At 69.5% G+C, this 226,196-nt stretch carries 202 protein-coding genes, 3 tRNA genes and 8 pseudogenes (2 of these 213 only partly in view); 112 read left to right on the top strand and 101 right to left on the bottom strand.

Annotated features, from left to right (window positions below; translation table 11 throughout):
- On the top strand, positions 1-199 hold the 3' end of the coding sequence (locus DK427_RS05950; RefSeq protein ID WP_109950453.1) for a MarC family protein. 497 nt of this gene lie to the left of the window's left edge; 199 of the gene's 696 nt are visible here — the last part of the coding sequence; the start codon falls outside the window, past its left edge; the stop codon is at positions 197-199.
- Positions 200-220: 21 nt separating this feature from the next.
- Here DK427_RS05950 and DK427_RS05945 read toward each other — a convergent pair whose 3' ends face one another.
- Positions 221-1,279: a hypothetical protein gene (locus DK427_RS05945; protein WP_245930818.1), complete on the bottom strand. Its 1,059-nt coding sequence runs from the start codon at positions 1,277-1,279 to the stop codon at positions 221-223.
- Positions 1,280-1,554: 275 nt separating this feature from the next.
- On the opposite strand from DK427_RS05945, the gene DK427_RS26655 reads away from it, so the two are divergent.
- Positions 1,555-1,716: a hypothetical protein gene (locus DK427_RS26655; RefSeq protein WP_204165278.1), complete on the top strand. Its 162-nt coding sequence runs from the start codon at positions 1,555-1,557 to the stop codon at positions 1,714-1,716.
- Positions 1,717-1,722: 6 nt separating this feature from the next.
- Here the strand turns inward: DK427_RS26655 and DK427_RS05940 are convergent, their stop codons facing one another.
- The 3 genes from DK427_RS05940 to DK427_RS05930 form a co-directional block, all read right to left on the bottom strand.
- Positions 1,723-2,763, bottom strand: coding sequence for a cytochrome-c peroxidase (locus tag DK427_RS05940; RefSeq protein ID WP_109950452.1), 1,041 nt, complete (start codon positions 2,761-2,763; stop codon positions 1,723-1,725).
- A 114-nt stretch (positions 2,764-2,877) separates the two neighbouring features.
- Complete coding sequence (gene pbpC / locus DK427_RS05935; RefSeq protein ID WP_109950451.1) at positions 2,878-5,127, bottom strand: penicillin-binding protein 1C; 2,250 nt, start codon at positions 5,125-5,127, stop codon at positions 2,878-2,880.
- Positions 5,128-5,165: 38 nt separating this feature from the next.
- Positions 5,166-10,451, bottom strand: a complete 5,286-nt coding sequence (locus DK427_RS05930; RefSeq protein WP_109950450.1) for an alpha-2-macroglobulin family protein — start codon at positions 10,449-10,451, stop codon at positions 5,166-5,168.
- 222 nt (positions 10,452-10,673) lie between these two features.
- On the opposite strand from DK427_RS05930, the gene DK427_RS05925 reads away from it, so the two are divergent.
- A complete protein-coding gene (locus DK427_RS05925) occupies positions 10,674-12,095 on the top strand; it encodes a serine protease (RefSeq protein ID WP_109950449.1) in 1,422 nt (473 codons plus the stop codon).
- Positions 12,096-12,117: 22 nt separating this feature from the next.
- Here DK427_RS05925 and DK427_RS05920 read toward each other — a convergent pair whose 3' ends face one another.
- Positions 12,118-12,273, bottom strand: coding sequence for a DUF3309 domain-containing protein (locus tag DK427_RS05920; RefSeq protein ID WP_109950448.1), 156 nt, complete (start codon positions 12,271-12,273; stop codon positions 12,118-12,120).
- Between the two features lie 340 nt (positions 12,274-12,613).
- On the opposite strand from DK427_RS05920, the gene DK427_RS05915 reads away from it, so the two are divergent.
- On the top strand, positions 12,614-12,835 hold the full coding sequence (locus tag DK427_RS05915) for a hypothetical protein (protein ID WP_109950447.1): 222 nt from the start codon (positions 12,614-12,616) through the stop codon (positions 12,833-12,835).
- A gap of 405 nt (positions 12,836-13,240) precedes the next feature.
- The gene (locus DK427_RS05910; protein WP_109950446.1) at positions 13,241-13,513 is read left to right on the top strand and encodes a hypothetical protein; all 273 of its coding nucleotides are present in this window, start codon (positions 13,241-13,243) and stop codon (positions 13,511-13,513) included.
- 36 nt (positions 13,514-13,549) lie between these two features.
- Here DK427_RS05910 and DK427_RS05905 read toward each other — a convergent pair whose 3' ends face one another.
- The 3 genes from DK427_RS05905 to DK427_RS05895 form a co-directional block, all read right to left on the bottom strand.
- Positions 13,550-14,593 carry a cysteine synthase A gene (locus DK427_RS05905; protein WP_109950445.1) on the bottom strand — a complete coding sequence of 348 codons (1,044 nt, stop codon included), beginning with the start codon at positions 14,591-14,593 and terminating at the stop codon, positions 13,550-13,552.
- Between the two features lie 102 nt (positions 14,594-14,695).
- Positions 14,696-15,712, bottom strand: a complete 1,017-nt coding sequence (locus DK427_RS05900) for an extracellular solute-binding protein (protein ID WP_109950444.1) — start codon at positions 15,710-15,712, stop codon at positions 14,696-14,698.
- An 85-nt stretch (positions 15,713-15,797) separates the two neighbouring features.
- The gene (locus tag DK427_RS05895; RefSeq protein WP_109950443.1) at positions 15,798-16,871 is read right to left on the bottom strand and encodes an ABC transporter ATP-binding protein; all 1,074 of its coding nucleotides are present in this window, start codon (positions 16,869-16,871) and stop codon (positions 15,798-15,800) included.
- Between the two features lie 410 nt (positions 16,872-17,281).
- On the opposite strand from DK427_RS05895, the gene DK427_RS05890 reads away from it, so the two are divergent.
- The 3 genes from DK427_RS05890 (at position 17,282) to DK427_RS05880 (ending at position 21,188) form a co-directional block, all read left to right on the top strand.
- Entirely contained in the window at positions 17,282-18,439 is a 1,158-nt protein-coding gene (locus DK427_RS05890; RefSeq protein WP_204165277.1) for an MFS transporter, read from the top strand.
- Positions 18,440-18,508: 69 nt separating this feature from the next.
- Positions 18,509-20,788 (top strand): primosomal protein N', encoded by a 2,280-nt coding sequence (locus DK427_RS05885; protein ID WP_109950441.1) that lies wholly within the window; start codon positions 18,509-18,511, stop codon positions 20,786-20,788.
- Positions 20,789-20,828: 40 nt separating this feature from the next.
- The gene (locus tag DK427_RS05880) at positions 20,829-21,188 is read left to right on the top strand and encodes a SpoIIAA family protein (RefSeq protein WP_109950440.1); all 360 of its coding nucleotides are present in this window, start codon (positions 20,829-20,831) and stop codon (positions 21,186-21,188) included.
- A 27-nt stretch (positions 21,189-21,215) separates the two neighbouring features.
- Here DK427_RS05880 and DK427_RS05875 read toward each other — a convergent pair whose 3' ends face one another.
- Both DK427_RS05875 and DK427_RS05870 read right to left on the bottom strand, forming a co-directional pair.
- The gene (locus DK427_RS05875; protein WP_109950439.1) at positions 21,216-21,611 is read right to left on the bottom strand and encodes a hypothetical protein; all 396 of its coding nucleotides are present in this window, start codon (positions 21,609-21,611) and stop codon (positions 21,216-21,218) included.
- 241 nt (positions 21,612-21,852) lie between these two features.
- The gene (locus DK427_RS05870; RefSeq protein ID WP_109950438.1) at positions 21,853-22,731 is read right to left on the bottom strand and encodes a LysR family transcriptional regulator; all 879 of its coding nucleotides are present in this window, start codon (positions 22,729-22,731) and stop codon (positions 21,853-21,855) included.
- A gap of 93 nt (positions 22,732-22,824) precedes the next feature.
- Here DK427_RS05870 and DK427_RS05865 point away from each other — a divergent pair, with 93 nt between their 5' ends.
- The 3 genes from DK427_RS05865 to ycaC all read left to right on the top strand — a co-directional run bounded on the left by DK427_RS05865 (position 22,825) and on the right by ycaC (position 24,591).
- Entirely contained in the window at positions 22,825-23,376 is a 552-nt protein-coding gene (locus tag DK427_RS05865; protein WP_109950437.1) for a DUF4865 family protein, read from the top strand.
- Positions 23,377-23,404: 28 nt separating this feature from the next.
- On the top strand, positions 23,405-23,794 hold the full coding sequence (locus tag DK427_RS05860) for a tautomerase family protein (RefSeq protein WP_109950436.1): 390 nt from the start codon (positions 23,405-23,407) through the stop codon (positions 23,792-23,794).
- Between the two features lie 155 nt (positions 23,795-23,949).
- Positions 23,950-24,591, top strand: a complete 642-nt coding sequence (ycaC, locus tag DK427_RS05855) for an isochorismate family cysteine hydrolase YcaC (RefSeq protein ID WP_109950435.1) — start codon at positions 23,950-23,952, stop codon at positions 24,589-24,591.
- Positions 24,592-24,650: 59 nt separating this feature from the next.
- Here the strand turns inward: ycaC and DK427_RS05850 are convergent, their stop codons facing one another.
- From DK427_RS05850 to DK427_RS05830, 5 genes are all read right to left on the bottom strand, one after another.
- Complete coding sequence (locus tag DK427_RS05850) at positions 24,651-24,857, bottom strand: Trm112 family protein (RefSeq protein WP_109950434.1); 207 nt, start codon at positions 24,855-24,857, stop codon at positions 24,651-24,653.
- Positions 24,858-24,868: 11 nt separating this feature from the next.
- Positions 24,869-25,540, bottom strand: coding sequence for an LON peptidase substrate-binding domain-containing protein (locus tag DK427_RS05845; protein ID WP_109950433.1), 672 nt, complete (start codon positions 25,538-25,540; stop codon positions 24,869-24,871).
- Positions 25,541-25,564: 24 nt separating this feature from the next.
- The gene (gene trxA, locus DK427_RS05840; protein WP_109950432.1) at positions 25,565-26,479 is read right to left on the bottom strand and encodes a thioredoxin; all 915 of its coding nucleotides are present in this window, start codon (positions 26,477-26,479) and stop codon (positions 25,565-25,567) included.
- Between the two features lie 187 nt (positions 26,480-26,666).
- The gene (locus DK427_RS05835) at positions 26,667-27,155 is read right to left on the bottom strand and encodes a hypothetical protein (RefSeq protein WP_425452552.1); all 489 of its coding nucleotides are present in this window, start codon (positions 27,153-27,155) and stop codon (positions 26,667-26,669) included.
- Positions 27,156-27,210: 55 nt separating this feature from the next.
- On the bottom strand, positions 27,211-28,188 hold the full coding sequence (locus DK427_RS05830) for a glutathione S-transferase family protein (protein WP_109954030.1): 978 nt from the start codon (positions 28,186-28,188) through the stop codon (positions 27,211-27,213).
- Between the two features lie 244 nt (positions 28,189-28,432).
- Between DK427_RS05830 and DK427_RS05825 the strand changes: the two genes are divergently transcribed.
- Positions 28,433-28,657, top strand: coding sequence for a hypothetical protein (locus DK427_RS05825; protein ID WP_109950431.1), 225 nt, complete (start codon positions 28,433-28,435; stop codon positions 28,655-28,657).
- A 6-nt stretch (positions 28,658-28,663) separates the two neighbouring features.
- Here DK427_RS05825 and DK427_RS05820 read toward each other — a convergent pair whose 3' ends face one another.
- Positions 28,664-29,599, bottom strand: a complete 936-nt coding sequence (locus tag DK427_RS05820) for an alginate O-acetyltransferase AlgX-related protein (RefSeq protein WP_109950430.1) — start codon at positions 29,597-29,599, stop codon at positions 28,664-28,666.
- Between the two features lie 74 nt (positions 29,600-29,673).
- Here DK427_RS05820 and DK427_RS05815 point away from each other — a divergent pair, with 74 nt between their 5' ends.
- From DK427_RS05815 to DK427_RS05805, 3 genes are read left to right on the top strand one after another with little or no spacing between them, the layout of a single operon-like run.
- Positions 29,674-30,783 (top strand): SPL family radical SAM protein, encoded by a 1,110-nt coding sequence (locus DK427_RS05815; protein WP_245930817.1) that lies wholly within the window; start codon positions 29,674-29,676, stop codon positions 30,781-30,783.
- Positions 30,784-30,810: 27 nt separating this feature from the next.
- The gene (locus tag DK427_RS05810) at positions 30,811-31,326 is read left to right on the top strand and encodes a 2'-5' RNA ligase family protein (RefSeq protein ID WP_109950429.1); all 516 of its coding nucleotides are present in this window, start codon (positions 30,811-30,813) and stop codon (positions 31,324-31,326) included.
- A 44-nt stretch (positions 31,327-31,370) separates the two neighbouring features.
- On the top strand, positions 31,371-32,081 hold the full coding sequence (locus tag DK427_RS05805) for a phosphatase PAP2 family protein (RefSeq protein WP_109954028.1): 711 nt from the start codon (positions 31,371-31,373) through the stop codon (positions 32,079-32,081).
- Between the two features lie 12 nt (positions 32,082-32,093).
- On the opposite strand, the gene DK427_RS05800 is transcribed toward DK427_RS05805, so the two are convergent.
- Entirely contained in the window at positions 32,094-33,095 is a 1,002-nt protein-coding gene (locus DK427_RS05800) for a hypothetical protein (protein WP_109954027.1), read from the bottom strand.
- Positions 33,096-33,561: 466 nt separating this feature from the next.
- Between DK427_RS05800 and dnaK the strand changes: the two genes are divergently transcribed.
- Positions 33,562-35,481, top strand: a complete 1,920-nt coding sequence (dnaK, locus tag DK427_RS05795; RefSeq protein WP_109950428.1) for a molecular chaperone DnaK — start codon at positions 33,562-33,564, stop codon at positions 35,479-35,481.
- Positions 35,482-35,674: 193 nt separating this feature from the next.
- Positions 35,675-35,965 carry a hypothetical protein gene (locus DK427_RS05790; RefSeq protein WP_109950427.1) on the top strand — a complete coding sequence of 97 codons (291 nt, stop codon included), beginning with the start codon at positions 35,675-35,677 and terminating at the stop codon, positions 35,963-35,965.
- 79 nt (positions 35,966-36,044) lie between these two features.
- Here the strand turns inward: DK427_RS05790 and DK427_RS05785 are convergent, their stop codons facing one another.
- The 4 genes from DK427_RS05785 to DK427_RS05770 all read right to left on the bottom strand — a co-directional run bounded on the left by DK427_RS05785 (position 36,045) and on the right by DK427_RS05770 (position 39,900).
- Positions 36,045-36,482, bottom strand: a complete 438-nt coding sequence (locus DK427_RS05785) for an NfeD family protein (protein WP_109950426.1) — start codon at positions 36,480-36,482, stop codon at positions 36,045-36,047.
- Between the two features lie 10 nt (positions 36,483-36,492).
- Entirely contained in the window at positions 36,493-37,470 is a 978-nt protein-coding gene (locus DK427_RS05780; protein ID WP_109950425.1) for an SPFH domain-containing protein, read from the bottom strand.
- Positions 37,471-37,580: 110 nt separating this feature from the next.
- Positions 37,581-38,804 carry a nuclease gene (locus tag DK427_RS05775; RefSeq protein WP_162559695.1) on the bottom strand — a complete coding sequence of 408 codons (1,224 nt, stop codon included), beginning with the start codon at positions 38,802-38,804 and terminating at the stop codon, positions 37,581-37,583.
- A gap of 268 nt (positions 38,805-39,072) precedes the next feature.
- A complete protein-coding gene (locus tag DK427_RS05770; RefSeq protein ID WP_109950423.1) occupies positions 39,073-39,900 on the bottom strand; it encodes a hypothetical protein in 828 nt (275 codons plus the stop codon).
- Positions 39,901-40,275: 375 nt separating this feature from the next.
- On the opposite strand from DK427_RS05770, the gene DK427_RS05765 reads away from it, so the two are divergent.
- On the top strand, positions 40,276-41,208 hold the full coding sequence (locus tag DK427_RS05765; protein WP_109950422.1) for a lipid kinase: 933 nt from the start codon (positions 40,276-40,278) through the stop codon (positions 41,206-41,208).
- A 51-nt stretch (positions 41,209-41,259) separates the two neighbouring features.
- Positions 41,260-42,036 (top strand): TerC family protein, encoded by a 777-nt coding sequence (locus DK427_RS05760; RefSeq protein ID WP_109954026.1) that lies wholly within the window; start codon positions 41,260-41,262, stop codon positions 42,034-42,036.
- An 18-nt stretch (positions 42,037-42,054) separates the two neighbouring features.
- On the opposite strand, the gene DK427_RS05755 is transcribed toward DK427_RS05760, so the two are convergent.
- Positions 42,055-42,453, bottom strand: a complete 399-nt coding sequence (locus tag DK427_RS05755) for a ComEA family DNA-binding protein (protein ID WP_109950421.1) — start codon at positions 42,451-42,453, stop codon at positions 42,055-42,057.
- Positions 42,454-42,726: 273 nt separating this feature from the next.
- On the opposite strand from DK427_RS05755, the gene rpmF reads away from it, so the two are divergent.
- On the top strand, positions 42,727-42,915 hold the full coding sequence (gene rpmF / locus DK427_RS05750) for a 50S ribosomal protein L32 (RefSeq protein WP_003601373.1): 189 nt from the start codon (positions 42,727-42,729) through the stop codon (positions 42,913-42,915).
- Positions 42,916-43,378: 463 nt separating this feature from the next.
- Here rpmF and phaR read toward each other — a convergent pair whose 3' ends face one another.
- Positions 43,379-43,996, bottom strand: coding sequence for a polyhydroxyalkanoate synthesis repressor PhaR (gene phaR / locus DK427_RS05740; protein WP_109950419.1), 618 nt, complete (start codon positions 43,994-43,996; stop codon positions 43,379-43,381).
- Between the two features lie 280 nt (positions 43,997-44,276).
- Here phaR and DK427_RS05735 point away from each other — a divergent pair, with 280 nt between their 5' ends.
- The 3 genes from DK427_RS05735 (at position 44,277) to yddG (ending at position 47,305) form a co-directional block, all read left to right on the top strand.
- The gene (locus DK427_RS05735) at positions 44,277-45,461 is read left to right on the top strand and encodes an acetyl-CoA C-acetyltransferase (RefSeq protein WP_109950418.1); all 1,185 of its coding nucleotides are present in this window, start codon (positions 44,277-44,279) and stop codon (positions 45,459-45,461) included.
- Between the two features lie 177 nt (positions 45,462-45,638).
- On the top strand, positions 45,639-46,367 hold the full coding sequence (gene phbB, locus DK427_RS05730) for an acetoacetyl-CoA reductase (protein ID WP_109950417.1): 729 nt from the start codon (positions 45,639-45,641) through the stop codon (positions 46,365-46,367).
- Between the two features lie 53 nt (positions 46,368-46,420).
- On the top strand, positions 46,421-47,305 hold the full coding sequence (gene yddG, locus DK427_RS05725; RefSeq protein ID WP_109950416.1) for an aromatic amino acid exporter YddG: 885 nt from the start codon (positions 46,421-46,423) through the stop codon (positions 47,303-47,305).
- Between the two features lie 4 nt (positions 47,306-47,309).
- On the opposite strand, the gene DK427_RS05720 is transcribed toward yddG, so the two are convergent.
- From DK427_RS05720 to DK427_RS05710, 3 genes are read right to left on the bottom strand one after another with little or no spacing between them, the layout of a single operon-like run.
- On the bottom strand, positions 47,310-47,735 hold the full coding sequence (locus DK427_RS05720; RefSeq protein ID WP_425452592.1) for a cupin domain-containing protein: 426 nt from the start codon (positions 47,733-47,735) through the stop codon (positions 47,310-47,312).
- A gap of 49 nt (positions 47,736-47,784) precedes the next feature.
- Positions 47,785-48,582, bottom strand: a complete 798-nt coding sequence (locus DK427_RS05715; RefSeq protein ID WP_109950414.1) for a hypothetical protein — start codon at positions 48,580-48,582, stop codon at positions 47,785-47,787.
- A gap of 4 nt (positions 48,583-48,586) precedes the next feature.
- Positions 48,587-48,826: a hypothetical protein gene (locus tag DK427_RS05710; protein ID WP_109950413.1), complete on the bottom strand. Its 240-nt coding sequence runs from the start codon at positions 48,824-48,826 to the stop codon at positions 48,587-48,589.
- Positions 48,827-49,050: 224 nt separating this feature from the next.
- Between DK427_RS05710 and DK427_RS05705 the strand changes: the two genes are divergently transcribed.
- The 3 genes from DK427_RS05705 to DK427_RS05695 all read left to right on the top strand — a co-directional run bounded on the left by DK427_RS05705 (position 49,051) and on the right by DK427_RS05695 (position 54,213).
- Entirely contained in the window at positions 49,051-51,942 is a 2,892-nt protein-coding gene (locus tag DK427_RS05705; RefSeq protein WP_109950412.1) for a phosphoenolpyruvate carboxylase, read from the top strand.
- 318 nt (positions 51,943-52,260) lie between these two features.
- A complete protein-coding gene (gene dnaJ, locus DK427_RS05700; RefSeq protein WP_109950411.1) occupies positions 52,261-53,406 on the top strand; it encodes a molecular chaperone DnaJ in 1,146 nt (381 codons plus the stop codon).
- 177 nt (positions 53,407-53,583) lie between these two features.
- The gene (locus DK427_RS05695) at positions 53,584-54,213 is read left to right on the top strand and encodes a class I SAM-dependent methyltransferase (protein WP_109950410.1); all 630 of its coding nucleotides are present in this window, start codon (positions 53,584-53,586) and stop codon (positions 54,211-54,213) included.
- Between the two features lie 34 nt (positions 54,214-54,247).
- Here DK427_RS05695 and DK427_RS05690 read toward each other — a convergent pair whose 3' ends face one another.
- The 4 genes from DK427_RS05690 to DK427_RS05675 all read right to left on the bottom strand — a co-directional run bounded on the left by DK427_RS05690 (position 54,248) and on the right by DK427_RS05675 (position 56,088).
- The gene (locus DK427_RS05690; protein ID WP_109954025.1) at positions 54,248-54,790 is read right to left on the bottom strand and encodes a hypothetical protein; all 543 of its coding nucleotides are present in this window, start codon (positions 54,788-54,790) and stop codon (positions 54,248-54,250) included.
- Between the two features lie 135 nt (positions 54,791-54,925).
- Positions 54,926-55,498: a sigma-70 family RNA polymerase sigma factor gene (locus tag DK427_RS05685; RefSeq protein WP_204165276.1), complete on the bottom strand. Its 573-nt coding sequence runs from the start codon at positions 55,496-55,498 to the stop codon at positions 54,926-54,928.
- Complete coding sequence (locus DK427_RS05680; RefSeq protein ID WP_162559694.1) at positions 55,495-55,728, bottom strand: NepR family anti-sigma factor; 234 nt, start codon at positions 55,726-55,728, stop codon at positions 55,495-55,497. The genes DK427_RS05685 and DK427_RS05680 overlap by 4 nt, the downstream gene beginning before the upstream one ends.
- Positions 55,729-56,013: 285 nt before the next feature.
- Positions 56,014-56,088: transfer RNA gene (locus tag DK427_RS05675), tRNA-Thr, on the bottom strand.
- A 135-nt stretch (positions 56,089-56,223) separates the two neighbouring features.
- Here DK427_RS05675 and DK427_RS05670 point away from each other — a divergent pair.
- From DK427_RS05670 to lexA, 9 genes are all read left to right on the top strand, one after another.
- Positions 56,224-56,802 carry an NADPH-dependent FMN reductase gene (locus tag DK427_RS05670; RefSeq protein WP_109950409.1) on the top strand — a complete coding sequence of 193 codons (579 nt, stop codon included), beginning with the start codon at positions 56,224-56,226 and terminating at the stop codon, positions 56,800-56,802.
- 62 nt (positions 56,803-56,864) lie between these two features.
- The gene (locus DK427_RS05665) at positions 56,865-57,203 is read left to right on the top strand and encodes a hypothetical protein (RefSeq protein WP_109950408.1); all 339 of its coding nucleotides are present in this window, start codon (positions 56,865-56,867) and stop codon (positions 57,201-57,203) included.
- A 146-nt stretch (positions 57,204-57,349) separates the two neighbouring features.
- Positions 57,350-59,665, top strand: a complete 2,316-nt coding sequence (gene rnr, locus DK427_RS05660) for a ribonuclease R (protein WP_109950407.1) — start codon at positions 57,350-57,352, stop codon at positions 59,663-59,665.
- 80 nt (positions 59,666-59,745) lie between these two features.
- Positions 59,746-60,384, top strand: coding sequence for an anthranilate synthase component II (locus tag DK427_RS05655; RefSeq protein WP_109950406.1), 639 nt, complete (start codon positions 59,746-59,748; stop codon positions 60,382-60,384).
- Positions 60,385-60,419: 35 nt separating this feature from the next.
- A complete protein-coding gene (gene trpD / locus DK427_RS05650) occupies positions 60,420-61,433 on the top strand; it encodes an anthranilate phosphoribosyltransferase (protein ID WP_109950405.1) in 1,014 nt (337 codons plus the stop codon).
- Positions 61,434-61,442: 9 nt separating this feature from the next.
- Entirely contained in the window at positions 61,443-62,291 is an 849-nt protein-coding gene (trpC, locus tag DK427_RS05645; RefSeq protein WP_109950404.1) for an indole-3-glycerol phosphate synthase TrpC, read from the top strand.
- Between the two features lie 8 nt (positions 62,292-62,299).
- Positions 62,300-62,779 (top strand): cyclic pyranopterin monophosphate synthase MoaC, encoded by a 480-nt coding sequence (gene moaC / locus DK427_RS05640; protein WP_109950403.1) that lies wholly within the window; start codon positions 62,300-62,302, stop codon positions 62,777-62,779.
- Positions 62,776-64,005, top strand: a complete 1,230-nt coding sequence (locus DK427_RS05635) for a molybdopterin molybdotransferase MoeA (protein WP_109950402.1) — start codon at positions 62,776-62,778, stop codon at positions 64,003-64,005. Before moaC ends, DK427_RS05635 begins: the two co-directional genes overlap by 4 nt.
- Before the next feature lie 117 nt (positions 64,006-64,122).
- Positions 64,123-64,848, top strand: a complete 726-nt coding sequence (gene lexA, locus DK427_RS05630) for a transcriptional repressor LexA (RefSeq protein WP_109950401.1) — start codon at positions 64,123-64,125, stop codon at positions 64,846-64,848.
- Positions 64,849-64,854: 6 nt separating this feature from the next.
- Here lexA and DK427_RS05625 read toward each other — a convergent pair whose 3' ends face one another.
- Positions 64,855-67,098 (bottom strand): ComEC/Rec2 family competence protein, encoded by a 2,244-nt coding sequence (locus DK427_RS05625; protein WP_109950400.1) that lies wholly within the window; start codon positions 67,096-67,098, stop codon positions 64,855-64,857.
- 185 nt (positions 67,099-67,283) lie between these two features.
- Between DK427_RS05625 and gltX the strand changes: the two genes are divergently transcribed.
- The 5 genes from gltX (at position 67,284) to DK427_RS05605 (ending at position 73,177) form a co-directional block, all read left to right on the top strand.
- On the top strand, positions 67,284-68,705 hold the full coding sequence (gltX, locus tag DK427_RS05620) for a glutamate--tRNA ligase (RefSeq protein WP_109950399.1): 1,422 nt from the start codon (positions 67,284-67,286) through the stop codon (positions 68,703-68,705).
- Between the two features lie 220 nt (positions 68,706-68,925).
- Entirely contained in the window at positions 68,926-70,215 is a 1,290-nt protein-coding gene (gene gltA, locus DK427_RS05615; RefSeq protein ID WP_109950398.1) for a citrate synthase, read from the top strand.
- Positions 70,216-70,317: 102 nt separating this feature from the next.
- Positions 70,318-70,467 (top strand): hypothetical protein, encoded by a 150-nt coding sequence (locus tag DK427_RS26085; protein ID WP_162559693.1) that lies wholly within the window; start codon positions 70,318-70,320, stop codon positions 70,465-70,467.
- Positions 70,468-70,955: 488 nt separating this feature from the next.
- Positions 70,956-71,933 (top strand): sulfurtransferase, encoded by a 978-nt coding sequence (locus DK427_RS05610; protein WP_109950397.1) that lies wholly within the window; start codon positions 70,956-70,958, stop codon positions 71,931-71,933.
- Positions 71,930-73,177, top strand: a complete 1,248-nt coding sequence (locus DK427_RS05605; protein ID WP_109950396.1) for a YeeE/YedE family protein — start codon at positions 71,930-71,932, stop codon at positions 73,175-73,177. The genes DK427_RS05610 and DK427_RS05605 overlap by 4 nt, the downstream gene beginning before the upstream one ends.
- Before the next feature lie 144 nt (positions 73,178-73,321).
- On the opposite strand, the gene dctP is transcribed toward DK427_RS05605, so the two are convergent.
- The 4 genes from dctP to DK427_RS05585 all read right to left on the bottom strand — a co-directional run bounded on the left by dctP (position 73,322) and on the right by DK427_RS05585 (position 78,093).
- Positions 73,322-74,344: a TRAP transporter substrate-binding protein DctP gene (gene dctP / locus DK427_RS05600; RefSeq protein ID WP_109954022.1), complete on the bottom strand. Its 1,023-nt coding sequence runs from the start codon at positions 74,342-74,344 to the stop codon at positions 73,322-73,324.
- A gap of 184 nt (positions 74,345-74,528) precedes the next feature.
- Positions 74,529-75,851 (bottom strand): MFS transporter, encoded by a 1,323-nt coding sequence (locus tag DK427_RS05595; RefSeq protein ID WP_109950395.1) that lies wholly within the window; start codon positions 75,849-75,851, stop codon positions 74,529-74,531.
- 125 nt (positions 75,852-75,976) lie between these two features.
- Positions 75,977-76,903 carry a hydroxymethylglutaryl-CoA lyase gene (locus DK427_RS05590; protein WP_109950394.1) on the bottom strand — a complete coding sequence of 309 codons (927 nt, stop codon included), beginning with the start codon at positions 76,901-76,903 and terminating at the stop codon, positions 75,977-75,979.
- Positions 76,900-78,093 carry a CaiB/BaiF CoA transferase family protein gene (locus DK427_RS05585; RefSeq protein ID WP_109950393.1) on the bottom strand — a complete coding sequence of 398 codons (1,194 nt, stop codon included), beginning with the start codon at positions 78,091-78,093 and terminating at the stop codon, positions 76,900-76,902. The genes DK427_RS05590 and DK427_RS05585 overlap by 4 nt, the downstream gene beginning before the upstream one ends.
- 701 nt (positions 78,094-78,794) lie before the next feature.
- Here DK427_RS05585 and DK427_RS05580 point away from each other — a divergent pair.
- The 5 genes from DK427_RS05580 to DK427_RS05560 all read left to right on the top strand — a co-directional run bounded on the left by DK427_RS05580 (position 78,795) and on the right by DK427_RS05560 (position 84,650).
- Positions 78,795-79,985, top strand: a complete 1,191-nt coding sequence (locus DK427_RS05580) for a tyrosine-type recombinase/integrase (RefSeq protein ID WP_162559692.1) — start codon at positions 78,795-78,797, stop codon at positions 79,983-79,985.
- An 86-nt stretch (positions 79,986-80,071) separates the two neighbouring features.
- Positions 80,072-80,338, top strand: a complete 267-nt coding sequence (locus DK427_RS05575; RefSeq protein WP_109950391.1) for a helix-turn-helix transcriptional regulator — start codon at positions 80,072-80,074, stop codon at positions 80,336-80,338.
- Positions 80,338-81,243 (top strand): hypothetical protein, encoded by a 906-nt coding sequence (locus DK427_RS05570; RefSeq protein WP_162559691.1) that lies wholly within the window; start codon positions 80,338-80,340, stop codon positions 81,241-81,243. Before DK427_RS05575 ends, DK427_RS05570 begins: the two co-directional genes overlap by 1 nt.
- 676 nt (positions 81,244-81,919) lie before the next feature.
- Positions 81,920-84,145 carry a KAP family P-loop NTPase fold protein gene (locus tag DK427_RS05565; protein WP_162559690.1) on the top strand — a complete coding sequence of 742 codons (2,226 nt, stop codon included), beginning with the start codon at positions 81,920-81,922 and terminating at the stop codon, positions 84,143-84,145.
- A 325-nt stretch (positions 84,146-84,470) separates the two neighbouring features.
- Entirely contained in the window at positions 84,471-84,650 is a 180-nt protein-coding gene (locus tag DK427_RS05560) for a hypothetical protein (protein WP_162559689.1), read from the top strand.
- Positions 84,651-85,182: 532 nt separating this feature from the next.
- Here the strand turns inward: DK427_RS05560 and DK427_RS05550 are convergent.
- Positions 85,183-86,109, bottom strand: coding sequence for an ABC transporter substrate-binding protein (locus DK427_RS05550; protein ID WP_245930816.1), 927 nt, complete (start codon positions 86,107-86,109; stop codon positions 85,183-85,185).
- 84 nt (positions 86,110-86,193) lie between these two features.
- On the opposite strand from DK427_RS05550, the gene DK427_RS05545 reads away from it, so the two are divergent.
- A complete protein-coding gene (locus DK427_RS05545) occupies positions 86,194-87,069 on the top strand; it encodes a GntR family transcriptional regulator (RefSeq protein ID WP_245930815.1) in 876 nt (291 codons plus the stop codon).
- Positions 87,070-87,319: 250 nt separating this feature from the next.
- Positions 87,320-88,036, top strand: coding sequence for a substrate-binding domain-containing protein (locus DK427_RS05540; protein ID WP_109954021.1), 717 nt, complete (start codon positions 87,320-87,322; stop codon positions 88,034-88,036).
- Positions 88,037-88,898: 862 nt separating this feature from the next.
- On the opposite strand, the gene DK427_RS05535 is transcribed toward DK427_RS05540, so the two are convergent.
- From DK427_RS05535 to DK427_RS05520, 4 genes are all read right to left on the bottom strand, one after another.
- On the bottom strand, positions 88,899-89,078 hold the full coding sequence (locus DK427_RS05535; protein WP_245930814.1) for a hypothetical protein: 180 nt from the start codon (positions 89,076-89,078) through the stop codon (positions 88,899-88,901).
- A 119-nt stretch (positions 89,079-89,197) separates the two neighbouring features.
- On the bottom strand, positions 89,198-89,377 hold the full coding sequence (locus tag DK427_RS05530; protein ID WP_109950384.1) for a hypothetical protein: 180 nt from the start codon (positions 89,375-89,377) through the stop codon (positions 89,198-89,200).
- Positions 89,378-89,461: 84 nt separating this feature from the next.
- Positions 89,462-90,226 carry a meso-2,3-butanediol dehydrogenase gene (gene budC / locus DK427_RS05525; RefSeq protein WP_109950383.1) on the bottom strand — a complete coding sequence of 255 codons (765 nt, stop codon included), beginning with the start codon at positions 90,224-90,226 and terminating at the stop codon, positions 89,462-89,464.
- A gap of 112 nt (positions 90,227-90,338) precedes the next feature.
- Positions 90,339-90,770: a hypothetical protein gene (locus DK427_RS05520; RefSeq protein WP_109954020.1), complete on the bottom strand. Its 432-nt coding sequence runs from the start codon at positions 90,768-90,770 to the stop codon at positions 90,339-90,341.
- A gap of 396 nt (positions 90,771-91,166) precedes the next feature.
- Between DK427_RS05520 and DK427_RS05515 the strand changes: the two genes are divergently transcribed.
- The 3 genes and pseudogenes from DK427_RS05515 (at position 91,167) to DK427_RS05505 (ending at position 94,022) form a co-directional block, all read left to right on the top strand.
- Positions 91,167-92,402 (top strand): flavin monoamine oxidase family protein, encoded by a 1,236-nt coding sequence (locus DK427_RS05515; RefSeq protein WP_245930813.1) that lies wholly within the window; start codon positions 91,167-91,169, stop codon positions 92,400-92,402.
- Positions 92,403-92,653: 251 nt separating this feature from the next.
- Positions 92,654-93,114: pseudogene (locus DK427_RS05510) on the top strand (transposase); the annotation flags it as partial.
- 344 nt (positions 93,115-93,458) lie between these two features.
- The gene (locus DK427_RS05505) at positions 93,459-94,022 is read left to right on the top strand and encodes a DUF1003 domain-containing protein (RefSeq protein ID WP_109950381.1); all 564 of its coding nucleotides are present in this window, start codon (positions 93,459-93,461) and stop codon (positions 94,020-94,022) included.
- A gap of 20 nt (positions 94,023-94,042) precedes the next feature.
- Here the strand turns inward: DK427_RS05505 and hemA are convergent, their stop codons facing one another.
- Both hemA and DK427_RS05495 read right to left on the bottom strand, forming a co-directional pair.
- On the bottom strand, positions 94,043-95,269 hold the full coding sequence (gene hemA / locus DK427_RS05500; RefSeq protein WP_109950380.1) for a 5-aminolevulinate synthase: 1,227 nt from the start codon (positions 95,267-95,269) through the stop codon (positions 94,043-94,045).
- Positions 95,270-95,371: 102 nt separating this feature from the next.
- A complete protein-coding gene (locus tag DK427_RS05495; RefSeq protein ID WP_109950379.1) occupies positions 95,372-95,776 on the bottom strand; it encodes a DUF983 domain-containing protein in 405 nt (134 codons plus the stop codon).
- A 192-nt stretch (positions 95,777-95,968) separates the two neighbouring features.
- Between DK427_RS05495 and DK427_RS05490 the strand changes: the two genes are divergently transcribed.
- From DK427_RS05490 to DK427_RS05480, 3 genes are read left to right on the top strand one after another with little or no spacing between them, the layout of a single operon-like run.
- Positions 95,969-97,360, top strand: a complete 1,392-nt coding sequence (locus DK427_RS05490) for an aminotransferase-like domain-containing protein (protein WP_109954019.1) — start codon at positions 95,969-95,971, stop codon at positions 97,358-97,360.
- A gap of 10 nt (positions 97,361-97,370) precedes the next feature.
- Positions 97,371-98,381, top strand: a complete 1,011-nt coding sequence (gene tehA, locus DK427_RS05485; protein ID WP_484195254.1) for a dicarboxylate transporter/tellurite-resistance protein TehA — start codon at positions 97,371-97,373, stop codon at positions 98,379-98,381.
- A gap of 35 nt (positions 98,382-98,416) precedes the next feature.
- On the top strand, positions 98,417-98,923 hold the full coding sequence (locus tag DK427_RS05480) for a c-type cytochrome (protein WP_109954018.1): 507 nt from the start codon (positions 98,417-98,419) through the stop codon (positions 98,921-98,923).
- Between the two features lie 81 nt (positions 98,924-99,004).
- On the opposite strand, the gene DK427_RS05475 is transcribed toward DK427_RS05480, so the two are convergent.
- The 4 genes from DK427_RS05475 to pedF all read right to left on the bottom strand — a co-directional run bounded on the left by DK427_RS05475 (position 99,005) and on the right by pedF (position 103,430).
- Positions 99,005-99,469: a hypothetical protein gene (locus tag DK427_RS05475; protein ID WP_109950377.1), complete on the bottom strand. Its 465-nt coding sequence runs from the start codon at positions 99,467-99,469 to the stop codon at positions 99,005-99,007.
- A 617-nt stretch (positions 99,470-100,086) separates the two neighbouring features.
- Positions 100,087-101,850: a lanthanide-dependent ethanol dehydrogenase ExaF gene (gene exaF / locus DK427_RS05470; protein WP_109950376.1), complete on the bottom strand. Its 1,764-nt coding sequence runs from the start codon at positions 101,848-101,850 to the stop codon at positions 100,087-100,089.
- Between the two features lie 303 nt (positions 101,851-102,153).
- On the bottom strand, positions 102,154-103,005 hold the full coding sequence (locus DK427_RS05465) for a substrate-binding periplasmic protein (RefSeq protein ID WP_109950375.1): 852 nt from the start codon (positions 103,003-103,005) through the stop codon (positions 102,154-102,156).
- Between the two features lie 2 nt (positions 103,006-103,007).
- The gene (gene pedF / locus DK427_RS05460; protein WP_109950374.1) at positions 103,008-103,430 is read right to left on the bottom strand and encodes a cytochrome c-550 PedF; all 423 of its coding nucleotides are present in this window, start codon (positions 103,428-103,430) and stop codon (positions 103,008-103,010) included.
- A gap of 170 nt (positions 103,431-103,600) precedes the next feature.
- On the opposite strand from pedF, the gene DK427_RS05455 reads away from it, so the two are divergent.
- The 5 genes from DK427_RS05455 to DK427_RS05435 are packed head-to-tail and all read left to right on the top strand — an operon-like array spanning position 103,601 to position 109,777.
- Entirely contained in the window at positions 103,601-104,851 is a 1,251-nt protein-coding gene (locus DK427_RS05455) for an ABC transporter substrate-binding protein (RefSeq protein ID WP_109950373.1), read from the top strand.
- Positions 104,852-104,898: 47 nt separating this feature from the next.
- Entirely contained in the window at positions 104,899-105,906 is a 1,008-nt protein-coding gene (locus DK427_RS05450) for a YVTN family beta-propeller repeat protein (RefSeq protein WP_204165275.1), read from the top strand.
- The gene (locus DK427_RS05445; RefSeq protein WP_109950371.1) at positions 105,903-107,996 is read left to right on the top strand and encodes a 4Fe-4S binding protein; all 2,094 of its coding nucleotides are present in this window, start codon (positions 105,903-105,905) and stop codon (positions 107,994-107,996) included. The genes DK427_RS05450 and DK427_RS05445 overlap by 4 nt, the downstream gene beginning before the upstream one ends.
- Before the next feature lie 10 nt (positions 107,997-108,006).
- A complete protein-coding gene (locus tag DK427_RS05440; protein WP_109950370.1) occupies positions 108,007-108,966 on the top strand; it encodes an FAD:protein FMN transferase in 960 nt (319 codons plus the stop codon).
- Positions 108,967-108,985: 19 nt separating this feature from the next.
- Positions 108,986-109,777 carry a DUF1194 domain-containing protein gene (locus DK427_RS05435; protein ID WP_109950369.1) on the top strand — a complete coding sequence of 264 codons (792 nt, stop codon included), beginning with the start codon at positions 108,986-108,988 and terminating at the stop codon, positions 109,775-109,777.
- A 544-nt stretch (positions 109,778-110,321) separates the two neighbouring features.
- On the opposite strand, the gene DK427_RS05430 is transcribed toward DK427_RS05435, so the two are convergent.
- The 7 genes from DK427_RS05430 to DK427_RS05400 all read right to left on the bottom strand — a co-directional run bounded on the left by DK427_RS05430 (position 110,322) and on the right by DK427_RS05400 (position 117,894).
- Positions 110,322-110,397, bottom strand: a tRNA-Val gene (locus DK427_RS05430).
- A 56-nt stretch (positions 110,398-110,453) separates the two neighbouring features.
- Positions 110,454-111,179, bottom strand: coding sequence for an aspartate/glutamate racemase family protein (locus DK427_RS05425; protein WP_109950368.1), 726 nt, complete (start codon positions 111,177-111,179; stop codon positions 110,454-110,456).
- A 74-nt stretch (positions 111,180-111,253) separates the two neighbouring features.
- On the bottom strand, positions 111,254-113,677 hold the full coding sequence (lon, locus tag DK427_RS05420) for an endopeptidase La (RefSeq protein ID WP_109950367.1): 2,424 nt from the start codon (positions 113,675-113,677) through the stop codon (positions 111,254-111,256).
- Between the two features lie 296 nt (positions 113,678-113,973).
- The gene (gene clpX / locus DK427_RS05415; RefSeq protein WP_066922246.1) at positions 113,974-115,245 is read right to left on the bottom strand and encodes an ATP-dependent Clp protease ATP-binding subunit ClpX; all 1,272 of its coding nucleotides are present in this window, start codon (positions 115,243-115,245) and stop codon (positions 113,974-113,976) included.
- A 242-nt stretch (positions 115,246-115,487) separates the two neighbouring features.
- Positions 115,488-116,114, bottom strand: a complete 627-nt coding sequence (locus tag DK427_RS05410) for an ATP-dependent Clp protease proteolytic subunit (RefSeq protein WP_066922248.1) — start codon at positions 116,112-116,114, stop codon at positions 115,488-115,490.
- A gap of 134 nt (positions 116,115-116,248) precedes the next feature.
- Positions 116,249-117,646 carry a trigger factor gene (gene tig, locus DK427_RS05405; RefSeq protein ID WP_109950366.1) on the bottom strand — a complete coding sequence of 466 codons (1,398 nt, stop codon included), beginning with the start codon at positions 117,644-117,646 and terminating at the stop codon, positions 116,249-116,251.
- Between the two features lie 163 nt (positions 117,647-117,809).
- Positions 117,810-117,894: transfer RNA gene (locus tag DK427_RS05400), tRNA-Leu, on the bottom strand.
- A gap of 200 nt (positions 117,895-118,094) precedes the next feature.
- Between DK427_RS05400 and DK427_RS05395 the strand changes: the two genes are divergently transcribed.
- Positions 118,095-119,564: a multicopper oxidase family protein gene (locus tag DK427_RS05395; RefSeq protein ID WP_109950365.1), complete on the top strand. Its 1,470-nt coding sequence runs from the start codon at positions 118,095-118,097 to the stop codon at positions 119,562-119,564.
- On the opposite strand, the gene DK427_RS05390 is transcribed toward DK427_RS05395, so the two are convergent.
- Entirely contained in the window at positions 119,557-121,068 is a 1,512-nt protein-coding gene (locus tag DK427_RS05390; RefSeq protein WP_109950364.1) for an NAD(P)H-hydrate dehydratase, read from the bottom strand. The two genes, DK427_RS05395 and DK427_RS05390, sit on opposite strands and share 8 nt — an antisense overlap.
- Positions 121,069-121,279: 211 nt before the next feature.
- On the opposite strand from DK427_RS05390, the gene DK427_RS05385 reads away from it, so the two are divergent.
- Positions 121,280-121,618, top strand: a complete 339-nt coding sequence (locus DK427_RS05385) for a P-II family nitrogen regulator (RefSeq protein WP_003600526.1) — start codon at positions 121,280-121,282, stop codon at positions 121,616-121,618.
- A 27-nt stretch (positions 121,619-121,645) separates the two neighbouring features.
- Here the strand turns inward: DK427_RS05385 and ruvA are convergent, their stop codons facing one another.
- Entirely contained in the window at positions 121,646-122,263 is a 618-nt protein-coding gene (ruvA, locus tag DK427_RS05380; RefSeq protein WP_109950363.1) for a Holliday junction branch migration protein RuvA, read from the bottom strand.
- A 152-nt stretch (positions 122,264-122,415) separates the two neighbouring features.
- Here ruvA and DK427_RS05375 point away from each other — a divergent pair, with 152 nt between their 5' ends.
- Entirely contained in the window at positions 122,416-123,039 is a 624-nt protein-coding gene (locus DK427_RS05375) for a YceI family protein (RefSeq protein ID WP_109950362.1), read from the top strand.
- Positions 123,040-123,052: 13 nt separating this feature from the next.
- On the opposite strand, the gene ruvC is transcribed toward DK427_RS05375, so the two are convergent.
- Positions 123,053-123,619, bottom strand: a complete 567-nt coding sequence (ruvC, locus tag DK427_RS05370) for a crossover junction endodeoxyribonuclease RuvC (protein ID WP_109950361.1) — start codon at positions 123,617-123,619, stop codon at positions 123,053-123,055.
- A gap of 318 nt (positions 123,620-123,937) precedes the next feature.
- Between ruvC and DK427_RS05365 the strand changes: the two genes are divergently transcribed.
- Both DK427_RS05365 and DK427_RS05360 read left to right on the top strand, forming a co-directional pair.
- A complete protein-coding gene (locus tag DK427_RS05365) occupies positions 123,938-124,378 on the top strand; it encodes a phasin family protein (RefSeq protein ID WP_109950360.1) in 441 nt (146 codons plus the stop codon).
- Positions 124,378-125,280 (top strand): alpha/beta fold hydrolase, encoded by a 903-nt coding sequence (locus DK427_RS05360; RefSeq protein WP_109950359.1) that lies wholly within the window; start codon positions 124,378-124,380, stop codon positions 125,278-125,280. Before DK427_RS05365 ends, DK427_RS05360 begins: the two co-directional genes overlap by 1 nt.
- On the opposite strand, the gene DK427_RS05355 is transcribed toward DK427_RS05360, so the two are convergent.
- Positions 125,252-125,650 carry a phage holin family protein gene (locus DK427_RS05355; protein ID WP_109950358.1) on the bottom strand — a complete coding sequence of 133 codons (399 nt, stop codon included), beginning with the start codon at positions 125,648-125,650 and terminating at the stop codon, positions 125,252-125,254. The two genes, DK427_RS05360 and DK427_RS05355, sit on opposite strands and share 29 nt — an antisense overlap.
- A gap of 338 nt (positions 125,651-125,988) precedes the next feature.
- Between DK427_RS05355 and DK427_RS05350 the strand changes: the two genes are divergently transcribed.
- Entirely contained in the window at positions 125,989-129,540 is a 3,552-nt protein-coding gene (locus DK427_RS05350; RefSeq protein ID WP_109950357.1) for an AsmA-like C-terminal region-containing protein, read from the top strand.
- Between the two features lie 4 nt (positions 129,541-129,544).
- On the opposite strand, the gene DK427_RS05345 is transcribed toward DK427_RS05350, so the two are convergent.
- The gene (locus DK427_RS05345; RefSeq protein WP_109950356.1) at positions 129,545-131,677 is read right to left on the bottom strand and encodes a S9 family peptidase; all 2,133 of its coding nucleotides are present in this window, start codon (positions 131,675-131,677) and stop codon (positions 129,545-129,547) included.
- A 332-nt stretch (positions 131,678-132,009) separates the two neighbouring features.
- Between DK427_RS05345 and DK427_RS05340 the strand changes: the two genes are divergently transcribed.
- On the top strand, positions 132,010-132,888 hold the full coding sequence (locus DK427_RS05340; protein ID WP_245930812.1) for a DUF6456 domain-containing protein: 879 nt from the start codon (positions 132,010-132,012) through the stop codon (positions 132,886-132,888).
- 47 nt (positions 132,889-132,935) lie between these two features.
- Here DK427_RS05340 and DK427_RS05335 read toward each other — a convergent pair whose 3' ends face one another.
- Both DK427_RS05335 and DK427_RS05330 read right to left on the bottom strand, forming a co-directional pair.
- Positions 132,936-133,358 (bottom strand): SufE family protein, encoded by a 423-nt coding sequence (locus DK427_RS05335; protein ID WP_109950355.1) that lies wholly within the window; start codon positions 133,356-133,358, stop codon positions 132,936-132,938.
- Between the two features lie 66 nt (positions 133,359-133,424).
- On the bottom strand, positions 133,425-134,462 hold the full coding sequence (locus DK427_RS05330) for a PAS domain S-box protein (protein WP_109950354.1): 1,038 nt from the start codon (positions 134,460-134,462) through the stop codon (positions 133,425-133,427).
- A gap of 280 nt (positions 134,463-134,742) precedes the next feature.
- Here DK427_RS05330 and DK427_RS26965 point away from each other — a divergent pair, with 280 nt between their 5' ends.
- Positions 134,743-135,354, top strand: coding sequence for a hypothetical protein (locus DK427_RS26965; RefSeq protein WP_245930811.1), 612 nt, complete (start codon positions 134,743-134,745; stop codon positions 135,352-135,354).
- Positions 135,263-136,579 carry a DNA-packaging protein gene (locus tag DK427_RS05320; RefSeq protein WP_425452549.1) on the top strand — a complete coding sequence of 439 codons (1,317 nt, stop codon included), beginning with the start codon at positions 135,263-135,265 and terminating at the stop codon, positions 136,577-136,579. The genes DK427_RS26965 and DK427_RS05320 overlap by 92 nt, the downstream gene beginning before the upstream one ends.
- 52 nt (positions 136,580-136,631) lie before the next feature.
- On the opposite strand, the gene DK427_RS05315 is transcribed toward DK427_RS05320, so the two are convergent.
- Together DK427_RS05315 and DK427_RS05310 are read right to left on the bottom strand one after the other, a co-directional pair.
- Entirely contained in the window at positions 136,632-137,318 is a 687-nt protein-coding gene (locus DK427_RS05315; protein WP_109950352.1) for a DJ-1/PfpI family protein, read from the bottom strand.
- Between the two features lie 461 nt (positions 137,319-137,779).
- On the bottom strand, positions 137,780-138,058 hold the full coding sequence (locus tag DK427_RS05310; RefSeq protein WP_109950351.1) for a hypothetical protein: 279 nt from the start codon (positions 138,056-138,058) through the stop codon (positions 137,780-137,782).
- Between the two features lie 162 nt (positions 138,059-138,220).
- Here DK427_RS05310 and DK427_RS05305 point away from each other — a divergent pair, with 162 nt between their 5' ends.
- The 3 genes from DK427_RS05305 to DK427_RS05295 are packed head-to-tail and all read left to right on the top strand — an operon-like array spanning position 138,221 to position 141,168.
- Positions 138,221-139,387, top strand: a complete 1,167-nt coding sequence (locus tag DK427_RS05305; protein WP_109950350.1) for a phage portal protein — start codon at positions 138,221-138,223, stop codon at positions 139,385-139,387.
- Between the two features lie 12 nt (positions 139,388-139,399).
- A complete protein-coding gene (locus DK427_RS05300) occupies positions 139,400-139,909 on the top strand; it encodes an HK97 family phage prohead protease (protein ID WP_245930810.1) in 510 nt (169 codons plus the stop codon).
- Entirely contained in the window at positions 139,906-141,168 is a 1,263-nt protein-coding gene (locus DK427_RS05295) for a phage major capsid protein (RefSeq protein ID WP_109950349.1), read from the top strand. Before DK427_RS05300 ends, DK427_RS05295 begins: the two co-directional genes overlap by 4 nt.
- Positions 141,169-141,187: 19 nt before the next feature.
- Here DK427_RS05295 and DK427_RS05290 read toward each other — a convergent pair whose 3' ends face one another.
- The 3 genes from DK427_RS05290 to DK427_RS05280 all read right to left on the bottom strand — a co-directional run bounded on the left by DK427_RS05290 (position 141,188) and on the right by DK427_RS05280 (position 143,906).
- Positions 141,188-141,727, bottom strand: a complete 540-nt coding sequence (locus tag DK427_RS05290) for a PAS domain-containing protein (protein ID WP_109950348.1) — start codon at positions 141,725-141,727, stop codon at positions 141,188-141,190.
- Between the two features lie 475 nt (positions 141,728-142,202).
- The gene (locus DK427_RS05285) at positions 142,203-143,066 is read right to left on the bottom strand and encodes a S1 family peptidase (RefSeq protein ID WP_109950347.1); all 864 of its coding nucleotides are present in this window, start codon (positions 143,064-143,066) and stop codon (positions 142,203-142,205) included.
- Positions 143,067-143,159: 93 nt separating this feature from the next.
- Complete coding sequence (locus DK427_RS05280; RefSeq protein ID WP_109950346.1) at positions 143,160-143,906, bottom strand: trypsin-like serine protease; 747 nt, start codon at positions 143,904-143,906, stop codon at positions 143,160-143,162.
- A 40-nt stretch (positions 143,907-143,946) separates the two neighbouring features.
- Between DK427_RS05280 and DK427_RS05275 the strand changes: the two genes are divergently transcribed.
- The 5 genes from DK427_RS05275 (at position 143,947) to DK427_RS26075 (ending at position 147,007) form a co-directional block, all read left to right on the top strand.
- A complete protein-coding gene (locus DK427_RS05275; protein ID WP_109950345.1) occupies positions 143,947-144,510 on the top strand; it encodes a head-tail connector protein in 564 nt (187 codons plus the stop codon).
- 16 nt (positions 144,511-144,526) lie between these two features.
- Positions 144,527-144,880 carry a head-tail adaptor protein gene (locus DK427_RS05270; protein WP_109950344.1) on the top strand — a complete coding sequence of 118 codons (354 nt, stop codon included), beginning with the start codon at positions 144,527-144,529 and terminating at the stop codon, positions 144,878-144,880.
- Complete coding sequence (locus DK427_RS05265) at positions 144,877-145,287, top strand: DUF3168 domain-containing protein (RefSeq protein WP_425452548.1); 411 nt, start codon at positions 144,877-144,879, stop codon at positions 145,285-145,287. The genes DK427_RS05270 and DK427_RS05265 overlap by 4 nt, the downstream gene beginning before the upstream one ends.
- A gap of 920 nt (positions 145,288-146,207) precedes the next feature.
- A complete protein-coding gene (locus DK427_RS26080) occupies positions 146,208-146,369 on the top strand; it encodes a hypothetical protein (protein ID WP_162559688.1) in 162 nt (53 codons plus the stop codon).
- Between the two features lie 80 nt (positions 146,370-146,449).
- Entirely contained in the window at positions 146,450-147,007 is a 558-nt protein-coding gene (locus DK427_RS26075) for a hypothetical protein (RefSeq protein WP_162559687.1), read from the top strand.
- A gap of 724 nt (positions 147,008-147,731) precedes the next feature.
- On the opposite strand, the gene DK427_RS05260 is transcribed toward DK427_RS26075, so the two are convergent.
- Together DK427_RS05260 and DK427_RS05255 are read right to left on the bottom strand one after the other, a co-directional pair.
- Positions 147,732-148,349: a hypothetical protein gene (locus DK427_RS05260; protein ID WP_162559686.1), complete on the bottom strand. Its 618-nt coding sequence runs from the start codon at positions 148,347-148,349 to the stop codon at positions 147,732-147,734.
- A gap of 288 nt (positions 148,350-148,637) precedes the next feature.
- Complete coding sequence (locus DK427_RS05255) at positions 148,638-149,222, bottom strand: hypothetical protein (protein WP_109950341.1); 585 nt, start codon at positions 149,220-149,222, stop codon at positions 148,638-148,640.
- A 139-nt stretch (positions 149,223-149,361) separates the two neighbouring features.
- On the opposite strand from DK427_RS05255, the gene DK427_RS26960 reads away from it, so the two are divergent.
- The 6 genes from DK427_RS26960 (at position 149,362) to DK427_RS26645 (ending at position 155,321) form a co-directional block, all read left to right on the top strand.
- Positions 149,362-152,232: an SEC-C metal-binding domain-containing protein gene (locus DK427_RS26960; protein ID WP_245930809.1), complete on the top strand. Its 2,871-nt coding sequence runs from the start codon at positions 149,362-149,364 to the stop codon at positions 152,230-152,232.
- 147 nt (positions 152,233-152,379) lie between these two features.
- Positions 152,380-152,931, top strand: coding sequence for a hypothetical protein (locus DK427_RS26070; protein WP_162559685.1), 552 nt, complete (start codon positions 152,380-152,382; stop codon positions 152,929-152,931).
- Between the two features lie 193 nt (positions 152,932-153,124).
- Positions 153,125-154,054, top strand: a complete 930-nt coding sequence (locus DK427_RS05245) for an IS1595 family transposase (RefSeq protein ID WP_109950340.1) — start codon at positions 153,125-153,127, stop codon at positions 154,052-154,054.
- Positions 154,055-154,066: 12 nt separating this feature from the next.
- Positions 154,067-154,759 (top strand): DUF433 domain-containing protein, encoded by a 693-nt coding sequence (locus DK427_RS05240; RefSeq protein WP_109950339.1) that lies wholly within the window; start codon positions 154,067-154,069, stop codon positions 154,757-154,759.
- On the top strand, positions 154,747-155,151 hold the full coding sequence (locus tag DK427_RS26065) for a PIN-like domain-containing protein (RefSeq protein WP_162559684.1): 405 nt from the start codon (positions 154,747-154,749) through the stop codon (positions 155,149-155,151). Before DK427_RS05240 ends, DK427_RS26065 begins: the two co-directional genes overlap by 13 nt.
- Positions 155,148-155,321: a hypothetical protein gene (locus DK427_RS26645; RefSeq protein ID WP_204165274.1), complete on the top strand. Its 174-nt coding sequence runs from the start codon at positions 155,148-155,150 to the stop codon at positions 155,319-155,321. Before DK427_RS26065 ends, DK427_RS26645 begins: the two co-directional genes overlap by 4 nt.
- An 89-nt stretch (positions 155,322-155,410) precedes the next feature.
- Here the strand turns inward: DK427_RS26645 and DK427_RS05235 are convergent, their stop codons facing one another.
- The 4 genes from DK427_RS05235 to dsbD form a co-directional block, all read right to left on the bottom strand.
- Positions 155,411-155,686: a SinR gene (locus DK427_RS05235; RefSeq protein WP_109950338.1), complete on the bottom strand. Its 276-nt coding sequence runs from the start codon at positions 155,684-155,686 to the stop codon at positions 155,411-155,413.
- 171 nt (positions 155,687-155,857) lie between these two features.
- Positions 155,858-156,754, bottom strand: a complete 897-nt coding sequence (locus tag DK427_RS05230) for a L,D-transpeptidase (RefSeq protein WP_425452591.1) — start codon at positions 156,752-156,754, stop codon at positions 155,858-155,860.
- On the bottom strand, positions 156,754-157,389 hold the full coding sequence (locus tag DK427_RS05225; protein ID WP_109950336.1) for a DsbA family protein: 636 nt from the start codon (positions 157,387-157,389) through the stop codon (positions 156,754-156,756). Before DK427_RS05225 ends, DK427_RS05230 begins: the two co-directional genes overlap by 1 nt.
- A gap of 39 nt (positions 157,390-157,428) precedes the next feature.
- Positions 157,429-159,183, bottom strand: a complete 1,755-nt coding sequence (gene dsbD / locus DK427_RS05220) for a protein-disulfide reductase DsbD (RefSeq protein ID WP_109950335.1) — start codon at positions 159,181-159,183, stop codon at positions 157,429-157,431.
- 107 nt (positions 159,184-159,290) lie between these two features.
- Here dsbD and DK427_RS05215 point away from each other — a divergent pair, with 107 nt between their 5' ends.
- Complete coding sequence (locus DK427_RS05215; protein ID WP_109950334.1) at positions 159,291-159,953, top strand: response regulator; 663 nt, start codon at positions 159,291-159,293, stop codon at positions 159,951-159,953.
- The gene (locus DK427_RS05210; protein ID WP_109950333.1) at positions 159,950-161,266 is read left to right on the top strand and encodes an ATP-binding protein; all 1,317 of its coding nucleotides are present in this window, start codon (positions 159,950-159,952) and stop codon (positions 161,264-161,266) included. The genes DK427_RS05215 and DK427_RS05210 overlap by 4 nt, the downstream gene beginning before the upstream one ends.
- 6 nt (positions 161,267-161,272) lie before the next feature.
- Here DK427_RS05210 and DK427_RS26955 read toward each other — a convergent pair.
- The 5 genes and pseudogenes from DK427_RS26955 to DK427_RS05185 form a co-directional block, all read right to left on the bottom strand.
- Positions 161,273-161,365, bottom strand: a pseudogene (locus DK427_RS26955) (transcriptional regulator); the annotation flags it as partial.
- A 205-nt stretch (positions 161,366-161,570) separates the two neighbouring features.
- Positions 161,571-161,894 carry a SorB family sulfite dehydrogenase c-type cytochrome subunit gene (sorB, locus tag DK427_RS05200; RefSeq protein WP_109950332.1) on the bottom strand — a complete coding sequence of 108 codons (324 nt, stop codon included), beginning with the start codon at positions 161,892-161,894 and terminating at the stop codon, positions 161,571-161,573.
- Positions 161,895-161,905: 11 nt separating this feature from the next.
- Positions 161,906-163,117 carry a SorA family sulfite dehydrogenase catalytic subunit gene (gene sorA, locus DK427_RS05195; protein WP_109954014.1) on the bottom strand — a complete coding sequence of 404 codons (1,212 nt, stop codon included), beginning with the start codon at positions 163,115-163,117 and terminating at the stop codon, positions 161,906-161,908.
- Between the two features lie 245 nt (positions 163,118-163,362).
- On the bottom strand, positions 163,363-164,064 hold the full coding sequence (locus DK427_RS05190; RefSeq protein ID WP_245930808.1) for an anti-sigma factor family protein: 702 nt from the start codon (positions 164,062-164,064) through the stop codon (positions 163,363-163,365).
- Positions 164,061-164,549 carry an RNA polymerase sigma factor gene (locus DK427_RS05185; RefSeq protein ID WP_109950331.1) on the bottom strand — a complete coding sequence of 163 codons (489 nt, stop codon included), beginning with the start codon at positions 164,547-164,549 and terminating at the stop codon, positions 164,061-164,063. Before DK427_RS05185 ends, DK427_RS05190 begins: the two co-directional genes overlap by 4 nt.
- A 922-nt stretch (positions 164,550-165,471) precedes the next feature.
- Between DK427_RS05185 and DK427_RS05175 the strand changes: the two genes are divergently transcribed.
- The 3 genes from DK427_RS05175 to DK427_RS05160 all read left to right on the top strand — a co-directional run bounded on the left by DK427_RS05175 (position 165,472) and on the right by DK427_RS05160 (position 168,538).
- Positions 165,472-166,398, top strand: a complete 927-nt coding sequence (locus DK427_RS05175; protein WP_109950329.1) for a universal stress protein — start codon at positions 165,472-165,474, stop codon at positions 166,396-166,398.
- 60 nt (positions 166,399-166,458) lie between these two features.
- The gene (locus DK427_RS05170; RefSeq protein ID WP_204165273.1) at positions 166,459-167,109 is read left to right on the top strand and encodes an HPF/RaiA family ribosome-associated protein; all 651 of its coding nucleotides are present in this window, start codon (positions 166,459-166,461) and stop codon (positions 167,107-167,109) included.
- A gap of 319 nt (positions 167,110-167,428) precedes the next feature.
- Entirely contained in the window at positions 167,429-168,538 is a 1,110-nt protein-coding gene (locus DK427_RS05160; protein ID WP_162559683.1) for a two-component system sensor histidine kinase NtrB, read from the top strand.
- Between the two features lie 91 nt (positions 168,539-168,629).
- Here the strand turns inward: DK427_RS05160 and DK427_RS05155 are convergent.
- The 3 genes and pseudogenes from DK427_RS05155 to DK427_RS05145 form a co-directional block, all read right to left on the bottom strand.
- Positions 168,630-169,140, bottom strand: a pseudogene (locus DK427_RS05155) (integrase core domain-containing protein); the annotation flags it as partial.
- Positions 169,141-169,364: 224 nt separating this feature from the next.
- Positions 169,365-169,484 (bottom strand): annotated as a pseudogene (locus tag DK427_RS26950) (IS110 family transposase); the annotation flags it as partial.
- 366 nt (positions 169,485-169,850) lie between these two features.
- Positions 169,851-170,597, bottom strand: coding sequence for a GntR family transcriptional regulator (locus DK427_RS05145; RefSeq protein ID WP_109950326.1), 747 nt, complete (start codon positions 170,595-170,597; stop codon positions 169,851-169,853).
- Positions 170,598-170,916: 319 nt separating this feature from the next.
- Here DK427_RS05145 and DK427_RS05140 point away from each other — a divergent pair, with 319 nt between their 5' ends.
- The 6 genes from DK427_RS05140 (at position 170,917) to DK427_RS05115 (ending at position 177,862) form a co-directional block, all read left to right on the top strand.
- Positions 170,917-172,212, top strand: a complete 1,296-nt coding sequence (locus tag DK427_RS05140) for an MFS transporter (protein ID WP_109950325.1) — start codon at positions 170,917-170,919, stop codon at positions 172,210-172,212.
- Positions 172,213-172,246: 34 nt separating this feature from the next.
- Positions 172,247-173,032: a maleate cis-trans isomerase family protein gene (locus DK427_RS05135; protein ID WP_204165272.1), complete on the top strand. Its 786-nt coding sequence runs from the start codon at positions 172,247-172,249 to the stop codon at positions 173,030-173,032.
- Between the two features lie 11 nt (positions 173,033-173,043).
- Positions 173,044-173,790 carry an aspartate/glutamate racemase family protein gene (locus DK427_RS05130; RefSeq protein ID WP_109950324.1) on the top strand — a complete coding sequence of 249 codons (747 nt, stop codon included), beginning with the start codon at positions 173,044-173,046 and terminating at the stop codon, positions 173,788-173,790.
- 47 nt (positions 173,791-173,837) lie between these two features.
- Positions 173,838-175,238 (top strand): dihydropyrimidinase, encoded by a 1,401-nt coding sequence (hydA, locus tag DK427_RS05125; protein ID WP_109950323.1) that lies wholly within the window; start codon positions 173,838-173,840, stop codon positions 175,236-175,238.
- A 139-nt stretch (positions 175,239-175,377) separates the two neighbouring features.
- The gene (locus DK427_RS05120; protein ID WP_109950322.1) at positions 175,378-176,580 is read left to right on the top strand and encodes a serine hydrolase domain-containing protein; all 1,203 of its coding nucleotides are present in this window, start codon (positions 175,378-175,380) and stop codon (positions 176,578-176,580) included.
- A 70-nt stretch (positions 176,581-176,650) separates the two neighbouring features.
- Positions 176,651-177,862 carry a serine hydrolase domain-containing protein gene (locus DK427_RS05115; protein ID WP_204165271.1) on the top strand — a complete coding sequence of 404 codons (1,212 nt, stop codon included), beginning with the start codon at positions 176,651-176,653 and terminating at the stop codon, positions 177,860-177,862.
- Between the two features lie 207 nt (positions 177,863-178,069).
- Here the strand turns inward: DK427_RS05115 and tnpA are convergent, their stop codons facing one another.
- Positions 178,070-178,411: an IS200/IS605 family transposase gene (tnpA, locus tag DK427_RS27310; protein ID WP_162559682.1), complete on the bottom strand. Its 342-nt coding sequence runs from the start codon at positions 178,409-178,411 to the stop codon at positions 178,070-178,072.
- Between the two features lie 66 nt (positions 178,412-178,477).
- Between tnpA and DK427_RS27490 the strand changes: the two genes are divergently transcribed.
- Entirely contained in the window at positions 178,478-178,603 is a 126-nt protein-coding gene (locus tag DK427_RS27490; protein ID WP_162559681.1) for a helix-turn-helix domain-containing protein, read from the top strand.
- Positions 178,604-178,697: 94 nt separating this feature from the next.
- Positions 178,698-179,066, top strand: a pseudogene (locus tag DK427_RS05100) (molybdopterin-dependent oxidoreductase); the annotation flags it as partial.
- Between the two features lie 53 nt (positions 179,067-179,119).
- Here the strand turns inward: DK427_RS05100 and DK427_RS05095 are convergent.
- The 3 genes and pseudogenes from DK427_RS05095 to DK427_RS05070 form a co-directional block, all read right to left on the bottom strand.
- Positions 179,120-181,840: a hybrid sensor histidine kinase/response regulator gene (locus DK427_RS05095; protein WP_109950319.1), complete on the bottom strand. Its 2,721-nt coding sequence runs from the start codon at positions 181,838-181,840 to the stop codon at positions 179,120-179,122.
- A gap of 383 nt (positions 181,841-182,223) precedes the next feature.
- Positions 182,224-183,429: pseudogene (locus tag DK427_RS05090) on the bottom strand (ATP-binding protein); the annotation flags it as partial.
- Positions 183,430-185,209: 1,780 nt separating this feature from the next.
- The gene (locus DK427_RS05070) at positions 185,210-185,473 is read right to left on the bottom strand and encodes a hypothetical protein (protein ID WP_109950315.1); all 264 of its coding nucleotides are present in this window, start codon (positions 185,471-185,473) and stop codon (positions 185,210-185,212) included.
- A gap of 126 nt (positions 185,474-185,599) precedes the next feature.
- Between DK427_RS05070 and DK427_RS05065 the strand changes: the two genes are divergently transcribed.
- The 6 genes from DK427_RS05065 (at position 185,600) to DK427_RS05045 (ending at position 191,496) form a co-directional block, all read left to right on the top strand.
- Complete coding sequence (locus DK427_RS05065; protein ID WP_109950314.1) at positions 185,600-185,809, top strand: hypothetical protein; 210 nt, start codon at positions 185,600-185,602, stop codon at positions 185,807-185,809.
- Positions 185,810-186,106: 297 nt separating this feature from the next.
- Complete coding sequence (locus DK427_RS27485) at positions 186,107-186,397, top strand: SOS response-associated peptidase family protein (RefSeq protein WP_162559679.1); 291 nt, start codon at positions 186,107-186,109, stop codon at positions 186,395-186,397.
- A 33-nt stretch (positions 186,398-186,430) separates the two neighbouring features.
- On the top strand, positions 186,431-187,339 hold the full coding sequence (locus tag DK427_RS26050) for a hypothetical protein (RefSeq protein ID WP_162559678.1): 909 nt from the start codon (positions 186,431-186,433) through the stop codon (positions 187,337-187,339).
- A gap of 101 nt (positions 187,340-187,440) precedes the next feature.
- Positions 187,441-188,241 (top strand): hypothetical protein, encoded by an 801-nt coding sequence (locus DK427_RS05055; RefSeq protein ID WP_162559677.1) that lies wholly within the window; start codon positions 187,441-187,443, stop codon positions 188,239-188,241.
- A gap of 273 nt (positions 188,242-188,514) precedes the next feature.
- Positions 188,515-189,108 (top strand): hypothetical protein, encoded by a 594-nt coding sequence (locus tag DK427_RS26045; protein ID WP_162559676.1) that lies wholly within the window; start codon positions 188,515-188,517, stop codon positions 189,106-189,108.
- A gap of 126 nt (positions 189,109-189,234) precedes the next feature.
- The gene (locus tag DK427_RS05045; RefSeq protein ID WP_162559675.1) at positions 189,235-191,496 is read left to right on the top strand and encodes a phage/plasmid primase, P4 family; all 2,262 of its coding nucleotides are present in this window, start codon (positions 189,235-189,237) and stop codon (positions 191,494-191,496) included.
- Between the two features lie 389 nt (positions 191,497-191,885).
- On the opposite strand, the gene DK427_RS05040 is transcribed toward DK427_RS05045, so the two are convergent.
- Positions 191,886-193,199 carry a hypothetical protein gene (locus tag DK427_RS05040; protein WP_245930807.1) on the bottom strand — a complete coding sequence of 438 codons (1,314 nt, stop codon included), beginning with the start codon at positions 193,197-193,199 and terminating at the stop codon, positions 191,886-191,888.
- Between the two features lie 123 nt (positions 193,200-193,322).
- Between DK427_RS05040 and DK427_RS05035 the strand changes: the two genes are divergently transcribed.
- Positions 193,323-193,589, top strand: a complete 267-nt coding sequence (locus tag DK427_RS05035) for a helix-turn-helix domain-containing protein (RefSeq protein WP_109950309.1) — start codon at positions 193,323-193,325, stop codon at positions 193,587-193,589.
- A gap of 42 nt (positions 193,590-193,631) precedes the next feature.
- Here the strand turns inward: DK427_RS05035 and DK427_RS05030 are convergent, their stop codons facing one another.
- The 3 genes from DK427_RS05030 to DK427_RS26935 all read right to left on the bottom strand — a co-directional run bounded on the left by DK427_RS05030 (position 193,632) and on the right by DK427_RS26935 (position 195,105).
- Positions 193,632-193,910 (bottom strand): hypothetical protein, encoded by a 279-nt coding sequence (locus tag DK427_RS05030; protein WP_109950308.1) that lies wholly within the window; start codon positions 193,908-193,910, stop codon positions 193,632-193,634.
- Between the two features lie 97 nt (positions 193,911-194,007).
- Positions 194,008-194,343 carry a DUF3768 domain-containing protein gene (locus DK427_RS05025; protein WP_109950307.1) on the bottom strand — a complete coding sequence of 112 codons (336 nt, stop codon included), beginning with the start codon at positions 194,341-194,343 and terminating at the stop codon, positions 194,008-194,010.
- Positions 194,344-194,454: 111 nt separating this feature from the next.
- Entirely contained in the window at positions 194,455-195,105 is a 651-nt protein-coding gene (locus DK427_RS26935) for a hypothetical protein (protein ID WP_245930806.1), read from the bottom strand.
- Positions 195,106-196,202: 1,097 nt separating this feature from the next.
- Between DK427_RS26935 and DK427_RS05015 the strand changes: the two genes are divergently transcribed.
- Complete coding sequence (locus DK427_RS05015) at positions 196,203-196,676, top strand: MgtC/SapB family protein (protein ID WP_204165269.1); 474 nt, start codon at positions 196,203-196,205, stop codon at positions 196,674-196,676.
- Between the two features lie 195 nt (positions 196,677-196,871).
- On the opposite strand, the pseudogene DK427_RS05010 reads toward DK427_RS05015, so the two are convergent.
- From DK427_RS05010 to DK427_RS04995, 6 genes and pseudogenes are all read right to left on the bottom strand, one after another.
- Positions 196,872-197,677: pseudogene (locus DK427_RS05010) on the bottom strand (IS5 family transposase).
- A 159-nt stretch (positions 197,678-197,836) separates the two neighbouring features.
- Positions 197,837-198,619, bottom strand: coding sequence for an NAD(P)/FAD-dependent oxidoreductase (locus DK427_RS26930; protein ID WP_281276978.1), 783 nt, complete (start codon positions 198,617-198,619; stop codon positions 197,837-197,839).
- Positions 198,620-198,692: 73 nt separating this feature from the next.
- Positions 198,693-198,752, bottom strand: a pseudogene (locus DK427_RS27480) (FAD-binding protein); the annotation flags it as partial.
- Positions 198,753-198,826: 74 nt separating this feature from the next.
- Positions 198,827-199,099 carry a hypothetical protein gene (locus DK427_RS26040; protein ID WP_162559674.1) on the bottom strand — a complete coding sequence of 91 codons (273 nt, stop codon included), beginning with the start codon at positions 199,097-199,099 and terminating at the stop codon, positions 198,827-198,829.
- 1,095 nt (positions 199,100-200,194) lie between these two features.
- Positions 200,195-200,665: a Ros/MucR family transcriptional regulator gene (locus DK427_RS05000; RefSeq protein ID WP_109950306.1), complete on the bottom strand. Its 471-nt coding sequence runs from the start codon at positions 200,663-200,665 to the stop codon at positions 200,195-200,197.
- 223 nt (positions 200,666-200,888) lie between these two features.
- Positions 200,889-203,090, bottom strand: a complete 2,202-nt coding sequence (locus DK427_RS04995) for a heavy metal translocating P-type ATPase (RefSeq protein WP_109950305.1) — start codon at positions 203,088-203,090, stop codon at positions 200,889-200,891.
- A gap of 65 nt (positions 203,091-203,155) precedes the next feature.
- Between DK427_RS04995 and DK427_RS04990 the strand changes: the two genes are divergently transcribed.
- The 5 genes from DK427_RS04990 (at position 203,156) to DK427_RS04970 (ending at position 209,378) form a co-directional block, all read left to right on the top strand.
- Positions 203,156-203,578 carry a MerR family transcriptional regulator gene (locus tag DK427_RS04990; RefSeq protein WP_109950304.1) on the top strand — a complete coding sequence of 141 codons (423 nt, stop codon included), beginning with the start codon at positions 203,156-203,158 and terminating at the stop codon, positions 203,576-203,578.
- A 1,012-nt stretch (positions 203,579-204,590) separates the two neighbouring features.
- Positions 204,591-206,252, top strand: a complete 1,662-nt coding sequence (locus DK427_RS04985; RefSeq protein ID WP_109950303.1) for a porin — start codon at positions 204,591-204,593, stop codon at positions 206,250-206,252.
- A gap of 743 nt (positions 206,253-206,995) precedes the next feature.
- A complete protein-coding gene (locus DK427_RS04980) occupies positions 206,996-207,715 on the top strand; it encodes a response regulator transcription factor (protein ID WP_109950302.1) in 720 nt (239 codons plus the stop codon).
- A complete protein-coding gene (locus DK427_RS04975) occupies positions 207,712-209,049 on the top strand; it encodes an ATP-binding protein (protein ID WP_109950301.1) in 1,338 nt (445 codons plus the stop codon). Before DK427_RS04980 ends, DK427_RS04975 begins: the two co-directional genes overlap by 4 nt.
- An 83-nt stretch (positions 209,050-209,132) precedes the next feature.
- Entirely contained in the window at positions 209,133-209,378 is a 246-nt protein-coding gene (locus DK427_RS04970) for a hypothetical protein (RefSeq protein ID WP_109950300.1), read from the top strand.
- 1,176 nt (positions 209,379-210,554) lie between these two features.
- Here the strand turns inward: DK427_RS04970 and DK427_RS26035 are convergent.
- The 4 genes from DK427_RS26035 to DK427_RS04955 form a co-directional block, all read right to left on the bottom strand.
- On the bottom strand, positions 210,555-210,692 hold the full coding sequence (locus tag DK427_RS26035; protein WP_162559673.1) for a hypothetical protein: 138 nt from the start codon (positions 210,690-210,692) through the stop codon (positions 210,555-210,557).
- Between the two features lie 71 nt (positions 210,693-210,763).
- Positions 210,764-211,719 (bottom strand): IS630 family transposase gene (locus DK427_RS04965; protein ID WP_109950299.1). Its coding sequence is split into 2 segments (ribosomal slippage): positions 210,764-211,380 and positions 211,380-211,719, totalling 957 coding nucleotides; the frame shifts between segments, so codons are not numbered across the junction.
- Between the two features lie 32 nt (positions 211,720-211,751).
- Entirely contained in the window at positions 211,752-212,228 is a 477-nt protein-coding gene (locus DK427_RS04960; RefSeq protein ID WP_109950298.1) for a hypothetical protein, read from the bottom strand.
- Positions 212,229-212,508: 280 nt separating this feature from the next.
- A complete protein-coding gene (locus DK427_RS04955) occupies positions 212,509-212,844 on the bottom strand; it encodes a flagellar basal body rod protein FlgC (protein ID WP_245930805.1) in 336 nt (111 codons plus the stop codon).
- 246 nt (positions 212,845-213,090) lie between these two features.
- Between DK427_RS04955 and DK427_RS04950 the strand changes: the two genes are divergently transcribed.
- From DK427_RS04950 to DK427_RS04925, 5 genes are all read left to right on the top strand, one after another.
- Positions 213,091-213,345, top strand: coding sequence for a hypothetical protein (locus DK427_RS04950; protein WP_109950296.1), 255 nt, complete (start codon positions 213,091-213,093; stop codon positions 213,343-213,345).
- A gap of 907 nt (positions 213,346-214,252) precedes the next feature.
- Entirely contained in the window at positions 214,253-215,611 is a 1,359-nt protein-coding gene (locus DK427_RS04940; protein ID WP_109950294.1) for an efflux RND transporter periplasmic adaptor subunit, read from the top strand.
- Positions 215,612-215,625: 14 nt separating this feature from the next.
- Complete coding sequence (locus DK427_RS04935; protein WP_109950293.1) at positions 215,626-218,877, top strand: efflux RND transporter permease subunit; 3,252 nt, start codon at positions 215,626-215,628, stop codon at positions 218,875-218,877.
- 6 nt (positions 218,878-218,883) lie between these two features.
- Positions 218,884-219,435: a threonyl-trna synthetase gene (locus tag DK427_RS04930; protein ID WP_109950292.1), complete on the top strand. Its 552-nt coding sequence runs from the start codon at positions 218,884-218,886 to the stop codon at positions 219,433-219,435.
- 43 nt (positions 219,436-219,478) lie between these two features.
- Positions 219,479-220,420: a cation diffusion facilitator family transporter gene (locus DK427_RS04925; protein ID WP_109950291.1), complete on the top strand. Its 942-nt coding sequence runs from the start codon at positions 219,479-219,481 to the stop codon at positions 220,418-220,420.
- A gap of 219 nt (positions 220,421-220,639) precedes the next feature.
- Here the strand turns inward: DK427_RS04925 and DK427_RS04920 are convergent, their stop codons facing one another.
- The 4 genes from DK427_RS04920 to DK427_RS04905 all read right to left on the bottom strand — a co-directional run.
- The gene (locus tag DK427_RS04920) at positions 220,640-222,046 is read right to left on the bottom strand and encodes a TolC family outer membrane protein (RefSeq protein ID WP_109950290.1); all 1,407 of its coding nucleotides are present in this window, start codon (positions 222,044-222,046) and stop codon (positions 220,640-220,642) included.
- An 85-nt stretch (positions 222,047-222,131) separates the two neighbouring features.
- The gene (locus tag DK427_RS04915; RefSeq protein ID WP_109950289.1) at positions 222,132-222,497 is read right to left on the bottom strand and encodes a hypothetical protein; all 366 of its coding nucleotides are present in this window, start codon (positions 222,495-222,497) and stop codon (positions 222,132-222,134) included.
- A 33-nt stretch (positions 222,498-222,530) separates the two neighbouring features.
- Positions 222,531-225,746, bottom strand: a complete 3,216-nt coding sequence (locus DK427_RS04910) for an efflux RND transporter permease subunit (RefSeq protein WP_109950288.1) — start codon at positions 225,744-225,746, stop codon at positions 222,531-222,533.
- A gap of 13 nt (positions 225,747-225,759) precedes the next feature.
- On the bottom strand, positions 225,760-226,196 hold the end of the coding sequence (locus DK427_RS04905) for an efflux RND transporter periplasmic adaptor subunit (RefSeq protein WP_109950287.1). Its footprint extends 1,285 nt past the window's final position; only the last 437 of its 1,722 coding nucleotides appear in the window; its start codon lies beyond the right edge, outside the window — the gene reads right to left on this strand; the stop codon is at positions 225,760-225,762.

Genomic DNA, 226,196 nt, shown 5'->3' with positions numbered 1-226,196 from the left:
GGTCTCGTCGGCCGCGCTCTGCGTCGCGCTGCTGGTCGCCCTGCTCTACGCCTCGGCCGACCGGGTGGTGCGCCTGATCGGGCCGGTCGGCGCCCGCGTGCTCGGGCGCCTCTTCGCCTTCCTGCTCCTCTGCGTCGGGACCCAGATCACGATCAGCGGGGTCACGGACGTGTTCGGCCCGATGTTCGCCGGGCGCTGACGGCGCCCGGCCGCTCTCGCCTCAGATCACCGGCACCCCGGCGAGCCCGGCCGGCGCCCCGAACAGGAGGGCGTGGCCGACATAGTAGAGGGTGAGGAAGCCCGCGAGGGCCGCGCCGTACCAGGCGGGGGCCAGCGCCACGTCGCGGACCCGGACCGCGGTGCGGGCGTCGTCGGCGGCGATGCCGAGCAGGACCACGATGATGCCGGAATGCCCGATTGCGTCGACCTTGCCGAACTCGAAGATGGCCGAGATGAACACCGCCGCGAGGATCACCGCGCTCGTCCGGCGCACCAGCGGCGTCCAGACCAGGGCGAAGGCCAGGGTGAACTCGATCACGCCCGCGGCCTTCATGAACAGCTCCGGCGAGGCGCCCATGGTCATCTGCGGCTTGGCGGCGATCAGCGGCGCGGTCCAGTCCGGATAGGCCCACTTCTCGACGGAGGCCCACATGAGCGTGACGGCGGCGGCGTAGCGCACCACGTCGAGGGGGCGGATGCCGAACAGGGTGCGGCCGGTGCCGGTGAGGACGAGGTAGGCGGCCACTCCGAGGAAGACCGGGTAGTCGGCCAGATGGAAGACGCCGTAGGTCCAGGTCGCGTAGCCGAACAGGAACACGATGCCGAGGCCGGTGAGCGCCATCGTCTGCCGCCAGATCAGCAGGGCGGCGAGGCCGAGCTGCAGCCACGGGATCCAGGCGGCGTCGGTCTTCAGCTCCGGCGTCAGGATGATGCCGCCGAGCGACCAGAGCGAGACGAAGAAGAAGCCGAGCGTCGCCCGGACCAGCGTCTCGGTGTCGGCCCGGACCCGCGAGGTCACCCGATCGAGGGCGTTGAGCAGCGCGGTGCCGAGCGGGGTGCCCTCGGCGAGGCAGCCGAACATCAGGCAGAGCAGCGAGAGTGCCACGAGCCACTCGAAATCGGCGCAGAGCACCTGCTCGAGGCCGCGGGGCTGGCCCGCGACATCGAAGGCGCAGAACCACTTCACGTGGGCGCTGGCCTCGGTCGCGATCGGGACGAGGGGCAGGGCGAGGAGGGAGGCGAAACCGAACCGGGACCCGTACCCCTGGGGCGAGCGCATGAAAGCCTCGGCAATAGGTAAGTCCGTCGAAAGCGGACGGCCCTATTTACGGAGGGTTCATCTTAATCGCCAAGGTGGCGTTAAGACCTCCTTAGGGAAACAGTTAACGCTGTGAGTAGCGTGAAGAAGCCGGGATCCTGCCTGTGCGAGGCCGGTCCAGCCGGTCGCCTTGTCCACAGCCGCACCCGCCGCCGGCCGAACGTAAGGCTTTCCTCAGAGCTTGTCGGAGAAGGTCGGCCGAGCAGCCTGCTCGGGCCGCGCGGAGGAGATCCCGAATGATCGGTCTTGCAAGCCTCGCCAGCCTCGGCCTCGGTGCGACGCTGGCCGCGCTCGCACCCCGCGCGGGCCTGAGGGCGGCGACCTGCGAGACCTGCGGCGGCCTGTTCCTGATCTCGGGTCTCGCGCTTCTCGGCTCCTGCCTGCCGCTGTTCCGATAGGGCCGGTCAGGGCTTCGGCGCCGCGGCCGGGATGTCGGCGACGGCGACCGATGACGCGGCACCGGCGTTCAGCGTGTCGAGGAAGGCCAGGATATCGGCCTTCTCGGCGGCGCTGAGATTCAGCGGGCGGATCTCGCTGGAGCGGCTCGGCCGGTCGATGCCGCCGCGGTCGTAGAGGTCGATCACCGCCGCGAGGCTGTCGAGAGAGCCGTCGTGCATGAAATGAGCGCGTCCGCGCAGCTCGCGCAGCCCCGGTGTCTTGAAGGCGTATTGCAGCGCCTGGGAGGTCGGCACGAACCGCCCGCGGCCGACATCCTCGCCGCGGCCCACGCCGACGTCGTGGAACGAGCCGTCGCTGAAGCTCCAGCCGCTGTGGCAGGCCGCGCAGTTCGCCCGGCCGTTGAACAGGTCGAAGCCGCGCTTGGCCGCCTCGGAGATGGCGCCCTCGTCGCCCGCGACCCAGGCGTCGAAGGGCGCGGGCGCGGAGACGATCAGCCGCTCGAAGGTCGCGAGCGCCGCCTCGATTCGCTCGCGGGTCACCGCCGGATCCGGGAAGGCACCCGCGAAGGCGGCGGCGTAGCCGGGATCGGCCGATAGGCGGCGCACGGCCTCCTCGGCGCTGAGGTTCATGTTGCCGGGTGCGCTGATCGGCCCGAAGGCGACCGCTTCGAGATCGCGGAACTTGCCGTCCCAGCCGAACCGGCCCTCCTGCCAAGCGAGGTTCAGGAGGCTCGGGGTATGGAACTCCATGTCGCCACCGGTCCGGCCGAGCGCGCGGCGGAGCCCGTCGGTCCAGGCCAGGTCTGGCTGGTGGCAGCTCGCGCAGGAGCGCGTGCGGTCGCCCGAGAGGATGGGATCGAAGAACAGCCGGCGACCGAGCTCGGCCTTGACCCGGCTGTAGGGATTGGATTCCGGAAACGGGATCGATTCGGGCGCACGATACTCGGCGCGCCACGCGGCGCGCTGCGGCGCCGGCGCCTGAGCGACCGAGACCGCGATGCCCATCGTCAGAGCCGCCGAGACTGCGGCACCCACCTTCCACGCCATGGCAGACCTCACGGGCCCGTTCTAGAGCGGCGGCGGTTAGGGAGGTGTGAACGCCTATCCTGGGTTAAGTTGGCGGCGTCCGGCAGCCGCATCTCGCATCGCCTGTTGCATCGCTCACTCGACCCGCACGACGACGCTGTCGCTGCCGCCGGCCGCGTCGATGACCGAGATCCGCACGAAGCCGCTGCCGTCCGGCACCCAGGCGGATTGCCGCCGGGCGCTCACATCCACGGGCAGGCTGTTCACCATCCAGGTGAGTGGCGGCACCCCACCGAGCGCCTTCAGGGCGAGGCCGGCCGGCGCGCCCTCGCCGTGGCCGACATCGACGCGCGAGCCGTCCGGCGGATAGGCGATCCGCAGCGGCGCCGTGGCCTGTCCCGGCGCCCGCGGGATGTCGGCGCGCAGGTGCCGCAGCGGCGGCGGCAGGGCCGCGCTCGTGGCGCTGAGCGTGCCTGGCGGGCGCGCGACCGGCTCCGGCTCGCCGCCGAAGCGGCTGAAGGCGTCGAACAGGACCGGCGCGGCGACACCCCGCCCGACGAGCCCCGGCACCGCCGCCCCGTCCGCCCGCCCGAGCCAGACCGCGACGGTGATCCGCCGGTCGAAGCCGACCGCCCAGGCGTCGCGGTAGCCGAACGAGGTGCCCGTCTTGTAGGCGATGCGGTTCGGCAGCGCGTTCTCGGGCGGCGGCGCGCCCCGCAGGGTGTCGGCGACGTACCAGGCGGCCACCGGCTCGGCGATGCGCCGCTCGGATTCGGGCGCCGCCGCGCCGGCCCGCCGGACGACCTCCGGCACCGAGCCGCCGCGCGCGAGGCCCGCGTAGAGCCGGGCGAGGTCGGTGAGCGTGATGCCGAGGCCGCCGAGCGCCACCGGCAGGCCGGGCGCGGCCTCCCGCGGCAGGATGATCCCCGCCCCGCCCGCCCGCAGGCGGGCAATGAAGCGGGCGGGCCCGACCGCCTCCAACAGCTCGACCGCCGGCACGTTCAACGAGAGCTGGAGCGCGCGCCGCGCCGTCACGGTTCCCTGGTAGGTGAGATCGAAGTTCTCCGGCGCGTAGGTCGCGGCGAAGCGCGCGGGCCTGTCCTCCAGCAGGGTCTCGGGATGGGCGAGGCCGTTCTCGAAGGCGAGCGCGTAGATGAAGGGTTTCAGGGCCGAGCCCGGCGAGCGGACGGCGAGCGTCATGTCGATCGCGCCGCGCCGCGAGGCGTCCAGGTAGCCGGGGCTGCCGACCTGGGCCAGCACCGCGCCGGTGCGGTTGTCGAGAACCAGGATCGCCGCCGACAGGCCGGGCCCCGCGGCGGCCGCGCGCTCGGCGGCGAGCGCTTCCAGGCTCGCCTGGAGCCGCCCGTCGAGACTCAGGCGGACGATTGGGCTCGCCGGATCGGCCGCGACCGCCGCCTCGGCCGCGTGGGCGGCGCGCATCGGGAAGGGGCGGCGCTCGCTCGGCACCGGCTCGGTCTTCGCGGTCCGCGCCTCGGCCGGCGTGATCACGCCGCGGGCGGCGGCGATGTCGAGCACCCGGTCGCGGGCGCGGCGGGCGCGCTCGGGGTGGCGGTCGGGCCGGCGCGCCTCGGGGGCCTGCGGCAGGGCGACGAGGAGCGCCGCCTCGGCGGTGGAGAGCCGGGCGGGCTCGCGCCCCAGATAGGCGAGCGCCGCCGCCCGAACGCCCTCGACCGGGCCGCCATAGGGCGCGAGCGCCAGGTAGGCGTCGAGCACGCCGGCCTTGCCGAGGCTCGATTCGAGCTCGCGGGCGCGGCGGATCTGGCGGAGCTTCGCCGAGAGCGAGCGCTCGGGGCGGGGCTCGACTAGGCGGGCCACCTGCATCGCGAGGGTCGAGCCGCCCGAGACGATGCGCCCGTGCCGCAGCCACTGCCAGCCGGCCCGGGCGAGGGCGGCCGGATCGACACCGGCATGATCGGCGAAGCGCCGGTCCTCGTAGGCCGTGAGCATGGCGAGGAAGCGCGGATCGACGCCCGCGGCAGCGACCGGCAGCCGCCAGCGCCCGTCCGCGGTGGCGAAGGGGCGCAGGAGCTGGCCCGCGCGGTCGGTGACGATGGTGGAGCGGAGATTCGCGGGCGCGAGATCGAGGGGCGGGAGAGGAGCGGGCCAGGCGAGCCAGAGGGCGGCACTAGCGGCGAACGGTACGGCAGCGAGGGCAAGGCCCCGCCACGCCCTCCCTCCCCCCTCCGCGGAGGAGGGTACCCTGCGCAGCAGGGGGGGAGAGGGGACCCCAGCCTCAGGATCGGGCTGCGCCTTGCATGAAGGCCGCGCCTTCTCCGGAACCTGGGTTCCCCTCTCCCGACCCTCGCTGACGCGAGGGCCACCCTCCCCCGCAGAGGGGGGAGGGAGATCCGTCGGCTCGGGCATCGCCCTATCTCGCCTTCCCCTGCCCTACTTCCCCTGCCCTACTTCGCCGCCCCGACCTCGACCGTGCCGAAGGCGGTGCGGCCGTAGCGGTCGGGGCGGTACATGTCCTCCACCAGGGCGCCCGGATGCAGGTAGCGCCCCGGCGAGACCGCCCGCACCGTGTAGGCCACGGTGAAGAAGGCGGATTGCTCCGGCGTGCGGTCGTAGGCCGCCACGAAGCGGTCGTCGCGGAACTCGATGTGGACCGGCGCGACGTCGCTCTTGGCGAAGCTGAGGCCGGTGAGCGCGTCGGCGTCGAGGAGCTTGGGGTTGTCGATCTCCAGCCCGGCGGGCAGGCGATCGACGAGCAGCAGGCGGGCGGCGCTGGCCTTGGCCTCCGTCACCTTCAGCACCACCACGAGCCGGTCGTTCTGGCGGATGCCGCGGGCCGGATCGACCACCGAGCCGTCGAGCCGGTGGTAGGTCCGCTCCACCGTGTAGCCGCGCGACTCGGCGGGCTCGGGCGCCAGCGGGTTGCCGTTGATGCCGAGCGCCACCTGCACGGGGGCGGCCCCCGTGTTCACCACGCTGACCGGGCGCGCCTCCAGGGCCGCCCCGCGGAAGCTGCGGGCGAGCGGCCCGTTCTGGGGCGCGCCGTCGACCGTGAAGGACAGGCTCTCGGCCTCCTTGGTCAGGCCGGCCGCGGCCAGCACCAGCCAGGCATTCTCCTGCGTGCTGGTGGTGCGCCCCTGCGCCCGCTCCTCGCCGATCACCGCGGCGACGGGGGGAAGCGCCTCGCGGGCCATGCCGGTCTCGGCGGCCAGCGTGATCAGGCCCGCCCCGTCGCGCAGGCGCGAGCCGTAATCGGCCCGGTAGTCCCGCCCGTCGCGGGCCCCGCGCAGGGCGCCAAGCGCCGAGTCGAGCGCCTTGCCGGCCCGGGTCCGGTCGCCCAATAGCGCCAGCGCGGCGGCGATCTGGGCGCGGCCCAAGGGCGTCGCGAAATCACCGATCTTCGTGTCGGCGAGGTAGCGCAGGTCGCCCATCACCGGGCGGCCGTTGCGGGCTAGCACGTAGGCCGCGTAGGCGAGGTCGGCGCCCCCGTCCCGCACCTCGGTGGTGTTGGCGACCGCGTTGCGCAGGCGGTCGAGCGCCAGGGCGAACGCCGTCTGCGGCACCGCGAAGCCGCGCTCGCGCGCCCGGGTGAGAAAGTCGGTGACGTAGGCGTCGAGCCAGAGGTCGTTCGAGGCTTGCGCCGACCAGAGGCCGAAGCCGCCGCTCGAATCCTGGCGCGCCAGCACCCGGTCGATCGATTCGCGCACCCGCTCGTCGAGCTTGTCGTCGAGCGCCAGCTTGTCGAGGGCGGCGAGCCGGTTGACGTAGAGGAGCGGCATCGCCCGGCTGACCACCTGCTCGGAGCAGCCGTAGGGGTAGCGGTCGAGGGCCTGAAGCAGCGCCGGCACGTCGAGGCCCGGCAGCGCCGAGGCCGCGACCGAGACCGTGCCGGTGCCGGGCAGGATGTCGGCCAAGAGATCCGGCGAGAGGGTGAGGCCTGCGCCGGGCGCCAGGGTCTGCACGGTCCGGCGCAGCATCGGCCCGGTGCCGGGGCCGATATTGAGCGCGAAGCTCTGGCCGACGCCGCCGGGCAGGCCGGGCCCGGAGAGGGTGAGGTCGAGCCGGGCCAGCCCAGGGCCGGCCGCGGTCAGCGGCAGGACGAGCTGACCCTTGGCGCCCGCCTCCAGCCGCATCGCGCTGTGCACCGCCTCCGCCCCGACGAGGACCGGGCCGGAGAGGTAGAGATCGACCGTGTACGCGCCGCCCGCGCCCTCGACATTGTCGAGCGCCACGAAGATGCGCGAGCGGTCGCCGACGTTGAGGAAGCGCGGCAGCGTGCCCGTGAGCACCACGGGGTCGCGCACGATCACGTCGGCCTGGGCCTGGCCGGTGCGGCCGGCGCTCCAGGCGGTCACCATCACGCGGGCGGTGCCGTTGAAGGCGGGCACCGGGAATGTGACCCGCGCGGTGCCGTCCGCTCCCACCGCGACGACGCCCGAGTAGAGCGCCAGCGGCGCCTGGGTCGGGGGCGAGTCGGCGAGTTCCCCGCCGGCCCCGTCGCCGCCGGAGCGGATCGCGCCCTGCGTGCCCTGCATCCCGTCGATCAGGTAGCCGTAGACGTCGCGGATCTCGGATCCGAGCGCCTTCTGGCCGAAGAAGTAACGCGTCGGGTCCGGCGCCTCGTAGCGGGTGAGGTTGAGGATGCCGACATCCACCATCGCGACGGTGATGCGCGCCTCCTCGCCGGCCTTCAGCCCGGCGAGCCGCACCGGCAGGGTGAGGTCCTGCCGCGGCCGAATTTTCTGCGGGGCCTCAACGGAGACGTCGAGATTGCGCGCCGCGCGATCGACCGAGAACCACGCCAGCCCGAGCGCCCGGCCCGGCAGGCGCTTGGCGGCCTGATCGAGCGGCCGGTAGGCGGTGGCGACGAGATACGCGCCCGAGCCCCAGGCCGCCTTCACCGGGATGTCGACCGTGGTGCCGCCCTCCGGCACCGCCACGTCCAGCACCTCGTGCACCCGGTCGCCGACGACAGTGAGCGTCGCCCGGCCGCGGAAGCGCGGGTTCAGCCGGGCCCGCAGCGTGTCGCCCGCCGCGTAGGCCCCCTTGTCGAGGGTGAGGTCGAGGAGGTCGGGCACGTCCGCGGTCTCGGAGCCGCTCCAGCCGACCTGGAAGGTGACGCTCGCGGTCGCCCCCGGCCGGCCGGGCACGCTCGCCTCCAGCCGGTAGGTGCCGAAGCCGACCGGCGCCGAGATTTTTGCCGGCTCATCGGCCTTAAGGGTCAGGGTCCCGTTCGCGAGGCGGCGCACCTGCTTCACCGGCTCGAAGGACCAGCGCCCGTCCGCCCGGTACCACTGGTAGGTCCGGTCGATCCGCGACAGGGTCCAGGCGACGCCCTCCTGCGCGAGGCGGCGCCCGTCGGGGGCCGCCATCACCACGTCGAAGGTGGCGGGCGCGCCCTCCGCCAGTTCCCGGAACCCCTTGCGGATGGCGAGCACCGGCTCGGCCGGCAGGATCGGCAGGGTGACGCTGCGCGAGAGCGCCCGGCCGCCGGGCTCGCCGACCGCCAGCGTCACCTTCGCCTCCAGCGGGCGCGGACTCGCGGGTGCCTCGACCGGCACGGTCACGGTGGTGCGGCCGGAGGCGTCCGTGGTGGCGCGGGCCTCGATCTCCCGGTTGGTCGCCTCGAAGGGCTCGTCGTCGAGGCCGACCGAGAAGCCGTCGAGCCCCGGGATGCCGCTGCCCTGCGCGGCCAGCACCGCGACGCTGCCCGAGACCTCCAGCCCCGCGCCCGGGGCGCCGTAGAGATAGCGCGCCGCGACCGCGATCTCGGCGGGCTCGTCCCGCCGGAGCGTGGGGTGAGCCGGCTTCAGATCGACTTCGAGGCGCTCGGGGACGTAATCCTCTACGAGGAAGCTCGCCTCGCCGACCGCCGGCGCCTTCGGGTCGGTATAGGCCGCGATGCGCCACGTCCCGTGCTGGGCGCCCGAGAGCAGCGGCAGCGAGAGGGCCCGGCCGCCGAGCCCCTGGTCGGCCACCTGCACCCGGCGATACTCGACGCCGTCCGGCCGCTTGACCACCAGCGTCAGGGGCAGGTTCGGGATCGCGGCGCCGCGCGCGTCGCGCAAGAGCGCGGTGACCTGCACCGTCTCGCCCGAGCGGTAGACCCCGCGCTCCGGGAAGACGTAGGCCTCGACCGCGCCGGCATCCGCCCGGCCCTTCACGCCGCGGTCGGTGAGGTCGAAGGCCGAGAGGTTGAGGTCGAGGAAGCCGTAATCGTCGCCGACCTGCGCCACCACGAGGCCCGGCGCGATGCCGCCCTCCCCGCGGGCGAGGCCCGGATCGAAGGCGGCGTAGCCGCGCTTATCGGTGCGCCGGGTCGCCAGAACCTCGTTGTTGCGCGCCACCAGCCGGATCTCGGCATCCGCCACCGCGTCGGCCGAGGCCAGCGAGCGCAGGAAGACGTGGACGCCGTCGCGGCCCTTGAAGGCGGTGAGCCCGAGATCCGAGACCACGAACCACTGGGTCGCGCGCTGCTCGTAATCGCCGTCCTCGGTGCCGGTCCCGGCGGGCCGCGCCTGCATGATGTAGAGGCCGGGCTCCAGTCGACCCACCGCCTGGAGCACCGGGAAGGCGGTCACCGCCTCCTGGTTCAGCTCGGCCTTGGCTGTCTCCAGCTCGCCCTTCCAGACCCGGACGCCCTTCTGATCGGCGATGGTCTGGGCGGTGGCGCCGCTGAGCTGGCTCAGGAACTCCTCGGAGCGGAGCGCGGGCAGCAGGCCGCGGTCGCCGATGCGCAGCACCTCGACCTCGAGCTTCGGCGCGTTGACCGAGAGCAGCGGCACGCCGGCCTGGCCGGTGCGGGGCAGGACGTAGTTGCGGCCGGTGAAGCGCACCTGGGGGGCGCGGTCGCGCACGTAGATCTCGTAATCGGCGGCCTTCAGGAGACTCTCGCCGACCGCGGAGGGCAGGCCCTGGCGCAGCACGATGCTGTAGCGGCTGCCGTGCTTCAGCCCGTCGACGCAGACCTGCTGCGCTTCAGCCGTCACCGCCGCGTTCGCCGCGCCCGCCACCGCCACGAAGGGCGCGAAGTCGGTCTTGGGCGCGAGGCTCTCCGAGAAGGTGAAGCAGGCGCGCGGGGCGGCGGCGTCCGAATCGACCTTATAGTCGAGGATGCGGAAGCCGTGCTCGGCCCGCAGCTCCTCGTAGGTCTCGCGCACGCTCTCCTGATCGTCGAGCGCGAGGCTCGCCCGGTAGGCCTCGATCGCCGGCCGCCAGGCGGATTGCCGCCCCTGCGCCTCGCCCAGGAAGGCCAGCGCCCGCGCCTCGGCCTGGGGCGTGCTCGATCGCAGATAGGCCGTGTAGGCGGCGGCCAGCGCGGCCTGCCGGCGGCGGTAGCGCTCGCTGTAGGTGCCGGCCTGCTCGTCGTTGCCCAGCGCGTCCGCCGCTCGGGCGTAGGCGAGCCAGTTCTGCGGGTCGGCGGGCTCGGCGGCGACGGCGGCGGCCAGCAGCGGCAGCGCCTGGGCCGGGCGGCCGGCCTGGACGAAGGCCTCGCCGTCGCGCCGGGCCTGCGCGGCATTCCGGTTGCCGCCCCGGGCCTCATCCTTCAGGGCGGCCTCCAGGCGCACCCCGGCGCTGGCCAGATCCTCGCGCACGAAGCTCTTCTTCGGAACGGCCTTGCCCGCGAGGCGGGCCGCGGGGGCGGGCGGGGTCTGGGCCGCGACCGGTGCGGCCAGGGCGAGAGCGCCCGCGAGCAGGGCCCATCCGTGCCGGAGCCTCGACGAACGCGCCATGACCTGCTCCGCGGCTGCCTGCGTCACACGCGCCGCGCCCGAATCCCGGCGGCGCGGGCCGGACCGTAGCATTTCGGCGGGTGGCCGCAATCGCCGCGCCGGATGCGGCGTCCCAAAGATCGGTCCTGGCGGACCGGGCTCGCCCCTCCGTCCGGATTCGGGCTGGCCTTCGCCCGGGTGGCCTGCCAAGCTCATTCGGTCAGAGGATCGGGACACGGGACCATGCCGCGCATCCGGCTTCGCGCCGCCGCCCTCGCCGCCACGCTCGCGCTTCCCGTGGGGGCCACCGCACAGCCGGCGCAGCGTCCGCCCGCCGCGGCGCCCGACCCCGCCGTGGAGGCGATGCGCGCAGCGTTCGAGGCGCTGCCGGAATCCGAACGCAAGGCGCTGCAGGACGCCCTCGTCTGGACCGGCGACTACAACAGCGTGGTCAGCGGCGCCTTCGGCCGGCGCACCTTCGAGGGGCTGAACGCCTACCGGACCCGCACCGGTGAGGCCCGCGACCCGCTCGACCCAGGCGTGCGCCGGGCGATCCTCGCGGCGGGCGAGGCGGCCAGGCGGGCGGCGCGGTTCGGCGTGCGCACGGACCCGGCGAGCGGCGTGACGATCGGCGTGCCCGAGCACCTTCTTTCCAAGCGCACGGCCTTGCCCGGCCCTTTGCCTGCCGGCACGCGCTGGCAGAGCGCGGACGGCCGCGTGACGCTGGAGACCCGCGCCTTCCCGCCGGAGGCCGCGTCCCTCGACACGCTGTTCGAGCGTGCCACCGCGCCGACGCCGGACCGGCGCGTGACCTACAAGCTGAAGCGGCCGGACTTCATCGTGGTGACGGGCGAGACCGCGACGGGTCGCTCCTACATCCGCTACGCCGCGGGGCCGGCGGGCGTGCGGGGCTTCACCCTCGGCTACGACAGCCGCCTCGCCTCCGAGGTCGACCGGCTGGTGATCGCGGTCGCCAACAGCTTCGTGCCCTTCCCCGATGCCCCGGCGGAGACGCCGGGGGGATCCGCGCCGCAGTCCGCCATCAAGGCGCCCACGCCCGCGCAGCCGGCCCTTCCGGCGACCGCCCTTCCATCCGCGCTGCCCGCGCTCCCGCGGGCCGGGGCGGCGCCCGCGGCGACCGGCCTCGTCGTGGCGCCGGGACGGGTGCTGACCGCGGCCTCCGCGCTCGCCGGCTGCGTGCCGCGCGTCGGCGCCGCGGCGGCCCGCGTACTCGCGAGCGACCCGGCGCAGGGGCTGGCGCTGATCGAGGCGGCGGGCCTGCCGGCCCCGGTCCTGCCCGCGCCGCGCGGGACGCCGGCCGGCGCCGACGAGGCGCTGACGGTGGTGGCCGCCAGCGCGGAGGGGAGCATCGTCGCGCCCGGCACGGCGCAGGGGGCCGGCCTGGTGGCGCCCCTCCAGCCGGGCGCGGCCGGCGCGCCGGTGCTCGACCGCGCGGGCGCGCTCGCCGGCATCGTCGCCCGCTATCCGGGCGCGCCGCGCCTCGTCGCCGGTGTAGCGCCGCCCGCGAGCTACCCGGTCCTGCCGGGCGCGGCGGTGGCGGATTTCCTGCGCCGGAACGGCATCCCCGCCGCGTTGGGCGGCCCCGCGGGGTCATCGGCCGGCGCGGTCGCGCCGGCCGTGGTCGCAGTCACCTGTGCGCGCTGAGGGCGCCGGGCGACAAGCGGGGTCAGAGCCGCCCGGTGGCGAGCAGCACGATGAGGATGATCAGCAGGATGCCGCCGAGGCCGAAGCCGGGGCCGCGATAGGCGCCGCCGCCGAGGAAGCCGCCGCCGCCGAAGGCGAGAATGATCAGGATGATCAGCAGGATGGTGACGAGGGACATGCTGCGTGGACTCCGGCAGCTGCACAGGATGTGAGCTTGACCGTTCAAACGCCGAGGCGGTCCACTTCGTTCGGTCACGCTTGATTTTTATTGCTCGGCTCGGGATGGGACTGCGGCGGCTATGGCCGATAGATCGATCGAGCGGTCGACGCATCGTTGTTTTGCAGGTGCGAGATCGCACGGATCATCGCGAACCGGCAGGCTTATCACCCGTTTCGTCACTGCATTCGGCCAAGGACAGCCGGAGCGACCAAGACCGCGCAAGATTGCGAAGGCACGATCTTTCTCACTCCACCTTAGACCGGATGATTTCCTCACCCCTGAGACACGGGAGATCATCATGACGTCTCGCATCATCGCCGCCGCGCTGCTCGCCGCGACCGTCGCGTCGCCAGCCCTCGCCCAGGGCCTCGACTCGCGTCACAGCCCCTATCCGGCCTCGGCCTATCCGGGCTACGTCGCGCCCGCGCAGGGCTCCGCGGTCCGGCACGCTGCCGCCTCGGCCTACCGCTATTCCGGCCAGCATGCCGGCGGCCCCGCCGGCGCGCTCGTCCGCAACTGAGCCGCCAACGCACCGCGGCCCCAGTCCAGGCCCGCCCGGCACCGCCGCGGCGGGCCTTTCTGCGTCGCGAGGCTGCGCCTCAGCGGGGCGGCATGACCGGAACAGCCAGGACATCGGTCATGCAGGCGGCCGGGGCGGCGACGAGGATGGCGGCGGCGGCCGGGCCGAAACGCGTCGCCTGCATCGGTGCTGGCATCTCATCTGGTGGAAGGACCATCGCAACGCCCTGGATGTCGAACGGACAACCGGCACAGTCACGCCCGGCTCTGCGGGGGTGTTCGACCGCAGCCGGACAGTCACAGCACATCTTTGGTGCGGTGCCGCACGCTCAGCATGCGTCCGGAAACCTTCGGCACATCCCGCGGTTGCCGCCCTACACGCCGGAAAATCCGGCACGGAGCCCCCATGACAAAGACACTCACCATCAGCGCTCTCGCGCTGCTCGTCGCCGCGCCTGCCCTGGCGCAGGGATTGGCCCCACTCCGCAGTCCGGGGGCAACCCAAACCATCGTCCAGCCTCAGCCGAACACGACCGGCAACGATCCGAGCCTGATCATCTCGCGCGGCAGCACGGGCGCGGAGACCATCACGACGAACTCGGCGGCCGGCGGCAATGCGGGTCAGCCGGAGCGCGCGATCCCGCAGGGCAGCGCGAACGGCGGCGGCTCCAGCCGCTGAGCGAGGGCCAGCGGGCCCTCAGGCCTGCCAGGGTCCTCAGGCCCGCCAGTCCGGCAGATCCTCGGCGGGCGCGTCGAGCCAGTCCGGCACGGGCAGGCCGCGCTCGGCGAGGAAGGCCGGATTGAACAGCTTCGAGGCGTAGCGCGCCGCGCCGTCGCACAGGATCGTCACGATCGTGTGGCCCGGTCCGAGCCGCTTGGCCAGCCGGATCGCCCCCGCCACGTTGATGCCGGACGAGCCGCCGAGCGACAGGCCCTCCTCCCGCATCAGCCCGAACACGATCGCCAGCGCCTCGGCATCGGGGATGCGGAAGGCGTGGTCGGGCGTGAATCCCGCGAGATTCCCGGTGACGCGGCCCTGGCCGATGCCCTCGGTGATCGAGGAGCCCTCGGCCTTCAGCGTTCCGGCGGTGTAGTGCGCGTAGAGGGCCGAGCCCTCGGGGTCGGCGAGCGCGATGCTCACGCCGGGCTTGGCGACCCACAACGCCTCGGCGACGCCCGCGAGCGTGCCGCCGGTGCCGGCCGCGCAGACGAAGCCGTCGACCGAGCCGCCCGTCCCCTCGTAGATCTCGGGCCCGGTCCGCTCCACATGGGCGCGCCGGTTGGCGACGTTGTCGAATTGGTCGGCGAAGAAGGCGCCCGCGGGATCGCGCTCAGCTAGGCTCTCGGCGAGGCGCCGGGCCACGTGCACGTAGTTGTTGGGGTTGGCGAAGGGCACCGCCGGCACCTCGACGAGGCGGGCGCCGGCGAGCCGCAGGGTCTGCTTCTTCTCGGCCGACTGCGTCTCGGGAATGACGATCACGGTGCGGTAGCCGCGCACCGAGGCTACCAGCGCGAGGCCGATGCCCGTATTGCCGGCCGTGCCCTCCACGATGGTGCCGCCCGGCCGGATCAGCCCGCGCGCCTCCGCGTCCTGTACGATCGAGAGCGCGGCCCGGTCCTTCACCGAGAGGCCGGGATTCAGGAACTCGGCCTTGCCGAGGATCGTGCAGCCGGTCTCCTCGGACGCCCGACGCAGGCGGATCAGCGGGGTGTCACCGATGGCGGTGAGGACGTCGGGGCGGGCGGCGGCGCGGCTCATGGCACCCTCATAGCGCGTCGCGCGGGAAAAGTGTGCCTGTTTGCGGGCTTGCCGCGAGGTCCGGCCTCTCCCTCCGCCGGGCGGCGGAGGGAGATTTGCGCGTCAGTTGTCGAAGCCGACCTTGTCCACCAGCAGGCTCGCGGCCTTGCGGTTGCGGGCGATCTCGGCGAGCGGCGTCGGGTCGATCGCGAGCGGGCCCATCGCGGTGAGCAGCGGGTCGATCTTGGCGCCGGCCTTGACCGGGTACTCGTAGTTCGCCTGGGCGTAGAGTCCCTGGGCCTCGTCGGAGACGAGGTATTCGAGGAGCTTCACCGCCTCGTCGCGGTTCGGGGCGTTCTTCGCCACCACCGCGCCGGAGACGTTGACGTGCGTGCCGCCGCCCTCGAAGGTCGGCAGCGCGACCGTGATCGCCTCGCCCCACTTCACCTGCTCCGGCCCGCCCTTGCCCGACCGCATCAGGCCCACATAGTAGGAGTTGCCGAGACCGAGTTCGCAGGTCTCGGCCAGGATGTCGCGGGCCACGTCCCGGTCGCCGCCCGCGGGCTTGCGCACGAGGTTGGCCTTCACGCCCTTCAGCCAGGCCTCGGTCTTCTCGGCCCCGTGCTTGACGAGGTGGTGGGCGATCAGCGCCGTGTTGTAGGGGTGCTGGCCCGAACGCAGGCAGAGTTTGCCCTTCCACTTCGGGTCCGCCAGTTCCTCGTAGGAGAGCGCCTTCAGGTCGGCGAAGTCGCGCGCGTCCGCGTAGGCGACGCGGGCTCGGGACGAGAGCGCGAACCAGCGCCCCTCCGGGTCCCGCAGGGAGGCCGGCACGGCGGCTTCGAGCGCGGCGGACTTTACCGGCTGGGAGAGGCTGCGATCGACCAGCTCGATCAGGTTGCCGATATCGACCGTCATCAGCACGTCGGCCTTGGCACGCTCGCCCTCGGCGGCCACGCGCTCGGCCAGCCCCTTCTCGACGAAGACCGTGTTGACGGTCGTGCCGGTCTTGGCCGTGTAGGCGTCGAGAATCGGCCGGATCAGGCCGGGCTCGCGGGTGGTGTAGAGGTTCACCTCCGCGGCCTGCGCGGACACGGCCGCGAGGAGCGTGGCGAGAAGGGCGTATCCGGCGGTTCGAGGCATGCTTTCCTCCCTGAGGCGCGGGAGGTTGAGCGGCATCGGCCGCCGGAAAGCAAGATCTAAGTTTTTGATCTAAAACAGTTAAAATCTACAGGGCCAGCACGCGCCGGCATCCATTTCTAATCCTCGCCCGGCGCGAAAATAAAGGGGCCTCGCCCGCCAGCACGAGGCCGACCGCCTCGCCCAGCCGGCGCGCGTCCTCCGGCGCGACCGCGAGGCGCACGGGCTCAGCGAAGCCCGCGGCCTCGATCTCCAGCCGCGCCTGCGTGCCGAGATAGACCCGTCGCGCGACGCGGGCGGCGTGGCCCTCGCCCGCGGGTGCGATCCGCAGCGCCTGCGGGCGGAAGGCCGCCTGCGCCTGCGCGCCCTCCGCGAAGCCGGGCGCCGGGAAGGTTCCGAGGGGCGTCTCCAGCGCCCCGCCCCGGCAGGGTCCCGCGACCTCGACGAGGTCGCCGAAGAAGCGGGCGGCGAAGCGGTTCACCGGGCGGCGGTAGAGAGCCTCGGGCGTGCCCACCTGCACCACGCGCCCGGCCCGCATCAGCGCGATCCGGTCGCAGACCTCCATCGCCTCCTCCGGATCGTGCGTGACGAGGAGCGCCGTGGCACCTGCCGCGCGCAGGACGCCAAGCGTGTCGGCCCGCACCCGGTCGCGGGTGCGCCGGTCGAGATTCGAGAAGGGCTCGTCGAGGAGGAGCAGGCGCGGGCCCGGCGCGAGCGCCCGGGCTAGCGCCACCCGCTGCGCCTCGCCGCCCGACAGCGTGTCCGGATAGGCCGCGGCGCGGTGCGCGAGCCCCACCTGGGCGAGCCGCCCGGTCGCCGCCGCCTCGGCCTCGGCGCGCCCGCGGCCGGCGAGGCCGTAGCGCACGTTCTCGGCGACCGTGAGGTGCGGGAACAGAGCGTAGTCTTGGAACATCATGCCGACGCCGCGCAACTCGGGCGGCACGCCGGGGCGTATCTCCCGCCCGTCGAGGCGAAGGGTGCCCCGGTCGGGCGTCTCCAGCCCGGCCACGATCCGCAGCAGGGTGCTCTTGCCGCAGCCGGAATCGCCGAGCAGCCCGACGATCTCCCCGCCCGCCACCGCGAGCGAGACGTCGTCGAGGGCCCGCACCGGCCCGAAGCGGCAGCCGATGCGGTCGAGTTCGAGGCGGGGCGTCTCAGGCATGTGCGGGGGCCAGCCTCGCGGCGCTTGCGCCGACACATCCGGATCCGCGCCACGGATTTCCGCAGCTCCCCTCTCCCCGCCTGTGGGGAGAGGGCTTCATGCCCTCTTGCGGGGGCATGAAGCGAGGCGGCGCATCGATCCCGAAGGGATCGACCCGATGGTGAGGGGGCTCCGACGGATGAGACCTCTCCGTCAAAGCCCCCTCGCCGCCGCTCCGGCTTCGCCTGCGCTTCCTGTCCGCACGACAAGGTGCGGACAGGCCTCTCCCCGCGCGCGGGGAGAGGGGATCCGTGCAGTCTGGAAAACGGAGTCGTGTCGGCTGCGGGTGGTGCATCGGCCGTTCCTGACGCGCCGCTCCCGCCGGCGCAATCCGGTATAGGTCGATCGGTGTCGGGAGGCCGGGGGACGACGTGGCGGAACGGGCCGGATTCGCGCGCTACCTCGCGCTCTACGCCGGGCTCTACGGCGCCTATGGCTGCCTGTCGCCGCTCCTACCGAATCTGATGGCGGCCCGCGGGCTCACGCCCGAGGCGATCGGCCTCGTGCTGGCCGCCGCGACGCTTGTCCGCCTAGTGGCCGCCCCGATCGCCGGGCGTCTCGCCGATGCCCGGGACGCGGCCCGCCCGATCCTGGCCGCGAGTGCGGTCGCGGCGGGCCTGTGCGCGGCGGCGCACCTGCCGGTCCACGGCTTCGGGCCGGTGCTCGCCGCGGGCCTCGCCTACGCGGTGGCGACCGCGCCGCTGGCCCCGCTCGCCGACGCGCTGGCGCTCGGGGCGGCGCGCGGGGGAGAGGCCTTCACCTACGGGCGGGTTCGGGCAGCGGGCTCGGCCGCCTTCATCGCGGCCTCCGCGGCGGCGGGCTGGCTGGTGGAGGCGCGCGGCCTCGCGGCAGCCGTCCTCGTCGGTGCCCTGCTGTTCGTCGGCGCGGGCTGGCTCGCGCAGCGCCTGCCCACGGGCGAGCGCGAGCCGGGCGCAGGATTGGGGGCCGAACAGGGCCTGGGAGGAGGCCTCGGTGCCCTGCTGCACCTCTCCGCCTTCCGCCGTACCCTGCTCGTCGCCGCCCTGGTCGTCGGCGCGCACGGCCTGCACGAGGCCTTCGCGATGATCCTCTGGCGCAGCTCCGGGATCGGCGCCGGGGCGGCGGGCCTGCTCTGGGCCGAGGCGGTGGCCGCCGAGGTGCTGGTCTTCCTGGGCGTTGGCCCGCCGCTCCTCGCGCGGATCGGCCTCGCGGGCGGTCTCGCCCTGGCAGCGGGCGCCGGGGCGCTGCGCTGGGTGATCGCCGCCCAGACGACCGCCCTTCCCTGGCTCGTCGGCGCGCAGGCGCTCCACGGCCTCAGCTTCGCGCTCCTGCATCTCGCCTGCCTGGGGCTCATTGCCGAGACGGTGCCGCCGCGCTTGCGGGCCACCGCCCTCACCCTCTACGGCAGCGTCGGCCTGGGGCTGGCAGGCGCCCTCGTGACGCTGGCTTCCGGTCCGCTCTACGCCGCGTTCGGCGCGCGGGCCTTCTGGGCGATGGCGGCCCTGAGTCTCGCGGCGCTGCCGCTCGCCCACACGTTGCGGCGGCGCTGAGCGCCGCATTCTCGCGCGCCCTATGGTACGGACCCGGAACGGGCCCTGCGCCCTGCACGCACGAATTCCATGCCCGACGTTGCCGAGATCCTGATCCCGCTCGCCCTCGACACGGCCTACAGCTACGTCGTGCCCGAGGGGCTGCGGCTGGACGCGGGCGACGTGGTGCAGGTGCCGCTCGGGCCCCGCGAGACGGTCGGCGTGGTCTGGGGCCTCGCCCACACAGCGGGCGGCTCGAACCTGCGGCCGGTGACGGGCCGGGTCGATGCTCCGCCGCTCTCCGAGCCCCTGCGGAAGCTCGTCGACTGGATCGCCCGCTACACGCTCGCCCCGAAGGGCTCGGCGCTTGCCATGGTGCTGCGCCTGCCCGACGAGGCCGCCGCCCGCGAGACCGCCCGCGTCGGCGTGCGCGTCTCCGGCAAGGCGCCGGCCCGCGCGACGCCCGCCCGCCGGAAGGTGCTGGAGGCCGCCGCCGACGGGGCGCTGCACGGGAAGAGCGCCCTCGCCAAGGCGGCGGGCGTCTCGCTCAGCGTGGTCGACGGGCTCATCGACGACGGCGCCCTGGAGGCGGTCGCGGTGGAGCCCGAGGCGGTCGCGCCCCCGCCGGACCCGGACCACCCGCGCGTGCCGCTGTCCGACGCGCAGGAGGCGGCGGCGATCGAGCTGATCGCCGGGCCGGCCAGAACGCTTCTCCCGGCAGCGGTCCCGAACCTCGCCGCACCGGACGCGGGTCCCCTCTCCCCCACGGGAGAGGGGGAGCGGCGCGGCTCCGGAGAGAGCCTAGCCCATGCCGAGGCGTCGCTCCCCGGCCCGGTGCTGCTCGAAGGCGTCACCGGCTCGGGCAAGACCGAGGTCTATTTCGAGGCCGTGGCCCACTGCGTCCGCGGGGGCCGGCAGGCGCTGATCCTGATGCCCGAGATCGCGCTGACCGCGCAGTTCCTCGACCGCTTCGCAGCCCGCTTCGGGGTGCGCCCGGCCGCCTGGCACTCGGGCGTCGGCGGAAGGCGGCGCGAGCGGCTGCGGGCCGCCGTCGCGGCGGGCGAGGCGCGCGTCGTGGTCGGCGCCCGCTCGGCCCTGTTCCTGCCCTTCCGGCATCTCGGCCTCATCGTAGTCGATGAGGAGCACGAGTCCGCCTACAAGCAGGAGGACGGAGTGCACTACCACGCCCGCGACATGGCTGTGGTGCGCGGGCGCCTGGAGGGCTGCCCCGTCGTGCTGGCCTCCGCCACGCCCTCCATCGAGAGCCGGGTCAACGCCGAGCGCGGGCGCTACCGCCACGTCCGGCTGCCCGAGCGCTTCGGCGGGCGGCGCCTGCCCGACATCCGGGCGATCGACATGCGCCTCGACGGGCCGGAGCGCGGCCGTTTCCTGAGCCCGCCGCTCATCAACGCCATCAAGGCGAACCTCGCGGCGGGCGAGCAGTCGCTGCTCTTCCTCAACCGTCGCGGCTACGCGCCGCTCACGCTCTGCCGGGCCTGCGGCCACCGCTACCGCTGCCGCAATTGCTCGACCTGGCTCGTCGAGCACCGATTCCGCAAGGCGCTGGTCTGCCACCAGTGCGGCTACGCCGAGCCGCGTCCGCAGGCCTGCACCGAGTGCGGCACCTTCGACAACCTCACGGCCTGCGGGCCGGGCGTCGAGCGCATCGCCGAGGAGGTCGCCGAGCTGTTCCCGGACCGACGCATCATCGTGCTGTCGAGCGACTTCCCCGGCGGCGCCGAGCGGCTGCGCATGGAGTTGGAGGCGGTGGCGGCCGGCGAGTGCGACATCGTCGTCGGCACGCAGCTCGTCGCCAAGGGCCACAACTTCCCGCACCTGACGCTGGTCGGCGTGCTCGACGCCGATATCGGCCTGACCTCCGGTGACCCGCGGGCGGCCGAGCGCACCTTCCAGCTACTTCAGCAGGTGACCGGTCGCGCGGGCCGCGGCGAGCGCCCGGGCCGTGCCCTGGTGCAGACCTACCAGCCGACGCACCCGGTGATCGCGGCGCTGCTCTCAGGAGACGCGGAGCGCTTCTACGCGGAGGAGGTTGCCGCCCGAGAGGCCGCGGGCCTGCCGCCATTCGGGCGCCTCGCGGCGCTGATCGTCTCGGCGGCCGAGCGCGAGGCCGCGGAGGCCCAGGGGCAGGCGCTGGCGCGCGTCGCCGAGCCGCCGGCAGGCGCCATGGTGCTGGGGCCCGCCGAGGCGCCGCTGGCGCTCGTGCGCGGGCGCTATCGCTTCCGTCTCCTGGTGAAGACCGAGCGCAACGTCGATCTGCAGAGCTACCTGCGCGACTGGCTCGCGCGCGCGCCGAAGCCCCGCGGCAGCGTGCGGGTGGCGGTCGATGTCGACCCGCAGAGCTTTTTGTAGGAGAGTGGTCGGCCGCAACGGCCCCTGAGGAGCCCGCCCTGTGCTGAGCTACACCAAGAAGCCGGACACCAACGTCGCCGAGATCGTGGTCGACGGGAAGATCACCGACGCGGAGATGGACGCGGCCATGACCGCGATGAAGGCCGACCTCGACAAGGGCGGCAAGCTCAAGCTCCTGGAGGACATCCGCGCCTTCGAGGGCATGGAGCCCGCGGCCTTCTTCAAGGACCCGCGCTTCGGCCTCTCGATGATGAAGAGCGTCAGCCACGTCGCGCTCGTCACCGACGCGCCCTGGCTGAAGGCGCTGGCCGAGACCTTCAACTTCGTCTCGCCCGCGCAGATCCGCGTGTTCGAGCGCGCCCGCCTCGACGAGGCGCGCTCCTGGCTGGCGACGGCCTGAGGCCGCCGCATCGACCGCCCGAAAGACCTACTCCGCCTGCGCGGTGCGGGTGTTGCTGCGCCGCGCCGTCCAGCTGCCCGAGCACAGGGCCGAGACCTTCCAGGTGCCCGAGCCGGTCTGGGCCTGGAGCCGGCCCGAGGCGGCGCCGCTGGTGCCGCCGTTCGAGACCGTGAGCCCGACCGTGCCGTCGGCGCCGACGCGCCCGCTCATCCGGGTGCCGGCATCCGCCGCCGAGGCGAGGCGCACCTGCCCCTCCTGAATGGAGACGGCGTAGCTGTAGCGGCTGTCGCAGAGCCCGCTCTCGGTCACCAGCTCGACGCGCCACGTGCCCGTGTAGTCGGCCGCCCGGGCGGTCGCGGCCGGCATAAGGCCGAAGAGGGCGAGGCCGGCGGCGAGGGCGAGGGCGGTGGGTGTCGTGGTCATGTGCTCCCCCAGAGGCAAAGCCGTACGGTTCGCTGCGCGCCGCGCGGCGTGTTCTCGTTGCGGGACCCTTCGGGTCCGTTTTCAGGCGATACGCCCGGGTAGATCTGGGAAACGGCGAGAATATGACGCCGAATTCTTGCGAACGCCCAAGCTTTGCTGTCGGGACATCGCGCCTGTTCAGATCCTGACGTGCTGAGTGCCGTCCCGGAGCTGTACGGGAGCTGAACCGGCCGCGCCCGATTCAAACGGTCGCGGCCGCGCGGAAGGCCGCGCCGACGAGGCGCAGGGCCGCGGTCGCGCGCGGCTCCCGGGCGCGGGCGTGCAGCACCACGTCGGCGGTCGGCAGGGGCGGCAGCCCGAGGCGCTCGCCGACCTCGACCGCGCCGGGCGGTGCGACCCGGCGGGCCAGCGCCGCGACGCCGAGCCCGGCGCTGACCGCAGCGCCGACCGCGAGCACGCCGCCCCCGACGAAGACCTCGGTCCAGGGGATGCCGGCCGCGTCGAGGCAGCGCAAAGCCGTCTCGCGCACCCCGCAGGAGCCCGCCAGGGTGGCGAGCCGCAGCGCCTCCCCCGGCCGGTGCCGGAAGCCGGGCCCCGCGAACCAGCCCAAGGGCTCGCGGGCGAGGAGCCGCCCCTCGCCCCGTCGCGGCAGCGGCCCGTCCTCGCTGCGCACGATCGCGGCGTCGATCTCGGCGCGGGCGAAGGCCGCCACGAGGTCGCGCGAGCCGGCGATCCGCACCTCGATGAGGAGGCCCGGATCCTGCGCGGCGATGCGCCCGATCAGGACCGGCAGTTCCGGCCCGGCCACGTGGTCGCTGATCCCGAGGATCAGCCGCCGAGGCGGCTCTGGCGCCACCTGCTGCCAGGCCCGCGCCTGGGCGGCCAGGAGGTCGCGCGCCGCGGGCAGGAAGGCCTCGCCGCGCTCGGACAGGCGGACCCGCCGCGGCGTGCGCTCGATCAGGCGGTGGCCGAGGCGCTCCTCCAGCCGCTTGAGGCGCAGGCTCACCGCGGCCTGGGACGTGCCGAGCGCCTCGGCCGCCCGGGTGAAGCCGCCGAGATCGGCCACCAGCACGAAGGCCTGAACGGCATCGGAATCGAGGGCACGGGCCGGCACAACCATAACGAACGCTCATCGCACGAATAAACAACGATATGTTTTCCTGATGCTCGCGATTCGGCAAGACGGGACCTGCCCGATTGCCGGAGCCCGAACATGCTGGTCCTGCGCTACCGCCACCGCCTGCCCGCCGATTACGACATGGCCCGCATCCGCGGACGCGTCGCCGAGCGCGGGCCGCTCTGGGACGCGACCCCGGGGCTCGGCTTCAAGGCTTTCTCGGTCGCGGAGCGCGCGGGAGGCGCCGCGGGCAACGTCTACGCCGCGACCTATCTCTGGCTGGACCCGGCCGCCGCCTCCGGCTTCCTCACCGACGACCGCTTCCGGGCCGTGACGGACGGCTTCGGCCGGCCGCGCGTCGAGACTTTTCTCCCCCTCGCCGTGGCGGCCAGCTCACCGGACGGCGCGGCCGTCCTGGTGCAGGAGGTCGTGCCGATCGCCGAGACCCGCGGTCTCGCCGCGCTGCGCGCCGCGGAGGCCGAGCGCGCCGCCTCGGCCCTGGCGGAGGGCGCCTGCGCCGCCGTCAGCGCGCTCGATCCGGGCGCGTGGCGTCTCGTCCGCCTCACGCTCCGGCGGGATGGCGACGCGACGCACGAGCGCGTGCTCCACCTCGCCGCCCCCGGCTGGGCCCGCCTATCCCATTCCTGAAGACCCGCCCCCGACCAGAGGAAGTGCCATGCCGCTGATCCGCATCTCCCTGCGCGCGGGCAAGCCCGCCGCCTACCGCGCCGCCCTGGGCGAGGGCGTCTACGCCGCCCTGCGCGAGACCTTCGGGGTCCCGGAGGACGACCGCTTCGTGATGATCCACGAGCACGAAGTGGAGAATTTTGCCTACGGGGCCGGCTACCTCGGGATCGCCCGCAGCGACGACCTCGTGATCGTGCAGATCACCTGCAACGACACGCGCAGCCTCGCGCAGAAGCGGGCGCTCTACCGCCGCATCGTGGACACCCTCGTGGGTGATCCCGGCCTGAGGGCGGAGGACGTCCTGATCAACCTCGTCGAGGTGAAGACGGAGAACTGGTCCTTCGGCAACGGGCTCGCGCAGTACGCCGACCCGGCCTGACGCGGCTTCCATCAGTCAAATCTTGGAAACGATACCTTTCGATCGTTTCGCTTTCGCGCATCAGGCGGTGGCGGCATTCTGATCCCGTTACCGCCCGGACAGCGCGGCGGAGAGCGAAGCGGCCGGGGCCGCGACCCGAGAGGAGACCTTCAGCCATGACCAAGCCGTACAGCCGCCTCGACCTCGATCAGGCCGTCATCCTCCTGGTCGATCACCAGGCCGGTCTCCTGTCCCTGGTGCGCGACATCGAGCCGGACAAGTTCCGCAACAACGTGCTCGCGGTGGCCGATCTCGCGGCCTATTTCGAGCTGCCGACGATCCTGACCACGAGCTTCGAGGAGGGGCCGAACGGCCCGCTGATGCCGGAGCTGAAGGCGAAGTTCCCGGACGCGCCCTTCATCGCCCGACCCGGCCAGATCAATGCCTGGGACAACCCCGACTTCGTCGCCGCCATCCGGGCGACGGGCCGGCGCCAACTCGTCATCGCCGGGGTGGTCACCGAGGTCTGCGTCGCCTTCCCGGCACTCTCGGCGATCGCCGAGGGGTTCGAGGTCTTCGCGGTCACCGACGCCTCCGGCACCTTCGACCCGCTGGTGCGGGACGCGGCCTGGGCCCGGATGTCGGCGGCGGGGGTGCAGCTGATGACGTGGTTCGGGGTGGCCTGCGAGCTGCACCGCGACTGGCGCCGCGACGTCGAGGGGCTCGCCGGGCTGCTCTCCAACCACATCCCCGACTACCGCAACCTGATGACGAGCTACGCCGCGCTCAAGGGCGCGATCCCGAACCGGGCCGCGTGAACGCTACTGGGGGGGAGCCCGGCCCTGCCGACCGGGCCTGGGCCGGCACCGACTGAGCCTCAGTCGGTCAGCGGGCGCGCCTCCTCCGGCAGCATGATCGGGATGCCGTCGCGGATCGGGTAGGCGAGCTTGGCAGAGCGGCTGATCAGTTCCTGGCGGGCGGCGTCGTATTCCAGGGTCTGCTTGGTCAGCGGGCAGACCAGGATCTCCAGGAGCTTCGGGTCGACGCGGGTCGCCTCGACGGGGGCGGTGATCTCGTTGGCCATGCTCGCTCTCGTTACTGCAGCGTCGGCTCGGGGCCGGATCCGCGCACCAGTTCCATCTGCGTGACCGCGATCAGGATCTCGGCCCGCGTCTTCAGGTCTTGCGCCTCCAGCATGGCCTGCTTCTCGCGCACGCCGAAGGGGCTCATCATGCAGAGCGCGTTGACGAGGGCCTCGTTCGGCGCCTCCTCGATCCCCGCCCAGTCGACCTTGAGGTCGTTCGATTCCACGAAGTCGCGCAGCGCCTTCAGCACGCCCTCGCGGTCGACATGCTCCTCGCCCGCGCGGGCCGCGAAGTCCACCGCGAAGTCGTCGTAGGAGACCTGGCAGCGCCGGTAGGCGCTGGCGGTCGCGAGCTCGCTCTCGATCCGGAAGCGGCTGATCCCGGTGAGCGAGATCAGGTAGCGTCCGTCGCCGGTCTCGGCGAACTGGGTCAGCCGCCCGAGGCAGCCGACCCGGTAGAGGCGCGGGTTCATCGGCGAGCCGCCCGCCCCTTCCGGGTCCGGCTGAATCATGCCGATGACCCGGTCGGTGCGGAGAGCGTCGTCCACCATCGCGAGGTAGCGCGGCTCGAAGATGTTGAGCGGCATCTGGCCCCGCGGCAGCAGCAGGGCGCCGGGCAGGGGGAAGACCGGAATCACGGCCGGGCAATCGGCCGCGCTCTTGTAGCCCGCATGGGTGCTCAATCGTGCCTCCCCTCCCGCGCCCGGTTACGAGAACAGCAGCGTCGACAGCTTGCGGCGCCCGCGGATCGTGTCCGGGTCCATCACGCCCCAGGCCTCGAAGAACTGAAGCAGTTGCTTGCGGGCGCCGTCCTCGTTCCAGTCGCGGTCGCGGCGGCGGATCTCGATCAGGTGATCGACGGCGGCCGAGCGGTCGCCCCGGGCGGCCAAGCCCAGCGCGAGGTCGAAGCGGGCCTGATGGTCGTCCGGGTTCGCCTCGACCTGGGCCTGGAGCCCGGCGAGATCGCCCAGCGAGGCCGCCTGCTCGGCGAGTTCGAGGGCTGCCCGGACGCCGACGAGCGCCGGATCGTTAGCCTTGGCCTCCGGCACCATGGCGAGCAGCTGCCGGGCGTTCTCCAGTTCCCCCGCGTCGAGCTGGATCTTGGCGAGGCCCGCGAGCGCGGCGACGTTGTCGGGCTCCTGCTCCAGGATCGCCGCGTAGATCTCGGAGGCGCCCGCGAGGTCGCCCTCCGCGACCAGGCGGGTCGCCTCCTCCAGGGCCGCCTCGATCGGGCTCGGGCCGGCGGGCCCGGCCAGCCGCGCGATGAATTCCTTCACCTGGCTCTCGGGCACCGCGCCCATGAAGCCGTCGACGGGCTGGCCGCGCTGGAAGGCGATGACGGCGGGGATCGACTGGATGCCGAGCTGGCCGGCGATGGAGGGGTGCTCGTCGATGTTCATCTTGACGAGCACGACCGCGCCGCCCGCCGCCGTGACGGCCTTCTCCAGCACGGGGGTGAGCTGCTTGCAGGGACCGCACCAGGGCGCCCAGAAATCGACCAGCACCGGGCGGTTCATCGACTCGGCGATGACGTCCTGCCGGAAGGTGGCGGTGGTGGTGTCCTTGATCAGGTCGGCCGCGCCGGGCTTCGGCGCGTCGCCGGCGGGGAAGTCGTTGAGCATCGGGTCGGGCCTCGGGTCTGGTCGGGCCCGCCGGGCAGGGCTTTTCGCGAGATCACGCGCGTCAAAAACCCTGGCCGACGGTTCGGTCGCGCGTCGTAACCGGTCCGCGCGCCGTGCGACGATGCGGACCGTTGCGTAGATGGGACGGGCGGTCCGGGTTGACCAGCCCGAAGGCCCGCGCCGCGCGCTACTTCGCGGCCCCCGAAGCGGCGCTCCCCTCGGGCGCGGCCGCCGTGGTCCTGGCCTGCGTCACGAAGGTGCCCGCGTAGGTGGCATTCTGCCCCGGCGCGGTCGCCTCACAGGTGATCGCGGTCTTGCCCGGCTCCGGCGTGGAGAAGCGGCAGGCGCCGACCGCCAGGACCGGCCCCTGCGCCGCGCCGCCCTTGCCCGGCACGACGCGGCTGATCGGCTGGAGCGGGTCGGTCTCCTCGGTGCGCTCCTGCTGGGCGCCGCTGCCGCCGAAGCTCAGGGTCTGCCCGTCCTCGGCCGCGAAGTCGAAGCTCGTGAGGTTGCGCGCGACCGTGTTGGTCAGCACGCCCTTGCAGGAATCGCTGAGGTCCTGGCCCGCGATCACCAGCTTCTCGCAGGTGCCCTCGAGCTTGACCGCGGTCTGCGCCGCGGCCGGCGCGGCGAGACCGAGCAGGAGGAGGACGGGCGCGAGGGTCCGGAGCGTCATGGTCATCATGGCGTCTGATCTAGTGAGGCGGCGATCCGCGTCGAGGTCCCGGATCTCAGTCCCCGAAGCGCAGGGCCCGGTCGTTCGGCGCGGCGAAGTCGAGCCGCGGCCCGAGCGGCACGATGCGAGTCGGGTTGATGGTGGTGTGGCTCCAGTAATAGTGCCGCTTGATGTGGTCGAGGTTCACCGTCGCGGCCACGCCCGGCAGGGCGTAGAGGTCGCGCAGGTAGTTCGACAGGTTCGGGTAGTCGGCGATGCGCTGCCGGTTGCACTTGAAGTGCCCGACATAGACCGCGTCGAACCGCACCAGCGTGGTGAACAGGCGGATGTCCGCCTCGGTGAGCCGGTCGCCGCAGAGGTAGCGGCCCCGGTCGAGCCGCTCCTCCAGCGCGTCGAGTTCCGCGAACAGGGCCTCGTAGGCCTCCGCGTAGGCCTCCTCCGTGGTGGCCAAGCCCGCCCGGTAGACGCCGTTGTTCACCCGCTCGTAGACCCGGGCGTTGATCGCGTCGATCTCGTCCCGCAGGTCGGCGGGGCAGAGGTCGGGACCGCCCGCGGCGAAGGCGTCGTTCAGCATGCGGATGATCTCGGCCGACTCGTTCGAGACGATGGTGCCGCGCCGCTTGTCCCAGAGCACCGGCACGGTGACCCGGCCCGTGTAGTGCGGGTCGGCCTTCAGGTAGACCTCGTAGAGGCGTTTCGCGCCGTGGAGCGCGTCCGGCGTCGCGCCGGGCGTGTCGCCGAAGACCCAGCCCTCCGCACCCATACGCGGATCGACCACCGAGACGGAGATCGCCTCCTCGAGCCCCTTGAGGGCCCGCACGATCAGGGTGCGGTGCGCCCACGGACAGGCGAGCGAGACATAGAGGTGGTAGCGCCCGTCCTCGCCCGGGAAGCCGCCCTCCCCCGATGGACCGGGCCCGCCATCGCGCGTGACCCAGTTGCGGAAGGCCGAGGCCTTGCGCTCGAAGCGCCCGCCGGTGGACTTCGTGTCGTACCACTGGTCCTGCCAGACGCCGTCGACCAGCAAACCCATCGTCGCCTCCTCGCAATGCCACCGGGCGCCGCCCGCGGGCGCCGCCCGCGGGCGCAGCATCGGCCATGAGATCCCGGCCATGTGATCCGGGTCATAAGATCCCGGCCATGAGATGGGCGCATACCAGGGTCCGAAAAGCCCGGAACGGGCCTGAAAACGCGCATCGACGGCCCATTTTCTGCTTTGTGCAGTGCACTCTTTTGTGCGTCGCACCATACGCCGCACCTGCCGCGCGGAGCCGTCGATGTCGTTCGCCCTCACCCTGCCGGTTGCCGAAGCCTCGCTGTTCACCCTCGGCTGCCTGCTGATTCACACCCTGCGCCGCCACGCCGATATCGTGACGGGGGCGCTTGCCTGCCTCCTGGTCCTCGTCACCGTCCTGCTGGCTCTGGCGGGCATGCCGGAATCGGTGCTGCGGGCCCAGACGGCGGCGCTGGAGAGCGGCGAGGCGATTCAGTTCCTCAACTAGGCGTCCTCAACTAGGCGGCACGCCGTCCGACCAGGGCGGCGTCCTGCCCCGCCGGCAGCCGGCGGCCACGTCGAAATCGTCGGCCGGCAGCCGGGCGAGGAAGCGCTCGGCCAGTTCGAAGAGCAGGATGTCCGGCCTGACCCGCGCGATGTAGTCCCAGTCGAGGGCCGCCGACCAGACGAAGTGCACCTCCGCGAAGCTCTCGGCGAGGTAGCCGGTGAGCAGGATCGGCGAGAAATGCGCGCAGGAATCGCCGAACAGAACCAGGCGGCGTGGGTCCGGGGCGCGGGCGTTCCGGTAGACCACGTGGGCGCCGATATGCAGGTCCTGGGCGCGGCCCTGCGCCTCGTAGGCCGCGAGCAGGGGCCCGGTCTCGACCCGCACCGCGTCGCGCAGGATGCGCGGGCGCCGCAGGCGCTCGGTCGGCCGGTGCGGCACCTTCTCGCCGAGATCGAGCACGGTCTCGTGGACGAAATCGGGCCGCTCGGCGATGTCGGCCGGCGGCACGGCGGCGAGCGCCCGCATGATCGCCCGGTAGGCGAGCAGGCAGCCCTCCACCGTCCAGTGCGTGTCGGTGCGCTGGTAGAGAGGCACCGGCCCGTCGCGGGCGGCACGAAGCGGCGCCAGCAGATCGAGATAGTAGGGCTTGCCGGCGAGCCGCCGGGCGAGCCGGCGCGTCGAGGCCCGGGCCGGGTCGTAGGGCAGGCCATCGGTCAGGTTCTCATAGACCGAGAGCTTCTCCGGCACGATCACGTGCAGGCAGCGGATGCCGAGCCGGGCGGCGCGGGCGGCCCGGGCCTCCATCAGCCGGGCCCAGGCGCGCAGGAGCCACCAGTGGCGCGGGCCCCGGGCGTAGCGGTCCATGACCCGGTTGCTGCCCCCGGTGAGGAACAGCCAGCCCTCGCGCCCCTCGTGCACGGTGTCCCAGCGTTTTCTGAACATGCGGGTGCTTTAGCCGCGGGGTCCGAGCCGCGATAGGCCGGAGCTTGGCCGTGCGGTGCGGCGTTCCCGCAGGAATGGAACCCGCCCTCGCCGAGATGCCGCTCCGAACCGGGCCTGCCGAGCGGCCGGCCCGACTCTGGCGCCCGCGGCGCGTCCTGGTGATGCCCGCCGCCCTGGAGCACGCCCACGGCCGCGCCATGCTGGCCCGCGCCGAGGCTCTGGGCCTGCCGGTCGAGCGCCTCGCCTCCAATCGGCTCACCGGCCTGCGCCAAGCGGATCCGCGCCGGGCCTATGCCGAGGCCAAGGCGACGCTGGCGATCGTGGTGGCGCCGCCGACGAAGCTCAAGCTCCAGCCGATCCCGCCCTCGGCCGACTGGCGCTTCGACCTCGCCGAGGGCTGCCCGGCCCATTGCCAGTACTGCTACCTCGCGGGCTCGCTCTCCGGCCCTCCGGTGACGCGGGTCTACGCCAATCTCGACGCGGTCCTGGACAATCTCGCGGGGTATGCCGGGCGCGGGGCCGTCACCTCGGCCCAGGAGGCGCGGGCCCACGAGGGCACCACCTTCGAGGCCTCCTGCTACACCGACCCGCTCGGCATCGAGCACCTGACCGGCTCGCTCTCGGCGGCGATCCGGCATTTCAGCGCCTGGCAGGCGCCGGTGGGCTTGCGCTTCACCACGAAGTTCGCGGCGGTCGAGCCGCTGCTCAACTTAGCCCATGGGCGGCGCACCCGCATCCGCTTCTCGGTCAACGCGCGGGGCGCCGCCCGCTACGAGGGCGGCACCGCCCCGCTCGACCAGCGGCTCCGGGCGATGCGGGCAGTCGCGCTGGCCGGCTACCCGGTCGGGCTCACGGTCGCGCCGATCCTGCCGATCCCCGACTGGCAGGCGGCCTACGCGGCGCTGATCCGGGAGGCGGCCGAGGCGCTGGCCGGCGTGCCCGACCTCGACCTGACGGCGGAGCTGATCACCCACCGCTTCACGCCGGGCTCCAAAGAAATCCTGCAGGGCTGGTATCCGGGCTCCGACCTGCCGCTCGACGAGGCGGAGAGGACGCGGAAATTCACCAAGTTCGGCTCGGTGAAATACGTGCTGCCGAAGGACCTGATGGCGGAGATGCGGGCCAGCCTCCACGCCGCGCTCGCCCGAGACCTGCCGATGGCCCGCGTGCTCTACTGGACCTGAGCGGACTTCGCGCCATCTCGGGATCCGATGTCCGACGCGCCCCTCATCCTGACCCTCGCCTTCGACGAGCCGACCTTTGCCCGGTTCGACGGGTTGCGGCGCCGCCATTTCCCCGAGGCGATCAACGTCATCCCGGCCCACGCCACCCTGTTCCACCACCTGCCGGGCGACCGCGAGCGGGCGGTGATCGAGACGGTGGCGAGCCTCGCTCGCACCGTGCCGCCGCCCGACGTCGCGGTGACGGGCCTGCGATTCACCGGGCGCGGCGTTGCCTACGTGCTGGAATCGGAGCCGTTGGCGGCCTTCCGGGCGCGCCTCGCTCAGGCCTTCGCGGACCATCTCACGCCGCAGGATGCTCAGGGCTGGCGTCCGCATGTCACGGTGCAGAACAAGGTCGATCCGAAGGTCGCCCGTGCGCTGCACGCCGACCTGCAGCAGGGCTTCGCGCCGTTCCGGTTCACGGCGCCGGGCCTCCTGCTCTGGCGCTATCTCGGCGGCCCCTGGGAGGAGGTCTCCCGCCTGTCATTCGGAGAGAACGCGTGAGGGCCTACGAGCATATCCGCGGCAACCCGCTCACCGGCCGCGCCATGCGGGTCTGGCTCTCCTTGCGCCTCAACGAGGTCGGCCCGCTGGTCGCGCTCCTCACCGTGAGCACGCTCGGCTACGGCTTCTTCGCGCTGGCCCAGGAGGTCGGCGAGGGCTCGACCGAGGCGCTCGACCGCAAGATCCTGCTGTCCCTGCGCAACCCGGCCGACCTCTCCGACCCGATTGGGCCGCGCTGGCTCGAGGAGACGATGCGCGACATCACCGGGCTCGGCAGCGTGTTCACCATCGTGTTCCTGACGGGCGCGGTGGCGGCCTACCTCGCCCTGTCCGGAAAGCTCCGGATCGGCGCCTTCGTGATCGGCGCGGTGGGCGGCGGCGAGATCGTCTCGACGGTCCTGAAGCTGTTCTACCATCGGCCGCGGCCGGACCTCGTGCCCCACGGCATGGAAGTGTTCACCGCGAGCTTCCCCTCCGGCCACGCGATGATGTCGGCGATCGCCTACCTGACGCTGGCGACGCTGCTCGCGCGCATCGACCCGCGGCGGCGGGTGAAGGCGCTGGTGCTGTTCCTCGGCGTCGCCATGACGGTGCTGGTCGGCGTCAGCCGGGTCTATCTCGGCGTGCACTGGCCGAGCGACGTGCTGGCCGGCTGGTGCGTCGGCGCCGCCTGGGCGGCGCTCTGCTGGTTCGTCGCCCTCCAGCTCCAGCGTCGCGGCGAGGTCGAGGCCCCGGATCCGCCGCCTCCGGCGTGAGCAGGTCCGGCGCTACTCGGCGACCGGGATCCCCGCCCCCGGCGCGTCCGGGTTCATCCCCTCCACCGCCGGCTTCCGGCGCGGGCGCGGCGTCGCGGCGGCGGCCGGCTGCGCGGCGGTGTTCACGCCGAGACGCGTGGCGAGCGCGAGTGCCCGGTTCTCGGTAAAGCGCAGGTGGCAGAAGCCGTGCGCGCCCTCGCGGGCGTAGGTGCGACAGAGCTGCTCCCGGTCGGAGGAGAAGGCCGCCTGCTCGGTCACGATCGGGCGGACGTCCTCGCGCCGCGCCCGCTGGGTCATCAGCTTGTAATTGTCACGCACCGCCTTGTCGGCGACGCCCCGGGCGGTGTCGAACTCAGCCGAGCGCGGGATCAGCCCGGCGGCGGCCGGGCCCCAGAGCCCCCGGGGCGTGGTGGTGCAGTCGGCCGCCGAGAAGGTGCAGGTCGGGCTGGGGCCCAGCGTCGTCACCAGCAGGCCGCCCTCCGTCACGTCGAAGCGCAGCGGGCACTCGGCCCCCGCCGCCTCGAAGCGCGGCACGCCCTCGGGACGCCCCTCCGACGAGAGCGCGACCGGGCTGCCGTTCGCCAGCGGCACCGCGCAGGACTCGGTCGGCTGCGAGATCTTGGTGCCCGGCAGCGTGATGCGGGCGGTCGTGGCGGTGCCGGCCCGCTCCAGCTTCAGCTTGCCCGCGAGCCCGTTGAGCTGCAGTTCCTGGCCCACGATCGCGTCCTCGGAGGGCACCTTCAGCACCACGGGCTTCGGAGGCGCGGCCGGGCGCGGCGCCTCGGCGGCGGGCGCGTTCGGGTCGCCCGGCAGCGGGTCGCCCGGCATCGGCGCGGGCTGGGGCGCGGGCGCGCCGCCCGGTACGCCGCGGGGCGGGACCGGGGGTCTGGCCGCACGGCCGATCCCGAACAGCTCCTCGAAGAAGTTCTGGGCCTGCGCCGCGGTGGGCAGCGCCGTCCCGGCGCCGAGCGCGGCGCCGAGGAGCGGGATCAGGAGGCTGCGGGTCGGACGCATCGAGTCCTTCGAGGCGGGAACGGGCACGGCGGGCCACGCGCCGGGGAGCCCGTTTCCCGGCGGGGGAGCGGGCGCCGTCATGCGGGCGGCTGAGCGACGCTAACACGCCATCGATGGCGCGGGCGTGGCAGCGAAGCAACAAAATCCGGGCGCACGGGCGCGGCGGCGGTGGTGCGGCGGCGCCGATTCCTCAATCCCGCCAGGGCGCTAGTGTGGGCGTTGCCCAAATCGCACGCCGGGTGCGGCCTCGCCTTGCGGGCCTTAGGCGCCCTTCTTATATCCGCTGCGACACGGGATTAAGCGCGGGTTTTTCGCCGGCTCCGGCCCTTGATCCGCCCCCCCTCCCGTACGCACATCACCAAACGTCGCACCGGCACGCTGCGCCGGCATCGTTGCGCCGCCATGGGCCGAGCTGCTTCGGGGCTCGGCGGTCTGCTTGAAACAGAACCAACAGAGGGATCCCACCATGGGTAAAGTCATCGGCATCGACTTGGGCACCACCAATTCCTGCGTGGCCGTCATGGAAGGCACGCAGCCCAAGGTCATCGAGAACGCGGAGGGCGCCCGCACCACCCCGTCCATCGTCGCCTTCACGGACGACGGGGAGCGCCTCGTCGGCCAGCCCGCCAAGCGGCAGGCCGTCACCAATCCGGAACGCACCTTCTTCGCCATCAAGCGTCTGATCGGCCGCACCTACGACGATCCGATGACGCAGAAGGACAAGGGCCTCGTGCCCTACAAGATCGTCAAGGGCGACAACGGCGACGCCTGGGTCGAGGCCGACGGCAAGAAGTACTCGCCCTCGCAGATCTCGGCCTTCACCCTTCAGAAGATGAAAGAGACCGCCGAGTCGCACCTGGGCGCACCGGTCACCCAGGCCGTCATCACGGTCCCGGCCTACTTCAACGACGCCCAGCGCCAGGCCACGAAGGATGCCGGCAAGATCGCCGGCCTCGAGGTGCTGCGCATCATCAACGAGCCGACCGCGGCGGCCCTCGCCTACGGCCTCGACAAGCGCAAGGCCGGCACCATCGCGGTCTACGACCTCGGCGGCGGCACCTTCGACGTGTCGATCCTCGAGATCGGCGACGGCGTGTTCGAGGTGAAGTCCACGAACGGCGACACGTTCCTGGGCGGCGAGGACTTCGATAACCGCGTGGTCGAGTACCTGACCGCGGAGTTCAAGCGCGAGCAGGGCATCGACCTGACGAAGGACAAGCTCGCCCTGCAGCGCCTGAAGGAGGCCGCCGAGAAGGCCAAGATCGAGCTGTCCTCGGCGACCCAGACCGAGATCAACCTGCCCTACATCACGGCGGACGCGACCGGGCCGAAGCACCTCGCGCTGAAGCTGTCGCGCGCCAAGTTCGAGAGCCTCGTGGACGACCTCGTGCAGCGCACGATGGAGCCCTGCCGCAAGGCGCTCAAGGATGCCGGCGTCTCGGCCTCCGAGGTGGACGAGGTGGTGCTCGTCGGCGGCATGACCCGCATGCCGAAGGTCCAGGAGGTGGTGAAGTCCTTCTTCGGCAAGGAGCCCCACAAGGGCGTCAACCCGGACGAGGTCGTGGCCATCGGCGCGGCGGTCCAGGCCGGCGTGCTCCAGGGCGACGTGAAGGACGTGCTGCTCCTCGACGTCACCCCGCTCTCGCTCGGCATCGAGACGCTGGGCGGCGTGTTCACCCGTCTCATCGACCGCAACACCACGATCCCGACCAAGAAGTCGCAGGTCTTCTCCACGGCCGAGGACAACCAGAACGCGGTCACCATCCGGGTCTTCCAGGGTGAGCGCGAGATGGCGGCCGACAACAAGCTGCTCGGTCAGTTCGACCTCGTCGGCATCCCGCCGGCGCCCCGCGGCATGCCGCAGATCGAGGTGACCTTCGACATCGACGCCAACGGCATCGTGAACGTTACGGCCAAGGACAAGGCGACGAACAAGGAGCACCAGATCCGCATCCAGGCTTCGGGCGGCCTGTCCGACGCCGACATCGACCGGATGGTGAAGGACGCCGAGGCCAATGCCGAGGCCGATAAGCGCCGCCGCGAACTGGTCGAGGTGAAGAACCAGGGCGAGAGCCTGATCCACGCCACCGAGAAGTCGGTAAAGGAATACGGCGACAAGGTCTCGCAGGGCGACCGCGACGGCATCGAGACCGCGACCACGGCGCTCAAGACGGCGCTCGAGGGCGAGGACGTCGAGACCATCAAGGCCCGCACCACGGACCTGATGCAGGCCTCGATGAAGCTTGGCGAGGCGATGTACGCGGCCAATCAGGCCGCGGGCCCGGACGCCGCGGCGGGCGCTCAAGGCGCGGAGGCCAAGAAGGACGACGTCATCGACGCGGACTTCCAGGAGGTCGACGAGAAGGACCAGAAGAAGCGGGCCTGATCCCGTATCTTCAAAGATGCCGAGGGGGCCGGAGCGATCCGGCCCCTTTTTTCATGTCCGCACGGATGATCGCCGCCGTATCCGCGTGGGTCCTCGAGCGCACGAGAACCGTGTCCGGAGACGGTTTTTCTCTGAACGGCCATCGGTCTCGGGCGTTGAGAGCCGAGACGACAAGAACGGAGGATAGTTCGCCATGCAGATCAAGACGATCTCTGTTGCCGCCGCGCTGGTGCTCGGCCTCTCGGGCGCCGCGCTAGCCCAGAGCACGCAGCCCGGTGCCGCAGGCGCGAGCGACCCGGCCATGCGCAGCGGCCAGGGCACGGACCGCTCGATGAACCGGATGGACCCGAACACGATGCCGGGCAGCACCGGCTCGACCGGCCGCGAGGGCGGCATGGGCAACATGGGCGGCGGCACCGGCGCCAGCAGCAACACCGGAGTCGGCATGGGCAACCAGGGCGCGAACCAAGGCGCGCGCCAGTAAGCCCCGAACGCACGGGACTCGACGAGGGCCGGGGAGCAATCCCCGGCCCTCTCTTCTATCGTGCTGCCCTTTGCGGGCGTCAGGCCGCGATCACCGTCAGCACCGTGCCGGTCATCCCGGTCACCCGGATGCGTGCGCCCGCCGGGAGATCCGGCCCGCTGACGCGCCAGTAGGTGTCGTCGAAGCGCGCCGCGCCCGCGCCGCCGACGATCGCCTCGGCCAGCACACCCTCGCGCCCGACGAGGCCGCGGTCCGCCCGGTTGAGCGCGCTCGCCGGGCGGCGGCGGTCGAGCCGGGTCGCGAGGCCGACGCAGAGGATCGAGAGCAAGGCCCAGGCGAGGAGCTGCGCCTGCCAGGGCATCGGCACCGCGGCCGCGGCGAGCCCGGTCAGCACGGCGGCAAGCCCGAGCCAGATCAGGAACACGCCCGGCAGCGCCAGCTCGGTCGCCGCCAGGATAAGGCCGGCGATGATCCAGAGCCAGGCGGGCTCGAGGGCGGCGGCGAGGTCGGCCGGCATCCCGGGCCTCTCAGCTCCGTGCCGTCCCGGCATTCGGCGGCGCGCCCGCCCGCCGGGCGGAAGCCGCCTCGCCGAACACGCTGCGGCTGATCTCCGCGATGCCCCCGAGCGTTCCGGCGAGCGCGGCCGCCTCGATCGGCACCACCACGACGCGCTGGTTCGGGGCAGTGGCCAGCGCGCGCACGGCGTCCACGTACTTCTCGGCCACGAGGAAGTTCGCCGCCGCGAGGTCGCCCTTTGCGATCGCCTCGCTGACCAGGCTCGTCGCCCGCGCTTCGGCCTCCGCCGAGCGCTCGCGCGCCTCCGCGTCGCGGAAGGCGGCCTCGCGCCGCCCTTCCGCCTCGAGGATCGCCGACTGCTTGCGCCCCTCCGCCCGCAGGATCTCGGCCTGCCGCTGCCCCTCCGCCTCCAGCACGGAGGCGCGCTTCTCCCGCTCCGCCTTCATCTGGCGGGCCATGGCGCCCGCGAGGTCGGCGGGCGGCACGATGTCCTTGATCTCGATGCGGGTCATCTTCACGCCCCAGGGCGCGGCGGCGGCGTCCATCACCCGCAGAAGGCGCTCGTTGATCTCGTCGCGGTGGGAGAGCAGCTGGTCGAGGTCCATCGAGCCGACGACGGTGCGGATGTTCGTCATCGTCAGGGTCAGCATGGCGACGTCGAGGTTGGCGACCTCGTAGGAGGCGCGCGCCGCGTCGAGCACCTGGTAGAACACCACCGCGTCGATGGTGACGCCGGCATTGTCGCGGGTGAAGGCCTCCTGGCTCGGAACCTCGATCACCTGCTCCATGATGTTCACCCGCCGCCCGATCCGCTCGACGAAGGGCGTGATCACCCCGAGCCCGGCCTCGAGGTTGCGCGCGTAGCGGCCGAAGCGCTCGACCGTGTAGACGTGCCCCTGCGGCACGATGTTGATCCCGGCCGCGAGCGTCATCACGACGAGCACCGCCGCGACGACGGCGAACACGCTCAATCCCACCGAGAGGTCCATATCCTGCCCCCGCGCCCGTCCCCGGCCCGCATTGAGGCGGAGCAGCGTAGGCAGCGCAAGGTAGCCCAGCCCGGGCGCGGGCGAAAAGCGCAGGGCCGCCAGCGCTTCCGTCAGCGCTTCCAGACGCCGAGCCGCTCGCTGCGAGCATGGTCCTCGGCGGCGACGAGTTCGGGGGTGGCTTCCGGCGAGGCGCGCCCGCCGCCGTTGAAGAGCACCACCTCGGAGAGGTCGCGGCCCTCGATCTGGCAGAGCTGGTTCTCGCTGCCCGGCACCGGCTGGCAGGTCACCGGGCGGTTGTTGATGTAGCGGGTGAGTTCCTCGGCCTGCCCGCCGCGCACCCACTCGACCCCGAAGAGCCGCACGAGCTTGCCGTTGAGGCGGAGCGTCGCGGTGTCGATGACCTGCGCCTGGCCGGTGACCGCGTTCGGCGGCGGGCGCGGCGCCTCCTCGGGCTGCGACTCGGTCTCGGCGGGCGGCGCCTCGGCGGGTGCGGCGGCCTGAGATTGGGTCTGCGGCTGAGGCGGCTGACCATCCGCTGCGGCCTGCTGCTGCGGTACGGCGGCGTCCTCGCCCGAGCCGCGCCAGGAAAGGACGAGCCCCGCCCCGACGCAGAGCGCGAGGACGGCCGCGGCGACGCCCGCAACCCGGCGGGACGAGAGCCCGCCCAGGCCGCCGTGGCGCCAGTCATCCAGGCCGTCGCGAAGCCGCCGCAGCCGGTCCTGCGCGCCTTCGCGCCAGGCGGGCGCCCCGGCCGCGATCCCGTCGCCGGAGGTGCCCTCCACGCCGCGGCGGCTGTCGAGGCGCGCCCTCAGGCCGGAGAAGGCCGCGGCAGCGGATTGCGCGAGCGCCCGTCCCTGCTCCGAGGAGCGCTCGGCCAGCGCCCGCGCGCGCTCAGACTGGGTCTCGACGAAACGGGCGGTCGCTGCCCGCATCTCGGCGGCGTTGGCACTGAGGCCGGTCTCGGGGACAGGCTCGGCCGGTGCGGGCTCGGGCTCGGGCGGCAGGAACAGCGCCGGGTGCCGCGCGGCGAGCTCATCGAGGAGGTCGGCGAGCGTCAGCGGACGCGCCACGCCCGCCGCCTCGCGCGTCCGCGGCAAGCCGTGCCGGTCGATCACCCGGTAGCCGGGCTGCTCCCCCAGCGGCTCGACGGCGGCGGAGACCAGCAGTTCGAGGGTGCGGAGCGCCACGGGGCGCGGCCGGCGGCGCTCGATCTCGGTCCGGATCTGTGCCTGCAGCCCGGCCCGCTCCGCGCCGTCGAGCACGGGGCGCCGCGCCTCGGTGCCGTCCGCTCCGTCCGCCGCTGTCGGGCCTGAAGCCGCCATTGAAACCGCCATGGGGTCCGATCTAGAGCACGATGCGGAAAAGTGGAATCCGGGTTTCCGAAATCATCGTGCGACCACAAAGAGATAGAGCGTGCTGCTGTTTCCGTGAAAATGCAGCACGCTCTAGAGCGCTCTCCGCCGAAGTGGAAGCCGGTTCGGCGAGAGAGCACGGCAAAACAAGAGCTTGGAGCCGGTCCTGATTGCGACGCGATCGGGACCGGCTCCAAGCATCCGCGACCGAACTGTCCCGCGGGTCCGGCGAAACAATGATGCGGAGGCCTCAGGCGCTCCGGCCCGGACCCGCCGCCCCGGCACTCACGGCGCCGCGGTGCAGGACCCGGCTGGTCTCCGAGACGATGACGGGGCGAGGTCCGGCGAGGCTCACCTCCATCACCACCTCGGCGACTCCCTGCGAGACCGCGCCGCGTCCCGGGCTCGCCGCCCGGAAGACCACCTCAGCCCGCACCACGCAGGTCGCGAGCGCCCCGTTGCAGAAGGTGCGCATGCCGCGCGGCTCGTAGCGCCGCTCCGGCCAGCGTCGGGCGAAGTCCCGCTTCTCCGCCATCACGGCGCGCAAGGTCACCGTGCGGCCGTGGAAGCGCACCTGCTCCCCGTAGAAGCGCGGGGCACTGGCCACGATGGTGGGGTTGGGCGCCGAGACCGCGTCGAAATAATCCGCCACGAGACCCTGCGCCGCCCCGGCCCAGTCGGTGAGGCGCGGCTCGGGCCGCGACGCAGGCGACGCGGGCGGCGCCGCGGGCGGTGCGGCCTGCACGGGCGGCGTGTCGGCGAGCCGGCGCTGGCGGCGGTGGCGCTCCATTCGGCGCTCCTGGCGCTCGGCCTGCTGCGTCCCGCGGGCCATGCGGGCGGGGCGCTCCCGCGCGGGCTCCACCGCCTCGGCTTCCGCGGGGGCGGAGCGGGCCTGAGGCGCCGCGGAGGGCGCGGCCGCGGGCGCGGCGGGCTCCGGCCGGGTCTCGGCGGGCGTGGTCGGCGTCGCGGAGCGGGCCGGCGGATCGACCCAGCCGGACTGCGCGCGCGCGCCGCCGACGGCGAGCATTCCGGCCGCGAGGGCGAGGCTCAGGGTGGCGAGGGAGGAGGCAGGGCGCATGGATCTCACCGGGGCGCGGCGGAGCGGGGACGTGCCGGGGCGACACGGCGTGAAACGCGTCCGGGTGGGGACGGGGTTCCGACTCCGTGCCCGCAACGGCCCCGGCGACGGCTCGACGCTACACCTCGACGCCACGCCTCTTACCAGCCCAGACCGGGCGGCGCGGACACACCGGCCGGGCAACGCCCCGTCATCCCCGCACCCACGGAAATCCACAGTCCGGGACCGGGCGGGGTTGAGATCGGGCGCCGCACACCCAAGTTTGGCCTGAACCCGGGTCCGGGCTCCTCTGGCGGCCGAGGCGTCGGCCGTGATGTCGGACCGCTTCCCTGCCTTTGCGCTGACGCGGCGCGAACGCACCGGAGTGTCCGTTCCTTGCCCCCCACCCAGCCCCCCTCCGGGCAGCCGCGCCGCGCCCTCCTGATCTGCAACGCCAAGGCTCGCAACGGACGCTTCGATCTCGAGGAGATCCGCACCGTCCTGCGCGCCGGGGGCATCGAGCCGGTCGAGCCGCCGCCCGGCGACTGCAAGGCGCTGATCACCGCCCATGCGGGGTCGGTCGATCTCGTCATCCTGGGCGGGGGCGACGGCACCATGAACGCCGCGGCCGAGGCGCTGGTCGAGACCAAGCTGCCGCTGGGCATCCTGCCGCTGGGCACAGCCAACGACCTCGCCCGCTCCCTCGGGATCCCGATCGATCCGGTGGCCGCCGCCCGCCTCATCACCACCGCTGAGGCGCGGCCTGCCGATCTCGGCTGGGTCAACGGGCACTACTACTTCAACGTGGCGAGCATCGGCTTCTCGGCGGAGCTCGCGGGCGAGCTGACCGCCGAATCGAAGAAGGCCTGGGGCGTGCTCGGCTACGCGGTCGCGGCCGTGCGGGTGCTGCGCCGGGTGCGGCCCTTCACGGTCACGATCGAGCACGACGGGCAGACGGAGCGGGTCACCACCATCCAGGCCTCGGTCGGCAACGGGCGCCATTACGGCGGCGGCATGACCGTGGAGGCGGAGGCGGCGGTCGACGACGGTAAGCTCGACTTCTACAGCCTGGAGGTCGCCCACTGGTGGCGGCTCCTCGCCCTGCTGCCGGCGCTGCGCCGCGGCACGCAAGGACGGGCGCGGGACGTACGCGCCTTCAAGACCACGGAGATCCGCCTCTCCACCCGCAAGCGGCGGCCAGTGAACACGGACGGCGAGCTGACCACCTACACGCCGGCCCATTTCAAGGTGGTGCCGAAGGTCATCCGCATCTTCGCCCCCGGGCCGGAGGCGCGTCCGAGCGCCCGCGACAGTCTGCTCCCCCTCTGATCGCGACCCCTTCCGCCTGCCACGGAGACCGCACCGTTGCTCGACAACCTGATGCAGCTCGCCGCCGATCCGACCGTCTGGGCCGCGCTCGCCACCCTCGTCGTGATGGAGGTGGTGCTCGGCATCGACAACCTGATCTTCATCTCGATCATCACCAACAAGCTGCCGGCCGCGCAGCAGCAGCGGGCGCGCCGCATCGGCATCGGCCTCGCCCTGGTGCTGCGGCTGGGCCTGCTCGGCACGGTCGCCTTCATCGTGCAGCTCACCCAGCCGGTCTTCGAGGTCTTCGGCAAGGCCTTCTCCTGGCGCGACCTCATCCTGATCGCGGGCGGCCTGTTCCTGCTCTGGAAGGCCACCAAGGAGATTCACGAGAGCGTCGATCCGGATTCGGAGAAGACGGGCCCCGGGGCGCCTCTCGGCTTCTCGGCGGCGATCGGCCAGATCCTGCTGCTCGATCTCGTCTTCTCGATCGACTCGATCATCACGGCGGTCGGCATGACCGAGCATGTGCCGGTCATGATGATTGCGGTGATTGCCGCCGTGACGGTGATGCTGCTCGCCGCGGACCCGCTCTCACGCTTCATCGCCCACAACCCGACCGTGGTGATGCTGGCACTCGGCTTCCTCATCATGATCGGCATGGTGCTGATCGCGGAGGGCTTCGGGGCGCACGTGCCGAAGGGCTACATCTACACCGCGATGGCCTTCTCGGCGGGCGTGGAAGGCCTCAACATGCTGGCCCGGCGGCGCAAGCGCGCCCGGGCTGGCCAGGGCGAGCCCCCGGCACCGCGGATCGACACGGTCCAGAAGAGGGCGGGCCGCGCCTGAGGCGCGGCCGCCCGGGCTCTACTTCTGCTTGGCGATGACCTTGTCCTTGATCCCCTCGTAGACGCTCTCGGGCAGAATCTTCTTCGAGACGAGTTCGTCCTTGCCGCGATAGGGGCGGCCCTTGATGATCGCGGCCGAGCGCGCGGCTCCGATGCCGGGCAGCGCGTCGAGTTCGGCGGCGCTGGCGCTGTTGAGGTCGATGAGCGCCGTCTTGGCGGCGTTCGGCGAGCCCGCGACCGGGGCGCTCGGGGCCTTCGGCGCGGCTGGGGCGGCGGGTGCCGCGGGGCTGGGCTTCGTCGGCGCGGCGGGGCTGGGCGCGGTCGGGGCGGTCGCCGGGGTCTGGGCGAGGGCCGGTGCGGCGGCCAGCGCGGTCAGCAGGGCGAGCGTGCGCAGGATGGGGCGGGTGGACGAGACCATGGCGGTTCTCCCGAAACGTCCCGGCCTCATGGACGAGACCGGCCGCGAGAACGTGGTCCTCCCCGCTTGAACTGCCGCTTAACGCGGAGCGCGATTTGCGTTAAGCGCGGGCCGTCCGCGGGTCGGGCGGGCGGCCTCTAGTCAGGGACGTTCGCCGACGCTATAAGCGCGCCCTCGAATCCCCGTGTCCGGCGGTGCACGCGGCGCTCCTCGCTCCGAGGAGCTGCCCGAGCGCCGCTTTGCCGTCATCCGCCAGATCGAAGGATTGATCCCATGGCCGTTCCGAAGCGAAAGACCTCCCCCTCCCGCCGCGGCATGCGCCGCTCGGCGGACGCCCTCAAGGCCCCGACCTATGTCGAGGACAAGGATTCGGGCGAGCTGCGCCGTCCGCACCACATCGACCTGAAGACCGGCATGTACCGCGGCCGTCAGGTCCTGAAGGTCAAGTCGGCCGAGGCCTGAGACCGCGTTCGACCGGCGCGGCCGGGGTCGCGGTCCTTCTCCGGGATCAGGCGACCCGCCGCGCCGCGTCCGCGTAGAGCGCCGCGGCCCGCCGGGCCCGCTCCATCCGCGAGGGCCGCAGCGTCGGGTCCGCACCCGCCAGGAGCTGCGCCACGAAGCCGACCTGCGGCCGTGCGCTGCCCGGACTTCTGGGATCCCAAGAACCTGAAGCGCCCTGCCCCGCGGACCGCGCGTCCGAGACGGGGACGATCGCGCGCGCCGTATCGGACGCCGGGCGCGGCTGCGCGGTGGCGGGTCGTACCGCTCCGGGACGCTGGCTTGGCTCGATCCGGGACATCGCCTCGCACCCTCCGCGGCTGTTCCGCGGATCCGTGCAAGCGTTGGGCCGACGTTAAGGTTTCGTCAACCTTTGCGTGCCCCGACGCCGCAGGAGCGTGAGGCGAGGAGCGGGCGCCGCAGCGCCCTACTTCTTCGCGAGCGCCTCGAGCCGCTCCTGCATCGCGAGCATCTGGCGCTTCAGCTCGTCCAGCTCGCCGCTGCTCGTCACCTGCGCAGGGGGGCTTGCGGGCTTCGGGGCGGCGGGCGCCGTTCCTTGCGCGGCGCCGGCACTGAGGCCCGTGAACATCTTCATGGCGTCCCCGAAGAACGACATGTTGGTGCGCACCTGCTGCTCCAGCGCGTTCTGGAAGGCGGCCGGGCCGAAGCCGGTCCCGAAGCCAGTACCGAATTTTTCGCGAAGCCCGTCCTGATCCCGGGCGAAATTCGCCATCGAGAATTCGAGGAAGCTCGGCACCATCGTGCGCATGCTGTCGCCGTAGAAGCGGATCAGCTGGCGCAGGAAGGCCACCGGCAGCAGGTTGTCGGCCCCCGCCTTGTTCTCCTGCTCGAAGATGATCTGCGTCAGCACCGACCGGGTAATGTCCTCGCTGGTGCGCGCGTCGTACACGACGAAGTCCTCGCCGTTCTGCACCATAGTCGCGAGGTCTTCGAGGGTGACGTAGGTCGAGGTGCCGGTGTGATAAAGGCGCCTGTTCGCGTACTTCTTGATGACGGTCTGATGGACCTTGACGCTGTCCGCCATCTCTGCGGCCTCTCCCGAACCTGACGGCGCGACCGCCCGCACACCGGCAGCCGCCCGTGGACCTTAAGGCTTTCGTGCGGCGTCGAAAACCGCAATCTGGCACCTTTCCCGGCACAATCATGCATAACGGGCCGGCAAAGCCAACTTTTCGTCCTGCGCCGGCCGTCGGGGCCGGCCGTTAAGGCGGCTTGACTTCGCCGGGCACAGGCCCTTCATCCCATCAACGGACCAGAGTGCGGCCAACTGTGAAGCCGCGCCGGCCGCCAGAGGAGAACGCAAGATGGCAGGCAGCGAGGAGATCGTCATCGTCGGTGCGGCGCGCACCCCGGTGGGCTCGTTCGGCGGCGCGTTCGGCAGCATGCCCGCGCACGAACTCGGCAAGGTGGCGATCCAGGCGGCGCTGGAGCGGGCCAAGGTCTCGCCCGACGAGGTGGACGAGGTGATCTTCGGCCAGGTGCTCACCGCGGGCGCCGGCCAGAACCCGGCCCGCCAGGCCGCTATTGCGGCCGGCATCCCCGAGAAGGCCACCGCCTGGGGCGTCAACCAGGTCTGCGGCTCGGGGCTGCGCACCGTGGCGATCGGCATGCAGCAGATCGCCAACGGCGATGCCACCGTCATCGTGGCGGGCGGACAGGAATCCATGTCGCTCGCGCCCCACGCGCAGTACCTGCGCGGCGGCCAGAAGATGGGCGACGTCAAGCTCGTCGACACCATGATCAAGGACGGCCTCTGGGACGCCTTCAACGGTTACCACATGGGCCAGACCGCCGAGAACGTGGCCCAGGCCTTCCAGCTCACCCGCGAGCAGCAGGACCACTTCGCGACCCGCTCGCAGAACAAGGCCGAGGCCGCCCGCAAGGAGGGCCGCTTCAAGGAGGAGATCGCCCCCGTCACGGTGCCCGGCAAGAAGGGCGACACGGTTGTCGACACGGACGAGTACATCCGCGACGGCGCCACCATCGAGGCGATGGCCAAATTGAAGCCCGCCTTCGCCAAGGACGGCACGGTCACGGCCGCCAACGCCTCGGGCCTCAACGACGGCGCCGCCGCGCTGGTGCTGATGTCGGCCTCCGAGGCCGAACGGCGCGGGCTCACCCCGCTCGCCAAGATCAAGTCCTGGGCGACCGCGGGCGTCGACCCGAAGGTGATGGGCACCGGCCCGATCCCGGCCTCGCGCAAGGCCCTCGACAAGGCCGGCTGGAAGCCCTCCGACCTCGACCTGATCGAGGCCAACGAGGCCTTCGCGGCCCAGGCGCTCGCGGTCAACAAGGACATGGGCTGGGACGACCAGAAGGTGAACGTCAACGGCGGCGCCATCGCCATCGGCCACCCGATCGGCGCCTCGGGCGCCCGCGTCCTCGTCACTCTGCTGCACGAGATGAAGCGGCGCGACGCCAAGAAGGGCCTCGCCACGCTCTGCATCGGCGGCGGCATGGGCGTCGCCATGTGCCTCGAGCGGCCCTGACCGCCGGGGGTTCCGGCGCGGGGCGGGACAACCCGTCCCCACTGAAACGCTTTCAACCGACGCTCAAGAATAAATTCGGTGCGCGGTCCGCGCGCGATGGGCAAGATGCGCCCAGCGCGCGGGGGCACGCCGCCCCCGGTTGAGCAGCAATCCAAACAAGAACATCCGGAGGAAACCATGGCTCAAGGACGCGTCGCCCTCGTCACCGGCGGCACCCGCGGCATCGGCGCGGCGATCTCGAAGCGGCTGAAGGACAAGGGCTATCAGGTGGCCGCCAATTACGGCGGCAACGACGAGGCCGCCAACGCCTTCAAGGCCGAGACCGGCATCCCGGTCTTCAAGTTCGACGTGGGCGACCTCGCGAGCTGCGAGGCCGGCATCAAGGCGATCGAGGCCGAGCTCGGACCGATCGACGTGCTGGTCAACAACGCCGGCATCACCCGCGACGGCGCCTTCCACAAGATGACCTTCGAGAAGTGGCAGGCGGTGATCCGCACCAACCTCGACTCGATGTTCACCGTCACCCGCCCGCTGATCGACGGCATGCGCGCGCGCAATTTCGGCCGCGTCATCATCATCTCGTCGATCAACGGCCAGAAGGGCCAGGCCGGCCAGACCAACTACTCGGCCGCCAAGGCGGGCGTGATCGGCTTCGCCAAGGCGCTCGCCCAGGAGAGCGCCGCGAAGGGCATCACCGTCAACGTGGTGGCGCCGGGCTACATCGCCACCGAGATGGTGATGGCGGTGCCCGAGGACATCCGCAACAAGATCATCTCGACGATCCCGACCGGCCGCCTCGGCGAGGCCGACGAGATCGCCCACGCGGTCGAGTACCTGGCCAGCGACGAGGCCGGGTTCATCACCGGCTCGACGCTGACCGTCAACGGCGGCCAGCACTTCGTCTGACGCATGCCCTCTCATCGGCCCGGCGTGCTAGCGCCGGGCCGATGAGACACGGGATGACGCACGCAACGGCGACCACCCTCGGTTTCGGCGCGATCCTGCTCTGGTCGCTGCTGGCCGTCCTCACGGCGGCCTCGGGCGCGGTGCCGCCCTTCCAGCTCGCCGCAATGACTTTCGCGCTGGGCGGCCTTCTCGGCTGCGCCTCCTGGCTCGTGCGGCCGCAGGGATTCCGGGCCCTGCGCCAGCCCTGGCCGGTCTGGCTGCTGGGGGTCGGCGGCCTGTTCGGCTACCACGCGCTCTACTTCGCCGCGCTCCGCCTCGCCCCTCCCGCCGAGGCCGGGCTGATCAACTATCTCTGGCCGCTCCTCATCGTGCTGTTCTCGGCGCTGCTGCCGCGGGCGGGCGGGCTGCGGAGCGCGCATCTGCTCGGGGCCGGGCTCGGGCTCGCGGGCGTGATCGCGCTGTTCACGGGCCGCGGGACCCTCGATTTCGCGGCTGGCGCCGTGCCGGGCTACGCCGCCGCCTTCGCCGCCGCCTTCGTCTGGTCGGGCTACTCGGTGCTCTCGGCCCGGGTCGGCGCTGTGCCGACCGACGCGGTCGCGGGCTTCTGCCTTGTGACGGCCGCGCTGAGCCTTCTCTGCCATCTCGCCGTCGAGACCACGGTTTGGCCCGCGGACGCGGCGGAATGGGGCGCCGTCGCCGCCCTCGGCGTCGGGCCGATCGGTGCCGCCTTCTACCTCTGGGACATCGGCGTGAAGCGCGGCGACATCCGGCTCCTCGGGGTCGCGGCCTACGCGGCGCCGGTTCTCTCGACCCTGCTCCTCGTCGCGACCGGCTACGCGCCGGCCACGCCCGCACTGGCGCTCGCCTGCGCCCTCATCGTCGCCGGCGCCCTGGTGGCGGTCCGGGCCTCCCGGGCGCAGGGCCGCGCCGCGCTCTGACGCCTCAGCGCGGCGTCGGCCGCCAGTCCGGCGGCGCCATCTCGAACCCTGCGAAGTCGAAGCCCGGCGCGACGGTGCAGCCGACGAGCGTCCAGGCGCCGAGGCTCGTCGCGGTCTGCCAGTGCCCGGCCGGCACCACGTGCTGCGGGCGCTGCCCGCGGGCGAGGTCGGGGCCGAGATGGTGGGCCGACGCGTCGTGCCCGTTCGGGCTGACCGTGAGGACCAGAGGGGCGCCCGCGTACCAGTGCCAGATTTCCGCGGCGTCGACCCGGTGCCAGGCCGAGACCTCGCCGACGTCGAGCAGGTAGTAGATCGCCGTGCCGACCGAGCGGCCGTCCACGGTCCTGGGATCGCGAAAGGTCTCGCGGTAGTGCCCGCCCTCCGGATGGGGCGCGAGCCCCAGGGCCGCGATCACCTGCGCGGCCGACATCGCCTGGTTCATGCGCTGCGGTCTCCTCGTCGCGGCTGCCCCGCCACGCTCACTCGGTGATGGCGCCCTGCGGCAGGCTGAAACCGGCCGGCACCTTGGGCGCCGCCCTGGCCTGACCGCGCGCGGGCGCCTCGCCGGCGGGTTTCGGCGCGGCCTCCCGCGTCTTCGCCGGACGGGCCGGCTTCGGCTCCTTGCGGGCGGCGACGGGCGGGGGCGCCTTCACGGCGGGCGCCTCGGTGCATTCACGGAAGCCCAGACGCGCCACGGGGCGGCCCTCCTCCGAGACGATGGTCAGCGGGTCGGGCAAGGCCGGAAGCCCCTCCTGCCAGCGGATCGCGGTGCCGAGCTGGGCCTCGATCGCGCCCGGCGGGCCGCCGCGCCGCAGCGCGGAGAGGTCGGGGCCGTAGGCGGTCGCCAGCTTGCCGCCGATGGCCACCTGCAGCACCTCGGTCGTCTCCGGCGTGAGGGGGCGCAGCGGGTTCTCGACCTGCGCCCGGCCGACCCGGGTCACGAACACCTCGCCCCCCTTCTCGCCCTCGAAGCGCGCCGCCTTCGCCCCGCAGGCGATGGTGGGCGGGGCCGCGAAGGTCGCGTCGAGGGGAGCGCGGTCGATGGCCGGCGCCCGAAGGGGCTCGGCGGCGCGCGGCTCGGGCGCCTGGGGAACCGGCGCCGGCTCGGCCTTGGGTTTGGACTCGGCCTTGGGTTTGGGGGCCGGTTTCGCCGGCTTCGGACGCGCCGCCTTCGGGGCGGGGGCCTCCTCGGGCGCGGGCGCGTCCTGAGCCCGGACCACGCACGGGAACCCGAGCGCGAGCGCGGCGACGAGCGTTGCGGCGAGCGTGCGCACCATCGGCTCAGGCCTTCTCGCCGGGTCGTCCGGGCGGGGTCCGGACCGGCTCGGCGTCCAGCACCTCGGCGGAGCGGTCGATCGGGCTGCGGATAGGGCCGACCCGGGTGAGCAGATCCTCGTCGCGCGCGTCGAGCTCGCTGTCGAGCCGCAGCGGAGGGCGCCGGCCCTGGGCCGACATCCGAACCACGATCACGCCCGCGACCGTGCAGGCGAGCACTGCGCCCAGGATCAGGAGGAGTTCCATGCGGACGAACCGTTACCCGAAGCGCACGCCTCTTGCACCTGCCCGCGCGCTGCGCGATCACGCGGCGCGGCGGAACGGACCTTGCAAGCAGACTTTGCTTGCGGACCGTACAAGCGGACCTTGCCAAAGGATCTGCACCGGAGCCGCGCCCCGGCGCGCCGGGCAAGAATTGCGACGGCCGCTCCGGCGGACCGAACGACCTCACAGGGAGCCGGGACCGATCGATGCGCGAGACCGAGCGGAGCCGAAGCCCCGAAGAGCTTGAGACCCATCTGCGCGGTCTGATCGAGACCTCCCGCGAGCAGGCGGCGGAGGACCCGTTCCGCAACCCCGTCCTCGCTGTGACGCTGGCGATCACTCGCCGGTTCGACCGGGGCGAGATCGCCGAGGGCGACCTCGACGCCCTGTTCGTGCGCCTGCGCGCCCAGGCGCTGGCCGAGCGGGCCGGGCGCCTGCGGACCTATGTGGGGCTCAACGGGGCGCCCGAGGACCGGGAGGACGCGGACGCAGCGGTGCCCGCCCGCCTCGTCGCCGCCGTGCCGCAGGGTTCTGGCGATTTCGAGACGTTCCGCGAGCGCGTCGGCCGCACCGCCTTCGCGATCGTCTTCACCGCCCATCCGACCTTCGGCATGCCCCGCGCGGTGGCAGCCCTCCTCGCCCGCAGCGCCAGCCTCGCCGACCCCGCCGCGCGCGAGCCGCTGCTCGCGGAGGCCGCGGCCTTATCGACCCGGCCCGACCCGAAGATCAGCCTCGACGACGAGTTCGACCAAGCCTGCATCGCCGCCAATAACGCCCGCGCGGCGCTCGACGGCTTCAACGGCGCGCTTCTCGACGCCGCCCGCCGCCGCTGGCCCGACCGCTGGACCGAGCTGGTGCCGCGCCCGCTGGCGGTGGCGAGCTGGGTCGGCTGCGACACCGACGGGCGCACCGATATCGGCTGGTGGGACACCCTGCGCTACCGGCTCGAATCGAAGCGGATGCAGTTCGACCGGGTGCTGCGCCAGCTGCCGCAGGTCCCGGCGACGCAGGTGGCCCGCACCCTCGCCGAGAACGCCCTCAGCGCCGTCAACCGGCAACTCACGGTGGCGCCGAGACTCGGCGAGAAGCCTTCGCTCGAGGCGGTCCACCGCTTCGCCCTCGCGGTGATCATCGAGCGCGAGCGCGCCCAGACCGATGCGGGCGCGCTGCTCGCCGCGCTCGCGGGCGCGATCGGCGCCGCCGAGGCCGAGGCGGACAAGCGGGCGATCGCGGTGCTGCGCGCGGGCGTGGCGACCCACGGCCTCTCGAACGCGCTGCCTCATTTCCGGCTCAACGCCAGCCAGATCCACAACGCGGTCCGCCGCGTCACCGACGTCGAGGGCGAGCCCGCCGACCCGGCCCAGCGCCGCTCCCACCTCGCCACGATCCACGCGCTCCTCAACGACGTGGCGCCGGTCGCGGTCGATTTCGGCGCGCTCGCGGCCGAGCGGGCGTCTGCCGCGCGGCTGATGATGACGATCGCCCAGATCCTCAAACACGTGGACGGCACCCATCCGGTGCGCTTCCTCATCGCCGAGACCGAGACCGGCTACACCCTGCTCGCCGCCCTCTGGCTCGCCCGGCACTACGGCATCGCGGACAAGCTGGAGATCACGCCCCTCTTCGAGACGGCCGAGGCGCTGGAGCAGGGCATCCGGGCGCTCGACGACGCGCTGCGCAACCCGCACTGGCGGCAATACCTCAAGCGCATCGGCCGCCTCACCGTTCAGTTCGGCTACTCGGATTCGGGCCGCTACGTCGGGCAGCTCGCCGCCACCTTCTGGATCGAGCGCCTGCGCCTGCGCATCACCGAGCTGATGGTGCAGAACGGCCTCGCCGACATCGAGCTGGCGATCTTCGACACGCACGGCGAGTCGATCGGGCGCGGCGCCCACCCGACATCCCTGCGCGACCGCCTCGCCTACCTCGCCCCCGAGGACGCGCGGGCGCGCAACCGGGCGGCGGGCATCCGGGTGCGCCTCGAATCGAGCTTCCAGGGCACGGACGGCTACCTGCTGTTCGGCTCCCCCGCGCTCGCCGAGGCCAGCGTCGCGCGGGTCGCCGAGCACGTCTACGCCCTCGACCTCGCCGAGGACGACGCCTTCGCCGACTACGCGCTGGCCGAGCCGAAGGCCGGCCCGGACGCAGCCCGCGATCCGGTCTACGCCGAGACCGACTTCGCGCTCGAGTTCTTCACGGCCGTGCGCCAGGAGATGGAGTCGCTCGTCGAGGATCCGGGCTACGCGGCCCTGCTCGGCACCTTCGGCCCGAGCCTGATCGACCGCACCGGCTCGCGGCCGGTGGCGCGCCAGAGCGACGCAGGCGGACCGGCGCTGATCACCCATCCGCGCCAGATGCGGGCGATCCCCAACAACGCGATCCTGCAGCAGCTCGGCTACCTGGCGAACTCGCTCCACGGGCTCGGCCGGGCGGCGGAGCGGGCGCCGGACATCTTCGCCGAGATGCGCCGCGACTCGGTGCGCTTCTCGCGCGCCTTCCGGCTCGCCCAGCACGCCGCGAGCGTCGGCGACCTCGACGTGCTGCGCGCCTATATCGACACGCTCGACCCGGCCGTCTGGCTGGAGCGGGCACGCCGCACGCGGAAGGAGGGACGCCGCGAGGAACTGATCACCGTCGCGCGCAGCCTGGAGCGGCTCGACCTCGCGCCGGCCCTGCGCCGCCTGTTCGGGCGCCTCACCTGCGACTGGCTCGGGCTGCAGGCCGCCGCGCCCGACCTGAGGAAGATGTCGGTGCGCCTCACCCTGCTGCACGCGCTGCGCCTCGCCCTGATCCACCGGATCTGGTTCACGGCGGTGCACATCCCGAGCTTCCGGCCGCAGGCGGGGGTGAGCCGCGAGCAGTTGCTGGAGCGCTTCCTGCGCCTCGACATCGATGCCAGCCTCGCCTTGCTCGACGAGATCTTCCCCGTCACGCCGGACCCGACGCTGGGCCTCAATTTCGGCGAGCCGGCGGGTCCGCGGGATGTGGGCACCTACGAGGCCGAGCATACCGGCCTGTTCCAGCCGATCCGGCGCATGTTCGCGCAGGTGCGCGAGATCTCCGGGATGATCCAGCACGAGGTCGGCGCCTTCGGGTAGCGGGATCCCCAAGGGCCAAGGCCCTTGGGCGGGGTCCAGGGGCGCGAAGCCCCTGGCTTGGGATCGCCGACCCGGCAAAGCCGGGATGGCGATCCCAAATGCAGGGCTCTGCCCTGCACCCGCCAAAGGTCTCGACCTTTGGGATCTGGGACGATAACGCGGCCGGAGGGTGCGGCCGGAAATCGGCATCCCCATATGCCGCCTGGCTCGCGCGGCGTCGCGGAAACGCGCGGGCATGTTAGACCCGGCCTGATCGACCGGGCGAATCGGCTGGCCGCCCGCCCCCGTGGCGCGGGGCGAGGGACCTTGAGGACAGGGATGTCGAAGCGGGACTATTACGAGATCTTGGGCGTCGAGCGGACGGCCACGGACGGCCAGATGAAGACGGCCTTCCGCAAGCTCGCCATGACCTACCACCCGGACCGCAACCCGGGGGACAAGGAAGCCGAGATCAAGTTCAAGGAGATTAACGAGGCCTACCAGTGCCTCTCGGACGGGCAGAAGCGCGCCGCCTACGACCGCTTCGGCCATGCCGCGTTCAGCCAGGGCGGCGCGGGCGGCCCCGGATTCGGCAACGAGTTCGGCGACTTCATGTCGGACATCTTCGACAACTTCTTCGGCGACGGCCGGGGCGGCGGGCAGGCTCGCGGGCGCGGCGGGGCGCCCGGCCGCGAGCGCGGGGCGGACCTGCGCTACAACCTCGAGATCAGCCTGGAGGAAGCCTTCACCGGCAAGACCGAGACGATCCGCATCCCGACCTCGATCACCTGCGAGACCTGCGCGGGCTCGGGCGCCAAGCCCGGCTCGAAGCCGCGCACCTGCTCGACCTGCGGCGGCTACGGCCGGGTGCGGGCGGCGCAGGGGTTCTTCGCCATCGAGCGCACCTGCCCGAACTGCCACGGCCGCGGCGAGATCGTGGACGATCCCTGTAGCGCCTGCGCGGGCGCCGGCCGGGTCAACCGCGAGCGCACGCTCTCGATCAACGTGCCGGCGGGCGTGGACGACGGCCTGCGCATTCGCCTCGCCGGCGAGGGCGAGAGCGGGTTGCGCGGCGGACCGGCGGGCGACCTCTACGTCTTCCTCTCGATCAAGCCGCACGACTTCTTCCAGCGCGACGGGGCCGACCTGTTCTGCCGCGTGCCGATCTCGATGGTGACGGCGGCGCTCGCGGGCGAGATCACCGTGCCGGTGATCGACGGCTCGCAGACCCAAGTCCGCATCCCGGCGGGCACGCAGACCGCCAAGCAGTTCCGCATCAAGGGCAAAGGTATGCCGGTGCTGCGCTCGCGCGAGGTCGGCGACCTCTACATCCAAGTCTTCGTCGAGACGCCCCAGAACCTGACCAAGCGCCAGCGCGAGCTGCTGCAGGAGTTCGACAAGACGGCCTCGGACGACAACCACCCGGAGAGCACGGGCTTCTTCTCGAAGGTGCGCGACTTCTTCGGCGGCGCGGCGCAGGCCTGAGCCGGCGCGGCCGCGTGCCGGAATTCGGGAAAACCGCTCGGGCCGCCGGATCCAATCGCGGCCGGCGCGGTTGTCGCTTTTGGCCGGCCTCGTGCTGGGTTGCCCTAGCAGGGCTGCCGGCTTGACGGTATGAGAGCGTTGTCCTCGACCCTCCAACAACAACAAGGAACTCCGGACTTGCCTCCGTTACGTCGTTCCAGCACGAAAGCGCGGGCCGCTGGGTTGGGTGAGCGGCGCGATCCGCTGGAGGACGAGGCGCGGTTCCTGCGCTCTTGGTTCGAGCGGCCGCTCGTCACCGGCGCGGTCACGCCCTCGGGCAAAATGCTTGCCCGCACCATGGCCTCCTACGTCGATCCGCGCCGCACCGGCCCGGTGATCGAGCTGGGGCCCGGGACGGGGCCGGTGACCGAGGCCCTGCTGCGCCGGGGCGTGCCCCCCGAGCGCCTCGTGCTGGTCGAGTTCAACCCGGATTTCTGCCGCCTGCTGGCCCGCCGCTTCCCCGGCGTCACGGTGATCCGGGGCGATGCCTACGACATCCGGCGCACCCTCGGCGACCTGCTCAGCGAGCCCGCCGCCGCCACGATCTCCAGCCTGCCGCTCTTCACGAAGCCCCTGGAGCAGCGCCTCGACCTCCTGAACGCCGCCCACGACCTGATGCAGCCGGGCGCGCCCTTCGTGCAGTTCACCTACGCGGTGGTGCCGCCGATCCCGGCCCGCTGCGAGGCCGGCAGCTACACCGCCGACCGCTCGAACCGGGTCTGGCTCAACCTGCCGCCCGCCCGCGTGTGGGTTTACCGCCGGCCCTGAACCGCGCCCCGTCGCGGAGACGCCCGCGACGCTGTCAGGCTTTGAAGTCGAACAGCAGCGCCGAGGCCTGCTGACCGCCGGTCCGGCCGCTCGCCGCGTAGCCCGCGCCGCTCGTCTGCGCGGACTTGAGCTGGTCGATGAAGGTCGCCAGCAGGTCGCTCGCCGAGGTGTCGGACGTCGCCGCGTCCGTCCCACCCGGCGGAGGGCCGGGGGGCGGACCGCCGCCACCGGGACCGTCCGGCCCGCCCTCGTCCAGCTGCCCAAACAGGTCCGACAGCATGTCGGCCTGATCCTCGGTCAGGGCGCCGCTGCTCACCTGATCGGCGATCAGGTCGCCGATCCGGTCCTGCATCTCGGCGGGATCGAGCCGCGCCGCACCGCCCGACGCGGTGCGGTCGGCCGAAAGGCCCTGGTCGATCGTGTCGAGGGCGCTCGTCAGAGCGGTCGCGTCGGTCTGGCTGAGCGCGCCGGTCGAGGCCGCGTCGCCGATGGCCGAGGCGAGGCGGTCCTTTCCGGAGGGCGGCGGCCGCTGGGCGGTGTAGGTCTGGTAGCCCTGGGTTCCGGAGATCGTGGACATCGGGGCGCTCGCGTGCTCGGCGGGGGCGGCGGACGCGCCCGGCTTCTGGTCCGTGTGCAAATTTCACACGGACGTCTTAAGAAGCCCTTACCGTATCGGTCGCCTCGCCCGCTTACGCCGCTGGCCCCTCGCCGCTCACTCGCCCAGCGCCGCGCGGGTCAGGGCATCCGTGCCGATGTCGCCCGCTCCGTTCATGCCGAGCAGCTCGATCAGGCGCAGCCGTGCCCGGCTGACCCGGCTCTTCATCGTGCCCGCGGGCACGCCGCAGATCTCGGCGGCCTCCTCGTAGGTGAAGTTCTGGGCGCCCACGAGGATCAGCGCCTCGCGCTGCGCGAAAGGCAGGCGGTCGAGGGCGTTGCGGAACGCCTCCATCTCGACCCGGACCTCCTGCTCGGGCAGGCTGGCGAGGCGTCCGGCGATGCTGCCGTCCGCGTCCTCGACCTCCCGCTTCCGCTTGCGCTGCTCGGAGTAGAACAGGTTGCGCAGGATGGTGAACAGCCACGCCGTCAGGTTCGTGCCGCGGCGGAAGGTATCGGCCCGGGTCCAGGCGCGCACCAGCGTGTCCTGCACGAGGTCGTCGCTGCGGTCGAGGTCGTAGGTCAGCGAGAAGGCGAAGGCGCGCAGGGCCGGAATCGCGCCGAGCAGCATGTCGCGCATCTCGGCATCGGGCATGGGCGGCGCCTCGGGAACGCGGTCGAGTCCGGTCATCGCGGCGGCTCCTCGGTTCGGTCGGCGGCGTGCGGTGCGCCCAGCTGCGCGACGAGCCGCTCCAGCCGCTCGGGAACCGGCCGGGTCAGCGCCTCCGCGTAGAGCAGCCTCAGGCCGCGGCCGATGCGGGCACGGGCGGCGGGATCGAGCCGGACGGGGCGCGGGCCGCGCCGGGGCGGCTGGATATCCTCGGACGCCGCGGGGGCGCCATCGTTCGGGTCGTGCGTCATCGGTAGCCTTGCGGGCGCGATGAGGCTCGTCCGACGGGTGGCCGGATTCCGGGGCACCGGGAGCGGTCTCGCCTCCGCGGGTGCCGGGCTCATCGCCATGTGGCGCCGGAGCTACAGGATGTGTATTCAATCGAGTCTGAAAGCCGCATTCAGGCGGCTTTCATCAGGTTTCTCGCGTGTAAACGAAGTGCAACACCGAGCTTCGGCGCGATGCGCGCGACCAAAACTTGGCTGTAAGCTGTGCCGTACTCTGCCGAGCGCGGCCCAGGGCCTGCCCGGAGCGCGTGGTGCCGGCGGAGGGGATCGAACCCCCGACCTTCGGTTTACAAAACCGCTGCACTACCGCTGTGCTACACCGGCCCGATTCGCTAGCTACCAGCCGGACAGCGACCGTTCAACCCGACGAGGACCCTGGCAACCCGAGCGGGGTCCTGGCCCTGCCCCCACCGCCGTGACATCCTCCGCCGGACGACGTTCCACACGGAGGCCCATCCGATGTCCTTGGTCTGTCCCGTCATCCTCGGCAGCGTGCGCTCGGACCGGCAGGGCCTACGCGCCGCCCGCTTCCTGGTGCGGGCCCTGGAGGGCCGCGGTCACGAGGCGCCCCTGGTCGATCCGGCCGCGCTGAAGCTGCCGCTGCTCGACCGCATGTACAAGGAATATCCCAAGGGCGAGGCACCGGAGGCACTGGAGAACCTGGCCGTCCTCTACCGGCGGGCGGACGCCTTCCTGGTCGTCTCGGCCGAGTACAACCACAGCATCCCGCCGGCCCTGTCGAACACCCTCGACCACTTTCTCGAAGAGTATTACTGGCGCCCTTCGGCGATCTGCTGCTACTCCGCCGGCCAGTACGGCGGCGTGCGCGCCGCGATGCAGCTGCGGGCGATGCTGGCCGAGCTAGGTGCGCCGAGCATCCCCTCGCTGCTGCCGATCCCGCGGATCGGCAAGGCGCTCTCCGAGGCCGGCGAGCCGGCCGACGACTGGCTGCCCAAGGCCGCGAACCGCTTCCTCGACGAGCTGACTTGGTACGCCGAGGCCCTGCGGGCGCAGCGCCGGACGGGCACGCCCTACTGAGGGCCCTCCCCTCTGGCATCGCCCTTGCCACGTCCCGGACCTGGGACACTCACGGGACGGACATGAACGCGAGCGTGGAGCGGGTGCGGGACGCCCTGGCCGAGCTGATCAAGGCGGCGCTGGTCTCGGACGACGGGAGGAGCCTGCAGTACCGGGAGAGCGCCCGGGCCGCGCTCACGGTGCTGGCGGCCGATCCTCCGGATCCCGGAGGTCTGCGCATGGACGGTGCCTGGACGCTCGCGGTCCAGGCCGCCGAGGCGCCTGAGCTTCAGCCGGAGGAGGGCCGGGTCAGCCTGACCCTGCCGCGACAATGCCCGTTCACGCTCGACGAGATCCTGGCCGAGAGCTTCGACGTCGATGCCGCCGTCGAGCGCATCGCGGAGCGCGCCGCAACGGGCTGAATCGGCGGGCTGAGTTGTTGAGGACACCCGCCTCGACATTGCCGGGAACCGCCCGCGACACCATCTTGAGGTCTGCCGGCTCCTCGATTCCGGCCCCGAACTCAAACCGGCGCCGCCCGCCGAGGCGGCGCAGCGAGCCCGTCTCTTTGGCCAAGCGCGCGACCGCGACACCCACCCCCCTGCCCACCCGCGAGCAGATCCTCGCCTTCATCGCCGAGTCCAAGGACAAGGTCGGCAAGCGCGAGATCGCCCAGGCCTTCGGCCTGAAGGGCGCCGACAAGATCGGCCTCAAGCGCATCCTCAAGGAGATCGAGGACGAGGGGCAGATCTCCCGCTCGCGCGGCGGCCTCGCCAAGGCCGGGCGGCTGCCCCCCGTGGTGCTCTGCGACATCCGCTCCCGCGACCGCCACGGCGACTTCGTGGCGAGCCCGGTCGAGTGGACCGGCGAGGGCAAGGCCCCGACCATCGTGCTGATGCCGGTGAAGGGCGGGCGCCGGGACAAGCGGCCGGCGCCCGGCATCGGCGACCGGGCGCTGCTGCGCGTCGAGCCGGACGGCGAGGCCGAGGGCCGCTACACCGGCCGCGTCATCAAGGTGATCGGCAAGAACAGGGCCGAGATCATCGGCGTGTACCGGGCCGGCGCTCAAGGGGGCCGGATCGAGCCCGTGGAGAAGCGCGGCCAGGGCCGCGAGATCCTGATCCCGCCCGGCGAGGAGGGCGAGGCGCGCGACGGCGACCTCGTCAGCGTCGCCCTGGAGCGCGAGACGCGTTTCGGCCTGCCGCGGGGCCGGGTGCGCGAGCGGCTGGGCTCGCTCGGCTCCGAGAAGGCGGTGAGCCTGATCGCGCTGCACCTGCACAACATCCCGCACGTCTTCCACGAGAACACGCTGGCCGAGGCCGACGCCGCGAAACCCGCCACGCTGCGCGGCCGCGAGGACTGGTGCGACCGGCCGCTGCTGACCATCGACCCGCCCGACGCCAAGGACCACGACGACGCCGTGATGGCCGAGGCCGATCCGGATCCCGGCAATCCGGGCGGCTTCATCCTCACGGTCGCGATCGCGGACGTCGCCGCCTACGTGCGCCCGGGCTCCAGCCTCGACCGCGAGGCACTGGAGCGCGGCAACTCGGTCTATTTCCCCGACCGGGTCGTACCGATGCTGCCGGAGCGCATCTCGAACGACCTCTGCTCGCTGCGCGAGGGCGAGAAGCGGCCTGCCATCGCGGTGCGGATGATCGTCACGGCGGAGGGCGAGAAGCGCCGCCACAGCTTCCACCGGGTGATGATGCGCTCGCGTGCCAAGCTCGCCTACGCGCAGGCGCAGGCCGCGATCGACGGGCGCCCGGACGCGGCGACCGAGCCGCTCCTCGACGCGGCGCTGCGCCCGCTCTGGGCGGCCTACGCGGCCCTGAAGACCGCCCGCGACCGGCGAGGGCCGCTCGCCCTCGACCTGCCCGAGCGCAAGGTGCTGATCGGCGCCGACGGCCGTGTCGACCGGGTGGTCGTGCCGGAGCGCCTCGACGCCCACCGGCTGATCGAGGAGTTCATGATCCAGGCGAACGTCGCCGCCGCCGAGACCCTGGAGCAGGCGCGCCAGCCCCTGATCTACCGCGTGCACGACGAGCCGGCCCTGGAGAAGATGCGGGCCTTGGGTGAGGTGCTGGCCTCGGTCGGCATCAAGCTGCCGAAGGAGGGTGCTCTGCGCCCCGCCCTATTCAACCGGATCCTGGCGACGGCGGCCGAGAGCGAGCACGGCGTCTTCCTCAACGAGGTGATCCTGCGCTCGCAGGCGCAGGCGGTCTACGCCGCGGAGAATCTCGGGCATTTCGGGCTGAACCTCCGCCGCTACGCCCACTTCACCTCGCCGATCCGACGCTACGCCGACCTCATCGTGCACCGGGCGCTGATCACCGCCTGCGGGCTCGGCAAGGACGGCCTACCCGCCGACGTCTCGGTGCCGGAACTCGACCGGATCGGCGAGCAGATCTCGGCGGCCGAGCGCCGCGCCATGGCGGCCGAGCGCGAGACCATCGACCGGCTCATCGCCAACCACCTCGTCGACCGGGTCGGCGCGACCTTCGCGGGGCAGATCTCCGGGGTGACGCGCTCGGGCCTGTTCATCAAGCTCGACGAGACGGGCGCGGACGGCTTCGTGCCGGTCTCGACCATCGGCGCGGACTACTACCGCCACGAGGAGGGCCGCCACGCACTCGTCGGCGAGCGCACCGGCGAGACTTTCCGGCTCGGCGACCGGGTGGAGGTGCGCCTCGTCGAGGCCGCGCCGAGCGCGGGCGCCTTGCGCTTCGAGCTCTTGTCCGAGGGCCGCGCCCGCTCCGGCGCCAAGCGGCCGGGGAGCAAGGGAGCGAAGGCCTCGGCCGGGCGCCCGTTCAAGCCGAACCCGCCCGGACGGCCCGCGGGCATCCGCACCACCGGCAACCGCCACCGCGGCTCGCGCCGGTAGGGGTCCCATTACCCCACACCCGTTGACCCGGCGCCGCGCACCGGCCACATCGGCGGGGAGTTTCCGGAAAGCCGCCGGCCATGGCCAACGTCCTCGTCATCGACAACTACGATTCCTTCACCTGGAATCTCGTCCACCTGATCGGCCCGCTCTGCGGCGCGGTCGACGTGGTGCGCAACGATCAGGTCACGGTCGAGGAGATCCGCGCGCGGGCGCCGGACGCGCTGGTGCTCTCGCCCGGGCCCTGCACGCCGAACGAGGCGGGCATCTGCCTCGACGCGGTGAAGCAACTGAGCAGCGAGATCCCGATCTTCGGCGTCTGCCTCGGGCTGCAGGCGATCGGGCAGGCCTTCGGCGGGGAGGTGGTGCGCGCACCCACGCCCATGCACGGCAAGGTCTCGACCATCCGGCACGGTGCGACGGGCATCTTCCGCGGCCTCAACGACAGCTTCGACGCCACGCGCTACCACTCGCTGGTGGTGGAGCGCGCGAAGCTTCCCGACACGCTCGGCGTGACCGCGGAGGCAGACGGGCTGATCATGGGCCTGGAGCACCGGGACCTGCCGGTCCACGCGGTGCAGTTCCACCCCGAGAGCGTGCTGTCGCACCACGGCAGCCGAATGCTCAGCAACTTCCTCGACATCGCCGCCGCCTGGAACGCCGAGCGGCGCGAGTCCCGCCACGCGGAGCGTGACAAGCGCGGTTCCGGCGTGCATTGACGCCCGCGACTGAGGCCGCACAGCACCCCGCGCGCATGGATTCGTTCAAGCCCCATCTGGCGAAGGTCGCGGGCGGCCTCGCGCTCGACCGCGCCGAGGCCCGCGCCGCCTTCGACGACCTGCTCTCGGGCGAGGTCACGCCCGTCCAGGCCGGCGCCTTCCTGATCGCCCTGAAGATCCGCGGCGAGAGCCCGAACGAGATCGTCGGCGCCGTCGAGGCGATGCGTGCCCGCATGGTGCGGGTGGCGGGGGTGCCGGGCGCGATCGACGTCGTCGGCACCGGGGGCGACCATTCGGGCAGCTACAACGTCTCGACGCTGGCCGCGATCGTCACCGCCGCCTGCGGCGTGCCGGTGGCCAAGCACGGCAACCGCGCCGCCACCTCGCGCTCGGGCGCGGCCGACGTGCTGGCGGCGCTCGGCGTGAAGCTCGGGCTGTCGCCCGATGCGCTGAGCCGCTGCCTCGCGGATGCCGGGCTCTGCTTCATGTTCGCCCAGGCGCATCACGGCGCCATGCGGCACGTGGCGCCCGTGCGGGCGGAATTGCCGGTGCGCACGATCTTCAACCTGCTCGGGCCCCTCTCCAACCCGGCCGGGGTCGAGCACCAGCTCTTCGGCGTCTCGCAGGCGGAATGGGCCGAGCCGCTGACCCGCGTGCTGGCCGAGCTCGGCAGCCGCCGGGTCTGGACCGTGCACGGCTCGGACGGTCTCGACGAGATCACCGTGACGGGCCCGACCGCGGTCGTCGCGCTGGAGGAGGGCCGGGTCTCCCGCTTCACCATCGACCCGCGGGCGGTCGGCCTGCCGCTGCACCCGATCGAGGCCCTGCGCGGGGGCGACCCCGAGCACAACGCCCGGGCGCTGGCCGAGGTGCTCGACGGCGCGCGCAACGCCTATCGCGACATCGCGGTTCTCAATGCGGGCGCCGCCCTCGTGGTCGCAGGCGCGGCCGACACCCTGGAAGCGGGCGTCGTGCGGGCGCAGGATGCGATCGATTCGGGAGCGGCCCGCGCAACGCTCGCCCGCCTCGTCGCGGTCTCGAACGCCTGAGGAGCACCGATGTCCTCCGCCCTCCCCACCGAGACCGCCGTCGCGGAGGCGCCCGAGCGCCCGAGCGTGCTCGCGCGCATCGAGGCCTACAAGCGCCGCGAGATCGCCGAGGCGAAGCTGCGCGTGCCGCTCTCCAAGCTCGAAGCCCGCGTCGCCAAGGCCGAGCCGCCCCGCGGCTTCGCGGCGGCGATCCGGGCGCATGTCGGGCAAGGCCGCCCGGCGCTCATCGCCGAGGTGAAGAAGGCCTCGCCCTCGAAGGGTCTGATCCGGGCCGATTTCGAGCCGGCCGCGCTCGCCAGGGCCTACGCGGCCGGGGGCGCCACCTGCCTGTCGGTTCTCACCGACGAGCCCTCGTTCCAGGGCAGGCCCGAGTACCTGACCGAGGCGCGGGAGGCCTGCGCCCTGCCGGTTCTGCGCAAGGACTTCCTGTTCGAGCCCTACCAAGTCTACGAGGCCCGCGCCTGGGGCGCCGACTGCATCCTCGTCATCATGGCCTGCCTGGAGGACGAGGAGGCCGCGGCGCTGGTCGAGACCGCGGACGATCTCGGCATGGACGCGCTGGTCGAGGTGCACGACGAGGCGGAACTGGCCCGCGCAATCCCGCTCGGCGCCGCCATGATCGGCGTGAACAACCGCAACCTGAAGACCTTCGAAGTCTCGTTCGAGACCGCGATCCGCCTCGCGCCGGGCATCCCGCAGGATCGCATCGCGGTGGCCGAGAGCGGTATCTCCACCCACGCCGACGTGCTGCGCCTGCGCGAGCACGGACTCGACACGGTGCTGGTCGGCGAGAGCCTGATGCGGCAGGCCAACGTGACCGCCGCGACCCGCGCGCTGCTCTTCGGCGACAAGGCGTGAGGGAGGGCATGAGCGGGCTCACCCATCTCGACGCCAGCGGCGCGGCCAACATGGTCGACGTCACCGAGAAGGCCGCGACCGACCGCACGGCGACCGCCGAGGGCTGCGTGGTGATGCGGCCCGAGACTCTGGCGCTGATCCGCGAGGGCGACGCCAAGAAGGGCGACGTGATCGGCACGGCACGGCTCGCCGGCATCATGGCCTCGAAGCGCACCCACGAGTTGATCCCGCTCTGCCACCCGCTGCTCCTCTCCAAGGTGCGGGTCGACTGCGCGATCGACGATGACCTGCCGGGCCTCCGCGTGACCGCGGAGGTGCGAGTGCAGGGCCCGACCGGCGTCGAGATGGAGGCGCTGACCGCCGTCTCGGTCGCCTGCCTCACCGTCTACGATATGGTGAAGGCGGTCGATCGCGGCATGCGCATCGAGGGCGTGCGGCTCATGGCGAAGGACGGCGGCCGCTCGGGCGCCTACAGGGCCGAGGCGTGAGCGGCCCGATCCCGGTCGCGGAGGCGCTCGCCCGGATCCTGGCGAGCGTGCCCGGACCGGTCGAGGCCGAGGATGTTCCGCTCGGCCAGGCCGTCGGCCGCACGCTCGCGGCCGACGTGGCCGCCTCCCGCACGCAGCCCCCCTTCCGTGCCTCCGCCATGGACGGCTACGCGGTGCGGAGCGCCGACGCCGACCGGGCCGGCGCGTTCCTGCGGTGCGTCGGCACAAGCGCCGCGGGCCACGGCTTCCGCGGCGCGCTCGGGGCCGGCGAGGCCGTGCGGATCTTCACCGGTGCTCCCGTGCCGGAGGAGGCGGACGCGATCCTGATCCAGGAGAACGCCGAGGCCCAGGATGACCGGGTGCGCGTGCTGGAGCCGGTCGTGCCCGACCGCTTCGTCCGCCGCGCCGGGCTCGACTTCTCGGCCGGCGACACGCTCCTGCGGGCGGGCGAGACCCTCGACGCGCGCCGCATCGCGCTCGCCGCCGCCGCCGGGCACCCGGTTCTCGGCATGCGGCGCCGTCCCCGCGTCGCGATCCTGGCGACCGGCGATGAGCTGGTCCTGCCGGGCGAGCCGCCGGCCTGGGACCAGATCGTCGCCTCGAACACCTTCGCGCTCTCCGCCCTCGTCGGAGAGGCCGGCGGCGAGGCGATCGACCTCGGCGTCGTGCGCGACGACCACGCCGCCCTTGAGGACGCCTTCCGGCGCGCGCGCGAGGCCCGGGCCGACCTCCTGGTGACGCTCGGCGGCGCCTCGGTCGGCGACCACGACCTCGTCCAGGCGGCGCTGGCCAGGGAGGGCCTGGAACTCGGCTTCTGGCGCGTGGCGCTCCGCCCCGGCAAGCCGCTGATGCACGGCCGGCTCGGGCCCATGCTGGTGATCGGGCTGCCCGGCAACCCGGTCTCCTCGATCGTCTGCGGGCTGCTCTTCGTCCTGCCGGCGGTCCGCGCCCTGCTCGGCGACCCGCGTGCGGGCGAGGACCGCAGCGAGCCGGCGACCCTCGGCCGCGACCTCGAGGCCAATGACGGCCGCCAGGACTACATGCGGGCGACCCTGCGCACCGCGTCCGACCGCCTGCCGGAGGCGACGCCGGAGCGGCGCCAGGATTCCTCGATGCTCGCGGTGCTCGGCCAGGCCGAGGCCCTGCTGATCCGCGAGCCGCACGCCCCACCCGCGCGGGCGGGCGATCCCTGCCGCATCATACGTCTCGACCGCCGGCTGATCTGACGCGCGTGCGGGCGCTTTCGGAGCACCCGCTTGCGGAACACTTGCGGAACGTTTAACGTGTTCGTGGTTTGTTTCCGAAGCCGCGATTCTGCCTGTCCCGAATGCGAGTGCCGCCCGATGCTGACGCGTAAACAGCTGGATCTCCTGCGCTTCATCCAGCAGCGGATGCGCGAGAGCGGCGTGCCGCCCTCCTTCGACGAGATGAAGGACGCGCTCGACCTCAAGTCGAAGTCGGGCATCCACCGGCTGATCACGGCCCTGGAGGAGCGCGGCTTCCTGCGCCGCCTGCCGAACCGGGCGCGCGCCATCGAGGTGATCCGCCTGCCCGAGAGCCTCGGACCGGCGACCGCCGCCGCCGCGCCCGAGCCGCGCCGCTTCACCCCGAGCGTGGTCGAGGGTGGCCGGGCCAAGGCGGTGCCGCCCCGGCCCACCACGACCCAGTTCACCGACGAGCAGGGCCGCGCCGTCTCGATCCCGGTCATGGGCCGGATCGCCGCCGGTACGCCGATCTCGGCGATCCAGAACCAGAGCTCGGCCATCACCCTGTCGCCGGACTTCCTGGCGGGCGGCGAGCACTACGCCCTGGAGGTGCGCGGCGACTCGATGGTCGAGGCCGGCATCCTCGACGGCGACCTCGTGGTGATCCGCAAGCAGGACACGGCCAACACCGGCGACATCATCGTGGCGCTGATCGACGACGAGGAGGCGACGCTCAAGCGGCTGCGCAAGCGCGGCTCATCGATCGCGCTTGAGGCCGCCAACCCGGCCTACGAGACCCGCGTGCTCGGCCCCGACCGGGTGCAGATCCAGGGCCGGCTGGTCAGCCTCGTGCGCCGCTACTGACCGGCGCTACGGCTCGGAATCGTCCGGCACACCGGGCGGCTCGTCCCGGGAAGGCTCCGCGGCTGCCGGCTGCGGAGCCTTCTCTGTTTGCGGCGGCGGTCGGGCGACCGGCGACCAGGGCGCGGACCGGGCGGGATCCCGGGCGTGAAGGAGGACGAGCGTACCGTCCGGCATCACCCGCAGCGCAGTCGCCCCGTACCGGGTGAGATAGGCCCGATCGATCACGACAGTGGCGGCACATCCGGGCGGCGCGCCGAGCCCCGTGACGATCACCGCGGCGCGGGCGCAATCCTCGGCGAAGGCGCGCCGGTCGCGCACGAGGGCGACCGCCCGCCCGTCCGCGAGGTGACCGACGCAGCCGAGCCGGTCGCAGGTGCCGCCGCCCAGATCCGCGGGTTTGCGCCCGTCACCGTCCGCCTTCAGCCACTGCTCCAGCACGAAGCCCGAGGGGCGCCCGAGGGTGATCAGCCGACCGTCCGCGCCGCGCAGAGCCGCCCCGCCGCCCTGCCGGTCGACGTAGAGGTCGTGGCGCTCCGGCGCGGCGGCGAGCGCGAGCCCGCAGGCGCCCGGCAGGAGCGCGAGCCAGCGCAGGCCCGAGGCCGGCAGCGTCGCCAGCAGAAGCGCGGCGGCGAAGAGCCCGAGCGCCGCGCTGCCGAAGGCCGGCACGACGAGCGTTGCGCCGCCGAATCCCTCGATCCACCCGGAGATCGCCAGCATCCCCCGCACCGCCTGCCCCATCAGCCACCAGACCGGCAGGTCGAGGGCGAAGGGGTAGGCCAGGATGCCGAGCACGGCCGCCGGCATCACCGCGAGCGAGACCAGCGGCAGGGTCAGCGCGTTGCCGAGGAGCCCGAAGGGCTGCACGGTCTGGAAATGGTAGGTCGCGAAGGGGGCTGTGGCGATCTGGGCCACCAGGGTCGTGGCGAGCGTGCCGACCACCGCGGCGAGCACCGCGCCGTAGAGCCGACCGATCCGCCCCGCCCCCTCCTGCCGGAACAGCCCGCCGCCGACGAGCCGCGCGCAGGCGATCAGCCCGGCCACCGCCCCGAACGACATCTGGAAGCTCGGGCCGAGGAGCGCCTCGGGCTCGCGGGCGAGCGCGACGAGGGCCGCCAGCGCGAGGTTGCGCATCGAGAGCGCCGGGCGGTCCACGAGGATCGCGCCCAGCATGATCAGCGTCATCACGAGCGCGCGCTCGGCCGCGACGTCCCAGCCGGAGAAGACGCAGTAGGCGGTGACGCCGAGCATCGCGACGGCCGCCGCGATCTTCTTGATCGGCCAGAACAGGGCGAGGTGCGGCACCAGCGCCAGTCCCGCCCGGATCAGCCAGAACACCACGCCCGCCGCCAGCACCATGTGGAGACCGGAGATCGAGACGACGTGGTAGATCCCCGCCGCCCGCAGGGTCTCGCTGGTGGCGGGCGCGATCAGCCCGCGCTTGCCGGTGACGAGGGCGGCGGCGACCGCACCGGCCTGTCCGCCGGTCGCCTCGGCGATGCGCCGGGTGAGGGCATTGCGCGCCGCGTCCACGAGGGCGGTGAGACGCGCGGACAGGCCCGGCGCCTCGGCGGGTGAGCGCACCACGATCTTGCCGGTCAGTGAGCCCACCGCGCCGATGCCGCGAAACCATGCGTCGCGGGCGAAGTCGTAGCCGCCGGGCCGGGCGGCCTCCGGCGGAGGCAGCAGGCGCGCGGTCGCCTCGATCGCGTCGCCGGGCGTCACGGGCGGCGCCTTCTTGAACGACACCCGCACCCGCCGCGGGGTCTCCTCCGGGGTCAGCGCGCCGAAGCGGGTGACCCGGATCACCAGCCGGGCGCCCTCCTCGCGCTCCTCCAGGGATTCGACGAGGCCGGCGAGCGGCGCGATGGTGGTGCGGGCGAGGACCGGCCCCGCGACCCGCGAGACGCGCCAGGCCGCGGCCGCGAAGCCGAGGAGGGCCGCCGCCAACGCGAGCGCGAGAGCCAGGACGGCGGGCCGGGTGCCGAGCCGGGGTGTCAGCCCGAGGCAGAGGGCGGCCGCGCCGAGCGGCGCCGCGAGAGCGGGCGCGCCGTCCGCCAGACCGAAGAACAGGAGGATGCCGGCCCCGAAGGCGACGGCGAGCCAGGGGAACAGCCGCCGCTGCGCGGCCTCCGCGGCGAGGCAGCCGCCGACCCAGCCGCGGAGCGCCGGCAGGACGAGCCCGGGCGCGCGACGCAGCGGGACGCCGAGCACGAGGTTCCCGCCGCTTCCCCGCGCGCCGATCCGCTCCATGATCCGGGCCGTCCGTCAGCGCGTCGTGAACATTCACGCGGCGTCAACGCTTTCTTAACGCATCGGCGGGGCCATGCTACAGCCACTGCCGCCGCGCCCCACAGGGCCGGCCGCCCTATTCCCGTTCGCCCGCGAGCCCGCGCGTCTCCCAAGGCTCCGCGCGCCGCACCTGCACCCCGAGATCGATGTCGTCACCCGTCGTCACGCGCTTCGCGCCCTCGCCCACGGGCTACCTCCATATCGGGGGCGCCCGCACCGCGCTGTTCAACTGGCTCTACGCACGCCATCACGGCGGCCGGATGCTGCTGCGCATCGAGGACACCGACCGCGAGCGCTCGACCCAAGGGGCGATCGACGCGATCCTCGACGGGATGCGCTGGCTCGGTCTCGATTGGGACGGGGACGTGGTGTTCCAGTTCGCCCGCGCCGACCGGCACCGGGAGGTCGCCGAGAGCCTGCTCGCTGCCGGCAACGCCTATCGCTGCTACGCCACGGCCGAGGAACTCGCCCAGATGCGCGAGCAGGCCCGGGCCGCGGGCAAGCCCTCCCGCTACGACGGGCGCTGGCGCGACCGTGACCCGGCCGAGGCCCCGGCCGGCGCGCCCTACGTCATCCGGCTGCGCGCGCCCACCGAGGGCGAGACCGTGGTGGACGACGCGGTGCAGGGCCGCGTGACCTGGGCCAATCGCGACCTCGACGATCTCGTCCTGCTGCGCTCGGACGGCACGCCGACCTACATGCTGGCCGTGGTGGTGGACGACCACGACATGGGCGTCACCCAGATCATCCGCGGCGACGACCACCTCACCAACGCCGCCCGCCAGAGCCAGATCTATCGGGCGATGGGCTGGGACGTGCCGGCCATGGCTCATATCCCGCTGATCCACGGGGCGGACGGGGCGAAGCTCTCGAAGCGCCACGGGGCGCTCGGCGTCGATGCCTACCGCGACCTCGGATACCTGCCGAACGCGCTCCGCAACTACCTCGTGCGCCTCGGCTGGAGCCACGGCGACCAGGAGGTGTTCTCGACCGACGAGATGGTGGCGGCCTTCGACCTCAAGGCGGTCGGCCGCTCGGCCGCGCGCTTCGACTTCGCCAAGCTTGAGAACCTCAACGGCCTCTACATCCGCGGCACGGCCGATGCCGACCTGCTGGCCGCGATCGAGGCGATGCTGCCCCATGTCGGCCCGGCCCGCGGCCTCTCCGCTCCCCTGCCGGACGACCTGCGCGAGAAGCTGCTGGCGGCGATGCCGGGGCTGAAGGAGCGCGCCAAGACCCTGATCGAACTCCTCGACAGCGCCTACTACCTCTACGCGCCGCGTCCACTCGCCCTCGACGAGAAGGCCGCCGCGCTGCTCGTGCCCGAGGCCAGGGCGCGCCTCGCCGCGGTGCTGCCGCCGCTTGAGGCGCTGCCCGCGTGGGGAGCCGCCGAGACGGAGGCCGCCGTGCGCGCCTTCGCCGAGGGGGCCGGGGTGAAGCTCGGCCAGGTGGCGCAACCCTTGCGTGCAGCTCTCACCGGCCGCACCACCTCGCCGCCGCTCTTCGACGTGATGGCGGTGCTCGGGCGGGAGGAGAGCCTCGCGCGCCTGCGCGATCAGGCCGGGTGACTCCTGCGGGCTGCCGGGAATCGACCGTGCGGCCCGGATTTCGCTAGGCGTTCCGGGGCGGATGTCACCTGCCCCGTTGCTGGCGTCCGACCGATCCGCTAACCCGATGCACCTGTGAGCACCTGCAGCAAAATGCTTCCGGTGCCCCGAGTTCGGGCCAAGGCCTCGGGCCGCGGCACGTAGCCGGCAACGCACCCTCGTCAGGAGAGGTCGACGTCCCATGAGCGCATCCAGCAGCATTACGGTGGACGGGAAGCAGGTCGAGCTTCCGGTCAAGAAGGGGACCATCGGTCCGGACGTCGTCGACATCGGCAAGCTCTACGCCCAGACCGGTGCCTTCACCTTCGATCCGGGCTTCACCTCGACGGCCTCCTGCGAGTCGAAGATCACCTATATCGACGGTGACGAGGGCGTGCTGCTCTACCGCGGCTACCCGATCGAGCAGCTCGCCGAGAAGGGCGACTTCCTCGAGACCTGCTACCTGATGCTGTTCGGCGAATTGCCGACCGAAGCCCAGAAGGCCGATTTTGACTACCGGGTCACGCGCCACACCATGGTGCACGACCAGATGAACCGCTTCTTCTCCGGCTTCCGCCGCGACGCGCACCCGATGGCCGTGATGGTGGCCTGCGTGGGCGCGCTCTCGGCCTTCTACCACGACTCGACCGACATCTCGGACGAGCAGCAGCGGATGATCGCCTCGATCCGCATGATCGCCAAGATGCCGACGCTTGCGGCGATGGCCTACAAGTACTCGATCGGTCAGCCCTTCGTGTACCCGAAGAACGAGCTCGACTACACCTCGAACTTTCTGCGGATGTGCTTCGCAGTTCCGTGCGAGGAGTTCCAAGTCAACCCGGTCTTCTCGAAGGCGCTCGACCGGATCTTCATCCTGCACGCCGACCACGAGCAGAACGCCTCGACCTCGACGGTGCGTCTCGCGGGCTCGTCCGGCGCCAACCCCTTCGCCTGCATCGCGGCCGGCATCGCCTGCCTGTGGGGGCCGGCCCATGGCGGCGCCAACGAGGCGGCGCTGAAGATGCTGATGGAGATCGGCACGCCCGACCGGGTCGACGCCTACGTCGCCAAGGCCAAGGACAAGAACGATCCGTTCCGCCTGATGGGCTTCGGTCACCGGGTCTACAAGAACTACGATCCGCGCGCCCGCCTGATGCAGGCCACCACCCATCAAGTGCTGAAGGAACTCGGCAAGCAGGACGACCCGCTGCTCGAGGTCGCGGTGAAGCTCGAGGAGATCGCCCTCAAGGACGGGTACTTCATCGAGAAGAAGCTCTACCCGAACATCGATTTCTATTCGGGCATCACCCTGAAGGCGATGGGCTTCCCGACCGACATGTTCACGGTGCTGTTCGCCGTTGCCCGCACGGTCGGCTGGATCGCGCAGTGGGCCGAGATGATCGAGGATCCGTCCCAGAAGATCGGCCGGCCGCGTCAGCTCTATATCGGACCGGACCGGCGCGAATACGTGCCGCTGGAGCAGCGCGGCTGATCAGGGCCGCCACCATCGCACGCCCGTGAGAAGGGGCGGACGGCGCGGGCCGTCCGCCCCTTCTCCGTTCCGGACGCGGATCCTCACCGGCGCGGGAACGGTATGATGGTCGCTGAGGCGCGGACCATCCCGCTTCGGGGCGCCGTATCCGGTGCCGTCCTGCGGCGCTGGAGCGCCGCCGCGATCAGCCGCTTGGCCTTCGGCGAGAAGCGCCGCCTGCGCAGCCAGTTCGGTAGAAACGCCGCCCGCTGATCCATTACACGCCCCGCGTCGAACACACTTCCCGTGTGCGACGAGACGACATGATCCGGGGCAGAAAAAAAATGACTGTCCGTCCCAATCTTAGCGCAGAACGTCTCATCCTAGCCTGGGTGATGGCGTTGGGACCTCTGCTTGACCCGGCGCACGGACCGGTGGGCGACGCCGCGCACGTTCCAGCGGCGAAGATAGTTCTTCATCTTCGCGCAGAAACGGCGCAAGCAGACGTTTCCGTGAATACAGCAAAAGAGAACACGATTTTCTTGACGCAGCGCGAAGATCGACAATAGATTTTCAGCGCTGCGGCAGCCCGAAGACGATTACGGCATGGTCTTTCCGAAGATCCGTGCTGAGCCGTGGATCAGGGCAGCGGCACGCACACGACAGTTTCATCAAGATCCAAGACGTGACCTGCGTGTCGGCGGCGGAATCGACCGTCCCGGCCCGAAGAGCTTCGCCTGCCTCATTCCGGAGCCTATCCCGTGCTGCGCCAATCCGCTCGCCTGCTCGCCCTCGCCGCAGGCACCCTCCTGCCCCTGTCCCAGGCCCTCGCGCAGGAACCGGCGGCCAGGCCTGCCGGGCCGGCCGCCATCAAGGCCGACCCGCAGGACAGCCCCCTCGTCTCGACCGAGTGGCTGGAGAAGAACCTCGACGCCAAGAAGGTCCGGATCGTCGAGGTCAGCGTGGAGCCGGGCGTGTTCGAGCGCGGCCACATCCCGGGCGCCCAGAACGTCGTCTGGCACACCGACCTCGTCGAGACGGTGAGCCGCGACATCGCCGGCCCCGAGAAGTTCACCGCCCTGGTGCGGCGCCTCGGCATCGACCGGGACACCACGGTGGTGCTCTACGGCGACAACAACAACTGGTTCGCCGCCTGGGGCGCCTGGGTCTTCGCCCAGTACGGCCTCGTCGACAACGTGAAGCTCCTCGACGGCGGCCGCAAGAAGTGGGAGGCCGAGAAGCGGCCGCTCGACACCCGCAGCGCCGACGTCGCGGCCTCCGGCTTCACCCCGGCGTCGGCCTCGCCCGCCCTCCGGGCCCGCTTTAGCGACGTGCTGGCGGTGGCGAAGAAGGAGCGCGACGAGCAGATCCTCGACATCCGCTCGCCCGACGAGTTCAGCGGAAAGATCATCGCGCCGGCCGGCGTGCAGGAACTCGCGATCCGCGCCGGCCACATCCCGGGCTCGGTCAACGTGCCCTGGGGCAAGGCGGTGAACGCGGACGGCACGATCAAGTCCCCGGCCGAACTGAAGGCGCTCTACGCCGCCGCGGGCATCGACGGCACGAAGCCGATCATCACCTCCTGCCGCATCGGCGAGCGCTCCAGCCACTCGTGGTTCGTGCTGAGCCGGATCCTCGGCTATCAGGCCCGCAACTACGACGGCTCCTGGACCGAGTACGGCAACGCGGTCGGCGTGCCGGTGGTGAATCTCGCCGGGACGGTCTGGGGCGGCAAGTGACGGACAGCCTCGCGGAGGGGGCGGCCCCCCTCCCCCGGCCCTACGCGCCCGCCGGCTCCGCCGCGCGGGCGCTCCCGCGCCGGCTCGCGCCGCTCGGCCTCGCGGCGGTTCTCGCGGCGGCGGCGTGGTGGCTCGCCGGGCAACCCGGGGGGACGCGGCTCGCCCTGTCGCTCACCTTCGGCGCGCTGTTCGGCTTCGTGCTGCAGCGCAGCCGGTTCTGCTTCTACTGCCAGTGGCGGGACTTCCTGGTGGAGGGCGACCCGCGCGGGCTGCTGGGCATCCTGGCGGCGCTCGCCGCAGGGCTTGCCGGCTACGCGGTCGTCCTCGGCGCCTGGATGCCGGACCCCGGCGGCACGCGCCTGCCGCCGGACGCGCATATCGGGCCGGTCGGACCGGTGCTCGTCCTGGCCGGTTTGGTGTTCGGGGCCGGCATGGCGGTATCGGGCTCCTGCATCAGCGCGCATCTCTACCGCCTCGGCGAGGGCTCGCCGACCGCGCCCTTCGCGCTCGTCGGCACGGGCGCCGGCTTCGTCCTCGGATTCGCGACCTGGAACCCGCTCTACCTCGCCAGCGTGTCCGAGGTGCCGGTGCTGTGGCTGCCGCGCCATCTCGGCTACGCGGGCAGCCTCGCGGCTGGGCTCGGCCTGCTCGCGGCCCTGGCCTGGGTGCTGCTGCGGCACCTGCCGGTCGCGGAGCCGGAGCCGCGGGCGCGCCCGGCGACGCGGTCCGATCCGCTGCGGGCGGTGTTCACGGGGCGCTGGCCGGTCTGGCTCGGCGGCCTCGCGGTCGGGGCGATCGGCACGCTGGCCTATCTGCGGGTCGGCCCGCTCGGGGTGACGGCGGAGATCGGCGGCCGTGCCCGGCAGGCGGCGGGGTCTCTCGGGCTCCTGCCCGAGCGGCTGGAGGGGCTCGACAGCTTCCGGGGCTGCGCCACCGCGGTGCGGGACGCCGTGCTGACGCCGAACGGGCTCTTCATCGGCGGCCTCGTGCTGGCCTCCTTCGCGGCGGCGCTCGCCGCCGGGCAGTTCCGTCCGGCCCGGCCGACGGGGGGACAGGTGCTGCGCGGGCTCGTCGGCGGGGCGCTGCTCGGCTGGGGCGCGATGACGGGGCTCGGCTGCAGCGTCGGCACGCTGCTCTCCGGCATCATGGCCGGAGCGGTCTCAGGCTGGGTCTTCGGCCTCGCGATGTTCGCGGGCGCAGGGCTCACGCTCGGGCTGGGGCGCCGAACGGGGCTCCTGGCCTGATACGGCTTCGGAGCCGATGGCCGGGTGAGCGGTTCCGTACCGCTCGCGCGCCGTCATCCCGGGGTCGCGTCAGCGGAGCCCGGATGACGGCGGGGGTGTCGGAGGACGGTCCGCCGGATGATGGGCGCGTCCGGCAGGTCCCCGCTACGCGACCTGCTCGGCGAGCTTCAGAAGCTCCGCGCAGCGGGCGTTCTTGCCGGCGAAGTCCTTCCAGGCGGTGTCGCGGGCGAGATCCTTCCACTTGGCGATGTGCGCGTCGGTGAGGTCGTGCACCTTGGCGCCGCGGGCCGCGTAGATCTTCACGATCTCCTCGTCGTCCGCCTTCGCCGCCTCGAACGAGAAGGCCTCCATCTCCTGGCCGACGTCGCGGACCGCCTTCTGCTGCTCGGGGGTCAGCGCGTCGAAGGTCGCCTTCGACATGATGAGCGGCTCCAGGATGAACCAGAACGAGCGGCCGCGACCCGCGGTCAGGTTCTTGGTCATCTCGTCGAGCCGGAAGGAGATCAGGCTGGTCGAGGCGCTCACCGCCGCCTCGAGCGCACCGGTCTGCATGCCGATATACATCTCGCTCGACGGCATGGTGGAGACGATACCGCCGGCCGCCTGGAACATCATGTCCATCTCGCGGCCGCCGCCGCGGATCTTCACGCCCTTCACGTCGGCGGGCTCCAGGATCGGCTTCACCCGCGAGGCGACGGCGCCCGACTGCCAGATCCAGGTGAGGATGATCACGCCCTTGTCACTGAGCGTCTTCGCGAGCTCCTCGCCGATCCGGGCGGTGCGCCACTTGGCGGCCTGCTCGTAGCTGGAGACGAGGGCCGGCATCAGCGCGAGATTGGTCTCGACCACCTCGCCGCCCGCGTAGGAGAGCGGCACGAGGCTCATGTCGAGCGCGCCCTTCCGCACGGCGCTGAACTGGGCCAGCGTCTTCATCAGCGAGGAGGTCGGGTAGACCTGCACCTGCAGGCTGCCGTTGGTGCGCTGCTCGACCGCCTGGCCGAAGCGGCGGGCGATGCGGTCGCGGGCGTCGCCCTGGTCGATCGTGCCGCCCGGGAACTGGTGCGACAGCTTGAGGATCTTCGGGCTCTGCGCCCGCAGGAGGGCCGGGCAGGCGATGAGGCCGGCCCCCGTCGCGGCGGTGGCGAGCAGGCTGCGTCGTGTGAACATGGCGTTTCCTCGGTCGATCGTGAGCGCGATCTCGGAGCCCGGCATCGGGCCGCCCTCGGCGAGGTGCGACTGGATCAGCTTCCGCGTCAGGTTCAGCGCCATCGATCCCTCCCTTCTGCAATCTTCATCCAGAATCGCGTCCTGGATCGGCCCTAGAAACGTGTCGCGGGGCCGCAGGCCGGCCTTACGAGGCGCGGTCGCTGCGGCGCAGGCTCTCGGGCATCGCGAAGAGCAGGAGCCCGGCGGCCACGAGGCAGAGGCAGCCGATGCCGTAGAGGGCAGGCGTGGTGGAGCCGGTGAGGTCCTTCACCCAACCCACCGCCACGGGGCTGACGATGCCGCCGAACTGGCCCAGCGTGTTGATGAGCGCGATGCCGCCCGCAGCGCCCACGCCCGTGACGAGCTTGGCCGGCAGCGTCCAGAAGGTCGGGATCGAGGCGACGATGCCCGAGCCCAGGAGCGCCAGCGCGACCATCAGGGGTACGATCTGCCGATCGAACAGGCCCGCCGCGAAGAAGCCGAGGGCGGCGGCGATCGCGAGGCCCGCCACGAATTTCGGCCGCTCGCCCGAGGCGTCGGAGAGGCGCCCGACCACCACCATGCTGATCGCGCCGCAGATATAGGGGATCGCCGTGAGGAAACCGACCGAGGCCGCCTGGCCCCCGCTCGCGGTCTTGATCAGATCCGGCCCCCAGAAGTTCAGCCCGTAGGAGCCGACCTGCAGCATGAAGTAGATCAGCGCGATCAGCAGGAAGCCCGGCTGCTTGATGGCGCCCCAGAGCGAGTGGTCGCCGATGCCCTTGTTCTGGTGGGCGATGCGCGAGGCGAGCAGCGTCTTCTCGGATTCCGACAGCCAGCGCGCGTCCGCGATCTGGTCGTCGAGGCGGGTGAGCACCAGGGCGCCGAGGATCAGGCAGGGGATACCGCCGGCCAGGAACAGCCACTGCCAGCCGGCGAACCCGGCCACGCCGTTGAGGCCGCCGAGGATGAGGCCCGCCACCGGCGCGCCGAAGATGCCGGAGAAGGCCGAGGCCACGAACATGAAGGAGGTGACGCGGCCGCGGAACGAGGCCGGGAACCAGAGGGTCAGATAGTACAGGATGCCCGGTGCGAAGCCCGCCTCCATCGCGCCGATGATGAAGCGCAGCACGTAGAAGTGCCACTCGGTACGGATGAAGATCATCAGGGCTGTGGCGATGCCCCAGGAGATCATGATCCGGGCGATCCAGCGGCGCGCCCCAACCTTGTACAACATCAGGTTCGACGGCACCTCGAAGAGCACGTAGCCGACCACGAACATGCTCGCGCCGAGCCCGTAGGCGACGTTGCTGAAGCCGAGGTCGCTCTGGAGCTGGAACTTGGCGAAGCTGATGTTGATCCTGTCGAAGAAGGCGAACATGTAGCAGATCATGATCAGCGGCATGCACCGCCACGCGACCTTGCGCACCACGCTCGCCTCGCTCGCCGCCTCGGCGGCGGCCGGCGTTCCGGACAAGGCGATGGTCATGGGGTTTCCTCCGGGATGGGATCGGGAACGCGGCGTCGCGGCCGGCGGGGCGGGGCCGCCGGGGACGAGCGTCACGGCTGCGGGGCCGCCTTCGGGACGGGCGGCTTCTCCGCGGGAAGCGGTGTTCAGGCGGCCTTGAGCGGGGGCGCCGGGTGCAGGTCGGAAGGACGGCCGGCCCTGGCGACCTGGCCCGGCACGTCGTGGCCGACGAGGCGCGGCAGGTCGCGCGCGAGAGCCAGCAAGGCGTCCAGATCGAGGCCGGTCGCCAGTCCCATCTCGTGCGCCATGCTGACCAGATCCTCGGTGCAGATGTTGCCCGTGGCCCCCGGCGCGAAGGGACAGCCGCCGAGACCGCCCAGCGCCGCGTCGAAGCGGCGGGCGCCCGCCTGGTAGGCGGCCAGCACGTTGGCGAGGCCGAGGCCGCGGGTGTTGTGGAAGTGCAGGGTCAGGCGGTCCGCGCCGAGCGCGGGCAGAACCCGCTCGACGAGGCCGGCGACCTGCCGCGGGTTGGCCATGCCGGTGGTGTCGGCGAGCGTCACGCCGTCCACGCCGAGGGCGCGATACCGCTCGACCTGGGCCAACACCTTGTCGGCGGGCTGGTCGCCCTCGAACGGGCAGCCGAAGGCGGTCGCGACGGTCGCGTTCACGCTGACGCCCGATCCCCGCACCGTCTCCATGATGCGCCCGAAGCCCTCGATCGACGCCTCGGGGGTCATGCCCATATTGGCGCGGTTGTGCGTCTCGCTCACCGAGGCCACAAGGTTGATCTCGTCGACCCGGGCCTGGAGCGCACGCTCGGCGCCCTTGGGGTTCGGCACGAGCGCCACGTAGATCGTACCGGGGCGCCGGGCGATCCCTGCGAAGACCTCCGCCGCGTCACTGAGCGCCGGCACCGCCTTCGGGGAGACGAAGGACGAGACCTCGATCCGGCTGAAGCCGGCGGCGGCGAGCGCGTCGATCAGCCGGATCTTCTCGGCCGTCTCCACGAAGACCGGCTCGATCTGGAAGCCGTCGCGGGTGGCGACCTCCTGGACGACCATGTGCTCGCTCATGCCACCGCTCCCGTCTCGCGCAGGCGGGCGATGCGCTCGGCGTCGAGGCCGAGATCGGCGAGGACGGAATCGGTGTGCTGCCCCAGCGCCGGGCCCTGCCAGCGCACCTCGCCGGGGGTCTCGGAGAGCTTCGGCACGATGCCGGGCATCTTCACCTGCTGGCCGCCGGGCAGGTCGGCGGGCAAAATCATCCCGCGGGCCTGGTAATGCGGGTCGGCCACGATGTCGGCCACCGAGTAGATCCGGCCCGCCGGCACATCGGCGGCGTCGAGGGCCGCGAGCGCCTCCTCGACGGTGCGGGCGGCCGACCAGTCGCTGATCACGGCGTCGAGCATCGCGGCTTGTTTCGAGCGGCCGTCGTTGCTGCGCAGAGCCGGGTCCTCGGCGAGATCGACTCGGCCGATCATCGTCATCAGGCGGCGGAAGATCGGGTCGCTGTTGCCCGCGATGACGACGTAGCCGCCGTCCCGCGTCGGGTAGGTGTTGGAGGGCGTGATGCCGGGCAGCGCGCCGCCGGTGCGGGTGCGCACCTCGCCCAGTAGGTCGTATTCGGGCACCAGGCTCTCCATGACGTTGAACACGCTCTCGACGAGTGAGACGTCGATGACTTGGCCTGCACCCTGGCCCATCTTCACCCGGAGCAGGGCCATCAGGGCGCCCATAACGCCGTGGAGGGAGGCCAGCGTATCGCCGATGCTGACGCCGACGCGGGCCGGGGGCGCCTCGGGGCTGCCGGTGGTGTAGCGGATGCCGCCCATCGCCTCGCCGATGGCGCCGAAGCCCGGCCGGTCGCGGTAGGGCCCGGTCTGGCCGTAGCCCGAGATGCGGACCATCACGAGGTTGGGGTTGAGGGCCGAGAGCACGTCCCAGCCGAGCCCCAGCTTCTCCAGGCCGCCGGGGCGGAAGTTCTCGATCACGACGTCGGCACTGCGCGCGAGCTGTTTCACAACGTCGAGGCCGTCCGGCGATTTCAGATTGACCGCGATCGACTTCTTGTTGCGCGACTGCAGGTACCACCAGAGCGAGGTGCCCTCGTGCATCTTGCGCCACCTGCGCAAGGGGTCGCCGTCGCCCGGCGGCTCGACCTTGATCACCTCGGCGCCGAACTCCGCCATCAGGCGCGCGGCGAAGGGCGCGGCGATGAGCTGGCCGAGTTCCAGCACGCGGATCCCGCTGAGCGGCCCAGGCATGGCATGTCCTCCGTCTGGCTTTTCAGCATTTCATACCGGAGGAAGCGGACATCGATCCAACCTCATTTCGCCAATGCCCATTCGCCAAAATCGAACGGGCATCGGCATCACGCCGTTCAACACCGGTCCGGGAGCGCCGCGGTACGATTCGGCCACTTCATCGATGTTCGCCCAGGTGACTGCGACCTGACCAGGATTTTGGATCAGACCCGATGAGCGGCCACTGCTCGGTGGCGGCCATGTGTCGTTGGAACGCCCGCTCTAGGAAGGTGACAGGCGCAAGCAGGCGATAGCCAAGCCTCCCCGCAGGCGCGAAGACATAAGACCCACCTAGGCTCAGGCTCGACGCACAAGTGTCACGCGCATAGATTGAAGGTCAGGACAAAGCCAAAGCGCACAGAGACGCTGGAATCGAAAAAATTTCTAGAAATTTACACTATGAGCTTACAAAAATACTTGCCTCATGGCTGAAAGCAAAACTCTCTGGCAAGCAAGAACTCACCCGAATGCCTGAAAATGGTGGGCGGTGAGGGACTCGAACCCCCGACCCTCTCCGTGTAAATGGGGTGGTGGGAGTGGTCAGGCGCGATCATTGCTGCACCCCAAAGAGTCTTCGGCCTTGAGACCCTCTCACAACTCTGCCACAAGCGATCAGGGGTCGCTACTGCACTGCACCCCAGATGCACCCCAGGCAGATCCCAATGCCACGCCGCGCTGCTCAAGAGAACGTCCTCAAGCTGACGAAGGCCGCCATTGCAGGTGTCAGCCTCGCACCGGGGCAGAGCGAGCGGGTGATCTGGGACGCCGAGCTTCGCGGATTCGGCTATCGCCTCCGTGGAAGCCGCGGCTTCTGGGTCATCCGGCCTCCTCGCGCGGGCGGCAAGTCGTCCCTGTTCACCATCGGTGCGGCCGACACCATAGATCTCGCGAGTGCCCGACGGGCGGCTGGGGAGAAGCTGGCGAAAGCCGCGCTCGGTGAGAACCCTGCCCTCGCCCGGCAGGAGCAGAGAGCGCAGGCGGCTGTCACGCTCGGCAGTACGCTTGAGCAGTACGAGAAGGACGCGCGGAAGCGAATGCGGCCCTCATCCCTGGCGAACCTGCGGACCCACATCAATACGCACTGGCATCCGCTCCATGGGTTGCCACTCGCATCCGTTACACGCTCGAGCGTCGCTACCCGTCTCCGCGAGATCACCGAGGAGTCTGGGCCTCATGCATCCGTCCGCGCCCGCCGGATGCTTTCGGCCGTCTACGTTTGGGCGATCGGCGAAGGCTTGGCCGAGTCCAACCCTGTGCTTGGAACGAACGCGCCGACGGATGAGGTGCGCCGCGACCGTGTGCTCAGCCTGCCAGAGTTGGCGTTGATCTGGAGGGCGCTGCCGCAGGGTGACTTCAGCGCTGTCGTGAGGCTGTTGATCCTGACCGGCCAGCGCCGGGACGAGGTCGCGGAGATGCGGTGGGACGAGCTGGATCTTGATGCGAGACTCTGGCGCCTCCCTCCTTCTCGGACGAAGAACAAGCGGGCCCATACGGTTCCGTTGCCGGCATGCGCGGTCGACATCCTGAAGTCGGTACCAATTCGGGCTGGGCGCGACCTCGTCTTCGGCACCGGGTCGGGCGGCTTCTCAGGCTTCTCGAAGTCCAAGGCTGCCTTGGACAGGCAAGTCTCGCTGGAAGAGCCCTGGCGTCTTCACGATCTGCGGCGCTCTGCTGCTACCGGCATGGCAGAGATAGGGGTGATGCCGCACGTCATTGAGGCTGCCCTCAACCACGTCTCGGGGCACCGAGCGGGCGTCGCTGGCATCTACAACCGCGCGCGCTACGAAGCCGAGACCCGGGATGCGCTGAGCCGCTGGGGGGACGAGGTCGAGCGGGTCTGCGCCGGAAAATGAAGCGAGTGCCGGCGCGCTCCGTGAGTCTTATTTAACCATTTGATAACCGTATGGCTCTGACTGCTCCTGACCACTGATGGAACCACATGAGCCGGCTTGCCCACCTCAACCCTGATCTCGCCCGCCGCTGCGTTCTCGGCACCAAAGATGCTGCGGCCTTCATTGGATTGTCTGTCCCCACTCTCCGACGGATGAAGGACCGCAATTCCATCCCGGCCCCGATCCGTCTCTCTGAGCGCCGGCTCGGCTGGCGGATCGGCGATCTGTCGGACTGGCTCGACGGCCGTGCTGAAGGTCTCGACTGGGACGCCGTGCTGGCGTCGCGTGCCAACAGTAACAATCGCAATGCCTGATGGGTGCCACTCGACGGACGCCCCAAAGCGCCGAGGAACGAGCTAACCTCAAGGATGAACTTGACGGCGCCCTATGGACCTTCAACCGGATCCAGTCGGCGGCTGGGCCTACCCTCCGGAATGAGATTGGTGAGGCCGAGCGGTTCCGCATATCCTACGCGCTCGACGAACTGCGACGAGGAACGCTTCGTCAGCGTCTCAGCCATCGCGCCGGCATCCTGCGGCTGATGCGGCACGAGGCCGGCCAAGATGATCCGCCCGAACTCACCGACCGCAGTCGACTCTACATAGACTTCATGGTCCGCATCTCAGCGCACGTAGGCGCCCTGTCGGCCTCCGGTTGGACTTCGGCGCTGCGCTGGTTCGAGAGGCGACTCCCGGCTCTAATTGCACAGGTCACGCCGGAGGCGCTGGCAGTTGAGTTCGAGAGGCACCGTACCGAGGCGATCGCCTTCATGGCGAGAAGGATCTCCTCGACGCGGGCGTCGTTCCATTGGGGACCGCGTCCAGGGGAGATCGCAACCACGTTGCAGACGACCACGGCGCAGTTGCGTGACGCCGGAGCGAACCGCTACGGCCTCACCTCCATCGATCCGGAAAGCCCTAAGGAGCGGGACCTTAAGCGGAAGGAGCGCCAGCGGCGTGAGGCCGGCATGAAGCCTCAGAGCGAGCGCACGAAGACCGCCGAGCGCAAGGTCCTGGCCGATTGCCTTGGATGCAGCCTGCGGACGATCCAGCGCCACGAGCATGCCGGCACCCTCGCCGAGTTCGTAGCCAGCCGCGATGTCGCAAAAGTGTCCACTCTCCTAAAGACATTTACTGAGGACAGATTTGCGACACCGCCCCTCCCGGACAACGACGACATGGAGGAGCCGCAGCCCAAGACGGTGAGGCACGTCGCCTGAGTCTTGCTACCGGGACTTGTTGCGGTCCGCGAAGCGGGCCGACCCCATGCTGGGCAGCGGACCGGAAAGGTTCGCGGGACCCGCGACGTTCATGCAGATCGGGGAAGCCAGTACCTCGCTCCCGTGCTCACACCATCGCACCGTGCTCGGGACCGTCAACGCCTGCGGCTTACGCTGACGCGCCCCTTGGGGGTGACGGCCTCCTGCGCGCGATGCGTTGCTGACGGCATCGGGGCGAGGGACGTTATGGGCGGATCACGCCTCCGGCGGATCGAACGAGGGACGGGCTGATGTGCTCATGCCGAGCCTGCCGATCAAATACCTGTCCGACATCGGTTCGACATTTGTCGCGCAAGTGTCAGGCAGCCTGATCTCACCTCGCCCGGTCGAAAAATCTGAATCCGACGAGATGGTACTAACGCATACCGGCCTTCGCACGACAGAAGAGCTGCGACGGGCGGCCCTCCACCCGGATCCTCTGCAACTCGCGCGGACAGGGCGAGGAGAGCACCGGCTCCAATCCCACCGTGGTCGTCTCAGCGGGCCGCCCGACGGTAAGGTCAGCAAATGCCGCGTCAGGGCCCTAGCGGTGCGCTCGTCGATCCGGCGATGGCGATGCAGACGAGGACCCTTAGAATGGCGATTTGCTCGATTCGCTCCAGTGGCCGCTGACCAGATGACGACGCTCGCCGCCGACAGTCCCATCACGACGAAGGCGGAAGACCGCCTGCAATACCGAGCCTTCGCTGAAGCACTGGCGAGGAGCATCGTGTACCGCGCCCCAAGTGATGGCTTCGTCATCGGCGTGCAGGCACAGTGGGGGATGGGGAAAAGCAGTGCCATCAACCTGACCCTGGAGGCGATCCGCGAGCTTCAGGGCGACGCTCCGGAGCGCGGGCGCATCCAGGTGCGTCCCTTCAATCCCTGGCTCTTCTCTGGCCTCGAAACGCTGGCGGCCGCCTACCTGTCCGAACTCGGAAGGGTTGTTGAGAATACTCTCGACCAGGGCACCCCCGAACGCACCCGCCGCTTCGTCAAGGACTTGATCCGAGGCGGGGCCGAGATGATCGGCGGCCTTACCGCAGTTGGCACAGTGCTCGCCACCGGCGGTACCGCCGCGCCCGCCGCAGCGGCCGTGAAGTCGGCCGTCACCGGAGGCCTCAACTACGGGGCCCATCGGATCGACAATCGCTCGCTCGACGACATGATCGACGACCTGCGCGGCCACCTCGCCGGGATCGGGACGAAGATCCTCGTCGTAGTCGACGACCTCGACCGCTTGCAGCCGGACGAAGTGCGTCAGGTCCTGACGCTCGTGAAGACCTTCGGAAACCTGCCGAATGTCATCCATCTCCTCATCTACGACCGAGCAATCGTCGATCGCGCCGTCGGAGGCACGGCGTCCCCGTCGGACAAGGACCGCCGACTGCCGACCTACCTGGAGAAGATCGTCCAGGTCGCGCTCGACCTGCCACCACCCGATCTTGCCGGCTTACGATCCATGACCTTCGAGCGCCTCACCGCGATCGTCGGACCGGCTCCGCCCATGAACGAGGAGGATTGGAGCACCGTCGCCCATATCGCTTTCGAGCATTACCTTCGTTCGCCGCGCGACGTGGCTCGCCTCTGCAACGCGCTGTCAGTGACCTGGCCCGCCGTTGTCGGCGAGGTCTATCTCCCCGATCTCGTCGCGATCGAGATGCTCCGGCATTTCGACGAGCGGACTTGTGACGCGATCCGAAGCAACAAGGGGTTCCTGGTCGGCCAAGGCGGCCCGCTCGGGGAGGATGAGCGGAAGACGCTCGCGCGCTCCATCGTCGAGAGTGCTCTCCCGAGCCGACGCGATGATGTCGTCGACCTCGTCTGCATGATGTTCCCTGCCATCCACGGTCAGCTCAAACCCAACGGCTTCACGGGCCACGAGCAGTCGGAAACTCTCACCGGCCGTCGCATCGGAGCGCCGGACGGGTTCGACGCCTATTTCCGGTTTTCCAGCCCGACCGACGAGATCCCTCTCAGCGACCTGCGCGCCCTGAAGGAGCGCCTCGGCAGCCCCGGATACGTTCGGGCCGCGATCCAGGCAGTTGCCGGACGGTACCGTTCAGACGGCATCTCGTTCGCCGGCCCGCTCCTCGACGAGATCCGCAAGATGCTGAAGGGGGGCGCTGCCTGCGAACCTGGCCTCCTTGAAACCCTCCTTGATCTGGCCGACCCGCTGTTGATCGCGAAAGACGAGGTCGCTGACTTCTCCTTCATCACCACGAATGGCAAGCGCCTGCGCCGGTTGTTCACGGCCATCGTCGAGAGACTGCCCCCCGAAGGCCGTGGCGATGCCATCGCTGTCGCGATCAACCGCTCCTCGGCCGGGCTGCATGCCTGTGCTCTGATCGTGGCGTTGCTAGGTGAGGATCACGGCATCGTCCGGAAGCCAGAGAAGCGACGTTCGTCGCCCCTGCTACCACTCGCCGACGTCGAGCGGATCGGGTCCCTTGTCGCCGGACGGATCGGCGAGGCAGCCCGCACCGAGAACTTGGCGACCCAACCGTGTATTGACCTCGTCATCTCGGTATGGAGTGCCTTCTCCGGACCCGAAGGCCCGAAGGCCTGGGTCTTGGATAAGCTGGCTGCTCCACGCGCGGCGGTTGACTTGGCCTTCGGTGAGATGAGTCTGAACTACTCGTCTGCGCCGCCCTACCGCTTCAGGCGCATGAGCCAGCTACCCGACGCCGCGGTGTTCGACAGCGCAGCGCTCGCTGACGCTCTCGAGGAACATCTGGCTCACGGCCGGGTCGACGCGGCCGACAGGCCGGGCGCGGAGTATTTCGTCAAGAGGGCGCGGCTCCTGCTGGGAGGACCGACCGAGGGTGGAAACCTCGACGACCTTGCGGAGGATGACTCTTGACGAAAGCGGCACCTGTCGAGGTTCTCTGGTGAGGCCGGAGGAAATTTTGCAAGCCGCGCCTTGCCCGATGGTTGCCGCCGGCATCAGGTGGCGGCAGATCGGCTTCGGGTTTAAGGACAAAGCGCTGTGAACTGAGGTCGTCACGATCTCGGGAGCCGCAGCCGCGTCCATCCCGCCCCCAGTCAGGTGCGGCAGCGACCGCGTCGTTGCTGGCTGCTGGGGCGCCATCGCCCTGGTCGACCCCTGCCGCTACGAGAAGACCGGCAAGCGCCTCGTGTCGGCCTACAGCCTGCGCTCCATGCGGCGGAACTGCGAGATTGCTTTCATGACCGATTGCACCCGCCGTCAGACTCAGGGCACCAGCTTCGTGCTGCTCGTCGAGGCCGGGCTCGGCACCTGCACCGACGAGTACATCGTCGCGACCAACCCGGACCGCTTCCCGCAGGACGCTGTCGCCGCGGCGCGGGCCCGGCGGATCGCGCATGGCGTCGTCCTGCCGGGCTGAGCCGGACCGGATCGGGAGGCGGTTTTTTTTCGAGACCCCCCGCCTCTGAAAAGCGGTGGGACCTCCGCGAGGCGCAAAAGGCCCCTTTACGACCTCGATCAGATCTTCGACCGTGGCGACCGTTCAGGTTGTGCTCTGATACTGCACCGGGTCACCGTGCCCATCCCGCCTTGATGGCGCAGCCGACAGCCTCCACGATGAGGCGCCTCTTGGCCGGGACGAGGCGACCCGGCGGCAGAATCGCCTAGACGCCACCGCTCTCCTTCCCGCTCCAGCCCGGCAGCACCTCGACGACTGAGTCGGCTCTCAATCAGGAGTTCGCACGCGGCTTGTTCGTCTGTGCGCCAGCAGCAGACCTCAATTCTTCCGCTACAAGGGGCTGCTTGTGGGGTAACTGCGGTCGGAAGCGGACTCTGTGCCCACGCTGCGATGCGCAGTTTCGGCCTCTGAGGGATCCGGTTGTCCAAGACACCGTCCGTGATCATCGCTCGTCGGCGTCGATACGTTCAGCTCGATACAGTCGACCGCCGTTCTACGGCACCGTAGCCCGCGGAGCGACCGCCGCGTCACGCTGGTTGCTCCTGTCGAGGGCGTTCGCGATGAACCCCGACGCCTTCATCTCCTCGATGAACCGACGCAGGTAGGCTTCCGCCTCCGGGCGGCCTTTCGGCAGCGCGATGGCCTGCTCGATGACCATGAAACGGCCCGGCAGGATGCGCACGTCCGCGTGGTCCCGGGCATAGGCTTCAAGCGGCTGACGGACGGAAGCGACGGCGTCCAGGCGATCCTGCCTGAACAGGTCCAGGGCAGCCTGTGAAGTCGGCGCGAAGACGCGTTCGGCCGCTTTGAGCTCGCGGCTCAGGTACAGGTCGTAAGCCGTGTTGCGCCCGACCGCGATCCGCACGCCGGGCCGGTCGACCTCGTCGTTGCGGGTCAGCGGCGATCCGGCCGCGACCATGTAGGCCCCTTCGATGATGACGTAGGGCGGGGTGAAGGCGATCGTCTGACCCCGGTGCGGGTCGATGGCCAGGAAGGCCATGTCCCAGGTCTTCAGTCCGTCCAGCGCCTCGACAACCTTGCCGGCGGTCTCGAAGGTCGTGAAGGCGACGGGCACGTGCAGCCGACGGCCGAGCTCCCGGGCGAGGTCCGCCGAGACACCGGCAGGCTCCCCGCCCGGCCCCTTCTGGGCCAGAACGATGTTGCCGTAGTTGATCGCGGCGCGCAGCGTCCCTGTCGGCGCGATCGCGCGAACAACTTCCGGGGAGAGGTCTTGTGCCATCGCGGCATCCTCACGCCAGGGAAGGAGGACAAGTGCGCCGAGAAGCACGATGGCAAACCGCCGTCCTGACTGCCGGCGAAGACCACGGGTCATGACATCACCCTCACGGATCCCAACCCGGTCCCGGTAGCTCGCGGTCTGGCATTTTACAATCGTAAAAAACATCGCGATGATCGTCATGCGCCATCCCGAGCGGGCTGCGCTCGGCTAGAAGGGACGAACGTGGAGAGACACAGCACGATGCCTGGGCCCGGCGCTCCCTCTTTGATCGAGCAGCTTGCTGCCGCCATCGCGGACCACATTCGTCGGTCCACACTCTCGGCCGGGGAGCGGTTGCCGGAGCGCCAGCTTGCCGAGAAGTTCCGCGTGTCACGCACTCCGGTGCGTGAAGCGCTGCGGCTTCTGGCGGACCGGAACGTCGTCGGCCGCCAGACCGGTCGTGGCTACGTCGTCGCGGAGAGAAGCCGTTCCGCTGACGAGGGCACGCCTGGTGTTGTGGCGTCCGAACCGTCACTGCCTGAGGAGGAGAGCGCTTACCTCCGCATCGCCGAGGATCGCTTTGCCGAGCAACTGCCTGAACGGATCACGGAACGTGAACTGATCCGTCGATATGGGCTTAGCCGTGCGGCGCTTCAGCGCGTGCTGCAGCGCATGCTGCACGAGGGTTGGCTCGAACGACTGGCTGGCTATGGCTGGGCTTTTACCCCGATCCTGACCTCCGCGCAGAGCTACCAGCAGGGATACCGCCTGCGGATCATCATCGAACCGGCCGCGATCCTAGAGCCGACCTTCATGGTGGACGAAGCCACCCTACGGCATTGCCGTGACGTTCAGCGCGACCTGGTGGGAGGGGCTATCGCGACCGTTTCACCCGCGCAGCTCTTCGACGCGAACAGTGCCTTGCACGAAGCCATCGTCGGCTTCTCCGGCAACGCCTTCATGCTGGATGCGCTGCAACGGCTGAACCGGGTCAGGCGGCTGATCGAGTACCGGAAATCCGTTGATCGGCAGGCGGCGGCAGCCCGCTGTCGGGAGCACCTGGAACTGATCGACCTGCTGCTGGCGGGGGACCTGGAAGCGGCCGCCGATTTCCTGCGTCTGCACCTCCGTACCGCCGCGAGGCTCAAGGCGCAGAGCTAGGGCTGATTTGCGATTGCACCGGTATTTTTTATGGGTAATGTGCCAAATGGCAGTCGGGGCGAAAAAGGGCGGTACGGGGCTGCCGGAGGCTCCAGGGCGAACGGTGCGCGGCGCGCTATCGTAGCGGCATCCAGCACTGATGCGTGCCAGATGCCTTGAGCAACACTGGGTTGATGCAATGTCGGTAATCATTCGGGCGTCTTTGGCCGCTGTCTTGTGGCTGTCTCTCGCATCGGTTCAGGGGCATGCAATGGAAAAACTCAACGTCATGATATCCGGCGGTTTCTCGCTCGCGTACCATGATGTCTTGCCGGCGTTCGAGCGCGGTGCCGGCGTCTCAGTGACGACCTTGTCTGGGGCATCGCAGGGAACGGGCCCGAAGACGATCAAGTCTCAGCTTGAGGGCGGCGCAGAAGTCGATGTGGTCATCCTCTCCAAGGAAGGTTTGGGCGAACTGATCGTCGCCAACCGGATCATCCCTGGCTCGGAGCGCGCGTTGGCGAGCGTACCTCTAGCCGCTGCCGTGCGTCAGGGGACCCCCAAGCCGGATCTCAGCACCATCGAGGGCTTCAAGACCGCTCTGCTCGGCGCGCACATGGTCGTGATGCCTGGGAGCACGAGCGGCCTCTTCGTGAGGGACGAGGTGTTTCCAAAGCTCGGGATCGCCGACAAGGTGACGTTCACGGTGGTTCCCCGGGGGATCGACTCGACGGGCCTGCTCGCGGCCGGTAAGGCGGATCTGGCGATCGGACCAGTGAGCGAACTGGTCAACCAGCCTGGCATCGAACTCGTCGGTCCGCTCCCGGACGAGGCGCAACTCGTGCAGGTGTTCACCGCGGCCATTGTCAGTGCTTCCCGGAACATCGCTCAAGCCAAGTCGCTGATCGACTTCTTGAGCTCGAACCGTACCACCGCAGCCATCAAGAAATCCGGCATGGATCCGGTCGGCGAGCATCGCAAGCCTTGAGCCCTGTTTCCTGGCGGCGCCTTTTGCCGATCGGCAGGCTGAAAGCCACGCCTGCGACGGTCCGGATTGGGTCAGGAGTTTGCGCGCCCCTTGTTCGGCTGTGCGCCATCTGTGGACCTTCGGCTCCACGCTGTCGTAGGTGCGCTTGCGCGATTAAAACGGACCCAGATGCCGCGTGCTTCGCGTCCGCCAACCTCGACTGCGGAGACGACGGGAGGCCGGGCGCGTTGACCTTAGAGCCGTGCCCGGCGGTGTTGCGAAGGGATAGTGGCTGTTGCGTTGACTGGGGAACGAGCCAGCGATGCCTTCACCCCTGTCTATCGATCTGCGCGAGGGCGTCGTGGCCGCCGTGGCAGAGGGCGCTTCCTTGCCGTCAGGCGGCCGCGCGGTTCACCAACCAGAGCGTGATCGTCTCGCGGCATCCGCAGGCGCGCAGCCGGCTTGTGGGCGGCTACATGGCGTTCTATTCGGTCGGAAGCGGTATCGGCGGCCCTGCGGCGACGATCGCCTATGCCCTCGCGGGTTGGGCCGGCGTCTGCGGGGTCGGTGCATTCTTCAGTGGCATCGCCCTGTGCCTCTGGTTCTGTGCGATTGATGATTCCATTTGCGGTGCCACTCACGGTGATTGCCTGCGCCGTGAACGCCGCCGTGCGCCGCGAGATCTAGCCGCGCATGATCCACGCGTAGCATTTTGTTCACCAAGATGTCGCGGATGGTCAATGCTGCCTCGCGGGAGCGGGAGTCTTCATCCAGAGCCTCCTCGACAGTCGCTGAACGGCCCGGACGAGGTAGGCGGGGCTCATCGACCGCGCGTTGCTCCTTAAAATCCTCGGACCGGAAGCGTGCCTGCCGCCTAAACGCCTCAGAGCCTCAGCATCGCGAGCGATTTCGCGGCCCCGCGCTGCTTCAAATCGAGATCGTGCTCCAGGATCTCAGCATCGCTGAGTTCGCGTAGAACCTCCGCCTCAGCATCGGCACCGACCGCCTCGGCAACGACCAGAACGGCGTCCTGCTCGTCGCCCGCGACCACCAGAACCGGCACGGTCCGTTCCTCGCCTCCGTCTGGTCCGCGTGCCGTCACCTGCACACCGTAGGCCCTGTTCATTGTCTACCATTCCTCATCAGCATCGCGATCGTCGCAGTTGCCCCGTCGGCGTCGTCTCATGGCCCTCCGGCGAGGGAGCCCGTGATCACCATGATCAAGGCGTCGAGGTCGATCTGCCCGTGGATCTCAACGAAGCCGTCCCCCGCGGGGCTGACCTTCGGTGCAGCATCGGTCGCCTCCGCCTGACGCTGAAGCTCAGTTAGGATGGCGTCCCTGAGGGTGGTCTGCAGGTCCATGATCGATCCTCCTCATCGGGTCGTCAGACGTCGCATGTCCGCCTATTGCGATCGCGGGGTTTGGAGACCGGCTCCTGCGAAGTCTCACGCCTGTTTCGGCTGCCCGTTCGAGGCCGTGAGGCCGCCATCGACCGGCAGGTTCACGCCGGTGACGTAGCGCGCCTCCTCGCTCGCCAGGAAGGCGATCACGTCTGCGACCTCCTCGGGTTCAGCTCCACGGCCGAGGGGGATGCGCTCCGCGAAGCGCTTCATCAGGGCCTCGTCGCCCTTCATGTCCTCGGTCAGGTCGGTGAACGTCAGGCCGGGATTGACCGCGTTTACACGCACGCCTCTCTCGCCGAGTTCGAGCGCCAGCGAACGCGTGAAGTTCGACACCGCGCCCTTGGCAGCGTTGTAGAAGCTCATGTTCCAGTCGCCACCGAGCCCTGAGACGGACGAGACGTTGACGATATTGCCACCGCTCCGGAGCAGGTGCGGCAGGGCGGCTCGCGTGCAGAAGAACACGCCGTCCACGTCGATGGCCATGACCCTGCGCCAATCCTCGACCGACGCCTCGAGGAGCGGGCCGGTCGGAACGACACCGGCGTTGTTGACGAGGATGTCGAGGCGGCCGAACCGCTCGACCGTGGCGGCGATCAGAGCCTCAGCATCACCCTGATCGGACACGTCGCCGGACTGCACAAGGACGCGATCCGGTTCGAGATCCGCGGCAACGCGCTCAAGCTTCTCTCGCGTGCGGCCGTTGAGCACGACCGACGCGCCGTCCTGCACGAAGCGTCGCGCCGTTGCGGCCCCGATGCCGGAGCCTGCTCCGGTCACGATCACCACCTTGCCGCTGAACCGGGTCATGCGCTGGGCTCGCCTCTTCGTGGCTCATCGGTGGCTGCAGCCCCTGCAGGCGTCGAGGCCATCTCGCGAGCCCAACCCGGCGAGGCGGCATTCGTTCTCGATCGCGAGGCCATCAAGGGCCGCCCCCGTCGTAGAAGGCGCGATCGTGCTCCCTGTTTCGGTCCGCGCCCGTCGCAAGCCGGTCCGCCACGCAACCGGTCACGAACGCATAGATCGCCTTATGGAGGAGATCGACGCGCTGCTCCTCGAGCGGCCAGGTCCACGGCGGGGCACCGGCTCCCGTGGCGTTCTCCAGGGCCTGATCGTTGAACAGCCGTGCGTTCAGGAACAGGAAGGAGGCAACCGAACCTCGCATGCCGTGCTCGGCCATGAGGGCTCGAAGCGGGCCAAGCGCGATGCCTTGCCCCCAGTGCATGGCCCAGTTCATCAACACATCGTCCCGATCGGGCTGCGAGCGACCGAGCAGCCGTTGCAGGGTATGCGCTGGGACGAAGGAGTTCGGCCGACCGGTCAGGCTCTGCTCGATTTTCTCGGCGATCGTCATGGCCGCCACGCCGGCCGCGCCTGCCAACAGACCTCGGAACAGGACACCGCCGGCCGATCCACTCCGCTTGCGTGTTCCGGGACGATCGGGATCGACATCGGGGCGAGCCATAGGCGAGGTTCTCGGTCGGAGGTGGCAGGCAGGTCATCAACTCGGCATTGAGGGGCCAACCCGGCGCTCGTCGTGCAAGTTCATCGACCGGTCGCCACTGGCATGGCCGGTTCGCCTGCCGAACCTTCGTCGCACTGGCAGAAGGCCTGTCGCCAACCCGCGCTACGGAACAGGCGCTCGCACTCCGCGGTAAGCTTGTCGCCTGTGTGCTGTTCCGAGCAACGGAGGCGCGGGGCGCGGCCGGAAGCAAGCATGCAAGTTCCTGATGTTCCAGGCTCCGGTGAGGTGGACGTTGCTGTCATCGGTGCCGGTGCGGCCGGCCTCGCCGCGGCCCGGCAGCTCGCCGAACGGCGGCCTTCCCTGCGCGTGGTCGTGCTGGAAGCGGCAGACCGTCCGGGTGGCCGGGCCCACACTGTGGATCGGCCCGAGATCGGTGCCCCGCTCGATCTCGGCTGCGGCTGGCTCCACGGGGCTGAGCACAATCCGTGGCTGCCGATCGCGGAGCGTCTCGGCTTCCATATCGATCGGACCCTGCCGCCCTGGAACGTCCAGTATCGGGATCTCGGCTTCCCGCCGGACGACCAGCGCGCCTACGAGCGCGCCTCCGCGGCCTTCTACACCCGCCTGTCCGAGGCTCAGCGCGATCCTGCGGACCGTTCACAGGCGACGCTGCTGCGGCCCGACGATCCCTGGAACGGGCTTCTGAACGCGGTGAGCACCTACGTGAGCGGTGCTGAACTCGACGAAGCCTCCATCCACGACACGGCGCACTACCGCGTCCACGGCTCGGACTGGCGGATCACCGAAGGCTACGGTCGCACGGTCGCCCAATTCGGAGATGGCCTACCGGTCGCGTTGAGCACGCCCGTCTCGGCGATCGATCATGGGTGGGCCGGGCAGGTCTGGCTGGAGACACCGCGCGGAACGATCCGGGCCCGCGCGGCGATCGTCACGGTCTCGACCAACGTGCTGGCGTCCGAGGCCATCCGCTTCGTTCCCGCACTTCCCGAGAAGATTGCGGCCGCACAGGGGCTTCCTCTTGGGCTCGCGAACAAGGTCTTCCTGGAGCTGGTGACGCCGGACGAGCTGCCGAAGGATGCCCACCTGATCGGCAACGTGCGCGCGACGCGGACCGGGGCCTACCACCTAAGGCCTTTCGGCCGACCGGTGATCGAGGGGTACTTTGGCGGGCATCTCGCCCGGGACCTTGAGGCGGCCGGCGAGGCAGCGGCTGCGGCCTTTGCCCTCGACGAACTGGCAGGCTTGCTGGGGTCTGATTTTCGCCGACGCGCACGACTTCTGATCTGCACGCAATGGGGCAAGGTCGCGAGCATTCGCGGCTCCTACGCCTACGCACGTCCGGGCGCCACCGGTCAGCGCGCAGTTCTCGCCGCACCTGTGAACGACAGGCTCTTCTTCGCCGGGGAGGCAACCTCGCCGGATGCCTTCACGACCGCGCGCGGTGCCTACGAGACCGGGATCCGAGCCGCGGGCGAGGCGCTCTCGTGCTTGGGCGACTGACAGCAAGGAAGGCCGTTGTCTAAGCCTCTGTGTAAACCTCCCACACGTAGCTGTATTGCGCGACGGATCGTCTCCATCGTGCGGGCGCTGCCGTAGAGAATTTTGCCCGTAGCGCATCCCTCGCAGCTTGGTGGTCAACCATACCACCACACCGCGGGATCAAACACTCTGGCTGGAATGTCCGTCTAGGGTCCAGGCTGTGTGAAAACGCCCTGATCTGGTAGAGTAATTTCCGATCTGAGGAGGTCGGGATGAAGCGCTTCATTGCAGGCGAGGATCGTCAGCAGATCACGCTCCTTCCCGACTGCCTGGACGACTACATCGCCGCCGACAACCCAGTTCGCCTCGTCGAAGCGTTCGTCGATGAGCTCGATCTGGGCGCGCTCGGCTTTGCGGGTGCGATGCCGGAGGCGACGGGGCGGCCCGCCTACCATCGGCGACGCTGCTCAAGATCTACCTCTACGGCTACCTCAACCGCGTCCCGTCGAGCCGCCGGCTAGAACGCGAGAGCCAGCGCAACATCGAGTTGATCTGGCTCATCGGTCGACTGATGCCCGACTTCAAGACGCTGGCCGACTTCCGCAAGGACAACGGCCCAGCCATCCAGGCGGCCTGCGCGCAGTCCGTGGTGCTGTTCCGCCGGCTGAACCTGTTCAGCAAGGCTGTGGTCGCGATCGACGGCAGCAAGTTCAAGGCGGTCAAGCAGCTCGATCTCCGGCGCAACTCGGTGCGCTCGCCCCGATCCCGAGGGATCTGCGTTTCCACACGGCCTCGGTCAGGAGCTCGCACGCGGCTTGTTCAGCTGTGCATCATCAGCCAGCCCTGGGTCGGTAGGCGCCCAACCGCCGGTCTCGATCCCATGCGGGCCCTCGCCATCGGCAGTTTCAGAGCCCATCTTAGGATCGGAATCTGCGCCGCAATAAGCGGTTAGCGGACGGGGGTACGACGTAGCTTTCGCTCACGGGCACGGCCCTAGGGCCGCTTTGTCTCTCACACGTGGGATCACCTGATGTGGGGTCAGGTTGGTCAAGCAAGCTCCTCCTGAGACACGCCACGATGCCAAGGCAAGACGAGCAGAAGCCCCTGCCTGCACGGGCGACCTATCCGCCCCCTCAGCCTGAAGGGCTGTCTCCAGCCCTCATGCGCAACATCCAGACGCTGCAGGAGCGCCGGAGTGCCGCGGACCGGGATGCCTCGATGCAGGAGCGCGTGGCCGAGGCGATCACGCGGTTTACCGGCAGCATGACCTTCGTCTGCCTGCACGTCGTCCTCTTCGGCTTCTGGAGCCTCGTGAACTCTGGTCTATTGCCGATCCTGCCGAAGTGGGACGAGTCTTTCGTGATCCTGGGCACCTCGGCGTCTGTCGAGGCGATTTTCCTCTCGACGTTCGTGCTGATCAGCCAGAACCGCATGGCCGCTGCGGCCGATAAGCGAGCCGACCTCGATCTGCACATCAGCCTCCTGGCCGAGCACGAGGTGACGAAGCTTGTCGCGATGGTGTCGGCGATCACGGAGCACCTCGGCATCGAGACCGAAGCTGATCCCGAAGTCGGTGAACTCAGACAGGATGTTGCACCTGACGCTGTTCTCGACGAGATCGAACGGAACGGCGGCTCTTAACCTTCGGCTGGGGGACGCGGTCACGCGGCCAGCGAGACCTCGCCCCAGCCCAGCCGTGTGCGAACCTCGACGAGCGCCCCCACGAGCGCCCGCATATGCTCCTCGGTGTGGAGCGGCGTCGGGGTGATCCGCAGCCGCTCGCCGCCGTGCGGCACGGTCGGGTAGTTGATGGGCTGGACGTAGATGCCGTGGCGCTCCAGCAGCTCCTCGCTGATCCGCCGGCAGAGGTGGGCGTCGCCGACCATCACCGGCAGGATATGGCTCTGGCTCGGCAGGACCGGCAGGCCGGCCTTGCGCAGCATCGCCATCAGGGCTGCCGCGTTCCGCTGTTGCGCCGCCCGTTCCGCCTGGCTGACCCTGAGGTGCCGCACCGCCGCCCGTGCGCCGGCGGCCAGGTGCGGGCACAGCGAGGTCGTGAAGATGAAGCCGGCCGCGTGGCTGCGGATGACGTCAACGACCGTGGATGGCCCGGCGACGTAGCCGCCCATGACGCCGAAGGCCTTGCCGAGCGTCGCCTCGATCAGGGTGACGCGATGGGCGATGCCCTCGCGCTCGGCAATGCCGGCGCCGTGCGGACCGTACATCCCGACCGCGTGCACCTCGTCGAGGTAGGTGAGCGCCCCATGGCACTCCGCGACGTCGCAGATCTCGGCGATGGGCGCCACGTCGCCGTCCATGCTGTAGACGCTCTCGAACGCGACGATCTTCGGCCGGCCGGGCTCGTACCGGGACAGCATGGCATCGAGCGCGGCGACGTCGTTGTGCGGGAAGATCGCCTTCTCGGTTCCCGCGCGGCGGATGCCCTCGATCATCGAGTTGTGGTTGCCGGCGTCCGACAGGATCACGCTGCCTGGCAGCACCTGGCCGAGGACGCTCAGCGCCGCAAGATTCGAGACGTAGCCCGAGGTGAACAGGAGGGCGGCCTCCTTGCCGTGGAGGTCGGCCAGGTCGCGCTCCAGCAGCACGTGCTCGTGGGCCGTGCCAGAGATGTTGCGGGTGCCGCCCGCGCCGGCGCCGTAGCGGTCCAGGGCCTCGTGCATGGCGCCGAGGACCTCGGGGCTGTGTCCCATCCCGAGGTAGTCGTTGCTGCACCAGACCGTGACCGGCCGGCGGCTGCCGTCCGGATGCCTCCAGACGGCGGTCGGGAACGTGCCGACATTGCGCTCAAGCTCGATGAAAGTGCGGTAGCGGCCATCCTCGCGCAGCTTCCGGAGGGAGGCCTCGAACACGTCGGAATAGGGGAGCATCGTCCCGGTCCTCGTCAGGTCGGATGAAGTCACAGCAAGCCCGGGGGCGGGCGATGCCGCCGGCGCGCGTTCGCCAGGGAGCGCGCGGGGGCGGCGGCGCGGTCAGTCCCTGGTCGGAGGGGCGACAACGGGAGCCTTCGGGGCCGCGAAGCGTCCCTCCGCGGCCTTGTGGATGTACTGGCTGGCGATGAAGAGCCCCTTCATCGGCCGGATGATCGGCACGCAGGCCAGCAGGAGCAGCGGCAGCGTCACGACCGCATGGACCCAGAGCGGCGGGTCGTAGGCGAGCTCCAGCCAGATGCCGAACGCGGTGACCGGGAAGGCCATCGTCATCATGATGAAGAAGGCGGGTCCGTCGGCCGGGTCGGCGAAGCTGTAATCGAGGCCGCAAGCCTCGCAGCGCGGCTTCATGGTGATGAAGCCGTCGAACAAGCGCCCCTGGCCGCAGCGCGGGCAGCGGCACCGCAGGCCGACTGACACGAGGGATTGATCGGTCGTCCTTTGCATCGTCCACGTTCCTGAACCGCTTGCCGTCGGGCGGCATGAAGAGGCGCCTTGCGCGCTCCGAATGTATGGCTTACTTATCCATACATTCGTGGTGGAGGCTGGCTGCTTCAAACGCACTATCAAAGACAAAGCCATGTCTCGCCTTGCCTGTATGATGGATGTATGCATACACCAATGCGAGAAAGGGGGTCAATAATGGAATCCTGGAACCCGACAATCACCGGCGACGCAGGCCCGAAGTACCTGGCCATCGTCAAGGCGCTGGCCGAGGACATCCGCGCCGGCCGGCTCCCGCCGGGCGTGCGCCTGCCGCCGCAGCGCGCCCTCGCCAAGCACCTCAACGTCGACCTCACCACGGTCACCCGCGCCTTCAACGAGGCGCGCCGGACGGGCTTGATCGATGCCACCGCCGGCAGGGGCAGCTTCGTTCGCGGACCCACACCGCCGCCTACAGAGTTGCGCCGGCCGGACCCGTCCGGAAGCGTCGACTTCAGTATGAACATGCCGCCCCAACCGGTTGGGGCGCGTCTTGCCGAACGTATGGAGGCGGGACTGTCGCGGCTTGCCGGTTCGTCGGGCTTCCTCGACCGCATGCAGTACCAGGACAGCGCCGGGAACCTGGCCGACCGCGCTGCGGCGGCGCACTGGCTCGGCCAGCGGCTCGGGCCGCTTCCGGTGCAGCGCGTCCTCGTGGGAGGCGGCGCCCAGGTCGTGCTCGCCACCGTGCTCGCCGCCATCCTCAGGCCGGGGGATGCGCTCTGCGTCCCGGCCCTGACCTACCCGGGTCTGCGCATGGCCGCCGAGCGCCGCGGCGCACGCCTCGTTCCGGTCGCCTGTGACGAGGACGGGCTCGACCCGAACGCGTTCCTGGAGTGCTGCAAGGCCGAGCGGCCGCGGGCCCTGTACCTGGTACCGACGCTGGACAACCCGACCACCGCGACGCTGCCGACGGCGCGCCGCGAGCGGATCGCCGAGGTCGCGCGCGCGCGGGGCGTCGCGATCATCGAGGACGACGCCTACGGCGCACTGCCGCCCGACGCTCCGGCACCCATCGCCGCCTTGGCCGGGGACATCACCTGGCACATCGCGACGCTGTCAAAGTGCGTCAGCCCGGGCCTGCGCATCGCCTACGTCGCGGTCCCGGGCACCAACGAGGCGGTGCGGCTCTCCGCCGAGCTGCGGGCCATCAACATGATGGCCTCGCCGCTCACGGCCGCGCTCGCCTCGCAGTGGATCGCCGAAGGCGAACTCGACGCGGTCGTCGCGGCCATCCGCCAGGAGAACGGCCTCCGGCAGACGGTCGCGCGCGAGACCCTGCGCGGTCTCGACGTCCGAGCGCATTCCAGCGGGCACCACCTCTGGCTCCGGCTCCCCGAACCGTGGCGGCGCGGCGAGTTCGGGGCGCATGCCCGGCAGCTCGGGCTATCGGTCATCCTGAGCGATGCCTTCGCGGTCGGACCCGCTCCCGAGGCCATCCGGGTCTCCCTGGGCGCTGCCCCCGATGCCGAGACCCTGCGATACGGTCTCAGCCTGCTGGCGACGTTGCTGACGCATCCGCCCGGCGCAATCTCGACGGTCGTCTGAGGTGGCGGACGTGGCGAGCGCATCCGGTGAGGACGAAAGCTCGGCCAAGCTCCGGCGGGACTTCACCTGGCTTCGGCGGACCAGGGTACCGGCCACCTTCTTCGGGATGGTCCTAGGGCTCTGCGGCCTGGGCAACGGCTGGCGCGCCGCCGCGCGCCTCGGGTTGGCGCCGGGCTGGGTGGGCGAGGCGCTCTCCCTGCTCGGCGTGGCGGTCTGGGCGGCGTGGCTGGTCTTCTACGCCGCTCGGTGGCTGAACGACCGGGACATTGTTCTGGTCGAGCTGCGCGACCCGACGTCGTCGTTCTTCGCCTCGCTGGCTCCCGTCGCCACCATGATCGCGAGCGTCGGCCTCGCGCCGCACTGGCCCGGCGCCGCGTGGGCGATGGCCCTAACGGGGCTTGTCGGCACGACCCTCTTCGCCGTCTGGGGCGTGGGCGGCCTCTGGATGGGCGACCGCGCCTTCGAGGCGACTACGCCGATCCTCTACATGCCCACGGTCGGCGGGGGCTTCGTGGCGGCTATCACCTGCGCCGCCTTCGGCATAAAAGAACTCGGCCTGCTCTTCTTCGGCGCAGGCCTCCTGTCATGGCTGACGCTCGAATCGGTCGTCATTCATAGGCTGATTCTGCAGACCCTGCCCGTATCGTTGCGGGCCTCGCTCGGGCTGCACTTGGCGCCGCCCGCGGTGGCCTGCGTCGCCTACCTGGCGGTCACCGACGGGCCGCCCGACCGGCTGGCTCAGATCCTCTTCGGCTACGCCCTGCTGCACGCCTTGGTCATGGTGCGGCTGGTGCCCTGGCTGCGGCAGCAGCCGTTCTCGCCCGCGGCCTGGGCCTACACGTTCGGCGTCTCGGCCCTTCCGCTCGCGGCGTTGCGACTGACGGAGCGAGGGCTGGAAGGGCCGAGCGCGTCTCTGGCCGTCCCGCTGTTCGCCGCCGCCAACCTCATCATCGGCTGGATCGCGCTTAGGACGCTGAGCCTGCTGCTGCGCGGCAAGCTCTTGCCGGTCCGACCTCTCTGAAGGCGGACGGATGTCTACGATTGACGTTGGTTCACATGATCGAACGGGTGACGCGCCCCTTCTGTCTTCCCTCACACAGCCAGCATGCCATGCTGCTTACGCTGGCCGTCCTCGTCACGGCCTGCTCAGATGATAGCCAAGAGCGCCGCCGTTCGCTGGGCGATACCCCGAGCTTCGGCGACTTCATGCGGGTGGCCGACGCTGGGCGAGGCGGCCGCTTATTCGGCCAGTGCGCCGCCTGTCACACGGTCAGGATGGGGGCCGGCGACCGAAGCGGTCCCGGCCTCTACGACGTAGTTGGCAAGCCCGTCGCTACCAATAGCCGTCGCTTCGGCTACACCGGGTCTCTCCGGTCATTGGGCGGCGTCTGGACGCCGGAGAGGCTGGACGTCTGGCTTGCCGCCCCTGCGAAGCTCGTGCCCGGCACAAGCATGACTTTCCGTGGACTTTCGGACCCGCTCGACCGGGCGGATGTCATCGCCTACCTCCAAACGCAGGCGGTTGAGGCCGAAGGCGTTGAGGTGCCCACCTCGCGGCCTTGAGCATCTCCTTCCGACTTCCCCGGTGCCGCAGTATGCGTCCAGCCATGTCGAGAGACGAAGCGGACCATGCATTGGCCGGAGCTAGAGCTGCCGCTGTGGTTCCGCGGAACTGACCAGCGCCGCAGCGAGGCAGACAGCGGCGACATCCTCGGCGAGCCCCCATGCGCGACCGGAGGCCGTGCGCGAGTCCGGTCCCCGAACCGCCCGGCCCAGGAGCGTGCCGGCAAGCGCACCCGCCACACCGGCCAAGGCACCGTGATCGGGCGACGCGCGGCGCCCGGCGAGCGCCCAGCCGCCGACCGCGCCGATCGCGAGCCGCGCCGCGAACGAGGGCGGGATACGGCGGTCGGGAGCGAAAGGCATCTTGTCCCCCGCCATCTCGGCCAGGGCCGCCGCGGTGGCGAGCGTGCGTGTCTCGGGGCTCGACGGAATGAGGCCGCCCCGCGTCCGGCCGGCCGAGGCGGCCCATGTCAAGGCCGCGCAGGCCGTCATGCTGCGCATTCCCGCCACGAAGCCGATCCCGAAGGAGGTCGTGTAATCCTGCATCGTGCCCGTCCTTGCCCGCGGAGGTGTCCCCACGATGCAAGGCACCGGCGGCGGCCGGTGTTCCAGTCGGCCAACAAGGGGTGTTCGCACAGGGTTCGGGATGGTCTCGGTCGAGAAGAAGATTGCGCTGCAATCCGCGGCCGCTGCCTTCGATGCGTAGTGCGTCCCACCTGCAAAACAGGAGGTTTCCCGTCCCGTTTCTCGTGCCCTACCGGAAAAAACGTGAGTCCCACCCAGGAGATCGATGGTTCGGCCGGACCGTTATGAGCGGTCTGGTCAATCCACCGAGCTAGCTGTTCAGAATGCCGTTTGCATCTGGCATGTCCGCTTTTGCGGCGAAGCGGACATCGAAAAGACTTGGACTCAATGTCCGCAATGGGTCATTCGACAACCTGGGGGCGACCATCCTGCTGGCACGCCGCGGTCATTTTCACCGCGGCGCTTAGCTCAGATTTCGGTCTGCTCCGAAGGCAAGGTCGAGATCGGCCTGGCGCTCGTAGCGCACGGTAAAGTCAAATCGGATCGAATCGCTCTCGACCCTCGGAGGATCCCGGGACTGGCGGTTGGCAACGGCGTGAGGGCGGGCAAACGAATCGCCCGCCCCTCGTCCCCTTGGTTCAGCGCGCGGCGACGGTCTTCGGGAGCCGGAACGCCCAGAAGCTGCCGCCCTGGTTGATGCCCGTGGTGGCCTTGGCGACCTCGCCGCCCCAGAGCGGAACCGCGCCGCCCCAGCCGGCCGCGACGCCGATCCACTGCTCGCCGTCCTGCTCCCAGGTGATCGGCGATGCGACGACGCCGGTGCCGACCTGGAACTTCCAGACCTCCTCACCGGTCTTGGCGTCGAAGGCCTTGAGGAAGCCCTCGGGCGTGCCGGTGAAGACGAGGTTGCCAGCCGTGGTCAGAACGCCGGCCCAGAGCGGAGCCTTGTTCTTGTATTCCCAGACGACTTTCTTAGTTGCGGGGTCGATGGCCTTCAGCGAGCCGATATGGTCCTCGAAGGTCGGCTTGATGGTGAAGCCGGCGCCCAGATAGGCAGCGCCCTTCTTGTAGTTCACAGGCTCGTTCCAGATGTCCATGCCCCACTCGTTCGAGGGCACGTAGAACAGCTTGGTGTCGGGGCTGTAGGCGATCGGGTTCCAGTTCTTGCCGCCGAGGAAGCCCGGCGTCGCGTAGACCGACTTGCCCTTCTTGCCGTCCTCTGACTTCGCCGGGTCGCCGGGGCGGTTGGCGTCGTCGTAGATCGGGCGGCCCTTCTCGTCGATGCCCTTGGCCCAGTTGATGTTGGACACGAATGGCGTCGCGGAGAGGAACGACCCATTCGTCCGGTCGAGCACGTAGAAGAAGCCGTTGCGGTCGGCGGTGGCACCGGCCTTCACGACCTTGCCGTCCTTCTGCATGTCGAAGGGCACGAACTCGTTGACGCCGTCGTAGTCCCAGCCGTCGTGCGGCGTGGTCTGGAAGCCCCAGACGATCTCGCCGGTGTCCGGGTTGATCGCGAGCCGCGAGGCCGACCACTTGTTGTCGCCAGGCCGGAGCGCCGAGTTCCACGGGCCCGGATTGCCGGTTCCGAAGTAGATCAGGTTCAGTTCCGGATCGTAGGTGCCGCCGAGCCAGGTCGCGCCGCCGCCGAACTTCCATGTGTCGCCGGGCCAGCTCTCGTTGACCTTGCCGGTCATGGTCGAGGGCTTGCCGTTGAGCTCGCCCATATGGCCCTCGATGACGGGCCGCTTCCAGACGATCTCGCCGGTCTCGGCGTCGCGCGCCTCGACGCGGCCGACGACGCCGAACTCACCGCCCGACACGCCGGTGATGATCTTGCCCTTCACGATCATCGGCGCGGCCGTGTAGCTGTAGCCCGCCTTGAAGTCGTCGATGTCCTTGCGCCAGACGACCTTGCCAGTCTTCTGGTCGAGCGCCACGAGCTTGGCGTCGAGGGTGCCGAAATAGACCTTGTCCTTGTAGAGCGCGGCGCCGCGGTTCACCACGTCGCAGCAGGGCAGGATGCCCTCGGGCAAGCGGGCGTTGTACTCCCACTTCTTCTCGCCGGTGCGCGCATCGATGGCGTAGAGGCGCGAGTAGGAACCGGTGACGTAGAGCACGCCGTCCTTGACGAGCGCCTGGCTCTCCTGGCCGCGCTGCTTCTCGCCGCCGAACGAGAACGACCAAGCCGGGACGAGGCCCTTGATGGTATCGCGGTTGAGCGTCTTCAACGGGCTGAAGCGTTGCGCCTGGGGCCCGAGGCCGTAGGTGACGACGTCGCCTGTGGTCTTGGCGTCGTTGAGGATGTCATGCTCGGTCACCTCGGCGCGGGCGGGACCGGCGAGGCCGAAGCCGAGGGCGGCGAGACTCACGGCCGTCAGCAATTCCTTGCGTGCTCTCATGGGGCATCTCCTCCTTGCGTACTGGACCCTGTTCGTCAGGGATCGTGGGGCTTTCCGAGGTCCCGACCGACTCGGGCCTGCCGCCCCTTGGATCCGAAGCGTAGAGCGCTTCTCAGCAAACTCTTATTGGGCTTTGGTCGAATTCTGCTTCGACGATCTTTGCAGAGAGACGATTCTGGCCGTCCGATCGACTCGAATCGCAAGTCGATCGGCCAAAAATCAAACAAAACTTCAAGCGACGTCGTAGGCTGCGGCCTCGTTGCGAGGCAGAGACCTTGCAGACGCGCCGCGCGCCGACGCGGATCAGTACCCCTGCGGCGCCGTATAGGTGACGCCGTAGCTCTCGCAGATCACCTTGAGGCGTCCCTCCTGCGCGAGCGCCGTCAGCGCGTCGCCGACCGCGTAGGCGAGGTCGCGCGAGTCGCTGCGTACGGCGCCCCCGAGATCCCAGCGCGTCCGCACGAGACCCGGGATCGGCACCTCGACGACGGGATTGTCCGCGCCCGCGGCGCCAGCCCTCCGCAGCGCCGCCTCGATCGAGGCGCGCGTGCCGGCGAGGATCGCGGTCTCACCTGCCAGATAGGCCTTGGCCGCCTCATCGAAGCTGCGGAAATGCCGGACGGCGTCGCGGAAGCGCCCGCCTTCCGCATTCATCAGCAGGCTGTCGGAGGCGCTCGTGCCCTCGACCGCGACGGTGTGCCCGTCGAGGTTGCGCACGCCAGAGAGGCCCTCGATCCGGTCCTTGCGATAGGCGAAGGCGAGGCGCTGCTCGAAATAGGGCGTGGTCAGGAAGATCTGCTCGTTGCGCGTCGCCAGGATGCGGTCATGCGGCACGTTCAGCATCAGATCGGCGAGCGGCGTGCCCGTGAGGTCACCACGCCAGAGGTTCAGCCGGAAGTCGCCGTCGACGTTCTCGCCCGCATCGACCACCCGCAGGTCGAGGGTCAGTTTCAGCCGCTCGGCGATGGCGCGGGCAAGATCCGCGTCGATGCCCCGCGGCGCGGCCGCGCCGGCGTCCGAGAAGGGCGCGTTGTCGTCATAGACCGCGACGCGCAGGACGCCGGAGGCGACCACTTCGTCAAATGGCCGCGCCGTGGCTCCCGTCGGCGCGATCAGCCCCACGGCGAGCGCGAGGACGAGGCGAAAGGCTTGCATCCTCACTCCTCGTGCTTCGCCTCGATATAGGTGCGGATCGCCCAGAGCGCTTCCTGCGACAGCACGCCCTCGAAAGCCGGCATCTTGGTCATGCCGTTGATGATCGCGCCGTGGCGCACGCGCTCGACGAAATACTCGTCGCCCTCCTTGCCCAGCGGCAGGTAGCGCAGGTCCGGCGCCAGCCCGCCCGAGATCACCTGAAGGCCGTGGCAGCGCGCGCAGTTCTGGTTGAAGCCGGAATCGCCGATGGCGACCGCCTTGGCGTCGCCGCGATAGGGGTTCTCGTCCCGCCAAGCCTCTCCGAGGGACGCCAGACCCGCGGTGTCGACCGGCTGCGGCTGCACGTCGCCGTGGGCCAGCACGCCCGTCAGCGACAGCGCGAGACAGGCGGCGGCGAGCCCGCTCTTCAGGGGTGCGGCCTTCATGGAAACTCCTCCCGTTACTTGCGCTCGACGGTAACAAGACGGTCCGATCGCACCCATTATGCTTTGGTACGGGAGACGGACGGGGCCGGGTAAACCTTGGTCCAATACCGGCTCCGGCCCGTTCGCCCGTATCCTCCCGCCAACGAAGACAGGGAGGCGAGCAGGGCGCGATGCTGGCGCGGCTCGGGATTGAGGGCGCTTCGCGCCGACGACCGGCGCTGCTGCGCGCCGCGCGCGGGCTCGCGCCGGTCCTGCTCGCTCTCCTCTTGGCCCTGGCCCCGCACGATCCGACGTCCGGCGCGGCGCGGGCTGAGCCGCTCGCGATCCATTACCTGGAGCGGCGCGTCGAGCGCCCGACGCCGCTCAACAATGAGGATCCGGTCCCAGAGGACGAGGGGTTGAAGGGCGCCGAGCTCGGGCTCAGGGACTCGAACGCCACCGGCCGCTTCGTGGCCCTGAGCTTCCACCTCGACAGCCGGGTCGTCGGGCTCGACGAGGACATGCGGGAGGCCTTCCGCGCGCTCGGCCCGAGGCCGCGCTTCGTCGTCGTGAACGCGCCGGCCGAGGACGTGCTGGCGCTGGCCGACCTGCCGGAGGCCCGCGACACCCTGTTCCTCAATGTCGGGGCGCCCGACACCCGCCTGCGCGAGGCCGATTGCCGGCCGCGTCTCCTGCACGTCCTGCCCTCGCGCGCGATGCTCGCCGACGCGCTGGCCCAGTTCCTCGCCTTCAAGCGGTGGACCCGCATCCTCCTCTTGTCGGGACCGGACCCCGCCGACGCGCTCTATGCTGAGGCGCTGCGGCGGGCCGCCAGGAAGTTCGGGCTCCGGATCGTGGCGGAGACCCGCTTCGATCCGCAGGGCGGCGACACCCGCGACACGGCGCTGCGCGAGTTCGTGCTTCCGACCCGCGGTGCCGAGCACGACGTGGTCGCGGTGGCCGACGAGGCCGGGGCGTTCGGGGCGAACCTCGTCTACAACACGGCATCGCCGCGGCCGGTGGTGGGCACGCAGGGGCTCTCCCCCGCCGCCTGGGGTCGGCCGGTCGAGGCCTGGGCAGCGGTGCAACTGCAATCCCGGTTCCGGCGCCTTGCCGGCCGGTCGATGCGCCCGATCGATTACGCGGGCTGGCTAGCCGTGCACGCCCTCGGGGAGGCGGCGGTGCAGGCGCGCAGCACCGATGCGGACACGGTGGCAACGCTCGTTCGGTCGCTCACCTTCGAGATCGGCGGATTCAAGGGGCGGCCGCTCAGCTTCCGCGCCTGGGACGGGCAGCTGCGCCAGCCCGTCTTCCTGCTCTGGCCGGGCGCGGTAACGGCGACCGCGCCGATCGAGGGCTTCCTGCACCACCGCACGGAACTCGACACGCTGGGCGCCGACGAGCCGGAGAGCGCCTGCCGGGCCTTCCGGAGGCCGGCGTGATGGATCGTTTCTCCCGGCGCGCCGCCGATGAGTCCAGGAGCCGCATCATGCGCCGCACCGCGACCGCACGTCTCTTCCTCCAAGCCGGCCTGCTCGCACTCGTGGCCGGGCCCGCGGTCGCGCAGGAGATCTTCGTCTCGAACGAGCGCGACAACACCGTCTCGGTGATCGACGGCACCTCGCTGGAGGTGGTCCGGACCTTTCCGGTGGGCCGGCGCCCGCGCGGGCTGACCTTCTCGCGCGACGGGCGCACGCTCTACGTCTGCGCCAGCGATTCCGACGCCGTGCAGGCGATCGACCCCGACACGGGCGCGGTGCGCCACAACCTGCCCTCGGGCGAGGATCCGGAGCAGTTCGCCCTCGCGCCCGACGACCGCACCCTGTTCATTGCCAACGAGGAGAACGCCACCACCACCGTGGTCGACGCGCAGTCCCGCAAGGTGCTGGCGCAGATCGATGTCGGCATCGAGCCCGAGGGCATGGCGGTGAGCCCGGACGGCAGAACCGCGGTCACCACGTCGGAGACCACCAACATGGTCCACTGGATCGACGTGCCCTCGCTCACGGCGACCGACGCGACGCCGGTGGGACAGCGCCCGCGCGCGGCCGCCTTCTCGGCGGATGGGCGCGTGCTCTGGGCCTCATCCGAGATCGGCGGCACGGTCGCGGTCATCGACGTGGCCACCCGCAAGGTGGTCGAGACCATCGCGTTCGCGGTGAAGGGCATCGCCGCCGACCGCCTCCAGCCGGTCGGCATCAGCCTGACCCGGGACGGGCGCTTCGCCTTCGTCGCGCTCGGTCCCTCCGACCGCGTCGCGGTGATCGACGCCAGGACCTACAAGGTGTTGAACTACATCCTCGTCGGGCGTCGGGTCTGGCAAGTGGCTATGACGCCCGACGAGACGCGCCTGTTCACGACGAACGGCGTCTCCGGCGACGTCACCGTGGTGGACGTGGCCACGCAGCGTCCGATCCGAAGCGTCAAGGTCGGCCGCTTTCCCTGGGGCGTGGCCGTGCGCCCCGTCCCGGCCGGCGTGGCCGGGGCGGTCCCGTGACCCTCGCCACCCTGCGCGCGATCCTCGGCGGGCTGCTCGTCCTACTCGGCGGACTCCTGCCCGTCGCGGCGGGCAGGCTCGACCGTGCGGGCATCGAGACGTACTTTCCGGCGCCGCTCGTCGTCGGCGAGCGCGACCCGGCCCTTCCGGTCTGGCCGATCCTGAAGCAGGAGGCGGGCAGCTACGCGGTCTTCGCCTACGCGTTCGAATCGGTTGATCTCGCGCCGCTCCCCGGCTTCGGCGGCACGCCACCGGATCTTCTGGTAGCGCTCGCCCCCGACGGCACCTTCCGCGACGTGAAAGTGATCGCGCACCACGAACCCGTGTTCCTCGAAGGGCTCGGATCGGAGCCGCTCTTCGCCTTCGTCGAGCAGTATGTCGGGCTGTCCGCCCGCAATCCCATACGGGTCGGGCGCCCGAACGCGCGCGGCTCGGGCGCCGCGCCGCAGGGCACCGTCGACGGGATTGCGATGGCGACAGCCTCCACGCGCGTCATCAACGAATCGATCCTCTCCGCCTCGCTCGCCGTGGCGCGGGCCAAGCTCGGGTTCGGTGCGACCAATCTCGGCCTGAAGGTGTCGGCCCGTGCCGATGCCGACGAGCCCCTGACGGTGGACGCACTCGCGGCGCGAGGCTGGCTCCGCCGCCTCACCGTCACGAACGGGCAGGCCGACGCCGCCTTCCGGGATGCCGGCGTCGAGGGCTCCGATGGCGGGCCGGCCGCCGCGCCCCTCGCCGACCTCACCTTCGCCTATCTCAACGTGCCCGCGATCGGCCGCAACCTGCTCGGGTCCGAGCGCTTCGCCGCTCTGATGCGGGAGCTCGGCCCCGGCGACCACGCGATCCTCGTGGTGAGCCACGGTCCCGAGAACCCGCTCGGCGAGGATTTCGTGCTCGGCTCGATCCCCGACCGGCTGACCGTCTCGCAGGGCGGGCTCGCCGTGACCGCCCGCGACATGGCGATCGAGCGACGTAGCGGGGCACCCGGCCTGCCGGACGGGCCCTGGACCCTCCTGCGCGTCGCGGACGCGACAGGTTTCGACCCGTCCGCAGCCTGGACGCTGACGGCGAAGCTCGTGCGCCAGCGCGGCCAGATCTTCCCGGAGACGATCACGCGCACGTTCTCCGCCGACTACGCCCTGCCGGCCGGGCTCTTCCTGCGCGAGGCACCCGAGGCGGGGCCGAGCTGGACCGATCCGTGGCGGGCGCGGGCGCCGGAAGTCTGCGTGATCGCGCTCGCCCTCGTCGGGCTCGTGCCGGTCCTAGCCCGCCAGCGCGGCCTCGTCGCGGACCGCGGGCGCTTCCCGCGCTTCCGGCTCGCCTACCTCGCCTTCACCCTCGGCTTCATCGGCTGGTACGCTCAGGCGCAGCTCTCGATCATCACCCTGGTCGGCCTCGTGCGGGCCGCGACCGTGACGCACGATCTCACCTTCCTGCTCTACGACCCGCCATCGCTGCTGCTCTGGGCCTTCGTGCTCGCGACGCTCCTGGTCTGGGGCCGCGGCACCTTCTGCGGCTGGCTCTGCCCCTTCGGCGCGCTGCAGGAACTCGTGGCGTGGCTCGCCCGCCCCCTGCGCATCCGTCAGGTCGCGGTGCCGCCCCAGCTCGACCGCACTCTGAGGCAGGCGAAGTATGTCCTGCTCGGCGCCATCCTGGCCACCGCCGCGATGGGCTCCCCGCTCGCCGACAGCCTGTCGGAGGCCGAGCCGTTCAAGACGGCGATCACCCTCTACTTCGCGCGGACCCTGCCCTTCGTGCTCTACGCGGTCGGGCTGATCGGGCTCAACCTCTTTGTCTACAAGGGGTTCTGCCGCTACCTGTGCCCGCTCGGCGCCGGCCTGGCCGTCGTCGGGCGCCTGCGGTTCCTCGACTGGATCCCGCGGCGGGCCGAGTGCGGCAGCCCCTGCCAGTTCTGCAGGGTGCGCTGCCGCTATGGCGCGATTCGCGTGGACGGTCGGATCGACTATCCAGAGTGCTTCCAGTGCATGGATTGCATCACGATCATCCACGATCCCGGGCAATGCGTGCCCGAGGTGGTGGCGCGCCGCCGCGGGCGCCGGATCGCCGCGCAGCCGGTCGCGGCCGAGTAGGGAGACGCCCATGGTCCGGCAGCCCGTCACGCGCCGCCGCCTCCTCGTCGGGGCCGCCGGCCTCGGCGCATCGGCGGCGTTCGGGACGCTCGCCGCGGAGCGCGGGCTCGTCACCCGCCGACGGGCGGGCATCGCCTTCGGCACCACCGTCGTCCTGGTGGTGGCCGGTCCCGATCCGGCCGCCCTGGAGGCCGGGCTGACGGACGGGTTCGCCGCGATGCGCGCGGTCGAGGCCGCCGCGAGCCTGTTCCGGGCGGACAGCGCGCTGTCGCGGCTCAACCGCGCGGGCCGGCTCGACGCGCCGCCGGAGGACCTGAGCACGCTCCTGCGCTTCGCCCTCGACCTTGCCGCGCGCACGGACGGCGCCTTCGACCCCACAGTCCAGCCACTCTGGCCGCTCTGGGCGGGGGCCGCGGCGCGGGGCGAGAGACCGGATCCGGCAGCGCTCCGCGAAGCGGTGACCCGGATCGGTTGGCGGCGCGTTAGCGCCACGCCCGAGCGCGTCGTCCTGGAACCGGGCGCCGCGCTGACGCTGAACGCCCTGATCCAGGGCCACGCCGCCGACCGGGTGATGGCGGCGCTCCGCGCGCGCGGCATCGGCGACGCCTTCGTCGATACGGGCGAGTTCGGCGCGGCCGGGACACACGCGGACGGCAGTCCGTGGCGGCTCGGCATCGCTGACCCGCGCGCACCGGGCGAGGTCGTGACCGGGATTGCGCCGTTCGCAGGCTTCGCGGCGACGTCCGGCGACTACGCCATGAGCTTCTCGCCGGACCGGGCCGACCATCATATCTTCGACCCGGCCACCGGGCGCTCGCCCCGGGGCCTAGCCGCCGTGACCGTGACGGCAGGAACCGGCCTTCTGGCGGATGGCCTCTCGACCGCCTGCATGGTGCTCGGCGCAGCGCACGGGCGGTCGTTCGTAGCGTCCTGGCCGGGCTGCTCGGTCCGCACCTTCGAGAAGACATGACGCGCGGCTCGGAATCCCGATGAGGCCCTCCCGCCCAGCCCGGCTCCCGCGCGGGCTCGCCCAGGTCACTATCGCACTGCTCGCCTTCGGCGCGGGGAACGGTGTCGCGGCCGAGCGGTCAGCGGCCGTGGCGCTCGTGGTCTCGGTCGACGTCTCGCAATCGGTCGACGACGCGCGCTTCAACCTGCAGATGGAGGGCATTGCGGAAGCCCTCGAGGATCCGGGCGTCGTCGCGGCGATGACCGGCAATCCCGGCGGCACCCTGTTCGCGATGGTGACCTGGGCCGACCGCGCCGGACTGGCGCTCGCCTGGCGGCGGATCGCGACTCGGGCGGACGCCCGCGCCGTAGCCGCCGAGGTCCGCGCCACCCCGCGTCAGTCCGGCGAGTTCACCTGTGTCGGCCAGATGTTCCGGACGGTGGTGGCCAGCGTGATCCCCACCCTTCCGATGCCGGCCGACCGCATCGTCGTCGATGTCTCGGGTGACGGTATCGACAACTGCACCGACGCGGACAGCCTCGCTTCCGATCGCGCCGCACTGCTCGCGACGGGAGCGACCATCAACGGCTTGCCAATCCTCGTACCGGGCGAGAATGACGTGGTCGGCGCCGGCGCCTACAGGGCCCCCGGATACGGTCTTCAGGCCACCCCGCTGCCCCAGGAGCGCATCGATCTTGTGCAATGGTATCGTGCTAACGTCGTCGGAGGCCCCGGCGCCTTCTCGCTCACGGCGGCCGGATATGCCGATTTTTCGATGGCACTCAAGCGAAAGTTCATCATGGAAGTCAGCGATATGGGGTGCCGAAGATAGAGATAAAACAATAAATATCGGTAGAGCGATTTTTCTTTATATCATTACTAATTTCCGAGTCGTAGCAAGGCAGTCTATTGGAGTGAAGGATCGGGATGTTGGGGCGGGTTGATGACCAATCTCGTGACTTTGCCGCCATCGGCTGTTTGACCAAGATGGAACGCACAACGGAACGTCCGCTTCCGGGCTGAGAGTTAACTACCGCTCCCCACCCGATCCGGACCTTCGACGGAGGCGGCTCGAATGTCCGCAAGGGGTCAAAAGCTCGGATTGAATGGGGACAAGCTGGGTGTCCTGGAGGATCGGAAGCAACCTTCAACGCGGGCGGTGACGCACGCCATAAAAGGGCGAAAAAAGGGGTCATAAAGGGGTGAGCTTCGAGAGGACGGTCTCCTCAACGCCCCCCAGGCTCCTACGGACTCACTCCCACACCCCGGTTGATACGCCCGTTGGAAGGAAAGTGCACTCCAACGGCGTTGCACCCCGAATGCACCCCGAGGAGCAACTTCGGGGTGCAGATCCCAACGGAAGTGCTTGAACTTATTGGTGGGCGGTGAGGGACTCGAACCCCCGACCCTCTCCGTGTAAAGGAGACGCTCTACCAACTGAGCTAACCGCCCGCAGCGCCTCGCTTGGTAGGGCAAGCGGGCGGCTCATGGCAAGCGCGGTCGCGATCTTACAGAGGCCGAAGAAGCAGCCGTTCGAGCGACGGGGCGAGACCGATGCTCGGGACTGGATCCCTCGCTGCGAGGCGGACAGCACGGCCAGCGGCGGCAAGCACGGCCCGGGTGCCGGCCTCGACCGAGCAGATCACTGGGCAAGGCACCTGCGGCTGGACACGCTCCGCAAGACCTGCGAGGCCCGCGCCGCCGAGGATCACCGCCTCCGCGCCGTCCTCCTCGGCGCAGGCGCGGCAGGCGGCGGCGAGCTGAGCGATGGACCCCTCCGGGTCGCGGGCGATCTCCCCGCCGGTCGGCGCCACAGCGCGAATCCCGGCAAGCTGTGCGCCGAGCCCTTGGAGCATCACGAACTCCGCCAGCATCGCGGGCCAGTTGACGCCGCCCGTGACGATGCCGAAGCGCCGGCCGCCCTCGGCCGCCGCACGGCAGGCCGCCTCAGCCATGCCGACGACGGGGACCGGGGAGACCTCCTGCAGGGCCGGCAGGCCCGGATCGCCGAAGCAGGCGAGATAGACCGCGTCGCAGCCCGCGACATGCTCGGCGAGCGCGTCGAGGGCCGCGTGGCCCGCCACCGCCACGGCGGCGCGGGTCGCGATGTAGCGGGCGCCGAAGCGGCCCGTCACCGGCACGAAGGTCGCCTTGGGGGCGATCCGGCGCACGTGGCCGGCGACCAGATCCGTCACGGACGCCGTGGTGTTCGGGTTGATCAGCAGGATGCGCATGCGGCGGGTCCGAGCATGAAAAAGGCCCCCGGAGCGGAGAGCTCCGGGGGCCTCGATGCTTAGCGCAACTGGGCTTAGTGGGCCACGAAGGCCGCGCCGTCCTCGTCGCGGGCGGGCTTGGCCGCGGGCAGCGGCTCGTCCCACTCGATCGGCTCGGGCTGGCGGACGAGCGCCCGCTCCAGCACCTGATCCATCCGGGAGACCGGGACGATCTCGAGGCCGTTCTTCACGCTGTCGGGCACCTCGGCGATGTCCTTGGCGTTCTCCTCGGGGATCAGCACCGTCTTGATGCCGCCGCGGAGCGCGGCGAGCAGCTTCTCCTTCAGGCCTCCGATCGGCAGCACACGGCCGCGCAGCGTCACCTCGCCCGTCATCGCCACGTCGCGGCGCACCGGGATGCCGGTGAGCGTCGAGATGATGGCGGTCGCCATCGCGATGCCCGCGGACGGACCGTCCTTCGGGGTCGCCCCCTCGGGAACGTGGACGTGGATGTCCCGGCGCTCGAAGAGCGGGGGCTCGATGCCGAAGTCGAGCGCCCGAGAGCGGACATAAGACGCCGCCGCCGAGATCGACTCCTTCATCACGTCCTTCAGGTTGCCCGTGACCGTCATCTTGCCCTTACCGGGCATCATGACGCCCTCGATCGTCAGCAGTTCGCCGCCGACCTCGGTCCAGGCCAGACCCGTCACCACGCCGACCTGATCCTCCGCGTCGATCTCGCCGTAACGGAACTTCGGCGGCCCGAGGAAGACCGGCAGGGTCTCCGGCGTCACCGCTACGGACTTCGTCTTGGTGATCAGGATCTCCTTCACCGCCTTGCGGATGAGGTTCGAGAGCTCACGCTCAAGGTTGCGGACGCCGGCCTCCCGCGTATAGCGGCGGACCAGCATCATCAGGCCCTCGTCGTCGATCGACCACTCCTTCCGATCCAGGCCGTGCTTCTTGAGCGCGTTCGGGATCAGGTGCTTGCGGGCGATCTCGACTTTCTCCTCCTCGGTGTAGCCGGCGATGCGGATCACCTCCATCCGGTCCATCAGCGGGCCCGGGATGTTGAGGGTGTTGGCGGTGGTGACGAACATCACGTTCGAGAGGTCGTAATCGACCTCGAGGTAGTGGTCGTTGAACGTCGAATTCTGCTCCGGATCCAGCACCTCGAGGAGCGCCGCGGAGGGATCGCCGCGGAAATCCATGCCCATCTTGTCGATCTCGTCGAGCAGGATGAGCGGGTTCGAGGTCTTGGCCTTGCGCATCGACTGGACGACCTTGCCGGGCATCGAGCCGATATAGGTCCGGCGGTGGCCGCGGATCTCGGCCTCGTCACGCACGCCGCCGAGCGACATCCGGACGAATTCGCGGCCCGTGGCCTTGGCGATCGACTTGCCGAGCGAGGTCTTGCCGACGCCGGGGGGGCCGACGAGGCAGAGGATCGGACCGGTGAGCTTGTTCGCCCGCTGCTGCACGGCGAGGTACTCGACGATGCGCTCCTTCACCTTCTCCAGGCCGAAATGATCCTCGTCGAGGAGCAGCTGAGCCCCGGGCAGGTCCTTCTTGACCTTCGAGCGCTTGCCCCACGGGATGCCGAGCATCCAGTCGAGGTAGTTGCGCACGACCGTGGCCTCGGCCGACATCGGCGACATCTGGCGCAGCTTCTTCAGCTCGGCGGTGGCCTTGTCGCGGGCCTCCTTCGAGAGCTTGGTCTTCTCGATCTTCTCCTCGAGTTCGGCCAGCTCGTCGCGGCCGTCCTCGCTGTCGCCAAGCTCCTTCTGGATCGCCTTCATCTGCTCGTTCAGGTAGTACTCGCGCTGAGTCTTCTCCATCTGCCGCTTGACGCGGGTGCGGATGCGCTTCTCCACCTGAAGGACGGAGATCTCGCTCTCCATCAGCGAGAGCACGCGCTCGAGCCGCTGGGCGACGGTCGGAGTCTCCAGGATGCCCTGCTTGTCGGCGATCTTGACGAGCAGGTGCGAGCCGATCGTGTCGGCGAGCTTCGAGGGCTCGTCGATCTGGGTCACGGCGGAGACGACCTCGGGCGAGATCTTCTTGTTGAGCTTGACGTAGTTCTCGAACTCCGAGAGCACGGAGCGGGCGAGCGCCTCGGCCTCGACCTTGTCGCCGAGCTCGTCGTGCAGCGCCTCGGCCTCGGCCTCGTAGTACTCGTCCGAGCGGGTGAAGCCGGTGATCTTGGCGCGGCCCGCGCCCTCGACCAGCACCTTGACGGTGCCGTCGGGCAGCTTCAGGAGCTGCAGCACGGAAGCGAGCGTGCCGATCGTGTAGATGGCGTCGGTCGCCGGGTCGTCGTCGCCGGCGTTGATCTGGGTGGCGAGCAGGATGTGGCGGTCCGTGCGCACCGCCTCCTCGAGAGCGCGGATGGACTTCTCGCGCCCCACGAAGAGCGGCACGATCATGTGCGGGAACACCACGATGTCGCGCAGCGGCAGGACCGCGTAGGACCCGGTCGAGCCCGGAACGACGGGCTGGCGCGATTTCGATTGCGTCATGGCTGACTTCCTCATGATGGACGCCGGGCGAGCACGCCTCCGAGAGGAGCGGGCACTGCGCCAGACGCCGACCGGGCCGCGAGGGTCGGGTAGAGCTGTTGAAGCTTTGCGGCTGGTGACGCGGCACCGTCCCTCGGGGGGAGCGGGCGGCCACCGCGCTGAGCATCAGGTGATGTCCGGGGGCACCGTTTTCAAGATGCCGCCGGCTCCGGGCGGGCCGGCGGCAGAATCGAATCGTCCTGCCGCCTCAACGCGTTACGCGGATGTGCTCCGGCGCACAGGCGCCGGAGAGGCCCTCAGGCGCTGACGCTCGCCGGGGCTTCCTTGTTGCGGTCGCCGTGGATGTAGAGCGGGCGCGACTTGCCCTCGACCACCTCCGGACCGATCACGACCTGCTCGACCGAGTCGAGGCCCGGCAGGTCGTACATCGTGTCGAGCAGGATGGTCTCCAGGATGGAGCGCAGGCCGCGGGCGCCGGTCTTGCGCTCGATCGCCTTGCGGGCGACGAGGCTCAGAGCCTCCTCTTGGAAGGTGAGGTCGACGTTCTCCATCTCGAACAGGCGCTGGTACTGCTTGACCAGCGCGTTCTTGGGCTCCTGCAGGATCTTCTTCAGGGCCTCCTCGTCGAGGTCCTCCAGCGTCGCCAGCACGGGCAGGCGGCCGACGAACTCGGGGATGAGGCCGAACTTCAGCAGATCCTCGGGCTCCACCGAGCGGAAGATCTCTCCGGTGCGGCGATCGTCGGGGGCCTGCACGCTCGCGCCGAAGCCGATCGAGGTGCCCTTGCCGCGCTGGGAGATGATCCGCTCCAGCCCCGCGAAGGCGCCGCCGCAGATGAACAGGATGTTGGTGGTATCGACCTGCAGGAACTCCTGCTGCGGGTGCTTGCGGCCGCCCTGCGGAGGCACGGAGGCGACGGTGCCCTCCATGATCTTCAGGAGCGCCTGCTGCACGCCCTCGCCCGAGACGTCGCGGGTGATCGAGGGGTTGTCCGACTTGCGGGAGATCTTGTCGATCTCGTCGATGTAGACGATGCCGCGCTGCGCCCGCTCGACGTTGTAGTCCGAGGCCTGGAGCAGCTTGAGGATGATGTTCTCGACATCCTCGCCGACGTAGCCCGCTTCCGTGAGCGTGGTGGCGTCCGCCATCGTGAAGGGCACGTCGAGGATGCGGGCGAGCGTCTGGGCGAGCAGCGTCTTGCCCGAGCCGGTCGGCCCGATCAGCATGATGTTGGACTTGGCCAGCTCGACGTCGTTGTGCTTCGTCGCGTGGGCGAGCCGCTTGTAGTGGTTGTGCACAGCGACCGAGAGAACCTTCTTGGCGAAGTCCTGCCCGATGACGTAGTCATCGAGAACCCGCCGGATCTCCTTCGGGGTGGGCACGCCGTCGCGGCTCTTGACCAGCGAGGACTTCGACTCCTCGCGGATGATGTCCATGCACAGCTCGACGCACTCGTCGCAGATGAACACCGTCGGGCCCGCGATCAGCTTGCGGACCTCGTGCTGGCTCTTGCCGCAAAACGAGCAGTACAGCGTGCTCTTCGAGTCGTTGCCGCCAGTCTTGCTCATATCGGTCTCCGATCGTCTCGTGCGCTGCCAGCCCGGGGCGCACGCGCATCGTTCACAGGTAAGGGAATCCGCTTAAAGAAAAAGTCACCTGCGCGCTTGTGGCGGGTCCTCCCGGAGTCCCGATGCAAACACGCTGCCGCGGCGGGATCAAGGCCGCGGCGGGCGTGCTCCTTATTCGGCAAACGCCGTCGGGGGCACGCCGGGTTCCTGGGCCTCCGGCGCCGGCCGGAGGCCGCGCGGCGTCAGGCCGCGGCCGGCTCGGGGCGCTTCTGGATGACCTCGTCGATGAGGCCGAACTCCTTGGCCGCGTCGGCGGTCATGAAGTTGTCGCGCTCAAGCGCCTGATGGATGGCCTCGTACTCCCGGCCCGTGTGCTTCACGTAGATCTCGTTGAGGCGACGCTTGAGCGCCTCGATCTCGCGGGCGTGGATCAGGATGTCGGTGGCCTGGCCCTGGAAGCCGCCGGAGGGCTGGTGCACCATGATCCGGGCGTTCGGCAGGGCGAAGCGGTGGCCGGGCTCGCCGGCGGTGAGGAGCAGCGAGCCCATCGAGGCGGCCTGGCCGACGCAGAGCGTCGTCACCGGGCAGCGGATGAACTGCATCGTGTCGTAGATCGACAGGCCAGAGGTGACCACGCCGCCCGGCGAGTTGATGTAGAAGGAGATTTCCTTCTTGGGGTTCTCGGCCTCCAGGAAGAGGAGCTGCGCGACGATGAGCGAGGCGCCGTAATCCTCGACCGGACCGGTCAGGAAGATGATCCGCTCGCGCAGCAGGCGCGAGTAGATGTCGAAGGCGCGCTCGCCGCGGCTCGACTGCTCGACCACCATGGGGACGAGCGCGCTGTTGTAGTAGTCGACCGGATCTCTCATCACGTCCTGCCCCAGGGCTCCAAGGGGCCCGATGCCCGCGAATCACAGCGGGCACCGGGCATGTCAGCGAACACCGGCGGTGCTTAACGCCGCCTAACCATCAGCCCGCTGCCAATCAGGACAGACGCCGGGCCTTACTCGGCCTTCGACTCCGTCGAGGCCGCCGTCTCATCGGCGCTGTCGGCTTCCGCGTCCTCGTCGGCGAACAGCGTCTCCTTCGAGACGGGCTCCTCGACCAGTTTGACCTGCGAGAGAACGTGGTCAACCACCTTCTCCTCGAACAGGGGCGCGCGCAGCTCGGCCAGCGCCTGGGCGTTCTTCCGATAGAAGTCCCAGACCTGCTGCTCCTGGCCCGGGAACTGCCGGACCCGGGCGATGAGGGCCTGGTTCACCTCCTCGTCGGAGACCTTGATATCGGCGCTCTCGCCGACCTGCGCAAGCACCAGGCCGAGGCGCACGCGCCGCTCGGCGATCTTGCGGTACTCGGCCTGCGAGGCCTCCTCGGTGGTGCCCTCGTCCTCGAAGGTCTTGCCGCGGTTCTTCAGGTCCTGCTCGACCTGGGCCCAGACGTTGGCGAATTCCTGGGCGACGAGCGAGGGCGGCAGGTCGAAGGCGTACTTGCCGTCGAGCGCGTCGAGCAGATCCTTCTTCAGCTTGCGCCGGGTGGCGGCCTCGTAGTCCGAGCCGATGGCGCCGGAGATGGCCTCCTTCAGCTTGTCGAGCGATTCGAGGCCGAGGTTCTTGGCGAGCTCGTCGTCGATCTTGGCCTCGCCCGGAGCCTGGATCTTGGTGACGGTCACGTCGAACTCGGCGTCCTTGCCGGCGAGGGCTTCAGCCCCGTAGGCCTCCGGGAAGGTCACCTTGACGAGGCGGCTCTCGCCGACCTTGGCGCCGACGAGCTGGTCCTCGAAGCCCGGGATGAAGGTGTTCGAGCCGAGCTCCAGATCGACGCCCTCGCCCTTACCGCCCTCGAACTCGGTGCCGTCGATGCGGCCGACGAAGTCGATGGTGACGCGGTCGCCGGCTTCAGCGGCCTCGCCCTCGGCGCGCTCCGAGAACGGCCGGCTCTGCTTGGCCATGCGGTCCAGCGCCTCCTGGACCTCCTCGTCCGAGGGCTTGGCCACGTACTTGGTCAGGCTGACGTCCGAGAGGTCGGCGAGCTCGAAGCTCGGCAGCACCTCGAGATTGACCGTGAAGGCGAAGTCACCCTTGGCCTCGAGCGCCTTCTCGACCTCTTCCTTGTCCTCCGGGAACGCGACCTGCGGCTCCAGGGCGAGCTTGAGGTTGTTGTCGGTGATGATCTTCTGGTTGGCCTCGTTCACCGCGTTCTGCACGACCTCGGCCATCACCGAGCGGCCGTAGACCTTGCGCAGGTGCGCCACCGGCACCTTGCCGGGGCGGAAGCCCTTGAGCTGGACCTTGTCCTTCATGCCCGAGAGCTCGGTGTTCAGGCGATCCTCGAGGTCCTTGGCCGGAAGCAACACCTGGTAGGCGCGCTTGAGCCCCTCGGAATGTGTCTCGGTCACCTGCATCGTCGTCGCTCTCAAACTGTCCGTGTGGTCGTGTTCTGGTGCGCGCCGTCCCGCGGGGGCGCGGCTCGGGGCCGGCCGCGTCGGGCGGCGGGTCCGCGGGAACGGGAGCGGCGGGCCGGCTTCCGTGGTCGCGGAAAAACGGACCGAACATCCCCGGCAGGGCTGGTGCGGGCGGAGGGGCTCGAACCCCCACGTCTTGCGACACTGGAACCTAAATCCAGCGCGTCTACCAGTTCCGCCACGCCCGCGCGCGCCGACGCCCGGCGCGAATCCGGCCGCCGGAGGGCGGCTCTATAGCATGCGTGCCAGGGGAAGCAGCAAAAAACTTAAAGGATCCGCGCGCCCGCGCTCCCTCGGTGGCGCAGCCCCGGCGCGGCGGCTACAAGCGGCGGCCCGACGCGCCCGCGCGCCCTGCCCCACGCCCCTGCCCTGCCGCCGAAGAGACCGCATGCCGCCAGCCGATCCCATCCCCGGCCTGCCCTCGCGCCGCGCGCTGCTCGGAGGAGCCGCGGCGCTGGGGCTGCTCCCGGCCGCGGCCCGGGGACAGGGCACGGGCAGAGAGGCCGCGAAGGACGCGCCGAAGGATCAGGCCGCTCCGGCAACGGAGCCCGCTCCCCGCGCGCTCCAGGCCGCGCCCGGCAAGGCGCGCTTCCGGCCCGAGCCCGCGCCCGAGACGGCCGTCTGGAGCTTCGACGGCAAGGCCCAGCCCCCGGTGCTGCGGGTGAAGCTCGGCGAGACCGTGCGGGTGCGCGTCGAGAACCGCACCGACAAGCCCCTCTCCCTGCACTGGCACGGGGTGCGCAACCAGAACGCCCAGGACGGCGTCGGCGGCGTCACCCAGCCGCCGATCCAGCCCGGCGCCGACTTCACCTACGCCTTCACGCCGCCGGATGCCGGCACGTTCCTCGTCCGCCCCCTGGTGGTCGGCGGGTCGAGCGAGCCCTCGGGCCGGGGCTTGGCCGGCTTCCTGATCGTCGAGGAGAAGGCACCGCCCGCGGTCGATGCCGACGTCGCCCTGCTCGTCCAGGATTGGCGCCTGGAGGCCGACGGCAGCCTGATGGGGTTCGGCCAGACCGCCTTCGCCGCGTCGAACGGGCGGCTCGGCAACCTCGTGACGGTCAACGGGCGCCCGGTGCCCGAGACTTTCGAGGCCCGCCCCGGCTCGCGCGTGCGGGTACGCATCGGCAACGCCTGCAACGCGCGCGGGACGCGCATCCGCTTCGAGGGCCTGAAGGTCTACGTGGCGGCCGTCGACGGGCAGCCAACCGACACGTTCGAGCCGCTGCGCGCCACCCTGCCCTTCCCGCCCGGCACCCGCTACGACCTGCTCGTCGACCTGCCGGCCGAGCCCGGCCAGACGGGCTCGATCGCGGCTCTGGTCGGCCAGGGACTGGTCCTGGCGAGCGTCACCACGAAGGGTGCGCCGCTCACCGAGAAGCGTCCGCCGATCGGGCCTGTCGGCGAGAACCGGCTGCTGCCGGCCGAGGTCAAGCTGCAGAACGCGGTGCGCCGCGACGTGGTGATCACCGGGGGCGCCACGGTGGCGAAGGACGCGGCCGGCAAGCCGGCCGAGCCCACTTATGCCGGCGACCCGGCCCGGATCTGGATGGTCAACGGTCAGAGCGGCGCGGCCGGGCTCGCCCCGATCTTCTCGGTGAAGCGCGGTCAGGTGGTGGTGCTGGCGCTGCGCAACGAGACCGCCTTCCCGCAGGCGCTGCACCTGCACGGCCACGTCTTCCGCCTGCTCCACCCGCTCGACGACGGCTGGGAGCCCTACTGGCTTGACACGTTCCAGCTTCTCGAAGGCCGCACCGCCCGCATCGCCTTCCAGGCCGACAATCCGGGCCGCTGGCTGATCAGCGCCACGGTGCTGGAGCGGTTCGACACGGGGCTGTGGACCTGCTTCGAGGTTACCTGAGCCGGCTCAGCAATCCGGAGAGCACCTGCGGCATCAGCTCCGGGATGTCCTCGGCGATGAGGCCCGGCCCGTGGCGCAGGCCCGCATCGCCGTGGAGCCAGACCGCGGCGGCGGCGGCCTCGAACGGCGCCATGCCCTGAGCGAGCAGGCCCGCGGTCAGGCCGGCCAGCACGTCGCCCGCCCCCGCCGTGCCGAGGTAAGGGGTAGCGTGGTCGTTGATCGCGGCGCGGCCGTCCGCGTCGGCGATCACCGTGTCGGCGCCCTTCAGCACCACGACCGCCCCCATCTGCGCGGCGGCGCGCCGGGCCTGCTCGACCTTGCTCAGCCCCTCCTCGGCCGCCGCGGTCCCGCCGAAGAGCCGGGCGAACTCGCCGGCGTGAGGGGTGAGCACGGCGCGGGCCTCGCCGTCGCGGATATGACCGGCCAGCACCTGCGGCTGCCCCTTGAAGCTCGTCAGCGCGTCGGCGTCGAGCACCAGGGCGCGGCCGGCGGAGGCCGCCACCATCACCCGCTCACGGGTCGGCTCGCCGGTGCCTAAGCCGGGACCCAGAAGCACCGCGTTGAGGCGCTCGTCGGTGAGGAGGTCGTCGAGGTCGTCGGCGCTGTCGCAGGGGTGCAGCATGATCGCCGTGAGATGGGCGGCGTTCTCGGCGAGCGCGTCCCGCGGGGAGGCCACGGTGACGAGCCCTGCCCCGACCCGGAGCGCGCCCCGCGCCGCCATCCGGGCCGCGCCCGTGCGGTGGGCCGGGCCCGAGAGCACGACGGCGTGGCCGCGGGTGTATTTGTGGCTCTCGCCCGTCAGGTGCGGGAAGGCCGCCCCCCAGAGGGCCGGACCGTTGCGGTAGAGCGGCGGCGCGCAGGCCGCCCATCCGGCCTGCAGGGCCGCCTCGCCCGCGCCGATATCGGCGAGGTGCAGCTCGCCACAGAGCGCGCGGCCGGGCTGGAGCAGGTGGCCGGGCTTGAGCGCCACGAAGGTCACGGTCGCCCGCGCCCGGATCGCCACACCCCGCACCGCACCGGTATCGCCGTCGAGCCCGCTCGGTACGTCGACCGCGAGCACGGGCAGGCCCGCTTCGTTCACCCGCTCGGCCAGGGTACGGGCCGCGCCGTCGAGGTCGCGCGCGAGGCCGGCGCCGAAGAGCGCGTCGATGACGAGGTCGCACGGGCCCAGCGTGTCCGGCACGCCCTCGGTGACGGCTCCCGTCCAGGCGGCGGCAGCCCCGGCCGCGTCGCCCTTCAGCGCGGCCCGGTCCCCCAGCAGGACGACCTCCACCGCGTACCCGGCCTCGGCCAGCAGGCGGGCAGCCACGAAGCCGTCGCCGCCGTTGTTGCCCGGGCCGCACAGGACGAGGACGCGCCCGTCCGCCGGCGCGAGGGCGCGGGCGCGCTCCGCCACGGCGGCTCCGGCGCGCTCCATCAGGCGCGCGCCCGGCGTGCCGCCCGCTATCGCCGCAGCATCGACCGTCCGCATCGCCTCGACCGTGAGCAGCCGTGCCTCCGTCATCCCGCAATCTCCGTTGGCGCCGGGTCCTGCCCGTGGTTCACCCAGCGCCTGCCTGAAAAATGAACGTCCGCACCCGATCTGCCTCAACCTTGTGCTGAAGCTGCCGCTGCGAGAGGCCGTTTTCCGGGGTTGGCCGGGAAAACGGCGTGGCGAAGGCGCGGGCAGGGTGTTAGAAATCTGACACAGCGCAGTGGTTGTCAGGCCCTCCGGCATGAAGAAGATCGAAGCGATCATCAAGCCCTTCAAACTCGACGAGGTGAAGGAGGCCCTCCAGGAGGTCGGCCTCCAGGGCATCACCGTGATCGAGGCGAAGGGATTCGGCCGGCAGAAGGGCCACACCGAGCTCTACCGGGGCGCCGAGTACGTGGTCGATTTCCTGCCCAAGGTGAAGCTCGAGATCGTGCTCTCCGACGCGCTGGTCGAGGGTGCCGTCGAGGCGATCCGCAAGTCGGCCCAGACCGGCCGCATCGGCGACGGCAAGATCTTCGTTTCCACCATCGAGGAGGCGATCCGCATCCGCACCGGTGAGACCGGCACGGACGCGATCTGAGCGTTCGGGAGGGCTTCGTCCGAGCCCTCAGCGCGCGAGTTCCTTGAGGCCGAGCCGGATCAGCGCCCGCGCCTCCGCACCCTCCCCGGCGCTCTTCAGCGCCGCCGCCACCGCCGCCGCGGCCTGGGCCTGCGGGTAGCCGAGATTGGTCAGCGCCGAGACGGCGTCCGCGACCGGCCCGGACGGGCCGCCCGCCTCCGTGGCCTCGACGAGGCTCGCGAGCGCGGGATCGAGCGGTGCGAAGGCCGGCGTCTTGTCCTTCAACTCCGCCACGAGGCGCGCGGCGAGGCGCGGACCGACGCCCGGCGCGCGGGCGACCGAGCCCTTGTCGCCCGTGGCGATGGCGGCGCCGAGCTGCTCGGGCTCCAGCACCGAGAGGACGCCCAGCGCCACGCGCGCGCCCACGCCCTGCACGGTCTGGAGCAGGCGGAACCACTCGCGCTCGGCGTCCGATCGGAAGCCGTAGAGGCGGATCATGTCCTCGCGCACGATCGTCTCGATCGAGAGCTGCGCCGCCTCGCCCGGTTTGGGCAGCCGCTGGAGCGTGCGGGCCGAGCAGTGCACCACGTAGCCGACGCCGTTCACGTCGAGGATCACGAAGTCCTCGCCGAAGGAATCCACCACGCCCTTGAGCTTGCCGATCATCGTCCAGCCTTCATCCGTGGGCGGATGCGTACAGAAGCGGCCGCCTGCGCACCAGGCGCGGCTTGAGCGCGGACGGCGACCGTGGAACAGGGGAAGGCCTGCACGGCCGCACGCCAGCCGGCCGGCCCCCAGACAGGAGCCCCGCGGATCCCATGCGCCGGACCCCGATCACGACCTCGATCCTTCTCGCCCTCGCCCTGCTCGCCGCCCCGGCGCGCGCCCAGAACGCGGAAGGTCCGACGAGCGACCCGACCCAGGTGCGCCCCGGCGCCTACGTGCTCGATCCGGCTCACGGCAAGATCACGTGGTCCCTGAGCCATCTCGGCTACTCGACCTATTTCGGGCAGATCACCGATGTCTCGGGCGAGGCGACCCTCGACCCGAAGGAGCCGGCCAAGAGCCGCCTCAGCGTCACGATCCGCACCGACAGCGTCAGCGGCCTCAACCCGAAGCTCGACGCCCACCTGAAGACGCCGGACTTCTTCGACACCCAGAAGTTCCCGACCGCGACCTTCCGGGCCACCGCCGTCGAGCCGACCGGCCCGACCACCGCCCGCGTCGTCGGAGATCTGACCCTGAAGGGCGTGACGAAGTCCGTCGCCTTCGACGCCACCTTCAACCAGGCCGGGATCAGCCCCGTGGACAAGCAGTACACGGTGGGCTTCGACGGGCGCGCGGTCATCAAGCGCTCCGATTTCGGCATCAACGCCTTCCTGCCGATCCTCGGCGACGAGGTGACCCTGCGGCTCGAGGGCGAGTTCAAGGCGACCAAGTAGGCGCGGCACCGCCTCAGCCCTGCCGGGCAAGCGCTGCCGCGATCCGCTCGGCGGCGCGGCCCGAGTAGCCCGCCGGCAGGTGCTTCTGCCGCAGCGCGTGCGCGTCGCGGTGGTTGATGTGCGTGATCGCGATGGCGAGCGCATCGGCCGCGTCCGCGAGGCGGAACTCGGCCTTCGGCAGCAGGAAGCGCACCATCGCCTGGATCTGCGCCTTGTCGGCGTGGCCGTTGCCGGCGACCGTCTTCTTGATCAGGCTCGCGGCGTATTCGTGCACCGGTACGTCGTGGAGCGCGGGCACCAGCAACGCGATGCCGCGGGCCTGACCGAGCTTGAGCGTCCCCTGCGCGTCGCGGTTGACGAAGGTCTCCTCTACGACGGCCTCGTCGGGCCGGAAGGCGCGTACGACCCCGGCGAGGCCGTCGTGCAGCGCGCGCAGGCGCTGGGCCAGCGGCAGGTCCTCGTCCGAGGTGACGACGCCGCAATCAACGTAGGCGAGCTTGGAGCCCGTAACCGTGACCGCCCCCCAGCCGGTGCGGCGCAGGCCCGGATCGATACCGAGGACGCGGACGGGTTCGCTCATAGGTCGCCTCGGGGTCGCCTCACGGACCGGCAGCGCCGGCACCGTTCGAGCGTTAGGCACATATCGTGAACGGGGCGTTTCGCCAAACGGTCCTGGCCCCGATGCACCAGCCGGATCGGCGGTTCGGGGCGGCTTTCAGGGCGCAGCCGGGCGGACACGATGTCGGCACCGTATCGAGCGTGGCCGTCGCACACCCTTTGCGAGCGGATGCTTGCGTGACATGACTCGCGCGGGCTTCACGGGGCGGCGGAACGCCGCGGCGCCGATTCGATTGCTTACGCTGCGGCAGCGGGACAGCCGCGGAGCGGGGGACAGAGGATGACCGATCAGGGCCGGCAACTGGCGGCGGAGAACATCGCCCGGGCGCGGGCGGCCTACCTGCGATACGTGGAGGCCAGCGAGGTCGCCCTCAACGCCTTCGAGACCTCCGCCGCCCGGGCAGCCGGCCTGATGGGCGTGACGCTCCCGGCCGCCGCCGCGGACGGCCCGGACGCCGACAGCCCCACGGCCCGCGGCTGGGCGGCGATGCGGGCGATGGCGCAGACCCTGTTCGTTGCCACCGACACGAACATGCGGGCGGGCTTCAGCTTCGCCTCCAAGCTGGTGCAGGCGGAGGATGCTCGCGCGGCCATCGATCTCCAGAGCCGCTACCTGCAGGAGCAGAGCGAGCGCTTCGCCCACCAGATGCTCGACCTGCAGCGCACGGCGCTGCGGGCGGCCGGCGACGTCGCGCGCGGGACCGGCGCCGGGCCCCTGTGATGCTCGCAGACCTCGCGGCGGCAACGGAGGCGGAGAGCGAGGCCGAGCCCCGGGAGTGCCGCACGCTCGGCTACGCCCAGGGCCGCTTCCACGATCTCGCCTACGTGGAGTGGGGTGATCCCGCGAGCCCGCACACGGTGCTGTGCCTGCACGGGCTGAGCCGCCAGGGCCGCGACTTCGACCCATTGGCCCGGGCGCTGGTGCGCCTCGGCTACCGGGTGGTCTGCCCGGACATCGTCGGGCGCGGGAAGAGCGGCTGGCTCACGGATCCCGAGCTCTACGGCCTGCCGCAATACGTCTCCGACATGGCGGCGCTGATCGCGCATCTCGACGTCGACCGGCTCGACTGGGTCGGCACCTCGCTCGGCGGCCTCGTCGGCATGGTGCTGGCGGGCGCGCAGAACACCCCGATCCGCCGCCTCGTGATGAACGATATCGGGCCGTTCCTGCCCTGGGCGGCGCTGCGCGGCATCGGCAACCGCCTGCGCGAGGCGCCGCGCCAGCACCACTCGCTCGCGACCGCCGAGGCGCGGCTGCGCTCGGCACTGAAGGATTTCGGCACGCTCACCGACGCGCAGTGGCGCGCGATGACCCGCCACAGCTTTGTGCCCGAGCCCGGCGGCACCTGGCGCCCGCACTACGATCCGGCCATCGCCGTCGCGTTCCGGCCGGGGCGGGTCTACAATGTCACGCTGTGGCGCGACTGGGACGCGGTGCGCTGCCCCGTCCTGCTGCTGCGGGGTGAGACCTCCGACCTGCTCTTACCCCAGACCGCCGCCGAGATGACCCGGCGCGGCCCCCGCGCGACGCTCGTCGAGATCCCGGGCTGCGGCCACGCCCCCGCCCTCTTCGACGACGACCAGATCGGGATCGTCACCGACTGGATGGGGCGGGCGGGCTGAGGCGCGCGATCCGCTCGGCCTCGCGCATGGTCCGCCAGGGTTCGAGGTTGTGCAGGGCGACCCGGCGCGCGCCCATCAGCCCGAGGATCGCCGCCACGCCCAGAAAAGGCGCGGCGACGATGAGCGCGCTGATCACCTCCGAGCCGATCAGTGCGGCCAGCATCTTCACGGCCGCGTCGAGGAAGACGAGGAAGGCCGAGACCACCAGCACGGCGATCATCAGCACCTTGGCGGCGAGCCCGGCAAGCGCCCGGATGTTGCCGTCGGTCTCGACCCGGGCGAGTTCGAGCGTCTGCCCGACCAGCCTGCCCCCCTCGCGGATCGCGTCGAGGAGCAGGACGAGGATGTGCTCCGAGCTTCGCTCACCCATCCGAAGACCGCCCTCCCGTCGACACGGCCTTGTAACCGGGCGGGACGGGGGTCCGTTCCGGCAGGCGGAGCGCGGGGATGTCCGGCCGATCGCTCCGGTGCGGCGATCGTGAACCGCCGGGGGCCGCGACCCGGGCCAAGTCCGGCGGCGCAATGATGCCGATGTGCCGACGTCCGGTCACGAAGGCGCACCCCGCCTGCGCCGGTGCTCCCTGGCGCGAGCCGGCCTGCGCCGTGCTATGTCCGCGCCGGGGCAAACGACGCGTCCGCCGCGGGCGGTCCGCGCGCGGCTGCCCCTGAGCCCGCGGTCGCGGGCGGATCGAGAGCGGGGCCAGATCGGTGCGTGACCTCCTGACAGCGCTCGCGGGCGCCGTCATCCTCGTCCTCGTGGCGGCGCTCGCCGCGCCGCCCCTGATCGACTGGACGGCGCACCGCGCCCTCGTCGACGGGGCGATCGGCCGCTCGCTGGGCCTGCCCGCGCGCAGCGAGGGGCGGCTCGACGTGCGCCTGCTCCCCTCGCCGCGCCTGCGCCTGGACCGGCTGCGGATCGGCGGCGGGGACGACGCGCCCGGCCTCGACGCCCGCTTCGTGAAGGCCGAGATCGCGCTGACGCCGCTGCTGGGGGGCGAGATCCGCTTCACCGAGACCCGGATCGGCCGCGCCGAGGTCCGGCTGCCGGTGACCGGGGGCGAGGCGCTGCTGCTGCCCTTCGGCCTCGGCGCGGATGCTTCGGCACCCGGCACGGGCCTGCCCGCCCGCGACCTCGCGATCGAGGACCTGCAGATCCAGCAGTTCCTGCTCACCACCGTCGTCCCGGCGACCGGACGGACCGACCAGCTCTACGCGGAGGATCTGCGGCTCCAGGCGCCGGCGCTGGCCGGCCCCTGGCGGGTCGAGGGCACGAGCGCCGGGGTGCCGTTCCGGCTGGCGAGCGGCGAGGTGGGCTCGGACGGAAGCCTGCCCGTCAAGCTCTCGGGCGGCGGCGACACGCGCCCGCGCTTCGAGGCCGACGCGCGCCTCGGCCTCGTGCCCGCGCCCGGCCGCGGCAACAACCGGCAGGCCTTCGCGGTGCAGGCGGAGGGTACGGCCCGCCTCGTGGTCGGGCCACCGACCCAGGCCGCGGGCGACTACCTCCCCTTCACGCTCGCCGGGCGCTTCAAGGCGCAGGGAGCGCAGGTCCGCTTCGAGACGGTCAGCGCCGAGATCGACCCGGCCGGGCGCTCGCTGCGGCTCTCCGGCAGCGGCCGGCTCGACCTGCGCCCGTGGCGCGCCGGCCTGAGCCTGGAGGCGCGCCGGCTCGATCTCGACGCCTTCCTGCTCTCCGGCGCCGGTCAGGCGCTGATCGCCCGCGGCCTGCCGAGGAGGCCCCTGGGCCTGCCGGTGCTGCTCGACCTCGATCTCGCGGTGGAGAGCCTCGCGCTCGGGCTGGAGGAGTGGTCGGACCTCGCCTTCGCGGGCACGCTCGACCGGACGGGGGGGCTTGTCCTGCGCAGCCTCCGCGCGACCGCGCCGGGCGCCGCCGCCCTCACGGCGAGCGGGACGCTGGAGGTGGCGCCAGCCCCCCATTTCAATGGCCCGGTCACCCTGTCGGCGCCCCGCTCGGAGGGGCTCGGCCGCTATCTCGGCAAGCTCGGGCTGGAAGGCCCGGCCGTCGCGGTTCTCGATGGGCGCCCGGTGGCCATGAGCGCCACCGTCTCGGCCGCCGCCGGGACGCTGTCGCTGAGCAACCTCGACCTCACCCTCGGCACCGCCCGGCTCACCGGGCTCGCGCGCTACACCGCCCCGGAGGGCGCGGCCCGGGGCCGGTTCGAGGCGCAGATCGCGGCGCGCGGGCTCGACATCGCCGCGCTGCCGCCGCTGGGCGGCACCGTCGCGGCGCTCAGCGCCCACGACCTCGGCCTGACCCTGGAGGCACGGGACGTCCGCTACGGCCAGACCGGCTCGGGCGCGGGGACGATCGCGGCCCGCATCGCCTCGGACGGTCCGAGCCTCGTGGTCGACACCCTGGAGATCCGGGATCTGGCCGGCGCGAACGCCACGCTCGCCGGCCGGATCGGCCCGGACGGCGCCGGCAAGGTCTCCGGCCGCCTCGCCGCCCCGGTCGCGGCGCCGCTGCTCGCCCTGCTCGACCGGATCTGGACGGGCGAGAGCCGGCTGATCCCGGCCTTCCTGCGGGCGGGCGCCCTCGACCTCGCGGTCGCCCTGGAGCGCGAGGCCGGCAGCAGCGACGCCCTGCGGGCCAGCGCCCGCGGCAGCGTCGCCGGGAGCAATCTCGATCTCGCGCTGACGAGCCGCGCCGGACGGATCGACCGGGCCGAGATCGGTCTCGTCACGCCGCGGGCGGCGAGCTGGTTCGCGCGGCCCGACATCGCCGGCCTGCAGCAGCCCGCGAGCCTGCGCCTCCTCGCCACGCGCCAGCACGAATCCGGCTACGCCCGCGCGAGCGGAGAGGAGGCGCGCCTCACGCTGAGCCTCGACGGCACGGTGGCGGGGGTGAGGCTCGCCACGATCCGTCCGCTCCGGCTCGATCCGGAGGGCCGGCCGGACGAGGGCGAGGTCCGGGCGAGCGGCCCCGATCTCGGCCCCTTCCTGGTGCTCGCGGGCGCCGCCGCGCTGGCACCCGGCCCCTGGCCCGCCGACCTGACGCTGGCGCTGGGATCCGACGCGTCGGTCCTGCGGGCGCGCCTCGACGGGCAACTCGCCGGCCAGAGCCTCGCGGCCGACCTGCGGCGCGGCGACGACGGGCCGGTGACGGGCAGTGCCACCCTCGCGCGGCTCTCGCTGCCGCAGCTCGCCGCCGCGCTGCCGGAGCCGAACCGTGCCGGGCCCGCGCCGCCCTTCGATCTCGATCTTCGCGTCGCGGCGCTCGATCTCGGCCGCGGCCTGGGCCTCGACGGGGCCGGGCTCAGGCTCGGCTACGCGGATGGTGGGCTCGGCCTGCGCGACCTCACCGGGCGACTTGCCGGGGGACGCCTCACCGGAACGGCGACGCTCGCGCGGCGGGCGGGCGCCCTCTCCGTGTCGGGCGAAGGCACGCTGGAAGATGTGAGTCTGCCGGTGCTGACCGGCGGCCCGCTCAGCGGACGCCTCTCGGCCAAGCTCCGCTTCGGCACTTCCGGCGCGGATGCGGGGGCGCTCGCCGCCAACCTCGCGGGCTCGGGCACGCTCACGCTCGCGGATCTCAGCGTGCCGAGCGCCGACCCGGACGCGCTGGGCCGGGCGCTCGCCCGGGCGCTCGAGGCGGACGATCCCCTGCGGGAGGGCCGCCTCGCCCAGATCGTCGGCGAGGAGCTGAACCGGGCCGCCGCCCAGGCGCGCGGGGCGGTCTCGGCGCCCGCCACGATCATCGGCGGCGTGCTGCGGGCGGGCCCGCTCGACCTCGATCTCGGCCCGGCGCGCTGGAGCGGCAGCCTCGCCTACGACCTGCGGGGCGGCCGTCTCGACGCGCGCGGCACGCTCGCGGGCGGCGCGCTCCCGCGGAGCTGGAGCGCGGGGACGCCCGCAATCGGCCTCGGGCTGACCGGACCGCTCGGCGCACCGGAACGCGCCCTTGATACCGGCGCCCTCGCCACCGGCCTCGCGGCCGTGGTGCTGCAGCGCGAGTTGGAGCGGATCGAGCTTCTGGAGGCCGATCAGGTCGAGCGCCAGCGCCGCCGCGCTCGCATCGAGCTGGATCAGGCCCGAGCCGCCGCCCTCAAGGCCGCCGAGGCTGAGGAGGCCGCGCGCCAGGCCCGGGCAAAGGCGCAGCAGGCGGCCACCGAGGAGGCCGCCCGTCAGGAGGCCGCCCGTCAGGCGCGGGAGCGCGAGGCCGAAGAGGCGGCCCGGCGCAGCCAAGCGAACCCGCCGAAGGAGGCTGGCCCAGAAGCCGCTCCGGCGCAGGTCCAGCCGTGAACGGTCATGCCTTCCCCACCGCCATCAGCGCGAAGGCGTAGATCAGCCCGACCTCCTCCAGCCGGTCGAAGCGCCCGGCCGCGCCCCCGTGGCCGGCCTCCATGTTGATGCGCAGGATGACGGGGCCGCCCCCCGTCATGGTGGCGCGCAGGCGCGCCACCCACTTGGCCGGCTCCCAATAAGTCACCCGCGGGTCGGTGAGGCCGCCGAGCGCCAGGATCGCCGGGTAGGCCTTCGGCGCCACGTTCTCGTAGGGCGAGTAGGACAGGATGGTGCGGAAGGCCTCCTCGCTCTCGGCCGGGTTGCCCCATTCGGGCCATTCGGGTGGCGTCAGCGGCAGGTCGCCGTCGAGCATCGTGTTCAGCACGTCCACGAAGGGGACGTCGGCCACGATTCCCGCGAAAAGTTCGGGGGCGAGGTTGGCGACGGCGCCCATGAGCATGCCGCCCGCGCTGCCGCCATGGGCCACGATCTTCTTCTCGGCGGTGTACTGCGCCGCGATCAGGGCGCGCGCGCAGGCCACGAAGTCGGAGAAGGTGTTGGGCTTCTTCTCGCGCTTGCCGTCGAGGTACCAGCGCCAGCCCTTCTCGGTGCCGCCGCGGACATGCGCGATGGCGTAGACGAAGCCGCGATCGACCAGCGAGAGCAGGTTCGTGCGGAAGGCCGCCGGCATCAGCGTGCCGTAGGAGCCGTAGCCGTAGAGGAGCAGCGGCGCGCTGCCGTCCAGCGGTAGGTCGCGCCGGTGCAGCAGGGAAATCGGCACCTGCTCGCCGTCCGGGGCCGTGGCGAAGAGGCGGCGCGTGACGTAGGCCGCCGGGTCGTGTCCGCTCGGCACGGTCTGGCGCTTGCGCAGGACCCGCTCGCGGGTGGCGCAGTCGTAGTCCCAGGTCTCGGCCGGCGTCGTCATCGAGGAGTAGACGAAGCGGATCACCGGCGTGGCGAAGGCGTGACCGGACTGAAGCCCCAACGAGTAGGCCTCCTCGGCAAACGCTACGGCGTGCTCCTCGGCGGTGCCGAGATCGCGCACGATGATGCGGGGCCGGGCGTTCTCGATCTCCAGGCGGACGAGGTGGTTCTCCAGCAGATGGAGGTGGCGGATCATCACGCCGGCCCGGTAGGGCACGAGATCGCGCCAGTGTGCGCGGCCGGGCGTCGCCAGCGGCGCGGTGACGATCTTGAAGTCCTCGGCCCCATCCGCGTTGGTGAGGATGTAGAGGTCCGCGCCCCGGTGCTCGACCGAGTAGATCAGCAAGGGCTCGCGCGGCTGCACCACCCGCAGCGGCGCGTGCGCGGCGTGCCGGTCGAGCAGGTGGACCTCCGAGGTCTCGTGGTCGCTCGCCGTCACCGTGAGGTAGGCGCCGGACTGCGTCTGCCCGATATGGACGAAGTAGCCGGGATCCGGCTCGCTGTAGACGACCTCGTCTTCGCTCTGCGCCGTGCCGACCCGGTGGCGCATCACCTTGGCGGGGCGGTGGTTGGCGTCGACCGCGACGTACCAGAAGCTCTGCCCGTCGCCCCCCCAGACGGCCTCGCCGGAGGTGGCCTCGACCCGGTCGTCGAGGTCCTGCCCGGTCGCGAGGTCGCGCACCCGGATGGTGTAGAGTTCGGAGCCCTTGGTGTCGGCGCTCCAGGCGAGGCGTCCGTGATCGTCCGCGTGGACCGCCGCCGCGATCTCGAAGAAGGCGAGCCCCGCGCCCTCGCGGTCGCCGTCGATCAGGATCACCTCGTCGGTCTCGGCGCCGAGATCCTCCGGCCGGCTCGGGTCGCGCGGGCGGCGGCAGACCAGCGGGTGCTGCCCGCCCTCGCGGTGGCGGGTGTAGTAGCTCCACGGCCCGTCCGGATCCGGCACGCCGCTGTCGTCCTCGCGGATGCGCCCGCGCATCTCGGCCACCAGCGTCTTCCGCAAGGGCCCGACCTCGGCCAGCATCGCCTCCGCGTAGGCGTTCTCGGCGTTGAGGTAGGCGGCGATGTCGGCGGGAAGCGCGGCCGGGTCCTTCAGCACCGCCTGCCAGTTCTCGGCCTTCAGCCAGGCGTAGTCGTCGGTGATCTGACGGCCGTGCACCGCGTAGGCGTGCGGCCGGCGCTCGGCGACCGACGCGTCGGAGCGTGGCGGGAAGGCTGAACTCGTCGGGGCCATGCTGGGCTGTCGCTCACCGGATCCGGATACGGAAGGAGACAGGTGAACCTGTCTCCGCCCGAGGACAAGATGCGCGCGCCATGTCCGGTTCAGGAATGGATCGAGCCGGGTCGGCGAAAATATCTCTCAGGTTGCTTTTTTCCAGGACAGAAACGAACCGCATTCAGTCATGCGAGTCTCCGCAAGCCTTGACGCGGCCAGGCTTGGATACACGATCATGGTCGATCCAGGAGCGGGCCTGTGCATAACCGAAATGCGTCAAGCCTTGACTTGGGACGGTGTTCCAGCAACCTACGGTCGCCAGCACGGCGCGTTCTGATTTGGAACAAAGCATGAACAAGAACACCGTCGATCGAGGTCTTCGGCGCAACCAGGGTCCGACCCGGCCGGCCCAGGGCGCGATCACCCGGGCCGCGGAACGGCTGCTCGCGGCGCTCGCGCAGCCCGGTGCCTACGCCTTCGCGGATCCGCTCGACGGGGCCGCGCTGATCGTGCGGTCGGGCCGGGAGGGCATCTCGCTCGGCGGCGGGCGCTTTCCGGTCGCAGCCGGCGAGCAGCTCCTGGCGCAGGATCTTGTTCGGCCCGAACTTGAGAACCGGCGCCATCTCGTCCTCGGCCCGGCCGGCCGCGCCCGCCTGCGGCGTGAGGCGGCACCCGAGGGGAGCGCCTTCCTGGCCCAGCATCTCGACCTCGTGCCCGAGGAGGAGCCGGCGGGAGCCAACGCGGCGGCACCTGCGGCGCCGCGCCTGCGCGACGCCTCCGAGAGCCCGGTCGCCTGGATGGCCCGGCGCCGCGGCAGCGACGGGCGGCCGCTTCTGGAGCCGGCCGCCTTCGAGGCGGGCGAGCGGCTGCGCCGCGACATCACGGTCGCCCGGATGACGCCGCGGCTCGGCGTGAACTGGGGCGCGGAGCGGGTCGACGGCTCCGGCCCGCGCGACCCGGCCGCGGCCTCCGACGCGGTGGTGGCGGCCCGCCAGCGCGTGCGCGGCGCCCTCGACGCGGTGGGCGGCGACCTAGCCAACCTCCTGATCGACCTCTGCGGCGAGCTGAAGGGCCTGGAGCGCATCGAGGCCGAGCGGCGCTGGCCGGCGCGCTCGGCCAAGGTGGTGGCGCGCATCGCCCTCGGGCGGCTCGCCGAGCATTACGGCCTGGAGCGCGCCGCCACCGGCCCGGACCGCGCCCGGATGCGCCTGTGGCGGGAGAGCGCCTGAGGGTGCGGCCCGTCCTCGGGGTTCCCGGGGGCCGCCAGGCACGGCGTTCAGGCCGTGAGCCGCGCCGCGTCGCGATTGATGCGCTCGACCATGGCGCGCACGCCGTTCGAGCGCTTCGAGGTCACGTGGGCGCCGAAATGCAGCTGCCGGAACAGGTCGAACCCGTCCGTCTCGGCGGCCTCGCGCGGGCTCTTGCCGGTGTAGAGCGCCACCATGAGCGCCACGAAGCCCTTGACCACGAAGGAGTCGCTGAACCCGTGCAGGACGAGTCGCGGTCCCTCCGGTGTATCGGCGACCGCGGTGTCGATCCAGACCTGGCTCTCGCAGCCGTGGACGCGGTTCTCCTGCGTGCGCAGCGCCTCCGGCATCTCGGGCAGGGCGCGGCCGAGCTCGATCAGGTATTCGAGGCGCATGTAGTCGTCCTCGATGAACGCGAAATTCTCGATGATGGTCGCGATCGGGGGAAGCATCCGGGCCTGCGTCGTGCTGCGGGGGTCGGGGCCTATATAGGCGGCGCGCGCCCGCTGCGAACCGGGTCAGGTCCGCACGCGCGCCTCGGGCAGGTGCAGCAGGAGGGGATCGGCCGCCGTCGCGGTCCCGCTCACGGCGATCTCGGCCTGGGCCGCGTAGGCGGCGATCAGGCGGGGCCCGAGCTTCGGCACGTTGGGCCGGCCGGGCTGGTCCGCCTCGCTCGCGCCCGAGACGATCGAGAGCCGCACCGGCGCGCCGGCCCCGGCCTGGATCTCGATGGTGATCGGGCAGGCGACCGATTCCGCCGTGGCGTCCAGGCACTCGGCCACGACCTCCGCCACGATCATGCCGAGCGCGTTGGCGGTGCGCGGCTCGACGAGGCCGGTCCCGGTGCCGCCGACCTGCACGCTGATCCGCCCGGCGCGCCGCAGCTGGCCCAGGCCCGAGGCCAGCCGATGGAGGTAGTCCTTGAGGTCGATGCTCGCGATGTGGGGGGCCTCGTGCAGGTGCTGCTGCACCAGCGCGATCGCGCGGACCCGCTGGCCGAGCGCCTCGAAGGACCCGCGGCAGGGATCGGGCGCGGCCCGACCGTAGAGGCCGATCAGGCTGACCATCACCTGGAGGTTGTTGCGCACCCGGTGGTAGACCTCGGCGAGCAGCGTCTCCTTCTCGGCGAGCGCGTGCTCGATGTGCTCCTCGGCATGCTTGCGGTCGGTGATGTCGAAGCAGGAGCCGAGATAGCCCAGGAAGCGGCCATCCTCTACGAGCGGGCGTGCCGTATCGAGGAGCCAGCGATAGGCTCCGTCGTGCCGGCGCAGGCGGAACTCCACCGTGAAGTGCGCGCGGGCGGCGAAGGCGTCGGCGACCACGCGCGCGTGGCGCTCGAAATCGTCCGGATGGAGACCGCGGCGCCAGTCCTGGGCCAGCTCCTCGTCGAGGCTGCGCCCGGTGAATTCCAGCCAGCACTCGTTGTGGTGGATCGGCCGGCCCGATTCATCGGAGCGCCACATCATCAGCGGCACGGAATCGGCGAAGCGCCGGAAGCTGTCGCTCAGTGCGGCGGTCTCGCCCACCCCCGCGCCTCCTGGTGTCTCGACCGCCATGCCGTTCCCAACTCGGACGCCCGCGCCCTGGCCGCCATGCAGACCGGCATGCGCGGGTGGGCGCCGGTCAACGTGTCGGGATGAGCGCCGTTCCCCGCCTCTCAGGGCACCGGCCCGGACCGCGACGGGCCTAACATAGATCAGGGCGCCATGTCTTCGTCGAAACCACAGGGTTCAGCATGATCTGTATTTTGACCTATGATATGCTTTTTGTCATTGACAGCGCGACGCTCCTGGGTTAGGGTACAGGCATTCTCCAGAAGTGTGACGAGAGACGGCGATGCAGCGGGTCAGCCCCTACACGCCGGAGCAGCGTGCAGAGGCCGAGCGCCTCGTGCGCGAGTCCGCGCGCCCCATGACCGCCATCGCGGCCGAACTCGCCATCAAGACCGGCACGCTGCGCGGCTGGGCCGCCGCCGGTGGCTGGCGCGCAGCGCGGCCAGGCCCGGTGAACCCCGCGGACCAGCCGGCCGCCCGCCGCGAAGTGCCGACGCGGATCGATCGTGAGGCTCGGATGGCGCGGGCAGATCTCGCGCCGCCTTCGCTCGACCCGGCCCACGCGGCCGACGGGCCGGCGCTGCGGGCAGCGCTCCGCGGCCACGTCGCCCGCCAGATCGCCGCCTTCGACGCCGCGCTCGCGGCGGGCGGCCCGGCGGTGATCGACTCGGCCCGGGTGCTGCGCGACCTCGGCGGGCTCAAGCGGCTCCTCGACGAACTGGCTCTGCCTCAGGAGGGCGGCGATGCGGACGGGTACGGCGCCGACGACCTCCCCGCCCTGCGCGCGGACCTCGCGCGCCGCCTTGGCAGCCTCCCTGGCAACCGCGCACGCGGCGGATCTAGAGGATGCGCTGAGCACCCTGCCGCCCCCTGCGCTGCGGGCTCTGGCGCGTGACTGGCTGCTCCAGGCCAGGGCCGACCAGCTCCCCCCCTGCCCCGCGGCGGAGCCCTGGACGCTCTGGGCCGTCGTCGGCGGGCGCGGCTGCGGCAAGACCCGCACGGGGGCGGAATGGGTCGACGCGCTGGCCCGGGGCGATCCGGCCTTCACGGCCGAGCCCGTCGGGCGCATCGCCCTGGTGGCCGAGACCTTCGCGGATCTGCGCGAGGTGATGATCGAGGGACCCTCGGGGCTCTTGGGCATCCCGGCCCGTGGCCAGCGTCCCCTCTGGCAGCCGAGCCGCCGCCGGCTCACTTGGCCGAACGGCGCGGTGGCGCAGGGTTTCTCTGCGGAGGATCCGGACTCGCTGCGCGGCCCGCAGTTCGGCGCCGCATGGTGCGACGAGCTGGCGAAGTGGCGCCAGCCCGAGGCGGCCTTCGACATGCTGCAATTCGGCCTGCGGCTCGGGCGCCACCCGCGCATCCTCGTCACCACCACGCCGCGGTCGATCCCGCTGCTGCGCCGTCTGCTCGCCGACCCGCGTACCGCGGTGAGCCGCGCCCGCACCCACGACAACGCCGAGCACCTCGCCCCCGCCTTCCTGGAGGCGGTGATGGGGCGCTACGGCGGCACCCGGCTCGGTCGGCAGGAACTCGACGGCGAGCTGATCGAGGACCGCGCGGACGCTCTCTGGAGCCGGGCCGGGATCGAGGCCGCCCGGGTTGCGGCGGCGCCGCCGCTCGCCCGGATCGTGGTGGCGGTCGATCCGCCGGCGAGTTCGGGGGCCCGCTCCGACGCCTGCGGCCTCGTCGCCGCGGGTGTCGCAGGCGAGCACGCCTACGTCCTGGCCGATGCGAGCCTGCAGCGTGCCACGCCCGAAGCCTGGGCCGCCGCCGCGCTCGCGCTCTACCACCGCCTCGCGGCGGATTCTCTCGTGGTCGAGGTGAACCAGGGCGGCGAGATGGCGGCCTCCGTGCTGCGGCAGTGCGATCCGGCCGTTCCGGTCACGCCTGTGCGGGCCACGCGGGGCAAGTTCCTGCGGGCCGAGCCGGTCTCGCTGCTCTACGCTCAAGGAAGGGTGCACCATGTCGGTGCTCTCCCGGCCCTGGAGGACGAGCTGTGCGATTTCGGGCCGGAGGGTTTGAGCGGAGGCGGCTCACCCGACCGGCTCGACGCACTGGTCTGGGCGGTGACGGGGCTGCTGCTGGATGGCGGCGGAGTGCCACGGATCCGAGGGCTCTGACGCGGCGGATCGGGCGGAGCCGCGCGATCCGCGCGATGCAGTCCCCGCCCGGTCAGGCGAGGCGCTCCGCCGCCTTCCGCGTCGCCGCCCAGCGCTGCTCCTGCCGCCCCTTCGCCCGCGCCTCCGCCTGGGCCACCAAGTCCGGCCCGGCGCCCTCCGGCGAGCCCGCCGCGAAGGGCGGGGCCGGGTCGTACTCGATGCCGAGCTGCACCAGCTTGGCGGCCTCGGGGCCGCAGAGCTCGGCGACGACCGTGAGACCGAAATCGATTCCGGCCGTCACGCCGCCGCCGGTGATCCGGTCGCGGTCGCGCACCACGCGCTCGGCCACCGGGATCGCGCCGAGCAGCGCGAGCTGGTCGCGCGACATCCAGTGGCAGGCGGCCCGGTAGCCGCGCAGCAGGCCGGCCGCACCGAGCACCAGCGAGCCGGTGCAGACCGAGGTGGTGAAGCGGGCCCCCGCCGAGGCGCGGCGCAGGAAATCGAGCGTCGCGTCGTCGTCCATCAGCCCGACCTGGCCGCGGCCGCCGGGCACGCAGACCACGTCGAGGGGCGGGCAGTCGGCGAAGGTCGTGGTCGGGACCATGCGCCAGCCCGCGCTGTTCGCGACGGGCTCGCGCGTCTTCCAGAGTAGGTGCAGCTCCGCGCCCGGCACCGCGCCGAACACCTCGGCGGGCCCCGCGAGGTCGAGCTGCATCAGGTCCGGGAACATCAGGATGCCGAAGCGCAGGGGTGCGGCCATGATCGTTCTCAGCCCACAGGATCGCGAGCCCGCACGATGGCGCGCCGTTGCCGCGGCGGCAAGGACCTGCTTCCGCGACATGACGTGGTTGATGATCGTGTCGGCGTGGCCGGCCGAGAGGCGCGTGGTCAGGTCAGCTCGCGCACCCGCAGGAGGCTGGGCAGGCCGGCCTCCCCGCAGCGGATCTGCGTCTCATCGCGCCGAGGAGCGTCGCGCGCACCTCCGTCCAGGCGCCCGCCTCCGCGGCGAGCCCCTCGCACGACGCCGGATCGCGGCCGCGAGGGGCTTGGCCGGATTGCTCCGACCTCGGGGCGCACGCGTCCATGCCTTGTATCGCTCAGTGAGCGCGCTTCCGGCGCGTCCCGAAGGCGCTGACGGCCGCCAGGAACGCGAGGCTCCCTGACAGGCGGCGCCGGCCTTGTCCCGGGCGGGTGACGGGCGCGACGACGCGCCCGCCGACCTCAGCGCCCACCGCCGCCGCCCTGGGGCGCGACCCGCGAGGGCTGGCCGGCATTGCCCGCGGCCGCCGAGTCGTTCGAGATCACATCCGCGGGCCGGCCGGTCGGGGAGTAGTTGACGGCGCCGGGCTCGCCGGTCGCGCCGGTCTGGCGCGTCACCACACCCGGCGCACCGGGCGGGACCACGACCGCGGTGCCGGTCGGGGTCTCGATCACCGCCTGCGCCGAGGCCGGCAGGGCGAGTGCGGCCGCGGCGACGGCAGCCAGGAGAATCGTCTTCATCGGTCGGTCTTTCGATCTGTGGCCGCGGAGGAATTGCGTCCCCGCGTACGTCCCGACCAGGAACATCGATCGCGCACAAAGGATCCGCTGCATCCGTGTCGCACCCTTCACGGGTGCGAGATCGGCGTCCGCTCCGCCCAACCGAGAGAGGTCGAGACCCGCATGCCCACCCTGCTCACCCGGCTGGCGCGGGCCGCCGGCTACGGGCCCGCCGCGCGGCGCGGCGCCCCGGATATCGCCACGAAGGGGCTCGCCGGCCCGCAGGTCGCCCTCTACGGCGGCGGCCGCGCCTCCTGGACGGCGCGCGACGCGACGGCCCTGGCCCGCGCCGGCTACGCCCGCAACGCCGTGGTGCACCGCGCGGTGCGCCTCGTGGCCGAGAGCGCGGCCAGCGTGCCGCTGGTGCCGGCGGGCGAGGGCGGCGACGCGCTCGCCGCCCTCGTCGCCCGGCCGAACCCGCGCGAGGGCGGGACCCGGCTTCTCGAGACGCTCTACGCCCGGCTCCTGCTCGGCGGGAACGCCTATCTGGAGCAGGTCAGCCTCGACGGCGTGCCGCGCGCCCTGTTCGGCCTGCGGCCCGAGCGGGTGCGGGCGGTGCCGGGCCCGGACGGTTGGCCCGCCGCCTACCTGTACGGCGAGGGGACGCGGGGACGCCGCTATGAGCAGGCGGGCCCGGTGCCGCCGATCCTGCACCTCGCCCTGTTCAACCCAGAGGACGACCTCCTCGGCCTCGCCCCGATCGAGGCGGCGGCCACCGCGCTGGACATCCACAACGCCGCGGGCGCCTGGAACAAGGCGCTCCTCGACAATGCCGCCCGGCCCTCGGGCGCGCTGGTCTTCGGCGGCCAAGCCCACCTCTCGGAGGCGCAGTTCGACCGGCTGAAGGGCGAGCTAGAGGCGAACTACCAGGGCGCCGCCAATGCGGGTCGGCCGCTCCTGCTGGAGGGCGGGCTCGACTGGAAGCCGCTCGCGCTCTCGCCGAAGGAGATGGACTTCGTCGAGGCCAAGCACGCGGCCGCCCGCGAGATCGCCCTGGCCTTCGGGGTGCCCCCGCTCCTGCTGGGGCTTCCCGGCGACAACACCCACGCGAACTACGCCGAGGCCAACCGCGCCTTCTACCGCCAGACCTTGATCCCGCTGGTGCGCCGCACCGCGGAGAGCCTCGCGCACTGGCTCAGCCCCGCCTTCGGCGAGGCCGCCCTGAAGCCCGACCTCGACCGGATCGAGGCGCTCGCCGCAGAGCGGGAATCGCTCTGGCGACGGGTCGGCGCGGCCGATTTCCTCTCGGCCGCCGAGAAGCGCGAGGCCGTGGGCTACGGGCCGGCCTGAGGGAGAGCCATCATGGCGATGCAGACAGCGACGCATCTGGCGTTGCGCACGGACGGTCTCGTCACCGGCTATGCCAGCCTGTTCGGCCTGCCCGATCTCGGCCGCGACATCGTCGCGCCGGGCGCCTTCGCGGAGAGCCTCCGGGCTCGCGGGGCTGCCGGCGTGCGGATGCTGTTCCAGCACGACCCGGCCGAGCCGGTGGGCGTCTGGCTCGACATCCGGGAGGACGGCCGGGGCCTACGGGTCGCGGGCCGCCTCAACCGCGCGGTGCGGCGCGCCCGCGAACTCGATGCGCTGATCCGCCAGGGCGGGCTCGACGGGCTCTCGATCGGTTTCCGTACCCGCCGTGCCGCCCCTGACCGGGCCGGCTACCGGCACCTCCGGGCGATCGATCTCTGGGAGATCTCGCTCGTCACCTTCCCGCTTCAGCCGGAGGCGCGGCTCGACGCCCCCCTCGGCCTCAAGATGCGCGACCTCGCCCGGCGGATCGCGCCCGCCAGCCTCACCGGAGAGAGAGCATGACGCACGCCGAGACCTGCCCCTACGAGACCAAGGCCGGGCTTCCCGGCACCGTCGGCGGGGACGCTCACGCGGCCCTCCACGACCTCGCCCGCGCCTTCGACGCCTTCAAGGCGGAGAACGACACCCGCCTCGGCCAGATCGAGCGCCGCTCCGCCGTCGATCCGCTGACCGAGGAGAAGCTCGCCCGCATCGACCACGCCCTTGACCAGGCCCGCACCCGCCTCGACCGGCTCAGCCTGGACCGGGCGCGCCCCCCGCTCGTCGGCGGGCCGGCGCCGCGCGACGCCGTCGCCGAGGAGCACAAGGCAGCCTTCGATCTCTACGTCCGGGCCGGCGAGAGCGGCGGCCTCAAGGGCCTGGAGGCCAAGGCGATGTCGGCGGGCTCGGGCCCGGACGGCGGCTACCTCGTGCCCGGGACGGTGGAGCAGGAGGTGCTGCGCCGCCTCACCGAGCGCTCGCCGATCCGGGGCATCGCCGGCCAGCGCACCATCTCGGGCGGGCTCTACAAGCGCGCGGTCGCGACCGCGGCACCGGGCGCCGGCTGGGTGGCCGAGACCGCGCCGCGCCCCGAGACCGCCGGGCCGGGGCTCTCCGAGATCGCCTTCCCGGCGATGGAGCTCTACGCCATGCCGGCGGCGACGCAGACGCTCCTGGACGACGCGGTGGTCGATCTCGACGCGTGGCTCGCCGACGAGGTCGAGACCGCGTTCGCCGAGCAGGAGAGCGCGGCCTTCGTCACCGGCAACGGGGTGAGCCGGCCGAAGGGCTTCCTCGCCTACGACACCGTCGCCGAGGCCGCCTGGGTCCCGGGCAAGCTCGGCTACGTCGCCACGGGCGCGGCCGGAGCCTTCCCGAGCGCCAACCCGGCCGACGTGCTGATCGACCTCGTCTACGCGCTGAAGGGCGGCTACCGCCAGAACGCCGGCTTCGTGATGAACCGGCGCACCCAAGGGGCGATCCGCAAGCTGAAGGACGGTGACGGCAACTACCTCTGGCAGCCGCCCGCGAGCGCCGGCGCGCCCGCGACCCTGATGGGATTTCCCGTCACCGAGGCCGAGGCGATGCCCGACATCGCCGCGAACAGCCTCGCGGTGGCCTTCGGCGACTTCCGGCGCGGCTACCTCGTGGTCGACCGGGCCGGCCTCAGGGTGCTGCGCGACCCCTACTCCGCCAAGCCCTACGTGCTGTTCTACACCACGAAACGCGTGGGCGGCGGGGTGCAGGACTTCGCGGCGATCAAGCTCCTGAAGTTCGCCTGAGGTGGGGTGCGCCGCCGCTCTAGTGCGAGCGGCGGCGCACCAAGTGGCGGCCGATCTCGAGGAGCAGCGCGTCGATGAGGAGGCGCAGGAACGGCTTGCCGCTGCGGTCGATCGCCTCGCGGGCGGCGATGCAGTGGTCGGCCGCGACCTCGAGCCAGTCGCGCGGCTCCTCGCTCCCGGCCGCCGGGTCCCGGTGGCGGTGCGTGGTGTCGATGTACATGCCGTAACCGATGCCGCCCGCGCCCTCCGCGGGTAGGCGGCCCTGATTCAGAACCCAGCGCACGCTGCCGCCCGGCCCACGCACGCGGAATTCCGCCGTGAAAGGGCCGCCCGAGCGCCGGGCCCGGCGAATGTGCGCGAACACCCAGTCGCGGTCGTCCGGATGGATGCGTCCGAGTGCGACGTCGAGGGGAAGCGGCTTGCCGGCCAAGCCTGCGTCGCCCGCCATCAGCGCAGCGGCACCGTCGTCGAGGATCGAGCGGCCAGCCTCGACGTCTGTCTGCCATGTGCCGATGATGCCCGCCGCCTCCAGGGCCGGGGGAAAGGATCGGTCGGTCATCGGGGCACGTTGTCCGGGACTGCTCACCTCGCCCGGGAGAGCCGGGTTCCGCTTCGGAAAGTGCCACGAGACGGTTCGGACGGCCAGCCTAAATCTTGATCGCGCGCGGCAGGTGCGCGCATCGGTCTAGGATTTCGGACTATGCTAGCCAGAGCAGGGTCGCTGCTTCTCGCGAGGCCTTGCCGCATAGATGCATCTGCACCTATTAGGACCGGACATTTGCCTTTGTCTATCAGCACGCGATCGAGAGTGATCGCACACCAGGCGGGAGAGGCGCCGCGATGCGTGTGGACGGAGCGGCTTGCACATCTGATGACGGCTGCCGGCACGCGTGGTCCTGACGCGCGGAAGAGGCTAGGACGAGCGCCCGTGACGACCTCCGGCTCTCCCCGCCGCCATCCTGCGGCCGCGTAAGCGGAGCGCGGGTGACGGCGGAGAGCGGGGCCTGCGCGGCGAACGGCGCCAGGGACGGGCCTCAGCGCTGGCGCGGGGGCCGGGCCATCCAGTCGGAGGAGCGGCTGCCCCGCGCCGGCACGGCGGCGCCCACCTGTACCTGCGAGAGTTCGGCCGCGCGCGCGGCGATCCAGCCCGCATGCTCGGCCACCGGCGTCACCGCCGTGAAGCCGCCGCAGGCCGTACGGCGGCGGCCGTTCTGCTGCAGCGCGCCGCTCGACCAGCTCACCACGCCGACGATGCGGTAGCCGCCGGGGCCGCCGCTGAGAATCGGGCCGCCGGAATCGCCCAGGCACGCCCCGGCGCCCGCGGTCTCGGCGAAGCGGCGCCGGTCGGTCACGACCGTGACCCGGTTGGCGACCTGCAACGATCCGATCGAGACGAGGTGGGCTTGGCGGAGCGTCCGGGCGGTGTTGCGGCGGTTCTCGGCGACGACGCCGAAACCCGCGATGTCGACCGCGTCTCCAGTACCGATCGAGCCGGCGCCGCGCGGATCCAGCGGCATGAACTCCGGCCCGAGCGGCTGGGCGAGCTTCACCAGGGCGAGATCGACGCCCGGCTGCTCCTCCGGCGTGGTGCCGGGAACGAATTCGGGATGCATCGTGGCGGCGACAACGCCGATCCGGCGCTGGCGGAAGGCGCGGTCCACCGCGATCACGCTGTAGCCGGCCCGGTGCATCACGCAGTGGGCGGCGGTGAGCACGAGGTCCGGCGCGATCAGGGTGCCGGAGCAGATCTCCCCTTGCGTGCTCTCGACCCGCACCACGAAGGCGCGGGTGCCGTTGGGGTCGCGCGAGACCTCGCCCTGGATGACCGCCTGGGCCGAGCCCGGGAGCAGACCGAGCAGGGCGCCGAGCGCGGCCGTGCGAAGGGTGGTGGCGAGCATCAGGCGTTCCCCAGGATACGCTGTCGAGCCTAGCCCAAGCCAATTCCCTGGCCAAGCTGCGGTTCCGTCCGCCGGCCCCCCGCAGCTTCCCGCTCAGTCCTGCCAGCGCGCGGCGAGCCCCCAGCCGCCGAGCGTGCGGTCGATCCAGGCGCGCTGGGGGCCGAGCAGCACGCCCTGGGTCAGGCCGCCGCAGGCGCCGCCGATCCAGGCGCTCACCGCCACGACCGCGCCGCCGGCACTCGTGATCGGCCCGCCCGAATCCCCCGCGCAGGCGCCGGCCCGCGCACCTGCGGCCCGCAGCCAGACCAGGATCCGGCTGGGGCCGTGAGGCTCGACCACGGGCAGCGCCACGCTGCGGAAGGTGCCGGTGGAGCGCGGGTCGCCGGGCTTGGCCGCGCCGTAGCCGGCGAGGTCGAGGCTCGCGCCGGCCCGCGGCATCGCGGCGCTCAGGGTGGCGGGCGCGAGGCGCGCCGGCAGGGGGGCGGCCGTGCGCACCAGCGCGAGGTCGATCGAGCGGCGCCGGCCCGCGATGGCGCCTGCGTCGTAGGCCGGATGGACCGCGCGGGCCTTCAATTCGGCCAGCACCGGCTGCCCGGCCTCGTCCCGGTAATGCACCCGCTGCTCGAGGTTCGGCGCCGCGCAGTGGCCGGCCGTCAGCACCGCGTCCGGGGCGAGCACGACGCCCGTACAGAGGCTGCCGTTCGAGGACAGCACCATCACGGCGCTGCCGGCCGGCACCTCGGCGCCCCCGACGACGGCGCCGGCCGGCCCCGAGGCCAGTCCGGCGATCACGATCCCTGCGCCGAGCGGCCGCACGAGGCGGCGCGTGGTCCGGGTCATTCGACAGTCCTTGCGCAAGCTGAACCGGAGGAGCGGCCCGATGGTCCCGATACGCGTGGAGGCCGGCGTCGTCGAGGCGCCGGAGCCGGTAACGCTCGCCGAGATGCGGCTCTACCTGCGGCTCGACCCGGACGACGCGAGCGAGGACGCCCTCGTGACGGGCCTTGTCGCGGCGGCACGCGCCAGCCTGGAGGCGGAGACACGCCGGCTGCTCAAGCCGGCGCGCTTCCGGGTGGTGCTCGACGCCTGGCCGCGCGACCGGCGCATCCCGCTGCCGCTGAGCCCGCTCGTCGGCGTCCTGCGCCTCGGACTGGCGGGGCCGGACGGCTCCGTGGAGGCGCAGGAGGCGAGCCTGCTGCGCGTCGGCCCGGACCCGATCGAAGCGCCCTGCCTGCTGGTCGATCCCTTCACTCCCGCGCCGGTCGGCCGCACGATCCTGATCGAGGTGGCGGCAGGCTACGGCGGCGGCGGCCCGGTGCTGCCCGCGCCCTTGCGCCTCGCGATCCTGCGGCTCGCCGCCGCCTGCTACGAGCACCGCGGCGACGAGACCGAACCGCCCGACCCCGCCGCGCTCGCCACCCCCTTCCGCCGCCTGCGCCTCTGAAACCCGGGAGAGACCCATGCCCCACACTGAGGCACGCCCGCCCCTCGGGGCGCGGCGGCGGCGCTTCGTGCTCGAACTCCCGGTTGAGGAGCCCGACGGGTTCGGCGGCGTGCTCCGGCGCTACGTTGCCGGGCCTGTGCTCTGGGGGGCGATCAGCCCGGTCGGCGCGGCCGAGCGCCTGCAGGGGGGCCGCGCCGATCGCCTGCCGACCCACCGCATCACCCTGCGGACACGCCCGGGCGTCACCCCGGCCGCCCGGCTCGCGGCCGGGCCCCGCCGGTTCGCCGTCCGCCAAGTCGAGGCGGGGGCGCGCGACCTTGTCTGCCATGTCGAGGAACTGGTCGAGGACCGGACCGGAGGTGCGTGGTGAGCGGTCCGCTGCTCGCGTTGCGCGCCGCCCTGATCGGGCTGTTCGCGGCCGACACGGGCCTCGCCCGCCTGATGGGCGGCCGCGTCCGGATCCACGACGAGCCGCCCCCCGGGGCGCCACCGGTCTACGCCCTGTTCGGCCCGGCGGAGATGCGCGACGATTCCGTCGACGGCGCGCTGCGCCACCGGCACAGCCACGCGCTGATCCTCGTGGCCCGGCCGGGCTCCGCCCGCACCGCCCTCGACGCCGCCGACCGCATGGCGGCGCTCGTCGCCCAAAGCCCTCTGGCGCTCGCCGGCCACACGCTGGTGCTCTTGCGCGCCGCCGGCATCGCGGTCCACCGCGACGAGCGCTCGGGCGAGGCCCGCACGACGCTCATGCTCGAGGCCGTCACCGAGACTCCGTGAGGCCAGCGCCCGTCCCGGTTTCGAAAGGCCTGAGGCCTTTTGCGGGTGCAGGGCAGAGCCCTGCCGGCTTCCCGCATCCGGCCCAGCCGGATGCGGGAAGCCGACACCGGGGCTACGCGCCCCGGACCCCGCCCAAGAGCCTCAAGGTCCTTGGGCCTCCCCACCACGTGGAGACATCGATGAGTGCGCAGAGGGGCAAGGACCTCCTGATCCGGGCCGGGGACGGCGCGGGCGGATTTGCGGCGGTGGCTGTAAAATGACCCAAAGTTAGCCCGTAGCAGCTCCAGCGGAGTACTCACGATTGCGTCTTGTAAATCGCCCGCACGAGGGCTCCTGGGTCACTTGGCACGCATAGGTGTAGGCGTTAGCCCGCAGAAGCAGGCCAGCATCGTGAGGTCAGCCGGATCGAGGACTCGCGAGCAGTCGCACTCACCACCATCTCGGGGACTTCCGCTCGCCGAAGCTTGGCAGCCCACCATCGTGTCCCCAAGGATGGCATTGCCTCATCCTCGCACCAGCAGCCACTTTCCTGACGCACGCCCGGCCACTGCATGGCGCTTTCCGCCGGGGCCACTGGCCATTGAGAAAAAACCTCTGGTGGGAAGAAGAAAATCAAGGCGAGGGACGCCTGAACGAACCCCAAGAAGAGTAGGACGAAGGCTGATGCCAACCCAGGGGGAGAGCAGCGAGGGTACCTCGCCTCGATTCCAGATGCAGGCCTCAGCCGACACATGAGCTGGTTGCGTGGAGAGGCACATATTGCTACGACGCGCGAACCATCGCGCTAACGAACCGTTGAGAAGGGCGTGTTCAAAGAGCGACAGGAATCGGAATGGCCTTCGGCCGGCCGATTTCCGCTCGACAGCGCGTACCTGAGTGATACACTTTCATTACCAGCACCCAAGAGGGAGCAGGGAAGAATGTCCGAGAAGCCGAAAACAACCGACGCGCAATATCTCGCCCAGTTTTCCGAATCGCCCTACGGCTTCCGCGCTAACAAGCGCGTCGTGGTCGAAGGCAAGTCGGAGCTGAAAGGCTCCTGGCGTCGTGCCTTGGCTTCGGGTGAGGCCAAGGCCGCCTGACACCATACCTGTCGTGTAGTTCCGAGGTTGGGGCGCAGCAATGAGCTGCGCCCTTCGTATTTGTGCGCCTGAGGCAAGTGATGGAAGTCCGGCTAAGAGAAGGTCTGACGGGAGATTTCTTCGAACGTATCCAAAACAAGGATGTATTTGAAGCGGAGCTCTACGTAGATTTCTTTGACCGAGCCAATGAAATGGGCGTCCTTGTCAGTTGGAACAAGCGAAACGCGCTAGACGCCTTTTTTGAATGGACCCAGGATCTGAAACGCCTGGATTATATTGAGAAAAAACTCGACAGACCAGATCATCTGAAATGCGCAGCCTATCTTATTTATTGGCTGTGCCGCTCTTCTCCGGTATCGAATTTCGTATTCGAGGACGATATTAATGAAGAAAAGGAATTCATGCTGAAATATGGGCGCGAGTACCTTGCGTTCGATCTTGGTTATCGCGCCGCACAGCTCTACGAGCGCAAGGTAAACAATCGAGATTTAAAAGAGGATGCTTTTCCGCTCCACTCCTCAATGAATGACGTTTGTAGAACGGACTTCATCGAAACGGCTTGCCACGTCCTAAAACTCAAATTTGTAACTCCGGACGCAATACTGCTTGTCCTCAAGGCTGTCTTCTTGCGCCCCTGATAGGGCAAGATGGAGCGAACGATACCGTTCCAAGCGCCTGATCGCCGGGTATCCCGCCACAATCCCGACCCTGTGGATGACCGGGATTTTCGTCGCCTCTCGCGAGAGCGGCAGCATCACGCTTGATAACGGCCTCCCCGTCGAGCGCATCGTCCGAACGACAGATCCATATCGTCAGATTGCGATCACGGCCCCAAATCCCGATCGTCTAAAGCCGACGCGATCCACGCCGCGATGAGCGCAGACGCCACGCGACGCATCGCACGTCGGGTCGCCTTCGGGAGCGATGTCGGCGTGCTTGAGGAGGGCCGAGCCCAGCTTCAGTTCCGATCGAGATCGATCGGATCGACGCGGTCCCGAACGCACATCGGGCCAGCCCGCACACATCCCTGATGCAACGCTATCGAAGCGCCGTCCGAAGCCGGGAGCCGATCACTCAGCGGATCGCAGTCACGACCGCCCTCACAAGGCGATATCGGCGCCCATTCCCTGCCCTCCAACGAGTGCTGACGCAGCAGCGCCTCGAACCAGCTCTTGACTCACGCAGTCTCACTGGCGCGGGAGCGGGTTCGCGTCTCGCCGACTCGGCGGCGATGGAAGGTTCACGAGGCCGAGCGATTGTCCCACTCCTTTGGACGACGCCTAACCACGACCATTCCGGTGCCGCTCAGGACCGCCTCCTCTCGCCGCTGGGCGTGTGGCCGGCGGAATCCATGCGCCCGGATCAGCGCCGGGCCGGACCGTCGTCGTTCAGCTCCTTCAGGGTCGCGATAGTTTCCTTGAGGCTCGCGTTTCCGAGACGGAGAGCGATCAGGGCCACCTTCGCGGCCGCCAACCTCGCCGCGTCGTCGCCGTGAGGGTCGAGCGTTCCGGCGATCCGACGAATCAGCTCCGTCATGGTCCTGATATCGCGTGCGTTCCAGACGACGCGGACGGGATCCATGAAGATCAAGATCGCGGTGACTGCCGAGCCGGTGATCGCGACCGCGGCGGGCCAACTCGGCAGCAGTGACGTCAGCAACAGCGCGCAGAAAAGCGCCATCGGAGCGACGACGTAGTATGTCGCGGTACTGGGGTTCACCTTCACGGCGTCAGCCGCTCCAACGCGTAGGACGTCGCCGTGCCATTCGAGGAGCTCCCGTCGTGCCTCCATCTCGGCATCGGACGTTTCCCTGGCCAGAACGTCGACGGCGTCCTTCAGAGACGCCATATCCGCGACGGTCTCCCGCAGGATCTCCGACACCTTCGGACCGGCGATCAGATAGGTCAGCGTCACCGCCACCCCCAACTGGAACACCGATTGGTAGCTGGTGGCGTCGACCCACCCGGAAATCGGATTCATGTCGTTCGGCCTCTGCCTCTTCACTTCGACAGACGGCATAGGACCGCGGTACGGAACGACCGGTTTCCGCTGGCGACCATCCCCAGGTGTTTTGCGGGTCGAGCGGCGCGTCGACGCAAACCGCGCTTCCAGGCCGGACGACCGACGTGGTCGCGGGATAGACATCCTGCCTGTCGACGAGGAGTCGGGTATTCGTACCGCACGCCGCAGGTTTCCCGTCCGACGCAGCCGCGCGTCGGTCGGAACCGGAACGGCGGACGTCCCACCGACGGTCAAGGCCCCGGATCGTCAGCGCCCGGTTGGCACGCGACGCGTCCGCGTCGCCGACGTGGGTGACACGAAGGCGTCCTGGGTCGAGCTCGCCCACGATCCGAGACCGCGATCGGCATCCGTGCGCGTTCCGACGGAGCGTGGGCGCCTCAACCCGAGGATACGATCGAAACCCGTACGTAGAATCTCGATACGACGAGCGGCGGGGTCCTCCATGAGCGTGCCCCTGAGTGCCACCAGGCCATCCATCCCGTAAAGCGCGGTCACGAGGCAGAGAAGGAGTTCCAATCCTCCGTCGGCCGCCAACGGCCAAGTCGGCGCGCGATTCGAGATCGGGAGGGCGACTTCGATCTCGTCGTCCTTGCGTCCCATCGAACGACAGGGTTGAGCGTGATAGTAGTTGTGGTTGTCTCCTTCCTCAGGTGTCTCGAACCGGTAGCCGACGAAGGCTGTGTGGCGCTTCTTGCGCGGCGCGTCCTCCGTTTTGGGAAAGACGGCTTGGGCGGACCACAGGCCGTAGTAGAAGTCGAACGTCGGAGACGCACCCGCGCAATCCCACCGATAACGGTCAGGGACCGTCCCGACCCGCGCGTCGCGACGCATCGGCCGAACCGGAGAAGGCGTCCGGCGCTTCGCGCGAATGACGTCGGCGTCGTCTCGTCGAGCGGCCGACACGCGGAAGTCAGGCGTCGGCGGTCCTACACTGTCGAGAGGGCGCGGTCCGGATGACGGAGATGCAGAGGTGACTCAGACGACGCAACGAGGGATCGAGGTGCTGGATCCGGCCCAGCTGGTTCGGATCGAGGCCGTGCATCGCGGATTTCTATTCCAGCACTTGTACACCGTGCAGTGCCTACTGTCGGCAGCTGCATTATCGATGGAGCGCATCTGGGTCGAGAGCGACGAAGACGTCGAAGTGCGACTACCAGACCATCGTATCTACGTCCAAGTGAAGCACCGGAAAGCGTCGCTCGCCTGGAACGACATCGAGGGAGCCCTGAACCGCTTCCACGACTTGCGCGCCTCGCACGAACGCGGCGAGCGCGACGGGAAACCTGCCTTCCTCATCATCAGCAGCGCCGCCCCCACTGCTACCCTAGCCGCCAAGCTCGCCGCGGCCGATTGGCCGGACGATGTTCGCATCGACTGGCCGGCCTCCGATCGGGAGGCACGAATCCTACCGGCCCCACAGTCGTCGCTTCTCGAAGCAGCCGAAGCGGCCTGTGAGATGGCAGAACGCGTGCCTTTCGCCACGCTAGCTCCGGAAACCCTCGTCTGGAAACTGGCCGGCCTCGTGTCGCTCGCGGCGACGGGCGACGCAGGCAGCCTGGATCACGTATTTCGTGTCGACGAGTTGCCCGGTCTGTTCGAGCAACTCGTCGTGCAGCTGCAGGATCTGCCACTGCCACCGTCCCCCTATCGGGTCCAGAGACACGAACCCGAATTGTCCACGGGAGAACGGGTCAGGCTGATCGTCGGCTATTCGGGATCCGGAAAAACCTCATGGCTGGCGCAATCCGCGCGACACGCCCCGGGCGCCTTGGTCTATCTCGACGTCGCCGACACTCCTGGCGCCGCTCTCGCCAACACCATCGCGCGGGAAGTCGCGGGTCGGCTCTACGGGACGGGGCGCGGCCTAGGCGAAATTCTCCTGCCTGGCGCGTCCGGACGTGAAATCCTCCAACTCCTGTCCCGCCGGGTGGCCGAGCGAGGAGAAGCTGTCACGGTCGCCCTGGACAACGTCCACCGGCTGCCCGCCGACGATCTGATCGGGGCGGTCCGGTCCGGACGGGATGTACGCTTCGTCCTCCTGGCGCGTCCGGAGGGCGAGATCACGACGATAGAGGCCACCCTCGGAATCACTCGCGAAGCCCTGCTGGGTTGGACCCCGGATACGGTCGCGGCGATCGCTCACGCCCAAGGCTGCCGAGGCGATGCAGCCGATTGCGGACGCCTGATCGAACTTACCGGCGGGCTTCCGCTGTTCGTCCTGAACGCGATTTCGGTGGCCGGATGCGATTACGACGGATCGGTAAAACGGCTGTGTGCCGAGCTCTCCCAGTCGGCTCATAGCAGGGAAATCGCCCAGGACCTCGTGCTCGGACGGGTTTTCGATCGGTTGCCCGAGGCGGTCGCGGACGTCGCGGAGCTGCTCAGCCTCTGCGACACACCGCTCACAAGGGATGAGGTACGATCCTTCGGCGTGGCGGCGGGCGGCCCCGATCGGCCGATATTCGACAGCGCCCTCCGTCGCCTGACGAGCCAAGGCCTACTGCAGGTCTTCGCGGAAGACCGTATCAAACTCCACGATGCGGCACGCACGGTGGGGAAGGGTCGACTGCTCCTTCACGGCCCCGAGATCGTTAGAGCGAGACAGGAAGCGTTGCGAGTCGTCGTCCAAGCTAGCCTCATGGAGAGCTGGCATCCCGCGAAGCTTTCGCTCTTCCTCCGACTGACCGGAGATGTCGGCCGCTTCGACGTCCTGGTCGAGTTGGCTACCGAAGAGCTTTTCCACGAGATGGGCGTCTGGCCCGAAGTCGAACCCTATCTGGAGGATGCGGCGCGGGATGAGGCCGTTCCACCCGAGCAACGGATCAAGGCGCTCGACGCCCTCGCGTTCGCCGACTTGAAGTCGGGATCGGGCCGCGCCGCTGCGAGGCTCGATCGGATGGATGCCCTGGTCGTGGCTCACGATCTCGGCGTCGAGGAGCAACTTCGGGTGGGCATGAAGCGGATGAACCTCCGTGCCGGCGAAGGCGATCGCGGCGGAACCATGCGCCTGGTGGCGGACCTCGCCCCCGTCGTCAGAGACATCTCGCGCACGCACGAACGTGTGTTCGAATACAATGTCGCTTGCGCGGAGCTCATCCTCGGCGACGCCGCCGCCGCGGAAGAACGAGTCCAGCCGCTGATCGCCGAATACTACGAACTGATCGGTCTGACGCCCGAGATGGTAATGGGAAACAACGCTCCCGATTTGGAACCGATGCTTAGGAAGGGGACCGACGTCGACGACGTCAAGCATCTCGCCGACTCTCTGGACGTACTCGCCAAAGCACGTGACGCTCAGGGATTGCCGGCGCCCTTCGTTCGGATTCACGCTCTGAAGTTCTACGATTTGGCGCGCGCCCCGGATTCCTTGTTCCGCGTGGGCCAGGATCTCGTGGATCAGTTCGTACGCATGAGCGACTTCCACGGCGCGCTCGGGATCCTGGAGACCATCATCCTCCCGCAGCTGCAGCAATGGAAACTGGCGGATTACCTGATTTCCGTCCGGTCTCAATACGCGGTCGTTCTCGCCTATTGTGCACGCCATTCCGCCGCCGCAGCCGAGCTGGAGCGCCTAGAGCCCTACAGGGCCGGTCTCCCTCTCGAAGCGCAGCGCGAGTTCGAAAGTCAACGGGAGTTGATCGAAGAACTCCGCGAGTTCGGACCGCCGCCGGAACGGCCCCCCCGACGGGACCTAGTCGAAAGCCGGGCGAGTCATCGGCGCAATGCGTTGTCGACCTCGTACTCGCTGCCTCTTACCGCCAGAGAGAAGATCGGCAGAAACGAGCGCTGCCCTTGCGGCTCGGGGAAGAAGTACAAACTGTGTCATGGCCGTCGCGGCTAGATCCAGCGCTGGGAGCGGCTCTCCTACAAGCACGGCTTGCTCGCATCTCTCGAGGGCACAACCCAATCGCCAGTCACTCCTTCGTTGGCACCAGTCTCAAAAAAATCGGGCTAGCGGCAAAATAAGGTCGTGCAAAGAGGTTCGGAGATGAGTTATGTTATCTCTCGCGCCGATGAAGCAAGGAGTGTAGCAATGAATTTGGCAAGCATTGTCGAGCAACATAGGGATAACAACACTACCGCCGACGACGAGCAAAGTTACGGTATCGTCGTAAAATGTTATACGAACGTGGGCAGCATATCGGCTTGGGGCAAGATTTCAATTGACGCCCGCGAGATCATCAGCATCGATGCGCGCACTTTGAGGCACGTCGCCTTGGTGACTGTCGAAACGGGCGGCGACTACCCGCAAACCGGCATCGCGGCTATTGACTATGACGATGTTGAAAAACTTTGCGCGGCAATCGAGAAAATAAAATCGATCGATCCAAAATCGACCAAGTTCGGCTTCATCGAAGCTGAGATATCCCAAGATGATTTAAAGGTAGTCGTTTTCAACGACAACCGCGGTAAGATGCACTGCTCGATCGGCGCCGACGGGCATTCGGTCCATATGGAACTTGCTCGCCTTTCCGAGGTGATACATCTGCTAAAGAAAGCGAAGTCGACTATCGAAGCCTGTCGAAGTGCGGCCGCCTAGATGATCATACGGACCGTACTTGCGTAAGTCGGCGCTTCCGAGGCGCGGAGCAAGCGAAGCTGACGAGGCGTAAGCTCGGCAGGTTGCTGATGTTGCGTTCTCAGTGCCTGCCGAGGCGGCGAAACGAATGGCGATTATGCATCTTGCAAACCCGCGCGTGATCCGATACACCTAGGGTATCGGAGCCGCAGTCATGTCCGTCCTCAGCCAGCCCCAGTTTCATTGCGAGGAAGCGGCCTTCACGTGGCTTGAGGAGACGCTGTGGCCGCAAGGTCCGGTGTGCCCGCACTGCGGCGGCATGGGCCGCATCAGCAAGATCAAAGCGAACCCGGCCAAGCGCATCCGGCTCGGACTCCACAAGTGCGGCGATTGCAAGAAGCAGTTCACGGTGAAGGTTGGCACGGTTTTCGAGCACGCTCGCATCCCGCTCAACAAGATGCTCCAAGCCGTGCACCTTCTGTGTTCTTCCAAAAAGGGCATCAGTGCGCATCAGCTTCACCGTATCCTAGAGGTTCAGTATCGCTCCGCGTGGTTCCTCGCCCATCGTATCCGCGAGGCGATGCGGTCTGGCGAGCTTGCCCCGTTCGGCGGGACGCCCGGCGCTGCCAACATCGTGGAGGTGGATGAGACCTTCATCGGCCGCGAGCCCGGCAAGCCGAAAAAGCGCGCCTACCATCACAAGATGAAGGTGCTGGCCCTCGTGGACCGCGAGTCCAAGCAGGTGCGCAGCATGGTCGTGGACGACCTGAAGCCCGCCACCATCGTTCCGATCCTTGAGGAGAACATCATCAAGGAAGCGACGCTGCACACCGACGAGGCTGGCGTGTACCCCAAGGCTGCGCCGAAGTTTGTGGACCATCAGACGACCGTCCACGGCCAAGGCGAGTACGTGCGCGGGATCGTCCACACGAACACGATTGAGGGCTACTTCAGCGTCTTCAAGCGCGGCATGAAGGGCGTGTACCAGCACTGCGGCAAGCAGCACCTGCACCGCTACCTCGCGGAATTCGACTTCCGGTACAACAATCGGGTGAAGCTGGGCGTCAATGACGTTGCGCGCACGGCTGCCGCCATACACGACATCCAGGGCAAGCGTCTGACGTACCAAACAGCTAGTGCATAGTCGGAAGCGACGATGAATGCTCTAAGGCAGAAAGAGGAGCCGTGGCGTAGCCGCCTGTACCTCCCCAACTATAACGTTGGTGAGGCGGCTCGCTATGCGCGCGTTTCTGCTCAGACTGTCTCAGCGTGGCATAAGGCAAGCAACGAGCCATTGCTTTCGCGCAAAGATGACCGCGAAGCACTCTCTTATATGCAGCTAATCGAAGTAGCCGTTGTCGCTAAATTCCGTGCAGCCGGCATCACGATTGCCGCCATTAAGAAAACTCGCGAGTACTTAGCAGGTCGGTTCAATAGCAAATTTCCATTTGCGGAATATAAATTCAAGACCGACGGCAAGTCTATATTTATGGACTACGATCAGATTGTTGGGAAAAAGGGCGCTGGGACGTTCATGCGACCTGACCGCAATGGCCAGTTAGCGTGGGAGATCATAATCGGGCGCTTGGAAGAATTTGAGTATGAGCATAAAGGCATCGTGATCCGCTGGCATCTAGCGGGGTTAGGGTCTCCGATTATGATTGACCCGCGCGTAGCATTCGGGGCGCCTCAGATAAACGGTACGCCGACATGGACAATCAAAGGTCGCTGGGACGCGGGCGAGAACTTAGAGGACATAGCCGATGACTTCGGGCTAGAGGCACATGAAGTAAGGCGTGCACTTGAATTCGAAGGCGCAGAAGTCGGCACAAAGCTGTGGAAGCAATAACGATATATTTTGATCGTTGCTTTGGAACCCGCCTTCCGCGGGCGCTTGAACATGCAAAACCGCCATTCACCGTAGAATGGCAGCACAGCCGAACCAACCGCTTTCGAGAAACTATGCCAGACGATGAATGGCTAGCAATCTGCGGACAGCGCGGGTGGGTTGCTTTCACTCACGACAGAAAATTTCACAGTATAGAAGTTGAGGCTGCCGCTATGCTTCAGCATAAAGTGGCTTCATTCGCCCTTTGCGGTGCAAACGATACGACCTTCCAAAAGTTGCGATATTTCATCCGTGCGTATCCGAGGATGATCGAAATTGTTCGCAACGAGCAGCCGCCGTATCTCTACCGGATTGATGCCAAGGCGGGCTTTCACAAGGTTCAACTTCCATGAAAGATAAGAAGCCAGATCCACTCACCCAATCCGAGCGCTTCATCAAAGCCGCTCAGGAACTCGGGACCGATGACGATCCCGAGCGGTTCAAAGAGCGGGTGCGGAAGCTGGCAAAGGTACCAGTCAGTAAAGATGCGGCGCATCCGTCATCAGACAAAAAGGATGGCTGAGATGCGCCTTCATCTGGTAATTGCGTTCGCCAAAATCTTGCGCGTTCCGATCAAAGTACGTGAAACGTACTGGCGGACATACGATGCATCTAAGACCGAAGATGCTGCTTCAGCCAATTGATGCCATTTGGCATGGCTCTTACTGTTGCCCACATGGAGCCTTGCTTGAGTTCAATGACAGCCAAAGAGTCGTCTTGATCTATATAAGACTTTAGATGATCTCTTACTTCCGTTGTGCTATTATTGATATCAAGCAGCCAAAGCGACTCCAAAAGCTTGGCAGCACCCAGTTCTTCTAGGCGCTGCCAGATGCGGGGATAGTCACGCTGGTTGTGGAGATCATAGCTGATAACAAATAACGCCACGCTTCCCTCCCTAAGCGACTCACTTCATCGCTTAGGTTAACAAATGCGAAGCGGTTTGCAAAGTGCATAATCGCCAAACGAATCGCCTAGGCAGGAGGAGAGTTCCGCAACCCGACGCCCGGGCAGCGACGCGAACCCGAGACCGACCTCGCGCAGCGTGTCACGTTCCCGTCAATGCCGTGCTCGCACTGGTTCATCTGGATCTTGGCCTGGGAAACCTCGGCGTTCAGGCCGGGCAGGATACGCATTCCCTATCGGGTCGGTTGGCACGATGCGAGAACGTGGGGATGCGAGTGATTCGCGGCTATCGGTTTCGGCTCTGCCCGCTTGCGGTCCGGCGGGAGCACCGCTTCCAAGGCTGCCGGTGGTTGCCGGGGCCGCCTGCCGCACGGCGCGGGCAGTGCCCTGCGACCCGAGCACTACGACCCTGGTGCCCGTGGGCACACGGCGGTGCAGGTCGATGACGTCCTGGTTCAGCATGCGGATGCATCCCGAGGACACCGCCTCGCCGATGCTCCAGGGCTCCGTCGTGCCGTGGATGCGGTAGAGCGTGTCCTTCCCGTCCTTGAACAGGTAGAGCGCGCGCGCCCCGAGCGGGTTCCTGTCGCCGCCCGGCATGCCGCCGGCCCAGCGCCCGTTCCGCTCCGGATCACGTCGAAGCATGTCTGGGGTCGGCGTCCAGCGTGGCCAAGACGCCTTGAGCGCCACGGTCGCCTCCCCGGTGAATTCGAAGCCGGCCCTGCCGACCCCGACGCCGTAGCGCATCGCCTTGCCGCCCTCCATGACGAGGTAGAGGAAGCGCTTGTATGGGTCGACGACGAGGGTGCCGGGCGGCTCCTTCGACGTGTAGTCGACCAACTGGCGGACGTTGCGCGCCTTGAGGTCGCGCGGGTCGACCGCCTCGACCGGGAAGGGTTCGTCCGTGACGGCGGCGTACCGGCGCAAGACCTCCGGGGCGATCTGCGGCCGAGCGTCCGCGATGGGAGCCGGAGCCCCCACCGAGGCCGTGCAGGCGCCGAGCCCCGAGGCGAGCGCGATCAGGGCCGGGAGACGTGAGGCCCGCCGCATCATGGGCGGCCCTTGGCGCGCGCCTGGGCGACCGCCTGCTTGAAGCCGTCGTAATCGAGCGCCGCAGCGACCTTGAGTTGACCGATCAGGAAGACCGGCGTTCCCCGGAGTTCTAGGGCGTCCGCCTGGTCTAGGTTGCGCTGGAGCAGGGCGGAGATCTCACCCTGGTGGGACGTCCGGTCCGCCTCCAGGCGGGCCATGTCGACGCCCGAGGCGGCCACCGCCTCCAGCATCCGCTCCTTCGGGATCTTGCGGCCGGGCATGCCCATGAGCGCCCGGTGCACGGCGTCGTAGCGGCCCTGGTACTTCGCCGCGAGGGCGAGCTGGGCGCCGTAGACGGAGGCGTCGCCCAGGATTGGCCAGTCCTTGTGGACGAGGCGGATGCGTCCGTCCGACTTCACCAGGCGAAGAAGGTCGGGCTCGGCCTTCTTGCAGAAGGGGCAGTTGTAATCGAGGAAGGCGACGATGGTCAGGTCGCCCTTCGGGTTGCCCCAGACCGGCGCCTCGGGGTCGTTGAGGATGGCGTTCGGGTCGACGCCCTGGGCGAAGGCCTCCTCCGTGTGCGGCGCCAGCGATAACAGGGCGGGCAAGAGCGCGACGGCGGGCAGTAGGGCGAGCAGGGTCCTGCGGTTCATGACGGTCTCCGGGGGTATGGGTGGGTCGAATGGGGCGGCTCAGGCGCCGACGAGGGCGAGGCGGCGCTTCAGGTCATCGACCGTGAGCTCGCCTTCGGTGCGGGCCTCGCGGACCTCGCCGCCGCCGGGGCGCATCAGGATGAGGGTCGGTGGTCCGACGACCGCGAAGCGCCGCATCAGGGCGCGGGTGGCATCGTCGTCGCGGGTGACGTCGGCGCGGATCACCGTGACGGCCTTCAGTCTCGCCCGGATGCCGGCATCGGCCAGGACCGTCCGCTCGTTCGTCCTGCAGACGCTGCACCAGTCAGCGGCGAACTCCACGAGCACCGGCTTGCCCTCGGTCCGGGCCACCGCGAGGGCGACCTCGAACGCCGGGACGGAGGAGACCGTTCGGCCGTCCTCGACGCGGACCGCCTGCGCCCGGACGAGTCCGGCGAGCGGCCGGAGCGCTTCGGTCCCGCCGCTCGCGGCGCCGACGACGAGGGCGCAGCCGTAGGTCACCGCGACGATGCCGACGCCCTTGCCCAGCCGGCCCGCGGCGCCCGCCGTGACGACGTCGAACGCCCCGATGAATACGCCGATGCCGATCGCCAGCGCTCCCCAGAGCACGAGGGAGACCTCGGACGGCACGAGGCGGGAGACCATCGTGATGGCCAAACCCAGGAAGACGACGCCGAAGGCCTGCTTGGCGGCGACCAGCCACGGGCCCGATCGCGGCAGGATCCCCGCCCCGAACGTCCCGAATGCGACCAGCGGAAGGCCCATGCCGAGGCCGAGCGCGAACAGGGCGGCGGCGCCTCGCGCCACGTCGCCGGTCTGTGCGACGTAGAGCAGGGCGGCGGCGAGCGGCGGCGTCACGCAGGGTCCGACGATCAGGGCGGAGGTGAAGCCCATGATTGCGGCGGCGCCGAGCGCACCGTGCCTGCGCCCGCTCAGGCGGGACAGGCGGCTGGCGGCGCCGGCCGGCAGCGCGAGGTCGAACGCACCGAACATCGACAGCGCCAGGGCGGCGAAGGCCGCGGCGAGCAGTCCGAGCGCGACGGGAGTCTGGAGCGCGACCTGGAGGTTGCGGCCGGACCAGGCCGCGGCGACACCGAGCGTCCCGTAGGCCAGCGCCATCGCCAGCACGTAGGTGCCGGAGAGGGCGCAACCGCGTCCGGGCGAGAGCCGCTCCCCGGAGCGGGTCAGCATGCCGGCCAGCACCGGGACCATCGGGAGCACGCATGGGGTGAAGGCCAGGAGCAGGCCGAGCCCGAGGAAGGTCGCCAGCACGCCCGCGAGACGGCCCGAGAGCAGGCCGCTCCCGCTCTTAGGCCGTGCGTCCTTGGCGGGCGACGCGGCGTCCGCCGTCGCGGCCGCCGCCTGCGAAACAGGCGTGGGCACCTCGACGACGCGGGTGGTCGGCGGGTAGCAGATGCCCTTCTCGGCACACCCCTGATAGGTGATGCGCACCTCGGGCACCCCCGCGAGAGCCGCGCCCGGCACGATGGCCTCCGTCGCACCGTGATAGACTTCCGTCGGCCCGAAGTTGGGGTCGTCCTTGGTCTCGCCGGGCTGGGTGCTGACGGGAAGCTCCCTGCCGCTCCCGTCGGTGGCGGCGATCTTGTCGCGGTAGAGGTATGTGCCGGGGGCGATGGTCCATCGCAGACGCAGCGAGAGGTCAGGGTCGCGGGTCACGTCGAGGGTGAAGGGCGTCGGCCGTGCGCCGGGCTCGCGACAATGACCCGGCGACCACAGCGATGAGGCGGCCCAGACCAAGACGGCGAGGATGAGGTTGGCGAGGACGTTCGGCATGAGCGGGCGGGGTCCGGGCTCGGATCGGTCCGCCGCGGGTCGGAAACGCAGCTTAAGCCAGGCTTAAGCGAGGCCCGGAGGATGCCGGGCAGCCAAGGGAGACACGCATGCGCATCCTCGTCGTCGAGGACGACCCCATCCTCTCGGACGGCCTCAGGGCCGGGCTCGGGTTGTCCGGCGCGACCGTCGAGTGCGTCGCGACCTGCGCGGACGCCGATGCCGCCCTCGCCGCGAGCGGCTTCGGCGCCGTGGTGCTCGACCTGATGCTGCCCGACGGCTCCGGGCTCGACGTCCTGCGGGGGCTGCGCGAGCGGGGCGACCGAACCCCGGTGGTCCTGCTCACGGCCCGGGATGCCGTGGCGGACCGGATCGCAGGGCTCGACGGCGGTGCCGACGACTACCTCGGCAAGCCCTTCGACCTCGACGAGCTCGCGGCCCGCATCCGCGCCGTCGTCCGGCGGGCGTCGGGACGGGCCGCGGCCTGCCTGGAGCATGCCGGCCTCCGCCTCGACCCGGCCGAGCTCGCCGTCACGCTCCACGGGCAACCGGTCCCGGTGTCGCGACGCGAGTTCATGGTGCTGGCGGCGCTGATGGAACGCCCGAACGTGCTGCGCTCGAAGGCGGAGTTGGAGGAGCGGCTCTACGGCTGGCAGGAGGAGGTCGAGAGCAACGCCGTCGAGGTGCACGTGCACAACCTGCGCGCCAAGATCGGCCGGCACGCCATCGAGACGGTGCGCGGCCTCGGCTACCGCATGAGGGCAGCCGCATGAGGTCGCTGCGCGTCAGGCTCTTCGCCATCCTCGTCCTCGCCACCGGCCTGATCTGGCTCTGCGCGGTCGCCTGGATCTATCTCGGCTCGAAGCACGAGGTGGAGCAGGTCCTCGACAATCGCCTCCAGGAAGCCGCGCGCATGGTCAGCTCCCTGGTTGGGGCGGTCGGCGGCACGGCCCCGGACGGGACGCCTCGAACCTTCCCGGCCCCGACGGCCTACGAGCGGCAGCTTTCCTGCCAGATCTGGTCGCTCGACGGGCGCATGGTCGCGCGATCGGCCGGGGCCCCGGAGCGGCGCCTGACCGACGCGCCGGCGGGCTTCTCGCAGCGCGAGGTCGACGGCGAGACTTGGCGGGTGTTCACCGTGGAGGATGCAGAGCGGGGCGTGCGGGTCATGGTGGGTGATCGTCTTGGCCTCCGCGAGCGCCTCGTCACCGACCTCATCATGGGCTTGCTCACCCCCGCGCTCCTCGTCGTGCCGCTACTCGGGATGCTGATCTGGGCGAGCCTCGGGCGCGGCCTGCGACCCTTGCGGCTGATGGCCCGGAACCTCGCGGCCCGCGATGCCGACGACATGGGCGCCATCGACGTCGGACAGGCGCCGGCGGAGGTCCGTCCCCTGGCGGATGCCCTCAACGGGCTGTTCCTCAAGGTCGAGGCGGCGCGGCGGCACGAACGGGAGGTGACGGCGTTCGCCGCGCACGAGCTTCGCACCCCGCTCGCCGGCCTGAAGACCCAGGCCCAGGTCGCCATGGCCGCCACCGACCCGGCGGTCGCGAAGGCCGCGCTCCGGCAGATTCTCGCGGCTGTGGACCGAACGACACGCCTCGTCCGCCAGCTCCTCGACGCTGCCCGGCTCGACGCCGCGGAGGAAACGCCGTCCCTGGCGGAGGTCGACGTGGGCGCGCTGGTGACGGAGACCGTGGAGGGCATGCGGACGCCACCCGGGGTTCGAACGCAGATCGACCCGGGCTTGCGCGGCTATATCCTGCGAGCCGACCCGGAGGGCTTGCGCCTCGCCGTCCGGAACCTGCACGAGAATGCCGTGCAGCACATGGAGACCGGCACGGTGGCGTGGGCTGTGCGGTCGGATGGCGAGGGCATCGTCGTTCGCGACGAGGGACCGGGCATCCCGGAAGACGAGCTGCCCCACGTGACGACGCGCTTCTTCCGTGGGCGACACAAGAGCGAGTTGGGTAGCGGCCTCGGCCTCGCCATCGCCGAGATGGCGTCCCGCCGGAGTGGCCTGAGCCTGCGGCTGCGCAACCGGCCGGACCGTCGGGGGCTTGAGGCGGAGATCGCCCACAGCTGAGACTGTTCAGCCGAACTCCGGGCAGAAGATGTCCTTGAGGGTCGCCAGCACCCGAGCGGCTTGGGGATCCTCAAGCCGGCTGCGAATCGTCTGGCTCTCATCAAGCGGTCTCACCGACAACGTTGGCTGCCCAAAGGGCCGCGCAGCGCTGCCGGCGGATGGCGCAGCGTGTCGTCGGTGAGCGGTACGCGTTTCCAGTCGCTCACCTGCCTGTCGATCCTGGCGACACGCACGGGTCGCGACCGCAGGGCGAAGCCCGCGGCCTGCTATCACGGCAGAATACGAACACGTCCCGACGCGATGCTCAGTACGTATCCGTCAAGTAGGCGGCGATCGCTTTGGCCTGCGCCTCGTCGATCGGCGCGCGGTATACCTTGATCATCTTGGTCACCTCGGCCGTCCAGAAGGCCTGACCCTTCCGTGGCGGCTGCATCGCGATGTAGTCGACGGAGTGGCAGACCATGCAGTTCGCCTGTGCCGCCTCGAAGCCCTCCGCGTGCATGCCCGCCTTCGGGGCGCGCAATTCGACGGTTGGCTCGGGCAGATCGTAGGTCCTGGGAGCCGCTTGGGCGTTGCCCGCGACGAGCAGCAAAGCCGCCGCGAGGGTCGTGGAAAGGCGCTTCGTCATCACATTCTCCCTCATGAAGCGCGCACCCGCGTCGTCTCGACCACGTTGCGCAGGTACCCGGCCGGGTTCCAGCGCGGCTCCATCGGCTGGCTCGCCCCGTCATTGGCGGTCGCCCGCACCCGGATCGCGTGGCTGCCTGGCGGTAGGTCGAGGCCGAGCGTCCAAGGACGGAAGGCGAAGCGCCCGAGGTCCTGCCCTAGCTTGGCCTCCATCCAGGTCTTGCCGTCGTCCGTGGACACGACGACGGAGCGGATCCCCGAGCCTCCGTCGAACGCGATGCCGCGCAGGTCGGTCCGGCCGGCCTTCACGACGGCGCCGTCCGCGAGGTTCGTCAGGAAGGAGCGCACGGTGAAGCGGTTGATCGGCACCGTCGCCATCGCCGGCTGGCCGGGCTCGGTGCAGCCGCATTCGTTGTCCGGGATGCGGTAGGCCGTCTTCATCCAGAAGCCCTCGAAGGGCTTGTCGAGCACAGTGAGGCTCGACAGGTGCTTGACCCAGTAGGTGCCGTAGAAGCCCGGCACCACGAGCCGTAGGGGAAAGCCGTTGAGCCAGGGCAGGTCTTCGCCGTTCATAGCCCAGGCGAGCATCACCGTGCCGTCGCGGGCGTGGTCGAGCTTGAGCGACTTGGCGAAATCCGGCGTCTCGGGCAGGACCGGCCCGTCGAGGCCCTCGAAGGCAACCTCGACGGCTCCCGCCCTCACGCCCGCCTTGTCGAGCACCGCCTTCAGCGGCACGCCGGTCCAGCGGGCACAGCCCATGGCGCCGTTGGCAAGCTGGCCGCCGGCCATGCGCGGCTCGAAGAAGCCGCGCGAGTTACCCGAGCACTGGTTGACGGCAACGGTCTCCGTAGTGGGCATCGCCTTGAGGTCGCCCAGCGACAGCGAGACCTCCGTCTCGACATGGCCCTTGATCGCGAGGCGGTAGGTTGCGGGATCGATCTCGGTCGGGATGTCCGCGAGGTGGTAGCGCACGAAGAAGGCGTCGTTGGGCGTGATCGGCCCGTCGTCGAAGATGGCGAACGGTGTTTCCAACTGCGGCGGGCGCGCGGTCATCTGCAGGAGCGGCCGCTTGCCAGGATAGGCCACCAGTGGGCGCTCGCCGTTGCCGAAGGGGAGCGTGACCGCCTCTCCTGCCAGGGCGCGCATCGGCCCCAGACTGGAACCGCCGGCGCTAACCAGCGCGGCCATCCCGGTGCGTCTCATCAACTCACGTCTGTCCAGCATCATCCGACCTCCCTTTCTCGACCCCGCCAGGAGACGGGGCTCCCGGCACCGGGTTGTGAGGAGGAGGAGGAGACGCGCGAGAGGATCGCTTTATTCGTGAGCCAAAAAAGATTTCGCGGCATGCCCCGTCGCGGGCAGGCCATGCGATGGCCGATGCCCACACCCCCTTGAGGAAAACCAGCCGAAGGAAGGTTCGCCAGCACCAGGCGATCCTGGCGGCGAGCGACGACGAGCGAGCGGAAGCCTCACCCGGTGCAAGGGCGCTCCGCGAGCCGTGCCGCCCGAACCGAGGCGATGCGGCGCTCGGGCTCCCCTGGCCGGATCAGCCGCTCGGCAGCCGCCGCGAGCAGGGCGAAGCGCCCGGCCGGCATGTTTTCGGACAAGAGGACGTAGCGTTGGCCGTCCAGCTCCCAGCGGGCGACGCGGAGCCTGCCGTCGGCAAGCGCCGTCCCGCTCCCCGGGAGGGGCGGACCGTCCCATAGCGCGAGGCGGCAGCCGTGCCGTCCCAAATAGCCGGCGAGCCGCCCCGTCCCGGTTCCGGGCGGCGAGAGGTACGCCAGCTGGAAGCCGAGCGCGTCCAGGTCGGGCGCCCCGTTCCGCAGGGGAGTGTCCGGGCCGCGACTCGCGCCCGGGATCGCGGACGAGCCTACCCATTCCATGTAGGCCGCGACAGCAGGATCCTGTGATGGACGCCCGACAAGAAAAACGAGCGTGCCGGCTCCGATGACCAGCGCGACGGCGGCAACCGCCCAGGCAAACCGGCCCTTCCACGGCGCGGCGCGCCGGGCCGCGACGGAAGCTCCGACCGCACCCTTCAGGCGTGACAGGGTCGCGGCCCGGGCCGCGAGGGCCGGGTCGCGCCGGAGCGCCTCGGCCACAGCCATGCGGGTCTCCGCATCGAGCTCGCCGTCGACGTAGGCGTTGAGCGTCTCCCAGCCGATAGTCATGCGCCCGGCCCGTCGCTCCCGTCCGCGGCGATGCTGCGCAGCATGGCGCGGCGCGCCCGGTGCAGGCGGCTCATCACCGTCCCGACGGGGATGCCGAGACGCTCGGCGGTCTCCCGGTAGCTCAGGCCCTCGACGTCCACGCAAGCCACGACGCGGCGGCAGGGCCCGTCGAGGCGCTCGAAGGCCTGCCGGACCGCGATGGCATCGATCAGGCGGTCGTCGTAGCCCTCGTCGGGCAAGTCCTCGGCCGCGGCCTCCCGGCGCACGGACGCACGGCGGAGCCCGTCCACGAAGGCGTGGCGCACGATCCGGAACAGGTAGGCGCGGGCCGCCCGCTCCTCCCGCGGCCCCGCCGGAGCGGCGAGAGCCCTGAGTGCGCTCCGCTGCATCAAGTCGCGCGCCGTCTCCGCCTCCCGGGTCAGGCTGAGGGCGTAGCCGAAGAGGCGGGGCCAGAGCTCCACCAGGTGCTGGCCGGTCGACCGCATCGTCAAGACGGTTCCGAATGCCTCCCGAAAGATCGTCCTCAAACGGTCGCGGTGCGGCGTTCCCCGCCGATACCGCCTCCCAGAAAGGGTGGATCCCGGCGGGCGCGTCAACCCCGCATCAACCATCGGCTCGGCGAAGGCCCAGGGACAAGCCTCGGAGGTCACGATACTGGTGACGGCGCTTGCAGTCCTCGTCTCGCTCATGCGGAGCGAGGGGAGCTGGATCGTTCCCAGACGACGCCGCTCGCGATGACGCCGCGCGGGACCTGAATCGCCCTCAGAATAGTTTGACAGCCTCGAGCTAGTCTCACCTTCGGTTATTTTAAAACGACGACGGCGGCAAAGGAATGCCACCCGTTTCCCTTCGATTCCTTCCACCCCCGATGCCGACCAAGCCTTGAGGCTTGCAGTATCTCCGCAATGGGATATGGTCGCAGGCGCCATGTCTATTTCGGGTCGCCACCTCAACAAGCGCGCAGGCCGCCTCGTCGCAGGCCGCTAGCCCCCGAGCCGCCGACGCCATGCGTCGGCCGCCCCGGGGAGCCGACCCGACTTCCTCTCTTCAGACATCTCCCAGCAGCGCCCGTTCGCGCGGTGACGGCACAGATTCGTCCGCTCCCACGCGGGCGGGCCGGCCAGTGGCGTGTGAACGAGCCTGACCGCATCCGGAGACAGACCGATGACACGTCCCGCCGCCCGCGATCCCGAAGATTTAGGCCTCGCTCTCTCCCGACGCCGAGAGCCGACCGGCGCCGTAGGTCCGCCGCGTCCTCCCGAACCCGCTCACGACGGCGTGCGACCGCCTGCGGCGGAACGGAAGCCAAGGTCGCCGGCCCTCAGCCGAGCCGAGCTCCGTCGCATCGTCATCGACATCCTGGGCTGAGGCTAGCCCGGCCCCCGTCTCGCCGAGAGGGAAGGTTCAATGCGTATCCTCGTCGCCACGGATTTTTCGGTCCGATCCCACCGAGCGCTGCGCCGCGCCGGCCTGCTGGCCGGCCCGCATCGCGGGAAGCTCATGCCGATGCATGTCGTCGAGAGTTTCGGGACGCGGCAGGTCGCGCAGGACCTGCGCGAGGCCCAGCGCATGATCGTCGAACAGGCCGCGGTCGTGCCAGAGCTGTTCAGGGCGTGGTGCGAGCCCATCGTGATCGGCGGCGAGCCCGCCGGTGCTGTCCTCGCCGCGGCGATCGCCTGGGAGGTCGACCTCATCGTCGTCGGGTCCCCGTCCGTCTCTCCCGAGCGGACTTCCGGTGACACCGTCAGGGCCCTTTTCCGCAGGAGCCCGTGCCCCGTTCTCGTGGTCCGGCAGCCGGTCGAAGGACCCTACGGCAAGATCCTGGCACCCGTCGATCTCTCGGATACCTCTACCCGGGTCCTGCGAGGCGTGGGGTCGCTCGGACTGGCCGACGACGCCGAGGTGACCGTGCTGCACGCGTTCCGGGCCCCGGCCACGACGAAGTTATGGGCGACAGGTGTTTCTCAGGAACACCTCGATGGCTACGTCGAGAGCTGGCGCGCGGGTTTCGCCGGAGAACTCGACGACATCCTGACGCGGGAAGGCCTCGGAAGGCGGGGCTGGCGACGGCGAGTCGAGGAGGGCCGGCCCCGGGACGTGATCCCTCGTGTTGCGATGGAGCACCGGGCCGACCTCGTTGCCGTCGGCACGCAAGGGCGCACGGGCCTTGCCCTCGCGCTTTTTGGCAGCGTGGCCGAGGATCTGCTGTTGACCTCCGGGCCGGACCTACTGGTGGTGCCGCCCCCGCGCACGCCCACACGGCCGGCCTGGCTGCGGCCCGGGGCTTCGCGACGGCCTGACGCCAAACCCGCACCCGGGATCGCGGTCACCTAGGCCGTGCCGTGAGGCGCAGCCCCATCACAAGTCCTGCAAGCGAGCAAGGCGGAGGCCGGCATGAACACTCGACGCATCGTTGCACCCGTCGTCGTACGAAGCGCCAGCATCGTGCTGGGCGCCGCCTTGCGAGAGCGCGCGTGTGCCGGCGTCGAGCGGACCGCCGCGAAATATTTCGGCCGCCTGAACGCGGCGACGGTCTACTTCAGCCGCGACGGTCGGGGCTACCGCTGCACGGTCAACATCGACATGGGCGCGTTGAGGATCGTCACGGGAGAGGCCCTGGGCTTCTGCTGCCACGCCGTCCTCGACACGGCCATGCGTAAGGCGGCGAAGCAACTGCGGCGGTTGAAACGGTCCCTTCGAGACGACAAGCTTCCCAGATCCGGCCGGATGACGGGAAGCTCTCCGGCACGGCGCCGGTCACGTGCGCCCCGAGGGCGCAGAGGGGAAACCATTCTCCTTGCCGACGCCCTCGCCCTGGGGGGCTTTCGCGGCTCGGGTCCGGACGGCGGGCGGGAGGCCGATGCGTGGCCGGACCAACCGTTTCGCGGAACCGACGGTCGGGACCGGGCCGGCGCCGCGTCCGGCGATGGCGGGTCGTCGGCGACCGGGCCGCGCAAGATCGGGCAAGCCTGTCCCGCCCGCGCGGAGCTGGACATCAAGCCCGCGCCTGAGGCGCTGGTGGGAACGCCGGGGGACCTACCATGAGGGACCGACAGCCAAGCCCGGGCGGGAAAAGCCCGATGGGCATCCTCGCGGCCCGCGCCGCGGCGCTGGGGCTCATGTTGGTCGTCCTCGGTTCGGCACGTGAGTTGGAGCGATGGGGTCTCCTCCCGCCGGCCCTGGCGTGTCTCATGGCCGCCGTCGCCGCCACGACGGCACTCCTGCTGATTCGCCGGTAAGCCGCTCGCCGCCAGACCCGAGCGGATGGGACGCCGCGACCTTATCCGCCATCCCGGCGTGGCCCCCGACCCGCACCCTTCCGGACAGCTCCTGCCGGGCCCGGCACGGAAAGGATTCGAGAGACATGCCGCAGCCACGGACCGACCCGCGCGACCGCCACTTCGCAGGCACGCTCATCGACCAAACCGTGTACATGCTCGATCCCAATGGGCGGATCATCAGTTGGAACGCCGTGGCGCGGCGTCTGGACGGCCTCGCCGACGACGAGGTCGTCGGCAGCCATTTCTCACGCCTCTACACCGAGGCGGAGCGGGAGGCCGGGGTGCCGGTGAGGGTTCTCGAACAGGCGGCCCGTGAGGGACGCAGCGAGCGGGAAGGATGGCGCGTTCGCGGAGGCGGCCGCCGGATCTGGGTACACGCGCTCGTCAGCCCGATGCGGGACCGCGAAGACGCCTTGGTCGGCTTCGTCAAGGTCACCCGCGACATCACCAGGCAGCGGGAGATGCTGCTGCAGGCTCATCGGATGGAGGCAGTCGGCCACCTGACCGCCGGCTTGGTCCACGACTTCAACAACCTGCTTGCCGTCCTGCTGGCGAGCCTGCAAAGGCTGCGTCCGAGCGTGAAGGACGAGGGGAACGCCACGGACCTGCTGGATACCGCGGTGCAGGTCGCGCAGCGGGGAGCCGCCCTGACCCGGCGCATGCTAGCCTTCGCGCGACGGCGGGAGCAGGCGCCGGAGCCGGTCGATGTGTCGGCGCTTATCTCCGACCTGCTTCCGATGCTCCGGCAGGCCGCCGGTCCCTTGGCACGCGTCGAGACCCGGTGCCCAGTTCCGATCGCGGAGGCGCTCGCCGACCCTTCCCTCCTGGAAATGGCGCTACTCAACCTGGTGATCAACGCGCGGGACGCGATGCCGGACGGTGGGTCGGTCGTCATCTCGGCCTGCGAGGAGGCCGTGCCGGTGCAGGATGGGTGCGGATCTGTCCGATGCGTCTGCCTGACGGTCGCGGACCAGGGGCAGGGAATGGATGAAGCGACGCTCGCGCGCGTCATGGAGCCGCTTTTCACGACGAAGGCCGAGGGGAAGGGTACCGGGCTCGGTCTCCCGATGATCCGCGATTTCGCCGAGCGATCGGGGGGCCATTTCGACCTTAGGAGCCGCCCGGGGGAAGGCACGTGCGCCGAGATCCGGCTGCCCGTCCAGGTCTCGGATCGCCCTCGGGGGATGGTATGACTGATGCCGCATGGAGGGACGCGCTATCGACAGGTTCTCCAAGGCAGCGCTGACCTGATCGGTATCTTGGCCTCAGCGGACTGAGAGGCTTCTGCATGGCAGCTGCCATGGGTAGCCGGAACGGCAGATCGGAGAAGCTGACAGGCGCAGGCAGGAGGTCACCCAGGGACGCATGCGGCCGAACGCGGTTGTCGGTGTTCTGCCAGAAAGTGATGACGGCCTGGGCTTCCTTGAGCGAGTAGAAGATCTCCTGTCTCGGGCATGCGTCGCGCAGCTTGCCGTTGAAGCTCTCGCGAGTCACCGTTCTCCCACGGCGACCCAGGCGCGATGGACTGGATATGCGAGCCAGCTTTGGCGACCCACTGGCGCAGTGCCTTCGGGATCGTCTCGGGGCCATTGTCGCAACGGATGTGCTCCGGGACGCCATGCAAACTCATGGCGATCGCCAGCGCCTCGATCACACCCAGGCTGTTGAGGCGCCGAGCCACCTTCAGCGCGAGGCAGGCCCGGCTGTGCTCGTCGATCAGCGTCAGGACCCGAAGCGAGCGTCCATCGTGGGTCCGGGCCTGGACGAAGTCAAAGCTCAATGTATGGAGGCGCCGGTGTCAAGCTGTGCTGTCACAGGCGCTTGAATCGATTGTAGCCATGTATCCGCTCCTCGGGAAAAGCCTTTGGCCATCATGGATATCCGCGGATCAGCGCCCCATCAGACGTGCGGATCACGAGGTCCTGGGAGCTTCACGGGCTGAGCCGACCACGGTCCGACCGTTGTGCCAGGAACGTCAGCAGCCTGAGCAATCGATAACGGTATGTACCTCAGTCCATATCAATGGGCTGGCGCGTAGGGCTCGTCGCGCGTCATTACCGCCCAGACAATCCGGGCCATCTTGTTGGCCAGCGCCACAACCGCGACGTTGGCGTGTCGTCGGCCGCGCAACTGCTCCACCCGTTGATGAAGTCGCGTCGGGCAGGAGCTCTGCTAGGAGATCTCCGCCTCCTTGCAGGCGGGGGCCAAGCCCTTGCCTTGGGCTGTCTGCACCTCGATCTGGCACAGCTTGAGCACGACCTATTCCCCGCTCGTCTTCTGACCTCGCCTCATCCCCGCCTCCTCCAGTCCTGACCGATCCTCTCGATCAGCCCAGTCCAAAGCCGGCCGGTCAGGTCAGCGACCGGCCCCACTCGGTGTCGGACCGGTCAACGTAAGCGTGGATCACGCTTCACAGGTCGATCGTGATGCTGCGAAGGCACATACGAGGTCGACACGAAGCTCACTTGGCGCGAGGCCCCTCACTCCGGATGCCCCAAAGCCCGATCAGCGGACGCTTACGCAGGCCTTATCTGGGGATCGCTGGACCGCCGACAGGTGGTTGAGGACGGCGGTCCCTGTCCGCCCCACGTGATCACAGAGCAAGGCGCCGGCACGCAGGGCATCCCGAGCCTCCAGGGCATGGAAAATCGCGCGATGCTCCGCGACGGACTCGTCCCACCGCTCGGGCGTCCGCAGGGCGCGGCGACGCACGAGTTCGGCACGCCCATACAGACTCTCGTGAGCTTCCTGCAACGGCCTGTTGCGGCTGGCGCTCACGATCAGCCTGTGGATCTGCTGGTTGATCACGAAGTAGGGCGCGAGATCCGTCGCGCGGTAATAGCCTTCCATCTCGTCCTGCAAGGCACGGAGATGGGCCAACTCCACGTCGGTGATCCGGACGGCGGCGAATTCGGCCGCAATCCGCTCGATGCCCGCGATCGCCTCGAACAGCTGCGTGATCGCCTCGGCCTGCAGGTCCGGCACGCGGGCCGAGCGATTGGGGCGTAGCTCGACCAGCCCCTCCACGGCCAGCAGCTTCAGCGCTTCCCGAACCGGCGTGCGCGAAACGCCGAGTGTCGCCGACAGATCGGCCTCGACGAGTTCCTGGCCCGGGGCGAGAACACCCGTCAGGATCAACTCGCGCAGATGCTGGCTCGCCCTCTCGTGCAGCCCGATCGGGACGAGAAGCGGCTGTGCATCCTCCGGCTTTACCTTGCGAGGCCTGCCCCTCGGGCGTCGGATCTCGGTCATCGCAGCTGTCCGGACGCGGTTCCAAGACCGGGAGCCGCCCCCCCGGTGCCGACGCGATGCCGCGCCGTGGGCGGAAGCCAGGGTCGGCAGGATTTTTCATTTAATTGCATGCAGCACGCAGAATATGTCTTGCCAATCCGAGGGCAACGGCTAACCTGATGCGATCGCGGCCAGAACAGCAAGCCGCCCGCCCCGAGAACAGCACATTGGCACATCCGCGCCGGGCACCGATCCCGATCGCGCGGGCATGCATCCGTGCGGGCGGCGACCATCATGGGGCATCGCGTCCGGTGCCCCCGCAGACATGGAGGATGCGCACATGAGCACCACCGCCGTCGCGGCCGTCAGAGAAGGACGCTCGACCGTCCGCTGGAAGCTTTTCCTGCTGATGCTGGGGTTGATCTCCATCAACTATATCGATCGCGCCTCGCTCTCCGTCGCGATGCCGCTGATTGCCAAGGAGTTCGACCTCGATCCCGGCATGCAGGGCTTGCTGCTCAGCTCGTTCTTCTGGACCTACGCTCTGATGCAGGTCCCGGGAGGCCTCCTCGCAGACCGCTTCAAGCCACGCCTCGTGATCGGCTTGGCGACGATCGGTTGGGGTTTCTTCCAGGGCATCGCGGCCCTGTCCACGAGCTGGTTCGGCCTGCTTCTGACTCGCCTCGGCCTCGGCGCATCGGAAGCGCCGATCTACCCGGCCGGCGGCAAGCTCAACGCCATCTGGATGACGCGCCACGAACGGGCGCGCGGCGCGGCACTGCTCGATGGCGGAGCCCCCCTCGGCGCAGCCCTGGGCTCGATCGTCATCGCATGGCTGATCGGCGCCTTCGATTCCTGGCGCATGGCCTTCGCCGCCGCCGGCATCGGCACGGTGCTGTGTGGCATCGGGGCCTGGTGGTACATCCGGAACACGCCGCGCGAGCATCCCGGCGTCAACGAGGCGGAGGCCCGCTTCATCGAGGACGCGCACGCCCTCGAGGATGCAGAGGGGGCGCAAGCAGGTCAGGCCTCCTGGCACGCCTACTTCCGCTTCCGGTCCATGTGGTGCATGTGCCTTGGCTGGATGTGCTTCAACGCCGTCTTCTACGGCCTGCTGACCTGGATGCCGACCTACCTGTTCAAGGTTCACGGCTTCGACATCAAGACCTTGGGCGGCGCCTCCTTCATCATCTTCTTCAGCGGTTTCGTGGGTGAGATCGTCGGCGGCTTCATCTGCGATGGATGGCTCGCCCGCGGCGGGCGACCGAATCTCGTCTTCCGCACCATGTTCGCGATCGCCGCCATCCTCGCGACCGTCGCGATCTTCTCCGTGGCCTACGTCGAGGATCCGCTCACCGTCGTCGTCCTCCTCTCCGCGACCCTGTTCTTCCTACGCTGGTGCGGGATGTACTGGGCGATCCCGCCGATCCTCGGTGGCCGGGCCCGGGCCGGCTTGCTCGGCGGCTGCATGAACCTCGGCGGCAACGTCGCTGGCATCACCGTCCCCGTCATCGTCGGGTTCGTCGTGCAGGCGACGGGGTCGTACTTCCTGGCCCTGATGTTCTTCGCCGGGGCCGGCGTCGCCCTTCTGATCTGCTCCACCCTGATCGACTACCGCGGCAGGCTCCCCGTCTGACCCGCCCCTCGAACGAGGACAGGAGATCCACGCGATGAACACCGCCACGTCCCCCACCGTGCGTCTCGGGATGCTGACGCCGTCTTCCAATACGGTCCTGGAGCCGACGACGGCCGCACTGCTCGCGGGCGCGCCGGCCGGAGCGAGCGACGTCTCCATGCACGTCTCCCGCTTCCGCGTGACGGAAATCGCACTCTCGGAGGCCGCCCTCGGGCAATTCGACGACGGCGACATGTTGCGTGCCGCCGAGCTCCTGGCCGACGCGAAGGTCGACGTCATCGCGTGGAACGGGACCTCGGCGGGCTGGCTCGGGTTCGAGCGCGACGAGCGACTGTGCGAACGTATTACCGCCGCGACCGGCATCCCCGCGTGCACGACCGTGCTCGCCTACAGGGAGATCTTCCAACGGACAGGTGCGACGCGCATCGGCCTCGTGACGCCGTATCTGCCCGATGTCCAAGCCCGCATCCGAGCCAATTGGGCGGCCGCCGGGTTCGCTTGCCCGGCGGAACGCCACCTCGGCCGACAGGACAACTTCTCCTTCGCCGAGGTCAGCGAGAACACCGTCGCGTCTCTGGTCCGTGAGGTCGCGACCGAGGGATGCGACGCGGTGGCGATCGTGTGCACGAATATGCGCGGCGCCCTTGCCGCGGCCACCCTGGAAGCGGAGCTCGACCTTCCAGTCTACGACTCCGTCGCCGTCACGCTGTGGAAGTGCCTCGCGACGACCGGTCTCGATCCGACCCGCTGGCGCGACCTCGGCCGCGTCTTCGCGTTGCCGGCGGAGAACGACTCTCAACCGGTCCGTACGCCGATCTGAAGGAATCCCGGATGAACGTTCTCGTTCTCAATCCCAACACCAGTACGGACGTCACGGACCTCCTGATCGCGGCGGGCCGCGCCGTCGCCGGCGCTGGAACCACCCTCGTACCGGCAACCGCGGCGTACGGCGTGCCCTACATCGCCACGCGAGCCGAGGCCCAGATCGGCGGTGCCATCGTCCTGGAGATGTTGGCCGAGCGGCACGCCGAGGTCGACGCGGCGATCGTCGCGGCCTTCGGCGACCCTGGCCTGCACGGTGCGAGAGAGCTGTTCGACATCCCCGTCATCGGCCTGGCCGAAGCGGCCATGCTCACCGCATGCATGTTGGGGCGGCGCTTCGCGATCGTCACCTTCGCCGATGCCCTCGGGCCTTGGTACGAGGACTGCGTGGCGGTGAACGGACTTGCGGGACGCTGCGCCGGAGTACGCACTCTCGACGGCTCCTTCCGGACGTTGTCGACGGTTCAGGGCGAGAAGGAAGGTCTGCTGGTCGATCTCGCCCTTCGCGCCGTCGAGGAGGACGAGGCGGACGTGATCATCTTGGGAGGCGCGCCTCTCGCCGGCCTCGCGGGCCGCGTCGCCGATCGGGTGCCGGTCCCAATCGTCGATCCGGTCGCGGCCGCGGTGAAGCAGGCCGAGGCACTCGTCGCCCTATCGCCGCGCAAGGCCACGGCCGGCACTTTCCGGCGCCCGGCCGCGAAGACCGCGACAGGGCTGCCCGACGCGCTCGCGCGACGGATCCAGCATCGGGACTGAGCGAAGCTCGGCCCCGGCCCCATGGCCGAAGGGACAGGAGGTGCACGATGGCCAAATTCGATCTAATCATCCGAGGTGGGCGTGTCGCGACGGCGGCCGACACTTTCGATTGCGACGTCGCGATCCGCGACGGCCGGATCGCCGCCCTCGGTGACGACCTCGGCACTGCGGATGAGATCGTCGACGCTCGCGGACGTCTCGTCTTGCCCGCAGGCATCGATAGCCACGTTCACCTCGCCCAGCCCGGCGCCCCCGGGCAGGTCATGGCCGACGATTTCGAGAGCGGTACCCGCTCGGCGGCCTTCGGCGGCAACGGCACCGTGCTGCCTTTCTGCCTGCAGCGCCGGGGCGAAAGCCTGCGCGCGGCACTCGAGGCGTATCACGGGAAGGCCGCGGGCCAGTGCTACGTCGACACGGCGTTCCACCTCATCGTCACGGATCCGACCGAGGCTGTGCTCGGCCAGGAACTTCCCGCCCTCGTCGCCGACGGCTACACCTCCTTCAAGGTGTTCATGACCTACGACGGCTTGGCGCTGAGCGACCGGCAGATGCTGGAAGTGATGCAGGTCGGTCGCGAGACCGGTGCCATCGTGATGATCCACGCCGAGAACGACGACGCCATCCGCTTCCTGACGGACCGGCTCGAGCGGCTCGGGCACACCGCGCCACGCTTTCACGCGACGTCGCGTCCCATTCCCGTCGAGCGGGAGGCTACGCACCGCGCGATCGCCCTGTCCGAGATCGTCGACGGGCGGATCATGATCGTCCACGTCTCGAACCGTCCGGCGATGGAGGAGATCCGCCGCGCCCGAAGCCGGGGCCTGCCGGTCCACGCCGAGACCTGTCCGCAATACCTCGTCCTCACGGAGGCGGATCTCGAGGGCATCGGCATGGAGGGCGCGAAAGCCGTCTGCTCGCCTCCGCCCCGGGACCTCGCGAGTCAGGAGGCCTGCTGGGAGGGACTGCGGACCGGCGTGTTCGACGTGTTCTCGTCCGATCACTGCCCGTTCCGCTACGACGACCCGGCCGGGAAGCTCGCGCCCCGCGGGCGATCAAGCTTCCGCTGGGTCCCCAATGGCATACCGGGCATCGCCGCCCGCCTGCCGATCCTATTCTCGGAGGGGGTCGCCAAGGGGCGGATCGACCTCAATCGTTTCGTCGCACTGACGGCCACGAACCACGCCAAAATCTACGGCCTGTACCCGCGCAAGGGCACCATCGCCGTGGGCTGCGACGCGGACATCGCGATCTGGGACACGGACCGGCCGACGAGGATCACCCACGACCTCCTCCACGACGCCTGCGACTACACGCCCTACGAGGGGATCGAGGTTTCCGCCTGGCCTGTCTCGACTCTCGTGCGGGGGCACTTCGTGGTGCGCGACGGGCAACTCGTCGGGCGAAAGGGACATGGCGCGCACGTCGCCCGGGCGGTAGCGCCGAACTGATCACCACGCGCCGGCCCGCGCGTGACGCGGGTTCGCTACGGCCGCGCTTCCAGCTCGTCACTCGCGCGTCGCGCGGATCGCCGGATGCTCGGTCATCTGAAACGTCACGTCTCCAGCAATGCCCAAGACGGGGAGCGCCATGTCCCGATCCATACGGTCCAGATATCTCTGCTTCGCACTCTCCCTGGCCTTGGTCGCCGGCCCGGCGACCAACGGGTCGGCTGCGGAGTCCTCTCCCGAGCCCGGCATCGGCATCGCCTCTCCGGAGGATGTCGGGGTCGACTCCACCGCGCTGGTGCGCATGTCCGAGTGGATCCGCAAGGACCGTCTCGACGTGCGTAGTCTGCTGGTGATCAAGGACGGCAAGCTGATCTTCGAGCGCTACAGTCACGGCCTGGATCGAGATTACAACTACGAGCTGTATTCGGTCACGAAGACGGTCACTGCGCTCAACGTCGGCATCCTCGCCGACCAAGGAAAGATCGGGATCGAAGACGAGGTGGCACCTTGGATCCTCAAGCAGCGGCCCGAGTTCGGGGCGGCCGCGCGAGACAAAGCGGGCATCCGACTGCGCCACCTGATGTCGATGTCGAGCGGCCTCCTCTACCGACAGGTCGAGGGTTCCGACCCGCTCTACTTTCAAGCGCCGGACCGGGTCAGCGTCGCGCTCTCCGCGAAACCCCGGATCCCGCCAGCCACCGAGTTCGAGTACACCGACGCCAATCCGGTTCTCGTCGGGATAGCGATCCAGGCGGCCTCGGGCGAACCCGAGCACGAGTTCGCCGAGGCTCGCCTGTTTCGGCCTCTCGGCATGCGGAACGCGCGTTGGACCGGACGCGACGGCACGGGATCGGTCTCGGGAGGATGGGGCCTGCGGTTACGCGCGATCGACATGGCGAAGATCGGCATGCTGATGCTTCAGGACGGCGAGTGGGAAGGTCGCCGCATCGTGTCGAAGGCCTGGATCCGGCAGATGACGGCGGCCTCCGAGACCGCGATGGACTACGGCCTCTACACGTGGATCAACCATGTCGTGGAGTCCGAGCCGGAGTTCGGGGCAATGGGCTTCAAGGGGCAATTCATCACCGTCCTGCCGAAACAGAACGCCGTGGTCGTGATGACCGGCATCTTGCCGACGGACGGCGGACTACGCACCGCGACCTACCTCAATCTCTATCGTCGCATGGTCAACGACTTCGTCTTGCCGGCCATGCATGCCGTACCGAAGCCGGCATTCGACGAGGCGCGACGCAAGGCGCTGAAACGAGAGTTGGAGTTGGCGGCGCAAACGCGGGGAGAGCCGGGCACAGGCCTGGCCTTCAACGACGGCCCGGAGCGGTAAGGCTAGGCCGGGCCGAAGCGAGAAGTCTCCCCCCCCATCTATCCAACAGCTCGCGATCGAGGTGAGAAACATGCGCCTATCGATGCAGAAGTCATGCGCCGTGATCGGGGCCACCACCCTGGTAGCGGCGGCCCTGAACCTCTCCCAGGCAGCCCCAACGGCGCCGCCCTCGAGCGAGGACCCGGCCGAACTGTCGTCGGCCTGGCCAGAGGAGGTCGGCGTCGACTCGACCAAGCTGGTGAAGCTCTCGAAATGGATTCGCGAAAACAAGTACGACATCCGTAGCTTGGTCATCGTCAAGGACGGCCGGGTCGTTTTCGAGCGGTACAGCGCGGGCCTCGGCCGAGACAACAACTACGAGATGTACTCGATCACAAAGGCCGCGACGTCGGTGCTCGCCGGGAAGCTCATCGACGAGGGCAAGATCTCACTCGACAGCAGCGTGAGGGACGTGGTCGGCGCCTGGCGCCCGGATTTGAAGGAGGCTGTCGCCGACAAGGGCGCTATCACGCTACGGAACGTCCTCAGCATGACGACCGGCCTCCGCTACGACTTCAAGCCTCCGAAGGATCCCATCTATTACGAGGCCTCCGATCGTCTGAAGCTCGCCGCCGGCACAACACCGGCGCTGACGCCAGGCAAGGTGTTCCAATACATGGACGTCAATCCGGTCATCGCGACCGCGATGCTGAGTGCCGCCGCCGGAAAAAGGATCGAGGAATACGCCGAGGAGAAGCTATTCCGTCCCCTGGGTATGAAGCGCTACGCTTGGACCCGCGCCGACCAGGCCGGTCTCGTTTCGGGGGGCTGGGGCCTGCGCCTCCGAGCGCTCGACATGGCGAAGCTGGGGATGCTTACGCTGCAGGACGGCCGATGGGAGAACCAGCAAGTGGTCCCGGCCGACTGGGTCAGGCAGATGACGAGCGGCCAGAGCACGCCCTTCTTCGGGTATTACTGGTGGATCAACAACATCGTCGAAAGCGGGGGTCAAAGAGAATACGACACGATGGGATTCAAGGGGCAGAACATCGTCGTGCTCCCCGAACACAATGCCGTCGTCACGATGACGAGCATGCTCCCCGTGGACGGTGGCCTTCGCGACGCGAAATGTCTGCAGATCATGCGCTACATGATGAGCGCCTACCTTCTGCCGGCGCTCGGTGGGAGACCGTCTTCCCCGGACGAGGCGCTGAAGCGTGAACTGGTCGCGGAGCTGCAAGTGGCGAAGGACAGCCTAGGGCAGCCTGGCGTCGCGGCGGACCCGACGGACACACCCCAGTGAACCGAACGCCGCATGGCGCGTGCTTCACTAAGGTAGATCCGTGCGGGGTTCACGAAACTCGCGACTGGTCTTACCGTTCGGGTTCGACGCGTAGAAGACCTCACCGAACTCACCGTGCCCCCCGATAGGGGTGGAGGGGTCACGCGCGGGACGGCCTTCGAAGACGTGGCGCGTAACGCTAAAGCATAGGTCAGTGGGGACCGCGATTTATCGTTCTTCTCGCGAGAAACCCCGGCGTTCAAGCCGGAGAGGTAAGCGAGGGCGGCCAGAGGTCGCTTCAGCTCGCTGGTTGCGGCTCGTCACGCCCTTGAGGCTGTTGACGAGCTTCGATAGGCTCACCTTCGGCGGATAAGTCATGAGCAATTGAACGCAATCGTGCTCGCCCGAAAATTCCACAAAATCGACCTCGAAGTCGCGATATACCCTGACGAAGATCGTTCCAATTTCGCTAATAGAGAGTTCGTACAGTACATCGCGATGGAATGTCGCGAGGAAGGCCAAGTGAGTATGAAGCTCAGCAACGACAAGACGCCTTCTGCGGATGTCCACGTTGCGGCTCCTGGGACCAAACTGTAGCTTCGCAGGATCAACGTTCGCGGCTACCGCTAAAAGCTGGTGCCTGAGGCTGAGCAGGATGACGTCCTAAGGCAGTTCGCGGGCATGTGCCGCCTCGTCTACAACCGCACCCTCGAACAGCGCGGTGCTCCGAAGATCGATTGTTTTCAGTCCAGCGCCGCGTAAGCCGTTGATAACATTGGAAGTCGAAATTCATTGCCACTCCCATCTGTCAGTTAGAAACGTCATATCTGCCAGCAAAGATGGCGTCGTGGAGGACGGGACGGAGGACGCTTCGTCCGGCGGCAACGCCAACCCCGCGATGACTTAGCAACCCGGAGGAGCTGAGGACAGGCGGGATTCCGGAGGCCAGCAGGGCGCCGAGGGAGCCTCCATCGGCGAGGAAGACCCCGTTCGCTACTACGAGAGCATCGACCTGGTGGACGCCTTCCACCCCCAGACCATCCTCGCCTACGAGCTGAACGGGAAAACCCTGCCCGTGGCGAACGGCGCTCCCCTGCGGCTGCGCCTCGAACGCAACCTCGGCTACAAGCAAGCCAAGTACGTGATGCGCATCGAGGTGGTGGAGAGCTTCGCCGAAATCGGCGAGGTCGAGGGCGGATACTGGGAGGACCAGGGCTACGCCTGATATGCTGGAATCTGATCTCCTGCGGCGAACGGACGACCGGTCAGACGCCGCGGCTAGCGCTCCGCGATGAGCTCCTTGATGCGGGTGGCGAGCGTCTCCAGCACGAACGGCTTGGTCAGGACCTGCATGCCGGGTCGGAGATAGCCGTTCCCCAGAACGGCGTTCTCGGCGTAGCCGGTGATGAACAGCACCTTCAGGTCGGGGCGCCGCTCACGGCCAGCGTCGGCCATCTGCCGCCCGTTCATCCCGCCCGGCAGGCCGACGTCGGTCACCAGCAGGTCGATGCGCACGTCCGACTGAAGTACCTTCAGCCCGGCGACGCTGTCGGCGGCCTCGATGGCGGTGTAGCCGAGATCCTCCAGCACCTCGGTGACCAGCATGCGCACGGAGGGCTCGTCGTCCACGATCAGCACCGTCTCGCCCTGGCCGGCCTGCTCCACTTCGGCAAGCCTGCGAGCCACCTCGTCCTCGTCGGCCTCGCCGTAGTGCCGCGGCAGGTACAGGCAGACCATCGTCCCCTCGCCGACCTCGGAGTAGATTCGCACCTGCCCGCCGGACTGCTTGGCGAAGCCGTAGACCATGGACAGGCCGAGACCAGTGCCCTCGCCCGTGGGCTTGGTCGTGAAGAACGGCTCGAACACCTTTCCGATCAGGTCCGGCGCCATGCCGGTGCCGGTGTCGGTCACGCAGACGCCGAGGTACTGGCCGGGAGCGAGATCGTGCTGGCGGCCGCCGGCCTCGTCGATCCACCTGTTGGCGGTCTCGATGGTGATGCGACCGCCGTCCGGCATCGCGTCGCGGGCGTTGATGCACAGGTTGAGCAGCGCGTTCTCCAATTGCCCCGGGTCGATCAGCGCCGGCCACAGGCCCGCGAGGCCGACGACCTCAAGGTGGACGGCCGGGCCCACGGTGCGCCGGATCAGCTCCTCCATGTCGGTGACGAGGCGGTTCACGTTGGTGGGCTTCGGGTCGAGGGTCTGGCGGCGAGAGAAGGCGAGCAGGCGGTGGGTCAGGGCGGCAGCCCGCTTGGCCGCGCCCTGGGCGACGGTCATGTATCGGTCGAGGTCACCCATCCGCCCTTGGGACATCCGGGTCTGCATGAGTTCCAGCGAGCCCGAGATGCCCGCGAGCAGGTTGTTGAAGTCGTGCGCGAGGCCGCCGGTGAGTTGTCCGACCGCCTCCATCTTCTGCGACTGCCGCAGGGCCTCCTCCGTCTTTGTCAGCGCCTCGGCCTGCCGCTTGCTCTCGGTCACGTCGCGTACGGACGAGTAGATCAGCCCGTCGCGCGGCACGGCGTTCCAAGACAGCCAGACGTAGCTGCCGTCCTTGCGGCGGTAGCGGTTCTCGAATGTGAGCTGCGCCTCCCCGCGCGACAGACCCTTCGCCGCCGCCACGGTCGCCTCGACGTCGTCGGGGTGGACGAAATCGAGGAACGGGCGCGCCTTCATCTCGGCATCGGTCCAGCCGAGCGTTTGCGGCCAGGCTGGGTTGAGGCCGACGAAGTAGCCTTCGAGATTGGCCACGCACAGCAGGTCGGACGAGGCCTGCCAGATCTGGTCGCGCTCGGCGGTCCGGGCGGCGACCTGGCGGGCGAGGTCGGCTTCGGTCTGCACCCGGACGGTCACGTCCTGCACGAAGACGTGGAAGCCGTCGACGCGAGCGTCTGCGTCCCGGCGCGGCAGGTATCGGATCTCGGCGACGCGGGGACGTCCGTCGCGGTGGGGCCAGTCCATCTCGAAGGTGACGGGTTCACCCGCGAGGGCCCGGTCGATGTACGGCCGACGTGCCGCGTAGGCGTCCGGCCCAAGCAGGTCCCGGACGTCCCGGCCGACGATCTCGCCGGCGGGGATAAAGAACCAGTCGACATAGGCCTCGTTGGCGAAGCGATAGACGTGATCCGCGCCGATGAACGCGATGAGAACCGGAAGGGCGTCAGCGATAAGGCGCAACTCGCGCTCGCCGGCCTCGGCGCGCTGCTCGACACGGCGCCTCTCGGTGATGTCCGAGAAAAAGATTGCGACCCGGTGCGCGGAGGATTCGCCGGTGCGCAGGGCCCTGACGTCGAACCAACGCCCGAACACGTCGGCGTAATGCTCGAAGTGGGCGGGCTCGCCGGTCAGCGCGACTTGGCCGTAGGTGTCGAACCAGTGCCGCTCCAGGTCCGGCGCGAACTCGCTCACCCACCTGCCGGCGACGTCTGCTCCGGTCTGCGCGACGAAGGCGGGGTTGGCCTCGACGATGCGGTAGTCGATGGCGCGTTCGCCCTCGAACTTCATCTCGACGATGCAGAACCCGACCTCGATGCTCTCGAACAGGGTCCGGTAGCGCGCCTCGTTCTCGCGAAGAGCGACCTCCGCGCGTGTGCGCTCCGTGACGTCGTGGCCCTCGACGAAGATGCCCTCGACCCGCCCGTCCGGGCCGGCGACCGGTTGATAGACGAAGTCGAGGTAGCGCTCCGTGATCGCCCCTCCCGCGACGGGCTGGAGGTCGAGCCTGGCACCCGTCGCCGTGTGAGGCCGGCCGGTGCGGAACACCTCGTCGAGCAGGTCGACGTAGCCCTGGGCGGCAGCCTCCGGCAGTGCCTCCGCCACGGTACGGTCGGCCACGTCGCGACCGTCGACGATGCGTTGGTAGGCGGCGTTGGTAAGCGTGAAGCGGTGCTCGGGGCCGCTCAGGAGGGCGATGAAGCTCGGGGCCTGCTCGAACATCTGCGCGAGGGAGGCCGAATGCCCACGCAACCGGCGAACCTCGGCTTCCAGTTCCTCGCGGGACATCGTTCCCGGGTCCAGTGTGGATGCGTGCATGATGGCTCGATAGTTTCCGACCGCTTCGCCCGCGACGGGTCGGAAGACGCAAACTCAATGATGTGGCGGCCCGGTCGGAGATGGCGGCCGAACGCAGCGGCGCGTGCGGTCAGGACGCGTTGATCGGACCGGGTGGCTGCGGTGCCGGCGGCTCCGTCGGCGGATCGCCCTCGGGCGGCGTCGGGTCCGGCGGCGGGTCGCCGATGGGTGGCAACGGCTCGTCCCCCGGGCGTGGCGTGTCCGATTGCATGGCGTTGTCCCCCTTGGCGCGTCCGGCTGGCGCCGGACGACAACGCGCGCGGTCCCTGGCGGATGCGCACTCGGCCGACGCTTTCAACCGCGTGCATCACCCGTCAGCCGAACGTCAGTGCCAACCGCTCCCGCAAGGCCTTGCGCAGGGCCCGGCTCAGGTCGGCCACCGAATAGGGCTTGCCCAGCAGCGGGAAGCCGTCGGTACCTTCGAAGGCCAGCACGTGGCTGTAGCCGGAGGTCAGAACGACCGGCAAGTAGGGCCACCGCCGCCGGATCTCCCTGGCCAGGTCGACCCCGTTCATGCCGGGCATCACCACGTCGGAGAAGACCACCTCGAACCGCTGGCCTGAGGCTTCGATCTCCGCCAGGGCGGCCTGGGCGTCCTTCACCCAGACGGCCTGGTAGCCGAGTTCGCCGAGCGCTTGCGTGGCGAAGGCGCCGACTTCGACGTTGTCCTCGACGACCAGGACCGGGGTGCCGTGGCCTTCGGGTAGCGGTCCAGGATCGTCCCGCGCGGGTTCCCGAGCCCAGCCATCGGCGGACCGGGGGAGAAACAGGGTGAAGGTGGTCCCGGCGCCGACCTCGCTGTCGACCGCGACGTCGCCGCCCGACTGCTTGGCGAAGCCGAACACTTGGCTCAGGCCCAGCCCGGTGCCGTGGCCGACGCCCTTCGTCGTGAAGAACGGCTCGAAGATGCGTTCGAGCAAGTCAGGCTCGATGCCGCCGCCGGTGTCGGAGACCGACACGGCCACAAAGTCGCCCGGCACTGCCGGGTGCGAGCGCAAGGTCGGGATGCGGTCGGCGCGCCTGACCGCGATGCGCAACCGACCCTCGCCCTGCATCGCGTCGCGGGCATTCACCACGAGGTTCACCAGCGCGGTGTCGAATTGGCTCGGATCGGCATCGACATGGCAGGGTAGCCGCTCGCCGTCCGCATCCTGGCCTGCATCGGTGTCGGTTTCGACGCGGATGCGCGCGCCGGTGAGCGTGCGCACCATGTCGGCGATGGCGGCCACCGACTGCGCGGCATCGAATACGGTCGGGCGCAGCGCCTGCCGTCGCGCAAACGCGAGCAACTGGCTGGTCAACTTGGCGGCACGGTCGACCGTGTCGGATATGGCGTCGACGTAACGGCTCCGGCGCTCCTCACTCAAGCTCGGTCGCTTCAGGAGGTCGGTGGAGGATTTGATGACGGTCAGCAGGTTGTTGAAATCGTGCGCGACGCCGCCTGTCAGCTGCCCGACCGCTTCCATTTTCTGCGATTGCCGCAACTGCTCCTCAAGGGCCCGACGCTCGGTCACGTCCCGGCCGGTTGCGTGGAAGCGGTCCCCCTGCGGGATTCTGTGCAGGGTCACTCAGAGCGCTGAAAATCCAAGTGTTTTCCCATCAGCTCGTAGCATCAGTGTAGCACGCTTTCGTAGTTCCCATCCGAGTGGTCTACAGCCTGGAGGATAGCGGTTCCTACCGCATCGTGCGCCGGCCCGTGCACAACGCCTACGGCCCCCTGGGCGTCGCCGTGAGCGAGCGGTGCGCCTACGGGTGGCAATGGATCGACGGCCTCGAGCGCGCCGAGCTGGGACGTGGCGCGCTGCGCGGGCCGCTCGCGGTCTCACTGCGCGTCCTGCATTGCCGGCGGCAGCCGACGGCAGCCGAGGAGCTCCTGGCCGACCTGGCCCGGATACGGCTGGGACCGGTCGCCGGCACCGTCGCGGGTGTCCGGCGCCCCCGGCTCGCGGTGCAGAAGCCGAAGGCCGCGGACTCCGCCGGGATCGCCGCGCCCGCCGTCCCGGCCAATCCCTCGCCCGCCGCCCCGACGGTCGCGGTGAACGGCAGCCGCACCCTCGTGATGCTTCCGCAGAGGCCGGCGACCCCGCAAGGCTTTTCTCGCTGCGCTGGCGTTCGCCTGCGCCAGCGTCTCCATCCTCGTCCCGCTCGCGGCCTTCGCCGCCGAGGTCGTGACGGCCCCGGCCGCGCCTACTGCCGTCGTGCTGCCCTGAGGCGACTGGATCGTGGCCATCGGCTAGGCAGCCACTGCCGTGGTGCTGCCCGCCCTACGCGTGATCTCGCCTTGCTCGACCCTTCAGCCCCGCAAGTAGCCACCGCGCGGGGCTTCTTCGCCTTCAGACGCGATCAGGCCGACGATGGCGGCGGGACGTCTGCGCTCAGCGGCCCGGGGTCGGCGGTTTGCCGGCACTACTGGCGACCCGCGAAGAGCAACGGGTCCGCTTCACCTTGTCCAAGCGACTGTCGGAGCATGAGGCCTGCTCCGATCATCGTACCGACCAAGCCTACGGCGACCAGGACAATGAGAAGCGCGCGAATCATGGCCGACTAGTATCATGAGTACTCAAACGGGCGCCAGCATCGCATGCAATTGGTTCGCAACCCGTTTATGCGCCGCCGGGGCGGCTAGGGCTGCCCGTGCCTGTGGGACGCCTGTACGTCTTCTGACAGAAGCCAGGGTCGAAGACCCATTCCGCCCACAGCCAATGCCGCGATGAACAAGGCTGCCCCAACCGCGGCGAGAACCATGCGAACCATTAAGGAGCTTACACGTGTGTCCGGTCACGGCGTCCCCAACTGGTGCTGAGACGCGTTACCGCAACCTGCGGGACTTTGGCGCATGACCCATGGCCAGGGTCGCGGCGATCCCGCTCAGCCCCAGGGTTAGGAAGGCCATGGCAGAGAGGTCCGCAGGTTCGACGACGATGCGGCCGGTCCCCCGCATCGCCGGCCAAATTATCATTACCGCCAAGCCGATGGGCGCCACGAAGATCGCCGTGAACAGTGGAAGGGTGAGAAGACGGCCCATGAGCCTCAGCTTAGACGTGCAGATGGGGCCAATAGGACACGGACTTCTGGCCTAGGCAAGGGGCTGGCCATGGCGGCGGCGCAGCGTCTCAGCCTCTGCGGCGAGCCGCCGGATCACCGTCCCGAGCCGCGCCAGAAGCATCCGGCGCTGCCGGAAGGTTGGCGCATTGTAATCCTGGCGCCACGCCGCCAGCGCCTCCTCCAGCGTGTGATCCCCTAGGTAGAATGCGGCGGCGGCGCACCGCACTTCGCCAGGATCGGCAGGCTGATCCGAGCTCAAAACGGCCACTCAGCGGCGGTTGCCTCGCGCGGCTCGTCCTGGGTGTCCGCCTCGAGCCGCTCGCCTGGCGCGATCAACTCCACGATGCTGTCGAGCGCCTGCGGCACCCGGATCGTGCGCCCGGCGGCGGTGATGAAGGTCTCATTGCGCAGCGGGTCCGTATCGCTGAGGGCTTGGACGCTCGTCACGCGCAGAAGATGCCGGCAGTCATCGCCGTCCTGCACCTGCAGGTCGCTGCCCACGCGTCGCACGGCCGTCATCCTGGTTCTCCGCACCAAGGCCCGAACAGGCGTTATCCACGGTTTCCACAGGCACTGTCCCCTGCGGTGACCCGGAACGGCCCACCTGCATGTTCTATTTTTGTTCTAGCACGGAGTGACGTAGGAATGCACGGGCAGCCCCAGGAGGTTCAGCCCTCAGAGGCCGAGCGCATCGCCTTCGCCTATCGGGTGGCCGCACATGGCGATGCCTGGGCGGCGTTGGTGCAGGCGGTCGAGGACGCGCTTACCGATCTGGCCGAAGCTGAGCGCCGCACGCTGCGCCGCGACCGGCTGATCTCGCGCGGCTACATCCGCGCGGGCGCGCCGCGCTCCTGATGGAGCGGCTGTGCGATCTCCGGAGCCGGCGCCTGATCATCTCCTGCAGCCCCTGCCGCCGGTCTGGCTCGTACTGCCTCGACAGGCTGAGGCAGCGCTTCGGCGAGCATGCCTCCCTGTATGAAGTCTGCGTGCGGCTGACCCAGACTTGCCGGTATCAGCATGAAGTTGGCGCCCGGCAGCCGAACCCGTACGGCCGGGCATGTCGGGCTCAGGTCGACACGGACGACACCGCGCGGCCTGGAGCGCTGCCGTCCCGCACTTGAGCCGGCTCGCGCCCTCGGCGAGCATGGCGGCATGTGCAACCTCTACAGCCTCATCCATCCGCAGGCCGAGATCCGCGATGCCTTCGGCGTCCGACGTGACGATGCCGGCAACCTGCCGCCGCTGCCGAGCATCTTCCCGAACACGGCAGCACCTGTCGTCCGCGTGCGGGAGGGCGAGCGCACGCTGTCGATGATGCGCTGGGGTAGGGGCCGGACACCCGCGTGGCAGTGCCGTTCGGCAAACCGTCCGTTCACACCGTATCTTGCCAGCTGCTGCTGGGAGCTTCTTATGAGCCATATAAAAGCTCAACTGATTCATTAAGGTCTCAATATATTCTGCGCTAGATCCTCAGAAGTGGCGATTGAAATGCTTATTTTAAAGAGACACGACAGATTGATTGAGTACAATATAGGGTGCGCCCTAGACTATATTCTCGATGAATCTCATAGCCGCATGTCTCGAGCTGTCGAATTCTATGGACTACAAGTTGCGATATCGCTCGGAAAAAAACTTTACCCCTACCAAGCCAAGAGGAAAAAATACCCCGACAACTGGATTTTGGTTTCACGTGCGGCACTTTCGGCAGCTCATACGCTCAGCAGCGTTCGATTGCTGGAACATGTGGTTGCAAAGCGCCATCCCAAAGCCAGGCTGCAAATGCCTTTCGAAGCGCTACTCAAACAAACAGAAACACGATACTTATTAAATCAAATAATTAATCCCAGAACATCGAGAAAAACATCATACAGCCTTTCTTGGGGTGACCTCGACCGTCTGCTGGTGAACAAAAGGATTGCACAAAGAGCCTATGCGCCATTATATGACGTGTCATTAAGATTTCATTCTTATAAAGACGGAGATAATCACTGCAATTTTTCACGCGCTGAGAATTTATTGAAAATTAACAAACGAGAGGCCGAATTTGCCGTCGTCCGGGGATATTATAGGCACCTGGAAACGCGTTCTACAGCGTTTGCTTTAAAAGGCAAAGGTAATTATTTTGCCGCATTTATTTGGCTCGATCATTTTGGCGGAGGATATCTTCGACCATTGCATCCGATTGGCAACTCATTTGCGGAATATTTATTATCTATGACTGATGACATGGCGGATTTGCGCAGATATCTCGGCCAATACGAATTTGTCCGCACTCGGCTCAAGCAACAGGATTATGAGATGCCGGAGCTGAGATTGGCTGCCCCAATACAGCCAGAGGAAATCCAAATCGAGCCCCTTCCGGATGAAATATCGGAGCTAGTTTGATAGATTGATCAAAGGGTTAGCTTCACTTTGCAAGGCCGCAAAATGACATGCATCCAGCCCAAGTTTAAATTCTCTCCGCCCTCATTCCGAGGGTTGGAGGGATGTTCATGCTCGATAGCGCGACGCAAACACCTGTGGCGGAGGAAGCTCCGACTGCCGAAACGGCAGTTTTCGCCCCAGATGAAAACTTCGACAAACTGAACCAAACGCCAAACGTGAAGGCGGACATCATCGAGGAGATCCGAGCCGCCTGCCGTGAATGCAAGTCGTATGGTAATGGCGAAGGCCATTTTGGAAACGAGTGGCACGAGCGCCTGCTTGAGTTGCTGCACCCAAGCTACAAAGTGCGTCTGCTCATCGCCGACGATCCTGACCGCCTCGCCATCGTCATCCGCATGTCTGGGGTGAAGACGACGAAGGCGTCGCGCAAGAACGCTTCGCTGATCTGCGTGGCGGTCACTGCCCGGCCACAGGACACCCCCCAGAGAAAATTGTGCTCAAGCTGGGCTGAGATCCTCAACGAGGCCTACGCGAAGGGCATCTCGCTTGAAGAATTCGTTGAGTGGGTGAAGAGCCGTAACAAGCGGCGCACGGATGCCAACACGGCAAGTACGCCCACTGAACCGCGCAGCGTGACGGAGAACAAGATCCAGCCAAAGCTGCGCCTGACCGGCGTGGACGGCCGCCGCGACGAAATCCTCTCGCTGCCCTCGTCGGTGCACGCCGAGCTCCTCGACGCAATGAGAGCACCGTGCGCGCAGAGCGAGCGGGTGGAACGGATGGCGATGTCCCTGCTGACGCTCGCGGAGGAGCTCAAGACGGCTGAGAAGGCGTCTGCGCCGCTGACTTCGACGGCCGCGCCCGAGGCGAGCGCGGCGACCGAGGAGGTTGTCGATGCTTGAGCAGAGCGAGAAGGGGGGAGGGCCGTCCGCCCTTCCCCTCTCCGACCAAGCCGTCGCGACCTGATCACGGCCGCCGCAGCCCCTTCGGATCCCGGCACGGGCGACGAGGCGGGCGGCGCCAATGCGTAGGGCGGCGACGCAGGTTGCAACCCGCACCGCACCCGATGCGGCAACTCCCGGTCATGATGCCTGACAAGGGCACCATGACGACACCAACGGCTTCAGCGCCGACCGATCGTATATCGGCCTAAGCCATAGAGATCGAGGATTTCAATGAAGATAAAGTATCAGGGCAACCTTAACACACTCCCGGCTGATGTCAGAGCGTGCGGCGTGCCGGGCACCTGGCGATCGCGCAATGACGGAGCCCATCATCAGTTCAAGGCGGTGACCGGCGAGTATCTGAACTACTGGCCGTCCAAAGGCACGGTCATGTTCCAGGGCCGGTCCGGCGGGCCGCTTGCCCGGCGCTTCGCGAAGCTGGCCGCCTCGCCCACCCGGGCTACACCGAGCGCCGGTCGCACGGTCAAGGTCGTTCCGAAGTCCTTGCTTGATCTGGGACCTCGCTGCCCACACGACCCTATGGACTTCGGATGGCGCCATTCGGTGAACGGCGCTGACTTGGCGGCGTTGAACGAGCGTCAAGCTCAACTCCGTAGCGTCGTGGCTGGTTTGCCGTTTGCGGCTGCGGTAGCCGAGCTGATCCTATCGAGCGTGCGCCACGCGGTGGACTATCGTTCTGAGGACGAGGTTTCTGAGGCGCTGAAAACCGTTGCGGCTAAGATTTCATTTGGCGGCTACAAGTGGATCGACCTGCTCGCGCTGATCGCTGCAACGTTCCAGGCAGAGTCGGACGACGAGCTGTAAGAGCCGCAGGCCGCATTCCAATCTGCTGCAAATTCTAGAGATACCCATCCTCGCCGCAGTCGCCCCTTTGGCTTGTGCGGCATTTTCATGAGCAGATCCATGTTGAAAACCTCAAAAGGAGTGCCCATGCGCACTGAAACCTACGTGCCCTTCCCCAGCCTCCCGCGGCCTGCTGCGGAGGCACGCCGCGCCGTGCAGCACGGCCTGTCGGTGGTGCCACTCAAGCCGCGGTCCAAGGTGCCTAGCGTGCCCCACGGGATCGACGATGCAATCTCAACCCGTATGGGAGTGCGGGCGCACGCCAGGGCGCACCAGCACGACAACTACGGTCTGATCCTTGACGGCGAAATTTTCGCTGTCGATGTGGATGGCCCGGAGGGTGAAAAGTCCTTACAAAGGCTGATCGGCCGCTCTCGCGAGTTTCCCGCGACGGTTGAGACAATCACAGCCCGAGGGCGCCAATTCATCTTCCGCGCGCGGCCGGGACGGCCGGTGAGGTCATCCTGCGGTCGTCATGGCCCCGGTATCGACATAAAGGGGCAGCGGGGCTACGTCGTCCTCCCCGGCAGCGTGCACCCCTTGGGACCGACCTACCGGTCTGCCCCGGGACGCGCCCTCGGCGAGATCGCGATCGCGCAGGCCCCGGACTGGCTTCTCGACCTAGTAGTGCGATCGCCGGACGCTGAGAGGGTGCGTCCACTCACCGAACCGTTGACGCAGGGGCCTGATGCGACCCGCACAGTCGCATATGCGGCGGCGGCTCTTAAATCCGAATTGAACGCCCTCAGCCGCGCGACCGTGGGAAAGCGCAACTCCACACTGAATAAGGCCGCCTACGTCCTTGGAGCGCTCTGCCAGCCCGGCGTCCTCGATGAGGCCGAAGTCCGCGCCCGCCTGACGGAGACGGCCTTGGCGGTCGGCCTGACCGCAGAGGCAACTTCCAAAACCATTGCGAGCGGGATGCGGGCCGGCCGCCTCGAACCACGCAACCTCGGCTTCCTTGCGGATCCTGGTGCGGCGCAGCCGGGTGCGGAAGCCGTCATCCATGACCCTGTGGCCGCTAAACTCGCCGAGCTTGGCGAGACCGACGCGGACAACGGGCACCGCTTCGCACGCCGCTTCCGCAACGAGGTCGCTTATGTGCCGAGTCATGGCCTGCTCGTCTGGAACGGCAAGATCTGGGAGCCCGCCGCGGACACGGCGGCCTTGCGCCGTGCGGAGGAGTGCGCTCATGCTATCGCGCATGAAGCCGCCTATCTGAACGACGGGAAGCTCAAGGCAAGCCGTGAGGCCTTCTCCAAGGCCAGCCTGTCAAAGGGGGCGCTGGAGCGCGCGATCTTCCTGGCGCGTAGCCATCTCGAAACGCCGCTCTCGCGTTTCGACGCCGAGCCCTACCTGTTGTCGGTAGCCAACGGCACGCTCGATCTGCGCACCGGTACGCTTGGGCCGCACGACCCGGCCCATCGCCTCACCCGCCTGACGCCAATCGTCTACGATGAGAAGGCGCGCTGCCCCGTCTTCGAGCGGTTCCTGCGTCAGCGCCTCGGGCACGAGCCCGAGCTGATCGCCTTCCTGCAAAAGGCGGTCGGCCTGACGCTTACCGGCGTGGTCAGCGAGCAGGTGCTGTTCTTCCTGCAGGGCGAAGGCGGGACGGGAAAATCGACCTTCGTCAACCTGATCCGCGAGTTGCTTGGCAGCTTTGCCGTGCACACGCCGGTTGAAAGCTTCACGACGAAGCAGTTCGAGCCCATCCGCACTGACCTCGCTCGCATGGCCGGGGCACGCATGGTCACGGCCGGTGAGATTCATCCCTCACAGCAGTTCGACGAGGCGGCGATCAAGGGCCTGACTGGCGGCGACCCGATCACCGCCCGCTTCATGCGTCAGGATCTGATCCAGTTCATGCCGCAGTTCAAGCTGTGGCTGTACGCCAACCACTTCCCGAAGGTCCGCGCGACCGACAACGCCTTTTGGCGTCGGATCCGTGTGCTGCCCTTCATCAACGTCGTGCCCGAGGGCACGGCCAAGAAGGGGCTGCCGGAGCGTCTGCGGGCCGAGCTACCTGGCGTCCTGAACTGGGCAGTGGCGGGCTGCCTCGCTTGGCAAAGGGAGGGGTTGGAACCGCCCAACGTCGTGCGCGCGGCGACGGAAGCGTGGCGTCACGGCGCCGACCACGTCAGCCGCTACCTGCGCGAGCGGACAGTGCAGGATATCGGCGCCCGCGTTGGCGCGACCGATCTGCACTCCGACTTCGGGGCTTGGTGCACGGCAGCGGGCGAGCAGCCGGTCTCGCTCGCCACGTTCAAAGCGCGCCTGATTGCACTCGGACGGGTCAGCCGCAAAACCAACAAGGGTCACTTCTGGATCGGCTTGCGCTTGAGGGGCTGAGCCTAGGCTTGGAAACGGGCCCTGCCCGCTAGCCAGCCACTGCCCCGGTGACGGTGGTGACAGCTATTTATATCATCGTAAAATACTGAAAATACAGTAAAAAGGAAAGGAGAAGAGCCGTCACCACCGTCACGGCGGCGGTGGCTGGCTGGGGGGCTCGACTTCACTCCTCTCTCGGATGCGGTGATTTCGAAGACGCCCCGCGCTGACGATCGTCAGCGCGGGCGGTCGCGAACCGAAGGTTCGTGGCGCAGGCTCAGGCCCAAGGCGCTTTCAAGATCGTGATAACATGCTCGACGCTTCCCAACACATCATGGGACAAATCGCTGGCGGTTGCGCCTCGACTTGCACGGACTGTACGCTGATTGCCTCCAACCGTGACGCTTAGCTCAACGCTCGAACGGCCGGACCTCGATCAAATCGTCGCCGAACGAGTTCTTGCGCTGCGTAATCACCACGACGCCCCGCTGACCCGACGACCAGTCCACTGTGAAAATGCATGAGCGTCCCGGCGCTGGCTCAAGGCCGCTCGTTCGGCCGTTAGTCAGATCGATCAGCGTACGCGCTCCGTAGCGCGTTTGCAGCATTGCATTGGCTGCACTCATCATCTGTCGCCGCACTTCAACCTGGTTGCAAGAGTCGCTCGCCAGCCGCGCCTGTTCCTCTCGCCGGAACTTGTCCAATGCCTCGGCTTCCTTTTGTTGCCCCTCCTGCGCCCAGGCGATCATCTTTCTGTTGCGTTCAGGTTCCTGGGCGCGGTCAATTTCCCAGTGGTATCTTTCCCTCTGCGCGCCGACCAGCAGCCGCACTTTGGTTCGAGTTGCGTGCGGCGACTGTCGCTGCTGTTCGCATTCGAGCAGGCGATTCTCCAGCGACTGCCACACCTCGTCGTTCCAATACGCCACCGGTACAGTGAAGGGTGATCCCTCGATCTTGCCTGGCGTGCCGTTGCCTGCCCAACTCTCGATGGTTGCTCGGGTGAAGCGGTCGCAACTCATCTTGAGAAAGGTCGGCGTGTAATCCGGCGTGTCAGGATCGAGCTTCGTGCGAGGCCGCCCCTGCCCGTAGCCGGCGTACTCCTTCAGCTCGGCAACGCCCCGCGCGACGGCTGCACCCCATGCCTCGGCGGGGACATTGCCGCGCAAGCTCGGCAGCCTGCCCCCACACACCAGCAGAAAGTCTCGGTAGCGGCCGAAGTCCGCCTCCTCCCAGCGGTAGATCGACAAGCTGAACAGGTCCGACAGCTGTTCGAACGGGCCGCCGTGAGGGCGTTTGCGCTCATAGGTCTCGCAATTCGGCGGCGTCATCACGGGGTCCGTCGACTGCGCCCGCGCCGGGCCGGCATGGGCCGTAAGGATGACCGCGCCGACGACGGCACCGACCAACGACAAGGCCCGCGCGCGTCGCGCGCTCGCCGCGGCCGCGAGATCATCAATATCCCGCTCGCCAACATGGTACTGGCCGCCCGCGTCGCCCATCACCGCACCCCCCTCCCGGGCCTCGACATGCGTGAAGCTTGGGCTTGCGTTCGCCGCCCAGCGCGCTTCGACGTCCGCGACCATCGTCGGCAGCATCCCAATGGTTGGCAGCTCCGCCCAGCCGCGGCCAACAGCGTTAAGTCCCCAGCGGCGGGTCAAGACGTAGCTTGCCCTCCCGAGGATGAGGGCGACGAGGAGGTAGGTGCCGGAGGCGAAGAGCATCATCAGTAGGGGCTCCTTGGGACGGGGCCGACGACGCGACCGCTGCCCTGGGCTGCAGTGGAGTAAAGGGAATGTGGGACTGTTGGTCCGTCGATTGTCAAGCCGCTGTTCGGGCCTTCTCGCTCGATGGAGGCGCGGGCATTGATCGGCTGGAATTTGCGGCGGCTGCGCGTCGCCCAAGGCTTGTCGCAGGAGCGGCTGGCGTTGGCTGCCGGCATCGACCGCGCCTATGTCGGCCGCGTCGAGCGCGGCTCGGAGAACGTGACGATCTCGACGCTGGAGGCGATGGCCCGCGCGCTGACCGTGCCGCTCGCGGATCTGTTTGTCGAACCCGAAGCCGGGGCCGAGCGGCCGGCGCCGCTGCGGGCGGGGCGGCGTGCGAAGCCGGGGTGAGCACCGCAAGCCCCGGGCACTAGTCGCCTTAACGTGCCGATCTCAAGATGAGGGGCGACCCGTACGAACAGCGCCCAGGCCGCGTCCACCGCCGCGCGTGCGGGCCTCGAGGTCGCGCGCGCCGAGCGCCGGGGCGGTGAGCAGGTGCAGCCGCCCCGCGGCGAAGTCCGGCGCGGCGGCGATCAACCGAGCATCAGCCAGTCGCTGGATGCCGGTGGCGACGTGCAGCGGACACTCGCCTAGCTCGACCGGCGCGTCCCGCCGCACGAAGTAGGGCCATCCACTGGGTTGGTCGTGCCCCGCCGGCTCGATCCCGAGCATGGCCTGCGCGGGTGGGGCACCCAGCTCGGCCTCGCCGCGCACGAGACACGGCCCAGGTGCCGGCATGACAGACGCCAGCAATCTGCGCCCGGCCACCTCAGTACTCCCCGGCGAGCATGACTGTGAGCACGCGGCGCGTGACGCTCGTGTCGGCTGGGTCTGGGGAGGCGTAGCGCCCCGTGCGGTCGTAGCAGTCGATTTTGAAGAACACGCGCTCGCCAGCGGCCTCCAACGCGCCGAAGTCGTGCTCGCCGTAGGGGTCGTTGTCGGGCGTGAAGGCCACAAACGCGCCGACAGCGTCGAGGATAAGCTGCTGACGTTCGCGGCCGAGCGTGACGACCCCGGCGGTGGGCACGAGCGTGCCGCCGGTGAGGGAGCGGCGCAGGATGTCGTTGAGCGCAGCAATGCGCCCCGCATCGGTGATGACGGTCATGGGAACCTCGGAGGATGGGAAAGGATAGCGGCAGGGCGCGACCCAGCACGTAGGGGGCGCCGCTGAAGCGCCCGGGCGGCAGGAAAGTGACCCGGGCGCTGGTCGTCGGGCTTACGCTTCGCCGGGCGGCAGCAGGGCAAGCTCGCCCGCTTTCCTGAGGATGGTCGGCTCGGTCGGCCACCCCTGCCAGCGCAAGGAGAAGACGCGGCCGTTGATGCCGATGACCTCGGCCTCCCACCAGCCCTCGTCGGGGCCGTCATGGGCAAGCACGACGCTGCCCAGCCCGATCTCGTCCCGGCTTTCTGGCTTCGAGTCGCCCACGAAGGTGCGCTCGCCCGGCCGCGTGGCGGATGGCTCCGCGGCGGCCCTCGCTGGGGTCGCTCCCGCGATGGCCACCGTCGCGCCCTTCGAGGCATTCCCGTTCCCAACCGGCCGCGCTTCGTCGTCAGCCAGAGCGAGGAGACGGGTGTAAAGCTCCTGCTTCACGAACGGCACATGGGCGCGACCGCTTGGCAGCACGCGGCCACGCGCCAGATGCTTGGCCAGGTCTCGGGCCGCCTCGTCCGCGACCGTGAAGGTTCTCAGCTGCATGGTCGCGGCGGCGGCGGTGGCAGCCTCCGCGTCTGTGGCGCCGAACCAAGCGGCACGCGGCCGGTCGACGGTCCCCCGACCGAAAAGGATGAGGTCGGGGTGCGGGCGGTCGAGCGGTGTTTCGGCGACCGGCGCGGGCGGAGTGGTGCAAGGTGAGTCGTGGGCGGTCATAAGCAGGCTCCTAAAACGGCGAAAGCCCCCGTGATGGGGGCCTTCTGAGGAGATGCAGTCGCGGTTGGCGCGGCAGTCTGGCTGAGCATCGGCGACGGCCGAGCTGGCATTGGCTGGATCACCCGCGGCTACCGTGCTGCATGTCAGCCGACGCCGCTGCGGCGCAGCGGTTCGCTGGCTGATACACCGCCTATGGCACAGCTCGATGCGAAAATCAAGAATATAAACCTATTGCGGGGCGGATTACGGTGAATTTGCCTCGCATCGATAGGGAGACTGAGCCGCGATAACACGCAGACCACAATCGAAGGAATGAGATTGGCAAGGATCCACTCGGGACAATAGGATCAATTGCCTATATTGAGCTACGAAGGATGCTCGCCGCGCCTCTGCCATCCATTGCTTCATTGGCCCCGACAGCCGGCATCTGGCGGTGGGCCGCCTTACGGAGGATTAGGGCGAGCGCACCGAGCGCCCGGGCTTTTGGTCGTTGATAGGTTGCAGGATTGGGCCTGTCGCTAAGCTGTCGGACGGCCCGCTGCAGTGCTTCATCCATCGGCCGGTACAGGTCGATGCCGTGTGGCGGGATCGGCGGAGTAGACTAACTATCGTAGAGCGCCTTGCCCTCGGCGCTCGTGTAGAGCTTGGCCGCGGTAGCCTCGGTCACCCCCTTGCAACGGGCCATCTTCCCCGCGGAGCATGAAGGGGTGGGACTCGGGCTTCGAGACCGCCTCGCTCGAAATCTCGTAGGTGCTCGGATCCTTCGCGCTGGCGACCGGTGACGCCAGCAGCACGGCTTCCATCACGGAAGCCGCGGCCCACCCGTTCTGGATCGCCAGGAATACCACGGCATGGTCGATGGCGGTCAGTATTGTCGACTAGAGCTTGCGTACCGGGTTCACCTCATCGATGTGGCGCAGATCGATCGTGCCCGAAGTGTACCGGGCGGCCACGATGTTCCTCGTGGGGCACCACGATACTTGGGCCGTCGCAGATCGCTACCTTAAGCGATCTGCATTGCGTATAAGCGGGCGGGTTGAGGCTGGCTTCCCACGTAGCGCGCACAGCGCTGCCATCGCGAAAGAACCGTCACGCCGATGAAGTTCATGACCTTCAGCCTCTGGGAAGTGGCATCTCACGTCTTCGATCTCGCGGTCGCCTATACACTCGCGGTGCCGATCGGATGGGATCGTGAACAGGAGGAGCGCTCGGCCGGCATCCGGACCTTTCCCCTCGTCGCGGTCGCCGCCTGCGGCTTCGTGCTGGTCGCGATCCGCGTCCTCGGGGCGGAGTCGACGGGACAGGCCCGCATCCTGGAAGGCTTAATCACGGGCGTGGGCTTCATCGGCGGCGGCGCGATCCTGAAACATGCCGGCCGTGCCTCCGGCACCGCGACCGCGGCGAGCCTATGGGCTACGGGGGCTCTGGGAGCAGCCGTGGGGTACGGCCTCTACGACATCGCAACCATCCTGAGCCTCGTCACCTATCTGACGTTGCGTTACCTCCTGCCGCTGAAGCAGGTGGCCCGCAACGAAGACAAGTCGCCCGACGGGAGCGTCGAAGCAGGCTGAGAAGCGGCGCGCAGTCCGGGTGGCAATAGGGCGGGCGCACCTCTCCTGAGGCCGGCCTCGACGGAGGCGGCTGTTCCCCTCAACTAGAGCGCACTCCACCGAAGTGGACACCGGTTCGGCGCAAGAGAGCGCGTCAAAACAAGAACTTGGAGCGGTTCCCGATTGCAGCGCGGTCGGGAACCGCTCTACAGGCTGTTATGCACTTGTCATAAGTTTTTCGGCCTGTCTGAGCATGAGGCATACGAAAGCGACCATGTGTAGACCCGCCAACGTGCTGGCGTAGCGATCGTAACCCTTGACCAGCCGCCGACAGCGCGTGGCCCAGGCAAACGAGCGCTCCACCACCCACCGGCGCGGCAGCAGGACGAAGCCGCGCTTGGCCTGCGGCGCCTTCACTACCTCCAAGTCGATGCCGTGGGCACGCGCGGCGGCGGCGGGCTTGGGGCTGGAATAGCCCTGATCGACAAAGCCCAGTTCGACGCTGTCGCTCGTCTCCGCCTGAACCTCGGCAGACAGCCGGCCGGCCTCGGCCCGGTCGTCGGTACGGGCGGGCGTCACATGCAGCGCTACGACCTGACCTGGGGTGTCCACCGCCAGATGCACCTTCGCCCCGCGCTTGCGCTTGGCCCCGTCGTAGCCCGCCCGCTCGCCGCTCTCGGGCGAGGAGCGCAGCGTCCGGCTGTCGAGGATCACCGCAGACGGCTCCGGCTCACGCTCCGCCGCCATCCACAGCACCGCCCGCAGGTCGCCGGCCACGTCCGCGAAGCTGTCGGCCGAGAGCCAGCGCTGCGTCTGCTGTGGTAGACCGCGGCCCACGGCGGCAGATCGTGGGGCATGAAACGCCAGGGCGCGCCCGTCTTCACGATGTAGCGCAGCCCGTTGAACACCTCGCGCAGGTCATGGTCGCGCTGGGCCGAGTCCTCCCGCAGCAGCACGAGGTAGGGCGCCACCAGCGCCCACTCTTCGTCGGAAACGTCGGACGGGTAGGCGGGGCGGATCACCGACGGACGGGTGCAAGCCGGGCACGAGGCGCGACCTCGTCGTGTACGTGAGCAGCACGCCGCCCTCCATCTGCCACGACCCGACCTGCATCTCGCCTCCGTAGCCCTCATCTGCGCTCTTAACCGTCGGGCATGGGCGATCAGGTTCTATCCTCGACCCTAATTTTGGCGCCTGTGCTTGCGGCCCTCGCGCGCGCGGAGATCGTTATGCAAGGTCGTTGCCGCGATTGCGGCGTGTCCCATGGCGACGCTGATTTGATCGAGCGCATAGACGATGTCGCCCGCCGCGTAGATGCCCTCTCTACTCGTACGCTGCTTCCGATCGACCGCAATGCAGCAACCGTCGGCCATGTCCAAGCCGAGGGCGTGGGCGAGCCCGTCGTTCGAATCCGATCCCAGCGCCGGGTAGACGGTGTCGAAGCGGCGTTCGCCGCCTTCTTTCAGTAGAGCGGAGACATGTTCTTCGTTGAAGACGAGCCGCGCCAGCGGACGCTCCTCGATCCTGATGCCCGAGTGTTCGAGCATCAGCCGGTCGTCGGCCGAGACGTCCATCGAATCGACCGCGAGCAGCGTGACGTCTTTCGAATAGGTGCGCAGGAAGAGGGCCTCTGTGACGCCGCGCGCGTCTCCACCAATGACGCCGATCGTCTGGTCCGTCGCCTCGAACCCATCACATACGGGGCAATACCGAAGCCGGCCGTTGTCGAGGGCCGATCGATGCGTTGCCGGATCGACGTCCGGGCGCCGGTTTACCGTCCCGGTCGCGATGATGATCGTGCTCGCCTCCAGGGCGATACCGTCCCCACGGGCGTGGAAACGGCCGAAATCTCCGTCGATCGTATCGATGTGCCCCTTCACGAACTGCGAGCCGTAGCGTCGAGCCTGCGCCGACATCCGCGCAAGAAGTTTCTTCGCCGCCGATGCCGTCGGGAAAGCCGGCATGGTTGTAAGAACGCGGGATCCACTTGGCGCGGCTGTTGCCGTCGTCGACGACCGTGACGGCACGGTGATAGCGGGCCAGATAGATCGCGGCCGTCAGCCCAGCCGGTCCCCCTCCGATCACGAGTGTGTCCATTGGTCGTTCCTTCATCTCTTTCTATAGCCGTCCATAGCCGTCGCTGCGATCCGACCGCGCGAACAAGGACACATTCAGGCCGCGCGTCGGATCGGGTCGCGGCGGACCAAGAGCCGCATGCGGAAGACCACCAGCAACGCCGAACTCCCGCGGAAGGCGGCTGTCATGTGGATCCAAAATCCAAGGACGATCGCCGGGAGGAGTAATGCTGGGCCGTCGAGGCCGACGTCGAAATCTGCCGGATTGCTGAACAGATCGTCCGGCTGAGTCCGATGAAGAAGGACGTTTGTTAAGGTTGTCGGCGATCGGCACCACATCCGTCGTTCAGGGCTTTCGCGAATGAACACGATGGATCAGTCTCGACTGCCAGCCGAGCAACTTGTGGAGATTGTTTCCATCCGTCGACAGACAGCGCCATCGGGACAAGCTCCATTGGTCAACCTCATCCTCGTATAAGGCAATAAAGATTCTCAACATCGACAAGCCCGTCTCGCCAAGTGAGGTATCTACGAAGAATTATTGTAAAAATTGGCAATAACACGAAATCATATAGAAGTCAGTCTCACGATTGCGTCGGACCAGTTGCTCCTCTATGGACAATCCATCTGCCTCGAAAACCATATCGATCCAGTCCATGTTTCACGGAGCAAGGAACTGGATGATACGGCAGAAATTCGACTGGATCAGGTCGGATTGGATGCCCGCAATGCTTTGTCACGAAGCCGACAAATGGCGGCCACCTGCCACCGCAGCCAGTCGAGCTCGCAGGGGATTGGGATCCGTTACGAATCCAGCCATCCGGAAGTAGCGGCAAGACGATGGATGTCTGCGAAACCGTTGGCGTCCTTCCCGCAGCGCGTGGCTGCAATGCCGACCTCTCTCGGTTGACCCAGGGACACTCGAAGCCGGCTGCGGCCGTTGCAGGTCTACCCGGGACGGGCGGTCGGCATCCCGGACCATCCGCGTCCATCGTCTTCGATGCCCAGACCGACGTGACGGATCGCACTCCTGGACATCGCACTCCTGGACAAGGAAAGTAGCTTCCGGCACGCAAGGCGCTTCCCGGCGCATGCACGGCTCCGGCAGACGTCCTAGCGGCTGCCGCGGAGAGCGCATAGCGCTGGCCATGGCTGCGATGCGGCGGCCGTATGACGGCGGGCGCTGGGAAGGGCGCGTCCATTGAAGGACGAGGACCATGCGGTCCCGTGTCGCCGACCTTCCGCTCCCGGAAATCTGCAGCGACTTCGGGGAGGCGATGCGGACCTCCGCTTGGAAACGGTCTGGTCTGGCGAGGGTGGCGTCGCGGTGAAGGCTGCTACGCCGCCAGGGGCAAGGGGGAACGCGAAAGGACGGGCCGACTTAAACGGTCCCGCGAGGTTTGAGTCCGGCCGCTCCGACGGCCGGAACTCGTCATCCGATAACGAATGGCGGGAAGAGGATGTTCAGGCGGCCTTGCGGCGCCGATCCCTCGCTGCAGGCTGGCTCTCCGCGGAAGTGCCGGGACGGCCAAGACCGATCTGCTTGGCCAACGCCGAGCGCTTTGCAGCGTAGTCGGGCGAAACCATCGGGTAGTCGGACGGCAGACCGAAGCGCTCACGATAGGAACGCGGATCGAGGCCGTGCGTGGTGAGGTGTCGCTTCAGGGTCTTGTAGCTCCTGCCATCCAGGAAGCTGATCAGTCCATCCGGCGTGACCGACTTGCGAATCTGAGCCGCCGTCGGCTTGACCATCTCCTCCGCCGATCCGGCACCGGCTGCCGAGTCGGCCGTGATGCCGATCAATGCCGTATGGACGATCCTGATCAGGGCGCCGAGCTCGGTCGCGGGAACCGAATTGTTGGCTACGTAGGCGGCGACGATCTTGCCTGTGAGGTCGACGAGTTCGTACGGAAGGCTCGCTGCTTCTTCTGCCATTGCCGTGTTTCCAAGATGCACCCCTCGGATCGTCGGTCTATCAATTGTGCCGCCAGGTCAAGGCTCTTGTTTTGCCGACGCCAGAGAAGGCAGCTACATCGGACAACGACCGGAAAGCTCCATGCCTGGTGTGATGTCTGCACATTTCTGCGCTTAGGATGGCCAATTTCTGGCAATATCCGTGGCCGTGGGGCGCGGTTTTTCGCCGACGCCGTGCGCCCGCTCATGGTCTCCGGGACGGGCCCGCCGGCGCGATGCGGGCCTCCGAACGAGCGGCTGGACCATTCTCTCGGTATCTCGTCCGCAGCAGGCGCAGGGCGTTCGCCGTAACCAGCACCGTCGCCCCGGTGTCGGCAAGGATGGCCGGCCACAGACCGGTGACACCGGCGATGGTCGTGACCAGAAATACCACCTTCATGCCGAGCGCGATGGCGATGTTCGCGCGGATGTTGGCGAGGGTCCGCCGCGACAGCTCGATCATGCGGCTCACGTCGACGACCCGTCCGCGCAGTATGGCCGCATCGGCCGTGTCCAGCGCGACGTCGGTGCCGCCGCCCATAGCGATGCCGACGTCGGCGGCGGCCAAGGCCGGCGCGTCGTTGATGCCGTCTCCGACCTTCGCCACGACCCTCCCGAGAGCCTTCAGGTCGAGAACGGCCCGCTGCTTGTCCTCGGGCAGAAGCTCCGCCCAAGCTCCAATACCGAGAGTTGCGGCGACGGCCTGTGCCGTGCGGGCGTTGTCGCCGGTCAGCATGACCATTCCGATCCCCTCCGCAGCCAGACGGTCTATGCCGTCCTTCGCGTCGGGCCTGGGTTCGTCGCGCATGGCGAGCAAGCCGGCCAAGGCGCCGTTCACGACGAGAGCGGCAACTGTCTTGCCCTCTTCCGTCAGTTCGGCGACCTTCGCTTCCTGATCGGGCGTCAGCGCACCGCGCCGGGCGGCCTCGCGCGGAGCGCCGAGGAAGAGGTCCAGACCACCGACCGTTCCCTCTAGGCCCTTGCCGCCGAGCGCCTTTGCCCCGGCGGCGGGCGGGATGGGCGCTCCGACTTCGGCGGCCTTCCCCAGGATGGCTCTGGCCAGCGGATGCGAGGAGCCACTCTCCAATGCCCCCGCAAGGGACAGCACGTCGCGCTCCGTTCGGCCGTACGCGAGCACGTCGGTGACCATGGGCTGGCCTGCGGTCAAGGTTCCGGTCTTGTCGAAGGCGACCGTCGTCACGGCGGACAGGCGCTCCAGGACGGCGCCCCCCTTGATCAGCAGTCCCTGGCGCGCCCCTGCCGCGAGAGCCGCCGCGATGGCCGCCGGCGTCGAGATGACCAAGGCGCAGGGACACCCGATCAGGAGGATGGCCAGGCCCTTGTAGACCCACTCGTCCCAGGATGCGCCGAGCAGCAGCGGCGGCAGCACGGCGACCGCGGCCGCCATCCCTACCACGGCCGGGGTGTAGATCTTCGAGAAACGGTTGATCAGGCGCTCGGTCGGGGCCTTCGCTTCCTGCGCCTCCTCTACCAGTCGTACGACCCGTGCGATGGTGTTGTCCCGCGCGGCAGCCGTCACCCGGATCCGCAGCACGCCGTCCCCGTTCAGGGTTCCGGCGAATACCGCGTCGCCCGCCACCTTGCGCTTCGGCACGCTCTCGCCGGTGACAGGCGCCTCGTCCACCGCGCCCTCGCCGCCGACGACGGTACCGTCCACCGGGATGCGGTCGCCTGGGCGCACGAGCACGATGTCGCCGACCTGCACGAGCGCGGCGTTAACCTGTTCGGTCGTTCCGCCGGCTTCCAGCAGCGCCGTGTCCGGCACCAATTCCTTGAGCGCGCGGATGCTGGCCCGGGCGCGTCCGGCCGCGACGCCTTCCAGCAGTTCGCCGACCAGAAAGAGCAGGACGACCGTCGCCGCCTCCTCGGTGGCCCCTATGACGGTGGCGCCGATGGCGGCCACCGTCATCAACGTTTCCATCGAGAAAGGCGTGCCGTGTCGGGCTGCGGACAACGCCCGCCCTGCGATCGGCACCAGGCCGACCGACATGGCGGCGAGGAACGCCCAACGTTCCGTCGCCGGCGCCGCGTGTCCCAGGGCGTAGGCCAGCGCGAGCGACGCGCCGCAGGCGGATGCCAGCATGGCCTTGCGCGTCCGCCACCAGGGCGCGTCCGGCGCGGTCGCATCGTACGTCGGAGCCGCGTCCGGGTTCTCCACGCCATAGCCCAGTCCGCGCACCGCGGCGGTGATCGCCCGGGCTTCCGCATCGGCGGCATGCCTCACCGTGAGCGTTTCGGTTGCGACGGAGACCTCGACCTGCTCGATGCCCGGCAGGCGACGGATCGCGGTCTCGACCTTCGCGGCGCACGATGCGCAATCCATGCCCGTCACCCGCAGGCGCGTGACAGCCGTGCCGGTCGAATCCAAAGTCGCTTCGTCGCTCATCGCGGCTGCCTTTCCTGACGTCCGGCACAGCCCTAATTCCTCTAGTCGCCAGAGGAGCAAGCGCGATGAAGCCGATTGCCATAGGAGATCTGTCGCGGCAGGCGGGCGTGAAGGTCCCGACCATCCGGTTCTACGAGGAGCGTGGCCTGCTGCCGAAGCCGGAGCGCACCGATGGAAACCGGCGGACCTACGACATGTCCGACGTCCGACGGCTGCGCTTCATCCGACATGCACGCGAACTCGGCTTCGAGATCGAGGATATCAAAGCCCTGCTCTTCCTGGCCGGACAGCCGGATCGCCCCTGCAACGAAGCGGATGCCATCGCGCGCAGGCACCTCGGCGCTATCGACGACAGGATCGCGCGCCTCACCGGCCTGAGAAAGGAAATGCAGGCAATGGTCGACCAGTGTGCCGGCGGCCATGTCCGGGAGTGCCGCATCATCGAGGTTCTGGCCGACCACGGCGAATGCCTGCACGCGGAACATTGACTCTGCCCACCAGCCGATTCCGCGTCCGATCGCGTCGGGTAATGGCACGGCTCCAGGCCCCCGCGTCGACCTGTACCGCTTTGCCGGACCAGCCATCGGCTCAGTGGCGACAACTCCGGGCGGGTTCTGGCTGCCCGGTGGGTCCGGTCCGTCCCATCGAACGCTGACTCCGGACCGTCTCGCGGGAGGGCCGTCGGTAACGTACCTCCCGAGCGGCCTGCGCCACCATGCCGGGCCGCGCCACCGGCGACATCGAGGGTTCCGGACAGCAGCGGTCCGGCCTCGATCTGTGCGCGTAGCTGCGGATGGGCGCCGATAGGCGGGGAGGAAGCCTCCGCGAAGTCGATGCAGCCATCACGCCGTGCCGCGCGAGACGCTGCCGGGTGTATCGCTTCGTCACGGCACCATCGAACCTCGTCGACGCGGTGCCCTCCCGATACGCCGGAGCATCGGCGGCGCCTGGGTTCCCAAGCGCCACACTTTGACACGAAGACGGCGCACCGCAGACACCCGACAATCGATATTGCTCAGCTAATGGATTTCGCAAGACGCGGCGATCGCAAAGATCAATGATGATCCGAGCGGAAGCGATGTTCTCACTGATCTCGCGCTTATGCCGAACGACATCGAAGATGTTCCGTTCTCCAGAAGCGCACGGATCTGAAAAAATGGAGAATGATCAACCGAATCTGGTCGAATCGACGAGCGTCGGGATCGTTGTATCGAGACGATGCCCGCTTCGGCCGGGTGGGGTCAGGGATTCGCGCACGAGGTGTCGGAAGCGCCACGGTTCCGTTTTCGAACGGCCCGTCGGCAGGGCATTCGACCGCCAAGGAGGCCGCCCGAAGAAACGGAATTAACTCTTGCCGGCGCTCGACCGAACCAGTGCATTCGAGCAACTCATGGATGCTTCGAGACCGAGAAATTAAAACTGCCATGAGTGAGTCCGGCCTTTTTATCTGGCGAATTCGCCCAAAAAGAGGCGAATAAATGGGTCTCTAAAAGCTGGAGAATGAAAGTGAATATTAAGCACCTACTGTTAACCGGCGCCGCGTCGCTGGTTACTGCAGGGGGCGCGGCGCAGGCCGCCGACCTTCCAGTCAAGAAGGCTGCGCCGATCGAGTACGTCCGCGTCTGCTCCGCCTACGGCGCAGGCTTCTTCTATATCCCGGGGACGGACACCTGCCTGCGCGTCGGCGGCCGCGCCCGCTTCGAATACGCCATGCAGGCGCCCCTTTCGCGTGGAACGAGCGTGGGCGACTACAGCGGCTACCGCGGCCTCGCCCGCATCAACATCGATGCGCGCACGCAGACCGCCTACGGTTCCCTGCGCGCCTTCGTCCGCCTCGAGGCGGCCAGCCGCACCGGTCTGCCGGGTCTGCATTCGGGCACGCAGACCCGCATCGGCAACGCCTTCCCGGCGCTCGGCGTCGACGGCTACGGCCGCGTGCAGCAGTACGTCAACACGGACAAGGCCTTCGTGCAGTTCGCCGGCTTCACCGCCGGTCGCGCGTCCTCGTTCTTCGACTTCTACGCCCACGACTTCGAGATCCAGGCCGGCACGCTCGGCTCGGACGTCTTCTCGACCAACGTCGCGGCCTACACCGCCACCCTCGGCAACGGCTTCTCGGCCACCATCTCGATGGAAGATCCGAGCTTCCGTCGCACGCCCATCTACTCGGCCCAGTCCGTCGCCCAGGCGACCGCCGTCGCGGGCAACTCGAGTGCCGTGATCTTCGCCCAGACCAACTCTTTGACACCGGTCTTTGCTGGCTTCGGCCCGACCGGTCTGCCGTCGGGCGTCGGTTTCGTCGACGTGGTCCAACGCAACCGCATGCCCGACTTCGTCGGCGTGCTGCGCTACGATCAGCCCTGGGGCTCGGTCCAGATCTCGGGCGCCGTCCACGAGATCAACACCGGCAACGCTGCGTTCGGGAACTTCGTCGGCAACAACGCCGGTACCCCGCTGTCGAACACCAACCTCGCGAACGTCGCCCGCACTCAGTCCGAATACGGTTGGGCGGTCCAGGGCGGCATGAAGGTCAACCTACCCTTCATCGCTCCGGGCGACACCCTGTACCTGCAGGGCGCCTACGGCGAGGGTGCCCAGCTCTACACCGGCTATTCGTCCTGGGCCGGAGGCTACGCCCAGACCACGACGGTTCTCCAGGGCGCGCCGTTCCAGCAATTCTTCAGCGACGCCGTACTGAATCCCTTCACCAACCGGCTGGAACTTTCGACCAGCTTCACGGCTGTAGCCTCGCTGCTTCACTACTGGAATCCGACCCTACGTTCGGCCCTGTTCGGCTCCTACGGCGAACTCAGCTTCGCACCCGGATCCCGCGCAGCCCAGTCCGCCTTCTTCGGCTATACCTCCACGGGCCCCGGCCCCTTCGGCAGCCAATTCTACAACCTGAACCAGCAGCTCCGCGACACCTACGCCTTCAATGTCGGCGCGAGCCTGATCTGGTCGCCGGTGAGGGACCTCGACATCGGCCTGGAGGGCACCTACCAGAACTATGGCGTCCAGACCGGCCGCGTGCTCGATCTGAACAGGAACCCTCTGCAGACCAGTGCCGCGTACGTGAACAACCCGGCCAATCTCGGCGCGCTGCGCACCGTGACCAACGCCGACGTGTTCCAGGTCCGCGCCCGCGTCCAGCGCGACTTCTAAGCCGCCGACGTCGAACCGCACTCCGTGCAGCCTACGGGCTGCACGGTCCCCGTGTCCCTGCCCGCGCCGGCGACGACCTCCGATGGCCCGCCCGTCTCCGGCACGGAGGATGGCCGCTGCGGCCGCAGTTGTCCGAGGACCGCGGCCATGCCGTACATGCTTCCACGCGCCCGGCCTTGCCGCGCCGTCCCTCCCGGACGACGGATCCGGATCGACGGCAATCCACCGCGACGCCGTCGGTTACGCCGAAGGACGCGTGAGCACGGACCGGCCCGACAGTGCGACGAGAATGTACCATACAGCCGCGGTTCGGCCGCCGAGCCGAGGTCGGGAAACCACTGCGCCATCGCGGATGCCGGGGGGCACGACGCGTCAGACCGTGACGAGCGGCAGCGGACCAAGCCATGGCCGGATGTCTTGCGGACCGCATCCGCACCCAGACGTCAAGGCGACACGGCATCGATGCGGCCGGGGTCCGAACCGCCTTCCGCGTGGCTGCTCGACCGCCCCATCTCCGAGGCATGGTCGACGCCGTCGCCCGATGGCACCCGCAGGCATCGCGAAGACCGGATCGGTCGACGCGGGGCCGTCCGGATGCATGCGTCCGCCCCATCCGGCGCTCCGATCGTCCTGTTCCTTTCGCTCGGCCTTGCTCCTCCAGCCACTGGAGGATGTAGGTCCGTAGCGCCGGGCGATCGGCATGCCGTTGCCGAAAGAGGCCCGATCAGGAGAAACGCGCTACCATGAAGGCAATCGAGGCGGCCCATGTGCTTCTCGTCGAGGACGACGACGGGATGCGCGTGCTCGTGACGCGCCTCCTACGCGAGAGCGGCTACCGGGTGACGGGCTGCCGAACCGGTACCGAGATGTGGCGATTGCTTCCCGAGACCTCGGCCGACATCGTTCTGCTCGACGTCATGCTGCCGGGCGCATCGGGTTTCGATCTGCTCAGGGCGCTTCGCGCGAAAGGGGGCATTCCGGTCATCATGTTGAGCGCGCGCAGCGAGGAGGCCGACCGTGTGCTCGGCCTCGAATTGGGAGCGGACGACTACGTCTCGAAGCCGTTCGGGCGGCCGGAACTGCTGGCCCGCATCCGGGCGGTGCTGCGCCGGTCCGCCATGACGCCGACCGCCGCCGCCCGGCCGGAGGTGATGAGCTTCGACGGCTGGCGCCTCGACCTGCGCAGCCGCACACTCACGGACCCGGTGGGTGCGGCCGTCGACCTGTCGGGCGGAGAGTTCGATCTGCTCGTCGTGTTCCTGGAGCATCCCGGCCGCGTGCTCGGCCGCGACCAGATCCTCGAAATGAGCCGTGGCCGCCTCGCCGCGCCCTCCGATCGCAGCGTCGACACCCTGGTCAGCCGCCTAAGACGCAAGCTCGAACCACCCGAGGGCGCTTCTCCAGTCATTAAGACGGTGCGCGGCTCCGGCTACGTGCTGGCCGCCAAGGTCGACCAGGCGTGAAGGACCTGCTCAGGCTCGCCCGCAGTCTGGAAGGGCGCACCGTCGCCGTCCTGCTGCTGGCCGTCCTTGCCGTCCACGGCGGGGCCCTCATGCTCTATCGGCAATCGGCGGCGGCCGCCGCCGATGAAGCCCTCGCCAGCGAGGTCGCACGACAGCTCGTCCTCGTACGGGAGGCCGTCCTGCGGCGCCCGGAAGAAGCGCGCGACACCGAAGCGAAGGCCTTGTCCTCAAGCCATTTCGAGGTCGGCTGGGACCGCAGCACTCCGACCGGCAGCGGCACACACCCGGCCCTTCGGGACCTGCGCGACCAGATCCTCGCCCTGGAACCGGTTCTCGGTCCGGGACTCGTCCTGAACCTCGATGCGCCGGACGAGTCCTTCCACCAGCAGGACCTCCGGGGAACCGTTCCTTTGCCCGATGCGAGCTCCCTTACCTTCCGTTCGGCGCATGCGCCCAGCTCGGTGCTCGGAACCCCATGGGCATCGTTGGCCACCGCGATGGCCGTTCTGGTGGGCGTGGCGGCCGTCGTCCTGATGCACCGGATCGCGGGTCCCCTGCGCGAGCTGACCCGTACGACCGGACGGATCGGACACGGCTCGACCGTGCGGGTCCCGGAGATCGGTCCGGACGAGACGCGCGGGATCGGCCGGGCGCTCAATGCCATGCAGGAACGCATCCATCGTCTGGTCGGAGAACGGACGCAGGCGCTCGCAGCCGTGTCTCACGACCTGCGGACGCCCATCGCCCGGCTCCGACTGCGCCTCGACCGCGTGGTGGACGAGGGTGAACGCCGCGCGATGGCGGCCGACCTCGACGAGATGCAGACGATGATCGACGCGACGCTCGCCTATCTGCGCGGCGACGCCGATCCGGAGGCGAGGCAGATCGTCAACGTGGCCAGCGTCCTGATGGGCATCGCCGACGCCCATCAGGACGCTGGCCGGGACGTCGAATACCGGGGGCCCGGCCGTGCGCTCGCCAACGTCCGCCCGGTGACGTTCCGGCGTGCGCTGGAGAACCTCGTCGACAACGGGGTGCGCTACGGGACGCGGGTCGGAATTGGGCTGATTGCCGATGGGAATTCGCTGGTGGTGCGGATCGACGACCAAGGACCGGGCATCCAGCCCGAGGACGTGCCGCGGGCGCTCGAACCCTTCAGCCGTCTGGAAGGCTCGCGAAACCGGAACACGGGCGGGACTGGCCTCGGCCTGACCATCGCCAAGCGTGCGATCGACGCCGAGAACGGCTCGCTCGTTCTGGCGAACAGACCGGAAGGCGGCCTGCGGGCCGAGGTCCGTCTGCCAATGGTGCAGGCCGCCCGACACACTTCGTAATGTGCCCGGCAATCGCACGCCAACTGGCCACGCTATCTTGATCCTCGCTGCGGCCGGTGCCGCCAGCAAATTGGAGACGAACGATGAACCGCACACGCGCTGCAGCGATCGCTGCCTGTATAGTATTCGGGGCCGCCATCCCGGCCCTGGCCATCGACGGGCACGGCAACGCCGAAAGGCCCGAACTGAGCGTGCCGAATACCGGGAGCATTTCAGGCGGCACGACCCACCGCGACGATCCGCGGTTCCGCGAAGCAAGGGAGAGGACTGCCGACGGCGGGCCGCTGCATTACCCCGGCGACGGGCACGCGCACGGGCACAGCCACTGAGCGAACAACTTCCGCGTCGGACTTCGGAAGGATCCGAACATCCGGCCTTGGCCTTCCTCGGCGACCCCTGGACGGTTCGACATACGTCGAACGGGCCCGCGACATGTCTCTGCCGGTTCCGGACACGACGCGGAGCGCACTCCGCGGCCCGAGGCGAGCCCAGCCCGGCAACGGCCGGGGCGGGCGATCCGCGTACGGGTGAGCCTGCCGCAACTGCGGATGCGGACGGCCGAACGGGTCACGCCGAGGCGTCGATCCGTTCGGCCGCCGCAACGACCGAGCTGGGGATATCGCGCTCCAGCACGTCGCGACGTCCCGTACCGTTGAAGTTCGGCGGAACGAATATCGAGGATGATCTTCCGATCTGGATCGAAACCGGTCGATCGACGGCCGGGCAGCAACATGCGCCACAGACCATTTCGCTTCGGAAAATCGGTGCCGGCCTCCCTGGGGGGGTTGGTCGACCTGTGGTGCCAGGGATTGGGTGCTTCGCCAAACTCGGCGCACCCTGACCTCGCGGTCACCGCACGGTGCGTCGGTGGAACGATCAATCTATGGACGGAACTCGGCCCGGACGCGCGCCGAGCCGTCGAGCTCGCAATCAAAGCCTCCGAGCGCTTCGAAATGGACCGTGGGACGCCTGCGGGCTGCTGGTCGCATCAAGCAGCAATGCAACAGATCCACCGGATGTGCGTCTACCTGCATGAGGCCGCGCCAAGCGTATATGCACGACGACTGAAACTTCCCTGGTAGCAATTGCCCTCCCATCGTGCTGGGCCGCCCGGGAGGAGGTCGGCTCGGCGGAGCAGGAGACGGGCCGCCTGACCTTCGGCGGCGACCTCCGGATCTCTCCGGAAGGGCCCGGTCACAGCGCTTCCTCCATCGGCGACGAGCATGGCGACGGAGTGGCGCGCGACCGCAATGAAGGCCAGGCGCGTGCTGAACGGCATGCCGTACCAGACCGGAGTCATCGACCGCGTCGGAGGTCACTCAACCCGACCTGCGCTTCCCGGCCCTCCACGCAGCGCGACGGGGTCGGCACCGTGTCGTGAGCCGGGCCGGCATGGAGGACGGCTAACAATGCCGCCCCCCACGAGGTCGATGGTACGAGACGCCGTCCGCGGAAGAAGATGGACGCGGATGCCTTCCCTTCCGAGTCGGCGAAAATGCGGCGGATCAGGGGCCCTTCGCCGTTCCGTCCGCACCGATCTCGATCACCTGCTCTCGATCCAGGAGTGCGACCTTGATCTTGTACTCGACCGCGTCGCCCTCGCGCCCGACCTCGGCTTCATAGGCCTTGCCGCCTTTCGCCATCCGCTCGGCGAGTGCGATGGCATCCTTGAGCGACGTCTTGGAGTTCCGGAAGTCGCTAGAGCGGGATCCGATCAGGTTGGGTCATATGCATCGTAGCCTGCGGCTGCCAAATAGTTGCGGCACTCACTTGGCGTGAAGCGTCTGAAGGCACGCTTGATGGCGCCCCAGAGGTCCGTGACCGATCGAGCAGCCTCGGTGCGCAGGATGGCCTTGAGCTTGGCGAAGGCGAGTTCGATCGGGTTGAAGTCGGGCGAGTAGGCCGGCAGGTAGAGCAGCCGCGCACCCGCCGCCGCGATCCGCTCGCGGATACCGCTGACCTTGTGGGCCGGCAGGTTGTCGAGCACGACCGTGTCGCCCCGCCTTAGAGCCGGCGCCAGGGTCTCTTCGACATAGGCGCGGAAGCGGGCCCCGGTCATCGGCCCGTCGCAGAGCGCGGTGGCCGTCAGGCCGCTGGCGCGCAGGGCAGCCGTGACGGTGATGGTTTTCCAATGCCCGAACGGCACGGCCACTCGGCAGCGCTCGCCGCGTGGTGCACGCCCATAGCGCCGGATCATCTTCGTGGTCGTGGCGGTCTCGTCGATGAACACGAGCCGATCCGGATCGAGATCGAGCTGGCCGTCGAACCAGGACAGGCGGGCCGCCTTCACGTCTTCCCGATCCTGCTCCGCCGCATGACCCGTGTTTTTTTGCGCGTGATGCCGTGTCGCTTGAAGAAGCGGGACAGGCTACTCACCCCAATTCGCAAGCCGCGCTCGGCCAGTTGGATGCGCAACTCGCGCAGGAACAAGCCGGGCTGTGCCTCGTCGATCTGTCGGATCAAGTCAGCCCGGGCCTCAACCGCATGTGAGCGCTGGTCACCACCCATCGGCTTGGCGTGCGTGCGGCCCTCCCGCACGAAGGCTTCGTGCCAGCGCACCGCGGTGGCTGGGCTGACCGCGAAGCGCCGCGCCGCCTCCCGGCGCGAGGCCCCGCTCTCGATTGTGGTGACGACCCGCTCGCGAAGATCGGCGGATAGGGCTGAGGGCATTCGGCTCTCCCATCGGAAAACCGCACATCGAATCACATCTCGGTCCGCGCCAAAACCCCAGACGATTCAAACCGATCGGACACCGCTCTAGCCTTCAAACGCGTGAAGTAGCGCTCGACGGGTCGATCTTCGGCTCTGTACGGTTTGCCTGAGTCGGCGTCGATGGCGTATTCGATCAGCTTGCCATCCGGATAGACAACCTTGATGGCATAGTGCGAGGGGTTCCCGCCGCCGGCCTTCCCGAAGTCGGCATCTATGGCGCGTCCGCCCTCCCGACCGCCGCCGGATTCCGCGGTCGCGATCGCCTGGGCGAGGCTGATCCTCGCGGATTTGGCGACCTGATACTCCCGCAGGTCGCTGTCGGTCTCGGCAGCCCGTGTCGCGGTCGCAGCGCGGCCTGTGTTCTCGGGGTTGGTCGTCAGATCCGGATTCTGTGCGGAGGCGGGCTCAGCCATGTAGCCGAACAGGCCGAGAATCGCGGCGAGACGAATCGCGATGGAATTCGACAAGATGTGTTTCCTATTTCCGGTTAGGGCGGACCGGGTAACGACCCAGGCGATCGCTGGGTTGCAAGGCAACATCTTCCGAAGTCGCGGGGATGATCCTACCTCACCGCCGCGAAGCCGCGGATCCCCGCCAAGGCGAGGGGCCGACCACGGGTTCAGCCCTCGAAGGGACCGCAGGTGCTCCCGAGGCCCGGGACACCGCAGTGCTGAGCGGGTTCGTCGTCCTCTCGGTCCGGCTGCGGGAAAAACGTGAGCGGTCGAGGATGCGGGTCGGCGACGTCGGTCAACTCTTCAGCAGGTCGATCGTCTTTCCCTTCACATCGTCCAGCGTCGCGATGGTGCGTAGGTTCGCCTCGTAGGCACGCATGGCGGAGCGCAGCTCGCCCATCTCCGTGGCAGGTCGGACGTTGGGAAGCATGAGGTTGCCTTGCGCATCGGCGGCGGGATGGCCAGGACTCTGAATCGTCGGAAAGGCGGTCCGGTCCCGCACGACCCGAACTGCCGGCGGCTCGTCGGTTTCGCCCGTGATCGGCTCGAAGACCGCAATCTTGCGCCGATAGGGTTCGCCGCCGGGCGTGGACGCCGAAGATTGCGCGTTCGCGAGATTCTCGACCGACAAGCGTATCCTTCCCTGATGGATCCGGAGCGCCGCCGCCGCCAGGTCGCCCCCGGACACTTCCCTTGCCATTGCCGTCGGCCTCCGCGATGCCGGCGTCGAGGTCCGGCAGCCGCAGGTTAGTCAAACTTAACCATATCGCGTAAGGCGCCGACACACTTTGTCACGGACGAGGCAACCTGCAGACAAACGGCTTCGCTATCTGGGTGTCCGTGCGGCAGCCGCCGTCTGGAATCCGGAGCTCAGCTTATGAAGCGCCTGTTCGCCGCCTTGATCACGTTCGGAATGCTGACGGGAGCGGTGACCCCTGTCCTCGCCGTCGACGGGCATGGCAACGCTTCGAACCCCGAGCGTGCAGTCCCGAATACGGGCGGCGTGTCGGGAGGACCGACACACAGCGACGATCCGCGTGTCCGCGAAGCTCAGGAGAAGCGCCCCGACGGCACGCCGGTACATTCCGAAAAAGATGGCCACGCGCACGGACACAACGTCGGCAGGAAGTGACTTCCGGACGATAAGCCCGGCTGTCCGGGACGGCGGAGCCGGAAGCGTTCGCTGCCCGGCGCCCTCCGCGTGTCGACTGCCTGCGCGGCCAAGTTCCCGGGGTGCCTCCGTAGGCGCCCGACATCGTTCACGGTGCAATCCAGCCCCTCAACCACACCGTGATAAGCCCGTCCTGGCGAGAGTCAGGACGGGCACATGCCTTGCTGCCCGAGTCTCGGATGCCGCCCCTCGGTTCTCGATCCGGGCGAGCGGTGCATCCGTGTTCCGACATCAGCCACCGACCTGCGGCCGGAAACCGCTCCTCGGCATTTTCGTCAAGTTCTCCGTCAATAATTTATGAGGCGCTCGCCCGTGCCGGCTTGTCGCCGCCACGAAGAATCGTACATAAGGGACGTGATGACTTCGGCGCGACGCCATAAGGCCTTCGGGGCGGTGACGGGTTGGTGGGCTACGGCAGCCCGCGCACTCGCGCTCCTTCTGGCACTGGCCGTTTCTGCCCCTGCCGCGGGCATCGCCGATGACGTCGCGTACCATCGCAGCGACAGGAGCACTGTCGGCATCGGGTTCGTGTCGGCTCCCGACACGACTGCCGGGGGGGGCCAAATCTCCGATCCCGGCTTGACCTGTCACAACCATTGCGGCTGCCACATTGTCGCGAACCTGGACGTGGCGGAGCTATCGTCGCTGCCCGAAGTTTCACGTCCGAGCTATGAGCGGATGTCCGAAACCGCGACATCCATTTTTCCCAATCGTCTGCCCAGACCGCCTCGCGCGTGAAGCCGTGAAGCGACGCCCGCCGAGGTGGGCGTCTCAATCCCGGATCCATCTCCGGGCCCTCCTTCACGTCACGTAACGGGTCCGACCGCGACGACCCGGCGTGCTTCGGACCCTGCTCGAGCCAACACCCATGCGCATCCTACTGACCGCAGCCCTCGTGGTTGCTGGCGTCCTCCTGGGCGCCACCCTCCCTACCGTGTCGAGCTTCGTCCGCGGTCTCCTGACTTCTGCAGGAGTTCCATCGTCCGCACTTACCTACGCGGCCGCGTCCGACAGTGAGCCTGCGAGGAAGCCTTCCGCGGGCGATGTGGGCCGTTCGAGCGGCGATGGTCGCGGAAAAAGCGCTGAGGGCGCCCAAGATAGTTCCCAGGGAGAACATCAACACTCCGAGGCCGAAGGTGAGGAAGGTCACGTCAAGTTGACCGACAAGCAGATCAAGGATCAGGAGATCGAAGTGTCCGCGGTCGAGGGAGGAGTCCTGGCCCGGCACATCGTCGTACCGGGCACGATCACACCGGACGCCGACCGCATCGGGCGTGTGCCGGCTCGAGTGGTCGGCACGGTGGCGGAGATGCGCAAGCGTCTGGGCGACTCCGTGAAGAAAGGCGAGGTCGTAGCCGTGCTCGACAGCCGCGAAGTCGCCGACGCCAAGAGCGAGTACCTGACCGCTTCGGTCAAAGCCGAGTTGGAGAAGACCAATTTCGACCGGCAGCAGGCACTCTGGGACAAGCGCATCTCGGCCGAATCCGTCTTCCTCAACGCCAAGGCCGTCTATTCGGAGGCGGCGCTTCGGCAGGATCTTGCCCGGCAGAAGCTTTCGGCGTTGGGACTGAACGCAGCGGAGGTGGCCAAACTGGCCAAGCAGGACGAAGCGACGGCGAACGCCTCGACCCTGCGTCAGTACGAGCTGCGTTCTCCGCTCTCAGGTCGGATCGTCGAGCGCAAGGTCGATGTCGGTACGGCTGTCGGCAAGGAAGGCGATCCGGCCGATCTCTACACGGTCGCCGACCTCTCCACCGTCTGGATCGAGCTTTCCGTTCCGACCTCAGACCTCGCCAAGGTCAAGGAAGGCGCGGAAGTCACCGTCGCACCGAGCGACGGGGATGGAGATCGTCGTGCGCGCGGCAAGGTGATCTTCGTCAGCCCCCTCCTCAACGCCGATACCCGTGCCGCCCGCGTCGTCGTGGCCCTACCGAACAACGATTTCGCTTGGCGCCCCGGAACCTTCGTCACCGCCGAGGTCGCGGTTTCGATGGACGAGGTCCCGGTACGAGTGCCCAAGGCCGCCCTTCAGACGATCGAGGGCAAGCGCGTCGTCTTCGTGCGCACGCAGGAAGGCTTCGAGAAGCGCGACGTCGAGACCGGCCGCTCGGACGACGAAGCCTTCGAGGTGACGACCGGCCTCAAACCCGGCGAGGCCATCGCGGTCGCGAACACGTTTCTCCTCAAGGCAGAGCTCGGCAAGGCCGAAGCCGAGCACGGCGACTGACCGGGAGAGTCCTCATGATCAGCCGCATTCTCGACTTCTCCGTCCACCAGCGCTGGCTCGTGCTGCTTCTGTCGCTGCTGGCGGCCAGTTTCGGCGTCTTCTCACTGACCAAGCTGCCCATCGACGCCGTGCCGGACATCACGAATAATCAGGTACAGATCAACACAGTTGCGCCCTCTTATTCTCCATTCGACATGGAGAAGCAGATTACTTATCCAGTCGAGACTGCGCTCGCAGGAATCAAGGGCCTTGAATACACTCGATCACTCTCGCGTAACGGCTTCTCCCAAGTCACGGCCGTCTTCGATGAGAATCTGGACATCTACTTCGCGCGCCAACAGGTCGGCGAGCGCCTGATCCAAGCCAAGGCTTCGCTCCCCCCGGGGGTCGAGCCTCAGATCGGGCCGATCTCGACGGGTCTCGGCGAAGTCTACATGTGGTCGATCCGCTACGCCGAGCGCGACAAGGATGCCAAGGTCGTCGACGGCAAGCCGGGCTGGCAGTCCGACGGCAGCTACCTGACTCCCGAGGGTCAGCGGCTGCGAACCGAACTGGAGCGGACGGCCTACCTGCGGACGATCCAAGATTGGGTCATCCGTCTGCAGATCAAGACCGTTCCAGGTGTCGCTGGCGTCGACGGCATTGGTGGCTACGAGAAGCAGTATCACGTCCAGCCCGATCCGACGAAACTGACCGCCCTCGATCTCTCCTTCGGCGATGTTGCCCGCGCGCTGGAGGCGAACAACGCGAACCAGGGCGCCCGCTACCTGGAGGACAACGGAGAGGGCTACGTCGTCCGCGCCGCCGGCCGTCTAGAGAACATGGAGGAAATCGGCAACGTCGTCGTTACCACCCGCGGTGGTGTGCCGGTCCGGATCAAGGATATCGCCGAAGTGCGCATCGGCCGCGACCTTCGTACCGGCTCAGGAAGCGAGAACGGCAAAGAGGCCGTGATCGGCACGGCCCTGATGCTGATCGGGGCAAACAGCCGGACCGTGGCCGCAGGCGTCGACGCCAAGATGAACGAGATCCGCAAATCGTTGCCGCCGGGCATCGAGGTGCAGACCGTTCTCAACCGCACCATTCTGGTCGAAGCCACGATCAAGACCGTGGCCCGGAACCTCGCGGAAGGTGCGACCCTCGTCATCGTCATCCTCTTTCTTCTCCTCGGCAATATCCGAGCCGCCATCATCACGGCATTGGTCATTCCGATTGCCATGCTGATGACCATGACCGGCATGGTTGAGGCGAAGATCTCGGCGAACCTGATGTCGCTCGGTGCCCTCGACTTCGGACTGATCGTCGACGGCGCCGTCATCATCGCGGAGAACTCACTCCGGCATCTTGCGGAGAAGCAGCACGAACTCGGCCGGACCCTAGACACGGAGGAGCGGCTGCAGACCGTACGGGCCTCTGCCGAGGAGATGATCAAGCCTTCTCTCTACGGTCAGGCTATCATCATCCTAGTCTACGTGCCGCTCCTCACCTTCACGGGCGTCGAGGGTAAGATGTTCCAGCCCATGGCGTTGACCGTCATCATCGCGCTGGTCGCTGCCTTCGTCCTGTCCCTCACCTTCGTGCCGGCGCTGATTTCCATCGTCATTACCGGCAAGGTCACCGAGAAGGACAACCTCATCATCCGCGCATTCAAGGCGGCCTACCGGCCAGTGCTGGGCAACGCGGTCCGCACGCCCATGATCTTCATCCTGAGCGCGTTGCTGCTGCTGGCAGGCGCCGGCGCGCTGTTCACGCGACTCGGCGCCGAGTTCATCCCGCAACTCGACGAGAAGAGCATCGCGCTCAACGCGCTGCGCATCCCCTCGACTTCGTTGAGCCAATCGCAGGCGATGCAGCTCAGGATCGAGCAGACGGTCGCGAAGTTTCCCCAGGTGGCCTACGTCTTCTCCAAGACCGGAACGGCCGAGGTCGCGTCCGACCCCATGCCGCCGAACTCGTCGGATACGTTCGTAATCCTCAAGCCTCAGGAGGAATGGCCGAATCCCGAACTGTCCAAAGCCGAACTACAGGAGCAGATCGAGAAGGCGGTCGGCGAACTCCCCGGCAACGTCTACGAGTTCTCCCAGCCCATCCAGCTACGCTTCAATGAACTCCTCGCGGGCACTCGGGGAGACCTAGCCGTCAAGGTCTACGGCGAGGAGTTCGAGCCGATGCTCAAGGTCGCCAACCAGATCGCGACGATCCTGAGGGGCACAACCGGAGCCGAGGACGTGAAGGTGGAGCAGACCGCCGGCCTGCCGTTCCTGGAAATCAAGATCAACAAGGCCGAGGCCGCCCGCTACGGCCTGAGCACGGGAGCCGTACAGGACGTGATCGGGGCGGCAATCGGCGGCCGGGACGCCGGCGTCGTCTTCGAGGGCGACCGGCGCTTCCCCATCGTGGTGCGCCTCACCGACAAGGTGCGCGAGGATCGCGAGGCCCTAGAGAACATCCCGGTGCCGCTGCCGCCGGGAGTGAATGGTCGGGCGTCCTCGGTCCTGCTGAAGCAGGTCGCGAGTTTTTCGGTGACCGAGGGTCCGAATCAGATCAGCCGCGAGAACGGCAAGCGCCGGGTCGTGGTGACGGCCAACGTCCGGGGCCGCGACATCGGTTCGCTGGTCGAGGAGGCGCAAGCCAAGGTCATGAGCCAGGTGCAGTTGCCGGCCGGCTACTATGTCACCTGGGGTGGACAGTTCGAGAACCTCGCCTCGGCCAAACAACGTCTCCTGATTGTGGTGCCGGTCTGCTTCTTCCTGATCTTCCTGCTGCTCTACTCCGCCCTGAACTCGCCGCGGGACGCCCTGCTCGTGTTCAGCGCGGTGCCGCTGGCGCTCACCGGCGGCATCGCCGCGCTGTGGCTACGCGGCATGCCGGTCTCTGTGCCGGCGGCGGTCGGGTTCATCGCGCTCTCGGGCGTGGCGGTGCTCAACGGCCTCGTGATGCTAACCTTCATCAAGCAACTCGTGGCTCAGGGTCGGCCGAAGCGGGATGCCATATTGGAAGGCGCCATGACCCGTCTGCGACCTGTCGCAATGACGGCGCTCGTCGCTTCGCTCGGTTTCGTGCCGATGGCGCTTGCCACCGAGACCGGAGCCGAGGTGCAAAGACCGCTCGCCACCGTGGTCATCGGCGGCCTGATCAGCGCGACCCTGCTGACCCTGATCGTGCTGCCCGCCCTCTACGCTCGCTTCGGCAAAACGGTCGCGCCGGAGGCTTCGGGAGGACAGCACGCTGACACGGCTTCGCGCCGCCTCAAGGCAGCGGAGTAGGCCCAGATGCGCCGATCGGCATGGGTAGTCGTGCTGGCCTTCCTCGCTTCGACGTCAGCGGGGTATGCGGCGGAGATTCGATCCTCGGAGGCGCCGTTCGGCCTCGCCTGGGGTCCGATCGACCAAGTGCCGCGTCCGCTGAAGGCCGACCGCGAGGCCAACCTGACCGCCTTGTACTACCCGCAAGGCTGGGGACCGGCGGTCGGGCCCGGAACAGCGCTGGTGGTCCTGGTGGTCTGCAGGGACGAAGGGCTGCAGCAGGTGGTCTGGGTCGGCATGCCGCTGGGCGGGGAGGAACTGGCGCAGGCGCGCCGGGCCATCCGCGAGGAGGGCGTGCGCCGCTACGGCGAACCCGAGCGGGGACCGTCTGCCGATGCCGAGCTCTGGCCCGGCGGGCGGGCGCTCCTGGCCAGCCGCGCGATCCCGGACGGACGGCGTGAGCTCGTCATGGCCGCCTACGGCCCCGGCTACGCGGCATGCTCGGACAGCCATCGGGGCCAGACGGGACACGTCGCGGGCGCGCACGTGGCCGACCTGTTCGGCTCGGCCGATCGATGAGGTCGAGGGCTGCATAGACATCACAACGGATGGGAATCGGATCATGGGTCAGGGACACTCGCACGGGGGCGCCCGCGGACATTCCCATGGAGGAGGCATCCCATCGGGCTCGGCCGCGGCGAGGAACAAGGGTCGGCTTGCCTGGGCACTGGGGCTGACGCTGACCTACATGCTGGCCGAGGTCGTGGGCGGTCTGCTGACGGGCAGCCTCGCGCTGCTGGCCGACGCCGCGCACATGGTCACGGACGCGGGCGGCCTCGCCCTGGCCCTGCTCGCCATCCACTACGCCGCCAAGGCGCCCACGCCGGGAAAGAGCTTCGGCTACATGCGCTTCGAGATCCTCGCGGCGCTCGCCAACGCCGTCGTGCTGCTCGGGGTGACGGCCTACATCCTCTACGAGGCCTACAGGCGCTTCGTCGAGCCCAACGAGATCCTCGGCTGGCCGATGATGCTGGTGGCGCTCGTCGGCCTCGGCGTGAACCTCGCCAGCATGAAGCTGCTTTCCGGCGGCTCGTCCGAGAGCCTCAACGTCAAGGGCGCCTACTTCGAGGTGTTCTCCGACATGCTGGGCTCGGTCGGCGTCATCGTCGCGGCCCTTCTGGTGATGGCGACGGGCTGGCGCTGGATCGATCCGCTCGTCGGCGCCGGCATCGGCCTGTTCATCGTGCCGCGCACCTGGCGGCTCCTCAACGAGGCGCTGCACATCCTGCTGGAAGGCACGCCGCCGGGTGTCGACCTCGCGGACCTGAAGGCCGAGATCGAGGTGATGCCGGGCGTGCGGCGCGTCTACGACCTGCATGCCTGGACGCTGACTTCCGGGTTCGATGCGATGAGCGGCCATGTGGTCGTGGACGATACCGCCGATGCCCCCGGCGTCATCAGGGCGGTCCGCTCCCTGATGAAGGAGCGGCACGGCATCGAGCACGTCACCGTCCAGATCGAGGACGAGTCTTTGGCAGCGGAAGCAGCCAAGCTTCCCGTCTGAGATCCTCCGGCCATGGCGGGAAAGAAGCTCGCTCGCGAGCAGCTGGAATGGGGCTCGAGTCCTCGCGGCAGGAGACGAGCCCGGCCGCACATCCGGAAGGCGGCGGGCCGCGATCTTCTCAAGGCGGGGATCATCGTCGCCGCCCTGGTGGGATTGCTGATGCTTCTGGGACGCTTCGCCTAGGCGGAGCGCCGGGGTGCCGATGCGGCGTGCAACCCGTCAGCGACCGTCAGCGGTGCGCACTCCGAACCAGAGATCCTTGACCTGGTCGAAATGCGCCTTCGGGCTGTAGGCCGCCACCGGCACGGCGGTGAAGCGCACCGTCAGCCGGCCGATCGCCTGCACGACGCCGTAGGAGAAGATCACGCGGTCGCGCTGCGCCGTGATCAGGTTCACGCGGGCGTTGAGCAGTTCCTGCTGCGCGTTCAGCACGTCGAGGGTGGTGCGCTGGCCGACGCGCGCTTCCTCGCGCACGCCGTTCAGCGCCACCTCGTTCGCCTGGACCTGCGCCTGGGAGGCGATCACGCGGGCCTTGGCCGCCTCGAGCCGTCCCCAGAAATCGACGATCTGGGCCCGGACCTGATCCCGGACCTGCTCCGCCTCGATGCGGCGCTGCCCGACCTGCTCCTTGGCCTGGCGGATCTGCGCGTATTCCTGGCCGCCCTGGTAGAGCGGGATGGTCAGGCGGCCGAGGATCGAGGCCGCGTAGCCGCTCGTGTTGGCGAGCTGCTGGTCGTAGGCCTGCTGCACTTGGCCCTGCACGCTGAGCGTCGGGTAGAGGGTGCCCTCGAACACCTTCACCTGGGCCTCGGCCGCGTCGACCGCGTGGAAGGCCGAGAGGATCTGCGGGTGCTCCTTGAGGCCGACGGCGACCGCCTGGTCGAGGCTCGCCGGCACGTAGCGGTCGAGCGGGCGGCCGGGGGCGAGCTGGCGCGGCTCGACGCCGATGTTCTGGCGGTAGATGCCGATCGAGGTGCGCAGAGCCGATTCGGCGGCGCTCACGTCGGCGCGGGCGCCCGCGAGGCGGGCCTCGGCCTGGGCGACGTCGGTGCGCGTCACCTCGCCGACGTTGAAGCGGTCGCGGGTCTGACGGAGCTGCTCCTCGAGCACCTCGACGTTGTTGCGCCGCAGCTCCAGCGTCGCGGTGTCCGATAGGACGTTCATGTACGCCTGCACGGCGTTGAACAGCACCGACATCTCGGTGAATCGCAGCGTCTCGCGCTGGCTGTACACGCCGAACTCGGCGCGCCGGGTGTTGTTGTCGGTCTGGAAGCCGTTGAACAGGGTCTGGTTGACGACGAGGCCCGCCGAGGCCGGCTTCAGGAGCTGCTGCCGGGTGCCCCCTTCGAGGCTGCCCTCCTGCTGGGTGACGCCGGCCTGCACGTTCATCGACGCGGTCGGGCGATAGCCCGACTGGGCGATGGCGACGTCCTCGTCGCGCACGCGGGTGAGCGCCCGGCTGGCGTTCAACTGGGGGTTGCCGCCGTAGGCCTTGGCCATCGCGCTTTCCAGCGTCTCGGCCGAGGCCGGCGAGAGGGACGCGGCTGCGACCGACGCGAGCCCGAACGCCGCGGATCGTGCGCAGAGCGATTTCTCGCACTCCCGGAAAGATCGACGCAAAACCATGAACTCTTGCCCAATTCGTCGGCTTCGACGGTTCATATGACGAGCCGGGCAGGTGATCCGGCGCGGCTCGGGTCGGCGGACCGGCCTACTGCTTCTCGAAGCGCGCCTGGATGGTGTGTCCATGCACCTTGGCGGAGAGCACGACCTTCGCGCCCGCGGCCAGCGGAGCCTTCAGGTCGCCGACGAGCCTGTTCGGGGCGGCGGGCTTCAGAGTCAGCGTCTCGGTCTTGCTTCCGGCCTGTACGAAGGCCTTCGCCGTGAGGCCAGCCGTGTCGACCGGCTTCCCGTCCTCGCCGGTCAGGAAGAACGTGACGCCGCTCTCGGAGGCGACGAACTCGATGGGATGGCCGTCGGAGACCGTGGTCTGACCGCCGTTCGGGCCTGCGGCGAGCGACGGCGACGCGGTGGCCAGGGCCATGGCGACGGCCGCGATGCGAAATGCAGAGCGCATGGTGATGTCCTTTCTCGGTTGGTTGAGTTGGCCTCAGAACGCCTCGACCGGCGTGCTACCCGGAGTGTCGGGAGAGACCTCCGAATGGCGTAGAGCATCGGTTCGCAGCCGTTCGAGCGGCTTGCGACCGAAGGTCAGGAACAGGACCGGCGTCAGGACCGTGTCGAGGAGCGTTGCGCTGATCAGCCCGCCGAAGATCGTCACCGCCACCGGGTGGAGGATCTCCTTGCCCGGCGCGTCGGCCCCGATCAGCAGCGGCACCAGGGCGACGCCGGCCGAGAGCGCCGTCATCAGCACCGGCGCCAGCCGCTCCAGGCTGCCGCGGATCACGAGTTCCCGACCGAAGGGGAGCCCGTCGTGGATCGCGAGGTTCAGGTAGTGGCTGATCTTCAGGATGCCGTTGCGGGTGGCGATGCCGGTGAGCGTGATGAAGCCGATCATCGAGGCCACCGAGAGCGGCTGCCCGGCGATCTTCAGGGCCGCCACCGAGCCGATCAGCGCCAGCGGAATGCTGCCGAGGATGATGAGCGTGAACACCACCGAGCGGTAGCGGCTGTAGAGCAGCGCGAAGACCAGCGCGAGCGAAAGGAGCGAGAGCAGGCCGATGGTCCGGCTCGCCTCCGCTTGCGCCTGGAAGGAGCCCTCGAGGCTGGTGGTGTAGCCGTTGGGTAGGTTCGTCGTGGCGACCTTCTCCTGGATGGCCTGGACGATCCTGCCCATGTCGGACCCGGTCTGCGTGTTGGCCTGCACGACGATGCGGCGGCGGGCGTTCTCGCGCAGGATCTGGTTCGGCCCGTCCGTCTCGCGGATGTCGGCGATCTGCCGCGCCGGCACCCAGCCGGACGGCGTCTCGACGAGGAGGTCGCCGAGGCGCTGCGTGGTGCGCATGGTGTCGGAGAGGCGCATCACGACGTCGAAGCGGCGATAGCCGTCCACCACCCGCGAGACCACCTGCCCGTTGGACAGGCGGCTCAACTGCTCGACCAGGGCGGCGGGCTGCACGCCGTAGAGGGCGGCCCGCGCGTAGTCGACGCGGATCTCGAGTTGCGGGATCAGCACCTGCTTCTCGACCTGGAGGTCGGCGAGGCCGGGGATCTCGGCCATGCGCTGCCGCAGGTCCTCGGCGAGGGCGCGTAGGGTGTCGAGGTCCTCGCCGAAGATCTTCAGCGCGATCTCGGCGCGCACGCCGGACAGCATGTGGTCGAGCCGGTGCGAGATCGGCTGGCCGACGTTCACGTTGACGGGGAGCACCGCGAGCCGCCCGCGGATGTCGGCGACGAGCTCGGGTTTGGGCCGGGCGCCCGGCTTCAGGTCGACCTCCAAGTCGGAGGAATGCACGCCCTCGGCATGCTCGTCGAGCTCGGCCCGGCCGGTGCGACGCCCGATGGATTTCACGTCCGGCATCTCCAGGAGCAGGCGCTCGGCGACGAGTCCGATGCGGTTGCTCTCGGCCAGCGAGATGCCGGGATTGAAGGTCATGTTGACCGTGAAGGAGCCCTCGTTGAAGGGCGGCAGGAACGTCCGAGGCAGGAAGGATGCCGCGATCCCCGCCACCGCCACCCCAAGGCCCGCGACCGCCATCACCAGCCGGGCGTGCCCGAGCAGGCCGCGCAGCAACGCGGCATTGGCGCGCTTGAGCACGCGCACGAGCCCGCTCTCGTGCTCCTCCAGCCGCTTCAGGCCCGGCAGCAGGTAGTAGGCCAGCACCGGCGTCAGGGTGATCGAGACGAGGAGGCTCGCCAGGATCGAGACGATGTAGGCTTGTCCCAGAGGCGCGAAGAGCCGGCCCTCGATGCCCGACAGCGCGAAGAGCGGCACGAAGACCAGCACGATCACCATCGTCGCGTAGACGATGCCGGAGCGCACCTCGTTCGAGGCGGAGACCACCACCTCGAAGACCGAGCGCGGATTGCCGGCCCGCCGGTTCTCGCCGAGCCTGCGAAAGATATTCTCCACGTCGACCACGGCGTCGTCGACGAGCTCGCCGATGGCGATGGCGAGCCCGCCGAGCGTCATCGTGTTGATGGAGAGCCCCGCGAGGTGGAACACGATGGCGGTGGCGAGGATCGAGACCGGGATCGCGGTCAGCGAGATCGCGGTGGTGCGCACGTTGAGCAGGAAGGCGAACAGCACGACCGCGACGACGACGACCGCCTCCATCAGCACGGTCTCGACGTTGCGGATCGAGGTTTCGATGAAATTGGCCTGCCGGAAGATCAGTTGGTCCGCGCGTACGCCCTTGAACGCGCAGGCCTCGCTGGCCGGCTCCGTCAGGGACGAGGCCCCGGTCTTTCCCGCACCGGCGCCGCAGGCGTTCAGGCTGGCGGTGATGTCCTTGAGCGCCGCTTCGACCTCGCGGGTGAGGCGGACCGTATCGACGCCCGGCTGCTTCTCCACCGAGACGACGACGGCCGGCGCGCCCATGTAGCCCGCATCGCCCCGCTTCACCCGGGCGGCGAAGGAGACCTCGGCCACCTGCCGAAGGTAGACCGGTCGGTTGTTGACCGTGGCCACGACCATGTTGCGCAGGTCGTCGAGGTTCATGGTCCGGCCGAGGTTCCGGATCAGGTACTCGCGTGCATACTGGTCGGTGAAGCCGCCGCCGGTATTCGTGCCGAACTGCGCGAGCGCCGTCTCCAGTTGGATGTGCGTGATGCCGAGCGCACGGAGCGCCGTGGGCTGGGGCGCCACCCGGAACTGACGCACCTCGCCGCCCATCGGGATCACCTGCGCGACGCCGGGGATCGCGAGCAGGCGCGGGCGGATGGTGAAGTCGGCCAGTTCTCGCAGTTGCATCGGCGAGACCGAGCCGCCGCTCAACGCCACCATGACGATCTGGCCCATGATCGAGGAGACCGGGCCCATCATCGGATTCACGGTCAGGGGCAGTTGCGGCCGCACCATCGCAAGCCTCTCTGAGACCTGCTGGCGGTTGCGGTAGATGTCGGTGCCCCAGTCGAACTCGACGTAGATCACCGAGAGGCCGACACCCGAGACCGAGCGGACGCGGGTGACGCCGGGCAGGCCGTTCATCTGCGTCTCGAGGGGGAAGGTGACGAGCTGCTCGACCTCCTGGGGCGCGAGGCCCTCCGCCTCGGTCATGATGGTGACGGTCGGCCGGTTGAGGTCGGGGAAGACGTCCACCGGCAGCTTCGTCACGACGAAGGATCCGTAGAGGACGAGCACGGCCGCGAGCGCCAGCACGAGCAGGCGGTTGCGCAGCGACTGCGTGACGAGGAGGGTGAACATCGGGCGCCTCTCCTCAGCGGACCTGGTTGAGGAGTTCGGCACCCTGGGTCACGATCCGCTTGCCCGGCACCAGTCCGGACACGACCAGAACGTGGCCTGCGTCGAGGGGCTCGACGCGCACCTCGCGCGGTTGGAAGCGCTCGGGGGCGGTGTGCTCGTAGACGATGTTCTGTCCGTTTCCGCCGCGGACCACGCTCATGCGCGGCAGCGACAATCCCGCCTGCTGCGCGTCGGTCGCGGCCAGCACCGTGACGAACTGCCCGGTGCGCAGTTCCGGCGGCGCGCCCTGCACCGCGAAATGCAAGGGAACGGCCTGGCTGCGGTCGGCCAGTCCCGCGCCCATGTAGGCAAGACGGAGCATCCGGCCGCTCGCCATGCGTGCGGTGGCGTCCTGCCCGCCGGCCAGCGCGTCGAAGCTCAGGGCCTCGACCCAGAGGCGCGTCGGATCGA

Origin of the sequence: Methylobacterium radiodurans (genome assembly GCF_003173735.1) — a bacterium.
In the GTDB taxonomy this organism is placed as follows: Bacteria; Pseudomonadota; Alphaproteobacteria; order Rhizobiales; family Beijerinckiaceae; genus Methylobacterium; species Methylobacterium radiodurans.
This window is presented reverse-complemented; position numbering and strand designations above follow the sequence as displayed.

Coding starts and splice junctions, on each gene's coding strand:
- trpD (WP_109950405.1), top strand. CDS start 60,420: ATGGATTCGTTCAAGCCCCATCTGGCGAAGGTCGCGGGCGGCCTCGCG.
- DK427_RS05025 (WP_109950307.1), bottom strand. CDS start 194,343: ATGACCGTCATCACCGATGCGGGGCGCATTGCTGCGCTCAACGACATC.
- DK427_RS04915 (WP_109950289.1), bottom strand. CDS start 222,497: ATGCGCTCTGCATTTCGCATCGCGGCCGTCGCCATGGCCCTGGCCACC.
- rpmF (WP_003601373.1), top strand. CDS start 42,727: ATGGCCGTTCCGAAGCGAAAGACCTCCCCCTCCCGCCGCGGCATGCGC.
- DK427_RS05585 (WP_109950393.1), bottom strand. CDS start 78,093: ATGCCTGGGCCGCTCAGCGGGATCCGCGTGCTGGAACTCGGCCAGCTC.
- DK427_RS05940 (WP_109950452.1), bottom strand. CDS start 2,763: ATGGCGTGGAAGGTGGGTGCCGCAGTCTCGGCGGCTCTGACGATGGGC.
- DK427_RS05875 (WP_109950439.1), bottom strand. CDS start 21,611: ATGACCACGACACCCACCGCCCTCGCCCTCGCCGCCGGCCTCGCCCTC.
- DK427_RS05895 (WP_109950443.1), bottom strand. CDS start 16,871: ATGCCTGAGACGCCCCGCCTCGAACTCGACCGCATCGGCTGCCGCTTC.
- DK427_RS05355 (WP_109950358.1), bottom strand. CDS start 125,650: ATGGGTGAGCGAAGCTCGGAGCACATCCTCGTCCTGCTCCTCGACGCG.
- DK427_RS05495 (WP_109950379.1), bottom strand. CDS start 95,776: ATGCAAAGGACGACCGATCAATCCCTCGTGTCAGTCGGCCTGCGGTGC.
- DK427_RS05040 (WP_245930807.1), bottom strand. CDS start 193,199: ATGATGCTCTTCGCCTCCGGCACCTACCTCCTCGTCGCCCTCATCCTC.
- exaF (WP_109950376.1), bottom strand. CDS start 101,850: ATGAGAGCACGCAAGGAATTGCTGACGGCCGTGAGTCTCGCCGCCCTC.
- DK427_RS05245 (WP_109950340.1), top strand. CDS start 153,125: ATGTCCGTCCTCAGCCAGCCCCAGTTTCATTGCGAGGAAGCGGCCTTC.
- DK427_RS05685 (WP_204165276.1), bottom strand. CDS start 55,498: ATGACCGGACTCGACCGCGTTCCCGAGGCGCCGCCCATGCCCGATGCC.
- DK427_RS05260 (WP_162559686.1), bottom strand. CDS start 148,349: ATGAATCCGATTTCCGGGTGGGTCGACGCCACCAGCTACCAATCGGTG.
- DK427_RS05295 (WP_109950349.1), top strand. CDS start 139,906: ATGACGCACGCCGAGACCTGCCCCTACGAGACCAAGGCCGGGCTTCCC.
- DK427_RS05030 (WP_109950308.1), bottom strand. CDS start 193,910: ATGCTCGGGATCGAGCCGGCGGGGCACGACCAACCCAGTGGATGGCCC.
- DK427_RS05530 (WP_109950384.1), bottom strand. CDS start 89,377: ATGGACCTGCAGACCACCCTCAGGGACGCCATCCTAACTGAGCTTCAG.
- DK427_RS05390 (WP_109950364.1), bottom strand. CDS start 121,068: ATGACGGAGGCACGGCTGCTCACGGTCGAGGCGATGCGGACGGTCGAT.
- DK427_RS05170 (WP_204165273.1), top strand. CDS start 166,459: ATGAACACTCGACGCATCGTTGCACCCGTCGTCGTACGAAGCGCCAGC.
- DK427_RS05710 (WP_109950413.1), bottom strand. CDS start 48,826: ATGGAACTCCTCCTGATCCTGGGCGCAGTGCTCGCCTGCACGGTCGCG.
- DK427_RS26965 (WP_245930811.1), top strand. CDS start 134,743: ATGCAGCGGGTCAGCCCCTACACGCCGGAGCAGCGTGCAGAGGCCGAG.
- DK427_RS05340 (WP_245930812.1), top strand. CDS start 132,010: ATGAACAAGAACACCGTCGATCGAGGTCTTCGGCGCAACCAGGGTCCG.
- DK427_RS05055 (WP_162559677.1), top strand. CDS start 187,441: ATGTTCATGCTCGATAGCGCGACGCAAACACCTGTGGCGGAGGAAGCT.
- DK427_RS05925 (WP_109950449.1), top strand. CDS start 10,674: ATGCCGCGCATCCGGCTTCGCGCCGCCGCCCTCGCCGCCACGCTCGCG.
- DK427_RS05790 (WP_109950427.1), top strand. CDS start 35,675: ATGCAGATCAAGACGATCTCTGTTGCCGCCGCGCTGGTGCTCGGCCTC.
- DK427_RS05930 (WP_109950450.1), bottom strand. CDS start 10,451: ATGGCGCGTTCGTCGAGGCTCCGGCACGGATGGGCCCTGCTCGCGGGC.
- DK427_RS05345 (WP_109950356.1), bottom strand. CDS start 131,677: ATGGCCCCGACGAGTTCAGCCTTCCCGCCACGCTCCGACGCGTCGGTC.
- DK427_RS26930 (WP_281276978.1), bottom strand. CDS start 198,619: ATGCCGGCTTTCCCGACGGCATCGGCGGCGAAGAAACTTCTTGCGCGG.
- dsbD (WP_109950335.1), bottom strand. CDS start 159,183: ATGCCGAACGTCCTCGCCAACCTCATCCTCGCCGTCTTGGTCTGGGCC.
- DK427_RS26655 (WP_204165278.1), top strand. CDS start 1,555: ATGATCGGTCTTGCAAGCCTCGCCAGCCTCGGCCTCGGTGCGACGCTG.
- DK427_RS05435 (WP_109950369.1), top strand. CDS start 108,986: ATGAGGCCCTCCCGCCCAGCCCGGCTCCCGCGCGGGCTCGCCCAGGTC.
- DK427_RS05580 (WP_162559692.1), top strand. CDS start 78,795: ATGCCACGCCGCGCTGCTCAAGAGAACGTCCTCAAGCTGACGAAGGCC.
- DK427_RS05465 (WP_109950375.1), bottom strand. CDS start 103,005: ATGCAAGCCTTTCGCCTCGTCCTCGCGCTCGCCGTGGGGCTGATCGCG.
- DK427_RS05870 (WP_109950438.1), bottom strand. CDS start 22,731: ATGGTTGTGCCGGCCCGTGCCCTCGATTCCGATGCCGTTCAGGCCTTC.
- DK427_RS04950 (WP_109950296.1), top strand. CDS start 213,091: ATGAAGCGCCTGTTCGCCGCCTTGATCACGTTCGGAATGCTGACGGGA.
- DK427_RS05690 (WP_109954025.1), bottom strand. CDS start 54,790: ATGTCCACGATCTCCGGAACCCAGGGCTACCAGACCTACACCGCCCAG.
- DK427_RS04985 (WP_109950303.1), top strand. CDS start 204,591: ATGAAAGTGAATATTAAGCACCTACTGTTAACCGGCGCCGCGTCGCTG.
- DK427_RS05315 (WP_109950352.1), bottom strand. CDS start 137,318: ATGGCCGCACCCCTGCGCTTCGGCATCCTGATGTTCCCGGACCTGATG.
- ycaC (WP_109950435.1), top strand. CDS start 23,950: ATGACCAAGCCGTACAGCCGCCTCGACCTCGATCAGGCCGTCATCCTC.
- DK427_RS05655 (WP_109950406.1), top strand. CDS start 59,746: ATGGCCAACGTCCTCGTCATCGACAACTACGATTCCTTCACCTGGAAT.
- DK427_RS05680 (WP_162559694.1), bottom strand. CDS start 55,728: ATGACGCACGACCCGAACGATGGCGCCCCCGCGGCGTCCGAGGATATC.
- hydA (WP_109950323.1), top strand. CDS start 173,838: ATGGCCAAATTCGATCTAATCATCCGAGGTGGGCGTGTCGCGACGGCG.
- DK427_RS04990 (WP_109950304.1), top strand. CDS start 203,156: ATGAAGCCGATTGCCATAGGAGATCTGTCGCGGCAGGCGGGCGTGAAG.
- DK427_RS05720 (WP_425452592.1), bottom strand. CDS start 47,735: ATGTCGGCCGCGCAGGTGATCGCGGCCCTGGGGCTCGCGCCCCATCCG.
- DK427_RS05280 (WP_109950346.1), bottom strand. CDS start 143,906: ATGACCCGGACCACGCGCCGCCTCGTGCGGCCGCTCGGCGCAGGGATC.
- DK427_RS05815 (WP_245930817.1), top strand. CDS start 29,674: ATGGAACCCGCCCTCGCCGAGATGCCGCTCCGAACCGGGCCTGCCGAG.
- DK427_RS26085 (WP_162559693.1), top strand. CDS start 70,318: ATGATGGTCGCTGAGGCGCGGACCATCCCGCTTCGGGGCGCCGTATCC.
- DK427_RS05120 (WP_109950322.1), top strand. CDS start 175,378: ATGTCCCGATCCATACGGTCCAGATATCTCTGCTTCGCACTCTCCCTG.
- DK427_RS05755 (WP_109950421.1), bottom strand. CDS start 42,453: ATGGTCTCGTCCACCCGCCCCATCCTGCGCACGCTCGCCCTGCTGACC.
- DK427_RS05330 (WP_109950354.1), bottom strand. CDS start 134,462: ATGGCGGTCGAGACACCAGGAGGCGCGGGGGTGGGCGAGACCGCCGCA.
- DK427_RS05285 (WP_109950347.1), bottom strand. CDS start 143,066: ATGCTCGCCACCACCCTTCGCACGGCCGCGCTCGGCGCCCTGCTCGGT.
- DK427_RS26035 (WP_162559673.1), bottom strand. CDS start 210,692: ATGGCGAAAGGCGGCAAGGCCTATGAAGCCGAGGTCGGGCGCGAGGGC.
- DK427_RS05780 (WP_109950425.1), bottom strand. CDS start 37,470: ATGGACCTCTCGGTGGGATTGAGCGTGTTCGCCGTCGTCGCGGCGGTG.
- DK427_RS05130 (WP_109950324.1), top strand. CDS start 173,044: ATGAACGTTCTCGTTCTCAATCCCAACACCAGTACGGACGTCACGGAC.
- gltX (WP_109950399.1), top strand. CDS start 67,284: ATGTCGTCACCCGTCGTCACGCGCTTCGCGCCCTCGCCCACGGGCTAC.
- DK427_RS05665 (WP_109950408.1), top strand. CDS start 56,865: ATGAACGCGAGCGTGGAGCGGGTGCGGGACGCCCTGGCCGAGCTGATC.
- DK427_RS05360 (WP_109950359.1), top strand. CDS start 124,378: ATGCTCGCAGACCTCGCGGCGGCAACGGAGGCGGAGAGCGAGGCCGAG.
- DK427_RS05810 (WP_109950429.1), top strand. CDS start 30,811: ATGTCCGACGCGCCCCTCATCCTGACCCTCGCCTTCGACGAGCCGACC.
- trxA (WP_109950432.1), bottom strand. CDS start 26,479: ATGCTCAACGACTTCCCCGCCGGCGACGCGCCGAAGCCCGGCGCGGCC.
- DK427_RS26645 (WP_204165274.1), top strand. CDS start 155,148: ATGAAAGATAAGAAGCCAGATCCACTCACCCAATCCGAGCGCTTCATC.
- DK427_RS05160 (WP_162559683.1), top strand. CDS start 167,429: ATGCCGCAGCCACGGACCGACCCGCGCGACCGCCACTTCGCAGGCACG.
- DK427_RS05830 (WP_109954030.1), bottom strand. CDS start 28,188: ATGGGTTTGCTGGTCGACGGCGTCTGGCAGGACCAGTGGTACGACACG.
- DK427_RS05850 (WP_109950434.1), bottom strand. CDS start 24,857: ATGGCCAACGAGATCACCGCCCCCGTCGAGGCGACCCGCGTCGACCCG.
- tig (WP_109950366.1), bottom strand. CDS start 117,646: ATGCAGGTGACCGAGACACATTCCGAGGGGCTCAAGCGCGCCTACCAG.
- sorB (WP_109950332.1), bottom strand. CDS start 161,894: ATGACGAAGCGCCTTTCCACGACCCTCGCGGCGGCTTTGCTGCTCGTC.
- DK427_RS05335 (WP_109950355.1), bottom strand. CDS start 133,358: ATGCTTCCCCCGATCGCGACCATCATCGAGAATTTCGCGTTCATCGAG.
- DK427_RS05140 (WP_109950325.1), top strand. CDS start 170,917: ATGAGCACCACCGCCGTCGCGGCCGTCAGAGAAGGACGCTCGACCGTC.
- DK427_RS05145 (WP_109950326.1), bottom strand. CDS start 170,597: ATGACCGAGATCCGACGCCCGAGGGGCAGGCCTCGCAAGGTAAAGCCG.
- yddG (WP_109950416.1), top strand. CDS start 46,421: ATGACGCACGCAACGGCGACCACCCTCGGTTTCGGCGCGATCCTGCTC.
- DK427_RS05570 (WP_162559691.1), top strand. CDS start 80,338: ATGGGTGCCACTCGACGGACGCCCCAAAGCGCCGAGGAACGAGCTAAC.
- DK427_RS05480 (WP_109954018.1), top strand. CDS start 98,417: ATGATCGAACGGGTGACGCGCCCCTTCTGTCTTCCCTCACACAGCCAG.
- DK427_RS05860 (WP_109950436.1), top strand. CDS start 23,405: ATGCCGCTGATCCGCATCTCCCTGCGCGCGGGCAAGCCCGCCGCCTAC.
- DK427_RS05900 (WP_109950444.1), bottom strand. CDS start 15,712: ATGCCTCGAACCGCCGGATACGCCCTTCTCGCCACGCTCCTCGCGGCC.
- DK427_RS05760 (WP_109954026.1), top strand. CDS start 41,260: ATGCAGCTCGCCGCCGATCCGACCGTCTGGGCCGCGCTCGCCACCCTC.
- DK427_RS05735 (WP_109950418.1), top strand. CDS start 44,277: ATGGCAGGCAGCGAGGAGATCGTCATCGTCGGTGCGGCGCGCACCCCG.
- clpX (WP_066922246.1), bottom strand. CDS start 115,245: ATGAGCAAGACTGGCGGCAACGACTCGAAGAGCACGCTGTACTGCTCG.
- DK427_RS26075 (WP_162559687.1), top strand. CDS start 146,450: ATGGAAGTCCGGCTAAGAGAAGGTCTGACGGGAGATTTCTTCGAACGT.
- DK427_RS05455 (WP_109950373.1), top strand. CDS start 103,601: ATGCTGGCGCGGCTCGGGATTGAGGGCGCTTCGCGCCGACGACCGGCG.
- DK427_RS05520 (WP_109954020.1), bottom strand. CDS start 90,770: ATGACGATCGCCGAGAAAATCGAGCAGAGCCTGACCGGTCGGCCGAAC.
- DK427_RS05305 (WP_109950350.1), top strand. CDS start 138,221: ATGCCCACCCTGCTCACCCGGCTGGCGCGGGCCGCCGGCTACGGGCCC.
- phaR (WP_109950419.1), bottom strand. CDS start 43,996: ATGGCGGACAGCGTCAAGGTCCATCAGACCGTCATCAAGAAGTACGCG.
- pbpC (WP_109950451.1), bottom strand. CDS start 5,127: ATGCCCGAGCCGACGGATCTCCCTCCCCCCTCTGCGGGGGAGGGTGGC.
- DK427_RS05540 (WP_109954021.1), top strand. CDS start 87,320: ATGGAAAAACTCAACGTCATGATATCCGGCGGTTTCTCGCTCGCGTAC.
- DK427_RS05310 (WP_109950351.1), bottom strand. CDS start 138,058: ATGAAGACGATTCTCCTGGCTGCCGTCGCCGCGGCCGCACTCGCCCTG.
- DK427_RS04995 (WP_109950305.1), bottom strand. CDS start 203,090: ATGAGCGACGAAGCGACTTTGGATTCGACCGGCACGGCTGTCACGCGC.
- DK427_RS05095 (WP_109950319.1), bottom strand. CDS start 181,840: ATGTCCCGCGAGGAACTGGAAGCCGAGGTTCGCCGGTTGCGTGGGCAT.
- DK427_RS05215 (WP_109950334.1), top strand. CDS start 159,291: ATGCGCATCCTCGTCGTCGAGGACGACCCCATCCTCTCGGACGGCCTC.
- DK427_RS05910 (WP_109950446.1), top strand. CDS start 13,241: ATGACAAAGACACTCACCATCAGCGCTCTCGCGCTGCTCGTCGCCGCG.
- phbB (WP_109950417.1), top strand. CDS start 45,639: ATGGCTCAAGGACGCGTCGCCCTCGTCACCGGCGGCACCCGCGGCATC.
- DK427_RS05185 (WP_109950331.1), bottom strand. CDS start 164,549: ATGCGGTCGACCGGCCAGCACCTGGTGGAGCTCTGGCCCCGCCTCTTC.
- DK427_RS26080 (WP_162559688.1), top strand. CDS start 146,208: ATGTCCGAGAAGCCGAAAACAACCGACGCGCAATATCTCGCCCAGTTT.
- DK427_RS05365 (WP_109950360.1), top strand. CDS start 123,938: ATGACCGATCAGGGCCGGCAACTGGCGGCGGAGAACATCGCCCGGGCG.
- DK427_RS26045 (WP_162559676.1), top strand. CDS start 188,515: ATGAAGATAAAGTATCAGGGCAACCTTAACACACTCCCGGCTGATGTC.
- DK427_RS05115 (WP_204165271.1), top strand. CDS start 176,651: ATGCGCCTATCGATGCAGAAGTCATGCGCCGTGATCGGGGCCACCACC.
- DK427_RS05385 (WP_003600526.1), top strand. CDS start 121,280: ATGAAGAAGATCGAAGCGATCATCAAGCCCTTCAAACTCGACGAGGTG.
- DK427_RS05210 (WP_109950333.1), top strand. CDS start 159,950: ATGAGGTCGCTGCGCGTCAGGCTCTTCGCCATCCTCGTCCTCGCCACC.
- DK427_RS05945 (WP_245930818.1), bottom strand. CDS start 1,279: ATGCGCTCGCCCCAGGGGTACGGGTCCCGGTTCGGTTTCGCCTCCCTC.
- DK427_RS04925 (WP_109950291.1), top strand. CDS start 219,479: ATGGGTCAGGGACACTCGCACGGGGGCGCCCGCGGACATTCCCATGGA.
- hemA (WP_109950380.1), bottom strand. CDS start 95,269: ATGCTCCCCTATTCCGACGTGTTCGAGGCCTCCCTCCGGAAGCTGCGC.
- DK427_RS05820 (WP_109950430.1), bottom strand. CDS start 29,599: ATGTTCAGAAAACGCTGGGACACCGTGCACGAGGGGCGCGAGGGCTGG.
- DK427_RS05560 (WP_162559689.1), top strand. CDS start 84,471: ATGACCGATTGCACCCGCCGTCAGACTCAGGGCACCAGCTTCGTGCTG.
- DK427_RS05825 (WP_109950431.1), top strand. CDS start 28,433: ATGTCGTTCGCCCTCACCCTGCCGGTTGCCGAAGCCTCGCTGTTCACC.
- DK427_RS05800 (WP_109954027.1), bottom strand. CDS start 33,095: ATGCGTCCGACCCGCAGCCTCCTGATCCCGCTCCTCGGCGCCGCGCTC.
- DK427_RS04970 (WP_109950300.1), top strand. CDS start 209,133: ATGAACCGCACACGCGCTGCAGCGATCGCTGCCTGTATAGTATTCGGG.
- DK427_RS05045 (WP_162559675.1), top strand. CDS start 189,235: ATGCGCACTGAAACCTACGTGCCCTTCCCCAGCCTCCCGCGGCCTGCT.
- sorA (WP_109954014.1), bottom strand. CDS start 163,117: ATGCTGGACAGACGTGAGTTGATGAGACGCACCGGGATGGCCGCGCTG.
- moaC (WP_109950403.1), top strand. CDS start 62,300: ATGAGCGGGCTCACCCATCTCGACGCCAGCGGCGCGGCCAACATGGTC.
- DK427_RS05175 (WP_109950329.1), top strand. CDS start 165,472: ATGCGTATCCTCGTCGCCACGGATTTTTCGGTCCGATCCCACCGAGCG.
- DK427_RS05590 (WP_109950394.1), bottom strand. CDS start 76,903: ATGAGCGAGCACATGGTCGTCCAGGAGGTCGCCACCCGCGACGGCTTC.
- DK427_RS05015 (WP_204165269.1), top strand. CDS start 196,203: ATGAAGTTCATGACCTTCAGCCTCTGGGAAGTGGCATCTCACGTCTTC.
- DK427_RS05240 (WP_109950339.1), top strand. CDS start 154,067: ATGAATGCTCTAAGGCAGAAAGAGGAGCCGTGGCGTAGCCGCCTGTAC.
- DK427_RS05475 (WP_109950377.1), bottom strand. CDS start 99,469: ATGCAGGATTACACGACCTCCTTCGGGATCGGCTTCGTGGCGGGAATG.
- DK427_RS05865 (WP_109950437.1), top strand. CDS start 22,825: ATGCTGGTCCTGCGCTACCGCCACCGCCTGCCCGCCGATTACGACATG.
- DK427_RS05275 (WP_109950345.1), top strand. CDS start 143,947: ATGGTCCCGATACGCGTGGAGGCCGGCGTCGTCGAGGCGCCGGAGCCG.
- DK427_RS04980 (WP_109950302.1), top strand. CDS start 206,996: ATGAAGGCAATCGAGGCGGCCCATGTGCTTCTCGTCGAGGACGACGAC.
- DK427_RS05410 (WP_066922248.1), bottom strand. CDS start 116,114: ATGAGAGATCCGGTCGACTACTACAACAGCGCGCTCGTCCCCATGGTG.
- DK427_RS26935 (WP_245930806.1), bottom strand. CDS start 195,105: ATGACCGCCCACGACTCACCTTGCACCACTCCGCCCGCGCCGGTCGCC.
- DK427_RS05065 (WP_109950314.1), top strand. CDS start 185,600: ATGCACGGGCAGCCCCAGGAGGTTCAGCCCTCAGAGGCCGAGCGCATC.
- dnaK (WP_109950428.1), top strand. CDS start 33,562: ATGGGTAAAGTCATCGGCATCGACTTGGGCACCACCAATTCCTGCGTG.
- DK427_RS05785 (WP_109950426.1), bottom strand. CDS start 36,482: ATGCCGGCCGACCTCGCCGCCGCCCTCGAGCCCGCCTGGCTCTGGATC.
- DK427_RS05805 (WP_109954028.1), top strand. CDS start 31,371: ATGCGGGTCTGGCTCTCCTTGCGCCTCAACGAGGTCGGCCCGCTGGTC.
- budC (WP_109950383.1), bottom strand. CDS start 90,226: ATGACCCGGTTCAGCGGCAAGGTGGTGATCGTGACCGGAGCAGGCTCC.
- DK427_RS05905 (WP_109950445.1), bottom strand. CDS start 14,593: ATGAGCCGCGCCGCCGCCCGCCCCGACGTCCTCACCGCCATCGGTGAC.
- lon (WP_109950367.1), bottom strand. CDS start 113,677: ATGACGCAATCGAAATCGCGCCAGCCCGTCGTTCCGGGCTCGACCGGG.
- DK427_RS05375 (WP_109950362.1), top strand. CDS start 122,416: ATGCGCCGGACCCCGATCACGACCTCGATCCTTCTCGCCCTCGCCCTG.
- DK427_RS05575 (WP_109950391.1), top strand. CDS start 80,072: ATGAGCCGGCTTGCCCACCTCAACCCTGATCTCGCCCGCCGCTGCGTT.
- DK427_RS05775 (WP_162559695.1), bottom strand. CDS start 38,804: ATGGCGGTTTCAATGGCGGCTTCAGGCCCGACAGCGGCGGACGGAGCG.
- DK427_RS05425 (WP_109950368.1), bottom strand. CDS start 111,179: ATGCGCATCCTGCTGATCAACCCGAACACCACGGCGTCCGTGACGGAT.
- ruvC (WP_109950361.1), bottom strand. CDS start 123,619: ATGAGCGAACCCGTCCGCGTCCTCGGTATCGATCCGGGCCTGCGCCGC.
- DK427_RS04935 (WP_109950293.1), top strand. CDS start 215,626: ATGATCAGCCGCATTCTCGACTTCTCCGTCCACCAGCGCTGGCTCGTG.
- DK427_RS05290 (WP_109950348.1), bottom strand. CDS start 141,727: ATGACCGACCGATCCTTTCCCCCGGCCCTGGAGGCGGCGGGCATCATC.
- DK427_RS05915 (WP_109950447.1), top strand. CDS start 12,614: ATGACGTCTCGCATCATCGCCGCCGCGCTGCTCGCCGCGACCGTCGCG.
- dnaJ (WP_109950411.1), top strand. CDS start 52,261: ATGTCGAAGCGGGACTATTACGAGATCTTGGGCGTCGAGCGGACGGCC.
- DK427_RS05000 (WP_109950306.1), bottom strand. CDS start 200,665: ATGGCAGAAGAAGCAGCGAGCCTTCCGTACGAACTCGTCGACCTCACA.
- dctP (WP_109954022.1), bottom strand. CDS start 74,344: ATGTTCACACGACGCAGCCTGCTCGCCACCGCCGCGACGGGGGCCGGC.
- DK427_RS04930 (WP_109950292.1), top strand. CDS start 218,884: ATGCGCCGATCGGCATGGGTAGTCGTGCTGGCCTTCCTCGCTTCGACG.
- DK427_RS05035 (WP_109950309.1), top strand. CDS start 193,323: ATGGAGGCGCGGGCATTGATCGGCTGGAATTTGCGGCGGCTGCGCGTC.
- DK427_RS05770 (WP_109950423.1), bottom strand. CDS start 39,900: ATGCGCCCTGCCTCCTCCCTCGCCACCCTGAGCCTCGCCCTCGCGGCC.
- DK427_RS05135 (WP_204165272.1), top strand. CDS start 172,247: ATGAACACCGCCACGTCCCCCACCGTGCGTCTCGGGATGCTGACGCCG.
- DK427_RS05670 (WP_109950409.1), top strand. CDS start 56,224: ATGTCCTTGGTCTGTCCCGTCATCCTCGGCAGCGTGCGCTCGGACCGG.
- DK427_RS27485 (WP_162559679.1), top strand. CDS start 186,107: ATGTGCAACCTCTACAGCCTCATCCATCCGCAGGCCGAGATCCGCGAT.
- DK427_RS05440 (WP_109950370.1), top strand. CDS start 108,007: ATGGTCCGGCAGCCCGTCACGCGCCGCCGCCTCCTCGTCGGGGCCGCC.
- lexA (WP_109950401.1), top strand. CDS start 64,123: ATGCTGACGCGTAAACAGCTGGATCTCCTGCGCTTCATCCAGCAGCGG.
- DK427_RS05705 (WP_109950412.1), top strand. CDS start 49,051: ATGCGCGAGACCGAGCGGAGCCGAAGCCCCGAAGAGCTTGAGACCCAT.
- DK427_RS05300 (WP_245930810.1), top strand. CDS start 139,400: ATGGCGATGCAGACAGCGACGCATCTGGCGTTGCGCACGGACGGTCTC.
- DK427_RS05225 (WP_109950336.1), bottom strand. CDS start 157,389: ATGAACCGCAGGACCCTGCTCGCCCTACTGCCCGCCGTCGCGCTCTTG.
- DK427_RS04940 (WP_109950294.1), top strand. CDS start 214,253: ATGCGCATCCTACTGACCGCAGCCCTCGTGGTTGCTGGCGTCCTCCTG.
- DK427_RS05255 (WP_109950341.1), bottom strand. CDS start 149,222: ATGCGTCGCGACGCGCGGGTCGGGACGGTCCCTGACCGTTATCGGTGG.
- pedF (WP_109950374.1), bottom strand. CDS start 103,430: ATGAAGGCCGCACCCCTGAAGAGCGGGCTCGCCGCCGCCTGTCTCGCG.
- DK427_RS05450 (WP_204165275.1), top strand. CDS start 104,899: ATGCGCCGCACCGCGACCGCACGTCTCTTCCTCCAAGCCGGCCTGCTC.
- DK427_RS05715 (WP_109950414.1), bottom strand. CDS start 48,582: ATGGTGCGCACGCTCGCCGCAACGCTCGTCGCCGCGCTCGCGCTCGGG.
- trpC (WP_109950404.1), top strand. CDS start 61,443: ATGTCCTCCGCCCTCCCCACCGAGACCGCCGTCGCGGAGGCGCCCGAG.
- DK427_RS05920 (WP_109950448.1), bottom strand. CDS start 12,273: ATGTCCCTCGTCACCATCCTGCTGATCATCCTGATCATTCTCGCCTTC.
- DK427_RS04910 (WP_109950288.1), bottom strand. CDS start 225,746: ATGTTCACCCTCCTCGTCACGCAGTCGCTGCGCAACCGCCTGCTCGTG.
- DK427_RS05550 (WP_245930816.1), bottom strand. CDS start 86,109: ATGACGATCATCGCGATGTTTTTTACGATTGTAAAATGCCAGACCGCG.
- DK427_RS05835 (WP_425452552.1), bottom strand. CDS start 27,155: ATGACGCTCCGGACCCTCGCGCCCGTCCTCCTCCTGCTCGGTCTCGCC.
- DK427_RS05190 (WP_245930808.1), bottom strand. CDS start 164,064: ATGACTATCGGCTGGGAGACGCTCAACGCCTACGTCGACGGCGAGCTC.
- DK427_RS05595 (WP_109950395.1), bottom strand. CDS start 75,851: ATGACCATCGCCTTGTCCGGAACGCCGGCCGCCGCCGAGGCGGCGAGC.
- DK427_RS05625 (WP_109950400.1), bottom strand. CDS start 67,098: ATGGAGCGGATCGGCGCGCGGGGAAGCGGCGGGAACCTCGTGCTCGGC.
- DK427_RS04920 (WP_109950290.1), bottom strand. CDS start 222,046: ATGGTTTTGCGTCGATCTTTCCGGGAGTGCGAGAAATCGCTCTGCGCA.
- DK427_RS05230 (WP_425452591.1), bottom strand. CDS start 156,754: ATGCGGCGGGCCTCACGTCTCCCGGCCCTGATCGCGCTCGCCTCGGGG.
- DK427_RS05565 (WP_162559690.1), top strand. CDS start 81,920: ATGACGACGCTCGCCGCCGACAGTCCCATCACGACGAAGGCGGAAGAC.
- DK427_RS05070 (WP_109950315.1), bottom strand. CDS start 185,473: ATGACGGCCGTGCGACGCGTGGGCAGCGACCTGCAGGTGCAGGACGGC.
- DK427_RS05885 (WP_109950441.1), top strand. CDS start 18,509: ATGCCCGACGTTGCCGAGATCCTGATCCCGCTCGCCCTCGACACGGCC.
- DK427_RS05505 (WP_109950381.1), top strand. CDS start 93,459: ATGCCAAGGCAAGACGAGCAGAAGCCCCTGCCTGCACGGGCGACCTAT.
- DK427_RS05395 (WP_109950365.1), top strand. CDS start 118,095: ATGCCGCCAGCCGATCCCATCCCCGGCCTGCCCTCGCGCCGCGCGCTG.
- DK427_RS05270 (WP_109950344.1), top strand. CDS start 144,527: ATGCCCCACACTGAGGCACGCCCGCCCCTCGGGGCGCGGCGGCGGCGC.
- ruvA (WP_109950363.1), bottom strand. CDS start 122,263: ATGATCGGCAAGCTCAAGGGCGTGGTGGATTCCTTCGGCGAGGACTTC.
- DK427_RS26070 (WP_162559685.1), top strand. CDS start 152,380: ATGAGTTATGTTATCTCTCGCGCCGATGAAGCAAGGAGTGTAGCAATG.
- gltA (WP_109950398.1), top strand. CDS start 68,926: ATGAGCGCATCCAGCAGCATTACGGTGGACGGGAAGCAGGTCGAGCTT.